Source organism: Pseudomonas sp. L5B5 (genome assembly GCF_020520285.1).
Taxonomy (GTDB): Bacteria; Pseudomonadota; Gammaproteobacteria; order Pseudomonadales; family Pseudomonadaceae; genus Aquipseudomonas.
This window is the reverse complement of the sequence record NZ_CP084742.1, coordinates 5,043,254-5,255,000: the sequence shown is the minus strand read 5'-3', so window position 1 is coordinate 5,255,000 and position 211,747 is coordinate 5,043,254. Positions and strand designations below refer to the sequence as shown.

General features: G+C 62.5%; 199 protein-coding genes, 4 tRNA genes and 1 rRNA gene (2 of these 204 cut by a window edge). 86 read left to right on the top strand and 118 right to left on the bottom strand.

What is annotated here, in order from left to right:
* The 10 genes from LGQ10_RS24060 to mrcB form a co-directional block, all read right to left on the bottom strand.
* Window positions 1-635, bottom strand: a 16S ribosomal RNA gene (locus LGQ10_RS24060); it reaches 902 nt to the left of the window's first position.
* A 543-nt stretch (window positions 636-1,178) separates the two neighbouring features.
* Window positions 1,179-1,799 carry a protein-methionine-sulfoxide reductase heme-binding subunit MsrQ gene (msrQ, locus tag LGQ10_RS24055; protein WP_226523406.1) on the bottom strand — a complete coding sequence of 207 codons (621 nt, stop codon included), beginning with the start codon at window positions 1,797-1,799 and terminating at the stop codon, window positions 1,179-1,181.
* Window positions 1,799-2,812, bottom strand: coding sequence for a protein-methionine-sulfoxide reductase catalytic subunit MsrP (msrP, locus tag LGQ10_RS24050; protein ID WP_226523405.1), 1,014 nt, complete (start codon window positions 2,810-2,812; stop codon window positions 1,799-1,801). Before msrP ends, msrQ begins: the two co-directional genes overlap by 1 nt.
* A gap of 63 nt (window positions 2,813-2,875) precedes the next feature.
* On the bottom strand, window positions 2,876-3,733 hold the full coding sequence (gene pssA / locus LGQ10_RS24045) for a CDP-diacylglycerol--serine O-phosphatidyltransferase (RefSeq protein WP_058433427.1): 858 nt from the start codon (window positions 3,731-3,733) through the stop codon (window positions 2,876-2,878).
* 145 nt (window positions 3,734-3,878) lie between these two features.
* Entirely contained in the window at window positions 3,879-4,895 is a 1,017-nt protein-coding gene (ilvC, locus tag LGQ10_RS24040; RefSeq protein ID WP_226523404.1) for a ketol-acid reductoisomerase, read from the bottom strand.
* Between the two features lie 45 nt (window positions 4,896-4,940).
* Entirely contained in the window at window positions 4,941-5,432 is a 492-nt protein-coding gene (gene ilvN / locus LGQ10_RS24035; protein WP_058436623.1) for an acetolactate synthase small subunit, read from the bottom strand.
* 1 nt (window position 5,433) lies between these two features.
* Complete coding sequence (locus tag LGQ10_RS24030; RefSeq protein WP_058436626.1) at window positions 5,434-7,158, bottom strand: acetolactate synthase 3 large subunit; 1,725 nt, start codon at window positions 7,156-7,158, stop codon at window positions 5,434-5,436.
* Window positions 7,159-7,733: 575 nt separating this feature from the next.
* Window positions 7,734-8,069, bottom strand: coding sequence for a YqcC family protein (locus LGQ10_RS24025; protein ID WP_058436624.1), 336 nt, complete (start codon window positions 8,067-8,069; stop codon window positions 7,734-7,736).
* Window positions 8,069-8,818, bottom strand: coding sequence for a tetratricopeptide repeat protein (locus LGQ10_RS24020; RefSeq protein ID WP_226523403.1), 750 nt, complete (start codon window positions 8,816-8,818; stop codon window positions 8,069-8,071). Before LGQ10_RS24020 ends, LGQ10_RS24025 begins: the two co-directional genes overlap by 1 nt.
* 16 nt (window positions 8,819-8,834) lie before the next feature.
* The gene (gene mrcB / locus LGQ10_RS24015; protein WP_226523402.1) at window positions 8,835-11,159 is read right to left on the bottom strand and encodes a penicillin-binding protein 1B; all 2,325 of its coding nucleotides are present in this window, start codon (window positions 11,157-11,159) and stop codon (window positions 8,835-8,837) included.
* Between the two features lie 116 nt (window positions 11,160-11,275).
* Between mrcB and LGQ10_RS24010 the strand changes: the two genes are divergently transcribed.
* The 4 genes from LGQ10_RS24010 to LGQ10_RS23995 all read left to right on the top strand — a co-directional run bounded on the left by LGQ10_RS24010 (window position 11,276) and on the right by LGQ10_RS23995 (window position 14,576).
* Window positions 11,276-12,832: an AAA family ATPase gene (locus LGQ10_RS24010; protein WP_226523401.1), complete on the top strand. Its 1,557-nt coding sequence runs from the start codon at window positions 11,276-11,278 to the stop codon at window positions 12,830-12,832.
* Between the two features lie 93 nt (window positions 12,833-12,925).
* A complete protein-coding gene (locus LGQ10_RS24005; RefSeq protein ID WP_226523400.1) occupies window positions 12,926-13,270 on the top strand; it encodes a pentapeptide repeat-containing protein in 345 nt (114 codons plus the stop codon).
* Window positions 13,271-13,489: 219 nt separating this feature from the next.
* On the top strand, window positions 13,490-13,762 hold the full coding sequence (locus LGQ10_RS24000) for a TfoX/Sxy family protein (protein WP_085600571.1): 273 nt from the start codon (window positions 13,490-13,492) through the stop codon (window positions 13,760-13,762).
* Between the two features lie 13 nt (window positions 13,763-13,775).
* On the top strand, window positions 13,776-14,576 hold the full coding sequence (locus LGQ10_RS23995) for a Crp/Fnr family transcriptional regulator (RefSeq protein WP_226523399.1): 801 nt from the start codon (window positions 13,776-13,778) through the stop codon (window positions 14,574-14,576).
* A 232-nt stretch (window positions 14,577-14,808) separates the two neighbouring features.
* Here LGQ10_RS23995 and LGQ10_RS23990 read toward each other — a convergent pair whose 3' ends face one another.
* The 4 genes from LGQ10_RS23990 to LGQ10_RS23975 are packed head-to-tail and all read right to left on the bottom strand — an operon-like array spanning window position 14,809 to window position 18,371.
* Window positions 14,809-15,672 (bottom strand): ChaN family lipoprotein, encoded by an 864-nt coding sequence (locus LGQ10_RS23990; RefSeq protein WP_226523398.1) that lies wholly within the window; start codon window positions 15,670-15,672, stop codon window positions 14,809-14,811.
* A 22-nt stretch (window positions 15,673-15,694) separates the two neighbouring features.
* Window positions 15,695-16,462, bottom strand: a complete 768-nt coding sequence (locus tag LGQ10_RS23985; protein WP_226523397.1) for a heme ABC transporter ATP-binding protein — start codon at window positions 16,460-16,462, stop codon at window positions 15,695-15,697.
* Window positions 16,462-17,499: a FecCD family ABC transporter permease gene (locus LGQ10_RS23980; RefSeq protein WP_058433562.1), complete on the bottom strand. Its 1,038-nt coding sequence runs from the start codon at window positions 17,497-17,499 to the stop codon at window positions 16,462-16,464. The genes LGQ10_RS23985 and LGQ10_RS23980 overlap by 1 nt, the downstream gene beginning before the upstream one ends.
* Window positions 17,496-18,371, bottom strand: coding sequence for a heme/hemin ABC transporter substrate-binding protein (locus LGQ10_RS23975; RefSeq protein ID WP_226523396.1), 876 nt, complete (start codon window positions 18,369-18,371; stop codon window positions 17,496-17,498). The genes LGQ10_RS23980 and LGQ10_RS23975 overlap by 4 nt, the downstream gene beginning before the upstream one ends.
* Window positions 18,372-18,587: 216 nt before the next feature.
* Between LGQ10_RS23975 and LGQ10_RS23970 the strand changes: the two genes are divergently transcribed.
* Window positions 18,588-18,905: a Rieske (2Fe-2S) protein gene (locus tag LGQ10_RS23970; RefSeq protein WP_226523395.1), complete on the top strand. Its 318-nt coding sequence runs from the start codon at window positions 18,588-18,590 to the stop codon at window positions 18,903-18,905.
* A 138-nt stretch (window positions 18,906-19,043) separates the two neighbouring features.
* Here LGQ10_RS23970 and sfsA read toward each other — a convergent pair whose 3' ends face one another.
* Both sfsA and LGQ10_RS23960 read right to left on the bottom strand, forming a co-directional pair.
* Complete coding sequence (sfsA, locus tag LGQ10_RS23965; protein ID WP_058433565.1) at window positions 19,044-19,751, bottom strand: DNA/RNA nuclease SfsA; 708 nt, start codon at window positions 19,749-19,751, stop codon at window positions 19,044-19,046.
* Window positions 19,751-20,923 (bottom strand): pyridoxal phosphate-dependent aminotransferase, encoded by a 1,173-nt coding sequence (locus tag LGQ10_RS23960; protein ID WP_226523394.1) that lies wholly within the window; start codon window positions 20,921-20,923, stop codon window positions 19,751-19,753. Before LGQ10_RS23960 ends, sfsA begins: the two co-directional genes overlap by 1 nt.
* A gap of 337 nt (window positions 20,924-21,260) precedes the next feature.
* On the opposite strand from LGQ10_RS23960, the gene dksA reads away from it, so the two are divergent.
* From dksA to LGQ10_RS23880, 16 genes are all read left to right on the top strand, one after another.
* Window positions 21,261-21,701 (top strand): RNA polymerase-binding protein DksA, encoded by a 441-nt coding sequence (dksA, locus tag LGQ10_RS23955; RefSeq protein ID WP_011063504.1) that lies wholly within the window; start codon window positions 21,261-21,263, stop codon window positions 21,699-21,701.
* 152 nt (window positions 21,702-21,853) lie between these two features.
* Complete coding sequence (gene gluQRS / locus LGQ10_RS23950; RefSeq protein WP_226523393.1) at window positions 21,854-22,741, top strand: tRNA glutamyl-Q(34) synthetase GluQRS; 888 nt, start codon at window positions 21,854-21,856, stop codon at window positions 22,739-22,741.
* Between the two features lie 77 nt (window positions 22,742-22,818).
* A complete protein-coding gene (locus LGQ10_RS23945; RefSeq protein WP_003176118.1) occupies window positions 22,819-22,995 on the top strand; it encodes a hypothetical protein in 177 nt (58 codons plus the stop codon).
* Window positions 22,979-25,933, top strand: coding sequence for a sensor histidine kinase (locus LGQ10_RS23940; protein WP_226523392.1), 2,955 nt, complete (start codon window positions 22,979-22,981; stop codon window positions 25,931-25,933). The genes LGQ10_RS23945 and LGQ10_RS23940 overlap by 17 nt, the downstream gene beginning before the upstream one ends.
* A 22-nt stretch (window positions 25,934-25,955) precedes the next feature.
* Window positions 25,956-27,377: a sigma-54-dependent transcriptional regulator gene (locus LGQ10_RS23935; RefSeq protein ID WP_058433568.1), complete on the top strand. Its 1,422-nt coding sequence runs from the start codon at window positions 25,956-25,958 to the stop codon at window positions 27,375-27,377.
* 719 nt (window positions 27,378-28,096) lie between these two features.
* Entirely contained in the window at window positions 28,097-29,494 is a 1,398-nt protein-coding gene (locus tag LGQ10_RS23930; protein WP_058433569.1) for a polynucleotide adenylyltransferase PcnB, read from the top strand.
* Between the two features lie 3 nt (window positions 29,495-29,497).
* Window positions 29,498-29,977, top strand: a complete 480-nt coding sequence (folK, locus tag LGQ10_RS23925; RefSeq protein ID WP_058433570.1) for a 2-amino-4-hydroxy-6-hydroxymethyldihydropteridine diphosphokinase — start codon at window positions 29,498-29,500, stop codon at window positions 29,975-29,977.
* 392 nt (window positions 29,978-30,369) lie between these two features.
* The gene (gene panB, locus LGQ10_RS23920; protein WP_058433571.1) at window positions 30,370-31,170 is read left to right on the top strand and encodes a 3-methyl-2-oxobutanoate hydroxymethyltransferase; all 801 of its coding nucleotides are present in this window, start codon (window positions 30,370-30,372) and stop codon (window positions 31,168-31,170) included.
* A complete protein-coding gene (gene panC / locus LGQ10_RS23915; RefSeq protein ID WP_226523391.1) occupies window positions 31,167-32,027 on the top strand; it encodes a pantoate--beta-alanine ligase in 861 nt (286 codons plus the stop codon). The genes panB and panC overlap by 4 nt, the downstream gene beginning before the upstream one ends.
* A 104-nt stretch (window positions 32,028-32,131) precedes the next feature.
* A complete protein-coding gene (panD, locus tag LGQ10_RS23910) occupies window positions 32,132-32,512 on the top strand; it encodes an aspartate 1-decarboxylase (protein WP_058433573.1) in 381 nt (126 codons plus the stop codon).
* Between the two features lie 235 nt (window positions 32,513-32,747).
* A complete protein-coding gene (pgi, locus tag LGQ10_RS23905) occupies window positions 32,748-34,412 on the top strand; it encodes a glucose-6-phosphate isomerase (protein ID WP_058433574.1) in 1,665 nt (554 codons plus the stop codon).
* Between the two features lie 114 nt (window positions 34,413-34,526).
* Complete coding sequence (gene acs / locus LGQ10_RS23900) at window positions 34,527-36,464, top strand: acetate--CoA ligase (protein ID WP_226523390.1); 1,938 nt, start codon at window positions 34,527-34,529, stop codon at window positions 36,462-36,464.
* Window positions 36,465-36,516: 52 nt separating this feature from the next.
* Entirely contained in the window at window positions 36,517-37,383 is an 867-nt protein-coding gene (locus tag LGQ10_RS23895; protein ID WP_226523389.1) for an oxygenase MpaB family protein, read from the top strand.
* 145 nt (window positions 37,384-37,528) lie between these two features.
* Window positions 37,529-38,707 carry an acetyl-CoA C-acetyltransferase gene (locus tag LGQ10_RS23890; protein ID WP_226523388.1) on the top strand — a complete coding sequence of 393 codons (1,179 nt, stop codon included), beginning with the start codon at window positions 37,529-37,531 and terminating at the stop codon, window positions 38,705-38,707.
* A gap of 203 nt (window positions 38,708-38,910) precedes the next feature.
* Window positions 38,911-39,927 carry a class I SAM-dependent rRNA methyltransferase gene (locus LGQ10_RS23885; protein WP_058438920.1) on the top strand — a complete coding sequence of 339 codons (1,017 nt, stop codon included), beginning with the start codon at window positions 38,911-38,913 and terminating at the stop codon, window positions 39,925-39,927.
* Window positions 39,928-40,031: 104 nt separating this feature from the next.
* Window positions 40,032-42,950, top strand: a complete 2,919-nt coding sequence (locus LGQ10_RS23880) for a DUF748 domain-containing protein (protein ID WP_226523387.1) — start codon at window positions 40,032-40,034, stop codon at window positions 42,948-42,950.
* Window positions 42,951-43,151: 201 nt separating this feature from the next.
* Here LGQ10_RS23880 and LGQ10_RS23875 read toward each other — a convergent pair whose 3' ends face one another.
* Together LGQ10_RS23875 and LGQ10_RS23870 are read right to left on the bottom strand one after the other, a co-directional pair.
* Window positions 43,152-43,508: a BON domain-containing protein gene (locus LGQ10_RS23875; protein ID WP_058434518.1), complete on the bottom strand. Its 357-nt coding sequence runs from the start codon at window positions 43,506-43,508 to the stop codon at window positions 43,152-43,154.
* A gap of 216 nt (window positions 43,509-43,724) precedes the next feature.
* Window positions 43,725-44,141 (bottom strand): pilin, encoded by a 417-nt coding sequence (locus tag LGQ10_RS23870; RefSeq protein WP_058434519.1) that lies wholly within the window; start codon window positions 44,139-44,141, stop codon window positions 43,725-43,727.
* Between the two features lie 278 nt (window positions 44,142-44,419).
* Between LGQ10_RS23870 and LGQ10_RS23865 the strand changes: the two genes are divergently transcribed.
* The 4 genes from LGQ10_RS23865 to yacG are packed head-to-tail and all read left to right on the top strand — an operon-like array spanning window position 44,420 to window position 47,338.
* Window positions 44,420-45,643 carry a type II secretion system F family protein gene (locus LGQ10_RS23865; protein ID WP_226523386.1) on the top strand — a complete coding sequence of 408 codons (1,224 nt, stop codon included), beginning with the start codon at window positions 44,420-44,422 and terminating at the stop codon, window positions 45,641-45,643.
* 2 nt (window positions 45,644-45,645) lie between these two features.
* A complete protein-coding gene (locus tag LGQ10_RS23860) occupies window positions 45,646-46,518 on the top strand; it encodes a prepilin peptidase (RefSeq protein WP_226523385.1) in 873 nt (290 codons plus the stop codon).
* Window positions 46,515-47,138 carry a dephospho-CoA kinase gene (gene coaE, locus LGQ10_RS23855; protein ID WP_226523384.1) on the top strand — a complete coding sequence of 208 codons (624 nt, stop codon included), beginning with the start codon at window positions 46,515-46,517 and terminating at the stop codon, window positions 47,136-47,138. Before LGQ10_RS23860 ends, coaE begins: the two co-directional genes overlap by 4 nt.
* A complete protein-coding gene (gene yacG, locus LGQ10_RS23850) occupies window positions 47,135-47,338 on the top strand; it encodes a DNA gyrase inhibitor YacG (protein ID WP_058434522.1) in 204 nt (67 codons plus the stop codon). The genes coaE and yacG overlap by 4 nt, the downstream gene beginning before the upstream one ends.
* A 19-nt stretch (window positions 47,339-47,357) precedes the next feature.
* Here yacG and LGQ10_RS23845 read toward each other — a convergent pair whose 3' ends face one another.
* From LGQ10_RS23845 to LGQ10_RS23835, 3 genes are all read right to left on the bottom strand, one after another.
* On the bottom strand, window positions 47,358-47,573 hold the full coding sequence (locus tag LGQ10_RS23845; RefSeq protein ID WP_058434523.1) for a hypothetical protein: 216 nt from the start codon (window positions 47,571-47,573) through the stop codon (window positions 47,358-47,360).
* A gap of 63 nt (window positions 47,574-47,636) precedes the next feature.
* The gene (locus LGQ10_RS23840) at window positions 47,637-48,326 is read right to left on the bottom strand and encodes an energy-coupling factor ABC transporter permease (RefSeq protein WP_058434524.1); all 690 of its coding nucleotides are present in this window, start codon (window positions 48,324-48,326) and stop codon (window positions 47,637-47,639) included.
* Entirely contained in the window at window positions 48,323-48,790 is a 468-nt protein-coding gene (locus tag LGQ10_RS23835) for an FAD/FMN-containing dehydrogenase (RefSeq protein WP_226523383.1), read from the bottom strand. Before LGQ10_RS23835 ends, LGQ10_RS23840 begins: the two co-directional genes overlap by 4 nt.
* 150 nt (window positions 48,791-48,940) lie before the next feature.
* Between LGQ10_RS23835 and LGQ10_RS23830 the strand changes: the two genes are divergently transcribed.
* The 3 genes from LGQ10_RS23830 (at window position 48,941) to LGQ10_RS23820 (ending at window position 51,292) form a co-directional block, all read left to right on the top strand.
* Window positions 48,941-49,570, top strand: coding sequence for a DUF1780 domain-containing protein (locus tag LGQ10_RS23830; RefSeq protein WP_058433961.1), 630 nt, complete (start codon window positions 48,941-48,943; stop codon window positions 49,568-49,570).
* Between the two features lie 189 nt (window positions 49,571-49,759).
* On the top strand, window positions 49,760-49,933 hold the full coding sequence (locus tag LGQ10_RS23825; RefSeq protein WP_058433962.1) for a DUF3094 family protein: 174 nt from the start codon (window positions 49,760-49,762) through the stop codon (window positions 49,931-49,933).
* 60 nt (window positions 49,934-49,993) lie between these two features.
* Window positions 49,994-51,292 (top strand): NAD(P)/FAD-dependent oxidoreductase, encoded by a 1,299-nt coding sequence (locus LGQ10_RS23820; protein WP_058433963.1) that lies wholly within the window; start codon window positions 49,994-49,996, stop codon window positions 51,290-51,292.
* 96 nt (window positions 51,293-51,388) lie between these two features.
* On the opposite strand, the gene LGQ10_RS23815 is transcribed toward LGQ10_RS23820, so the two are convergent.
* Window positions 51,389-52,018, bottom strand: a complete 630-nt coding sequence (locus tag LGQ10_RS23815) for a response regulator transcription factor (RefSeq protein ID WP_058433964.1) — start codon at window positions 52,016-52,018, stop codon at window positions 51,389-51,391.
* A gap of 320 nt (window positions 52,019-52,338) precedes the next feature.
* On the opposite strand from LGQ10_RS23815, the gene LGQ10_RS23810 reads away from it, so the two are divergent.
* Window positions 52,339-53,529, top strand: coding sequence for an EAL domain-containing protein (locus tag LGQ10_RS23810; protein ID WP_058433965.1), 1,191 nt, complete (start codon window positions 52,339-52,341; stop codon window positions 53,527-53,529).
* Window positions 53,530-53,633: 104 nt separating this feature from the next.
* Window positions 53,634-57,266: a transporter substrate-binding domain-containing protein gene (locus tag LGQ10_RS23805; RefSeq protein ID WP_226523382.1), complete on the top strand. Its 3,633-nt coding sequence runs from the start codon at window positions 53,634-53,636 to the stop codon at window positions 57,264-57,266.
* Between the two features lie 105 nt (window positions 57,267-57,371).
* On the opposite strand, the gene LGQ10_RS23800 is transcribed toward LGQ10_RS23805, so the two are convergent.
* From LGQ10_RS23800 to rluD, 7 genes are all read right to left on the bottom strand, one after another.
* Window positions 57,372-57,448 (bottom strand) — tRNA-Pro (locus LGQ10_RS23800).
* A gap of 93 nt (window positions 57,449-57,541) precedes the next feature.
* Window positions 57,542-57,617: transfer RNA gene (locus LGQ10_RS23795), tRNA-Lys, on the bottom strand.
* Window positions 57,618-57,622: 5 nt separating this feature from the next.
* Window positions 57,623-57,699 (bottom strand) — tRNA-Pro (locus LGQ10_RS23790).
* 9 nt (window positions 57,700-57,708) lie between these two features.
* Window positions 57,709-57,784: transfer RNA gene (locus tag LGQ10_RS23785), tRNA-Asn, on the bottom strand.
* Between the two features lie 295 nt (window positions 57,785-58,079).
* Entirely contained in the window at window positions 58,080-60,644 is a 2,565-nt protein-coding gene (gene clpB, locus LGQ10_RS23780) for an ATP-dependent chaperone ClpB (RefSeq protein WP_226523381.1), read from the bottom strand.
* 130 nt (window positions 60,645-60,774) lie between these two features.
* On the bottom strand, window positions 60,775-61,500 hold the full coding sequence (gene pgeF, locus LGQ10_RS23775) for a peptidoglycan editing factor PgeF (protein WP_226523380.1): 726 nt from the start codon (window positions 61,498-61,500) through the stop codon (window positions 60,775-60,777).
* Window positions 61,497-62,459, bottom strand: coding sequence for a 23S rRNA pseudouridine(1911/1915/1917) synthase RluD (gene rluD, locus LGQ10_RS23770; RefSeq protein ID WP_058436680.1), 963 nt, complete (start codon window positions 62,457-62,459; stop codon window positions 61,497-61,499). Before rluD ends, pgeF begins: the two co-directional genes overlap by 4 nt.
* 150 nt (window positions 62,460-62,609) lie before the next feature.
* Between rluD and LGQ10_RS23765 the strand changes: the two genes are divergently transcribed.
* From LGQ10_RS23765 to LGQ10_RS23755, 3 genes are all read left to right on the top strand, one after another.
* A complete protein-coding gene (locus tag LGQ10_RS23765) occupies window positions 62,610-63,632 on the top strand; it encodes an outer membrane protein assembly factor BamD (RefSeq protein ID WP_226523379.1) in 1,023 nt (340 codons plus the stop codon).
* 129 nt (window positions 63,633-63,761) lie between these two features.
* Window positions 63,762-63,995 carry a PP0621 family protein gene (locus LGQ10_RS23760; RefSeq protein ID WP_226523378.1) on the top strand — a complete coding sequence of 78 codons (234 nt, stop codon included), beginning with the start codon at window positions 63,762-63,764 and terminating at the stop codon, window positions 63,993-63,995.
* 271 nt (window positions 63,996-64,266) lie between these two features.
* Window positions 64,267-65,598 carry a sigma-54-dependent transcriptional regulator gene (locus tag LGQ10_RS23755; protein WP_226523377.1) on the top strand — a complete coding sequence of 444 codons (1,332 nt, stop codon included), beginning with the start codon at window positions 64,267-64,269 and terminating at the stop codon, window positions 65,596-65,598.
* Here the strand turns inward: LGQ10_RS23755 and thiO are convergent.
* The 5 genes from thiO to pilV all read right to left on the bottom strand — a co-directional run bounded on the left by thiO (window position 65,595) and on the right by pilV (window position 69,132).
* Complete coding sequence (gene thiO / locus LGQ10_RS23750; RefSeq protein ID WP_058434263.1) at window positions 65,595-66,707, bottom strand: glycine oxidase ThiO; 1,113 nt, start codon at window positions 66,705-66,707, stop codon at window positions 65,595-65,597. The two genes, LGQ10_RS23755 and thiO, sit on opposite strands and share 4 nt — an antisense overlap.
* Window positions 66,708-66,763: 56 nt before the next feature.
* A complete protein-coding gene (locus LGQ10_RS23745) occupies window positions 66,764-67,165 on the bottom strand; it encodes a type IV pilin protein (protein ID WP_058434264.1) in 402 nt (133 codons plus the stop codon).
* A 352-nt stretch (window positions 67,166-67,517) separates the two neighbouring features.
* Window positions 67,518-67,994, bottom strand: a complete 477-nt coding sequence (locus LGQ10_RS23740; RefSeq protein WP_226523376.1) for a PilX N-terminal domain-containing pilus assembly protein — start codon at window positions 67,992-67,994, stop codon at window positions 67,518-67,520.
* Window positions 67,994-68,704 carry a PilW family protein gene (locus LGQ10_RS23735; protein WP_226523375.1) on the bottom strand — a complete coding sequence of 237 codons (711 nt, stop codon included), beginning with the start codon at window positions 68,702-68,704 and terminating at the stop codon, window positions 67,994-67,996. The genes LGQ10_RS23740 and LGQ10_RS23735 overlap by 1 nt, the downstream gene beginning before the upstream one ends.
* A complete protein-coding gene (gene pilV / locus LGQ10_RS23730) occupies window positions 68,701-69,132 on the bottom strand; it encodes a type IV pilus modification protein PilV (RefSeq protein ID WP_226523374.1) in 432 nt (143 codons plus the stop codon). The genes LGQ10_RS23735 and pilV overlap by 4 nt, the downstream gene beginning before the upstream one ends.
* A gap of 291 nt (window positions 69,133-69,423) precedes the next feature.
* On the opposite strand from pilV, the gene LGQ10_RS23725 reads away from it, so the two are divergent.
* The gene (locus LGQ10_RS23725; RefSeq protein WP_058434268.1) at window positions 69,424-69,948 is read left to right on the top strand and encodes a GspH/FimT family protein; all 525 of its coding nucleotides are present in this window, start codon (window positions 69,424-69,426) and stop codon (window positions 69,946-69,948) included.
* Here LGQ10_RS23725 and ispH read toward each other — a convergent pair whose 3' ends face one another.
* The 6 genes from ispH to murJ form a co-directional block, all read right to left on the bottom strand.
* Window positions 69,949-70,896, bottom strand: coding sequence for a 4-hydroxy-3-methylbut-2-enyl diphosphate reductase (ispH, locus tag LGQ10_RS23720; RefSeq protein WP_058434269.1), 948 nt, complete (start codon window positions 70,894-70,896; stop codon window positions 69,949-69,951). It abuts the gene before it with no gap.
* 123 nt (window positions 70,897-71,019) lie between these two features.
* Window positions 71,020-71,457 (bottom strand): FKBP-type peptidyl-prolyl cis-trans isomerase, encoded by a 438-nt coding sequence (gene fkpB, locus LGQ10_RS23715; protein ID WP_226526182.1) that lies wholly within the window; start codon window positions 71,455-71,457, stop codon window positions 71,020-71,022.
* Window positions 71,458-71,464: 7 nt separating this feature from the next.
* Complete coding sequence (lspA, locus tag LGQ10_RS23710; protein WP_058434271.1) at window positions 71,465-71,977, bottom strand: signal peptidase II; 513 nt, start codon at window positions 71,975-71,977, stop codon at window positions 71,465-71,467.
* Window positions 71,970-74,801: an isoleucine--tRNA ligase gene (gene ileS / locus LGQ10_RS23705; RefSeq protein ID WP_226523373.1), complete on the bottom strand. Its 2,832-nt coding sequence runs from the start codon at window positions 74,799-74,801 to the stop codon at window positions 71,970-71,972. The genes lspA and ileS overlap by 8 nt, the downstream gene beginning before the upstream one ends.
* A 13-nt stretch (window positions 74,802-74,814) precedes the next feature.
* A complete protein-coding gene (ribF, locus tag LGQ10_RS23700; protein ID WP_058434574.1) occupies window positions 74,815-75,759 on the bottom strand; it encodes a bifunctional riboflavin kinase/FAD synthetase in 945 nt (314 codons plus the stop codon).
* A gap of 129 nt (window positions 75,760-75,888) precedes the next feature.
* Window positions 75,889-77,427 (bottom strand): murein biosynthesis integral membrane protein MurJ, encoded by a 1,539-nt coding sequence (gene murJ / locus LGQ10_RS23695; protein ID WP_058434575.1) that lies wholly within the window; start codon window positions 77,425-77,427, stop codon window positions 75,889-75,891.
* Window positions 77,428-77,678: 251 nt separating this feature from the next.
* On the opposite strand from murJ, the gene rpsT reads away from it, so the two are divergent.
* Window positions 77,679-77,957 (top strand): 30S ribosomal protein S20, encoded by a 279-nt coding sequence (gene rpsT / locus LGQ10_RS23690; protein WP_009050949.1) that lies wholly within the window; start codon window positions 77,679-77,681, stop codon window positions 77,955-77,957.
* Between the two features lie 113 nt (window positions 77,958-78,070).
* Here rpsT and LGQ10_RS23685 read toward each other — a convergent pair whose 3' ends face one another.
* From LGQ10_RS23685 to rplU, 5 genes are all read right to left on the bottom strand, one after another.
* Window positions 78,071-78,532, bottom strand: coding sequence for a CreA family protein (locus LGQ10_RS23685; RefSeq protein WP_226523372.1), 462 nt, complete (start codon window positions 78,530-78,532; stop codon window positions 78,071-78,073).
* Between the two features lie 19 nt (window positions 78,533-78,551).
* On the bottom strand, window positions 78,552-79,670 hold the full coding sequence (gene proB, locus LGQ10_RS23680; protein WP_058434577.1) for a glutamate 5-kinase: 1,119 nt from the start codon (window positions 79,668-79,670) through the stop codon (window positions 78,552-78,554).
* 134 nt (window positions 79,671-79,804) lie between these two features.
* Window positions 79,805-81,028, bottom strand: coding sequence for an Obg family GTPase CgtA (gene cgtA, locus LGQ10_RS23675; RefSeq protein ID WP_226523371.1), 1,224 nt, complete (start codon window positions 81,026-81,028; stop codon window positions 79,805-79,807).
* Between the two features lie 195 nt (window positions 81,029-81,223).
* The gene (gene rpmA, locus LGQ10_RS23670) at window positions 81,224-81,481 is read right to left on the bottom strand and encodes a 50S ribosomal protein L27 (RefSeq protein ID WP_016773121.1); all 258 of its coding nucleotides are present in this window, start codon (window positions 81,479-81,481) and stop codon (window positions 81,224-81,226) included.
* A gap of 35 nt (window positions 81,482-81,516) precedes the next feature.
* Window positions 81,517-81,828, bottom strand: a complete 312-nt coding sequence (gene rplU, locus LGQ10_RS23665) for a 50S ribosomal protein L21 (RefSeq protein ID WP_003228361.1) — start codon at window positions 81,826-81,828, stop codon at window positions 81,517-81,519.
* 379 nt (window positions 81,829-82,207) lie between these two features.
* Here rplU and LGQ10_RS23660 point away from each other — a divergent pair, with 379 nt between their 5' ends.
* From LGQ10_RS23660 to LGQ10_RS23650, 3 genes are all read left to right on the top strand, one after another.
* Window positions 82,208-83,176: a polyprenyl synthetase family protein gene (locus LGQ10_RS23660; protein ID WP_058437161.1), complete on the top strand. Its 969-nt coding sequence runs from the start codon at window positions 82,208-82,210 to the stop codon at window positions 83,174-83,176.
* A 121-nt stretch (window positions 83,177-83,297) separates the two neighbouring features.
* Window positions 83,298-83,639: a zinc ribbon domain-containing protein YjdM gene (locus LGQ10_RS23655; RefSeq protein ID WP_226523370.1), complete on the top strand. Its 342-nt coding sequence runs from the start codon at window positions 83,298-83,300 to the stop codon at window positions 83,637-83,639.
* Window positions 83,640-83,828: 189 nt separating this feature from the next.
* Window positions 83,829-84,098, top strand: coding sequence for a hypothetical protein (locus LGQ10_RS23650; RefSeq protein ID WP_058437160.1), 270 nt, complete (start codon window positions 83,829-83,831; stop codon window positions 84,096-84,098).
* A gap of 87 nt (window positions 84,099-84,185) precedes the next feature.
* On the opposite strand, the gene LGQ10_RS23645 is transcribed toward LGQ10_RS23650, so the two are convergent.
* The 3 genes from LGQ10_RS23645 to LGQ10_RS23635 all read right to left on the bottom strand — a co-directional run bounded on the left by LGQ10_RS23645 (window position 84,186) and on the right by LGQ10_RS23635 (window position 85,858).
* Entirely contained in the window at window positions 84,186-84,803 is a 618-nt protein-coding gene (locus LGQ10_RS23645) for an FKBP-type peptidyl-prolyl cis-trans isomerase (RefSeq protein ID WP_058437162.1), read from the bottom strand.
* Between the two features lie 126 nt (window positions 84,804-84,929).
* Window positions 84,930-85,235 (bottom strand): DUF6482 family protein, encoded by a 306-nt coding sequence (locus LGQ10_RS23640; RefSeq protein WP_058433308.1) that lies wholly within the window; start codon window positions 85,233-85,235, stop codon window positions 84,930-84,932.
* Between the two features lie 134 nt (window positions 85,236-85,369).
* Complete coding sequence (locus LGQ10_RS23635; protein ID WP_226523369.1) at window positions 85,370-85,858, bottom strand: TIGR00645 family protein; 489 nt, start codon at window positions 85,856-85,858, stop codon at window positions 85,370-85,372.
* A 152-nt stretch (window positions 85,859-86,010) separates the two neighbouring features.
* Between LGQ10_RS23635 and LGQ10_RS23630 the strand changes: the two genes are divergently transcribed.
* Window positions 86,011-87,843, top strand: a complete 1,833-nt coding sequence (locus LGQ10_RS23630; RefSeq protein ID WP_226523368.1) for a hypothetical protein — start codon at window positions 86,011-86,013, stop codon at window positions 87,841-87,843.
* 21 nt (window positions 87,844-87,864) lie between these two features.
* Here the strand turns inward: LGQ10_RS23630 and LGQ10_RS23625 are convergent, their stop codons facing one another.
* Together LGQ10_RS23625 and LGQ10_RS23620 are read right to left on the bottom strand one after the other, a co-directional pair.
* Complete coding sequence (locus tag LGQ10_RS23625) at window positions 87,865-88,203, bottom strand: hypothetical protein (protein WP_058436251.1); 339 nt, start codon at window positions 88,201-88,203, stop codon at window positions 87,865-87,867.
* Between the two features lie 214 nt (window positions 88,204-88,417).
* Complete coding sequence (locus tag LGQ10_RS23620; protein ID WP_058436250.1) at window positions 88,418-90,856, bottom strand: Lon protease family protein; 2,439 nt, start codon at window positions 90,854-90,856, stop codon at window positions 88,418-88,420.
* Window positions 90,857-91,135: 279 nt separating this feature from the next.
* Between LGQ10_RS23620 and LGQ10_RS23615 the strand changes: the two genes are divergently transcribed.
* From LGQ10_RS23615 to LGQ10_RS23600, 4 genes are all read left to right on the top strand, one after another.
* On the top strand, window positions 91,136-91,624 hold the full coding sequence (locus tag LGQ10_RS23615; RefSeq protein ID WP_058436249.1) for a DUF3015 domain-containing protein: 489 nt from the start codon (window positions 91,136-91,138) through the stop codon (window positions 91,622-91,624).
* Window positions 91,625-91,717: 93 nt separating this feature from the next.
* Window positions 91,718-93,571 (top strand): DUF4105 domain-containing protein, encoded by a 1,854-nt coding sequence (locus LGQ10_RS23610; RefSeq protein ID WP_226523367.1) that lies wholly within the window; start codon window positions 91,718-91,720, stop codon window positions 93,569-93,571.
* 99 nt (window positions 93,572-93,670) lie between these two features.
* Window positions 93,671-94,027 carry a hypothetical protein gene (locus LGQ10_RS23605; RefSeq protein WP_058436248.1) on the top strand — a complete coding sequence of 119 codons (357 nt, stop codon included), beginning with the start codon at window positions 93,671-93,673 and terminating at the stop codon, window positions 94,025-94,027.
* Between the two features lie 71 nt (window positions 94,028-94,098).
* Window positions 94,099-94,593, top strand: a complete 495-nt coding sequence (locus tag LGQ10_RS23600) for a GreA/GreB family elongation factor (protein WP_058436247.1) — start codon at window positions 94,099-94,101, stop codon at window positions 94,591-94,593.
* Between the two features lie 6 nt (window positions 94,594-94,599).
* Here the strand turns inward: LGQ10_RS23600 and gdhA are convergent, their stop codons facing one another.
* Both gdhA and ettA read right to left on the bottom strand, forming a co-directional pair.
* Window positions 94,600-95,937, bottom strand: coding sequence for an NADP-specific glutamate dehydrogenase (gdhA, locus tag LGQ10_RS23595; RefSeq protein WP_058436246.1), 1,338 nt, complete (start codon window positions 95,935-95,937; stop codon window positions 94,600-94,602).
* 289 nt (window positions 95,938-96,226) lie between these two features.
* A complete protein-coding gene (gene ettA, locus LGQ10_RS23590) occupies window positions 96,227-97,891 on the bottom strand; it encodes an energy-dependent translational throttle protein EttA (protein ID WP_226523366.1) in 1,665 nt (554 codons plus the stop codon).
* A 235-nt stretch (window positions 97,892-98,126) separates the two neighbouring features.
* Here ettA and LGQ10_RS23585 point away from each other — a divergent pair, with 235 nt between their 5' ends.
* The 6 genes from LGQ10_RS23585 to LGQ10_RS23560 all read left to right on the top strand — a co-directional run bounded on the left by LGQ10_RS23585 (window position 98,127) and on the right by LGQ10_RS23560 (window position 107,020).
* Entirely contained in the window at window positions 98,127-98,303 is a 177-nt protein-coding gene (locus tag LGQ10_RS23585) for a hypothetical protein (protein ID WP_226523365.1), read from the top strand.
* A 165-nt stretch (window positions 98,304-98,468) separates the two neighbouring features.
* On the top strand, window positions 98,469-102,317 hold the full coding sequence (locus LGQ10_RS23580; protein WP_226523364.1) for a bifunctional diguanylate cyclase/phosphodiesterase: 3,849 nt from the start codon (window positions 98,469-98,471) through the stop codon (window positions 102,315-102,317).
* 194 nt (window positions 102,318-102,511) lie between these two features.
* A complete protein-coding gene (gene glyA / locus LGQ10_RS23575) occupies window positions 102,512-103,765 on the top strand; it encodes a serine hydroxymethyltransferase (protein WP_226523363.1) in 1,254 nt (417 codons plus the stop codon).
* A gap of 343 nt (window positions 103,766-104,108) precedes the next feature.
* Entirely contained in the window at window positions 104,109-105,419 is a 1,311-nt protein-coding gene (locus tag LGQ10_RS23570; RefSeq protein WP_058437345.1) for a C4-dicarboxylate transporter DctA, read from the top strand.
* A gap of 74 nt (window positions 105,420-105,493) precedes the next feature.
* On the top strand, window positions 105,494-106,207 hold the full coding sequence (locus tag LGQ10_RS23565; RefSeq protein WP_226523362.1) for a FadR/GntR family transcriptional regulator: 714 nt from the start codon (window positions 105,494-105,496) through the stop codon (window positions 106,205-106,207).
* 36 nt (window positions 106,208-106,243) lie between these two features.
* The gene (locus LGQ10_RS23560; RefSeq protein ID WP_226523361.1) at window positions 106,244-107,020 is read left to right on the top strand and encodes a GntR family transcriptional regulator; all 777 of its coding nucleotides are present in this window, start codon (window positions 106,244-106,246) and stop codon (window positions 107,018-107,020) included.
* Here LGQ10_RS23560 and yjiA read toward each other — a convergent pair.
* From yjiA to LGQ10_RS23545, 3 genes are all read right to left on the bottom strand, one after another.
* Complete coding sequence (gene yjiA, locus LGQ10_RS23555; RefSeq protein WP_413247567.1) at window positions 106,956-107,942, bottom strand: GTPase; 987 nt, start codon at window positions 107,940-107,942, stop codon at window positions 106,956-106,958. The genes LGQ10_RS23560 and yjiA overlap by 65 nt on opposite strands.
* Window positions 107,943-108,041: 99 nt before the next feature.
* Complete coding sequence (locus LGQ10_RS23550; protein ID WP_007937254.1) at window positions 108,042-108,239, bottom strand: YbdD/YjiX family protein; 198 nt, start codon at window positions 108,237-108,239, stop codon at window positions 108,042-108,044.
* Window positions 108,240-108,255: 16 nt separating this feature from the next.
* Complete coding sequence (locus LGQ10_RS23545) at window positions 108,256-110,322, bottom strand: carbon starvation CstA family protein (RefSeq protein WP_226523359.1); 2,067 nt, start codon at window positions 110,320-110,322, stop codon at window positions 108,256-108,258.
* 249 nt (window positions 110,323-110,571) lie between these two features.
* Between LGQ10_RS23545 and LGQ10_RS23540 the strand changes: the two genes are divergently transcribed.
* A complete protein-coding gene (locus tag LGQ10_RS23540; RefSeq protein WP_058433500.1) occupies window positions 110,572-110,940 on the top strand; it encodes a PilZ domain-containing protein in 369 nt (122 codons plus the stop codon).
* 13 nt (window positions 110,941-110,953) lie between these two features.
* On the opposite strand, the gene LGQ10_RS23535 is transcribed toward LGQ10_RS23540, so the two are convergent.
* From LGQ10_RS23535 to katB, 4 genes are all read right to left on the bottom strand, one after another.
* Window positions 110,954-111,682 (bottom strand): hypothetical protein, encoded by a 729-nt coding sequence (locus LGQ10_RS23535; protein WP_226523358.1) that lies wholly within the window; start codon window positions 111,680-111,682, stop codon window positions 110,954-110,956.
* A gap of 31 nt (window positions 111,683-111,713) precedes the next feature.
* A complete protein-coding gene (radA, locus tag LGQ10_RS23530; protein WP_058436411.1) occupies window positions 111,714-113,081 on the bottom strand; it encodes a DNA repair protein RadA in 1,368 nt (455 codons plus the stop codon).
* Between the two features lie 45 nt (window positions 113,082-113,126).
* On the bottom strand, window positions 113,127-113,675 hold the full coding sequence (locus LGQ10_RS23525; protein ID WP_226523357.1) for an ankyrin repeat domain-containing protein: 549 nt from the start codon (window positions 113,673-113,675) through the stop codon (window positions 113,127-113,129).
* A 77-nt stretch (window positions 113,676-113,752) separates the two neighbouring features.
* Window positions 113,753-115,294 carry a catalase KatB gene (gene katB, locus LGQ10_RS23520; protein WP_226523356.1) on the bottom strand — a complete coding sequence of 514 codons (1,542 nt, stop codon included), beginning with the start codon at window positions 115,292-115,294 and terminating at the stop codon, window positions 113,753-113,755.
* A 287-nt stretch (window positions 115,295-115,581) separates the two neighbouring features.
* Here katB and mscL point away from each other — a divergent pair, with 287 nt between their 5' ends.
* Window positions 115,582-115,995, top strand: a complete 414-nt coding sequence (mscL, locus tag LGQ10_RS23515) for a large-conductance mechanosensitive channel protein MscL (RefSeq protein WP_226523355.1) — start codon at window positions 115,582-115,584, stop codon at window positions 115,993-115,995.
* A 54-nt stretch (window positions 115,996-116,049) separates the two neighbouring features.
* Here mscL and LGQ10_RS23510 read toward each other — a convergent pair whose 3' ends face one another.
* Window positions 116,050-116,826 carry a ferredoxin--NADP reductase gene (locus LGQ10_RS23510; protein WP_226523354.1) on the bottom strand — a complete coding sequence of 259 codons (777 nt, stop codon included), beginning with the start codon at window positions 116,824-116,826 and terminating at the stop codon, window positions 116,050-116,052.
* A gap of 221 nt (window positions 116,827-117,047) precedes the next feature.
* On the opposite strand from LGQ10_RS23510, the gene LGQ10_RS23505 reads away from it, so the two are divergent.
* Complete coding sequence (locus LGQ10_RS23505; protein ID WP_058437009.1) at window positions 117,048-118,172, top strand: methyltransferase; 1,125 nt, start codon at window positions 117,048-117,050, stop codon at window positions 118,170-118,172.
* A gap of 183 nt (window positions 118,173-118,355) precedes the next feature.
* On the opposite strand, the gene LGQ10_RS23500 is transcribed toward LGQ10_RS23505, so the two are convergent.
* From LGQ10_RS23500 to LGQ10_RS23490, 3 genes are all read right to left on the bottom strand, one after another.
* Window positions 118,356-118,523 (bottom strand): DUF2474 domain-containing protein, encoded by a 168-nt coding sequence (locus LGQ10_RS23500; protein WP_226526181.1) that lies wholly within the window; start codon window positions 118,521-118,523, stop codon window positions 118,356-118,358.
* Window positions 118,524-118,613: 90 nt separating this feature from the next.
* Window positions 118,614-119,621, bottom strand: coding sequence for a cytochrome d ubiquinol oxidase subunit II (gene cydB / locus LGQ10_RS23495; protein ID WP_058437008.1), 1,008 nt, complete (start codon window positions 119,619-119,621; stop codon window positions 118,614-118,616).
* A gap of 3 nt (window positions 119,622-119,624) precedes the next feature.
* Window positions 119,625-121,055: a cytochrome ubiquinol oxidase subunit I gene (locus LGQ10_RS23490; RefSeq protein WP_226523353.1), complete on the bottom strand. Its 1,431-nt coding sequence runs from the start codon at window positions 121,053-121,055 to the stop codon at window positions 119,625-119,627.
* Window positions 121,056-121,528: 473 nt separating this feature from the next.
* On the opposite strand from LGQ10_RS23490, the gene LGQ10_RS23485 reads away from it, so the two are divergent.
* On the top strand, window positions 121,529-122,767 hold the full coding sequence (locus LGQ10_RS23485; RefSeq protein ID WP_226523352.1) for an MFS transporter: 1,239 nt from the start codon (window positions 121,529-121,531) through the stop codon (window positions 122,765-122,767).
* 35 nt (window positions 122,768-122,802) lie between these two features.
* Here LGQ10_RS23485 and LGQ10_RS23480 read toward each other — a convergent pair whose 3' ends face one another.
* Window positions 122,803-123,099, bottom strand: a complete 297-nt coding sequence (locus tag LGQ10_RS23480; RefSeq protein ID WP_058438111.1) for a hypothetical protein — start codon at window positions 123,097-123,099, stop codon at window positions 122,803-122,805.
* Window positions 123,100-123,535: 436 nt separating this feature from the next.
* On the opposite strand from LGQ10_RS23480, the gene LGQ10_RS23475 reads away from it, so the two are divergent.
* Entirely contained in the window at window positions 123,536-123,814 is a 279-nt protein-coding gene (locus tag LGQ10_RS23475; RefSeq protein ID WP_226523351.1) for a type II toxin-antitoxin system RelE/ParE family toxin, read from the top strand.
* A 15-nt stretch (window positions 123,815-123,829) separates the two neighbouring features.
* The gene (locus tag LGQ10_RS23470; RefSeq protein WP_226523350.1) at window positions 123,830-124,120 is read left to right on the top strand and encodes a HigA family addiction module antitoxin; all 291 of its coding nucleotides are present in this window, start codon (window positions 123,830-123,832) and stop codon (window positions 124,118-124,120) included.
* A gap of 59 nt (window positions 124,121-124,179) precedes the next feature.
* Here the strand turns inward: LGQ10_RS23470 and LGQ10_RS23465 are convergent, their stop codons facing one another.
* Entirely contained in the window at window positions 124,180-124,629 is a 450-nt protein-coding gene (locus LGQ10_RS23465) for a DUF4879 domain-containing protein (RefSeq protein ID WP_226523349.1), read from the bottom strand.
* 206 nt (window positions 124,630-124,835) lie between these two features.
* Between LGQ10_RS23465 and LGQ10_RS23460 the strand changes: the two genes are divergently transcribed.
* Together LGQ10_RS23460 and trmA are read left to right on the top strand one after the other, a co-directional pair.
* Complete coding sequence (locus tag LGQ10_RS23460; RefSeq protein WP_058435173.1) at window positions 124,836-126,128, top strand: NCS2 family permease; 1,293 nt, start codon at window positions 124,836-124,838, stop codon at window positions 126,126-126,128.
* Entirely contained in the window at window positions 126,125-127,204 is a 1,080-nt protein-coding gene (gene trmA, locus LGQ10_RS23455; RefSeq protein WP_226523348.1) for a tRNA (uridine(54)-C5)-methyltransferase TrmA, read from the top strand. The genes LGQ10_RS23460 and trmA overlap by 4 nt, the downstream gene beginning before the upstream one ends.
* Window positions 127,205-127,324: 120 nt before the next feature.
* Here trmA and LGQ10_RS23450 read toward each other — a convergent pair whose 3' ends face one another.
* The 12 genes from LGQ10_RS23450 to pcaQ all read right to left on the bottom strand — a co-directional run bounded on the left by LGQ10_RS23450 (window position 127,325) and on the right by pcaQ (window position 140,769).
* Entirely contained in the window at window positions 127,325-128,662 is a 1,338-nt protein-coding gene (locus tag LGQ10_RS23450; RefSeq protein WP_226523347.1) for a TolC family outer membrane protein, read from the bottom strand.
* Complete coding sequence (locus LGQ10_RS23445; RefSeq protein WP_226523346.1) at window positions 128,659-129,999, bottom strand: HlyD family type I secretion periplasmic adaptor subunit; 1,341 nt, start codon at window positions 129,997-129,999, stop codon at window positions 128,659-128,661. The genes LGQ10_RS23450 and LGQ10_RS23445 overlap by 4 nt, the downstream gene beginning before the upstream one ends.
* A complete protein-coding gene (locus LGQ10_RS23440; RefSeq protein ID WP_226523345.1) occupies window positions 129,996-131,780 on the bottom strand; it encodes a type I secretion system permease/ATPase in 1,785 nt (594 codons plus the stop codon). Before LGQ10_RS23440 ends, LGQ10_RS23445 begins: the two co-directional genes overlap by 4 nt.
* A 217-nt stretch (window positions 131,781-131,997) precedes the next feature.
* On the bottom strand, window positions 131,998-132,615 hold the full coding sequence (locus LGQ10_RS23435) for a heme acquisition protein HasA (RefSeq protein WP_226523344.1): 618 nt from the start codon (window positions 132,613-132,615) through the stop codon (window positions 131,998-132,000).
* An 82-nt stretch (window positions 132,616-132,697) separates the two neighbouring features.
* Window positions 132,698-135,403 carry a TonB-dependent receptor gene (locus LGQ10_RS23430; RefSeq protein ID WP_226523343.1) on the bottom strand — a complete coding sequence of 902 codons (2,706 nt, stop codon included), beginning with the start codon at window positions 135,401-135,403 and terminating at the stop codon, window positions 132,698-132,700.
* A 131-nt stretch (window positions 135,404-135,534) separates the two neighbouring features.
* Window positions 135,535-136,548, bottom strand: a complete 1,014-nt coding sequence (locus LGQ10_RS23425; RefSeq protein ID WP_058437118.1) for a FecR family protein — start codon at window positions 136,546-136,548, stop codon at window positions 135,535-135,537.
* Window positions 136,549-136,611: 63 nt separating this feature from the next.
* A complete protein-coding gene (locus tag LGQ10_RS23420) occupies window positions 136,612-137,133 on the bottom strand; it encodes an RNA polymerase sigma factor (protein WP_226523342.1) in 522 nt (173 codons plus the stop codon).
* Window positions 137,134-137,241: 108 nt separating this feature from the next.
* Window positions 137,242-137,466, bottom strand: coding sequence for a hypothetical protein (locus LGQ10_RS23415; protein ID WP_058437120.1), 225 nt, complete (start codon window positions 137,464-137,466; stop codon window positions 137,242-137,244).
* Between the two features lie 96 nt (window positions 137,467-137,562).
* Window positions 137,563-138,240 (bottom strand): TetR family transcriptional regulator, encoded by a 678-nt coding sequence (locus LGQ10_RS23410; RefSeq protein ID WP_058437121.1) that lies wholly within the window; start codon window positions 138,238-138,240, stop codon window positions 137,563-137,565.
* Window positions 138,241-138,399: 159 nt separating this feature from the next.
* Entirely contained in the window at window positions 138,400-139,005 is a 606-nt protein-coding gene (gene pcaG / locus LGQ10_RS23405; protein ID WP_058437122.1) for a protocatechuate 3,4-dioxygenase subunit alpha, read from the bottom strand.
* Between the two features lie 10 nt (window positions 139,006-139,015).
* On the bottom strand, window positions 139,016-139,735 hold the full coding sequence (pcaH, locus tag LGQ10_RS23400) for a protocatechuate 3,4-dioxygenase subunit beta (protein WP_226523341.1): 720 nt from the start codon (window positions 139,733-139,735) through the stop codon (window positions 139,016-139,018).
* 104 nt (window positions 139,736-139,839) lie between these two features.
* Window positions 139,840-140,769 carry a pca operon transcription factor PcaQ gene (gene pcaQ / locus LGQ10_RS23395; RefSeq protein ID WP_226523340.1) on the bottom strand — a complete coding sequence of 310 codons (930 nt, stop codon included), beginning with the start codon at window positions 140,767-140,769 and terminating at the stop codon, window positions 139,840-139,842.
* 140 nt (window positions 140,770-140,909) lie between these two features.
* Between pcaQ and LGQ10_RS23390 the strand changes: the two genes are divergently transcribed.
* A complete protein-coding gene (locus LGQ10_RS23390; RefSeq protein ID WP_058437125.1) occupies window positions 140,910-141,803 on the top strand; it encodes a neutral zinc metallopeptidase in 894 nt (297 codons plus the stop codon).
* The gene (locus LGQ10_RS23385; protein WP_226523339.1) at window positions 141,804-142,775 is read left to right on the top strand and encodes an alpha/beta hydrolase; all 972 of its coding nucleotides are present in this window, start codon (window positions 141,804-141,806) and stop codon (window positions 142,773-142,775) included.
* A 14-nt stretch (window positions 142,776-142,789) separates the two neighbouring features.
* On the opposite strand, the gene LGQ10_RS23380 is transcribed toward LGQ10_RS23385, so the two are convergent.
* From LGQ10_RS23380 to LGQ10_RS23370, 3 genes are all read right to left on the bottom strand, one after another.
* A complete protein-coding gene (locus LGQ10_RS23380; protein ID WP_058437127.1) occupies window positions 142,790-143,383 on the bottom strand; it encodes an HAD family hydrolase in 594 nt (197 codons plus the stop codon).
* Complete coding sequence (gene tesB, locus LGQ10_RS23375; protein WP_058437128.1) at window positions 143,380-144,249, bottom strand: acyl-CoA thioesterase II; 870 nt, start codon at window positions 144,247-144,249, stop codon at window positions 143,380-143,382. Before tesB ends, LGQ10_RS23380 begins: the two co-directional genes overlap by 4 nt.
* A 104-nt stretch (window positions 144,250-144,353) precedes the next feature.
* On the bottom strand, window positions 144,354-144,923 hold the full coding sequence (locus tag LGQ10_RS23370) for a GNAT family N-acetyltransferase (RefSeq protein ID WP_058437129.1): 570 nt from the start codon (window positions 144,921-144,923) through the stop codon (window positions 144,354-144,356).
* Between the two features lie 75 nt (window positions 144,924-144,998).
* Between LGQ10_RS23370 and LGQ10_RS23365 the strand changes: the two genes are divergently transcribed.
* Window positions 144,999-145,919: a histone deacetylase gene (locus LGQ10_RS23365; protein WP_058437130.1), complete on the top strand. Its 921-nt coding sequence runs from the start codon at window positions 144,999-145,001 to the stop codon at window positions 145,917-145,919.
* Between the two features lie 366 nt (window positions 145,920-146,285).
* Here the strand turns inward: LGQ10_RS23365 and LGQ10_RS23360 are convergent, their stop codons facing one another.
* Window positions 146,286-146,423 (bottom strand): hypothetical protein, encoded by a 138-nt coding sequence (locus LGQ10_RS23360; protein ID WP_226523338.1) that lies wholly within the window; start codon window positions 146,421-146,423, stop codon window positions 146,286-146,288.
* Between the two features lie 83 nt (window positions 146,424-146,506).
* On the opposite strand from LGQ10_RS23360, the gene LGQ10_RS23355 reads away from it, so the two are divergent.
* Window positions 146,507-147,754, top strand: coding sequence for a TIGR03862 family flavoprotein (locus tag LGQ10_RS23355; protein ID WP_226523337.1), 1,248 nt, complete (start codon window positions 146,507-146,509; stop codon window positions 147,752-147,754).
* Window positions 147,755-147,812: 58 nt separating this feature from the next.
* On the opposite strand, the gene LGQ10_RS23350 is transcribed toward LGQ10_RS23355, so the two are convergent.
* Window positions 147,813-149,147: a DEAD/DEAH box helicase gene (locus tag LGQ10_RS23350; RefSeq protein WP_226523336.1), complete on the bottom strand. Its 1,335-nt coding sequence runs from the start codon at window positions 149,145-149,147 to the stop codon at window positions 147,813-147,815.
* A gap of 196 nt (window positions 149,148-149,343) precedes the next feature.
* Here LGQ10_RS23350 and LGQ10_RS23345 point away from each other — a divergent pair, with 196 nt between their 5' ends.
* Window positions 149,344-149,802, top strand: coding sequence for a hypothetical protein (locus LGQ10_RS23345; protein ID WP_058438828.1), 459 nt, complete (start codon window positions 149,344-149,346; stop codon window positions 149,800-149,802).
* Between the two features lie 241 nt (window positions 149,803-150,043).
* Window positions 150,044-151,105, top strand: a complete 1,062-nt coding sequence (locus LGQ10_RS23340; protein WP_226523335.1) for an alpha/beta hydrolase family protein — start codon at window positions 150,044-150,046, stop codon at window positions 151,103-151,105.
* Here the strand turns inward: LGQ10_RS23340 and yedA are convergent, their stop codons facing one another.
* On the bottom strand, window positions 151,106-152,014 hold the full coding sequence (yedA, locus tag LGQ10_RS23335) for a drug/metabolite exporter YedA (RefSeq protein ID WP_226523334.1): 909 nt from the start codon (window positions 152,012-152,014) through the stop codon (window positions 151,106-151,108).
* Window positions 152,015-152,176: 162 nt separating this feature from the next.
* Between yedA and LGQ10_RS23330 the strand changes: the two genes are divergently transcribed.
* A complete protein-coding gene (locus tag LGQ10_RS23330; RefSeq protein ID WP_058435471.1) occupies window positions 152,177-152,638 on the top strand; it encodes an Lrp/AsnC family transcriptional regulator in 462 nt (153 codons plus the stop codon).
* 175 nt (window positions 152,639-152,813) lie between these two features.
* Here LGQ10_RS23330 and LGQ10_RS23325 read toward each other — a convergent pair whose 3' ends face one another.
* The 3 genes from LGQ10_RS23325 to LGQ10_RS23315 all read right to left on the bottom strand — a co-directional run bounded on the left by LGQ10_RS23325 (window position 152,814) and on the right by LGQ10_RS23315 (window position 154,844).
* On the bottom strand, window positions 152,814-153,419 hold the full coding sequence (locus LGQ10_RS23325) for a PolC-type DNA polymerase III (RefSeq protein ID WP_226523333.1): 606 nt from the start codon (window positions 153,417-153,419) through the stop codon (window positions 152,814-152,816).
* Window positions 153,420-153,447: 28 nt separating this feature from the next.
* Window positions 153,448-153,927 (bottom strand): NYN domain-containing protein, encoded by a 480-nt coding sequence (locus LGQ10_RS23320; RefSeq protein WP_058435473.1) that lies wholly within the window; start codon window positions 153,925-153,927, stop codon window positions 153,448-153,450.
* 137 nt (window positions 153,928-154,064) lie between these two features.
* A complete protein-coding gene (locus LGQ10_RS23315) occupies window positions 154,065-154,844 on the bottom strand; it encodes a DUF2076 domain-containing protein (RefSeq protein WP_226523332.1) in 780 nt (259 codons plus the stop codon).
* A gap of 176 nt (window positions 154,845-155,020) precedes the next feature.
* On the opposite strand from LGQ10_RS23315, the gene LGQ10_RS23310 reads away from it, so the two are divergent.
* Both LGQ10_RS23310 and LGQ10_RS23305 read left to right on the top strand, forming a co-directional pair.
* A complete protein-coding gene (locus LGQ10_RS23310; RefSeq protein ID WP_226523331.1) occupies window positions 155,021-155,680 on the top strand; it encodes a hypothetical protein in 660 nt (219 codons plus the stop codon).
* An 89-nt stretch (window positions 155,681-155,769) separates the two neighbouring features.
* Window positions 155,770-156,846 (top strand): endonuclease/exonuclease/phosphatase family protein, encoded by a 1,077-nt coding sequence (locus LGQ10_RS23305; protein ID WP_226523330.1) that lies wholly within the window; start codon window positions 155,770-155,772, stop codon window positions 156,844-156,846.
* Window positions 156,847-156,857: 11 nt separating this feature from the next.
* Here LGQ10_RS23305 and LGQ10_RS23300 read toward each other — a convergent pair whose 3' ends face one another.
* The 5 genes from LGQ10_RS23300 to LGQ10_RS23280 form a co-directional block, all read right to left on the bottom strand.
* On the bottom strand, window positions 156,858-157,310 hold the full coding sequence (locus tag LGQ10_RS23300) for a hypothetical protein (RefSeq protein WP_226523329.1): 453 nt from the start codon (window positions 157,308-157,310) through the stop codon (window positions 156,858-156,860).
* A gap of 844 nt (window positions 157,311-158,154) precedes the next feature.
* Window positions 158,155-158,607: a hypothetical protein gene (locus tag LGQ10_RS23295; protein ID WP_226523328.1), complete on the bottom strand. Its 453-nt coding sequence runs from the start codon at window positions 158,605-158,607 to the stop codon at window positions 158,155-158,157.
* 697 nt (window positions 158,608-159,304) lie between these two features.
* Window positions 159,305-160,177: a transporter gene (locus LGQ10_RS23290; RefSeq protein ID WP_226523327.1), complete on the bottom strand. Its 873-nt coding sequence runs from the start codon at window positions 160,175-160,177 to the stop codon at window positions 159,305-159,307.
* Window positions 160,178-160,197: 20 nt separating this feature from the next.
* Complete coding sequence (locus LGQ10_RS23285; RefSeq protein ID WP_226523326.1) at window positions 160,198-161,238, bottom strand: phenylacetaldoxime dehydratase family protein; 1,041 nt, start codon at window positions 161,236-161,238, stop codon at window positions 160,198-160,200.
* On the bottom strand, window positions 161,235-162,233 hold the full coding sequence (locus LGQ10_RS23280) for a carbon-nitrogen hydrolase family protein (RefSeq protein ID WP_226523325.1): 999 nt from the start codon (window positions 162,231-162,233) through the stop codon (window positions 161,235-161,237). Before LGQ10_RS23280 ends, LGQ10_RS23285 begins: the two co-directional genes overlap by 4 nt.
* 161 nt (window positions 162,234-162,394) lie before the next feature.
* Between LGQ10_RS23280 and LGQ10_RS23275 the strand changes: the two genes are divergently transcribed.
* On the top strand, window positions 162,395-163,366 hold the full coding sequence (locus LGQ10_RS23275; protein WP_226523324.1) for a helix-turn-helix domain-containing protein: 972 nt from the start codon (window positions 162,395-162,397) through the stop codon (window positions 163,364-163,366).
* A 39-nt stretch (window positions 163,367-163,405) separates the two neighbouring features.
* Here the strand turns inward: LGQ10_RS23275 and LGQ10_RS23270 are convergent, their stop codons facing one another.
* Entirely contained in the window at window positions 163,406-163,918 is a 513-nt protein-coding gene (locus LGQ10_RS23270) for a nuclear transport factor 2 family protein (protein ID WP_226523323.1), read from the bottom strand.
* 42 nt (window positions 163,919-163,960) lie between these two features.
* The gene (locus LGQ10_RS23265; protein WP_226523322.1) at window positions 163,961-165,085 is read right to left on the bottom strand and encodes an amidase; all 1,125 of its coding nucleotides are present in this window, start codon (window positions 165,083-165,085) and stop codon (window positions 163,961-163,963) included.
* 187 nt (window positions 165,086-165,272) lie between these two features.
* On the opposite strand from LGQ10_RS23265, the gene LGQ10_RS23260 reads away from it, so the two are divergent.
* Entirely contained in the window at window positions 165,273-165,752 is a 480-nt protein-coding gene (locus LGQ10_RS23260) for a MarR family winged helix-turn-helix transcriptional regulator (RefSeq protein ID WP_226523321.1), read from the top strand.
* Between the two features lie 25 nt (window positions 165,753-165,777).
* Here the strand turns inward: LGQ10_RS23260 and LGQ10_RS23255 are convergent, their stop codons facing one another.
* The 8 genes from LGQ10_RS23255 to hrpB all read right to left on the bottom strand — a co-directional run bounded on the left by LGQ10_RS23255 (window position 165,778) and on the right by hrpB (window position 174,705).
* Window positions 165,778-166,275 carry a flavin reductase gene (locus tag LGQ10_RS23255; protein WP_226523320.1) on the bottom strand — a complete coding sequence of 166 codons (498 nt, stop codon included), beginning with the start codon at window positions 166,273-166,275 and terminating at the stop codon, window positions 165,778-165,780.
* Window positions 166,276-166,286: 11 nt separating this feature from the next.
* A complete protein-coding gene (locus tag LGQ10_RS23250) occupies window positions 166,287-167,246 on the bottom strand; it encodes a PDR/VanB family oxidoreductase (RefSeq protein WP_226523319.1) in 960 nt (319 codons plus the stop codon).
* A gap of 47 nt (window positions 167,247-167,293) precedes the next feature.
* Window positions 167,294-168,034: an SDR family NAD(P)-dependent oxidoreductase gene (locus tag LGQ10_RS23245; protein WP_226523318.1), complete on the bottom strand. Its 741-nt coding sequence runs from the start codon at window positions 168,032-168,034 to the stop codon at window positions 167,294-167,296.
* A 10-nt stretch (window positions 168,035-168,044) separates the two neighbouring features.
* Window positions 168,045-168,521, bottom strand: coding sequence for an aromatic-ring-hydroxylating dioxygenase subunit beta (locus tag LGQ10_RS23240; RefSeq protein ID WP_226523317.1), 477 nt, complete (start codon window positions 168,519-168,521; stop codon window positions 168,045-168,047).
* Between the two features lie 14 nt (window positions 168,522-168,535).
* Window positions 168,536-169,810 (bottom strand): aromatic ring-hydroxylating oxygenase subunit alpha, encoded by a 1,275-nt coding sequence (locus LGQ10_RS23235; RefSeq protein WP_058436386.1) that lies wholly within the window; start codon window positions 169,808-169,810, stop codon window positions 168,536-168,538.
* Window positions 169,811-169,869: 59 nt separating this feature from the next.
* Window positions 169,870-170,232, bottom strand: coding sequence for a hypothetical protein (locus tag LGQ10_RS23230; RefSeq protein ID WP_058436387.1), 363 nt, complete (start codon window positions 170,230-170,232; stop codon window positions 169,870-169,872).
* Between the two features lie 18 nt (window positions 170,233-170,250).
* Window positions 170,251-171,420, bottom strand: coding sequence for an indole-3-acetate monooxygenase (gene iacA / locus LGQ10_RS23225; protein WP_226523316.1), 1,170 nt, complete (start codon window positions 171,418-171,420; stop codon window positions 170,251-170,253).
* 762 nt (window positions 171,421-172,182) lie between these two features.
* Window positions 172,183-174,705: an ATP-dependent helicase HrpB gene (hrpB, locus tag LGQ10_RS23220; RefSeq protein ID WP_226523315.1), complete on the bottom strand. Its 2,523-nt coding sequence runs from the start codon at window positions 174,703-174,705 to the stop codon at window positions 172,183-172,185.
* Window positions 174,706-174,836: 131 nt separating this feature from the next.
* Here hrpB and LGQ10_RS23215 point away from each other — a divergent pair, with 131 nt between their 5' ends.
* The gene (locus LGQ10_RS23215) at window positions 174,837-175,256 is read left to right on the top strand and encodes a polyribonucleotide nucleotidyltransferase (protein ID WP_226523314.1); all 420 of its coding nucleotides are present in this window, start codon (window positions 174,837-174,839) and stop codon (window positions 175,254-175,256) included.
* A gap of 22 nt (window positions 175,257-175,278) precedes the next feature.
* Complete coding sequence (locus LGQ10_RS23210) at window positions 175,279-176,175, top strand: cation diffusion facilitator family transporter (RefSeq protein ID WP_226523313.1); 897 nt, start codon at window positions 175,279-175,281, stop codon at window positions 176,173-176,175.
* On the opposite strand, the gene LGQ10_RS23205 is transcribed toward LGQ10_RS23210, so the two are convergent.
* Entirely contained in the window at window positions 176,169-177,236 is a 1,068-nt protein-coding gene (locus LGQ10_RS23205) for a DUF6515 family protein (protein WP_058438147.1), read from the bottom strand. The genes LGQ10_RS23210 and LGQ10_RS23205 overlap by 7 nt on opposite strands.
* A gap of 415 nt (window positions 177,237-177,651) precedes the next feature.
* Here LGQ10_RS23205 and LGQ10_RS23200 point away from each other — a divergent pair, with 415 nt between their 5' ends.
* Entirely contained in the window at window positions 177,652-178,131 is a 480-nt protein-coding gene (locus LGQ10_RS23200) for an Lrp/AsnC family transcriptional regulator (protein WP_022641175.1), read from the top strand.
* 127 nt (window positions 178,132-178,258) lie between these two features.
* The gene (locus LGQ10_RS23195; RefSeq protein WP_025129274.1) at window positions 178,259-178,468 is read left to right on the top strand and encodes a DUF2788 domain-containing protein; all 210 of its coding nucleotides are present in this window, start codon (window positions 178,259-178,261) and stop codon (window positions 178,466-178,468) included.
* Here LGQ10_RS23195 and LGQ10_RS23190 read toward each other — a convergent pair.
* From LGQ10_RS23190 to LGQ10_RS23175, 4 genes are all read right to left on the bottom strand, one after another.
* The gene (locus LGQ10_RS23190; RefSeq protein WP_226523312.1) at window positions 178,463-179,101 is read right to left on the bottom strand and encodes a pseudouridine synthase; all 639 of its coding nucleotides are present in this window, start codon (window positions 179,099-179,101) and stop codon (window positions 178,463-178,465) included. The genes LGQ10_RS23195 and LGQ10_RS23190 overlap by 6 nt on opposite strands.
* A 234-nt stretch (window positions 179,102-179,335) precedes the next feature.
* Complete coding sequence (amn, locus tag LGQ10_RS23185; RefSeq protein WP_058436990.1) at window positions 179,336-180,799, bottom strand: AMP nucleosidase; 1,464 nt, start codon at window positions 180,797-180,799, stop codon at window positions 179,336-179,338.
* 108 nt (window positions 180,800-180,907) lie between these two features.
* The gene (locus LGQ10_RS23180) at window positions 180,908-182,560 is read right to left on the bottom strand and encodes an acyl-CoA dehydrogenase family protein (protein WP_226523311.1); all 1,653 of its coding nucleotides are present in this window, start codon (window positions 182,558-182,560) and stop codon (window positions 180,908-180,910) included.
* A 74-nt stretch (window positions 182,561-182,634) separates the two neighbouring features.
* Window positions 182,635-185,001: a 7TM diverse intracellular signaling domain-containing protein gene (locus tag LGQ10_RS23175; RefSeq protein WP_226523310.1), complete on the bottom strand. Its 2,367-nt coding sequence runs from the start codon at window positions 184,999-185,001 to the stop codon at window positions 182,635-182,637.
* A 290-nt stretch (window positions 185,002-185,291) separates the two neighbouring features.
* Here LGQ10_RS23175 and LGQ10_RS23170 point away from each other — a divergent pair, with 290 nt between their 5' ends.
* From LGQ10_RS23170 to LGQ10_RS23155, 4 genes are all read left to right on the top strand, one after another.
* Window positions 185,292-186,089: a hydroxymethylpyrimidine/phosphomethylpyrimidine kinase gene (locus tag LGQ10_RS23170; protein ID WP_031320583.1), complete on the top strand. Its 798-nt coding sequence runs from the start codon at window positions 185,292-185,294 to the stop codon at window positions 186,087-186,089.
* An 18-nt stretch (window positions 186,090-186,107) separates the two neighbouring features.
* Entirely contained in the window at window positions 186,108-186,731 is a 624-nt protein-coding gene (thiE, locus tag LGQ10_RS23165) for a thiamine phosphate synthase (protein ID WP_226523309.1), read from the top strand.
* A 32-nt stretch (window positions 186,732-186,763) separates the two neighbouring features.
* On the top strand, window positions 186,764-188,047 hold the full coding sequence (hemL, locus tag LGQ10_RS23160) for a glutamate-1-semialdehyde 2,1-aminomutase (protein ID WP_226523308.1): 1,284 nt from the start codon (window positions 186,764-186,766) through the stop codon (window positions 188,045-188,047).
* Between the two features lie 219 nt (window positions 188,048-188,266).
* Window positions 188,267-188,821: a tetratricopeptide repeat protein gene (locus tag LGQ10_RS23155; RefSeq protein ID WP_226523307.1), complete on the top strand. Its 555-nt coding sequence runs from the start codon at window positions 188,267-188,269 to the stop codon at window positions 188,819-188,821.
* Window positions 188,822-188,889: 68 nt separating this feature from the next.
* Here the strand turns inward: LGQ10_RS23155 and LGQ10_RS23150 are convergent, their stop codons facing one another.
* Entirely contained in the window at window positions 188,890-189,216 is a 327-nt protein-coding gene (locus LGQ10_RS23150; protein WP_022641185.1) for a DUF1820 family protein, read from the bottom strand.
* A gap of 133 nt (window positions 189,217-189,349) precedes the next feature.
* Here LGQ10_RS23150 and miaB point away from each other — a divergent pair, with 133 nt between their 5' ends.
* The 5 genes from miaB (at window position 189,350) to lnt (ending at window position 194,915) form a co-directional block, all read left to right on the top strand.
* Window positions 189,350-190,678 (top strand): tRNA (N6-isopentenyl adenosine(37)-C2)-methylthiotransferase MiaB, encoded by a 1,329-nt coding sequence (gene miaB, locus LGQ10_RS23145; RefSeq protein ID WP_226523306.1) that lies wholly within the window; start codon window positions 189,350-189,352, stop codon window positions 190,676-190,678.
* A gap of 174 nt (window positions 190,679-190,852) precedes the next feature.
* Window positions 190,853-191,872 carry a PhoH family protein gene (locus LGQ10_RS23140; RefSeq protein WP_058434586.1) on the top strand — a complete coding sequence of 340 codons (1,020 nt, stop codon included), beginning with the start codon at window positions 190,853-190,855 and terminating at the stop codon, window positions 191,870-191,872.
* Window positions 191,865-192,323, top strand: coding sequence for an rRNA maturation RNase YbeY (ybeY, locus tag LGQ10_RS23135; RefSeq protein ID WP_058434585.1), 459 nt, complete (start codon window positions 191,865-191,867; stop codon window positions 192,321-192,323). The genes LGQ10_RS23140 and ybeY overlap by 8 nt, the downstream gene beginning before the upstream one ends.
* A 43-nt stretch (window positions 192,324-192,366) precedes the next feature.
* Window positions 192,367-193,206 (top strand): HlyC/CorC family transporter, encoded by an 840-nt coding sequence (locus tag LGQ10_RS23130; protein WP_226523305.1) that lies wholly within the window; start codon window positions 192,367-192,369, stop codon window positions 193,204-193,206.
* 185 nt (window positions 193,207-193,391) lie between these two features.
* Complete coding sequence (lnt, locus tag LGQ10_RS23125) at window positions 193,392-194,915, top strand: apolipoprotein N-acyltransferase (RefSeq protein WP_058437838.1); 1,524 nt, start codon at window positions 193,392-193,394, stop codon at window positions 194,913-194,915.
* Here the strand turns inward: lnt and LGQ10_RS23120 are convergent.
* Complete coding sequence (locus LGQ10_RS23120; protein WP_226523304.1) at window positions 194,883-195,701, bottom strand: YdcF family protein; 819 nt, start codon at window positions 195,699-195,701, stop codon at window positions 194,883-194,885. The genes lnt and LGQ10_RS23120 overlap by 33 nt on opposite strands.
* Before the next feature lie 128 nt (window positions 195,702-195,829).
* Window positions 195,830-196,150, bottom strand: a complete 321-nt coding sequence (locus LGQ10_RS23115; RefSeq protein WP_226523303.1) for a hypothetical protein — start codon at window positions 196,148-196,150, stop codon at window positions 195,830-195,832.
* A 258-nt stretch (window positions 196,151-196,408) separates the two neighbouring features.
* Here LGQ10_RS23115 and leuS point away from each other — a divergent pair, with 258 nt between their 5' ends.
* The 5 genes from leuS (at window position 196,409) to LGQ10_RS23090 (ending at window position 202,436) form a co-directional block, all read left to right on the top strand.
* Window positions 196,409-199,015 carry a leucine--tRNA ligase gene (gene leuS, locus LGQ10_RS23110; protein ID WP_226523302.1) on the top strand — a complete coding sequence of 869 codons (2,607 nt, stop codon included), beginning with the start codon at window positions 196,409-196,411 and terminating at the stop codon, window positions 199,013-199,015.
* 89 nt (window positions 199,016-199,104) lie between these two features.
* On the top strand, window positions 199,105-199,710 hold the full coding sequence (gene lptE, locus LGQ10_RS23105) for an LPS assembly lipoprotein LptE (protein WP_058437052.1): 606 nt from the start codon (window positions 199,105-199,107) through the stop codon (window positions 199,708-199,710).
* A 39-nt stretch (window positions 199,711-199,749) separates the two neighbouring features.
* Window positions 199,750-200,787: a DNA polymerase III subunit delta gene (holA, locus tag LGQ10_RS23100; RefSeq protein WP_226523301.1), complete on the top strand. Its 1,038-nt coding sequence runs from the start codon at window positions 199,750-199,752 to the stop codon at window positions 200,785-200,787.
* 101 nt (window positions 200,788-200,888) lie between these two features.
* Window positions 200,889-201,050 (top strand): alternative ribosome rescue factor ArfA, encoded by a 162-nt coding sequence (gene arfA, locus LGQ10_RS23095; RefSeq protein ID WP_007927093.1) that lies wholly within the window; start codon window positions 200,889-200,891, stop codon window positions 201,048-201,050.
* Between the two features lie 63 nt (window positions 201,051-201,113).
* Complete coding sequence (locus LGQ10_RS23090) at window positions 201,114-202,436, top strand: lytic murein transglycosylase (RefSeq protein WP_226523300.1); 1,323 nt, start codon at window positions 201,114-201,116, stop codon at window positions 202,434-202,436.
* A 39-nt stretch (window positions 202,437-202,475) separates the two neighbouring features.
* Here LGQ10_RS23090 and LGQ10_RS23085 read toward each other — a convergent pair whose 3' ends face one another.
* From LGQ10_RS23085 to mrdA, 9 genes are all read right to left on the bottom strand, one after another.
* The gene (locus tag LGQ10_RS23085) at window positions 202,476-203,423 is read right to left on the bottom strand and encodes a S66 peptidase family protein (RefSeq protein ID WP_226523299.1); all 948 of its coding nucleotides are present in this window, start codon (window positions 203,421-203,423) and stop codon (window positions 202,476-202,478) included.
* A gap of 163 nt (window positions 203,424-203,586) precedes the next feature.
* Entirely contained in the window at window positions 203,587-204,612 is a 1,026-nt protein-coding gene (gene lipA, locus LGQ10_RS23080) for a lipoyl synthase (protein WP_058438098.1), read from the bottom strand.
* Between the two features lies 1 nt (window position 204,613).
* Window positions 204,614-205,261, bottom strand: coding sequence for a lipoyl(octanoyl) transferase LipB (gene lipB / locus LGQ10_RS23075; protein ID WP_226523298.1), 648 nt, complete (start codon window positions 205,259-205,261; stop codon window positions 204,614-204,616).
* Window positions 205,261-205,536 (bottom strand): DUF493 domain-containing protein, encoded by a 276-nt coding sequence (locus LGQ10_RS23070; RefSeq protein ID WP_025129297.1) that lies wholly within the window; start codon window positions 205,534-205,536, stop codon window positions 205,261-205,263. The genes lipB and LGQ10_RS23070 overlap by 1 nt, the downstream gene beginning before the upstream one ends.
* A gap of 81 nt (window positions 205,537-205,617) precedes the next feature.
* Window positions 205,618-206,775 (bottom strand): D-alanyl-D-alanine carboxypeptidase family protein, encoded by a 1,158-nt coding sequence (locus LGQ10_RS23065; RefSeq protein WP_058437681.1) that lies wholly within the window; start codon window positions 206,773-206,775, stop codon window positions 205,618-205,620.
* Window positions 206,776-206,958: 183 nt separating this feature from the next.
* The gene (locus tag LGQ10_RS23060; protein ID WP_226523297.1) at window positions 206,959-207,960 is read right to left on the bottom strand and encodes a septal ring lytic transglycosylase RlpA family protein; all 1,002 of its coding nucleotides are present in this window, start codon (window positions 207,958-207,960) and stop codon (window positions 206,959-206,961) included.
* Window positions 207,960-208,982 carry a lytic murein transglycosylase B gene (mltB, locus tag LGQ10_RS23055; RefSeq protein WP_413247566.1) on the bottom strand — a complete coding sequence of 341 codons (1,023 nt, stop codon included), beginning with the start codon at window positions 208,980-208,982 and terminating at the stop codon, window positions 207,960-207,962. Before mltB ends, LGQ10_RS23060 begins: the two co-directional genes overlap by 1 nt.
* Before the next feature lie 5 nt (window positions 208,983-208,987).
* Window positions 208,988-210,091 carry a rod shape-determining protein RodA gene (gene rodA / locus LGQ10_RS23050; protein ID WP_226526180.1) on the bottom strand — a complete coding sequence of 368 codons (1,104 nt, stop codon included), beginning with the start codon at window positions 210,089-210,091 and terminating at the stop codon, window positions 208,988-208,990.
* 31 nt (window positions 210,092-210,122) lie between these two features.
* A protein-coding gene (mrdA, locus tag LGQ10_RS23045) for a penicillin-binding protein 2 (RefSeq protein ID WP_226523295.1) crosses the window boundary here: on the bottom strand, window positions 210,123-211,747 show its 3' portion. It continues 271 nt past the right edge of the window; 1,625 of the gene's 1,896 nt are visible here — the last part of the coding sequence; its start codon lies beyond the right edge, outside the window; the stop codon is at window positions 210,123-210,125.

Here is a 211,747-nt window from a genome sequence, read left to right as displayed (position 1 = left end):
TTTGGATGCAGTTCCCAGGTTGAGCCCGGGGCTTTCACATCCAACTTAACAAACCACCTACGCGCGCTTTACGCCCAGTAATTCCGATTAACGCTTGCACCCTCTGTATTACCGCGGCTGCTGGCACAGAGTTAGCCGGTGCTTATTCTGTCGGTAACGTCAAAACAGCAAGATATTAGCTTACTGCCCTTCCTCCCAACTTAAAGTGCTTTACAATCCGAAGACCTTCTTCACACACGCGGCATGGCTGGATCAGGCTTTCGCCCATTGTCCAATATTCCCCACTGCTGCCTCCCGTAGGAGTCTGGACCGTGTCTCAGTTCCAGTGTGACTGATCATCCTCTCAGACCAGTTACGGATCGTAGCCTTGGTGAGCCATTACCTCACCAACTAGCTAATCCGACCTAGGCTCATCTGATAGCGCAAGGCCCGAAGGTCCCCTGCTTTCTCCCGTAGGACGTATGCGGTATTAGCGCTCCTTTCGAAACGTTATCCCCCACTACCAGGCAGATTCCTAGGCATTACTCACCCGTCCGCCGCTGAATCCGTAAGCAAGCTTACTTCATCCGCTCGACTTGCATGTGTTAGGCCTGCCGCCAGCGTTCAATCTGAGCCATGATCAAACTCTTCAGTTCAATACTGCTTGGGTTTTTAAGTAACCCTAAACTTGGCTCAGCAATCTCAAATGACTATGTGATTTCTCGCATGGTCACTCGTGATGCTGATAATCTTTCTGACTATCAGTCTGACTACACAAGCACCCACACGAATTGCTTGATTCAGTTGTTAAAGAGCGGTTGGTTAAGAGCTTTCGTCTCAACCGAGGCGCGCATTCTACAGCAGCCTCATTTACTGTCAAGTGATTATTTTCAGAAGCTTTCGAAGATTTCTTCAACAACTTCAACCACTTGCGCTTCCGATCTCTCGTCAGCGGGAGGCGAATTCTACAGCGTTACACGCTGCTGTCAACACCTCTTTTTATCCGCTTTCGATCGAGAGGATCGAAACGCTAACAAGGCGAAAACGCTGCCTTATCAGCTCCTTCTTGGCCTCGATGAACTGAAGCGTTACCGCTGTCGAAAACCGTGTAACTCATTGAATCTCAAGGAGTTTTCCGTTTCGACTGCGCCGGAAGTGGGGCGAATTATAGACCTGTAGAATCTGCCGTCAACACTTAATTACGCTTTTGTTGCAGAAGAGGCCTTGCGAGCCATCAGCCGAGGAATACGCCGCGCCACAGGCGGCAGTCGCAACAGCATCAATACAGCCCCCAAAGAGGCATAGACAGCCCACTCCCTCAAGTCGGCCCGGACAATCCACAGCATATGCAACAACCCGAGCCCCAAGACGAAATAGACCAGGCGATGCAGTTTCTTCCACCGAGCCCCCAAACGTCGCTGACTGTAACGATTGGATGTCACCGCCAATGACAATAGAAGTAGGAACCCCAGGCTGCCGACAAGAATGTAAGGCCGCTTGCGCAGCTCCACGCCAAGCTGCGACCAGTCCAAGCCCAGAATGAACACGCCATAGGCACTCAGGTGCAACACCACATAGGCAAAGCACCACAACCCCAACTGCCGCCGCACCGCAATCCAACCCGGCCACCCCGTCAACTTGTGCAACGGTGTCATGCTCAGAGTGAGCAACAAAAGCACCAGAGCACCCAGCCCCAACCGGTCAACCAGAACCTTGCCCGGATCAGGCCCAAGCAGCAAAGCCCAGGCCTCATACAACCAATACAAAGGCCATATCATGACGGTCATGAAGACGCCGATGCGCCATAACGAATGACGCATCAGTAGTTCTTCCCAAGGTCCATGCCGCTATATATAGAAGCGACCTCCTCCGAGTAACCATTGAACATCTGGGTCTCGCGGATGTTGGGGCTGAACAACCCGCTAGGCAGGCGCCTCTCTCGTGCCTGCGTCCAACGAGGATGATCGACCGCAGGGTTCACATTCGCATAAAAGCCATACTCATTAGCTGCGATACTTTGCCAGGTAGTCTTGGGCTGCTCGCTGACCAGACTGATACGCACGATGGATTTCACACTCTTGAAACCATACTTCCAGGGCACCACCAGTCGCAGCGGCGCGCCGTTCTGGTTGGGCAGTTCCCGGCCATACATTCCAACCGCCAGAATCGCCAACGGATTCATTGCCTCATCAAGCCGCAACCCTTCGACATAAGGCCAGTCGATCAAGGCAAAACCGGAACGCTGTCCCGGCATGTGTTCTGGATCCTGCAAGGTTTCAAAGCGAATGAACTTGGCCTTGCTAGTGGGCTCGACCTGCTTGAGCAATGCAGAAACGGGAAATCCGAGCCAGGGAATCACCATCGACCAGGCCTCGACACAACGCAGACGATAAATGCGCTCCTCCAACTGGTAGGGCTTGATGAAATCCTCGAGCGCATAACGACCTGGACGGGCCACCTCTCCGTCCACCACCACGCTCCAGGGTTCAGTCTTCAGCCCCCCGGCATTGGCCGCAGGATCCCCTTTGTCGGTGCCGAACTCATAGAAGTTGTTGTAGTGCGTCGCATCCTTGAAGGGCGTGACAGCTTCCCCCCTTGCAACTACCGCCTGCCAGCGAGTCGCAGGCAATTTTTCCGCGAACCACGCTGGCATCCGTCCTGGTTCGACATCGGCGTAGCGCCCCGCCTCGCCTGCTCTCCCCCAGCGCGGCAATGCGGCTGCGGCAATGCCCACAGCAGCGCCGCCCAACAGGGCACGCCGGGAAAGATAGAAGGACTCGGGGGTGATATCCACCGCCTTGCAGTCGGAGGACTTGGGGAATTTGAACAACATGGCAACTCCGCAGTATTGGAGGATAGATGCACCAATAGACTGCGGAGTATGGGGGAAATTACATCACTCTACGTTATTGCGACGACGAAGGTGCAGCAGGTACTGGATCGGTCCGGATGCCGCATAGGCCAGGAACACCAGCAGCAGCACACGTGGTGGATCACTGAAGACCACGGCAAAGACCAGCACCACAGCCAGGATAGCCACAAACGGCACCCGCCCCTTGAGATCCAGGTCCTTGAAGCTGTTGTACTTGATATTGCTGACCATCAGCATGCCGGCGGCTGCGACGATCAGCGCTACCAGGAATGACATCTTCGAGCCCTGGATACCGTAGTCACTGAATGCCCAGACGATCCCCGCGACCACACCCGCCGCTGCCGGACTGGCCAGGCCAATGAAGTAACGCTTGTCGGCAGTGCCCACCTGGGTATTGAAACGCGCGAGGCGCAAGGCGGCGCCCGCCACATAGATGAAGGCAACCATCCAGCCGACCTTGCCCATGTCCCCCAACGCCCAACCAAAGGCCAGCAACGCCGGGGCAACCCCGAACGCCACCATGTCCGACAAGGAGTCGTACTCGGCGCCGAAAGCACTCTGGGTATTGGTCATCCGGGCAACACGCCCATCCAGGCCATCGAGCACCATCGCAACAAAGATGGCGATAGCCGAAAAGGCAAAATATTTGCTTGCTCCAGCAGCATCCCCGGCGCTCAAGGCGCTCTGGGCACTCATGGAACTGATGATGGAATAAAACCCTGCGAACAGGTTCGCAGTGGTGAACAGATTCGGCAGAAGATAGATACCACGATGCCGGACTTTACGGCCCTCAGCGTCATGTCCTTCTTCGACATGCTCATCGATCGGTAGCAGGCTTTCGGCGTCAGAGGCCTGGTTTGGCTCTTCGGGACGTTCGCTCATGGACATTACCTTGCAACGGTGGAAAAGTTTCGACAGATACCCGGGACCACGGTTCGGTCACAAAGGAGCCTGCTTTATACCAGAACCTATCCTTCCAAACGAAAAAACGCGGCCTAGGCCGCGTTTTCCCTGACAAGACTCGAACTCAGTTCTTGGCTTTGTCGACGATCTTGTTCGCAGAGATCCACGGCATCATCGAACGCAGTTGCTCGCCGATGATCTCGATGCCATGAGCTGCGTTGTTACGACGCTTGGCGGTCATCGATGGGTAGCCGGTGGCACCTTCGCTGATGAACATCTTCGCGTATTCGCCGTCCTGGATACGCTTCAGGGCATTGCGCATGGCTTGACGGGATTCGGCGTTGATGACCTCTGGACCGGTCACGTATTCACCGTACTCGGCGTTGTTGGAGATCGAGTAGTTCATGTTGGCGATACCGCCTTCGTACATGAGATCAACGATCAGCTTCAGTTCATGCAGGCATTCGAAGTAGGCCATTTCTGGCGCATAGCCAGCTTCGACCAGGGTTTCGAAACCGGCTTTGACCAGCTCGACAGTGCCGCCGCACAAAACGGCTTGTTCACCAAACAGGTCGGTTTCAGTCTCGTCCTTGAAGGTGGTTTCGATGATGCCGGTACGACCGCCACCCACGCCAGCGGCGTAGGACAGGGCAACATTCTTGGCATTGCCCGAAGCATCCTGGTAGATGGCGATCAGGTCAGGGATGCCGCCACCCTTGACGAACTCGGAGCGAACGGTGTGGCCCGGAGCCTTCGGCGCGATCATGATCACGTCGAGGTCGGCACGCGGAACAACCTGGTTGTAGTGGATCGAGAAGCCGTGGGAGAAGGCCAGGGTGGCGCCTTTCTTGATGTTCGGCTCGATTTCGTTCTTGTACAGAGCGCCCTGGAACTCATCCGGGGTCAGGATCATGACTAGGTCGGCAGCGGCAACTGCGGAAGCCACGTCGCTGACTTTCAGGCCATGGGCTTCGGCCTTGGCAACGGTGGCCGAACCTTTACGCAGGCCAACAGTTACGTCGACGCCGGAATCTTTCAGGTTGCAAGCTTGAGCGTGACCCTGGGAACCGTAGCCGATGATGGCAACTTTCTTGCCCTGAATGATCGACAGGTCGCAATCTTTATCGTAGAAAACTTTCATCAACTTCCCCTATATCAGGCCCTTCAGGCCATTCGCTAATTTGAATTAGATGCTCAGTACTTTGTCGCCACGGGCAATCCCGGTGACGCCACTGCGTACGGTTTCCAGAATCGATGCGGTGCCGACCGATTGAATGAAGCTGTCGAGCTTGTCGCTGGTACCGGTCAATTGCACGGTATAAACGCTAGCGCTGACGTCCACGATCTGCCCACGATAAATATCGGTGGTACGTTTTACCTCGGCGCGCTGGGCGCCAGTAGCCTTGATCTTGACCAGCATCAGCTCGCGCTCGATGTGAGCACTTTCCGACAGGTCCACCAGCTTGACCACCTCGACCAGCTTGTTCAGGTTCTTGGTGATCTGCTCGATGACCTCGTCATGACCGACCGTGGTCAGCGTCAGACGCGACAGTGTCGGGTCTTCGGTGGGTGCCACGGTCAGGCTTTCGATGTTGTAGTTGCGTTGCGAGAACAGGCCTACAACACGAGACAAGGCGCCCGGTTCATTTTCCAGAAGCAAGGAGATGATGTGCCGCATATTAAGTACGCTCCGTCTTGCTCAGCCACATATCGCGCATGGAGCCGTCTTTGATCTGCATCGGATAGACGTGCTCGCTGGTATCGACCTGGATATCAAGGAATACCAGGCGATCCTTCATGGCGAACGCTTCTTCCATCTTCGGCTTCAGGTCCTTCAGGTCGGTGACACGAATGCCCACATGACCGTAGGCCTCGACCAACCGGACGAAGTCAGGCAGCGACTCCATGTAGGAGTGCGAGTGGCGGCTGCCATAGCTCATGTCCTGCCATTGCCGCACCATGCCCAGTACACCGTTGTTCAGGCTGATGATCTTGACTGGCAGGTCGTACTGCAGGCAGGTGGACAGTTCCTGGATGTTCATCTGGATACTGCCTTCGCCAGTGACGCAGGCGACATCATGATCAGGGAAGCTCAACTTCACGCCCATGGCCGCCGGAAAACCGAACCCCATGGTGCCCAGGCCGCCGGAGTTGATCCAGCGGTTGGGCTTGTTGAACTTGTAGTACTGCGCCGCGAACATCTGGTGCTGACCCACGTCGGAGGTCACAAAGGCATCGCCCTTGGTGACTTCACACAGGGTCTCGATCACGGTCTGAGGCTTGATGATGCTGCCGTCGCCCTTGTCGTAGGGGAACAGGCCGCGGTCACCGCGCCACTCATCGACCTGCTTCCACCAGCTGGCGACTGTCTCCTTGTTCGGGGTATCGCCAATTTCCTTGAGGGCCGCGATCATCTCGCTCAGGACACTCTCAACCGGACCCACGATCGGCACGTCGGCCTTGATGGTCTTGGAGATGGAGGCCGGGTCGATGTCGACATGGATGATCTTGGCATTCGGGCAGAATTTCGGCGCACCGTTGATGACGCGATCGTCGAAGCGTGCACCAACGGCCAGGATCACATCGGCATGATGCATGGTCAGGTTGGCGGTATAGCTACCATGCATGCCGAGCATGCCGACAAACTGCCGATCGGTTCCCGGATAGGCACCCAAACCCATCAGGGTGTTGGTGACGGGCAGGTTGAGCATCTTGGCCAGTTCGGTCAGCGGTGCAGAACCGCCACCGAGGATCACGCCGCCGCCTGCATAAAGCACGGGACGCTTGGCCGCCAGGAGCATTTCTGCCGCCTTGCGGATTTGTCCGGAGTGACCGCGAACAGCCGGGCTGTAGGAGCGCAGCTTGGCTTTCTTGGGGAAAACGTATTCGAACTTCTCAGCCGGATTGGTCATGTCCTTGGGGATATCGACCACCACCGGACCAGGACGACCGGATTGCGCCAGGTAGAAGGCCTTCTTCATGACTTCCGGGATTTCCGAAGCGTGCTTGATCATGAAGCTGTGCTTCACGATCGGCCGGGAGATACCGATCATGTCGGTTTCCTGGAACGCGTCGGTACCTACCATGGTGCTGGGCACCTGGCCGGAAATGATCACCATTGGAATCGAGTCCATATAGGCGGTGGCAATGCCAGTGATGGCATTGGTCGCGCCCGGGCCGGAAGTCACCAGTACCACGCCGGCTTTACCGGTGGCACGGGCATAGCCGTCAGCCATATGGGTCGCCGCTTGTTCATGCCGAACCAGGATGTGGGTCACTTCCGGTTCTTTGAACAGGGCATCGTAAACATGAAGGAGAGCACCACCTGGGTACCCGTAGATATATTTGACGCCTTCGTCACGCAAGAAGCGGACGAGCATCTCACCGCCAGATAAAAGCTCCACGTTGTTCACCTCTAAAACGCCAGAATACCGCCCTCAAAAGGGAGCGGGTCTTAATAGGTTTACTTCTCAGCAGAGCATGAGCGACGGTGGTCGCCGACTACGTCAGCACTGACTGAGCAAGCATTGGGAACGCCCCAAAGTGTTGCGGGGGTTTCCCACCCAGCGCGAGGTAACGCGTTGCGGGTGTAGCACTTCGGTGCGGATGTGCACCTCATGATCTGCTGAGCGGGTCTGCTTCTGGCAGTCCCTCTACAGCGGACTTTGGATTCTTCTGTTTCGTCCCCGGCAAGTCAAGTCGTCTATGTGGCTAATTCGAACTAAGCTCATGAAAACGCAATAAAAAGCCCAAAACCAGGGTAAATTCACGCTTCAATTGCGCGATTTTCCGCAAGAAACTCATAAACATGAACGTTGACTTTGTCCCTCCAACGACTGATCAGCCCCTGAAAGGCTGATACATTCACCACAGCAGGAACCGCAAGCGGACGCCTGGACTCCGGCCATGGAGCGACCAGAGCAGGAAAAGCCTGCGAAGACAATTGGAGGGAGGCTGCCAGGGCCCTGGCAGCCCTGCATCAATGGGTAGCGACGATCAGTTGATCGAACTCTTTGAGCAGCACTTGCAACTGCCGATCGCGCCCCTGCATGACACGGGTGGCGAACACCACCTCGGCCATTTCCTGAATTCCAGAGGCACTGGGCAGCGGCAGATCCTGCTCAAGAATCATCTTCATGCGCGGCAGGAAAATCCATTGCAGCCACTGCTCGAACTCCAACGTATCGACCGCAAAAGGCTGGGTACTGGCGAGGGCCTCGGCACTGGGAGAAACATCGTCCCATAGCCCCTGGAGCCGCAGTTCACGCTCGATCAGCAACAGTTGCTCGGCGATCCTGGGAAAACGCGAATCCATCACAGCGACACCCGGGCTTTCTGCCGAGCCTGGGCAGCGCCAGCGGCGTCCCCCTGCTTCTCGCGCGCCTGGGCGATCAGTTCCCACAGGCTTGCCTGCAGATCAGGACGACCATTGGCGAAACTCAGGCCCCGGCGAGCAAATTGCTCGGCTTGCGGAGCATCACCCTGGGCCATCCGCACCTGGGCCAGGCGGTACAACACCTGGGGCTCACGCGGCGCGACCCGCTGGGCACGCTCGAGGCTGGAGGATGCGCCATTCAAGTCACCACCGGACTGTTGCTGCTGGGCAGTCGTCAACAGCGCCAGCACCGGGCCATCCAATTGCTCGTCCGCCGACAGGCCACCGGCACGGGCCGAGGGAATGCCGCTCGGAGTCGCGGGCAGGTTGTAGGAGCCCTGGGTGATCGGTGCGGGCTGGTAGTTCGAGCCATCCACCGGGCCCGGGGTAATAGGACCGGAACTGACCGGCCCCGGGGTGATCGGCGAGGTACTGATCGGCGCCGAGGTCGTCGCGCCACCACCACCCGGCACCATGACCACCACGCCCGAATCCTCGGGAATGGCTCGGGCCTGGGCTTGCGCCGGACGCTTGATCGTCGTCTGGCGGAAGCCCCCGGTAGCAGAAATCCGCTCGTTGTTGGACACGGCTGTGCTCGAGTCCACGACGGGAATGGAGCCGCGCTGCACACTGGCGCAACCATTGAGCATCGCAAGAGCTGTAATAGCTGGAACCCACCACTTGTTCACGTCAAATCCTCATTGCTTAGTTCATCCAGCCCTTGACCCAATCCATCACCGACTCGCCACCTGCCGGGGTATCTCCACCGCAAGCAGCGCCGGGAGGCGGTTCGCTGCCGCGAATATACGGCATCTGCACAGCCCCCGGACAGTTGGCATCGGAGCCCTGCCCGGTACGCGAATCGACCCAGGCCTGGACCACGTTATCCGGTTGCGGCATGTCCAGCGGTAGCGGATCGGCCTTGCGCATGAAACTGGTCCAGACCTGCAAGGCCCCGGTCGCTCCCGTGAAGGGGGTCTTGCCGTTGTCATCGCGACCCAGCCAGACCACCGCCAACAGATCCTGGCTGAAGCCTGCGAACCAGCTGTCACGGGAATCGTTACTGGTGCCGGTCTTGCCGGCCAGCGTCAGGCTGTTGGGCAGAACGCTGTACACCGAACGCCCGGTACCTTCGCGCATCACTCGCTGCATGGCGCTCTGGATCAGGTAGATCGAACCGGCATCGAAACGCTGCTGGATCTGGAAGGGATAACGCTTGAGCGGTTCACCTTCAGCGGTCAGCACGCTGCGAATCCCGCGCATCGGCGTATTGAAACCACCATTGGCCAGGGTCTGGTACATGGTGGCCACCTCAATCGGGCTCATGCCCCCTGCCCCCAGCAGCATGGATGGAAATGCCGGGAACTCGCGGGTAACGCCCAGGCGACCAAGGGTTTTCAGGACATTCGGCACCCCCACTTCCAGGCCGAGCCGCGCCGTGGACAGGTTGTAGGAATGGGCCAGCCCCTGGTACAGGAACACCGTGCCGTGGCTGCGGCGATCATAGTTCTGTGGTTTCCACACCTGGCCATCTGCGCCCTTGACCGAAAAGGCCTCGTCCGAGAGCCAGCTGGTCAGCGTGTACTGGCTGGGCTTCTCCAGGGCCGTCAGGTAGACCGCGGGCTTGATCAGCGAGCCGATCGGCCGCACTGCGTCCAGGGCCCGGTTGAATCCGGCAAAGCTGGCTTGGCGACTGCCAATCATGGCTTGCACTTCACCGGTTTCCGGGTTGGTCACCACCATCGCCGCCTCGACGTCCTCGGCCCCCTTGCGCCCGGCCAGACGCTTGAACGTATCGTTGACCGAAGCCTCGGCCTTCATCTGCAGGATCGGATCGAAACTGGTGAAGATCCGCAGCCCTTCCTCGGTCAAGTCTTCATCGCGATAGTCCTCGCGCAACTGGCGCTTGACCAGGTCGAGGAAACCGGGGAACGAGCTATCGGCCAGGCTGCCGCGCTTGGTCACCCCCAGGGGCATCTTCTTCGCGGCCTCGACCTGCTCGGGCGTCGCAACGCCCTGCTGGGCCAGCAGGTCGAGCACCAGGTTGCGCCGCTCCATGGCACGTTCCGGGTAACGTCGCGGATTGTAATAGGAAGGCCCCTTGACCATGCCCACCAGGAGCGCCACTTGGTGCAGCTTGAGCTCGGACAGCGGCTGGCTGAAGAAGAACTGGCTGGCCAGACCAAAGCCATGCACCGCACGCTGGCCATCCTGGCCGACGAAAACCTCGTTGAGATAGGCCTCCAGGATCTCGCGCTTGTCGTAATGCAGCTCCAGCAACAAGGCCATCATCGCCTCGGTGAGTTTGCGCGACAGGCTGCGCTCGTTGGTCAGGAAGAAGTTTTTCACCAACTGCTGGGTCAGGGTGCTACCACCCTGGCGCATCTGACCCGACGAAGTGTTGACCCAGACTGCCCGGGCAATCGACTTCGGCGAAACCCCGAAGTGCGAGTAGAAGTCCCGGTCTTCCACCGCGACCAGGGTTTCCAGCAGGTATGGCGGAACCTGGTCGATCTTGATCAGGATCCGGTCTTCGAGGTTCTTGGGATACAGGCCGCCAATCAGCAGGGGCTCCAGACGCACCACTGCCAACTTCGCCCCCTTGCTGCCGGAAAGCTCGGCGACATAGTCACCGGAGAACCGCACACGCACCGGCTGGGCCTGCTCCAAACCTTCGTAGAACTGGAATCCGCGGGTATTCAGTTCAACGGCATTGCCGTTGACCGACGCCGCGCCAGGACCATTGGCCACGCTTTCGCGGCGATAGCCCAGGGCATCCAGCTCCGTCAGGAAGTCATCCTTGCTGAGCTTTTGTCCGACGAACAGCTCCAGCGGGCGCGCATACACCTTGGCCGGAATGGTCCAGCGCTTGCCGGAAAACTTTTCCTGGACCACGGCGTCGAGGTAGACCGCAAAGCCGGCGATCACTACCAGGCCCACCAGACTGAGCTTGAGCGCCCAGCCCAGCCAGGGGCGCAGGCCGCCAAAGGGAGTTTTTTTTGCAGAACGGGGGGATCGGGTACGAGTCATGGCGGCGGATTATACGCACTTTGATTCATCATCAACATGCGCCAACCGAGGTTTGCCTTGGCGTCTCCAGCGGCCATAATAACGCCCTTGATTTTCCCCACTCTGAAGGATCGCCTGTGAGCCAGTCACTGATCGCTGCCCTGCAAAACCCCGCTTTGTACCCTCATCCCGTAGACGGGTTTCAGGTCATCGAAACCCATATCTCCTGGGTTCTGCTCACTGGCCCCTTTGCCTATAAAGTGAAGAAGCCGGTCAACTTCGGTTTCCTGGACTTCACCAGCCTGGACGCACGCGAGCATTTCTGCGGCGAAGAACTGCGCCTGAACCAGCGCCTGACCGAAGACCTGTACCTGGAAGTCCTGCCGATCACCGGCAGCAGCGAGGCACCGGTACTGGGCGGAGAGGGACCGGTGATCGACTACGCGCTGAAAATGCGCCAGTTCCCCCAGAGCCAACTGCTGAGCACCCTGCAGGCCAACGGCGAACTGACCACCGCGCACATCGACCAGATGGCCCGCCAGATTGCCCAGTTCCACCTCAGCGCCCCCAAAGTGCCCGCCAGCCATGAAGCCGGGACTGCGGACAGCGTGATGGCACCCGTGCGCCAGAACTTCGAACAGATCCGCCCGTTCCTCAGCGACAAGGCCGACCTGCAACAGCTTGAAGCCCTGGAGGCCTGGGCCGAAACCAGCTTCGAACGCCTCAAACCCCTGCTGGCCCAGCGCAAGAGCGACGGTTTCATTCGTGAGTGCCACGGCGATATCCACCTGGGCAACGCCACGCTCATCGATGGCCAAGTGGTGATTTTCGACTGCATCGAATTCAACGAGCCCTTCCGCTTCACCGACGTGTACGCCGACACCGGCTTCCTCGCCATGGACCTGGAAGACCGTGGCCTGAAAAGCCTGGCGCGGCGCTTCATCAGCCAATATCTGGAGCTGACCGGCGACTACCAGGGCCTGGAACTGCTCAATTTCTACAAGGCCTACCGTGCCCTGGTACGTGCCAAGGTCAGCCTGTTCAGCATGCCCGCCGACGCCACACCCGTGCAGCGCGCGACCACCCTGCGCCAGTACCGCAACTACGCCAACCTGGCAGAGAGCTACAGCACCATCCCATCGCGCTTCCTCGCCATCACCTCGGGGGTTTCGGCGGTCGGCAAGAGCCATGTGGCGATGCGCCTGGTCGACGCGCTCGGCGCCATTCGCCTGCGCTCCGACGTCGAACGCAAGCGCCTGTTCGGCGAGCAGCAGATAGCCAACGACCTGCACGCAGGAATCTACAGCAGCGAAGCCAGCAGCAAGACCTATGACCGCCTGCATCAAATCGCCGAAATCATCCTGCGCGCGGGCTTCCCGGTTGTCATCGACGCTACCTACCTCAAGCGTGCCCAGCGTGATGCTGCCGCCCAGGTTGCCGAAGCCACCGGTACGCCATGCCTGATCATCGACTGCAGCGCTCCTCAGGCGGTCATCGCCAGTTGGCTGGCCCAGCGTCAAGCCGACCAGAACGATCCATCCGATGCCACCCTGGCAGTGATCGCCGAGCAGCAAGCCACGCGTGAAGCGCTGACAGAAGAGGAGCTGCTGCGCAGCAAGCGCGTCGAGACCAACGAAAGCGGCAGCCTGGACGCCCTGGTCGCCAACATTCGCCAGCGCCTGCCTGGCCTCTGACCCACTATTTCAGCCGTGAAGTGGCAAAGACTTCACGGCTGAAAAATAGTGGCACTATACTGGCGTCATAAATCCAACACTGGTGATGTCGCCATGAGCCAACCCAAACTTCTCGACACTGCGCTTTTCGCCTTGCTGCACAAGGACGACATCACGGGGTTCAACCGTGAGCGCCCCAACGACGGTTCCATCGATATGCGCGGTGGCGACTTCCGCGGCCTGGACCTGCGCGAGCTGAATGCCCAAGGCATCGACTTCACCGATGCCTATTTCCGCTCTGCCGACCTGCGTGGCCTGGATCTCAGGAGCGCCTGCATGGAAGGCGCAAGCCTTGCCCACGCGCAGATTTCCGGCGCCTATTTCCCGGTGGAACTGACGGCCGACGAGATTCTGATGTCGGTCAATTTCGGCACCCGCCTGCGGTATCACACCCGCTGATCTCCCCCCTCTGCGTCCGGCGTCTCGCTCTGCGCCGGACTGCGCTCATGACGCTGCCCCCTTCTGTTGCGTGCTGCCCTGGCTTCGCTACTCAAACGGTAAATGACCCGCCTTAGAAGCATTTGCACGGAACCCGACCAAAGCACAGCGCGTTTTCTGCTGAGCGCTACACTCCTTTGAGGTTGTCCACTCACCATTCGGCCAACGCCAGGAGGCTTGATGAATGATGAACTGCAACACTTGAAGAATCTCGGCAAGACATCCGCACAGTGGCTGCATGCAGTGGGCATCCATAGCGCTTCGGACCTACGTCGCCTGGGGGCGGTGGACGCCTACAGGGCCGTGCGGACCCGTGGTTTTCGCGCCTCGAAGGTCTTGCTCTACGCCATCGAGGGGGCCCTGATGGACATGCACTGGAATGACCTTCCCGCCGAACGCAAAGAGGCCCTGAACAAACAGCTGGATGCCATTTCCACTCGTCCAAAGAACTGACTGGCGCACCTCTATGTATCTACTGGGAGAGCAACCGGCCTACGCCGATGCCTTGATCAATCGCCTGCAGAATATCCCTGTGCAGCTGCTCGAAGGCCTGGCGTCCAGCGGGCCGACGCTGGAACTTGAAGCCATGGAGGACCTTTCCGGCGCCCTGCCCGGCCACCAGTTGTACTTGCTGGAAAGCGGTGTGATCCAGGCCAGTGTCGAGGATCGCCCGCTGTTCTACCTGCATGAAGGCGACCTGGTGGGCCTGCGCCGCGGCATCGAGCATCCCCTTTGGCTATTGAGTTGCGATGCCCCGCTCCAGTTGATCCCCTACCTGAGGGCCGACGTGTTTCGGCACATCTATGCCGACGAACAGCGCTCGGAACTGCTGCTGCAATACCTGATCGGCCAGACCGCATTGCTCTCGGATGCCGTTGCCCGCCTGAAACCGCCACAGTTGCGCAGCCACAACGGCTTCAAGCGCGTGCAGGAAGGCGAAGTGCTGATTACCCAGGGGGATGAAGCAGACCATGTATTCGTGATAGTCGAAGGGCATGCGCAGGCCTTCGTCGACGGGCACAAGGTGGGCGACGTGCCCAAGGACGAGATATTCGGGGCAATGTCGCTATTCACCGGTGAGAAACGCAGCGCCAGTGTGATCGCCAGCGAACCGACCACGGTCATGCTGATCCCCAGGGAGCAGTTTCTCAGCCTGACCGAGAGTAACCCGCGAATCGCCCGCAGCCTGATCGAGAGCATGGCCAGACGCATCAATCAGTTGAACAGGGAAGTGATCCGCCTCATGACGCTCAACGACAAGGAATGAAAGGACTTGGAGCGCCGATTCAAACAAGCGTTTGGCGAAATATGCAAAAAGTGGAAAGCACTTCATTGACATCGAAATGAGAATCGTTATGATTATCACAACTGGTCGCGAGATCAGTCGATAACCTGGAAGACCAGTGGTTCGGACTCTCAGATTATCTCCTCATCAGGCTAATCACGGTTATTTGACCCGGCTCTGCCGGGTCTTTTTTTGTCCGCTGAAAACCGTCCTGTCAGCGCTTGAGTCGCGCGCAGTAATCCTGCTCAGGCTGAGGTGGGGTAAACCAGACCACATCAGCCTCTGTCCGACTCACCACGCTGCCCCGCTCTGCCAGCATCAGCACCATAGCGTCCCCTGGCCGTCCCAGCTCAGCCAGATGCAGGGGCACTCCCAGATCCTTGCGGGCATGAAAGGCTCCGGCAAACAACAACGCAGGCGCTGGCGCCGCAAGCAGTCGCTCGGCCATGCGGCGATCACGTTGCTGCTGCACGGCCAGCATGGCCGGTACCTGGGCCTGCGGCAGCAAACCACAGTGGGATTGGAGAATCTGTTCGGACAAGGCCTCAGTCACCGCCCTGGCATTGACTCGAGCGCCTGGCAAAGCCGGAGCCCGGCCATAGATACTGCGCACTTCCTCACGGTCCAGATTGGCAGAGAGCAGAGGATAGGGCTGCTTCAGGGCATACCCCACCAGCGGGCCATAGAGGCTCCAGTCCCAGCCCGGCTGCCAGGCCAGTAATCCGGGCAAGTCATCAGGCAACCGCGCCCCATTGATCGACACCTTGGTGGCGTCGACGCTCGCTTGTTGAGCAGGGTTGAGCATCTCCAGCAGCAGGCTGCCCTGGGAACGTTGACTGGCCAACGAACGCAATAACCACAATTGCACCGAATGGTGATCGGGATTGTCATGCTGCTCACCGACGATCACTCGCGGTGCCTGAGCCAGGAGCACCGCAAGCGCCTCAGGTGCAAGCGCCTGCCCCGTACGCAGATCGACGATGCTGCCCGGCGGCGTCTCCACAGGCGGCGGCAAGATAGGCGTGGTGCCCTGGCATCCCGCCAGCAGCAGGACCAGCACCAACAGGTGCGCACGCATCGAAATCCCTCCAGGCTGCACGTCAGCGGGCGATGATCAACGGATGTCCGCGTTCCGGATGTTCCTGCACCAGGACCTCCAGGCCGAACACGGCCTTGAGTGGCTCGGCTCGCAACACGGCAGCCGGGGTGCCCACAGAATGAGGGCACCCGCCTTCGAGCAACAACACCCGATCACAATAACGTGCTGCCAGGTTCAGGTCATGGAGGATCACCAGCACCGCCACACCACGGTCGGCGAACGCCCGGATGGCTTGCAAGGTAACGTGCTGATGCAAGGGATCGAGTGCCGAAGTGGGTTCGTCGAGCAGCAGGTTGTGCCCCGCCTGACCCGGCCACAGTTGTGCCAGGACCCTGGCCAGGTGCACCCGCTGGCGCTCGCCCCCGGACAGGGCGAGGTAGCTGCGCCCACAGAGGTGCGCCACATCAGCCGCCTCGAGGGCCGCAGCGACTATCTCTTCATCACGTGCTCGACCGCTCTGGTGGGGCAGACGCCCCAGGCCCACCACTTCTTCGACCCGAAAGGCGAAATCCAGGCTCGATGCCTGCGGTAGTACCGCCAGGCGCTGGGCACGCTGGCCCCCCTCCCAGTGCGCCAGCTCGCGTTCATCCAGCAGCACCCGCCCCTCGCGGGCCACCAACTCGCCACTCAAGGCCCCCAGCAGGCTGCTCTTCCCGGCCCCATTGGGACCCAGCACTCCCAGCACTTCTCCAGGTGACAATTGCAAGTCAATGCCTGCCAGCACGTCCTTGCCGCCGCGCCGGACGTGCAGATTCTCCACGCGAAGCATCAGGCGCGCCCTCGCAGCAATAGATACAAAAAGAAGGGGGCGCCAAGAAAAGCAGTGACAATACCGATGGGCAGCTCCGCTGGAGCCAGCGCCAGGCGCGCGACCAGATCGGCCAGTAGCAACAGGCTGGCTCCTGCCAGGATCGAAGCGGGCAGCAGTATCCGGTGGTCAGGCCCGGCCAGCAGGCGCACCAGGTGCGGCACTACCAGTCCGACAAAACCGATCATGCCCGCTGCCGCGACAGCCGCGCCTACTCCAAGGGCGGTGCAGAACACCAGTTCGCGCTTGAGCCCCTCGACATCGACGCCCAGGTGCTTGGCCTCCGACTCTCCCAACAACAGCGCATTCAGGGCCTTGGCCCGTCGTGGCAGCCACAGGGCGACAGCCAGGGTTACCAGCAACAGGGGCCACAGGCGCTGATAGCTGGCTCCGTTCAAGCTACCCAGGTTCCAGAAGGTCAGGGTACGCAGGGTGGTGTCATCGGCCAGATAGGTAAACAGCCCTACGGCAGAACCGGCCAGGGCGGTCAGGGCAATCCCCGCCAGCAGCATGGTTGCCACATGGGTCTGGCCATTGCGCCGCCCCAGGCGATAGACCAGCGCCGTGACCCCCAACCCGCCGAGAAAGGCACAGAGTGACAACAGGTAGGGGCCGAGCGCCTCCGGCAGGCCACCGAACATCGACCCACCGACAATAGCGATGGCGGCACCCAGGGCCGCGCCACTGGATACCCCTACCAGCCCGGGGTCTGCCAGGGGATTGCGAAACAAGCCCTGCATCGCCACGCCCGACAGCGCCAGGACCCCACCGACGGCCAGGCCAAGCAAGGTCCGGGGCAAGCGGATCTGCCCAAGGATCAGCTCCGCCTGCTCCAGGCCTTGTCCGTCGATCGGTAGACCGAGCATTCTCAGGGCCGCCCGCAAGGTATCGAACAGCGGCAGGCTCACCGGCCCCAGGGCCAGGGACAGCCAGGTAGCCAGAAGACACAGGACCCCAAGGCCGAGAAACAGCGTGCGTGGCTGGACCAGACGACTCATTGGGCCGGCTTGGCCTGTGGATAAAAAGTCGTCGCCAGGTGCTTCAAGCTCTCAGGCAGACGCGGGCCAAGGCCTCCGACCAGCAAGGTAGGGTCCAGCTCGACCATTCGCCCGGCCTTGACCGCCTTGGTGGCCACCAGCGCCGGGTTTTCCTTGAGCAACGCGGCGCGGGCCGCCTCGCCGGTCAGGCTGCGGTCGGAAAACACCAGCACATCCGGACTCAGGCCCGCCAGGGACTCCACCGAGAAAGGCTTGTAGCCGGTATGGGTCGCGAGGTTGTGCCCGCCGGCCTGTTGCAGCAGCCAGTCTGCAGCAGTGTCCTTGCCTGCGATCAACGGTTTGCCACCAGCGTGTCCCAGCACCAGCAATACCCCGGGAGCCGACTGCCTGGCCTTGGCCCGGCCGACCCAGGCCTGCTGCTCGTCGAGTTGCTGTCGATAGCGCTGGAAGAGTTGCCCGGCCTGCTCTTCACGCCCCAGCAACTGCCCCAGGTGCTGCAGGTTACGCTGCAAGGTCGGCAGGTCAGCCTGGGCAGAAAACAGCTCGACCTTGACGCCCGAGCTGCGAATCTGCGAGATCACCGGTGGCGGTCCCATTTCCTCGGTCCCCACCAGTACCTCTGGCCGCAGGCTCAGGATCCCCTCTGCCGACAGCTGACGCTGGTAGCCGATACTGGGCAGAGCCTTGAGCGAGGCCGGGTGCTGGCTAGTGGTGTCGACCCCCACCAGTCTCGATTCTGCACCCAAGGCAACCACCCACTCGGACAAGGCGCCTCCGGCACTGACCCAACGCTGCGACGCTTCCTCGGCGGCGGCCCAATGGCTCCCCAGCAATCCGGCACAGAACGCTAAGGCGCTGGCAGTCAGGCGCATAAGAACATTTCCTTTATAGAAGTGGGCCCGTGAAGCAGTTGTCCATGTGACACGCCTGGCGGGCCAGGCATCGAAATGGCAAGCGCCCCTTAGTGAGCGGGACGGCCATTTGATAATTGTTTTCATTTGACCGTCAAGCGTCGGCGTATTTCCTTCTGCAACCGCAGAAAACCCCTGGCAGGCCAACACCAGAGCCTTAGGACCGAGAGGATAGCCATGAAATTTCTTTGCGCCGGTAGCGAACTGCCTGAAGCCGGCAGCCGGGGCTTTCAGATCGAGGGCGTGAAGCTCCTGGTCGTGCGGCGTGAAAACCGAGCGTATGCCTACAGCAACCGTTGCCCTCATCGCGGCGTCGCTCTGGAATGGCAACCCGATCAGTTCCTGGACCCCAGCCACAGCCTGATCCAGTGCGCCACCCATGGCGCACTGTTCCTGATCGAAAGCGGCGAGTGCGTGGCCGGTCCCTGTGCCGGCCAGTTCCTTCAGGCCATCGACTGCCGCGAGGACAGCCAGGGGATCTGGGTCGACCTCTAGCAGGCCGCTGAAAAACTGCCTGCGTTGCAATCGCTGCGTTAAAAACACGCTCAAAATGCTCATTTACCACTGGTAAACTGCGCTTTTCGCCTGTTCTTGCCTTGCGCTGACTGCCTTGCCTACGTTTTCAACGGTCTGCTAGAGCTGCACCTCGAGGCGCCGATCGATGGATATCTCCTGGTGCGTCAGATGCACGCCATAGGCCAGCACCTCGACTCCCGCCGCTACCGCCTCGCGCAGCGCCGCGGCGTACCCGGGGTCGATTTCCACGGCCGGGCGCACCGCCTCGATGCCTGACAAGTTGACGCAATACAACTGCACCGCGCGCACGCCGTCGCGGGCCAAGGTCGCCAGTTCCCGCAGGTGCTTGGCGCCGCGCAGGGTCACTGCGTCGGGGAAGGCCGCGACGGACGAACCATCGAAACCCAGCGTGACACTCTTGACCTCGACGAACGCCGAGCCATTCGGGTAGTCGAGGCGAAAGTCGATGCGGCTGTTCTCCTGTCCATACGCCACCTCGCGCTTGAGCCCGGTGAAGCCTCGCAACTCCCCGATCAACCCGGCCTGCAGTGCTTCCTCCACCAGCCGATTGGCACGCCCGGTATTGATACAGGCCAGGCGCCCCTGCGGGGTTTCACCGATTTCCCAGGTGCCTGGGAGCTTGCGCTTGGGGTCGTTGGAGCGACTGAACCACACCTGCCCACCTTCGACCATGCAGTTGAGCATCGAGCCGGTGTTGGGACAGTGGATGGTCAACTGCTCGCCGTGGAGGGTTTCGATATCGGCCAGAAAGCGCTTGTAACGACGCACCAGACGCCCCTCTTCCAGGGGAGGATCGAAACGCATCAGCCTTGCCAGCTCTGCAGGCCACGAGCAATGCGCTCGACCGCTTCCTGCAGGCGCTCCAGGCTCTGGGTATAGGCAAAACGCACATGGTGCCCCGACTGGTAGCGGCCGAAGTCCAGGCCCGGGGTGAAGGCCAGGTGCTCGGTTTCCAGAAAGTGCCGGCAGAAGGCGAAGGCGTCGCCGCCAAAGGCGCTGATATCGGCATACAAGTAGAAGGCCCCTTCAGGCTCCACGGCGATACCGAATCCCAACTCGCGCAGGGCCGGCAGCAGGAAGTCCCGGCGCCGTCCGAACTCGGCGCGACGTTCCTCCAGAATGCTGATGGTCCGAGGTTCGAAGCAGGCCAGGGCGGCATACTGGGCCATGCTGGGAGCGCTGATGTACAGGTTCTGCGCCAGCTTTTCCAGCTCACCGACCGCGGCCTGGGGAGCCACCAGCCAACCCAGGCGCCAGCCGGTCATGCCGAAATACTTGGAAAAACTATTCAGGACAAAGGCGCTGTCATCCACTTCCAGGACGCTGGCCGCATCGATGCCATAGGTCAGCCCGTGATAGATCTCGTCCACCACCAGGTGACCATTTCGCGCCTTGACCGCGGTCGACAGACCCGCCAGCTCGTCACGACTGAGCACCGTGCCGGTAGGGTTCGCCGGGGAAGCCACCAGGGCTCCGACGCTGTCCTGGTCCCAGTAGCGTTCCACCAGGTCCGGTGTCAGCTGGTAACGCACTTCCGGCCCGACCGGAACCAGTTGCGCAGCCCCTTCCACCAGACGCAGGAAATGCCGGTTGCACGGATATCCAGGGTCCGCGAGCAACCAGTGCTTGCCGGGGTCCACCAGCAGGCTGCTGGCCAGCAGCAGGGCTCCAGAGCCACCCGGGGTGATCATGACTCGCTCGGGGTCGATATCCAGGCCATAGCGCTGCTGGTAGAACCCGGAGATCGCCCTGCGCAGCTCGGGAATGCCCCGGGCCGCGGTATAGCGCGTCTTGCCGGCGCTCAGGGCCGCTTGGCCGGCCTGGATGATCGGCTCGGCGGTGGTGAAATCCGGCTCGCCGATCTCCAGGTGAATCACGTCATGCCCTGCCGCTTGCAGTTCGTTGGCCCGGGCCAGCAAGGCCATGACATGGAAAGGTTCGATAGCGCGACTGCGCGCACTGTAGGGCAGAGCCATTGGCCTTCCTTCATCCAAGGGGAGCGAAAACCCGATTCTACCCATGCTGTGAAGATCACGAGAACCCGGAGGCGTACCAGGGCTCCTGCGCGCAGCTTCATGCACAAGCAGCGGAACCTTCAGCTTTGACTAAAATCAATCATTGAACGAGGCGGTCAGAAAGCCATATGAGGCTTTTCCCGTCCCTGCGGGCCAAGCGGGACAGGGGCTCGACAACCGGGAGTAGCGCGCTCTGATTTGATCTGGTAAGTTCGCCGGCTTGCAGTCGCAGGGCCGGCAACTGTCGGAGATGGAGCAATCCTGCGCAATGGATTACAAGAGTAGAGGCGGTCCATTCATGCCCACCCAAGCAAAGCAACAGATTCAATCGATCAGCGGTTTTGAACCTTATGTTGAGACTGCGGGCGAAGAGTACATGGGCAAGCCCATGCGCGAGCACTTCACCAAGATCCTGAACAAGTGGAAACAGGACTTGATGCAGGAAGTCGACCGCACGGTTGATCACATGAAAGACGAGGCAGCCAACTTCCCCGACCCGGCCGACCGTGCCAGCCAGGAAGAAGAATTCAGCCTCGAATTGCGCGCCCGCGATCGCGAGCGCAAGCTGATCAAGAAGATCGACAAGACCCTGCAACTGATCGAAGACGAAGAATACGGCTGGTGTGAATCCTGCGGCGTCGAGATCGGCATCCGCCGTCTGGAAGCCCGCCCTACTGCCGACATGTGCGTAGACTGCAAGACCTTGGCGGAAATCAAGGAGAAACAGGTCGGCAAGTAAGCATTGGCCTGTGTCAGAAACGGAGCGTTCATTCGCTCCGTTTTCGTTTCTGCCTCCCCTTTCGCCTCCCCCATACGAGCCCCCCTGCTCGCGATGGTGCTCGCTGCCAACGCCGTCACCATTGTCGGGCCAGACCAAGTAACCTGCGCGCCATGACTGCCTCTTCCTATATCGGACGCTTCGCCCCCACGCCCAGCGGATACCTGCACTTCGGCTCGCTGGTCGCCGCTCTCGCCTCCTATCTGGATGCCCGCGCCGTCGGCGGCCGCTGGCTACTGCGCATGGAGGACCTGGACCCGCCCCGTGAAGAACCGAGAGCCCAGGCGGCAATTCTCAAGGCCCTGGAGAGCTACGGCTTCGAATGGGATGGCGAAATGATCCGCCAGAGCGAGCGCCACGACGCCTATGCCCAGGTCCTCGACCGGCTGTTCAACCAGGGCCTGGCCTATGCCTGCACCTGTTCGCGCAAACAGCTGGAGCCCTACCACGGTCTCTACCCCGGGCTATGCCGCAACCTCGGGCATGCCCGGGACAATGCGGCCATTCGCCTGCGGGTGCCGGAGCTCGAATACCACTTCACCGACCGTGTCCAGGGGGCATACAGCCAACACCTGGGCCGGGAAGTCGGGGACTTCGTGATTCGTCGTCGCGATGGCCTCTACGCCTACCAACTGGCCGTGGTGCTCGACGACGCCTGGCAGGGCATCACCGACATCGTGCGCGGCGCCGACCTGCTGGACTCCACGCCTCGCCAGCTGTACCTGCAGGAGTTGCTGGGCCTGCCTCAGCCGCGCTACCTGCATGTGCCGCTGATCACCCAGCCCGATGGCCACAAGCTGGGCAAATCCTACCGTTCGCCGCCACTGACCGAAGACCGGGCGCCCCCCTTGCTGTTGCGCGCTCTGCGAGCCCTGGGCCAGGAACCGGGAGCCGAACTGGACGACGCCAGCGTCGCCGAGATCATGAAGTGGGGCGCCCGCCACTGGGACGCCTCGCTGATTCCGCGCACACTGAGCGTGCCGGAAGCGCAATTGAACTGACGCCTCTTGCAGCCTGGCGCCCATCCGTTACCATCGCCGCACGTTTTCGGGCACGCACACAATAAAGAGAGGCCGAGATGTACATCTATCGCTTGGTCCTGCTCCTGGTAGTGGGGATCTATCTGTTTTCCCCAGCCATCATGGATTGGTGGATCGATGCTACTGGCGCCTGGTATCGCCCGTATCTGCTCTGGCTGATTCTGATCGTCGTGACCTTTATCCTGCAGAGCCAAAAAGATGCCGATGAGCTTTAGCCTGACCCAGATGATCCTGATCAGCGCCGCCTACCTGATGGTGCTGTTCGGGGTGGCCTGGATCAGCGAACGCGGCATGATCCCGCGCTCGATCATCCGCCATCCGCTGACCTACACCCTGTCGCTGGGGGTCTATGCCAGCGCCTGGGCCTTCTACGGTACGGTGGGCCTGGCCTACCAGTACGGCTACGGTTTCCTCTCCAGTTACCTGGGGGTATCCGGGGCATTCCTGCTGGCACCGGTGCTGCTTTACCCGATCCTGAAGATCACCCGCACCTACCAGCTGTCGTCCCTGGCCGACCTGTTCGCCTTCCGCTTCCGCAGCACCTGGGCAGGAGCCCTGACCACCATCTTCATGCTGGTGGGGGTACTGCCGCTGCTGGCCCTGCAGATCCAGGCGGTGGCCGACTCCATCGGCATCCTGACCCACGAACCGGTACAACACCGGGTGGCCTTGAGCTTCTGCGCGCTGATAACCCTGTTCACGATCTTTTTCGGTTCACGGCACATCGCCACCCGGGAAAAACACGAGGGCCTGGTGTTCGCCATCGCCTTCGAATCGGTGATCAAGCTGATCGCCATCGGTGGCGTCGGCCTTTATGCCTTGTATGGGGTATTCGACGGCCCGCAACAGCTGGAGCTGTGGCTGCTGCAGAACCAGACTGCCCTCGCCGCGTTGCACACCCCCTTGCAGGAAGGTCCGTGGCGCACCCTGCTGCTGGTATTTTTCGCCTCGGCGATCGTCATGCCGCACATGTACCACATGACCTTTACCGAGAACCTCAACCCCCGGTCGCTGGTCAGCGCCAGCTGGGGGTTGCCGCTGTTCCTGCTGCTGATGAGCCTGGCTGTGCCGTTGATCCTCTGGGCAGGACTCAAGCTCGGCGCCACCACCAATCCGGAATACTTCACCTTGGGGATCGGCATCGCCGCCAACAGTCCGGCCCTGGCGCTGCTGGCCTACGTCGGTGGACTGTCAGCCGCCAGCGGCCTGATCATCGTCACCACCCTGGCACTTTCGGGGATGGCGCTGAACCACCTGGTGCTGCCGCTCTACCAGCCACCGGCGGAAGGCAACATCTATCGCTGGCTGAAGTGGACTCGCCGCGCCCTGATCGTCGCCATCATCATGGCCGGCTATGCCTTCTACCTGCTGCTGGGCGCCGAGCAGGACCTGGCCAACCTGGGAATCGTGGCCTTCGTCGCCACCCTGCAGTTCCTGCCCGGGGTACTGTCGGTCCTGTACTGGCCGACCGCCAATCGCCGCGGCTTCATCGCCGGCCTGCTGGCGGGCATCCTGGTGTGGCTGGTGACCATGCTCCTGCCGCTGATCGGCAACCTGCAGGGTTTCTATATCCCGCTGCTGAACATGATCTACGTCCTCGACGACACCAGCTGGCACATGGCGGCCATCGCTTCGCTGGCGGCCAACGTCCTGATGTTCACCCTGATCTCGCTGTTCACCAATGCCAGTTCCGAAGAGGCCAGTGCCGCCGAAGCCTGCGCAGTGGACAACGTGCGTCGCCCGCAACGCCGGGAGCTGCATGCCGCCTCGCCCCAGGAGTTCGCCACGCAACTGGCCAAGCCGTTGGGCGCCAAGGCCGCGCAAAAGGAAGTGGAACAGGCCCTGCGCGACCTCTACCTGCCCTTCGATGAACGCCGGCCCTATGCGCTGCGGCGCCTGCGGGACCGTATCGAAGCCAACCTGTCCGGCCTGATGGGGCCGAGCGTTGCCCAGGACATGGTCGAAACCTTCCTGCCCTACAAGGCTGGCGGTGAAAACTACGTTACCGAGGACATTCACTTCATCGAGAGCCGCCTCGAGGACTACCACTCGCGACTGACCGGCCTGGCTGCCGAACTCGACGCACTGCGCCGTTATCATCGGCAAACCCTGCAGGAGCTGCCCATGGGCGTCTGCTCCCTGGCCAAGGACCAGGAGATCCTGATGTGGAACAAGGCCATGGAGGAGCTCACCGGGATCCCCGCCCAGCATGTGGTGGGGTCACGCCTGGGCACCATTGCCAACCCTTGGAAGGATCTGCTGCAAGGTTTCATCAACCTGCCGGACGAACACCTGCACAAGCAGCACCTGGCCCTGGATGGCCAGACTCGCTGGCTGAACCTGCACAAGGCCGCCATCGACGAACCCCTGGCCCCGGGCAACAGCGGCCTGGTGCTGCTGGTCGAGGACTTGACCGAAACCCAGACCCTGGAAGACAAGCTGGTGCACTCCGAGCGCCTGGCCAGCATCGGGCGCCTGGCCGCCGGGGTGGCCCATGAGATTGGTAATCCGGTGACGGGCATCGCTTGCCTGGCGCAGAACCTGCGCGAGGAGCGCGAGGAAGATGGCGAGCTGACGGAAATCAGCGGACAGATCCTCGAACAGACCAAACGCATCTCGCGGATCGTCCAGTCGCTGATGAGTTTTGCCCATGCGGGCAGCCACCAGCACAACGACGAGGCGGTCTGCCTGGCCGAAGTGGCGCAGGATGCCATCGGCCTGCTGGCCCTGAACCGGCGCAATTTCGAGGTGCAGTTCTTCAATTTGTGCGATCCCGACCACTGGGTGGATGGCGACCCACAGCGCCTGGCCCAGGTCCTGATCAACCTGCTGTCCAATGCCCGTGACGCCTCCCCGCCCGGTAGCGCGGTACGCGTCAAGAGCGAGGCTTTCGAGCACACGGTCGACCTGATCGTGGAGGACGAAGGCAGCGGCATTCCCAAGAACATCATGGATCGATTGTTCGAACCGTTTTTCACCACCAAGGATCCAGGGGAAGGCACCGGTCTGGGCCTTGCGCTGGTCTATTCCATCGTTGAAGAGCATTATGGACAAATCACCATCGACAGCCCGGCCGATCCACAGAGCCAGCGCGGTACCCGTATCCGAGTGACGTTACCGCGCCATGTCGAAGCGACGTCCGCTGTGACCTGAGACCGTCGAGAGAATTGAATCAATGCCGCATATTCTGATCGTCGAAGACGAAACCATCATCCGCTCCGCCCTGCGACGCCTGCTGGAACGCAACCAGTATCAAGTCAGCGAAGCCGGCTCAGTGCAGGAAGCACAGGAGCGCTTCAGCATCCCCTCGTTCGACCTGATCGTCAGCGACCTGCGCCTGCCTGGCGCCCCGGGTACCGAGCTGATCAAGCTCGGCCAGGGCAAGCCGGTACTCATCATGACCAGCTACGCCAGCCTGCGCTCGGCCGTGGACTCGATGAAAATGGGCGCGGTGGACTACATCGCCAAGCCATTCGACCACGACGAGATGCTCCAGGCCGTGGCACGCATCCTGCGGGACCGGCAAAGCGCCGAACAGGCTCCGGCGGAACGTCCAGCGAGCAAACCTGGGACCAGCGCCGACAAGACCGGGGCCGCCAATGGCGAGATCGGCATCATCGGCTCCTGCGCACCCATGCAGGACCTGTACGGCAAGATCCGCAAGGTGGCCCCAACCGACTCCAATGTACTGATCCAGGGCGAGTCCGGTACCGGCAAGGAACTGGTAGCCCGCGCGCTGCACAACCTGTCCAAGCGCGCCAAGGCACCGATGATCTCGGTGAACTGCGCGGCCATTCCGGAAACCCTGATCGAATCCGAGCTGTTCGGCCATGAAAAAGGCGCGTTCACCGGTGCCAGCGCCGGACGTGCCGGCCTGGTGGAAGCGGCCGACGGCGGCACGCTGTTCCTCGACGAGATCGGCGAACTGCCGCTGGAGGCACAGGCACGCCTGCTGCGAGTCCTGCAGGAAGGCGAGATCCGCCGGGTAGGTTCGGTGCAGTCGCAGAAGGTCGATGTGCGCTTGATCGCAGCGACCCACCGTGACCTCAAGAGCCTGTCGAAGATCGGCCAGTTCCGTGAGGACCTGTACTACCGCCTGCACGTGATTGCCCTGAAGTTGCCAGCCCTGCGCGAGCGCGGCGCCGACGTCAATGAAATCGCCAATGCCTTCCTCGCTCGCCAGAGTGCGCGTGTCGGCCGAACAGACCTCAAGTTCGCCGCCGACGCCGAGCAGGCGATCCGCCACTACTCCTGGCCTGGCAACGTGCGGGAGCTGGAGAATGCCGTCGAGCGTGCAGTGATCCTGTGCGAGAGCCCGGAGATCTCCGCGGACCTGCTGGGCATCGACATCGAGCTGAGCGACCTGGAAGACGAAGATTTCGCCGGCCTGACGCCTCAACCGGGCGCTGCGAGTCATGAACCCACCGAAGACCTGTCACTGGAAGACTACTTCCAGCACTTCGTCCTCGAACATCAGGACCACATGACCGAGACCGAGCTGGCACGCAAGCTGGGCGTCAGCCGCAAGTGCCTCTGGGAGCGCCGTCAGCGCCTGGGTATTCCACGACGCAAAAGCGGGGTGACCAGCGAAGGCTGATACCTGCACGGTCCGACTGGGGTAACAGCGGATTTGTGAAAAAAACTGTTACCCCTGTAAGTGGACGTAACAAAAGCCGGGGCTAAAGGTAACGAAGCCCCGGTTTTTTTTGCCCTGAAAAAACCTGACAACCCCCTCCAACCCCTTGTTTTATTGAGCTTTGCAAAAGTTGGCACGGCACCTGCTATATGTTTGGTACAAGAACAATAACAAGCAATGCACAAGACAATAAAAATAAGACGAATCGACTCACGCATAACAAAAACAACACGGCGGAGGCGCAGCTAACTGATTCTTTTGGAGAGGCGTTGTATTTGGGGCTTGCCCCACAACCAGGCCGAGAACAACAAAAACTGCCCTAAAGCAGAGCCTGAACTGGTTGGATCGAAAGGTCATTGCAACTCAGCGATCAAAGCAATCCGTTTGCTCTTGGCTCCCGATTGGGAGGGTCACTCTGGGTAAACCAGGTGACAAGGGCGTTAAACAAAAACAAGAAGCCCGAAACCAATAATAAAAATAGAGCACGCAACTATTCTGGGGGAGCTTCGGCTCCCCTTGTGGTTCCTGGCGTTTAACTCCAGCCATCCCCTTGCGCCACAGCCGCCTGTGCATAAGTCGCGGCAGCGTCCTACACCATCCTTCGACTAAATGCTAGAATCCCGGCCCATCATGCGGTCATTCTTCGTTTTGGCCGAACATTCCTTCAAACAGTGCATCCCATGCTGAAGAAGCTGTTCCAGTCATTCCGTTCTCCCGTGCGTCGTACGCAACATAAACGCAGCACCCCTGAAGTGCTCAATAGCGGCCAGCACTCGCTGCAACGCGCGCAGTTCAGCCGGTATGCGGTCAATATCGTCGAACGCCTGCAGAACGCCGGTTACCAGGCCTACCTGGTCGGCGGTTGCGTGCGCGACATGTTGCTCAACATTCCCCCCAAGGACTTCGACGTCGCCACCAGCGCCACACCGGAACAGGTCCGGGCCGAGTTCCGCAATGCGCGGATCATTGGCCGGCGTTTCAAGCTGGTGCACATCCATTTCGGTCGCGAAATCATCGAAGTCGCAACCTTCCGTGCCAACCATCCGCAGAACGAAGACGAAGAGGACAGCAACCAGTCCTCTCGCAACGAAAGCGGGCGGATCCTGCGGGACAACGTCTACGGCACCCTGGAAGAAGATGCGCAACGCCGCGACTTCACCATCAATGCCCTGTACTACGACCCGGTCAGCGAACGCATCCTCGATTACGCCAATGGCGTCCATGACATTCGCAACAACCTGGTGCGCCTGATCGGCGACCCACGCCAGCGCTACCAGGAAGATCCGGTACGCATGCTGCGGGCGGTGCGTTTTGCCGCCAAGCTGAATTTCGGCATCGAGAAACACACCGCCGCTCCGATCCGCGAACTGGCACCGATGCTGCGGGAAATCCCTTCGGCACGCCTGTTCGAGGAAGTGCTCAAGCTATTCCTCTCTGGCCATGCCGCGGACACCTTCGAAATGCTGGTGGACCTGCAACTGTTCGATCCGTTGTTCCCGGCCAGCGCCGAAGCCCTGGAATACAACCCGACCTACACCCATACGCTGATCAGCGAAGCCCTGGTCAACACCGACCTGCGGATCAAGCAGAACAAGCCGGTGACGCCAGCCTTCCTGTTCGCCGCCCTGCTCTGGCCGGCCCTGCCTGCTCGCGTCCTGCATCTGCAGGAACGTGGCATGCCGCCCATCCCGGCCATGCAGGAAGCCGCCCACGAACTGATCGCCGAACAGTGCCAACGTATTGCCATCCCCAAGCGTTTCACCATGCCGATCCGCGAGATCTGGGACATGCAGGAGCGCCTACCACGCCGCAGCGGCAAGCGGGCCGATCAGTTGCTGGACAACCCGCGTTTTCGTGCCGGCTACGACTTCCTGCTGCTACGCGAAAGCGCTGGCGAGCAGACCGATGGCCTGGGCGAGTGGTGGACCGACTATCAGGACGCCAATGACGCCGAACGTCGCGAAATGATCCGCGACCTCAGCGGCAAGGACGACGCCAGCGGTGCCCCGCGCAAACGCCGCCGCAGCGGTGGAGCCAAGCGCAAGCGAGCTGGCAGCTCCGGCGCGTCGGGCGAATAACCGATGGAGCGCGTGTACATCGGCCTGGGCAGCAACCTGGCAAGCCCCGAAGAGCAGCTGCGCAGTGCCATCGAGGCACTCCGGCAACTGCCCGCAAGCCAGCTGCACGGCGTATCGGCGTTCTACCAGAGTGATTCACTCCTGCCCGGCCAGCCTCGCTTCACCAACGCCGTAGCTGCGCTGGACAGCGACCTGGCGCCGCTGCAATTGCTCGATGCGCTGCAAGCCATCGAGAAGCAGCAAGGTCGTGAACGCCACGAACGCTGGGGGCCTCGAACCCTGGACCTGGACATCCTGCTGTTCGGCGACCGACTGATCGACGAACCGCGCCTCAAGGTCCCGCACTACCACATGCAGGCCCGCCCCTTTGTCCTCTACCCCCTGGCCGAACTGGCCCCGGCCGGGATGTGCCTGGCCGATGGGCGCAGCCTGCAGGAACTGCTCGCCGGCTGCCCATTTGTCGGCCTGGAACGCCTGGCCTGACCGCTGAAACGCATCAGTAACGGCGGTAACACTGTCGGCGTAACAATGCGGTAACACATCTAATTGACTTCCAGGGTTCTCCTCACGACTATAGGCGTCCCGTTGCCGCCATCACGGCGTTAAAGGGCGCAATTCAAGCGAGGCTTGTTCGCGGCGACCCCAGGAAACGCCAGGCAGAGGCAGTCATGCAACGGCGGATCAACCGCCAGCACAACACCGCCTCTTGCGCACACAGCGTGCTGTGTACAACGCCCCAGGGGCGTACCCGGGATCGTCTCAATCACTTGGAAGCAGGCTGTATAAGCACGACAAAAGACCGTGCGCCTGAACAACGAAGAATCACGCGCGTTACTCGCAGTAGTTTCCAAAGCGCCTGAATGAGGACCCCTTTCATGCCAGACATCACTCTGACCACCCTGCAAAGCCTCAAGCAGAAAGGTGAGAAAATCACCATGCTGACCTGCTATGACGCCACCTTCGCCCACACATGCTGCGAAGCCGGCGTCGAAGTCCTGCTGGTCGGCGACTCCCTGGGAATGGTTCTGCAAGGGCACGACAGCACATTGCCGGTCACCACTGCCGACATGGCCTACCATGTCGCCGCGGTGAAGCGCGGCAACAGCGGATCCCTGATCCTCGCGGACCTGTCTTTCATGTCCTACGGCACCACTGAACAGGCACTGAGCAGCTCGGCGCAGCTGATGCAAGCCGGGGCGCACATGGTCAAGATCGAAGGCGCAGCCTGGCTGGCCGAATCGGTCCGCCTGCTGAACGAACGGGGCGTACCAGTCTGCGTGCACATGGGGCTGACGCCACAGACCGTGAACGTGCTGGGCGGCTACAAGGTCCAGGGTCGCAACGAGAACCAGGCACGACAGATGCGGGCGGATGCCATCGCCCTGGAGCAGGCAGGCGCGGCCATGCTGCTGCTCGAGTGCGTCCCCAGCGAGCTGGCAGCGGAAATCACCCAGGCAGTGAAGATCCCGGTGATCGGCATCGGTGCCGGCAGTGCCACCGATGGCCAGGTGCTGGTGCTCCACGACATGCTGGGCCTGTCCCTCACCGGACGTGCGCCCAAGTTCGTCAAGAACTTCATGGCCGGCAAGGACAGCATCCAGGCCGCGCTGGGTGCCTACGTGCAAGAAGTCAAAGCCGTTACCTTCCCCGGTGCCGAACACGGGTTCAGCGCATGAATACCGTAAAAACCGTGCGAGAGCTGCGCGCCGCGGTCGCCCGCGCTCGCAGCGAAGGCAAGCGTATCGGCTTCGTGCCGACGATGGGCAACTTGCACAGCGGCCACGCCGCGCTGGTGGCCAAGGCCGCCCAGCGGGTGGACTTCGTGGTCGCCAGCATCTTCGTCAACCCGCTGCAGTTCGGCGCTGGCGAAGACCTGGACAAGTACCCGCGCACCCTGGCCGCCGACCAGGAAAAACTCCTCCAGGCCGGCTGCCACCTGCTGTTCGCTCCCACTGTCGAGGAGATGTACCCCGACGGCATGGCCGGACAGACCCGGGTCAGCGTTCCCCAGTTGTCCGAAGGTCTGTGCGGTGCCAGCCGCCCCGGGCATTTCGAAGGGGTGGCCACGGTGGTCAGCAAGCTGTTCAACATGGTTCAACCCGATCTCGCGGTGTTCGGCCAGAAGGACTACCAGCAGCTGGCGGTCATTCGCGCCCTGGTGCATGACCTGAACATGCCGATCCAGATCATCGGTGAACCGACGGTGCGTGCCCCCGACGGCCTGGCGCTGTCCTCGCGCAACGGTTACCTGAACGAGGAACAACGGGCCATCGCTCCGGTGTTGTATCGCGTCCTGAACCAGATCGCCGAGTCTATCCGCAGCGGTGAGCGCGACTATCCCCAACTGCTGGCCGAGCAGCAGCGGCAGCTCGAAGCCGCCGGTCTGCGCCAGGACTACCTGGAAATCCGCCATGCTCGCAACCTGCGCCTGGCGGCTGCCGAGGACCGAGATCTGGTGATCCTGGTGGCGGCCTACCTGGGCACTACCCGGTTGATCGACAACCTGCATCTGGACCTCGACGCTCCGGCCTGACCAGCCGATTGCCCGAACCCCAACCTTCGGGCAAACTGCCGCCGCCCGGGGTCTGCAGCCAATACTGCAGGCCCCTTTCGTGGATCCCATCTAGGTAACATCCCATGCACGCCATCATGCTCAAGGCCAAGCTGCATCGCGCAGAAGTCACCCACGCCGTGCTTGATTACGAAGGTTCCTGCGCCATCGACGGCGACTGGCTGGACCTCTCCGGCATTCGCGAGTACGAGCAGATCCAGATCTACAACGTCGACAACGGTGAACGCTTCACCACCTACGCCATCCGTGGCGAATCCGGTTCGCGGATGATCTCGGTGAACGGCGCCGCCGCACACAAGGCCAAGGTGGGTGATCGGGTGATCATCTGCGCCTACGCTCACTACAGCGAAGCCGAATTGCTCAACTTCAAGCCCCGCATGTTGTACATGGCCCCCGGCAACGAGCTGAGCCACACCAGCCATGCGATCCCGGTCCAGGTCGCCTGAGCCCGCGTCCACGTTTATTTGCACTGAAAGCCCCTGTCGCCCGACCAGTACTAAATAGTACCGACGGCAAGTCGCAGAAGGCCGAGACAGAACAGCACGCCGGGGTTACTGTTGTCGTCCCCGGTGATTAATCGAATCAGCACAGGGCTGAATGAACGAAATTCGTGAACCCGGATGGACGTTCAGGGCCTTTCAGTGTCCAAAAGGCAGTTCAAGCAAAAGGAAAATCGCAGCGATGGCGTACTACCGCACTCCTCACGACGTTACCGCTCTGCCCGCCTGGCAAGCGTTGCAAGAGCACCGCCAGGCCATGCAGGACTTCAGCATGCGCGAGGCATTCAATGCCGATCCACAGCGCTTCAGCCAATTCACCCTGAGCAGCTGCGGACTGTTTCTCGATTACTCCAAGAACCTGATCACCCCGCAGACTCGCGATCTGCTGGTGAACCTGGCGAAGGAGGTCGGGCTGGCCGATGCGATCAAGTCGATGATGACCGGCGAACTGGTCAACGCCTCCGAGGGGCGCCCGGCCCTGCACACTGCACTGCGCCGCCCGGTGGGCGACAAGCTGTCGGTCAATGGCGTTAATGTCATGCCGGAAGTGCACAAGGTCCTGAACCAGATCACCGAGCTGGTGGGCCGCATCCATGATGGCCTGTGGCGCGGTTACACCGAGAAGCCCATCACCGACGTGGTGAACATCGGCATCGGCGGCTCCTTCCTCGGCCCGGAACTGGTGTCCGAAGCACTGCTGTCCTACACCCACAAAGGTGTGCGCTGCCACTACCTGGCCAACATCGACGGCAGTGAATTCCATGAGCTTTCGGCGAAGATCCGTGCGGAAACCACGCTGTTCATCGTTTCCTCCAAGTCCTTCAACACCCTCGAAACCCTGAAGAACGCCCAGGCCGCGCGCGCCTGGTACCTCGCCCAGGGCGGTTCCGAGGCCGAGCTGCATCGCCACTTCATCGCGGTGTCGAGCAACAATGCCGCCGCCGTGGCCTTCGGCATCCGTGAAGAGAACATCTTCCCGATGTGGGATTGGGTCGGAGGACGCTACTCGCTGTGGTCCGCCATCGGCCTGCCGATCGCCCTGGCCATCGGCATGTCCAACTTCAAGGAACTGCTGTCCGGCGCCTACACCATGGACCAGCACTTCCAGAGCGCTCCGTTCGAACAGAACATGCCGGTGCTGCTGGCCCTGCTGGGTGTGTGGTACGGCAACTTCTGGGGCGCTCAGAGCCACGCGATCCTGCCGTACGACCACTACCTGCGCAACATCACCAAGCACCTGCAGCAGCTGGACATGGAGTCCAACGGCAAGAGCGTGCGCCAGGATGGCACCCCCGTGAATACCGATACCGGTCCGGTGATCTGGGGTGGCGTGGGCTGCAACGGCCAGCATGCCTACCACCAGTTGCTGCACCAGGGCACCCAGCTGATCCCGGCCGACTTCATCGTGCCGATCGTCAGCTTCAACCCGGTGGCCGACCACCACCAGTGGCTGTACGCCAACTGCCTGTCCCAGAGCCAGGCGCTGATGCTGGGCAAGACCCGCGTCGAAGCCGAGAGCGAACTGCGCGACAAGGGTCTGAGCGAAGCCGAGGTGCAACGACTGGCGCCGCACAAGGTGATCCCCGGCAACCGTCCGAGCAACACTCTGGTGGTCGAGCGCATCAGCCCGCGACGCCTCGGTGCGCTGGTGGCGCTCTACGAGCACAAGGTCTTTGTACAGAGCGTGATCTGGGGCATCAACGCCTTCGACCAGTGGGGCGTGGAACTGGGCAAGGAGCTGGGCAAGGGCGTCTACAACCGCCTGGTGGGCAGCGACGAAACCCTGGCCGACGATGCTTCGACCCAGGGCCTGATCAACTACTTCCGCGGTCGCCATCGCGGCTGACCTGCCTCCCCGGGGGCCGGCTTGCCGGCCCCCGTTCGGGCCTTCGCCCTTGATCCTTCCCCTCACATGCGCGCACCCTTAAGCCTTGTCGCCAAGCAAGCATGAGGATCCGTCATGTTCGATATCAGCGATTTCCCGAAAGCCGATGCCGTGCGCCGGTCAGCCCAACTGAGCCAGGACGACTATCACCAGCTCTATCGCCAGTCCATTGAACAACCGGAAGTGTTCTGGGCCGGCCAAGCCAAACGCTTCCTGCACTGGAGCCAGCCCTGGGACAGCGTGCACCGATACGACAGCCGTACCGGCCAGGCCAGCTGGTTTGGCGGCGGCCAGCTCAACGTCAGCTACAACTGCATCGACCGTCACCTGGAAACACGTGGCGACCAACCGGCGATCATCTGGGAAGGCGACACCCCTGCCGAAGCCCTGCACATCACGTACCACACCCTGCACCGGCAGGTCTGTCGCCTGGCCAACGTGCTCAAGAGCCGTGGCGTGAAAAAAGGCGATCGGGTGTGCATCTACATGCCGATGATCCCGGAAGCCGCCTACGCCATGCTCGCCTGCACGCGCATCGGTGCGGTGCATTCGGTGGTGTTCGGCGGTTTCTCCCCCCAAGCCCTGCGTGATCGAATTCTCAACGCCGACTGCCACACGGTGATCACTGCCGACGAGGGCCTGCGCGGCGGCAAACTGATACCGCTGAAAAGCAATGTCGACCAGGCCCTGCTCAGTTGCCCGGATGTCAGCAACGTCATCATGGTGCAACGTACCGGCAACCCGGTGGACTGGGTCGACGGCCGCGATATCCATTATGAACAGGCCATGGCCGCCGCCAGCGGCCAGTGCGAACCCGAGCCGATGGACGCCGAAGACCCGCTGTTCATTCTCTATACCTCAGGCAGCACCGGTAAACCCAAGGGCGTGCTGCACACCACCGGAGGCTACTTGCTGCAGGTCGCCATGACCTTCAAGTACGTAATGGACTACCGTGACGGCGAAGTCTTCTGGTGCACCGCCGATGTCGGCTGGGTCACCGGCCACAGCTACATCCTCTATGGTCCGCTGGCCAACGGCGCCACCACGCTAATCTTCGAGGGCGTGCCCAACTACCCCAGCACTTCACGCTTCTGGGAAGTGATCGACAAACACCAGGTGAACATCTTCTATACCGCCCCCACCGCCTTGCGCGCACTGATGCGCGAGGGCACCGGCCCCCTGCAGAACAGCTCACGCGCCAGCCTGCGCCTGCTCGGCAGCGTCGGCGAACCGATCAATCCGCAAGCCTGGGAATGGTATTTCAACGAGGTAGGCCAGCAACGCTGCCCGATCGTCGATACCTGGTGGCAGACCGAGACCGGCGGCATCATGCTCAGCCCTCTGGCCAGCACCCGACAAATCAAGCCCGGCTGCGCCACGATGCCGATGTTCGGGGTTCAGCCCGTGCTACTGGACGATCAGGGACAGGAGATCCAGGGAGCCGGTAGCGGCATCCTGGCACTCAAGGGCAGTTGGCCGGGGCAGATCCGCACGGTCTATGGCGACCCGCAACGCATGATCGAAACCTACTTCGCCCCCTACCCGGGCTACTACTTCACCGGTGACGGTGCCCGCCGCGACGAAGACGGCAGCTACTGGATCACCGGACGCATCGATGACGTGATCAACGTGTCCGGGCACCGTATCGGCACCGCCGAGGTGGAAAGCACTTTGGTACTGCACGACCGTATCGCCGAGGCCGCGGTGGTGAGTTATCCCCATGACCTCAAGGGCCAGGGCATCTATGCCTTCGTCACGCCGATGCACGGGGTCGAGCCCGACGATGAATTGAAGCAGGAGCTCCTGGCCCTGGTCAGCCGCGAGATCGGCAGCTTTGCCAAGCCGGAACTGGTCCAGTGGGCGCCGGCGTTGCCCAAGACTCGCTCGGGCAAGATCATGCGACGTATCCTGCGCAAGATTGCCTGCAACGAACTGGACAACCTGGGCGATACCTCGACCCTGGCCGACCCGAGCGTGGTGCAGGGCTTGATCGATAAACGCCTGAACACCTGAGGCCAGCGCGGCCCTGGCCGCGCCTTTGTTTCCCTATCCATAGCGAGTCGTCATGGAATTCATTCGCAGCCGTATCGAAAGCCAGGTCATGAGCCTGACCGGCTTGTCCCTGGGCCAGCTCGACCTGGAAAACCCCAAGGGCGACCCCGGCCTGTTCGGCCCCGGGGCCGTCTGCTGGCAGGTGCACGCCGATTTCAGCAGCATGCTGATCGGCGGCATCAGCGCCCTGTTGCTGCAGGCCCTGCACCCCCTGGCCCTGGCTGGAGTCTGGGACCACTCCAACTTTCGCCAGGACCTGCTCGGCCGCCTGCGCCGAACGGGGCAGTTCATTTCCGGTACGACCTTCGGCTCGCGCCAGGACGCTCAGTGGCTGATCGAAAAGGTTCGAGGTATCCACCTGCACATCACCGGCACCGCCCCCGATGGCCGGCCTTATGCCGCCAGCGATCCGGACCTGCTGACCTGGGTGCATGTGGCCGAGGTCAGCAGCTTCCTGGCCGCCCACCTGCGCTACCTCAACCCCCAACTGTCAGGCGAGGACCAGGACCGCTATTACGATGAAGTCGCCCTGGTGGCTGAACGGCTGGGCGCCCGGGACGTGCCCCGTTCGCGACAGGCAGTGGCCGATTACCTGAAAGCCATGCGCCCGCAGCTGCTGTGCGACCAGCGCAGCCGTGAAGTGCTGCGCCTGCTGCAGGCCGCCCCGGCCCCCAGCCGCCTGGCCAGGCCCTTCGGGTCGTTGATGATGCAAGCAGGGATCGACCTGCTGCCAGACTGGGCCAGCGGCCTGCTGGGGGTCGAGCAGCCCCCGCTGCAACGCCAGTTGATCCGCGCAAGCGTCAAGCGCAGCGCGCCGATGCTGCGCTGGGCGGTACGTGACAGTTCGGCCCACCGGGCGAGGCGGCGCATGGGCCTGTAGAAAGCGACTGCCAAAGCACAACACGACCGGCCGGTTCGCGATTGGCCGCCTCCCGAGGTTGTGTGCAACCATGATTTTCAGCGCCTGCACGATGGACTCGCCGAGCCCGCTCCAGGCTCCAGCCACCGAATGTGAGGACCCCACCATGCAAGACGTCGTCATCGTTGCCGCCACCCGCACCGCCGTGGGTACGTTCCAGGGCTCGCTCGCGGCCATTCCCGCCGTCGACCTGGGCGCCGCCGTCATCCGCCAGCTGCTGGCCCAGACCGGCATCGACCCGGCCCAGGTCGACGAAGTGATCATGGGCCAGGTGCTCACCGCCGGCGCCGGACAGAACCCCGCCCGCCAGGCCGCGATCAAGGCCGGCCTGCCCCACGCCGTGCCCGCCATGACCCTGAACAAAGTCTGCGGCTCGGGCCTCAAGGCCCTGCACCTGGGCGCCCAGGCCATCCGCTGCGGCGACGCCGAGGTGATCATCGCCGGCGGCCAGGAAAACATGAGCCTGGCCAACTACGTGCTCCCCGGCGCCCGCACCGGCCTGCGCATGGGCCACAGCCAGATGATCGACTCCATGATCAGCGACGGCCTGTGGGATGCCTTCAACGACTACCACATGGGCATCACCGCCGAGAACCTGGTGGACAAGTACGGCATCACTCGTGAAGCCCAGGACGCCTTCGCCGCCGCTTCCCAGCAGAAAGCCGCAGCGGCCATCGAGGCCGGGCGCTTTGTCGACGAGATCACCCCGATCCAGATTCCCCAGCGCAAGGGCGAGCCCGTCACCTTCGCCACCGACGAACAACCCCGTCCCGGCACCACCGCCGAGGCCCTGGCCAAGCTCAAGCCGGCGTTCAAGAAAGACGGCAGCGTCACCGCCGGCAACGCCTCGGCGCTGAACGACGGCGCCGCCGCCGTGATGCTGATGAGCGCCACCAAGGCCCGGGCCCTGGGCCTGCCGGTACTGGCCAGAATCGCCGCCTACGCCAACGCCGGCGTCGACCCGGCGATCATGGGCATCGGCCCGGTCTCGGCCACCCGTCGCTGCCTGGAAAAGGCCGGCTGGAGCCTGGATCAACTGGACCTGATCGAAGCCAACGAAGCCTTCGCCGCGCAGTCGCTATCGGTGGCCAAGGAGCTTGCATGGGACGCGAGCAAGGTCAACGTCAACGGCGGCGCCATCGCCATCGGCCACCCGATCGGTGCGTCGGGCTGCCGGGTGCTGGTGACCCTGCTGCATGAAATGATCAAGCGCGATGCCCACAAGGGCCTGGCGACCCTGTGCATCGGTGGCGGCCAGGGCGTGGCCCTGGCGATCGAGCGCTAACCCCGTACATCTCCCCGTACATCTATAGGAGCGAGGCTTGCCCGCGAGATACACGTCGTTACAGCGCAGTGCATCAGGCACAGCGCGTCTTCGTTGACGATTGATCGCAGGCAAGCCTCGCTCCTACAGACAAGCGCACCTCGCCTACAAGCACCAAACGAAGCTGGTAAACTGCCCCGCCCAATCATTCGCAAGGCGCTCGCATGTCTTCCTTGAATCAGGCGCTGCGCGCCGCCCTCGATCACCGCCAGGGCCTGCTCGCCGAACTGCACCAGCAAGGCACCGATTGCTACCGCCTGTTCCATGGCAGCCAGGAAGGCGCCAGCGGCCTGACCATCGACCGCTACGGCCCGCAATTGCTGGTGCAGAGCTTTCACCAGCCACTGGAGCTCGATGCATTGCGGCAATTGCACGAGATCGTCGATCAGCAACTGAACCTGTCTACCCTGCTGGTCTACAACGATCGTTCTCGCGGCAACTCGCGCATCGCCCGCGAAGACTCGGTGTACCGCGCCCAGGACGCTGCCCTGGAAGATCTCGTCGGCCATGAGTGGGGCCTGAACTATCGGGTCCGCGGGCGCCATGCCGGACAGGACCCCCTGCTGTTTCTCGACCTGCGCAACGCGAGGGGCTGGGTCAAGCAACACAGTGCCGGCAAGAGCGTGCTCAACCTCTTCGCCTATACCTGCGGTGTCGGCCTCTGCGCGGCAGCTGGAGGCGCCCGTGAGGTGTGCAACCTGGACTTCGCCGAAGGCAATCTCGCGGTCGGTCGGGAAAACGGCCAGCTCAACCCGCACCTGCCTGCGATGCAGTTCGTGCAATCGGACTACTTTCCGGCGATTCGCCAACTGGCGGGCCTGCCCATCACCCAGCGGCGGGGCCAGAAACTCCCCAGCTACCCGCGCCTGGAACAGCGCCAGTACGACCTGGTGCTGCTGGACCCGCCCGCCTGGGCCAAGAGTGCCTTCGGCACCGTCGATCTGCTGCGCGACTACCAGAGCCTGCTGAAGCCGGCCCTGCTGGCGACAGCCGAAGACGGGGTACTGATCTGCTGTAACAACCTGGCCAAGGTCTCGATGCAAGACTGGCGCGAACAGGTGCTGCGCTGCGCCGAGAAAGCCGGGCGCCCGGTACGCGATTGCCAGGTGCTCAAACCCGCTGCGGATTTCCCGTCCCTGGACGGCCAGCCGCCCCTGAAGACCCTGATCCTGCAACTCTGATCAATCCCGCCAAATCTGAACAATCCTGAAAATCGGGGTGGTTTCGGAACCGTAAACGCGTGCCATACTCCAAGGCACATTTGATTCAAAAGATGAAGCCTCGCATGACCAAAGGATTGATTCGCGCTACCGGCGCCTTGTTGACCGTTCTCGCCCTTTACAGTCTGCTGGGCTTCCTGATTCTGCCGGGCATCGCCCTGCGAGTGGCCAACCAGCAATTGGCCAACTACGCCACCACCCCAGCCCATATCCAGCGTATCGAACTCAACCCCTTCAGCCTCGAGGTGACCGTCTGGGGCCTGAGCGTCGGCGAACCGGGCAAGGAGCAGGTGGCCTTCGATCGGCTCTATGCCAACCTGCAACTGGACAGCCTGTGGACCCGCGCCCTGCACCTGGCGGACGTCGAGCTGGATCGCCCCAAGACCGAGATCCTGTTCGACAAGGAAGGCAAGCTCAACCTCCTGGGCCTGTTCAAGCTGCCGGCCAGCGAGCCGACGCCCAGCGACCCCGATGCCAAGCCGTTTCCAGTGCGTATCGAACGGATCAAGCTGGCTGGCGGCTATGTGCACTTCCAGGACCTGCGCCCCAGCGAACCCATCGAGTTCCTCTACGACAAACTCGAATTTGAACTGAAGAACCTCAGCACCCTGCCGGACGATAGCGCCGACATGACCCTGGTTGCCACCGGCCCCGAAGGTGGACAGATCGACTGGAGTGGCAACTTCAGCGTGAGCCCGCTGGCCTCCGAAGGCACGTTGAAGGTCACCGACGGCAAGATGAAAGCCTGGTGGCCCTATGTGCGCGATGCCGTGCCGCTGGTGCTGGAAGAAGGCCTGGTGAACCTCGACACCCACTACAAGTTCAGCCTGGCCAACGGCACCGAACTGCTGCTGGACAAGGCCTCGGTCAGCATCGCGCCATTCGCCATCAAGGCGCCGGATGGACGCCCGCTGGCGCGCCTGGAGCGCCTGGATGTCAGGGACACCACGGTGGACCTGGCCAAGCAGCAAGTGATAGTGGGCAAGATCAGCAGCCAGAAGCTGGAGACCTGGGCCGCCCGCGAAGCCGATGGCCAGCTGGACTGGCAGAAATTGTTCGCCAGCCAGCCCGCCAAGCCAGCCCCCAAGCCTGAGCCCGCCACCGCCGACACCCCCAAGGAACCGACGACGCCAAGCAAGCCCTGGCAGGTACTGCTCAAGGACGTCGAGTTGCGCAACTACCAGGTGCATCTGGCCGATCGCCAGGTCAAGCCGGCAGTAGCCCTGGAGCTGGGACCACTGAACCTGGACCTGAAGAATTTCGACAGCCTCAACCAGTCGCCCTTCACGCTCAAGCTCGATAGCGGCCTGGGCAAGCAAGGCCGGATCAATGCCAGCGGCGAGGTCAACCTCAACCCCATCACCGCCAAGCTGAAGGTGCAGACCAAGGACATCGATCTGCGGGTCGCCCAGTCCTATATCAGCCCCTTCATCCGCCTGGAGCTGCGCAGCGGCATGCTCGGCAGCGACCTGGCAGTGGACCTCAAGAAAGTCGAGCCACTGGCCTTCAGCATCACGGGGCGGGCCAACGTCGATCAGTTGCACACCCTGGATACCCTCAAGACCCGCGACTTCGTGAAATGGAAGCAAGTGGTGGTCGAGGGCCTGAACTACCAGCATGGCGACAGCCTGAGCATCAACCGCATCAACCTGATGCAGCCCTATGCCCGTTTCATCATCAACGATGACCGCACCACCAACGTCGATGACCTGCTGATCCCGCAGCCGGCAAGCAGTGCCGGCAAGTCCACGGCGAAACCGGCCGCCAGTTCCAGCAAGCCACTGGGCATTCACATCGGCGAAATCGCCATCAATGATGGTTCGGCGAACTTCGCCGACCTGACCCTGACCCCCAACTTCGCCACGGCGGTCCAGCAGCTCAACGGCCGCATCGGTACCATCGACAGCCGCCAGGCCAAGCCGGCGGACGTCGACGTCAAGGGCAAGGTCGATCGTTATGCTCCGGTGACCATCAAGGGCAGCGTCAATCCTTTCGACCCGATGTCAGCTCTGGATATCGCCACCAGCTTCAAGCGGGTGGAGCTGACCACCCTGACCCCCTACTCCGGCAAGTTCGCAGGCTTTCGCATCCGCAAGGGCCGGCTCAACCTCGATCTGCACTACATGATCACCAAAGGCCAGCTCAAGGCCGAGAACAAGCTGGTGGTCGAACAATTGCAGCTGGGGGAAAAGGTCGACAGCCCGGACGCCGTGGACCTGCCAATCCGCCTGGCAGTCGCCCTGCTCAAGGACACCGACGGCAAGATCTCCATCGAGCTGCCAATCTCCGGCGACCTGAACAATCCACAGTTCAGCGTCATGCCGATCGTCTGGCAGACCCTGCGCAACCTGGTACTGCGTGCGGCCCAGGCACCATTCAAGTTCATCGGTGGCCTGATCACCGGCGGTGGTTCGCAAGACCTCGGCAGCGTGAGCTTCGCCCCCGGCTCCAGCGAACTGAACAAGGAGTCCGAATCGTCCCTGACCACCCTGGCTAAAGCCCTTCAGGAGCGCCCGACCCTGCGCCTGGAGATCGAAGGCACCAGCGCCCAGAGCAGCGACGGCCCGTTGATTGCCGAGCAGCGCCTGGAGCGTGAGTACCAGTACAACTACTACAAGATCCTCCAGCGCCGTGGCGACAAGGTCCCGGCCCAGGCTTCACTGCTGAAGGTGCCCGATGATGAGAAGGCGCCATTGCTGGAAGGCATCTACCGCACCCGCCTGAAGCAGCAGCCACCGGCAGAATGGAATGAGCTCGGCCGCGACGAACGTAGCGCCAAACTGCGCGAGGGCTTGATCAAGTTCTGGGGGGCCAGCGAAGTGTTGCTGCGCCAACTGGGCCAGGAACGGGCCAGCAGCATCAAGGACTTCCTGGTAGACAAAGGTCAACTGGCCGACGACCGGGTCTACTTCATCGATGCCAACCTGGGTCAGGCCGAAAGCAACGGCAACGTCATCACGTCGATGCACCTGGACAGCGAATGAGTCATACACCGGGCCCACGCCCGGTGCTCCCTTTGCGCTAGGCACGTGCAACCATCAAACCCCGCCCAATAGAACAGGCCCCGACACATGTGCCGGGGCCTGTAATGATCACATCCTTGTGATCTTCCGCATGAACCCTTGAAGGAAGCGGCAGGCCTCTTGCCTGCCGCATCCTGCGCCTGTTCAGACTGGAGGCGACTCTTACTCGGCTTTCAGGCCGTCAGCGGAGACTGCCTTCACGCCCTTGATTTTCTTGGTGATTGCTACCGCCGTGGCTTTTTGCGCTTCGGTGATAGCTACAGTGGACGACAGCGATACGACGCCCTTGTTGGTTTCGACCTTGATGTCGGTGCCAGGAATGCCTTTCTCGGTTACCAGGTCGCTTTTCACTTTGGTGGTGATCCAGGTATCGGAGGTGGCCTCTTTGGCCTTGGTCACTTCACCGGCAGCCACCACCATCGGGGTTTGGGTGCCTTGGGTGGACTGCGCAAAGGCTGCGTTGGCCATGGTCAGGGTCAGAGCGGTAGCAGTTGCAGCAGCAATAGCGAACTTCTTCATACGAGTAACTCCTGTTTTTCTGGAAAGCCTGCGCCGTGTCCTGGCAGCAGGGTTATCAGGGATATTGCAGGTGCTGTGCCAAACTTATATCCGTAAAAATATTCAATAAAATCATATAGTTAAATAAAACAGGAAAAATTTTCATCATGCAAAATGCATGATGAACCGCTTCCCTGCGTGCAAGTTGCGAGTTTTTTCACGATGGTGAGCCCGGGCTCATGCTCCCTGCACCTCGCAACCTTTGGGGGCATAGTCGACCTCCACCGTGGTAGAGCAGCTCCAGCCGGCCGTTGCCGAGCGGGTCAGGGTCAGGCTCTTGTCCAGCACGGGGCCCGGGGCGTTGAGGATGATGCAGCCGATACTGCCCTCCCCGGTAGCCGCCGTGCCCGTCGCGCTCATCCGGCAATTGGCTGTCTGCGCCGTACCTCCAGCCAGCGCCAGGGTCGGATCAGTGCCCTGGCCCAGCAGGTCCTCCATCCCGGCCTTGAGGGCCGAGGCCTCCGCCAGCGCAGCGGTGACCTTGGCCCGCGCTTGATACTTGGCATACAACGGCATCGCCACCATGGCGAGGATGCCGATGATCGCGACCACCACCAGCAATTCGATCAGGGTAAAACCTGCTTGTTTTTTCATGAGTGCCTCCTGGCATGAACGAAAGTTGCAAGAACGGCCGCAAGGGCCACCAAGGGCAGAGCAGGCTCCGTGCCAGGGCAAGACCCAATGAATACGCGGGCCCCCGGCTGGTGGCTCAAGCGTCTGAGTGCCAGGAGTTGCATTAACTGACAAATTTCGTCAGCTCCTGACGTTATTCGGCAGCTTCCCGAGACTAGGCTTCGACAGGTACAGGCATGCCCTGACGCTGGCTCGCCGGCGAGCAGCGCACCTCCCTCCGTCGGATCAAGGACCGAACCATGACGGCACCAATTCCTGCCCCAGCAGCCAGCGTTTACCTCTGGCAAGGCACCAATCACCAGGGACAGGTCATGCAGGGCGAATTGAGTGCTGCCAGCCCGGCGTTGGCCAGGGCCCGCCTGCGCAGGCAGGGCATCATTGCGACGCGGATTCGACGCAAGCCCCGGAGGTTGCTCCAGCTGGGACAACGGATCAGGCCCCGGGATATCGCCCTGTTCACCCGGCAGTTGGCAACACTGTTCCAGGCCGGCGTACCGCTGCTGCAGTCCTTGGAAATCATCGCCGAACATTTCGATCAGCCGCTGATGCGCCAATTGCTGGCCAGCCTCAAGCGCGATATCGAGGCCGGCTCCAGCCTGGCCAGTGCACTGCGCCGACACCCGCGCCATTTCGACCCGCTGTACTGCAACCTGGTGGATGCGGGTGAACAGGCCGGAGCCCTGGACAACCTGCTCGAGCGCATCGCCACCTACAAGGAGAAGAGCGAGCGCCTCAAGGCCCGACTGCACAAGGCGATGGTCTATCCCTTGGCGGTGATCGCGGTGGCAATCATCGTCAGCAGTATCCTGCTGCTCAAGGTCGTCCCGCAGTTCCAGAGCCTGTTCGCCGGTTTCAACGCACAACTGCCGCTGCTGACTCGCGGGGTCATCAGCCTCTCGCATTTCATCCAGGACCACGGCGCGGGCCTTCTGGCCACCTGCCTGGGGCTGGGATTCGGTGCACGCCTGGCTTTTCGACGCTCCTCGCGCCTGCGCGATGGACTGGATGCCGGCCTGTTGCGCCTGCCGCTCACCGGCCCCTTGCTGCACAAGGCTGCCGTGGCCCGCCTGGCCCGGACCTTGGCCACCACGTTCGCCGCTGGTGTGCCACTGATCCAGGCTCTGGAGTATGCCGCGGGAGCCAGTGGCAACAACGTGCACCGTCAGGCGGTGGAGCGCATCCGCCTGCAGGTCGCCAGCGGCATGCAACTGAACTTCGCCATGCGCGCCAGCGGCGTCTTTCCCGCGATGGCGATCCAGATGACCGCCATCGGCGAAGAGTCCGGAACCCTCGATCATCTGCTGGAAAAGGTCGCCGTGCATTATGAGGCCGAGGTGGACAACCTGGTGGACAGCCTGGCCAGTCTCATGGAGCCTTTGATCATGGTCGTCCTGGGCAGTATCGTCGGTGCCCTGGTGCTGGCCATGTACCTGCCCATCTTCCAACTCGGTACAGCGATCTGAACATGTCCTTGACTGAAATCCTGAGTCTTTATCCCCTGGCGTTCGTGTTGGCGTCCCTGGTGCTGGGACTGATCGTCGGCAGTTTCATCAACGTGCTGGCCTGGCGCCTGCCACGAATGCTCGAGCGGGACTGGCGAGCCCAGGCCCACGAAATCCTCGGGCTGACGCCGGAGCCTGCGGCCGCCCCCTACAACCTGCTGCTGCCCCACTCCCATTGTCCGCATTGCGCACATCCGATTCGCCCCTGGCACAACATCCCAGTGCTCAGCTACCTGTGCCTGGGTGGCCGCTGCGCCCACTGCAAAACCCGCATCAGCATGCGTTATCCCCTGACCGAGCTGGCCTGCGGCCTGGTCTCGGCGTTCGTTGCCTGGCATTTCGGTTTCGGGTGGACGGCCGGCCTTCTGTTGCTGTTGAGCTGGGGCTTGCTGGCCATGAGCCTGATCGATGCCGACCATCAGTTGCTGCCGGACGTACTGGTATTGCCGCTGCTGTGGCTTGGGTTGCTCGTCAACAGCTTCGGCCTGCTGACGAGCCTGGCGGACGCCCTGTGGGGGGCCGTGATCGGCTACCTGCTTTTGTGGTCGGTGTTCTGGCTGTTCAAGCTGGCGACCGGCAAGGACGGCATGGGTCATGGCGACTTCAAGCTGCTGGCCATGCTGGGGGCCTGGGGCGGCTGGCAGATCCTGCCGCTGACATTGCTGCTGGCGTCCCTGGCTGGAGCCCTGATCGGCAGCGTCCTTCTGCGCCTGCGCCAGGCTAGGGTCTCGAGCCCTATCCCTTTTGGCCCCTTTCTGGCCATTGCCGGCTGGATTGCGCTGCTCTGGGGTGGTCAAATAACCGACTTCTATTTGCAGTTTGTCGGTTTCCAATGACTCGCTCCGTTAACACTCCCTGGATCCTCGGCCTTACCGGCGGGATCGGCAGCGGCAAAAGCGCCGCGGCCCAGCACTTCATCGACCTGGGAATCCATGTGGTCGATGCCGATCATGCCGCCCGCTGGGTGGTGGAACCAGGACGGCCGGCCCTGGAACAGATCGCCCGGCACTTCGGTGACGGCGTGCTGCAAGCCGATGGTCAGCTGGACCGCGCAGCCCTACGCCAGCTGATCTTCGAAGACCCGCAACAGCGGCGCTGGCTGGAGACCCTGCTGCACCCGCTGATCGCCGAGGAGATTGCCAGCCACCTGGCCCGTGCCCAATCGCCTTATGCAATCCTGGTATCACCGTTGCTGGTGGAGTCGGGACAGGCGCAGATGACCCAGCGGATCCTGGTGATCGATGCGCCCCAGCAATTGCAGATCGAGCGTACCCTGCTGCGTGACCAGGTCAGCGAACAGCAGGTCCAGGCCATTCTCCAGGCCCAGGCCAGTCGCGAGGAACGGCTACGCCATGCCGACGATGTGCTGGTCAATGATCGCGACCGTGCCTGGTTGCACAGCGAAGTCGAACGTCTGCATCACTTTTATCTAACTTTGCGTGGAGGCCAGTCATGAGCCAACCCCTGACCGTCGAATGCCCAACCTGTGGCGCCCCTGTGGAATGGAATCCGGCCAACATTAACCGGCCATTCTGTTCCGATCGTTGCAAGCTGATCGACCTGGGCGCCTGGGCTGCCGAGGAGCACAAGATTCCAGTGAGCCCGGATGCCGAGGACGAGCTGTTCTCCGAAGAACTGTCGCCCCGGGCCCACTGAGTACCCGCATCGAGGCCGATCAGGGCCGCATAAAGCTGTAGTCCTGATCGTCGTCGAGGTTTTCCGCGAGGAACTGCAACTCATCTGCCAGGTCCTCGATAGTGCGTACGCCCTTGCTCTGCTGCACCACCGCACTGAGCAGGGCCCGCAGGCTCAACCCCGGCTCAAACCCTTCCTGCTGGGCATTTTGCAGACTGTCGCAGACTTCCTGCCGGGCCCACTGGTAAACACTCATGACCGCACTCCTGGGATTTTTGCCGAGCATGCAGCGCGACCTGGCGCCCGCAATTGATATGGATCAAGGGCGCGGGTCCTCGTCTTTCCAGGGTGCCGAAAGGTAGCGGGTACGGTTGAAAGTCTCCAGCCACTCGGGGCAGAACACCACCAGTGCACTGACCACCATGCCGTTGATGAACGCCTCGGGAAAGATGATCAGCCACAGATAGCCGATGAAGTCTTCCAGCCATTCAGGCATCGCAAAACGCTCGTCGAACCACAAAAGCCCCAGTCCGCAGAGCAGGCACAAGAGTGCCGAGAGCGCGGCGGCAAAAAAGCCGGAACAGAAGATATACACGAACAGGTTGCGTGGCTGGGCCCGCTCCACCAACCAGGCACAGGCCTCGGTCACCGCTACCGGCAACAGGATCAGCAACACCCCGTTGACACCCAGGGCGGCCAGGTCCTGGCGGCCCAGCGCCAGCAGTCCCAACTGGGCGGTCAGGCCACCGACTATCGCCAGGGGCCAGTCCAGCAAGAGGGTCACCGCCGTCATGCCGATGAAGTGGTAGGACACTCCGGTATCGAAATCCCGCCGTACCAGCCACAAGAGGAACAAGGCGAACACCGTGCCGAACAGCAGGTGCTGACGGCGGTTGTCGGCGAACAGCTCGACCCAGGGCGCCCGCCATACTGCCCAGAGCAACAGCGGCACATACAGCACCCAGCCCAGCACTAGCGTCTGCGGTGCCAGCAGTGCCGAACTGATCATGGCCGGGCCTGCTCCAGTGCTGCGGCCAGTTGCTCGGCGCTGGTGTATTCATGATGAGCAACCAGCTGGCCATCCTGCAGTTGCAGCCACAGGACCTTGTCCCCGACTACCGGGTAGCGCGCTGCCACCCGACCTTCGCGGTCGAGCATCACTCGGTAGGGGTAGTCACGCATGGCGGGGACGGCAAACATCCTGGCGATCAGTGCAGGCATGCGTTGGATATCGGCGACAAAGACGCCATGACGCTCCTGCAGGTATCCCTCGGGCTGGTCCTTGAGCGCGGCATTTACCAGCTTGGCCGCCTCCATGCTGCGCGCCACCAGCAGGATCCGGGCCTGGCCGTCGAGGCTGTAGGCCTGATCGAACTGGTCCAGCAAGGTCCAGGGCGCCAGCCGCTCCCCGATCTCAAGGGCTTGGGCCCACCATGGCAACAGGACCAGCAACAGCATTGACCAGCGCTTCACGGCACACTCCTTATCGATCGGTTGGACGCGGAACAGTCTACACCGCCCCTCGGAAGGCTCCAGTCCTCACCGGCCGGCCAACGAAAAGACCGAAGTGTTTTTTCCGCAAGCCAGGTTCTTAAGGTCACATTTGGGCGCTAAGCTTGGGATATGGATGACTCAGATTTCTTGCGCCTGTTAACCATCCAGGCCGAGCAAGCCAACGCGTTCCTGTCCAATGCCCGCAAATGGGAGCGTGAGCGTTGGGTTTGCCAGCGCCTGCTGCAAGGCCTGAACATTCCCTATCGCAACGACGAATTCACCGCCGCCGGGCAAGAACCACCGGACGTACTGTTTCGCGAGGCCAGCTTCGAGGTGTTTTTCGTGCTCGACGAGGGGCGCCGGCTCAACGATGAGTGGCGCGACGAGTTGCAGCGCCGGCGCAGCGCATTTTCCCTGAGCCAGCTGGTAAGGCGCGAGGCCAAGCCCAAGCGCATCCCGGCCAGCGAACTGTTGCTGCGCCTGGCACCGACCTTGCGCAAGAAGGCCCGTAACTATCAAGAGCGCGGGATGAACCTGGGGGAGCTGGACATCATCGCCTTCGCGGCCCTCAAGCGCGAGGTGCTGGACCTCAACAGCCACTTCCCGCCTCCCACCGAGTACCTGCGCCAGGGTTGGCGTTCGCTGTCCCTGGTGGGACCAACCTTCGCCCGCGTGCTGTTCGCCCACCCGGATGCCCCGGAGTTCCTGCGCAGCAACCTGGGACGCAGTATCGTCTTCGATGTCGGCATCAGTTTGTAAGTCCCGTCAATCCGCCGTCAGTGGGCATGGCGCAAACCTTTGCGCAGTGGTAAAAAAGCGTTCATGCCTGCCGGCTCCGAGATTTCATCACCACACCCCCACACGGCGGGCTCATGCTCCTGTTTATGTCGGATTACACTGCGCTGTAACATTCCTTCATGTTGCGACGTCTACCTGACGAGGCCTTTTATGAGCAGCCGCCTGAACCCCGACGACCAGCGCCATGTCGAAGACTATCTGCAACTTCCCCAGCACCGAGTCGAGCGCCGGCCCTTCCGGCCATGGATGCTCCTCGTGGTGGTGGTCGTGGTGACCATTGCCCTGGGCCTGTTGAGCCGTTTTATCAGTTACCTGACGCTATGAGCTGCATCGCGCTCGCTCGGGCGACTGTCCCGATTTCCTTTAGCCTTGCGAGATATCCCCATGACTCATCGTATTGTCATCGTCGGCGGCGGCGCCGGCGGCCTGGAGTTGGCGACACGTCTGGGTAAGACCCTGGGCAAGCGCGGCAGCGCCAGCGTGATGCTGGTGGACGCCAACCTGACCCACATCTGGAAACCGCTGCTGCACGAGGTGGCGGCGGGCTCGCTGAACTCCTCGGCAGACGAGCTCAACTACGTAGCCCAAGCGAAATGGAACCACTTCGAGTTCCAGCTGGGCCGCATGAGCGGACTCGATCGCCAGCAGAAGAAGATCCAGCTGGCCGCCACGTATGACGAACAGGGTGTTGAGCTGCTACCGGCCCGCGAGCTCGGCTATGACACCCTGGTCATCGCCGTAGGCAGTACCACCAATGACTTCGGCACCCAGGGCGCGGCCCAGCACTGCCTGTTTCTGGATACCCGCAAACAGGCCGAGCGCTTCCACCAGCAGTTGCTCAACCACTACCTGCGGGCCCATGCCGGGCAGACCGAAGAACTGGAGCAGATCAGCGTAGCGATCGTCGGCGCCGGCGCCACCGGTGTCGAGCTGGCGGCGGAGTTGCACAACGCCGCCCACGAACTGGCAGCCTACGGCCTGGATCGAATTCGCCCGGAAAACATGCACATCACCCTGATCGAGGCCGGCCCCAGGGTATTGCCTGCCCTGCCCGAGCGCATCAGTGGTCCCGTGCACAAGACCCTGGAAAAACTCGGGGTGCGGGTCATGACCAACGCATCGGTCAGCGAAGTGACGGCCGAGAGCCTGATCACCGCGGACGGCCAGGTCATCCCTGCCAGCCTCAAGGTATGGGCGGCGGGCATCCGCGCCCCTGGTTTCCTCAAGGACATCGACGGCCTGGAAACCAATCGCATCAACCAGTTGCAGGTGCTACCCACCCTGCAGACCACCCATGATCCGGACATCTTCGCCTTTGGCGATTGCGCCGCCTGCCCGCAACCGGGCAGCGACCGCAATGTCCCGCCACGGGCCCAGGCTGCACACCAGCAGGCATCGTTGCTGGCCAAATCGTTGAAGCTGCGCCTGGAAGGCAAGGAACTGCCAACCTACAAGTACACCGACTACGGCTCACTGATCTCGCTGTCGCGCTTCTCGGCGGTGGGCAATCTGATGGGTAACCTCACCGGTAGCGTGATGCTCGAAGGCTGGTTGGCGCGGATGTTCTACATCTCGCTGTACCGCATGCACCAGATGGCCCTGTATGGCATCTTGCGCACGGCCATGATGATGCTCGGCAGCCGGATCGGTCGCGGCACGGACCCGCGCCTTAAACTGCACTGAAGAATGGGTGTCGCGCCCCCCTGCTACATCCTGTGCCGGGGGTAGTCCGAGGCACCGAGCCTGGAAAGCCCGCCCGCAAGGGGCGGGCTGCAGGTGTCAGGGAATCAGCGCATTACGCTTGGCAAACTCCGCCAGGCTGACCTGGGAGCCCAGCCCCAGCTTCTGCAACAGACGAGTCTTGTAGGTGCTCACGGTCTTGTTGCTCAAGAACAGTTTCTCCCCGATCGCCTTGTTCGAATGCCCTTGGGCCAGGTGCTGCAGGACGATCATTTCCCGATCGGTCAACAGGCCGATCTGTTCGGCTTCGGAACGCTGCTCCACAGCCGAGACCGATACATCCAGGGCCAGAGAGGGATAGAAGGTGTAACCCGCCAGGACAGCATTCAGGGCCACCACCAGGTTCCCCAGGTCCTCTTCCTTGTTGACGAACCCCCTGGCTCCCAACTGGATGCAACGCCGGCAGAAGCCTTCGACGGATTGCGAGGTGAGCACCAGCACTTCGGTGGGCAGCTCCAGGGCCTTGATGCGCGACAGGACCTTGAGGCCATCGAGCTTGGGAATCCCGATATCGAGGATCACTGCGTCGGGTACATGCTCGCGAACCAGCTCCAGTGCATCCAGGCCGTTGTCTGTCTCGGCCACTACGCGCATGTTGTGCTTTTCCAACAACACCTTCACGGCAAGCCGCACGACAGGATGGTCATCCACTATCAATACGCTGTGCATATTGTCATTTCACCTTAAGAACTCGAACATCGGTCAACCATGACCGCTGGAAAAATATACGCCATCGCACCTTGCTCAGATGCCATTTCATTGCCATTCGAGGCACCGGCTTCGCGCTGAGAATCCTCCGGTGCGCCCGCTGGAAATTTCAGGTTCCAGACAAATAACCGGCGATACAAGAGGTTAACGAGCAGCCCCGAACGAATCAGATAATTCAATTATTCTTGAGGAAAATTCCTACAAGCCATAGGGATACAGCTAATGGACCCCTCTCAGGAATCTTAAGCAAGATGCTCGACGATCAATGACGCGAGCTGTCTATGCAACATCTGAACGTCCTGGTTCTGGATGACGAACCCCTACAACGCCTGATCACCATCACCGCGTTGAACAAGGCGATGCCCGGACGGGTGCACGAAGCCGGCAATGGTGACGAGGCGCTGGTCCTGCTGGCGAGTTGCGAAAGAATCGACATTGCCATCTGCGACCTGAGGATGCCCGGGATGGACGGCCTGGCCTTCCTGCGCCATGCCAGCCAGAGCGGCAAGCTGCGCTCGGTGATCCTGTGCAGCCAGGCCGACCCGATCCTGCGGCAGACCACGATTTCCATGATCAAGCGCCTGGGCCTGCATTTTCTCGGCGATCTGGGCAAGCCGTTTCACCTGGAACGGTTGGTTGCCCTGCTGGCCCGCCATCAGAGCTGGCGCCACGGCAGCCCTACGCCCCTGGCCAGATCCGGCCTGCCAACACTGACCGAGGTGATTCATGGGCTGGACAACGGCGAGTTCGAACCGTACTACCAACCCAAGGTCGCACTCGACGACGCCTCGCTGCTTGGCGTGGAATCCCTGGCACGCTGGAATCACCCGCGACTGGGCATACTTCCACCGTCGCACTTCCTGCCCCTCATGGAACAGCACAAGTTGCTGGACCGTCTTTTCTGGCAATTGCTCGAGCAGGGCCTGGCGTTGCGCAGGGCACTGGCCAATCAGGAGCGACACCTGGATTTTTCCTTCAACCTGCACCCGGCGCAGCTGGCTTGCCAGGCCCTGAGCGGGGCCATTGCTTCCTGGCTAAGGCGGTTCCAGGCCCCGCCTGCCAGCATCACCTTTGAAATCACTGAAACCAGCCTGATCAGCGCACCGGCCAGCAGCCTGGAGAACCTGGTGCGCCTGCGCTTGATGGGTTGCGGCCTGGCCATGGACGACTTCGGTGCCGGCCACTCTTCCCTGGAACGCTTGTGTGAGCTGCCCTTTAGCCAGATCAAGCTCGATAGTGCTTTCATTCGCAAGATGAAATACCAGCCCAGATACTGCGCAATCATCAGTTACACAGTTGCCCTTGCTCGCTCACTGGGCATGTCGCTGATCATTGAAGGTGTCGAAAACCTCGAACAGCAGGAACGCCTGCGAGAGCTCGGATGTCACGCCGCCCAAGGCTTCCTGTTCGCGCGCCCGATGCCCAAAGACCACTTCATAGCCTATTGCCGCGCTGATCCGCCGCCAGGATGACCCCATCGATCACTCACCCTCTCCCCTGATCCTGTTCCACATACCGATGCCCGCACATTCCGGTCCGTCGACCGCCTCCTGGCTCCCTACTTTCTGAAGCAATCATGCATTCCCGACTTTTCCCGCTTTTCATCTGTTTGGCGATCATTGGCACCCAATCGGCTGCCGCGCAGATACTTCCCAGTACGCTGTACAGCACCGCCCGCCTCGACCACCACGAGCTTGCACTCGAGGACGAGGACTGGCACTGGCTACGGCACAAGCTGGAATTGAAGATCGGAGCAGTCGCACAGGAGTCGGCGCCGTTCAGCGTCAGCTACAACGATGGCCGCTACGAAGGCATCACCGCTGATATCAGTGCACTGATCGGCCAGTTGCTGGGAGTGCGCATCAAGCTCGTGCCCTTCCAGACTCGCGAAGAGGCCATGCAGGCCCTGCAGACCGGCACCATCGACTTTGTTGGCAGCTACAACTCCGGGCACTCCGACAACAGCATCCGGCACACCCGGCCCTTTGCAGAGGGGCGCCTGGCCCTGTTCAAGCGCAGCGACGAACTGCGCAATGCTCCTCGCGATCTGGCCGGGCTACGGGTTGCCGTCCCCGAGGAACATGCTGCCGAGCTGCGGGCTCACTTTCCCCTGGCCCAACTGCAGGTACAGGCCAGCCATGAACAGGCCATCACGGCGACAGCCTTCGGTCATGCCGACCTGTATGTCGACGACGTGCTCAGTGCCTATTTCCAGATCAACCGCTCCTACTACGGCTTTCTCAGGTTCGAACGTTTCGCCGACCATCCCAAGGGCGAGTATGGCTTTGCGCTCAAAGGCAACAACGAGCGTCTGCAACGTATTTTGGACCAGAGTATCGAGGCCATCGGCCAGGAAAAGCTCGTTGTGCTGAGTCGCCGCTGGGTTGGCAGCGGCTTCGTGCCGTCGGATGATCGCATTGCCCTGACGGCGCAGGAGGCACGCTGGATCGAGCGCAACCCGGTACTGCGCCTGGTGATCAATGATGACCTGGCGCCCGTAGCCTTCTTCGATGCCAACGGTGTGTTCTCCGGCGTCGCTGCTGAGCTGCTCGAAGTGATATCCCAGCGCACGGGCCTGCAATTCCAGGTGACGGCACGCAATGGTGGTTACCCCGAACAGATCGAAGCGTTACGCCAGGCTGAAGCGGACCTCGCCATCATGACGGCCAGCGCACAACGCGAGGAAAAGCTGCGCTTCACGCGCCCCTTCCTGACCAGCCCCTTCGTGCTGGTCACCCAGGTCGACAAGACGGGCAGAGCCCGCCCTCCCGGTAACCTGGCAGGCAAGCGCTTGGCCATTCCCGCCGGGCACGTGCTCCGCCAGCAGGTACGCGAGCTCTACCCGAACACCGAGCTGATAGAGACACAAACCTCCCTGGACAGCATGAACAAGGTCTATGCAGGCGACGCCGACGCAGCCGTCGTCTCCCTGCCAACCTCGCGCTACTACATCGTTCGTCTGTTTCAGAATCGCCTGGGCATCGCCGACCTGATCCACACCAACCAGAAAACCGCCAATTTCGCCTTGCGCCTGGAGGATTCGGAGTTGCAATCGATCCTCGACAAGGCCCTGCTCAGTCTCCCGGCGGACGACCTCAATGCCATGGCCAACCATTGGCGCTCACCACCGGGCATGAGCGGCGAAACCTGGCGCGACTACACCATCGTCATTGCCGAGATCGTGACTGGCGCCTCGTTGCTGCTGTTGATGTCGCTGATCTGGGGTTTCTACCTGCAACGTCGGGTCAGGGTCGAGAAAAACCTCAATGACCAGTTGCGCCTCCTCGAAACCCTGACCGAGAACATGCCTCCGGTCCTGTACATACGGGACATCGCCGGCAACATGCTGTGCTGCAATCGCAGCTACCTCGACAGTGTCGGCCTGAGCGCCGAACAGGTATTGAACAAGACCGTGCAGCAGCTGCCAAGGGAACATTTCTCGGCGGATCCGAGCCTGCACCAGCGATACCTGCAGGCGATCAACGATGGTCAGACGCTCACTTCCGTGGAAGCCGTCCGCCTGCAAGGCAAGAACATCTGGATCGAGCACTGGATCCAGCCATTCCAGGATGCCCATGGCGTGACCAAGGGCGTGATCTGTGGCTGGCTGGACATCACCAAGCACCGCCACCTGGTCCAGGAGCTCAAGGAAGCCAAGGATCTGGCCGACGATGCCAGTCGAGCCAAGACCACCTTCCTGGCGACCATGAGCCACGAAATCCGTACGCCGATGAATGCGGTCATCAGCATCCTGGAACTGGAACTCAAGCGTGGCGACAGCGGCCGGATCGAGCACTCCAGCATTGAAATAGCCTACAGCTCGGCCAAGAGCCTGCTGGAACTGATCGGCGACATCCTCGATATCGCCCGGATCGAGTCTGGACGCCTGAGCCTGTCGCCCAAGCGTGCCAATCTGCGGGAACTGGTGGAGTCGGTCGCCCGGGTATTCGAAGGCCTGGCTCGGCAAAAATGCCTGAGCCTGGTGCTGGAAATCGACTCCAGCATCAACGGCGACGTCCTGGTGGACGGCATGCGCTTCAAGCAGATCCTGTCCAACCTGGTGAGCAACGCCATCAAGTTCACCGAAGCCGGTTTCGTCAAGGTGATCATTGGCGCCGATCTCCTGGAAAACTCGACGCTGCGGGTCAAGCTCAGCGTGGAAGATTCGGGGATCGGCATTTCTCCCGGCAACCAGCAGCGCCTGTTCCAGCCATTTTCCCAGGTGGAACGCAACGTTCAGCACACCGAAGGCACAGGCCTGGGCCTGGTTATCTGCCGCTCCCTGTGCGAGATGATGGGCGGACACATCTCGCTGAGCAGCTCACTGGGGCATGGCACCCGGGTGGACGTGGAGTTGCAACTGCAGGTACTGGAACGCGTGGTGACCCCGGAACGTCCGCCACAACCCAAGGTTCGCCATATGTACCGCCTGCAGGTCCTGGTGGTGGACGACCACGCGGTGAACCGCCAGGTCCTGCAACAGCAGCTGTGCTTCCTGGGACATGACGTGGTGGAAGCGGAAAACGGCCTGGATGCATTGAACATCTGGCGCGAGCGGGGGTTCGACATGATCATCACCGACCATCACATGCCCATCATGAATGGTGCCGAACTGGCCCGGGCGATTCGCCGCTATGAACGCGACAGCATCAGCCAACCAGTGATGATCATCGGCCTGACCGCCGATGCCCAGCCAGAGGAAGTGGAGCGTTGCATCCAGGCTGGAATGAATGATTGCCTGGTCAAACCCATTGGCCTGGACGAACTGGAGCAGCGCTTGCTGTCCATAGGGGACATCGACGATGGCGAGGCAGAACCATCACTGCCCCACAGTGATGTGCTTTCACCTCGGGTATTCGATCTGGAATCCCTGCAAACCCTGGTCGGCAGCGAGCCGAAAATGCTGCGCCATATATTGAGCGAACTGATCGTCAACAACCGAACCGACCAACAGGCCCTCACAACCTGCCTGCAGAAACAGGCGACAGTGGAGCTTGCCGAACTGGCTCACCGGATCAAGGGCGCGGCGCGGGTGGTGAAGGGCGAGCAATTGGTGGAGAGTTGCCACCAGCTGGAGCAGGCCTGTCTCAACCTCATGCCGCTGGATGCGGTCGCTGAGTACGTCGAGCAGGTACAACATGCCATTGTGACCCTGGAGCAGGGTTTGCTGGCCCAGCAGGGGATCTGGGAGACGCCGCCTGAGCAATGACCCGTGGCGACCGGCAGCCCGCCAGGGGTTTCACTCCTGGCGAGCTTCGAAGTTTTCAGGGACAAACGAAAAAGGGCACCTCGAGAGGTGCCCTTTTCGTGAAGATGGTCGGGGTAAGGGGATTCGAACTCCTGACATCCTGCTCCCAAAGCAGGCGCGCTACCGGACTGCGCTATACCCCGGTAAAAAAAAGGCACCTTCAAGAGGCGCCTTCTGCGAACAGCGCTTTTGGCTACTGTCCTTAAGATTCGATTCCAGCAAGCTGGTTTCAAAAATGGTGGGTCGTGTAGGATTCGAACCTACGACCAATTGGTTAAAAGCCAACTGCTCTACCAACTGAGCTAACGACCCAAAGATGGTCGGGGTAAGGGGATTCGAACTCCTGACATCCTGCTCCCAAAGCAGGCGCGCTACCGGACTGCGCTATACCCCGGTTTGAAGTTGGCTCCGTGACCAGGACTCGAACCTGGGACCCAATGATTAACAGTCATTTGCTCTACCGACTGAGCTATCACGGAACTGATTACTTCAAGCTACAACGTGTTGCTTCATCCTCTTCGACTTGCTCCGTATCGCTACGTTCATGTCTCTGAGGCGCGCCATTTTACAATCTTTAAAACCTCTGTCAACCCCCTAAATTGCTTTTAAGACAATGATTTGCGACTTCATTGCCGGTTTTTTCTTCAGCAGAAAAAACCTGAGGGGTGACTGACTGCGGGGCGCACTTTACAAGCCTTTTCCTTACAGTTCAACGCCCTAGTGAAAAAAAAGGCCTCGCAACGCGAGGCCTTCCGATTTACCTGCTGCCTGATATCAGGTGAAGACGATCTCGTCGTCCTGCACGGCCGCAGTGATGGTGCCGCCAGGCAAGAAGCTGCCGGACAGGATCAACTGGGCCAACGGGTTCTCGATCCAGCGCTGGATCGCCCGCTTCAGCGGCCGGGCACCGTACACCGGGTCGTATCCCACAGCGATCAGCTTGTCCAAGGCATCGTCGCTCAGTTCCAGGCCCAGCTCGCGCTCCGCCAGGCGGCTGCGCAGACGTCCCAACTGGATCTGGGTGATACCGGCGATCTGATCCCGCGCCAGAGGCTCGAAAATCACCACTTCATCAACCCGGTTGATGAACTCCGGCCGGAAATGGCTGGACACTGCATCCATCACCGCCGCACGTTGTGCCTCGCGATCCCCTACCAGTTCCTGGATCTGCGCCGAGCCCAGGTTGGAGGTCATGACGATCACCGTGTTGCGGAAGTCCACCGTACGCCCGTGGCTGTCCGTCAGGCGGCCATCCTCCAGGACCTGCAACAGAATGTTGAAGACATCCGGATGCGCCTTCTCGACTTCGTCCAGGAGGATCACCGAGTACGGTTTACGACGCACGGCTTCAGTCAGGTAGCCGCCCTCTTCATAACCGACATAGCCTGGCGGCGCACCGATCAGGCGAGCCACGGAATGTTTCTCCATGAACTCGGACATGTCGATCCGCACCATGGCCTCTTCGGTATCGAAGAGAAACTCCGCCAGGGCCTTGCACAACTCGGTCTTACCCACACCGGTCGGGCCGAGGAACATGAACGAACCGCTGGGCCGATTCGGGTCGGACAACCCGGCCCGGGAACGGCGCACCGCATTGGCCACCGCGACCACGGCCTCATCCTGGCCAATGACGCGCTGATGCAGCAGGCTTTCCATCTTCAACAGCTTGTCGCGCTCGCCCTCGAGCATCTTCGATACGGGAATGCCGGTCCACTTGGACACCACCTCGGCAATCTCTTCCTCGGTAACTTTGCTGCGCAGCAGCTGATTTTCGCTATGACCGTGCTGGTCGACCATCTGCAAGCTGCGCTCCAGATCCGGGATCACCCCGTACTGCAACTCAGCCATGCGATTGAGGTCGCCCTTGCGGCGCGCAGCTTCCAGCTCCTGGCGCGACTGTTCGATCTTCTGCTGGATCTGGGCCGAACCGTGTACCTCGGCTTTCTCCGACGTCCAGATCTCCTCGAGGTCCGCGTACTCACGCTCCAGGCGGATGATTTCTTCCTGGAGCTTCTCCAGTCGCTTGATCGCCGCCTCGTCGTCTTCTTTCTTCAGGGCCTGGGACTCGACCTTCAATTGAATCAGGCGCCGCTCCAGACGATCCAGCACCTCGGGCTTGGAGTCGATCTCCATGCGAATGCGGCTGGCGGCCTCGTCGATCAGGTCGATGGCCTTGTCCGGCAATTGCCGGTCAGTGATATAGCGATGACTGAGCTTGGCCGCCGCAATGATCGCACCATCGGTGATCGCCACCTTGTGGTGCACCTCATAACGCTCTTTCAGGCCGCGCAGGATGGCGATGGTGTCTTCCTCGCTCGGCTCGTCCACCAGGACCTTCTGGAAACGTCGCTCCAGTGCCGCGTCCTTCTCTATATATTGGCGGTACTCGTTGAGCGTGGTGGCACCGACACAATGCAGCTCACCGCGGGCCAGGGCCGGCTTGAGCATGTTGCCCGCATCCATCGAGCCTTCGCCCTTGCCGGCGCCGACCATGGTGTGCAGCTCGTCGATGAACAGGATGATCTGCCCTTCCTGTTTCGACAGTTCATTGAGCAGCGACTTGAGACGCTCTTCGAATTCGCCGCGGTATTTGGCACCGGCGATCAGGGCCCCCATGTCCAGGGACAACAGGCGCTTGCCTTTGAGGCCATCGGGTACTTCACCATTGATGATCCGCTGGGCCAGGCCTTCGGCGATGGCTGTTTTACCCACGCCAGGCTCACCGATCAGCACCGGGTTGTTCTTGGTCCGACGTTGCAGCACCTGAATCGTGCGGCGAATCTCGTCGTCACGGCCGATCACCGGATCAAGCTTGCCGTCTTCGGCACGCTTGGTCAGGTCAACGGTGTACTTGTCCAGCGCCTGGCGCGACTCTTCGACATTGGCGTCATTCACCGCCTCGCCGCCACGCAGGTTGTTGATGGCGTTCTCCAGGGCTTTCTTGCTCACGCCCTGCCCCAGCAACAACTTGCCGAGCTTGCTGTTTTCATCCATGGCCGCCAGCAGCACCAGCTCGCTGGAGATGAACTGGTCGCCTTTTTGCTGCGCCAGACGGTCGGCCTGGTTGAGCAGACGCGCCAGATCCTGGGACATGTTAACGTCGCCAGTGGGGTTCTGAATTTTCGGCAGTTGGTCGAGCTCTTTGCTCAACTCCTTGCGCAGGCTGTTGACGTCGAAGCCCACTTGCATCAGCAGAGGCTTGATCGAACCACCCTGCTGTTCCAGCAACGCCTGCATCAGGTGCGCTGGTTCAATGGCCGGATGATCGAGGCCAACCGCCAGAGATTGAGAATCGGATAAGGCCAGCTGCAATTTGCTGGTTAATCGGTCTATACGCATTAGTCACCTTCCTTTTGAGCAGGCCGGAGCGATGGACACACCTAAATAGAGAAACCTGCCAGATGATTCTCTAGATGCGGTCGATTCTGGGAGATTCAAGCGTCAGCTACTTGACGCACGTCAGATTAGTCTAGCGCTCGAGCCAGATGAGGGAGGCAAAGCGCCCCGTGCGCGGAGCGCGCCGATAAGAGAAGAAACGCGGGTCGCTGACGGTGCAATAACCACCACCATAAACAGCCGTGACACCCCGTGCAGCCAGGCGCAGACGGGCCAGCTGATAGATGTCGGCCATGAAACGTCCGGCATTGATACTGGGCACGAAGGCTTGCTCGGTTGCCGGCAACTGGCTGGCAAAGGCTTCACGCACTTCGGCACCCACCTCGAAACACTGTGGACCGATGGCCGGCCCCAGCCATACCAGGACCTCGGCAGGCGGAACGTCGAGATGGTCGAGCGTGGTATCCAGCACACCGGCAGCCAACCCGCGCCAGCCCGCATGGGCCGCAGCGACACGAGTCCCAGCACGGTTGCAGAACAACGCCGGCAGGCAGTCTGCAGTCATCACCGCACAGGCGATGCCCGGAGTGGCGGACCAACTGGCATCGGCAGTTGCAACCACGGCAGGGTCGGCATGGGCCACTGCGACCCCGTGCACTTGCCGGAGCCAGGCCGGGGCCATGGCGAAATGTTCGGTGAGGCGACGACGATTCTCGGCCACCGCCTCGGGTTGGTCGTCAACATGATCGCCCAGATTGAGGCTATCGAACGGCGCCAGGCTGACGCCGCCGCTACGGGTGGTGACGCAGGCCTTGATTCCCGCCGGCGCGGGCCAGTCAGGAATCAGCCAGTCATTCATCCGATGAACGCCTCGCGGTCTTGCTTGAGCAGCGACAGCAACCAGACGAAGTCTTCCGGCAGAGGCGACTCCCAGCTCATGCGCTTGCCAGTCGTCGGGTGATCCAGCTCCAGGAAGCGCGCATGGAGTGCCTGGCGCGGGAAGTTCTTCAACGACTCGACCATGGTCACGCTGGCGGCCGGCGGAATGCGGAAACGGCCACCGTATGCAGGGTCGCCCACCAACGGGAAGTTGATGTGGGCCATGTGCACCCGAATCTGGTGGGTACGACCGGTTTCCAGCTTCACCCGTACATGAGTATGGGAACGGAAACGCTCCAGCACCCGATAATGGCTGACAGCCGGCTTGCCACCTTCCATCACCGCCATGCGCTGACGTTGCTGGCCGTGGCGACCGATAGGGGCATTGATCTTGCCTCCGGCGGTCACCACGCCGATCACGATGCATTCATAGATGCGACTGACCGTGCGGCTCTGCAGCTGCGTCACCAGTTGTGTCTGCGCTTGAATGGTCTTGGCCACCACCATCAGACCGGTGGTGTCCTTGTCCAGGCGGTGGACGATACCGGCCCGCGGCACATTGATGATGCCGGGGATGTGATGCAGCAGGGCATTGAGCAGGGTGCCATCAGCGTGGCCGGCAGCCGGGTGCACCACCAGGCCCGCAGGCTTGTTGATCACCAGAATGTCGTCATCTTCATAGACGATATCCAGCTCGATGTCCTGGGCGATCCACTCGCCCTGGGCCTCCTGCTCGGCAGTCAGCTCAAGAATGGAGCCACCGTGCACGATATCCCGCGGACGGATGACCGCTCCGTCCACGGTGAGGCGGCCGTCCTTGATCCAGGCGGAAAGGCGCGAGCGCGAGTGCTCGGCGAATAGTTGGGCGGCGACTTGATCGAGGCGTTGACCGCCCAGTTCGGACGGCACCTCTGCGCGAAGTTCTATTTTATCGGACATGCTCGGACTGGGCGTCGGCACAGCCTTTGGTTTCGGCTGCACGCTTGTGGTTAAATACGGCGTCTTTTGCCCCGAGGCTTTCAACGGGGCGCTCATCATAACAGGACGGCCCCGCCCAAGACAGCGGCCGTCATAGGGACGCAAGCCGCCATGCAAGTGAAACACCTGCTGCTGATCGCCATCCTCGCACTGACCGCTGCTTGCTCATCGAAGGAAGTCGTTGACGAAAACCTGAGCGAAGTCGAGCTGTACCAGCAGGCGCAGACCGACCTGGACAACCACAGCTATACCAGCGCCACCGCCAAGCTCAAGGCCCTGGAATCGCGCTATCCCTTTGGTCGCTACGCCGACCAGGCACAGCTCGAGCTGATCTATGCCAACTACAAGAATGCCGAGCCGGAGGCCGCCAAGTCTGCAGCCGAACGTTTCATTCGCCTGCACCCACAGCATCCGAACGTGGATTACGCCTACTACCTCAAGGGCCTGACTTCGTTCGACCAGGACGTTGGCCTGCTGGCGCGCTTCCTGCCGCTGGACATGACCAAGCGTGACCCGGGTGCCGCTCGCGATTCCTACAACGAATTCGCCCAGCTCACCAGCCGCTATCCAAACAGCCGCTACGCCCCGGACGCCAAGCAGCGCATGATCTACCTGCGCAACCTCCTGGCCGCCTATGAAATCCACGTAGCCGACTACTACCTCACCCGCCAGGCCTATGTCGCCGCGGCCAACCGTGGCCGTTACGTGGTGGAGAACTTCCAGGAAACCCCTTCGGTAGGTGACGGCCTGGCAGTGATGACCGAGTCCTACCAGCGCCTGCACCTGGACGAACTCGCTGCCAGCAGCCTGGAAACCCTGAAGCTCAACTACCCGGACCACCCAAGCCTGGTGGACGGCCAGTTCGTGCCGCGGGTAGCCGAAGCCGACAACCGCTCCTGGATGAGCAAGGCCACCCTGGGCCTCATCGAGTCCCGTCCGCCGCTGCCACCGGGAGAAACCCGTGCCAACCAGGACATCATGAAGCAGTACCAGGATGCCAAGGACGCGATTCCTGCTGAGCTCAAGCCCAAGGACAACAACGGCGACGTGATCGAGGAAGAAAATCATGAAGCCGCCGGCAACAACAGCGACCGCTCCTGGTTCAGCTACATGACCTTTGGTGTGTTCGACTGATTTGCCCATCGCAGGCATGAAAAAGGGAGACTTCGCGTCTCCCTTTTTCATGCCTGCGATCTTGGGGGTCTGTGCGACCGGCGGGCGCTTGGCTAAACTGCCGCATCTTTCCCCAAGAAGCTCGATGCCATGGTTCGTCTACTGTTCTGGATTGCCCTGATTGCCGCTGCGGTATGGTTCTGGCGCAAATTCAAGCGCCCTGCCGCGGCTCCCCGCCCACCCAGCGAACCAGCCAACACCCCCATGGTGCGTTGCGCCCATTGTGGTGTGCACCTGCCGCAGGACCGCGCACTGAGCCTGTCGCAACAGTGGTACTGCAGCCAGGCGCACCTGGAGCAAGGGCCCGGCAACACGAACCGCTGAGTGCATCTGCCCTGCGCCAACGGGTTCGGGGCGATCGCCTCACTGCTGAACAATTGGCGACAAAATACCCACCCTCGTGCGCAACAACCGCCCCATCCCCTCAGCCCCCGGATTCAGCGGCCCGGCAGCCTCCCGAACCGACTCGCCTGTCCTGACCGACGCCCAGTGAGATCCTGAATCAGGGCCGTCCCGGCGCACCGGGCCTAGACTTCAGCTCTCGGCCTGGCAATACGCTGGCGGCCGGTTTTTCATGGATGAAAGCGCAACCGTCATGAGCCCCCGACAAACCGTGCTGGTGGTCGATGGGACCCGGGAAGTCCGCGCCCTTGTGGAAATCACCCTGGGTCGAATGCGCCTGCACACCCGCAGCGCCTGTACCTTGCGGGAAGCCCGCGACCACCTGCGGCAGTATCGCTTCGACTTCTGCCTGACCGACCTGCACCTGCCGGACGGCAGCGGCCTTGAGCTGCTGAAACACATACGCCAGGATCACTCCCGCGTTCCCGTGGCGCTGCTAAGTGACGATACCAGCCAGCAGGCCACTGTCAGCGCCTTGCGGGCCGGGGCTTGCGACTTGCTGCACAAACCGCTGGACCCCAAGCGGCTGAGGGCGCTGATCGACACCCAACTCAAGCTCCCAGCGCCTCGAGAAGCCGAAACGAGCAAGCGACTGCTGGGAAGCTCGCCCCCCATGGCGGCCCTGCGCCATCAAATCAGCAAGCTGGCACCCAGCCTCGCGTCGGTCTACATCACCGGTGAGTCCGGCAGCGGCAAGGAGCGAGTCGCCCGCCTGATCCACGATCTGAGCCCCAGGGCTGGGCAGGCATTCATTGCCGTCAACTGTGCAGCAATCCCTGCGACGCTGATGGAAAGCGAGTTCTTCGGCCACCGCAAAGGCAGTTTCAGCGGCGCCCTGGCGGATCAGCCCGGGCTGTTCATGGCCGCCCATGGGGGCACCTTGTTTCTCGACGAGGTCGCCGAGCTGCCGCTGGCCATGCAGGTAAAGCTCCTGCGCGCCCTGCAGGAAAGGTCCGTGCGCGCGGTAGGCAGCCAGACGGAGAAAGCCGTGGATGTACGGATTCTTTGCGCCACCCACCAGGCCCTTGGACACCAGGTGGAGGCCGGGCACTTCCGTCAGGATCTGTACTATCGCCTGAATGTCATCGAGCTGCGGGTCCCGCCGCTGCGCGAGCGTCCTGCCGATATTGCTCCGCTGGCCCGGCATATCCTGCAACGCCTGGCCACCCGCAGCGGCCAGCCCGTCGTCGAGCTTCGCGCACAAGCGCTGCAAGCCCTGGAAACCTACGATTTTCCTGGCAACGTACGCGAGCTGGAGAATCTGCTGGAGCGGGCCCAGACCCTTTGCGAAGGGCAATGGATAGAGTTGGCGGACCTGAATCTGCCCAGCGCCGTGCAACTCGAGCCCCCGCCGACATCCGCCCCTACACCCTTCGACCTGGCGCTGCACCTGCAGCAAGTGGAACGCCAGTTGCTGCTCCAGGCCCTGGAAGCCTGTCGCTGGAACCGCACGGCGGCTGCCCGGCGACTGGGGCTTTCATTGCGCTCGATGCGGTATCGCCTGAAGAAGCTCGGGCTAGACTAGGAGTGCTTCCCGATCCGCCCCGCGGGAGCATAAGGCGCTGGATCGATGATCGGCTGGTTGCCCAGCAACAGGTCGCAGAACAACTGACAAGAAGCCGGGGCCAATACCAGCCCGTTGCGATAATGCCCGCAGTTCAGCCACAGGCCGTCGATCCCGGGAACCTGCCCGATGTAGGGAATCCCTTCGGGAGAGCCCGGGCGCAACCCGGCCCAGTGCCCCACTACCTCCGCGTCCGCCAGGGCTGGAACGAGCTCGACGGCCGACGCCTTGAGGCTTTCCAGGGCAGAGGCGGTGGGAGTCTTGTCGAAACCTTCATGTTCCAGGGTACTGCCCACCAGGATATGCCCGTCCCGCCGGGGGATAGCGTAGCGCCCCTTGGCCAGGACCATGCACGACAAGAAGTCGGCAGCGCATTTGTACAGGATCATCTGCCCCTTGACCGGCTCCACCGGCAGCGCCAGCCCCAGTCCGGACAACAGTTCGCCACTCCAGGCACCGGCACAGAGCACCACCTGATCGGCCCTCAAATCGCCCAGCGCGCTATGCACACCCACCACACGCTGTCCGTCACGGATAAATCCGGTAACTTCACACTGTTCGTCAACCTGCACATTCGGCAGGGCCTGCAATGCTGCCCTGAGGGACTTCACCAGGCGCGGGTTTCGCACATTGGCCACGTTGGCCATGTAGATCGCCTTCTGGTAGCCACCCCCAAGCACTGGCACCGCATCGTGCACGACAGAGATATCCACTTGGCTCAACGGTCGACCTTCACGCCGGGCCCATTCCAGGGCCTGGGCCTGGTCTTCCAGATCCAGCCAGTAGAGCCCGGTGGTGTGCACTTCAGGATCGAGCCCGGTGGTATTGAACAGTTGCTCGCCCAACTGTGGGTAAAAATCCTGGGACCAATGAGCCAGGGCCGTGACTGCCGGGCTGTAGCGCCAGGGATAGAGCGGAGACACGATGCCGCCGCCAGCCCAGGACGACTCGCGCCCCAGCTGCGAACGCTCCAGGAGCCGTACCTGCTGCCCCTCGGATGCCAGGTTGTAGGCGGTGAGCAAGCCGATCACCCCGCCGCCGACCACCAGCACTTGCTGTTGCTTAGCCATAGTTGGTTCCAGTCAATGAGAAAGACAATGGGCCCCAGGGCGCCCGAAGCAGCCACTCAGCGCCCCCAGCAATCCTTGCTGGTCAGCCCTTCGGCCTGACCGACGAGACCAATCGCCCCCGTCTGGTCGAGGGTGAAGCTGCCGCATTTGTCAGCCGCCATCAAGCTATCGGCCTTGGGCGTGGCCGTCAGCGAGAAGCCAGTATCGGTCAGGGTTGCGGTGATGCCGTAGTAGTCGTTACCCGTACTCAGGTCAGGAGCATTGCTGTAGACACCAGCCTTTGAGTGATAGCGCTCGAGTTGCTGCGCCTGCTCGGTGAGGAGCACTGCGATTTCACTGCGGTGCGGTTTCTTCATGTATTCGGTGATGCTGGGGAGGCTCAAGGTAAGAACCAGACCGATGATCGCAATCACGATCATGATTTCGATCAGGGTAAGACCTTGGTTGGATCTGCGCATGGTCAATGATCTCGCTTACTGAATTTGTCGCCAGAGAATTCGCCGGCTGCCGCCCTCGGGCCGTTGTACCGGGGTATCGCCACCGCCGGGAGAGCCGCTACCCGCCTGCCAGGCGTCGTTGCCCGGCGGGTCCGGCACTGGGGCGCCGAGCATCTTACCGCCGAATGCTGGCACGCCGGTCAATTTCCCACTGTCGATGATCGTGCAACAGGCTTCTGATACCGGCACGACGACTGCCTCGTCCGGCAACACCGCGTTAGCCGCTCGTACCTGGGCGATCAGACCTGGCCAGGACGCACACAGCAGGCCCGTCGCCAGGGACAATCCGCTACGCCATCGCCCACGGCACATCTCAATACTTGGCATAGATACTCTCCAGCACGCTGCGAGCCTGGCCGGACAAGCCGATCGCCGTCACTCGATACAAGGTGGCCGGGACACCCTCGGGCAATCCGATGACATCTTCGACGACACCCAGGTTCTGCACCGCGTAAAAACCATCAACCGCCGCGATCCAACGTACTCCGGATGCTTCGTTGAGTCCGGCAGCATCAACAAGTGGCGCGTCAGCAGGTGGCGCACATTGCGCTGGCACCGCACACACCGGCCAGCGCAATACACCTTCGTGCACCTGCGACTCGCCCAGGCGCAACGCTGTCTCGGCGGCCTGGAAAGCACGATGATGCTGGACCAGACTACCCGTCATCTTCTCCTGCAAGGTTGCGTTCTGCATGGATGTCAGGCCGATCATCGTCAGCAACAACAGGAACAGCAGGCTGGCCAGCAACGCCATGCCTCGCTCGCGCCCGGAACCGGCGAGCGACAGCATCAGGGCAACCTGTTGCGCAAGGCCGCCACCAGAGTGAAACGCTGCGGCCTGACTGCGCCGTGAGGGTCGCCCAAGGTCAGGTTCAATCGAACGCTGCGTATTTGCGCAGAGTCGCCCGGGTCACGGCTATAGCCCGATACGGCGCTGTCAGTAACGGAACGGGCAAGACCAAAACTGATGTCGAAGGCCTGGACATTGTCCAGCAGCACCATCTGCTGGTGTTCGAGCCCCGTGCCCAGCATCAGTTGCTGATTCCGGAAGCGATAGAACACCCGGCGCAGGGCAAATACCTGTTGCCCTTCGCTCGCCTTCTGCAACCCTGAATAAACCACCGCGACCTTCCGGCAGTCGGTGACCAGGCTCCAGGTCGGCGCTCCATCCCCCTCCCCCACATCCACGGTCACCAGACTCAACGTCTGATCGGCGCTGTTCCAGTGGACTGGCCTCGCCGCAAAACGAGAAAAAGTCCCACCCTCACTAGCATCTCGAACCGTTCGCAGGCAGCCGGCGAACCCGGCCATGCGGATTTCCTGAAGCATCTTGCCCAGGACAAAACGCGCCTCCTCCTGCTGGTAAGCTGAAGCACCCTGGCTGAGATAGGTCGCCTTGGCGGTCATGAACACTCGGGTTGCCCCCAGCACCAGAACCAGACTCAATGCCAGAGCCAGCAACATCTCCACCAGGCCGAAGCCCTGGCTGCTGCGGCTCACCGCACACCTCCCGGACGCACCACCAGCCGACTGCCCAACTCCAGGCTGCGCAACTGTTCACTGGAGCCCGAGGCGCGCGAATCATCCCAGGCAATGTGAACGGTGTAGAGCCCCTTGGCGGTGCTGACGTCGCCCTTGGCGTCGGCCCCACCAAAGCTTGCGACGTCGCTGGCAAACTCCGCCAAGTCCCGGGCCAGCACATTCCCCAGGACTTCCTCCCCTGGCGAGGCCTGATCGGCGCTGGCCCTGATTCGTTCGAGCATGCCAGCGGCAATGAAAGCGGCCTGGGTATTCATCCGCGCACTGTCGGTGTAGCGCAGGGCCTTGAGCTGGACCGCTCCAGCGCCAAGCAGACCCAGGGCGAGAATCATCAATGCCACCAACACCTCGACCAGGGTCATGCCCATCTCTTCCCTCATTCCCTTCATCCACAATCCCCCATCCATGGAGAACGACATAGCAGACGCCGTGGCCAGCCCCATCAGCCTCGCCGCTGCTTGAGGTTAGCCGGCAATGGCCTGCAAATCGGTATCTGGTACAACCGGCAATACATTGCCAGGGTCCAGGCTGCAGCCCTTCGCCAGCCGGGTGCCGCGACGGAACGCAATCCCTTGTATGCAAATTCGCCACCTGCCCAGGAGCCACCACAGCTATAACAGCCTGGTCCTTGAACGATGCAGGGATAGCGTGAAGCCATGTTTTCCAGGGAGGAAAATCTCATGCGAGAGAAGGGATTCAGCCTGATAGAACTACTGACAGCGCTGGGCTTGCTGGCCCTGCTGCTACCACTGTCCAGCGGCGCGTTCAGCGAACTGCTGCATTCCAACCGGCAGCTGGATGCCGCACGAACCCTCGCCAGCGATCTTCGCAACGCTCGAGCAGCGGCGATCCTGCAACGGCATACGACGCTGGTGCATGGCCTGGACGGTGACTGGAGCAAAGGCTGGCGCATCGTCCTGGATATCAGCGGCAAAGGCTTCCTGGACCCGGAAAACCCACTGCTGATCGAACGTCGGCATGCCGGGCAGGTGCTGATAGCGGGCAATCGCCCGGTCCAGCACTTCGTGCGTTTCGGTGCCCTGGGCAACCCGTTGTTGCCTACCGGCGCCTTCCAGGCCGGCACGCTGCACATCTGCCAGAGAGGTCAGAACGGCAGCCGCCACCAAGTGGTACTGTCGCGTAGCGGGAGGATCAGCCTGCGCAGCGATAGCGCCGAACAGGCTGTGTGCACGAGCGCGGGATGATCAGGAGATGGAGCGGACCCGCAGCTCCTTGGGCATGGAGAAGGTGATGTTTTCTTCCCGACCGGCCAGTTCGTCAGCACCGGTGGCTCCCCAGGCCTGCAACTGCTGGATCACGCCACGCACCAGGACTTCCGGAGCCGATGCGCCGGCGGTGATACCGATACGCTCGACACCATCGAACCAGCTGCGCTGCAGGTCCTCGGCGCCATCGATGAGATAGGCCGGGGTTGCCATGCGCTCGGCCAGTTCACGCAGGCGATTGGAGTTGGAGCTGTTGGGGCTGCCCACTACCAGCACCACATCGCATTCGTCGGCCAGTTGCTTGACCGCGTCCTGGCGGTTCTGTGTGGCGTAGCAGATATCGTCCTTGCGTGGGCCGCCGATAGCGGGGAAGCGCGCGCGCAAGGCATCGATCACCCGGCTGGTGTCGTCCATGGACAAGGTGGTCTGGGTCACGAATGCCAGGCGCTCGGGGTTCTGCACTTGCAGCTTGGCCACGTCGTCTTCGTCTTCCACCAGGTAGATCGCACCGCCGTTAGTGGCGTCGTACTGGCCCATGGTGCCTTCGACTTCAGGATGGCCGGCATGACCGATAAGGATGCACTCACGACCGTCGCGGCTGTAGCGCGCCACTTCGATATGCACCTTGGTCACCAGCGGACAGGTGGCATCGAAGACCTTGAGACCGCGACCGGCGGCTTCCCCGCGTACAGCCTGGGATACACCGTGTGCACTGAAGATGACGATGACATCATCCGGCACCTGGTCCAGTTCCTCGACAAAGATCGCCCCGCGATTGCGCAGGTCCTCGACGACGAACTTGTTATGCACCACTTCATGCCGGACATAAATCGGCGGCCCGAAGACCTCCAGGGCGCGATTGACGATTTCGATCGCCCGGTCCACACCGGCACAGAAGCCACGGGGATTGGCGAGTTTGATTTGCATGCTGTGCCTCGTGTCTTGCGCGCAAGGAATAATCGTGACAACCGCTTCGCGGTCGACTGCAAACAAGCTCGACCCAACAGAAACACTCGCTGTTTCCGTCGAGGCGAGCTTGCCCGTGATGCTTTAAAGCGCTTTGACGTTGATGATCTCGACGTCAAAGGTCAAGGTCTTGCCGGCCAACGGATGGTTGAAATCAACGGTGACCTGGGTGTCATCGAAGGTCTTGACCACACCAGGCAACTCGGTGTTCGCCGCATCGTTGAAGATCACCAGCAGGCCGTCGGACAGTTCCATGTCCTGGAACTGCGACCGTGGAATGATCTGCACATTCTGCGGATTAGGCTGGCCAAAAGCGTTTTCCGGCTCGATGGTCAGGTTGCGCTTGTCACCCGCCTTGAAGCCGAACAGCGCTGCCTCGAAGCCAGGCAACAGGTTGCCATCGCCGACCTTGAAGGTCGCCGGGGCCTTGTCGAAGGTGCTGTCGACCGTGTCGCCGTTCTCCAGGCGCAATGCGAAATGCAAGGTGACTTCCGTGTTCTGGCCGATGCGTTGTTCAGCCAATACCTGCTCAGTCATGAACGGTTTCTCCGGTTTTCTTGCTCTTGAACATATCCAGGGCCAGCATCACGGCACCGACGGTAATGGCGCTGTCGGCGAAGTTGAATGCCGGGAAGTACCAGCGGTTCTGCCAGTGCACCAGGATGAAATCGATGACGTGACCCAGGACGATACGGTCATACAAGTTGCCCAAGGCACCTCCCAGTACCAGTGACAGGGCGATGGCCAACCAGGTTTCGTTGCGCCCCAGGCGCTTGAGCCAAACCACCAGCACTGCACTGACCACGATCGCGATCAGGGCGAACAGCCAGCGTTGCCAGCCAGAGCCGTCAGCCAGGAAGCTGAAGGCCGCGCCAGTGTTGTAGGCCAGGGTCCAGCTGAAGTAGTCGGGAATCACCACGATCTGCTGGTACATGGTCAAAGCGTTTTCGAAGTGCAGCTTGCTGACCTGGTCGATGACCAGGACCAGCACGCTCAGCAACAGCCAGCCCAGACGACCGAAACGGCCTGTGGCATTAGGCATAATGGCGAACCTCGCCTGCACCGCTGATGTTGTCTACGCAACGACCGCAGATTTCCGGGTGCTCGGGGTGCACGCCAACGTCTTCACGGCAGTGCCAGCAACGGGCGCACTTGACGAAATTCGACTTGACCACCTTGAGCTTGAGGCCGCCGACTTCGGTTTCCACCGCGTCCGCCGGTGCCTGCGCCAGGGGCGCGACACTGGCGGTGGAGGTGATCAGCACGAAGCGCAGTTCGTTGCTCAGCTTGGCCAGGTCGGCCGACAGCGAGTCCTCGGCGTACAGGGTCACTTCGGCCTGCAGGTTGCCACCCACCGCTTTCGCAGCGCGCTGGTTCTCCAGCTCCTTGTTGACCGCGACCTTGACCGCCATGATCCGGTCCCAGTAGGCACGGCCCAGCTCGAAGCCTTCCGGCAGCTCGCTCAGACCTTCGTACCAGGTGTTAAGCATCACCGACTCGTTGCGCTCGCCCGGCAGGTACTGCCACAACTCATCGGCAGTGAAGGCCAGGATCGGCGCGATCCAGCGCACCAGCGCTTCGCAGATGTGGTACAGCGCGGTCTGCGCCGACCGGCGCGCCTTGCTGTTGGCGCCGGTGGTGTACTGGCGATCCTTGATGATGTCCAGGTAGAAACCGCCCAGCTCCTGCACGCAGAAATTGTGCACCTTGGAGTAGACGTTCCAGAAGCGGTACTCGCCGTAGTGCAGTTCCAGCTCGCGCTGCAGCAGCAGGGTACGGTCCACGGCCCAACGGTCCAGGGCCAGCATTTCTTCGGCCGGCAGCAGGTCAGTGGCCGGGTTGAAGCCGCTCAGGTTGGAAAGCAGGAAGCGCGCGGTGTTGCGGATCCGCCGATAGGCGTCGGCACTGCGCTGCAGGATCTGGTCGGAAACCGCCATCTCGCCGGAGTAGTCGGTGGCCGAGACCCACAGACGCATGATGTCGGCGCCCAGGGTGTCGTTGACCTTCTGCGGCGCGATCACGTTGCCCAGGGACTTGGACATCTTGCGACCGTTCTCGTCCACGGTGAAACCGTGGGTCAGCAGCTCACGGTACGGCGCATGGTTGTCAATGGCGCAACCGGTGAGCAGGGACGAGTGGAACCAGCCACGATGCTGGTCCGAACCTTCCAGGTACAGGTCGGCCCGCGGACCGCTTTCGTGGCCCATCGGGTGCGAACCGCGCAGCACGTGCCAGTGAGTGGTGCCGGAGTCGAACCAGACGTCCAGGGTGTCGCTGATCTTGTCGTACTGAGCGGCTTCGTCGCCCAGCAGTTCAGCAGCGTCCATCTTGAACCAGGCCTCGATGCCTTCCTGCTCCACGCGCTTGGCCACTTCTTCCATCAGCTCGACGGTGCGTGGGTGCAGGTCGCCACTTTCCTTGTTCAGGAAGAACGGGATCGGCACACCCCAGTTGCGCTGGCGAGAGATGCACCAGTCCGGGCGGTTGGCGATCATCGAATGCAGACGTGCCTGGCCCCAGGCCGGTACGAACTGGGTGTCTTCGATGGCTTGCAAGGCACGCTGGCGCAAGGTGTCGCCGGCTTCCGGCTGCTTGTCCATGCCGACGAACCATTGCGCCGTGGCGCGATAGATCAGCGGGGTCTTGTGACGCCAGCAGTGCATGTAGCTGTGGCTGATGGTTTCGGTGTGCAGCAACGCACCGACTTCGCTCAGCTTGTCGACGATTGCCGGATTGGCCTTCCAGATGAACTGGCCGCCGAAGAACTCCAGCGCTGGGGCATAGACGCCGTTGCTCTGCACCGGGGTGAGGATGTCGTCATTGACCATGCCGTAGCGCTTGCAGGTCACGAAGTCGTCTTCACCGTAGGCCGGGGCCGAGTGCACCACGCCAGTGCCGGCGCCCAGCTCCACGTACTCGGCCAGGTACACCGGCGACAAGCGATCGTAGAACGGGTGACGGAAGTTGATCAGCTCCAGGGCCGAACCTGGCGCGGTAGCGATCACCGAACCTTCCAGGTTGTAGCGGGCCAGACAGGACTCCACCAGCTCTTCAGCCAGCACTAGCAGGCGCTCGCCGGTGTCGACCAGCGCGTAGTTGAACTCCGGGTGGACGTTCAGCGCCTGGTTGGCCGGGATGGTCCACGGGGTGGTGGTCCAGATCACGATAGCTGCAGGCTTGGCCAGCTTGGCCAGGCCGAAAGCACCGGCCAGCTTGGCTTCGTCGGCGATCGGGAAGGCTACGTCGATGGTGGCGGACTTCTTGTCCTGGTACTCGACTTCAGCTTCAGCCAGGGCCGAACCGCAATCGAAGCACCAGTTCACCGGCTTCAGGCCCTTGAACACGAAACCACCCTTGACCATCTCGGCCAAGGCACGGATTTCACCGGCCTCGTTGGCAAAGTTCATGGTCTTGTAGGGGTTCGCCCAGTCACCCAGCACGCCGAGGCGAATGAACTCGGCCTTCTGCCCTTCGATCTGCTCGGAGGCATAGGCGCGGCACAGCTCGCGGGTCTGGTCCGAGGACAGGTTCTTGCCGTGGGTCACCTCGACCTTGTGCTCGATCGGCAGGCCATGGCAGTCCCAGCCTGGAACATAAGGCGCGTCGAAACCCGCCAGGGTTTTCGAGCGGATGATCATGTCCTTGAGAATCTTGTTGACCGCATGACCGATGTGAATCGAGCCGTTGGCATAGGGAGGACCGTCGTGCAGAACGAACTTGGGACGATCCTTGCCAATCTCGCGCAACTTTCCGTACAGGCCAATGCTGTCCCAACGCTGCAGAATCTGTGGTTCGCGCTGAGGCAGGCCGGCCTTCATTGGGAAGGCGGTGTCCGGAAGGTTTAACGTGGCTTTATAGTCGGTCATTTAAGGCTCTTCATTAGCGATTGGCGCTATGGATACGTGCAACTTGGGCACGGGCGGCGGCAACATCCGCATTGATCGCCGTCTTCAACGCCTCCAGGGAGGCGAAACGCTGCTCTTCACGCAGCTTTTGGTGGAAAACCACCGTCAAACGCCGGTCGTACAGGTCACCGGCAAAATCTAGGAGATGAACTTCCAGGTGGGCCTTGCCATCACCTGCAACCGTAGGCCTCACGCCGATATTGGCGACGCCGGGCCAGTTCTTGCCATCGATGTCGACGCTGACCAGGTAAACCCCGGAAAGCGGCACCCGACGACGCTTCAACTGCACGTTGGCAGTGGGCGTGCCCAGCTGGCGCGCCAGTTTCTGGCCGTGCAGCACCCGCCCGGCAATCCGGTACGGACGGCCGAGCAGACGCTCGGCCAGCTCGAAATCGGCAGCAGCCAGGGCATTGCGGACCTGGGTACTGCTGATGCGCAATCCATCCAGTTCGACGGTCTGGGCCGCCTCGACGCTAAACCCGTGGGTTGCGCCAGCTTGCTGGAGGAATTCGAAGTCACCGACCCGATCGCAGCCGAAACGGAAATCGTCGCCGACTTCCAGATGCCGCACACCCAGCCCATCCACCAGTATCCGCTCGACGAACTCGCTGGCACTGAGCTTGCTCAAGCGCTGGTTGAACGCCAGGCACAAGACCCGGTCGACCCCCGCCTGCGCCAGCAGCTGCAGTTTGTCCCGCAGGCGAGCCAGGCGCGCCGGAGCGGTTTCGGGGGAAAAGAATTCACGCGGCTGTGGCTCGAAAATCACCACGCAGCTGGGCACGCCCAACTCGAGCGCACGCTCACGCAGCCGGCCCAGGATAGCCTGGTGACCACGGTGAACACCGTCAAAGTTGCCAATAGTGGCGACGCAGCCCCGATGCTGGGGGCGCAGATTGTGAAGGCCTCGAACCAGCTGCATAACGCGCTTCTTGCTCATAAAGTGGTCGATTATAACCACACCAGGCGGCTGACGACAGGCAGCACCGCAACCCAAAGTGATCGAACCGACAAAACCTGTGTCCGCCCTGCTCCGACGACTGGAAACTCGTCAGCCCAGGGCCTTGCGATTGAAATCCCGCAGGCGAAAACCCTGCAAGGCCAGCATGCCGAAATACGCCACCACCCCAGCCACCACCAGAGCGCCCAGACGCAGGAAACGCTGGAGCATATGGCCCTGGTCCCAGGCGGGCATGAAATGCATTGCACCCAGCAATACCGCCGACATGACCGCTACCGCCACGACCAGCTTCAGAATGAACATCCCCCAGCCTGGTTGCGGCTGGAACATCCCCTGCTTGCGCAGCTGGTAGAACAGCAGTCCGGCGTTGATACAGGCCCCGCCGCTGATGGCCAGGGCCAGCCCGGCGTGCTTCAGGGAGCCGATGAGTGCCAGGTTCAGCAATTGAGTGATGACCAGGGTAAAAATGGCGATTTTCACCGGGGTCCGGATGTTCTGCTGGGCATAGAAGCCCGGCGCCAGCACCTTGATCATGATGATGCCCAGCAAGCCTACAGCGTAAGCCACCAGCGCCCGCTGGGTCATGGATGCGTCAAAGGCGCTGAACTCACCATACTGGAACAGTGAGACGGTCAGCGGCTCGGCAAGGATAGCCAGCGCCAGGGAACAAGGCAGCACCAGGATGAAACACAGTCGCAGCCCCCAATCGAGTATCCGCGAATACTCATGCCTATCCTTGTTGGCGTAGGTCTTGGCCAGAGTTGGCAACAAGATGGTGCCCAGCGCTACGCCCAGCACTCCGGAGGGCAGCTCCATGAGACGGTCGGCGTAATACATCCAGGAGACCGAACCTGCGACCAGGAACGAGGCGAAGATGGTGTTGATGATCAGCGAGATCTGACTGACCGATACCCCGAGAATGGCCGGCAGCATCTGCTTCAACACTCGCCATACCCCGGTATCGCGCAGGTTCAGGCGCGGCAGTACCAGCATGCCGATCTTCTTCAGGTGCGGCAGCTGGTAGAGCAGTTGTGCCAGACCGCCAGCCAGTACGGCCCAGCCCAGGGCCATCACCGGCGGGTCGAAATAGGGCGTGAGGAACAACGCGAAGATGATCATGCTGACATTGAGCAGGGTCGGTACAAAGGCCGGTACCGAGAAGCGATTCCAGGTATTGAGGATCGCCCCGGCCAGGGACGACAGGGAGATCAGCAATATATAAGGAAAAGTCACTCGCAACAGGTCGGAGGTCAGGGCGAACTTTTCCGGGGAATCGACAAAACCCGGCGCAGTGGCCCAGATCACCCAGGGGGCGGCAATCATTCCCAGGGCAGTGACCAGCGCCAGGACCAGGGTCAGCAACCCCGAGACATAAGCGATGAAGGTACGCGTCGCCTCCTCGCCCTGCTGGGTCTTGTATTCCGCCAGGATCGGCACGAAAGCCTGAGAGAACGCGCCCTCGGCGAAAATCCGCCGCAGCAGATTGGGCAACTTGAAGGCAATGAAGAAAGCGTCCGTGGCCATGCCGGCGCCAAAGGTTCGCGCAATGATGGTGTCGCGCACGAAACCCAGCACCCGGGAAAGCATCGTGATAGAGCTGACGGCGGCCAACGACTTGAGCAGGTTCATGAAAAGGTTTGCGCCTTGTAGATAAACAGCAGGCGAAAGGACACCCACCTGTGCGATACTCCGCGCCGCAACAGCACAGAGCCAAAGCTCGCGAGTTTACAGGTCAAGCGCTGGAAATAAATATCCCGCCTCTACAGATCGACCACTCAGCGGAACGCATCAGCTGCCCTTGACAACACATCAACTCATCGGCATGATTCGCGGCCTATTTTGTTTGCTATTTCCTAAAAAGTCTTTCGAGGAGCTCGACGGTGGCCAACTCACCTTCCGCCAAAAAACGCGCAAAACAGGCTGAGAAGCGTCGCAGCCACAACGCCAGCCTGCGTTCCATGGTTCGTACCTACATCAAGAATGTAGTTAAAGCCATCGACGCAAAAGACGCCGAAAAAGCGCAAGCCGCTTACGTTCTGGCCGTGCCAGTTATCGACCGCATGGCCGATAAAGGCATCATCCACAAGAACAAAGCTGCTCGCCATAAAGGCCGCCTGAATGGCCACATCAAGGCTCTGAAGCTCGCTGCTGCAGCCTAAGCGACACGCTTGTTAAAAAACCGACCCAAGGGTCGGTTTTTTATTGCCTGCCATTTACCCCAGCAACAAGCCAGCCCAGCATCCGCCAGGCCAGCCCACCAACGATCAAGCCATTACTGGTGCGGCCAAGGAAGGATCGGAATCGCCGTCACCGCATTCTGCGGACTACCCTCGATCAAGCGATCACTGTAGACCAGGTACACCAGGGTATTGCGCTTCTTATCAAGGAAACGCACCACCTGCATGGTCTTGAACACCAGCGACGTGCGCTCCTTGAACACCTCTTCGCCATCCTTGAGATCGCCCTTGAAGGCAATTGCCCCCACCTGGCGACAGGCAATGGAGGCCTCGGCCCGATCCTCAGCCAGACCCAGGCCACCCTTGAGACCGCCAGTCTTGGCTCGCGACAGATAACAGGTCACGCCTTCAACCTTCGGATCATCGAAAGCCTCGACCACAATCCGGTCGTTCGGCCCCACGAACTTGAACACCGTGGACACCTGGCCAATCTCTTCCGCCGAAACCATCAACGGCAGCGCCAAGAGCAGACCCAACAATCCTTTTGCTACACGCATTCGCTTTTCCTTACGCCACTTACACCAGAATCAGGTTATCGCGGTGCACCAGTTCCGGCTCCGCCATGTAACCCAGGACACCGACAATCGCGTCGGAAGGCTGACCAATGATCTTCTGCGCCTCAAGCGCACTGTAGTTGGCCAAGCCACGGGCAATCTCACGACCATCCGGCGCCACGCAAACCACCATTTCACCACGCCGGAAACCGCCCTGGACCTGCTTGACCCCTACCGGCAACAAGCTCTTGCGCCCCTCAGCCAGAGCAGACACAGCCCCCTCATCCAGCATCAGGGTGCCACGGGTCTGCAGGTGGCCGGCCAGCCACTGCTTGCGCGCCGCCAGCATGCCGCGCTCCGGCGACAGCAAGGTGCCGATGCGTTCGCCAGCCTTCAAGCGATCCAGCACCCGCTCCAGGCGCCCACCCACAATGATCGTGTGCGCCCCGGAACGCGCCGCCAGCCGAGCCGCACGCAGCTTGGTCTGCATGCCACCGCGCCCCAACGCGCCACCGGTACCGCCAGCCACCGCATCCAGCGCCGGATCATCAGCTCGCGCCTCGTAAATCAGCTGAGCATCGGGATTATTGCGCGGATCAGCATCGAACATGCCGTCACGATCAGTAAGAATCACCAGCAAGTCGGCTTCCACCAGGTTGGCCACCAGCGCCGCCAGGGTGTCGTTATCGCCAAAACGGATCTCGTCGGTCACCACAGTGTCATTCTCATTGATCACCGGAATCACCTTGAGCTCGACCAGCGCACGCAAGGTACTGCGCGCATTGAGGTAACGCTTGCGATCCGACAGGTCGTCATGGGTCAGGAGAATCTGCGCGGTATGCCGGCCATGCTCGGCAAAACTCGACTCCCAGGCCTGCACCAGCCCCATCTGACCGATGGCCGCGGCAGCTTGCAGCTCGTGCATCGCACTCGGTCGTGCGGTCCAACCCAGGCGGCTCATGCCAGCAGCAACAGCACCGGAAGACACCAGCACCAACTCGACACCAGCCTCATGCAAGGCCACCATCTGCTCGACCCACACACCCATCGCCGCGCGATCCAGCCCCTTGCCGTCCGCCGTCAGCAGCGCACTGCCGATCTTCACGACCCAGCGCTGCGCACCTGTCACCTTGCTCCGCATCTTATTCAACCTTGGCTTGAGGGCACACGACCGAGCGCACCCATATCGTTATTCGTAGCTACGCTTCTTGATGCAAGTTTCCCGGATACTAAAACGCCGCTCATTGAGCGGCGCTTGTAGTTTACTGCAACGAATCAGTCACGGACGTAAATGATTTCCGGACCATCTTCATCATCCACATCTTCCTCATCCCAGTCATCGTCACCGATGTCATGGACGCTCTTCACACCACTGCGGCGCAGGGCACGCTGGTCATCAAGGGCCTGCAACTGGGCACGCGCCTCATCCTCGATGCGCTGATCCAGCTCAGCCAACTCGTCAGCAAAAGCCGGGTCAGCCGCCAGACGATCAGCACGATCCTCCAGGTAACGCATGATGTCGCGACTCAGACGCTCGGTACCATCCTTGGAGATGGCCGAGATCACATATACCGGGCCAGTCCACTCGAGACGATCGACGATCTCCTTGACCCGCTCCTCGTGCTCCTCCTCGAGGATCTGATCACACTTGTTAAGCACCAGCCAGCGTTCGCGCTCAGCCAGGGACGGACTGAATTTCATCAGCTCGTTGACGATCACTTCCGCCGCATCCGCCGGGCTGCTTTCGTCCAATGGAGCCATGTCCACCAAGTGCAACAGGATACGGGTCCGCGCCAGATGCTTGAGGAAACGGATACCCAGGCCAGCGCCGTCGGAAGCACCTTCGATCAAGCCTGGAATGTCGGCAATCACGAAGCTTTTCCAGCGGTCGACACTGACCACACCCAGGTTCGGCACCAGGGTCGTGAACGGATAGTCGGCCACCTTGGGCTTGGCTGCGGAAACCGAACGAATGAAGGTGCTCTTGCCAGCATTCGGCAAGCCCAGCAAGCCAACGTCCGCCAGCACCTTGAGCTCAAGCTTGAGATCGCGCTGCTCACCCGGCTTGCCCGGAGTGGTCTGGCGCGGAGCACGGTTGGTACTGGACTTGAAGCGAGTGTTACCCAGGCCGTGCCACCCCCCCTGGACCACCATCAACCGCTGACCAGCCTTGGTCAGGTCGCCAATGACTTCCTGAGTGCCTGCATCGATGATCGTGGTACCGACCGGAACCCGCAGTTCCAGATCTTCACCCTTCTTGCCCGTGCAGTCGGTGCTTCCACCATTGGAACCGCGTTCGGCATCGAAATGGCGGGTGTAACGGTAATCCACCAGGGTATTGAGGTTTTCGTCGGCGACCATGTAGATCGAACCGCCATCACCACCATCACCACCGTTGGGGCCACCATTCTCGATGAATTTTTCACGACGGAAACTCATGCAACCATTGCCGCCGTCGCCAGCTTTTACTCGAATCGATACTTCATCAACAAACTTCATGTTCAAACGCCTCTCGCCACACGGGCGAGCTGAAAAGCACTAAGACATAAGACTCTTGCAAAAATGAGCGCAGCGACCTCAATCAACGACCGAAACCTCCAACGCTGGCAGCTCGTACAAACAGCTTTGCAAGAGACTCATCCCATAAACGAAAAAGCCCCGTCGCGAGACAGGGCTTTTCCAGCGATCGCACAATTAAGCTGCGATGACGCTCACGTAACGACGACCGAAGGCGCCTTTTACTTCAAACTTGATCACGCCTTCGATTTTCGCGAACAGGGTGTGATCTTTACCCATGCCAACGCCGTAACCAGCGTGGAATTGGGTGCCGCGCTGACGCACGATGATGTTGCCGGCCTTGATGACCTGGCCGCCATACATCTTCACGCCAAGGCGTTTGGCTTCTGAGTCGCGACCGTTACGGGTACTACCACCAGCTTTTTTGTGTGCCATGAGTTCAATTCTCCTAGTGAGGAATTAGGCTGAAATTAAGCCTGAATACCGGTGATTTTGATCTCGGTGAACCACTGGCGGTGGCCCATACGCTTCATGTGGTGCTTACGGCGACGGAACTTGATGATGCGGACTTTATCGTGACGACCTTGGGAAATCACTTCAGCCTTGACGGTTGCGCCAGCAACAACAGGTGCGCCGATGTTCACGTCGTCGCCATTGGCAACCAACAGAACGCGGTCAAAAGTCACGGATTCGCCAGTAGCGACTTCCAGTTTTTCGATCTTCAGGTATTCACCTTCAGCGACCTTGTATTGCTTACCGCCGGTAACGATTACTGCGTACATGGTATTTCTCCGATAATCCTGCTCACCCAGCTCTTTATAAGAAGAGGTATTGGCTGGCATGGCTGCATGAGGCTGGAACGGCCCAGTGCAATTGCGTAAGGCAGGTGCTGCCCAGGAAGTTCAGGGTGCGCGATTGTACGCAAGGCACAATAGCGATGCAAGTGCCACTCAGGCTGTACAGGGCAAGGCTACACGCCCCTTGCGCGCGAGAAACGACGACCTGCAATCAGGTTTTAATGGCAAACGACGACCATTAACCTAGTGTCTTACCCTGACAAATTACCGCACGCCGGGGCTTTGACTGCCCGGGAAGGCGCCTTGACACCTGTGGACGCGGGTCCTAGCATGCCGCGCACCCCTTCTGGAGCACCTGTCACTGATGCAACCCCAAGCTTTCTACCGCGCGGTGGCGGAAGATTTTAGCGCCGTCGACGGCATCATCAAGAAACAACTGACGTCCCGTGTACCGCTGGTCTCGAAAATCGGCGACTACATCACCTCGGCCGGCGGCAAGCGCCTGCGCCCTCTGCTTGTGCTGCTGTGTGGCAAGGCCCTGGGTCGTGAAGGCGACGAACTGCGCCTGCTGGCCGCCACCATCGAGTTCCTGCACACCGCGACCCTGCTGCATGACGACGTGGTCGACATGTCCGGCATGCGCCGTGGCCGGTCGACTGCCAATGCCATGTGGGGCAACGCTCCCAGCGTGCTGGTGGGCGACTTCCTGTACTCGCGCTCGTTTGAAATGATGGTCGAGCTGGGTTCGATGCCGGTCATGCGCATCCTGTCCCAGGCCACTCGTGTCATCGCCGAGGGCGAAGTCCTGCAGTTGTCCAAGGTACGTGACGCGAGCACCACCGAAGAAACCTACATGGAAGTCATCCGCGGCAAGACCGCAATGCTCTTCGAAGCCTCGACCCACAGTGCCGCGGCCCTGGCCGGCGCCACCCCGGAGCAGGCGGAGGCCTTGCGCACCTTCGGTGATCACCTGGGCGTGGCCTTCCAGCTGGTCGACGACCTGCTGGACTATCGCGGTGATGCCGAGACCCTGGGCAAGAACGTGGGCGATGACCTGGCAGAAGGCAAGCCGACGCTGCCGCTGATCTACACCATGCGCGAAGGCACTCCGGAACAGGCCGCCCTGGTTCGCCAGGCGATCCAGAAAGGCGGGATCGAGGATCTGGAAAGCATCCGCAATGCCGTCGAAGCCTCGGGCTCCCTGGACTACACCGCCCAGTTGGCCCGCGACTACGTCGCACGCGCCATCGCCTGCCTGGAAGCCCTTCCGGCGAGCGAGTACCGCGACGCCCTGGTGGAACTGAGCGAATTCGCAGTCGCCCGCACCCACTGAACATGCCTCCGGCCCCTGTCAACGGCAGGGGCCGGCTCTGCGCCGCGCCCTGCGCCCCCTCTTCCCCGCAAAACCCTATACAATGTGCGCTTTTTAGCCATCCTGACTTTGAGGAGCCTAAGTGAGCACTTTGCCACCCTGCCCAAAATGCAATTCCGAATACACCTATGAAGACGGCACGCAGCTGATCTGTCCCGAGTGCGCCCATGAGTGGTCCGCCAGCGGCGAAGCCGAGACCGTGGCAGCTGAAGCAGTGAAGAAGGATTCGGTGGGCAACGTGCTGCAAGACGGCGACACCATCACCGTGATCAAGGACCTCAAGGTCAAGGGCACCTCCCTGGTGGTCAAGGTCGGCACCAAGGTCAAGAACATCCGCCTATGCGACGGTGACCACGACATCGATTGCAAGATCGACGGCATCGGCCCTATGAAGCTCAAGTCCGAGTTCGTTCGCAAGGTCTGAATGCCTTCCCTCTCGCCCCACAGCGAGAGGGATCCTCCCCCCTCCCCGCCACAACATTGCCTGCAAAGGGCCTGTTCTCTTGCTCGAAAACATTTTCTGCACAGAAAAGGACAGAAACCGCCAATAGGCACTTGCTATTCATTGAATAAGAATTATTCTCATTGAACCCCATTCAAGGAGATAAACACCATGACTTATTTGATCGATGCCTGGCTGGACCGCCCACACCCTTACCTGCGAATCCTGCATCGGGAAACCGGGGAAGTCTGTGCGGTACTGGAAGAGGAAGCCCTGAACGAGCTGCAGGACCAGGGGGATCTGGACCTCAATGGGTTGAGCTCCAGCGAACCGCTGGTACTCAAGGAACTGGTACGTAACCTGTTTCTGTTCTGCTACGCCAGAGCCTTGCGGCCGACCGGTGCCGAGGCTCAGGGCCTGAGTGCAAGAATCCGTCTATGAAACCCAAGCCGATAAAGGAGCCTGCCTGCTGGCGCTGAACAGTCTGCGGCCAAGCCGCCATCGTTCGCAGGCCGGCTCCTCTACAAATTACAGAACGTCCAGCAGCTCGACGTCGAATACCAGAACGCTATGCGGTGGAATGCTGCCCACGCCCTGTGCGCCGTAAGCCAGTTCGCTCGGCACGTACAGGCGCCATTTGCTACCGGCGTTCATCAGTTGCAGCGCTTCAGTCCAACCCGCGATCACGCCGCCTACCGGGAACTCGGCAGGTTGACCACGCTCGTAGGAACTGTCGAAGACAGTGCCGTCGATCAAGGTGCCGTGGTAGTGAGTACGCACTTGGTCTTCACGGGTCGGCTTAGCGCCGTCACCGGCGGTCAGCACTTCGAATTGCAGGCCGGAAGCCAGGGTAGTGATGCCTTCGCGCTTGGCGTTTTCCGCCAGGAATGCCAGACCGGCACCCGCAGCTGCTTCAGCCTTGGCAGCCGCCTCAGCCTGCATGATGTCGCGGATGACCTTGAAGCTGGCAGACATTTCTTCCTGGCCGACACGGCTTGGCTTGCCGGCGAAAGCGTCGGTCAGGCCTGCCAGGATCGCGTCCAGGCTCACACCCGGTGGTGGGTTGTCACGCAGTTGGTCGCCCAGCTGACGGCCAATACCGTAGCTGACGCGGGTTTCGTCGGTAGACAGATTTACTTCGGACATGACGCTGCTCCGCTGTGCGGACGACTCGGGAAAGGCCCTGCAATCACAGCACCTTCCGGAGCGCCCGGAACCAAAAGGGCGAGCAGACTAGCACAGAAGAACCGCACGGATCATCGCCGCCCGGCCTCAGCCCCCGGTATGCAGGGTGATGGGGACTTTCAGGCTGTCCTCGCCATTGGCCGACAAACCACACATTTCGTCATGTACCGAGGTATGGATCAGGTTGAACGGCAGCTCGGGAAAGGCTTCCAGCACCTCCCGGGCATGCTCCACCGAGCGCAGGGGGAACACCTGGCCATGAGTATCGCTCAGTGGATAGGCCGCCCCGTGCATGCGCGCTTCGAGCAGATAGATCCCGCCCTCAAGGGAGATCAGGTTCAGCTCATCGACTTTTCCGGCAATGGCGTAGGCATTCATTTCCTGCAGGTTCATGAGCGCACCTCGTGCATTCCAGGCCCGTGATACCTAAAGGGATATGCCCCAACCTGGAAAAGCACAAGGCACAAACGACACCGCCCGTCCGTTACGCAACGGCCGGGCGGCAGTCATTCGATTCGCAAGGATCTTCAGTGCTTGGTCAGCTTGTCCAGGTAGCCCATGGCAAACGCCGACACCACGAAGGTCATGTGGATCACCACGTACCACAGCAGGTATTCCGTGGGGGTATTCTTGGCATCCATGAACACCCGCAACAGGTGAATCGAGGAAATGGCCACGATGGATGCCGCCACCTTCATCTTCAGCGACGAGGAGTCCATCTTGCCCAGCCAGCTGAGCTTCTCCTTGTCTTCATCGATGTCCAGTTGCGAGACGAAGTTCTCGTAGCCGGAGATCATCACCATCACCAGCAACCCTCCCACCAGCGCCATGTCGATCAACGACAGCAGGACCAGGATCAACTCGGACTCGGCCATGGAAAACACGCTGGGGATGACGTGGAAGACTTCCTGGAAGAACTTCAATGCCAGCGCCAGCAGGCCCAGGGACAGGCCGAAGTAGATCGGCGCCAGCAGCCAGCGTGACGCATACATTGTATTTTCGATAAAACGTTCCATTGGAACCTCACAGCCGGTGTAAAAACGGCGGCGAGTATATCAGCGCCCCAAAACCCCATAAACCAAAGCCTCCCGGGTTTTTCCAGACGATTTTTCTGCTAGTGTCGAAGCCGCTCCTACTGCTCACCGACCCTGGACAGGAAAACTGGAAAATGGATGTGCGATTGCCTTTGGCGAGTCTCTGCCTTTGCCTGGCCTTGCTGAGCAGCGGCGGCTGTTCGCCCAGCGATGAAAAGAAAGAGGCCAACCTCAAGGACGAGGCAACACAGCTGGAAAAGGCCCTGGCGGCTATCCAGGACCCCAAGCTCAAGGACGCTTTCGCCGATCTCGGTGGGTCGCTGCTGTTGCTGGAGCGCGCGCAACTCAAGCTCGCCAGCAAGCCTGTCGAGACCGAATACGGCGATGACAACCTTGCCCTGCTCAAGCGCTACCCCACTCCACAGGCGCTGGTGGATACCTACATCAATGGCCTGTTCGTGCTGCGCAAGCGTTCGAACTCGGACTACCTGACCGACCTGCAGCCAATCTTTCCGTTTACCTTCAGCATCCCCGGGCAGTTCCCTTTCCCCCATGGCCTGGAGTGGCAGTCGGTCACCCTGAGCAACAAGAAAGTCGTGGCCTTCCAGCCCGAGTGGTCGGAAACCGATCCCGGCATCCAGTTGAGCCCCTCCAGCTCGAACATCACCAACCCGGATGACCTGACCGTCGCCTACCCCTTCATCGAGGGCCTGGAGATCGACAACAAGAGCCAGCCACAGCCTGTCTCCCTGCAAGGTCAGCTCGAGGTTATCGCCCCCGGGCGGATACTTGGTTTCGAACTGACCAGGGCCGATATCGGCAAGCCACGCAAGGATGACAACATCAGCCTGACCCTGTTGGCCCTGGACAAGAACGTTGCCGAGATCGCAATGGACAACTACGCAGCACTGCCTGAGCAAGCCGGCGACGCCTCGATCAACCCACTGCTGGTACAGGCCCGCGACAGCAGCGGCCAGGTCCTTTCACGCTCGGGCTCGATCAACGAGGACGCCGAGCAGGTTGCCTTCTACCGGCGACAACTGGCCGAGATGCAAAAGCAGACCACCTGGAGCGAGGCATTCGAAAAACAGCTGGAGGAAGAACAGCGGGCCTTCGACCGCCAGCACACCCGGCACTATGCCAAGGTCTATTTCAACGGCATGGCGGACAAGCTGGAAGTGGCCGTACTGGACTTCTCCCAGGCCCAGGTCACGCGCAAGGAACTGGACCTGCCGGTGCTGCGTTTTGAACGCAACACCACCGACAAGGCCATCCAGCCATTGCCGATGCCCGTGGTGGTCTATGACGACCAGGCGGCCAACTATCTCAAGGGAGCGCAGATCGACGAGGAGTCGCTGAAGAAGTCGGTGACCATCAGCCAGTCAGTGGAAGATGCCAGTGCCGTACGGATCGAGTTCAATCATCCACGGACCTTCAACGACGAACTGCTGGGCTCGCAGTTCAGTACCGGTGACACGCCGCTGACCTTCTTCACCCAGAACGACCAGGGCCAGCGTGGCGAGCCCATCGAGTTGCCGGATGAAGCCTTCGAGATCGATGCGATGCGCGGCGTCATCACCTATGACCTGAACCTGTTTCCGGAGACCCCGGCCTATGCCGTCGGCTCGGTCCCCCTGTTCCTGGCCAGCATCGAAAAACAGGCTGTCGATCCACAGCGATTGCCCAAGGGCCTCGAGCTCAAGGGCAATGCCCTGATCGTCGACCAGAAACTCTTTCCTTCGGACGCCTGGCGCTTCTATGCCAAGGATGCGAGCGGCCAGTACCTCAAGGAAATCCTGGCAGTCACCCACAGTGCCCCGAACTACGGGCCGGCACTGTATGACGTCCATTACTTCTACGGCCAGCCGAGCCAGCTGGAAACCTACAACCGCAGTGAACTGAACACCGTGGAATATGGTTTCGAGGTCAAGCTCGACAAGGTCGAGTCCGCAGCCCCTGCGCCCTAGCCCGGCACAGAGGCCTGGCCATCAATGCTCGGGATGGAACTGCAGATCACCGTTTCGTCCCCGCCCTCCATTGATCTGACGTAACTGGGCCTGCAGATGCAGGCACCAGATCTGCGGGTCGTCAGCCAGCTGATAACCGTGAGTCGTCAGGCTTTCAACGATGGAATCGAGAATGGACTCGGCGACCACCGGACCACAGAACGGCCCCTGGGACTTGATCGCTGAAGGTTGTTCACCGGCCATTCCGGCGGCAAAGAGAAGCGTCCACATACCGTTGTCTCCCGCCAAGGGGCGGATACAGCATTCGATACGGGTAACGAGGCCAAGGCATTGGCGAGTGAGGCAAAGGTTGCGCGACATGGCGGCGACCCTCGGGTAGATCCACTATTCAGCCATCGGTCGAAGGCTGTTTCGATCCAGCGACGATTGTCGTTCTCCTTGCCCTGAGGATAGAAGAAAAGCCCGATAAACAAAGTTGACCGATCCAACAGGCGCCGAATGGTCTATTTTGAAAAATTGGCGTCAGCGCACCGACGCCAACGGCGAGGGCCCATGCCCTCGCCATCGACCGCCATCAGGCCGGCTTGGTTTCTGTCAGCGCCTCCTGCGCCTGCTCCTTTTCTGCCTCCTTCAGGTCTTCCTCGCTGATCATCTCGGCGATCACCCGCAAACGCTCCACCACCCGAGCGTTGACACTGCCCTCGGGGAACTGCCCTTCGGCATCCGGCTCACCAGCAGGCTCGCCTACCAGCAGGCTCAGGGCTTCGTCGGCCTGGCGCACCGCATACACATGGAACTGCCCATTGCGTACCGCCTGCAAGACCTTCTCGTCGAGCATCAGGGTGGCGACGTTGGCCTGGGGAATGATCGCGCCCTGCTCGCCAGTCAGCCCACGGGCTTCGCACAGGCGGAAGAAACCTTCGATCTTCTCGTTGACCCCGCCAACGGCCTGCACTTCACCGAACTGGTTGATCGAACCGGTGATGGCGAAGCACTGCTTGAGCGGCGTCCTCGACAGCGCCGAGATCAAGGTGCACGCCTCGCCCAACGAAGCACTGTCGCCGTCCACATAACCGTAGGACTGCTCCAGGGCGATGCTCGCGGAGATCGCCAGGGGGAATTCCTGGGCATAACGGCTGCCCAGGTAGCCGGTCAGGATCATCACACCCTTGGAGTGAATCGGCTGGCCCAGGTTGACCTCCCGCTCGATGTCGACGATACCGCTGCCACCGGGGTACACCGTGGCGGAAATCCGCGCCGGCACGCCGAACGCCGAGTCACCCACTTCCAGCACGGTCAGGCCATTGCACTTGCCCACTGCGGCGCCATCGGTGTCGATGAGGATGATGCCGGCCAGCATGTCATCGAGAATTCGTGCCGAGACCCGACCGGTGCGGGTGGCCTTGGCCTTGAGCGCACGCTCGATATGCCCGGCATCGGTCATTTCATCCGAAGCCAGGTGGCGAATGAAATCGGCCTCGCTGACCAGTTGGAACAGGTCGCCGATCCGGGCCGACAAGCGTCCCTGGTGCTCGGCCAGGCGCGCACTGTAGGTGGCCAGGCGCGCCACCGCATCAGCGGTCAGCGGTGCCATGCCCTCCTCCGAGGTACGGGTCTTGAGCAACTGGGCGAACTGTTCCAGGCTCTCGTCGACCATCGGGATGTCTTCGTCGAAGTCCACCAGCACGCGGAACATTTCCTGGAAGTCCGGATCCAGGTCCTGCAGCGTGTAGTACAGCTGGCGAGCACCGATGATGATCACCTTGACCTGCAACGGGATCACCTGCGGCGTCAGGGTCACGGTGGCCAGGCGCCCCATCTCCCCCAAAGGCGACTCCATCTTCAGCTTTCGCGATTGCAGGGCGCGCTTGAGCGCATCCCAGACAAAGGGCTCGCTGAGCATCTTCTCGGCTTCCAGGATCAGGAAACCACCGTTGGCCCGATGCAATGCCCCAGGGCGCAACTGTCGATAGGTGGTGTAGAGCGCGCCCTGGTCGGTGCTGTATTCGATACGCCCGAACAGGTTGTCGTAGGTCGGATGAGGCTCGAACACCACCGGGGCGCCACCGCTGGCAGGGTGGCCCACCACCAGGCTCGGGCAGTACTGCTCCTCCAGCAGCTTGCGGGCTACTGCGTCGGTCTTGCTGTCATCCACCAATTGCTCGACCACGGTTTTGAGCAGGTACACCTGCATGGCCTGCAGGTAGCCGCAGACCCCGGCGTTTTCCGCATACTTCTCCGACAGCGGCGCCAGCAACGGCTGCAAGGCCAGGGTGATGGTTTCTTCGTTGAGCTGGCGCATCTGATTGCTCGATTCACGCTTCCACTGCGGCAGGCTCGCCAACTCTTCATTGAGCCGCTCTTCCAGGCCGGAAATGTCCTCGTGGAACCGCTCGCGATCGGCCTCCGGCAACTGGGCGAACTCGGCCTCATCCAGGGCCTTGCCCTCGTACATCGGCGTGAAAGCGATGTTGCTGCTGTCACGGTACAGCGCCACATCCTTCTCCAGAGCCAGGCGCTCGATCACGTCCAGGGCGCGGTCATAACGCTGGTTGAAGGCCCGGTCGATGGCGCTCTTCTTCTGCTGATAGGACGGATGCTCGAAAACCGCAGGAAAGGTGGCCAGCAGGTTGTCGATCAGGCCGTTGATGTCGGAGATGAAGCTGCCCGCGGCGCCCGCTGCCAGCTCCAGCGCCCGGGGTTCGCGCGGCTCGTCGAAGTTGTTGACGTAGACCCAGTCCGACGGCGTCTGCAGGCGCTTGCCCTCGGCCTTGAGGTAACGTTTGACGAAGGAAAAGCGGCCGGTGCCCGGCTCGCCCATGACGAATACGTTGTAGCCGGGACGCGGCATGGCCACGCCGAATTGCAAGGCCTCGACTGCACGTTCCTGGCCAAGCACACCGCGAAAAGGCTCCAGATCATTGGTGGTCGAGAAGCTGAACTGCTCAGCGGAAAAAGGACGGGTCAAGGCTTCAGGCGCAAGACGCAGGCTGGCGGCAACAGGATCAGGCATCGGACTTCCTTACATCAGGCGGGGCGGATGGCGGCATTCTGGCGCTGGCTGTGCCCCACTGGCAAGGCACGGCTGATGGCAAGGCGCAGGTGGAGCCCCGGCTGTCCCCCCATGCCAGGGTGGTATCCGGCATTTCAGGCATCACGTTGTAAATAGTTACGGAACCGATGGAATCTGCCTAAACTCCAAATTGCGCGGCCGGATACATAACCGGTCCCCTGGTGCCGACACGGACCAGCCTCCCTGTCCATTATTGGTATGCACAAAGAGAACAACGCTATGAAACGGATTCTTCTCGGTACTCTCTTCACCGCCGTCTCCCTGAACGCCATGGCTCAAGCGCCCGGCGGCCCGGACTGCGGTTGGGGCAACATGCTGTTCAAAGGCCAGCGCGGCACTCCAGCCCACTTCCTGGCGTCCACCACCAACGGCACCTCCGGCAACGCGACATTCGGCATGACTTCCGGCACCAACGGCTGCTCCACCAACGCTGCCCTGACCTACGGTGGCAAGTCCTGGTTCGCCATGAACGGCATGATGAACGAGCTGTCCGAAGACATGGCCAAAGGCCAGGGCGAAGCCCTGACTACCTACGCCGTGGTTCTGGGTGTCGCTCCCGAAGACCGTGAGCACTTCGCCGCGGTGACCCATGAACACTTCCAGCAGATCTTCAGCAAGGCCGACGTGACCGCCGAAGACGTGCACACCAACACCCTGGCCGTACTGAAGGGCGATACACGCCTGGCCAAGTACGCCACTCCAGCCTAAGCCGACCCCCACCCGCTCCTTTCGGGGAGCGGGTTTTTTCTTGTTGATGCTGCCCATTGCGGGCTTTTGTATTTCCGACTCAAGTTGCCCACCATGCTCAAACGCCTTGCCTACCTGGCGCTCTGTGCCTGCGCCCCGCTGTCTGCCGCGCCCCACATTGATTCCCAACGTTTGCAGCAACTGGCCAGTGACCCGTTCTGGATCTCCATTGGCCACTACGAGACCGCCAAGCTCGGCGGCTGGCGCAGCTACGTCAGCGACCCGCGATTCTTCCTCGCTGCTGACGGCGCCCATCACCCCGATGCCGAACTGAGCGCAACCCTCGATGCGCTCTACGCTCCGGCCAGCGCCGGCGAACGGCATGCCCAGTGCGTGTACCCGGCCCGTACCCGCTGGCTCAAGGCACAGCTGGGGCTCAAGGACCTGCCCGACGTCCAGTGCCGCGAATTCACCCAGTGGTTCAAGGATGTCGCCCCCCACAGCACCGTGATGATCTTCCCGGCGGCCTACCTCAACAGCCCCTCATCGATGTTCGGCCACACCCTGCTGCGCATCGATCAGGCCGACGTACAGAGCAACAACACCGCCCTGCTCAGCTACGCCATCAACTTCGGTGCCTACATCGAAGGCTCGGACAACAGCATTCTCTATGCCTGGAAAGGCCTGATGGGCGGCTATCCCGGACTGTTCGCACTGGTGCCCTACCAGGAGAAGCTGTCCGAGTACCGCAGCCTGGAGAACCGCGACCTGTGGGAATATCGGTTGAACCTGACCCAGGAGGAGACCGAGCGCATGGTGGAGCATGTCTGGGAGCTGAAGCAGATCAAGTTCGATTACTTCTTCTTCGACGAGAACTGCTCCTACCGCTTGCTGGAACTGCTGCAGGTAGCCCGCCCCAGCCTGCGCCTGACCGAGCAATTTCCCCTGACCGCGATCCCCACGGACACCGTCAAGGCAGTCAAGGACGCCGGGCTGGTGGAGCGGATCGACTATCGCCCTTCCCGGGAACGCGAACTGCTCAGCCGCGCCCAACCCTTGAGCCACGAGGAACAGCAGTGGGTACTCAAGGTCAGTGCGGACCAGAAGCAGTTGCAGGAGCCTGCGTTCAAGGCCCTGCCCCGAGCCCGCCAGGCACTCATCGTGGATGCCGCCTACCGCCTCGAGCGCTATCGGGCCAACGGCCTGGAGCGCGATGCCGAACGTTCGCAACGCAGCTTCGAACTGCTCAAGGCCATCAACCAGAACCCTGCGCCGCAGTTGCAGATCGAGCGCCCGGGCCTGCCGGAAGATGGTCACCAGTCCCGGACGTGGCAGCTCGGGGTGGGAACCCGCGACGACAAGGCCTTTGCCGAATACGGCCTGCGCATGGCTTATCACGATCTCAACGACAACGCCGAAGGCTTTCCCCTGGGAGCCCAAATCGAGATCCTGCAAATGAAGCTGCGCCAGTACGAGGGCAATCGCTGGCAGCTGCAACAGCTGGACCTGGCGACCATTCGTTCCCTGACTCCGCGCAACGAGTTGCTGCAACCCTGGTCCTGGCAGGTGACTGGCGGCCTGGAGCGAGTGCCGGGCAAGCATGACGACGAAACCCTGGTCAGCCATGTCAACGGCGGTGCCGGCGGTACCTGGCAACTGGGCGAGGAGACCCTGGGCTTTGCCCTCGGTACGGTGCGGGTTGAGCACAACGCCGACTTCGCCGGGTTCATTGCCCCGGCTGCAGGCTTCAACTCCGGCATCCTGTGGAAGAACCCGCTGGGCAACTTCAGCCTGGAAGCCAAGGGCGACTACTTCACCAACGGCGAAGTACGCCGCAGCCTGAGCCTCAACCAGCAGTGGGAGCTATCGCGCAACCTGGGCCTGCGCCTGAGCGCGCAACGCGAGTTCAGCCAGCTGGCCAGCCCGGTCAATGAAGTCATGCTCGAACTCAAGTGGTACCACTATTAACGGCAGCTGCGAGCGTCAAGCTGCTAGCGACAAGGTTTTCACGCGCCACCGACAATCGCCCTTCTAGACTTCACTCATGTGAAGTCTGGGAGTTCCTCGATGTGGCGTTACGCTTGGGCATTGCTGGCACTGGCCCTGATCGGTGGCTGTGAATCAACCCACGAGCATCTGCTCGCGCAGGGCTATCCGCCAGCATTCGCCGATGGCTTCGATGCCGGCTGTGTCAGTGGCCGCCAGGCCGCGGGGTCCATCAGCGGAGAGTTTCGCAAGGACGTGCCCCGCTACCTCGAGGACCGGCAGTACGCCGAAGGCTGGGATGACGGTTTCCGCCAATGCCAGGCCATGCTGGAGAACCAGGACCGCAACGACTATCGAGAGCGGCACTGGGACGAGCGTGAACGGGCCTGGCAACAGGAAAAGGACCGCGATGCGGCCCGGGTCTATCGCTCGCCGTAAGTCGTTTTCAGCTAACCGGCGAGGTCAAAAGCCTGCAACCATGGTCCAGTCCTCCACTCAGGGAGAAAACCATGAGCCGCGCTTTCGTCAATGAAGACCAGGCCGCCGCCCAGGCCGAACAGCCGGTGGAACGCCAGGTCAGCGCCCAACCCAACTACGTCACGCCCCAGGGTCTTGCCCAATTGCAGGCCCGGGTGGCCCTGCTGCACAGCCAGCACAGCGAGCAAAACGACCTGGGGGATGCCGCCGACAAGCAACGGATAGCCGAGCTTGCCCGCGACCTGCGCTATTTCACCCAGCGCCTGCACAGCGCCCAGGTGGTGAGCGCGGCTACTTCAACCGACAAGGTGCAGATCGGCAGCCGGGTCACCTTCGCCGATGAGCAGGACCGCCAGCAGAGCGTGCAATTGGTCGGAGAGGATCAAGCAGATGCGGCCAGCGGCCTGGTCAACTGGGCGTCGCCCCTGGGCCGGGCCTTGCTGGGAGCTCGGCCCGGGGACGAAGTGTTGTGGCAGCGGCCGGCGGGAGACCGGTTGATCGAAATCATCCGGATCGAGCCGGCCTGAGGGACCTCAGACCACGCCCTGGGCGAGCATCGCATCGGCTACCTTGACGAAACCGGCGATATTGGCGCCCTTGACGTAGTTGATACGACCGTTTTCCTCACCATAGTGAACACAGGCATGGTGGATCGACTGCATGATCGCGTGCAGCTTGCTGTCCACTTCCCCGGCGGTCCACAGCAGCCGCATGGCGTTCTGCGACATTTCCAGCCCGCTCACCGCCACGCCACCGGCGTTGGACGCCTTGCCCGGTGCAAACAGGATGCCCGCATCGATGAAGATATCCACAGCCTCCAGGGTGGTGGGCATGTTCGCGCCTTCGGCGACACAGATGCAGCCATTGCGCAGCAGGGTGTGGGCAGCCTCGGCATCCAGCTCGTTCTGGGTCGCGCAAGGCAGGGCGATATCGCAAGCCAGGTCCCAGGGTGTCTTGCCGGCACGGAACTCCAGGCCGAAACGACTGGCCAGCTCGCTGATGCGCCCGCGCTGGACGTTCTTGAGCTCCAGCACGGCCTGCCATTGTTCTTCGCTCAGGCCGGATTCGCAGTACAGGGTTCCTTCGGAGTCCGACAGCGAGATCACCTTGCCGCCCAGGTCCATGACCTTGCGAGCCGCATATTGCGCCACGTTGCCGGAGCCGGAGATCGCCACGCGCTTGCCCTCGACCTGGTCGTCACGACGCTTGAGCATTTCCTCGGCAAAATACACGCAGCCAAAACCCGTGGCTTCCGGGCGGATCAGGCTGCCGCCATAGCTCATGCCCTTGCCGGTCAAGACCGAGGTGAACTGGTTGCTCAGGCGCTTGTACTGGCCGAAGAGAAAACCGATCTCCCGGGCGCCGACGCCGATATCCCCTGCCGGCACGTCCACGTCCGCGCCGATATGCCGATACAGCTCGCTCATGAAGGCCTGGCAGAAACGCATCACCTCGGCGTCGCTCTTGCCCTTGGGGTTGAAATCGGACCCGCCCTTGCCGCCACCCATGGGCAGGGAGGTCAGGGAGTTCTTGAAGGTCTGCTCGAACGCCAGGAACTTCAGCACGCCCATGTTGACCGACGGATGGAAGCGCAAGCCCCCCTTGTACGGGCCGATGGCGCTGTTCATCTGGATACGGAAGCCCCGGTTGACCCGAACCTTGCCCTGATCGTCGACCCAGGACACGCGAAATACCACGGCGCGTTCCGGCTCGCAGATCCGTTCGAGAATTCCGGAGTCCAGGTAGTGCGGGTTGGCTTCAAGAAACGGCCATAGGCTACGCAGTACTTCTTCCACCGCCTGGTGGAATTCTGGCTGGTCCGGATCGCGCTTTTTCAGGCGGGCGAGGAAATCTTCGACGGATTCGATCATGAAAAGTCTCGGCGGATTTATTGTCGTTAAGGGGAGATTTGTCAGGGACTTTAGCAATTCAATCTGCACTGGGACAGAGCAAAATGTCGCACTTATGAATTTAAATGGTGCAATAAATATAAATAGACCCATTCCCAGGGCCTGGTACGCACTGGATTGGTGACAAAAAGTCGCAGCTTTGCACTCACTTTGAACGCTGGCCAAAGGCCGAAAATTACCCGCCCACCGACTCTCCAGGCATAAAAAAACGGAGCCCGATGGGCTCCGTCCTTTTCAAGCAGCAAGCCGATCAGGCCAGCTTCTTGTGCCGTACACGGTGCGGTTGCGCAGCAGCTTCGCCCAGGCGCTTCTTGCGATCGGCTTCGTACTCGGTGTAGTTGCCTTCGAAGAACACGGCCTGGGAATCGTCCTCGTAGGCCAGGATGTGAGTGGCCACGCGGTCCAGGAACCACCGGTCGTGGGAAATCACGATGGCGGCGCCCGGGAAGTCCAGCAGGGCTTCCTCCAGGGAACGCAGGGTCTCGACGTCGAGGTCGTTGGACGGTTCGTCGAGCAGCAGGACGTTGCCGCCCTCTTTCAGGGTCAGCGCCAGGTGCAGGCGGCCGCGCTCACCACCGGAGAGGTCCTTGACGAACTTCTGCTGGTCACCGCCCTTGAAGTTGAAACGGCCGACGTAGGTACGCGACGGGATCTCGTAGTTGCCGATGCGGATCTGGTCGGAACCGTCGGAGATCTGCTGGAACACGGTCTTGCTGCCGTCCAGGTCCTCGCGGCTCTGGTCGACGCAGGCCAGTTGCACGGTTTCACCGATCTCGATGCTGCCCGAGTCCGGGGTCTCCTTGCCCATGAGCATGCGGAACAGGGTCGACTTACCGGCGCCGTTGCCGCCGATCACGCCAACGATGGCGCCCTTGGGCATGGAGAAGGACAGGTTGTCGATCAGCACGCGATCGCCATAACCCTTGCTGACGTTCTTGAACTCGATGACCTTGTCACCCAGGCGTGGACCGGCCGGAATGTAGATCTCGTTGGTCTCGCTGCGCTTCTGGAATTCCTGGGACTGCATTTCCTCGAAGCGCTGCAGACGAGCCTTGGACTTGGACTGGCGGGCCTTGGCGCCCTTGCGCACCCACTCCAGCTCTTCCTTCATGGCCTTCTCATGGGCCGACTGCTGCTTGGACTCCTGGGCCAGACGGTCCGACTTGGCCTCCAGCCAGCCGGAGTAGTTGCCTTCGTACGGGATGCCGGCCCCGCGGTCCAGTTCCAAGATCCAGCCGGCGACGTTGTCGAGGAAGTAACGGTCGTGCGTGATCGCAACCACGGTGCCCGGGAAGTCGTGCAGGAAGTGCTCGAGCCAGGCGACGGAGTCGGCGTCCAGGTGGTTGGTCGGTTCGTCGAGCAGCAGCATGTCGGGGGCCGACAGCAGCAGGCGGCACAGGGCCACACGGCGCTTCTCGCCACCAGACAGGTGCTCGACCTTGGCGTCCCAGGCCGGCAGGCGCAGGGCATCGGCGGCGACTTCCAGCTGGCGCTCCAGGTTATGACCGTCGCTGGCCTGCAGGATGGCCTCCAGCTTGGCCTGCTCGGCGGCCAGCTTGTCGAAGTCGGCATCCGGCTCGGCATAGGCCGCGTAGACCTCGTCCAGGCGGGCTTGGGCGTCCTTGATCACGCTGACCGCTTCCTCGACCACTTCACGCACGGTCTTGGTCGGGTCCAGTTGCGGTTCCTGGGGCAGGTAGCCGATGTTCAGCTCCGGCATCGGGCGGGCTTCACCTTCGAACTCGGTGTCGACGCCAGCCATGATCTTCAACAATGTGGACTTGCCCGAACCGTTGAGACCCAGCACGCCGATCTTGGCCCCCGGGAAGAATGACAGGGAGATGTTTTTCAGGATTTCCCGCTTCGGCGGAACAACTTTGCCCAGCCGATGCATGGTGAAAACGTATTGAGCCAAAATATGGACCTCGTGAAGAAGGTGAGAACAGGCCTGCTAAGCCTCATGGTGCGATATACAGCACTCCCAACCTTCAAGATTAACCTAACTGAGCGACGGCGGGCAGACCGCCGGGAGCTTCAGCCGAGCTTTTTCTTGCTGTAGACCACGTAGAACAAGGGCCCCGACCATAGCCCAAGAGCTGTTGAAACAAGGCTCGAAACACTCACAAACATGGCCATGGGCAAAGTCGGGCATGAGCCTGCCATCGGGCCACTACCTGCATTTTGTCTTGCAGTTCACGGCCATGGTGATTCCGGTGGGGTGTGCCTGGGTGCTGCTCGGTGCCCGGATCAAGCGCAGCGGCCATGCCTGGCTGCCCCGCACACCCTCAACCGTACCGCGTCGGTGCTCATCTGTTGCTTTGCGCTAGCGATCCTCTCGCGGCTGGCGGACTCCTTGATCAATAGCGGCCTGCTCCTTTAGTCAGCCAGGCGGGACTGGCACTTTGCCACAACTCAAGGCATGCTAGCCGCCCTTCGGGCGTCCGGCTTATAGTGCACGTCGCGCCAGCCCAGCCAAACCGCAGGATCACAGCTTGTCCAACGTTACTTCGCCACTGCCCGCGCGCGCGACAGCCTCTGCGTCGACTTCTCCGTTGCGTGGCACCCTCAAAGGCGCACTGGCGACGCTGGTGCTGCTGCTCCTGGCCCTGCTGTTCTGGCAGCTGCTTGACCAACTGCAACAGGCTCGCCACGACCAGCGCCAGCATGCCATCGACTACAGCGCCGACCTGGCCGACCACCTTAGCCTGAACCTGGCGCTCAACGCCCAGATCGCCCTCAACCTGCTACCCATAGTCGAAGCGCCCCAGGACAGCCAGCAACAGCAGCAGCTGCTGCACAAACTCCAGCGCTCTTTGCCGGACCTGCGCAGCTTCGCCTTGCTCGATACCCAGGGACAGGTCATCAGCGACTCTGCCGAGGGCAGCCAGGATGCCGTCTGGCTTGGCGAGCTGGTGCAGCGTAGTCGCTCCCAGCGCTTCTACTACAGCAACCCCGCCGACGGTTCGGTGGTGCATGTACTACTGCACCAGGCCAGTGGCTCGACCCGCGGCTACTGGGTGCTGCGCCTGGCCCCCGGTTTTCTGCAGAGCCTGGTCCGCCAGAGCGAGGACGGTTTCAAGCCGACCTGGGTGATCGAGAACCGCCTGAGCCGCCAGGTGATCAAGCGTGACGAACGGAGCACCCCGACCCCGGGCATGCTCAGCCCCGACGAGATGGCCAGCAGCGTGCTGCTGGTGCCCCTGAGCAACAGCGACTGGCAACTGCGCGGCCTGTTCGACCAGCGCGCGGTGATCGAGGAACTGCTGCCGGCCTTCATCGGCAAGTGCCTGCTAGGGCTGGCCTTCGCCCTGCTGCCGGTGATCGCCCTGCTCAACATACGCCGGCGCCAGCGCCAGTTGCATGAAGGCCGGCGACGCTACCAGGACATTTTCGAAGGCACCGGCGTGGCCCTCTGCGTCCTGGACATCTCCGGACTGCCGGGCCTGCTGGAAAAACACCAGCTGCATTCGGCCAACCAGCTCAAGCGCTGGCAGAGCGCCCACCCGGATCAACGCCTCCAGCTCCTCCAGGAACTGCGCATCACCGAGGTCAACCAGGTTGCCTTGAGCCTGCTCAACGTGCAGTCCAGCGAACAGGCCTGGCAGTTGCTGATCGAGGGCAGCCCGAACCCTGGCAGCGCCATTGGCGACCAGTTGCTCGAGGCCCTGGTCAACCGGCACCAGCAGCTGGAACTGGAGATCAAGCTCAACGACGCCCAGGGCCACGACCAGCACCTGTGGCTGGTCCTGCGCTTGCCGGAACAGCCCGACGACTACCGGGCAGTGATCCTCAGCATCAGCGACATCACCAGCCGCAAGCTCATCGAACTGTCGCTGCTGGAGCGCGAGGGCTTCTGGTCGGACGTGGTGCGCACCGTGCCCGACCACCTCTACGTGCAGGACGTGATCAGCCAGCGGATGATCTTCAGCAACCATCACCTGGGGCAGACGCTGGGCTACAACAAGACCGAACTGCAACAGATGGGCGAGTACTTCTGGGAGATCCTGCTGAACCCCGAAGACGCCGATCTCTATCACCATCTGCGCCAGGAACAGCGGCACGCCGGTTATGCCCAATTGCTGCAGTGCCAGCTGCGCTTTCGCCATCGCAGTGGCGAGTGGCGTCGCTTCGAGATCCGCGAACAGGCCCTGGCCCGGGATCGTTACGACCAGGTCACGCGGATCATCGGCGTGGCCAAGGACATCACCGACCAGATCGAGGCCAGCGAATCCCTGCGCGACAGCGAACAACGCTACCGCATGCTCGCCGAAAGCATCAGCGACGTGATCTTCTCCACCGACAACAAGCTCTCGCTGAACTACGTCAGCCCCTCGGTGCAGTCGGTGCTCGGCTACGACGTGGAATGGGTCTTCCAGAACGGCTGGCAATCGACCATCGCCAACCCGCAACAACTGAGCGGCATCTATACCCTCATGGACCGGGTCAGCAAGGCCCTGGACAAACCCGAGCAGCTGGCGCAACTACGCAGCCAGGTACAGACCCAGCTATTTCTGTTCGACTGCCTGCGGGCCGATGGCCGCAAGATCCCCATCGAGCTGCGCCTGGTGCTGGTCTGGGACGAACATGGCGCCTTCGAGGGCGTGCTCGGGGTCGGCCGCGACATCAGCCAGCAACGCCGGGCGGAAAAAGACCTGCGCATGGCGGCCACGGTTTTCGAGCACTCGACTTCGGCGATCCTCATCACCGACCCCGCCGGCTACATCGTCCAGGCCAACGAAGCCTTCAGCCGGGTCAGCGGCTACGCCGTATCCCAGGTGCTGGACCAGTTGCCCAACATGCTCACCGTGGACGAACAGCAGGAAGCCCACCTGCGCTACGTGATCAAGCAACTGAACCAGCACAGCACCTGGGAAGGCGAAGTCTGGCTCAAGCGCCGCGATGGCGAGCACTATCCGGCCTGGGTCGGGATCACCGCGGTGCTCGACGACGAAGGCGACCTGGCCAGCTACGTGTGCTTCTTCAGCGACATCAGCGAGCGCAAGGCCAGTGAACAGCGAATCCACCGCCTGGCCTACTACGATGCCCTGACCCATCTGCCCAACCGCACCCTGTTCCAGGACCGCCTGCACACTGCGCTGCAATCGGCAGAGCGGCAGAAGTCCTGGGTAGTGCTGATGTTTCTCGACCTGGACCGCTTCAAGCCGATCAACGACTCCCTGGGCCACGCCGCCGGCGACCGCATGCTCAAGGAAATGGCGGTCCGCCTGCTGGGTTGCGTCGACGATGACGACACCGTGGCGCGCATGGGCGGCGACGAGTTCACCCTGCTGCTGCAACCGCGCGCCAGCCGGGAAATTGCCCTGAACCGGGCGATCCACGTTGCCGAGCAGATCCTCGCCAGCCTGGTCAAACCCTTCGTCCTCGAAGGACGGGAGTTCTTCGTCACCGCCAGTATCGGCATCGCCCTGAGCCCCCAGGACGGCAACGAACTGAGCCAGCTGATGAAGAACGCCGACACCGCCATGTACCACGCCAAGGAACGTGGCAAGAACAACTTCCAGTTCTACCAGGCGGACATGAACGCCAGCGCCCTGGAGCGCCTGGAACTGGAAAGCGACTTGCGCCATGCCCTGGAGCAGCAGGAGTTCGTGCTCTATTACCAGCCGCAATTCAGCGGCGACGGCAAGCGCCTGACCGGGGCCGAGGCGCTGCTGCGCTGGCGCCATCCGCGTCGAGGCCTGGTACCGCCGGGGGATTTCATCCCGGTGCTGGAGGAACTGGGCCTGGTGGTGGACGTGGGCGACTGGGTGATCAGCGAAGCCTGTCGCCAGCTCAAGGCCTGGCACCAGGCCAAGGTGCGGGTGCCGAAGGTCTCGGTGAACATTTCCGCCCGGCAGTTCTCCGACGGCCAGCTGGGCATGCGCATTGCCACCATTCTCAGGGACACCGGCCTGCCGCCGGCATGCCTGGAACTGGAGCTGACCGAAAGCATCCTGATGCGCGAAGTCAGCGAGGCGATGCAGATCCTCGACGGCCTGAAGAACCTGGGCTTGAGCATCGCGGTCGATGACTTCGGCACCGGCTACTCGTCGCTGAACTACCTCAAGCAGTTCCCCATCGACGTGCTGAAGATCGACCGCACCTTCGTCGATGGCCTGCCATCGGGCGAGCAGGACGCGCAGATCGCCCGCGCCATCATCGCCATGGCCCACAGCCTGAACCTGGCGGTGATCGCCGAGGGGGTCGAGACCCACGAGCAGCTGGACTTCCTTCGCGAACACGGCTGCGACGAAGTGCAGGGCTACCTGTTCGGCCGGCCAATGCCCGCCAACCGCTTCGAGGCGCAGTTCAGCAACGACGCCCTGTTCATGTTCGACTAGAAACAGTGGCAAGCTTCAAGCGGCAAGAGGAAAGCGATCCGCTGCCAGCTTGCGGCCTGGAGCTTGCGGCTTGTGGCATGCGTTTCGTCACTTGAACGCTGCTTCTGTGCGACATGATGTCCTTTCATATGCCATCCAAAACCCATTGGGTTAGAATGCCTGCCTTTTCTGCCCCCCGATCCTTGAGGACCGCCATGTTCAGCCGTGATTTGACTATTGCCAAGTACGACGCCGATCTCTTTGCCGCCATGGAGCAAGAAGCTCAGCGCCAGGAAGAGCACATTGAGCTGATCGCTTCGGAAAACTACACCAGCCCAGCGGTGATGGAAGCTCAAGGCTCGGTACTGACCAACAAGTACGCCGAAGGTTACCCGGGCAAGCGCTACTACGGCGGCTGCGAGTACGTCGACGTGGTTGAGCAACTGGCCATCGACCGCGCCAAGGAGCTGTTCGGCGCCGATTACGCCAACGTCCAGCCACACGCCGGCTCCCAGGCCAACGCTGCGGTCTACCTGGCCCTGCTGCAAGGTGGCGACACCATCCTGGGCATGAGCCTGGCCCACGGCGGCCACCTGACCCACGGCGCGACCGTTTCCTCCTCCGGCAAGCTGTACAACGCTGTTCAGTACGGCATCGACGCCAACGGCCTGATCGACTACGACGAAGTCGAGCGCCTGGCCGTGGAGCACAAGCCGAAAATGATCGTGGCCGGTTTCTCCGCCTACTCGCAGATCCTCGACTTCCCGCGTTTCCGCGAGATTGCCGACAAGGTCGGTGCCTACCTGTTCGTCGACATGGCCCACGTGGCCGGTCTGGTCGCCGCTGGCGTCTACCCGAACCCGGTGCCATTCGCCGACGTGGTGACCACCACTACCCACAAGACCCTGCGCGGTCCACGTGGCGGCCTGATCCTGGCTCGCGCCAACGCCGACATCGAGAAGAAGCTGAACTCCGCGGTATTCCCTGGCGCCCAGGGCGGCCCGCTGGAGCACGTGATCGCCGCCAAGGCCATCTGCTTCAAGGAAGCACTGCAGCCTGAGTTCAAGGCTTACCAGGAACAAGTGGTGAAGAACGCCCAGGCCATGGCCGAAGTGTTCATCGAGCGCGGTTTCGACGTGGTGTCCGGTGGTACCAAGAACCACCTGTTCCTGCTGTCGCTGATCAAGCAGGACATCTCCGGTAAAGACGCCGACGCCGCTCTGGGCAAGGCTTTCATCACCGTGAACAAGAACTCCGTACCTAACGATCCGCGCTCCCCGTTCGTCACCTCCGGCCTGCGCTTCGGTACTCCAGCCGTGACCACCCGTGGCTTCAAGGAAACCGAATGCCGCGAGCTGGCCGGCTGGATCTGCGACATCCTGGCCGACCTCTCCAACGAAGCGGTGATCGACGCCGTGCGTGAGAAGGTCAAGGCCATCTGCAAGAAGCTGCCGGTATACGGCGCTTAATCGCCCCGCACCGCAGCAAGGAAGCCCGGCCCAGCGCCGGGCTTTTTCATGCCTGGAGAAAACGCCACTGCCACGGCCTGCGACAGTTGCGCGGCACCTTCCAGGGCTCTGGAACGGCCCTTGCGCGCAGTCGCAGAACCCTGGGTTCGATATTGAGAGTCGCCGGCGCAATGCCACTGGTCAGACCGGTAAAGCCAATTCGTTCGAATTCCCTTGTAAACCCAAAAAAACCGAGCGTAGACTGCGCCTGTACTGGACAAACCGGTAAGACCACAATAATTAAGTCCGCCACCCGCTGCATCTCGCATGCACGGCAGGCCGGACACCGACCAGGACTCCCCCCATGCTCAAATGGTGCTCGCGTTCGATCTTCCTCCAGGTGATGCTCGGGCTGTTGCTCGGCATCGTGTGCGGCCTCACCCTCCCCGAATACTCCTCGCAACTCAAACCACTGGGCGATGCCTTCATCAAGCTGATCAAGATGCTGATCGGCCTCATCGTGTTCTGCGTCGTGGTCAGCGGCATTTCCGGCGCCGGTGACCTGAAGAAGGTCGGTCGCATTGGCCTGAAGTCGGTGATCTACTTCGAGATACTCACCACCCTGGCCCTGGTGATCGGCCTGTTGATGGCCTTCGGCACCGGCATCGGCAGCGGCGCCAACATTCATCTGGAACAACTGTCCTCCGCCGACATGGGGGACATCGCCCAGCGCGGCCAGCACATGCACGGCACGGCGCAATTCCTCATGGGCCTGATCCCCACCTCGGTGCTCGGGGCCTTCGCTGAAAACAACATCCTCCAGGTCCTGTTGTTCTCGGTCCTCTTCGGCAGCGCGCTGAACCTGGTCGGCGAGGCCGCTTCAGGCATCTCGCGACTGATCAACGAACTGAGCCATGTGATCTTCCGCATCATGGGCATGATCGTGCGCCTGGCGCCCATCGGCGTATTCGGCGCCATTGCCTTCACCACCAGCAAGTACGGCCTGGATTCGCTGCAGCACCTGGGCAGCCTGGTGGGCCTGTTCTACCTGACGTGCTTCGCCTTCGTCGCGCTGATCCTGGGCCTGGTAATGCGCCTGTCGGGCCTGCGCCTGCTGCCCTTCATCAAGTACCTGCGTGAAGAACTGCTGATCGTCCTCGGCACCGCATCGTCGGATGCGGTCCTGCCGCAGATCATGCGCAAGCTGGAACACCTGGGGATCGGCAGCTCCACGGTGGGCCTGGTGATCCCCACCGGCTACTCGTTCAACCTCGACGGGTTCTCCATCTACCTGACCCTGGCCATCGTCTTCATCGCCAACGCCACTGGTACGCCGCTGGCCATGTCGGACCTGCTGACCATCCTGCTGGTGTCGCTGATCACCTCCAAGGGCGCCCACGGCATTCCCGGTTCGGCCCTGGTGATCCTGGCGGCCACCCTGACCGCGATCCCGGCGATCCCGGTGGTAGGCCTGGTGCTGGTGCTGGCAGTGGACTGGTTCATGGGCATCGGCCGGGCCCTGACCAACCTGATCGGCAATTGCGTAGCCACCGTCGCCATCGCCCGCTGGGAGCAGGACATCGATCTGCAGCGAGCCGACAAGGTCCTCAGTGGGCAACAAGGCTATGGTTTCCAGGCTCGCAAGGCGGCGGGCGGAACCCAGCAGCAATTCTGATCCGGGCTTGTACCGGCCTGCGGCAGGCCCAACAATCAGCGCGCGACCTCGCGCCCCCATACATGGAGTAGACAGTGATCAGCTCGTCAACGGTTGTGAACTCAGTGGTAGAAAAGCTGCGGGCCGCCCTCGCCCGCGGCCAATGGCGCTCCGGCGACATGCTGCCAGGGCAGCGCGAACTGGCCGAACAGTTGGGCATCAGTCGGCCAAGCCTGCGCGAAGCGGTGATTGTCCTGGAAACCCTGGGCATGGTGCGCTCCATGCCGGGCAAGGGCGTGCTGGTGCTCGATGCACCCATGGACGAAATCCAGGGCCCGGAAGGTACGCTGGCCGGTGCCCGCCTCGAGGACGTCCTGCAGCTGCGCTATACCCTGGAGCCCTTCATCGTCGGCCTGGTGGCGCAATCCATCAGCAGCCGGGAGATCGGCCAGCTGCGCCTGACCCTGATGGACATGCGCGAAGCCCTGGAGGCCAGCGATGCCGAAGCCGGGGTCAACGCCTATATCGCCTTCCACGAAGAGCTGTTCACCCTGACCAGCAACCCGATCTTCCAGAACGTGGTGCAGCAGACCAGCAACGCTCTCAGGCAAAGCGCGCAGATCCTGCGCAATTCACCTGAGCACCTGGCCGAGCGCCTGGAGGAAAACGAAGCGGTGGTGCGGGCGATCCGCAACCGCAACAGCGCCCAGGCCAGTGCCGAAATGCGCCGGCACATCCTCCAGGAAGGCCAGCGCATGGGCATCGAACTGGATATCCCGGACGATCGGCTGGATTCGAACATCCAGTAATCCCTCTCGTATCAGCCACTGCACTGGAGAACGGTCATGGCCAGCCACGCCCTGCAAGACCCTTGCTTCACCCCGGTGGCCAGCCTGCGCCAGCGTGGGGAAAAAAAGCTGCTGGTGGACGATGTCTACCCGCAGATCTTCGAGGCCATCCTCGAACAGCGCATCGCCCCCGGCAGTCGCTTCACCGAAGACAGCCTGGGCCAGACCTTCGGCGTCAGTCGCAGCATCATCCGCCAGGTGCTCGCGCGCCTGGCCCACCAGCAAGTGATCATCCTGCGCCCGAACCAGCGCCCCCAAGTGGCCGCGCCGGACCGGGAACAGACCCGGCAGGTCCTGCATGCCCGGTGCCTGGCGGAAAACGCCCTGGTGCACCTGGCCTGCCAGCAGCCCCACAGCCGCCTGAAGCCCCTGCGCGAGCTGGTTGTGCGCGAGCGCGAGGCCATCGAGCAACACCGGCATGGCCCGGCGATTCGCCTCTCAGGGGAGTTTCACCTGCGACTGGCACAGATCGCCGACAACGCTCCTTTGGCCCGCTTCCTCGGCAGCCTGGTGCCCCTGACATCCCTGGCCATCGCCCAGCTTGCGGATCGCGCCCTGCATCCCTGCGCCTGGCAGGAACATGCCGCCATCGTCGATGCCTTGCTGCAAGCCGATACCGGCGCGGCCCAGGCGCTGATGCAGCAGCACCTGGAGCATCTGCAACTGCGCGTGCTCAAGGGACTGGAAGAACAGCCAGCGGCCAGCAGCCTCAGCCGGCCAGCATCCGCGCAAACCCCTGGCGGATCTTCTCTTCCGGCAGGTCGTCGGCGATGAACACCATGACGCTCTCGCGGGTTTCACCCTCGGCCCACTCGGTGTCCCAGTCGAAGCCATAGAGTTTGAGCACCCCCTGGAACACCATGCGCCGGGGCTCGTCGATGACATTCAGCACGCCCTTGTAGCGCAGCAACTGCTTGCCATGGTCTTCCAGCAGTTCATTCATGAACTCGCTCAGGCGCTCCAGGTCCAGGGCCTGCTCGGTACGCAGCACCAGGCTGGCGATACGGTCCAGCGAGGGTGCCTTGCTCACCGGGCGCAGGCTGATGCCGCCGCCCAGGTCGGCATTGAGGTTGAAGCCGCGCACGTCCAGCAACTGCGCCAGCTCGATGTTGCCGTGGTCCACCACATGGATCGATGCCCGGCGGTTGATCCGCGTCAGGCGCTGGCAGAGGGCCTCGAACGAGGCCTCGTCCACCAGGTCGCGCTTGCTCACCAGCAGCCGATCGGCAAAGCCGATCTGCGCCTGGGCAATGGTCTGGGTCAGGTGGAATTCGGCGTGTGCAGCATCGACCAGGGTAATGATGCCGTCGAGGATGTAACGATCGCGCAGTTCCTCATCGATGAAGAAGGTCTGCGCCACCGGCGCCGGGTCCGCCAGGCCGGTGCACTCGATCACCAGCCGGTCGAAGGCGATCTCGCCGCTGTCCAGGCGCTCCAGCAGCAGGTACAGGGCCTTGCTCAGGTCGGTGTGGATGGTGCAGCAGACACAGCCATTGGACAGGGTCATGACTTGCACCGGCTCATCGCCCAGCAACTGGCTGTCGATACCGGCATCACTGAATTCGTTTTCGATCACGGCAAGCTTCAAGCCGTGCTCGGCCTTGAGCAGATGGCGCAACAAGGTGGTCTTGCCGGCGCCGAGAAAACCGCTGAGTACGGTGACGGGAACAGGATTGTGCAAAACGGGGTCTCCCATGCCTGAAAACGTAGGAGCCGGCTGGCCGGTGATGGCGTTCCAAAGATCGCTATCGCCGACCAGCCGGCTCCTACAGGGGTATTGCCTAAACGCAGTGCCTCAACAGCACTTCGGACCGCCCTTGCCGCCGTAACGTGCTTCCTGGCGCTCACGGAAGAACGCCTCGTACGACATCACCGGCTTGTCCGGGTGCTTGGTTTGCATGTGTTCGACATAGTTGTCGTAGTCGGGCATGCCGACCATCAGGCGTGCGGCCTGACCGAGGTATTTACCGAGGCGACTCAGGTCATTGAACATCGTTGCAATCCTCGGGTCAGGCGTCCGGTACTGTCTGGTAAGGCGATTCCTTATCCGTACGCTCCTTGCTGCCCCAGGCGGCGACGCCGACCTTGAGCGCGTAGAACAGGATGCTGAACACCACCAGCAGGAACAGGGCAGTCAGTGCCGCGTTGGTATAGGCGTTGAAGATCACGTGCTGCATCTGCGTGATGTCCTTGGCCGGAGCGAGGATCTGGCCGTTGGCCAGGGCATCGCTGTACTTCTTGGCCAGCGCCAGGAAACCGATGGCCGGGCTTGGGTCGAACAGCTTGATGAAACCGGCGGTGGTGGTGCAGATCAGCAGCCACACGGCCGGCAGCAAGGTGACCCAGATGTAGCGCTGGCGCTTCATCTTGATCAGGACCACGGTGCCCAGCATCAGGGCGATACCGGCCAGCATCTGGTTGGAGATGCCGAACAGTGGCCACAGGGTATTGATGCCACCCAGCGGATCGATCACGCCCTGGTACAACAGGTAGCCCCAGAGCGCCACGCAGCCAGCGGTGGCAATCAGGTTGGCGGTCCAGGATTCAGTGCGCTTGAGCGCCGGAACGAAGGAACCCAGCAAGTCCTGGAGCATGAAGCGCCCGGCGCGGGTGCCGGCATCCACGGCCGTGAGGATGAACAGCGCCTCGAACAGGATCGCGAAGTGGTACCAGAAGGCCATGGTGTTCTCACCCGGCAGCACATGGTGCAGGATCTGCGCGATCCCCACCGCCAGGGTCGGGGCACCACCGGCACGGGCCAGGATGGTGTTTTCACCGATGTCCTTGGCCACTGCCTGCAGTTGTTCCGGGCTGATCACAAAGCCCCAGCTGCTGACGGTTTGGGCAACGGTAACCACGTCGCCGCCGACAATGGCCGCCGGGCTGTTCATGGCGAAGTACACGCCAGGCTCGATCACCGAAGCGGCAACCATGGCCATGATCGCCACGAAGGACTCCATGAGCATGCCGCCATAGCCGATGTAACGGGCGTTGGTCTCGTTATCCAGCAACTTGGGCGTGGTCCCCGAGGAGATCAGCGCATGGAAGCCGGATACCGCGCCACAGGCAATGGTGATGAACAGGAACGGGAACAGGCCGCCCTTCCATACCGGGCCGGTGCCGTCGGTGAACTGGGTCAGGGCCGGCATCTTCAGCTCGGGCATGGTGATCAGGATGCCGATCGCCAGGGCGATGATGGTGCCGATCTTGAGGAAGGTCGACAGGTAGTCACGAGGTGCCAGGATCAGCCACACCGGCAGCACCGCAGCGACGAAACCGTAGCCGATCAGCATCCAGGTGATCTGGATGCCAGTGAAGGTGAACATCTTGCTCCAGACCGGATCGGCCGCTACCTGGCCGCCCAGCCAGATGGAACCGAGCAGCAGCAGCACGCCGACCAGCGAGATCTCGCCGATGCGGCCTGGGCGGATGTAGCGCATGTACACGCCCATGAACATCGCGATCGGGATGGTCGCCATCACCGTGAAGATGCCCCATGGGCTCTCGGCGAGGGCCTTGACCACGATCAGCGCCAGCACCGCAAGGATGATGATCATGATCAGGAAGCAGCCGAACAGCGCGATGGTGCCAGGCACGCGGCCCATCTCCTCACGGACCATGTCGCCCAGGGAACGGCCGTTCCGCCGGGTGGACAGGAACAGCACCATGAAGTCCTGCACCGCACCGGCCAGGACCACGCCGGCAATCAGCCACAGGGTTCCGGGCAGGTAGCCCATCTGTGCAGCCAGGACCGGGCCCACCAGGGGACCCGCGCCAGCGATGGCCGCGAAATGGTGTCCGAACAGGATGTGCTTGTTGGTCGGCACATAGTCCAGACCGTCATTGTTGAGCACGGCGGGAGTGGCCCGGCTCGAATCCAGCTGCATCACGTTGTTGGCGATGAACAAGCTGTAGTACCGGTACGCCACCAGATAAATGGCCACGGCAGCGACCACGATCCACAAGGCGTTGATCGCCTCGCCTCGACGCAATGCAACTACGCCAAGGGCGCATGCTCCTACGATTGCCAGCACCAGCCAGGGCAGGTGGCGTAGCGGGCTATTATTGTTTTTCATTTTTATATTCCAGCCAGGTGGACAGAAAGACAGCGCTTGCGAGTGTAGCGCTACTCCACTCAAAGGCCAGCCCCCACGTTGGTCTAGAGCACTCTTTCAAGGTGCGGACCGAATCCAGGGTCGGTTGGCAGTGCCTGGCGAGTGCTGCCGGCACCGGTTACGGCGACTGCTTCGCAAGGTGCGACATGGCTTGTAGCGGCAGGCCGGCGCCGGGGTCTATAGTCAGTGCACCACGCAGAGGGCCAGCCCATGAGCGAGCAACACGACGACCGCCGACGCTTCAAACGCATCGCCTTCGATGCCCGGACCGAACTCAGCCAGGGGACCTACCGCTGGCCCGTGCAACTGCTGGACCTATCCCTCAAGGGCTTGCTGATCGAACGCCCCGCGCCCTGGATGGGCGATCCCGAGCGTCCCTTCGAAGCCGATATCCACCTGGGCCAGGACGCCGATGTACGCATGGATGTGCAACTGGCCCACGACAACAATGGCCAGCTGGGCTTCGTCTGCCTGCATATCGGCCTGGAATCCATCGAGCACCTGCGGCGCCTGATCGAGCTGAACCTGGGCGACCCCGAGGAGCTGGAAAGGGAGCTGGGCGCGCTGATCGATATCTGACCGGCCGACCGATTCAGGGAAACAGCGCAGGCTCGGGAAAGTCGTTTTCCATGTCCCAGTAGCCTGCCTGCTCCCGCGAAACCGCCGTCCACTGCCCATCGACATAACGGAAGGTGCGATAGGTCGTGATGAACTCCTCGCCCTCCATGGTCGAGGCCGACGACACCTGCTGGATGGTTTCGGTCCCGCCCCCGCTGGCAGGCACTATCTGCCAGGCCGCCTTGCCGGTACGGCTGAACATCAGCGGCCGCTTCTCGCCGCTCTCGTCCAGGCACGGCACCGGGTCCAGATGATTCTGCGCCGGCACCAGCACCTCGGTGATCGGGCCACTGTAGCTGCCCAGGGGCGCGGTCTGGTCGATGGACAGGAAGAACGTCGGCAATGGCAGGCCGCTGAGCGGAGCCTTCTTCACATTGGCCAGGGGATAACCCAGGGCCCTCTGCGCCAATACCTGGCCACTGTCCGAAACCAGGCGCGCCTGGGCCTCCAACGGTTCCGCCGGCTGGCCGTCCTCAGCTTCGGGGAGGCTGTCCGCATCCATGCTGCTGCCCCAGTTTTCATCATGCATCCGCTCAGTGATGCGCACATCTTCCAGCACCTGCAGCGTCGAACCGTCCCCCACCGGCACCTGCTGCGCGACCCAGTAGCCTGGCGGCACCTCGGCCTGCTGGGCCAGGGCCAGGCTGCAACCACACAGCAGGCCGATGCCCAGCAGCCAGTCCTTCATGCTTGTCATGCCCATGTCGTTTGCGTCCCTTCAGTAACAGCCCGATTTATTCGAAAAGTGCGTCCAGCGCCTGTTCCAGGCGGGTCACGGCGATGATCTTCAACCCTGCCGGCGGCTCCTTCGGGGCGTTGCCCTTGGGCACGATGGCCCGCTTGAAGCCGTGCTTGGCGGCCTCCTTCAAGCGCTCCTGGCCACTGGGCACCGGACGCACCTCACCGGACAGGCCGACCTCGCCGAACACCAGCAGGTCATGGGGTAGCGGCCGGTTGCGCAAGCTCGACATCACCGCCGCCATCAGCGCCAGGTCGGAGGCGGTTTCCAGCACCTTGACCCCACCCACCACGTTGAGGAACACATCCTGGTCGTGGGTTGGAATGCCACCATGGCGGTGCAGCACGGCCAGCAGCATCGACAAGCGGTTCTGGTCCAGGCCCAGGGTCACCCGGCGCGGATTGGCCAAGTGGCTGTCATCCACCAGCGCCTGGACTTCCACCAGCATCGGCCGCGTGCCTTCCCAGGTGGCCATGACCACGCTGCCCGGAACCTCCTCCTGGGCCCGCGTGAGGAAGATCGCCGAAGGGTTGGAGACCTCCTTCAGGCCACGGTCGGTCATGCCGAACACGCCCAGCTCGTTGACCGCGCCAAAGCGGTTCTTCACCGCTCGCAGCAAGCGCAGGCGCCCGTCGGACTCGCCTTCGAAATACAGCACGGTATCCACCATGTGCTCCAGCACCCGCGGACCGGCCAGGGCACCTTCCTTGGTCACGTGGCCCACCAGGAAGATCGCCGTGCCGCTCTGCTTGGCATAACGCACCAGCAAGGCCGCGCTCTCGCGCACCTGGGACACGCCGCCCGGGGCCGATTGCAGTTGCTCGGTGAAAATGGTCTGAATGGAATCGATCACCATGACCTTGGGTTTTTCCATTCGAGCGGTAGCGATGATGGTCTCGATGGAGGTCTCGGTCATCACCCGCAGCTGGTCCTGGGGCAGCCCCAGCCGTCGGGCCCGCATCGCCACCTGCTGCTGGGATTCCTCGCCGGTGACATACAGCGCCGGCATGCGCGTGGCGATGTTGCACAGGGTCTGGAGCAGGATGGTCGATTTGCCGATCCCCGGATCGCCGCCGATCAGCACCACAGAGCCATCCACCAGGCCGCCGCCGAGCACCCGGTCAAGCTCGCCGGACGCGGTGGAAAAACGCGGAATTTCCTCGACGCTGACCTCGGCCAGGGTCTTGATCTGCGCCTGTTGCCCAGCCCAGCCGGTGCGTCCGGCCGGAGCCGCAGCACCACCGCTTTCGATCATGGTCTCGGTCAGGGTGTTCCAGGCTCCGCACTCGCCGCATTGCCCGGCCCATTTGGGGAAGGTGGAGCCGCACTCGGTGCAGCCATACATGCGCTTGGCCTTGGCCATCTGAACCCCCGGCAAAAACCGCGATGATAGCTCAGCTGACGCTGATCAGTGCGGCGCGACGGTGCGTATCTGCCCACTGGCCAGGCGCGTGGCGCTATTGCCCAACGGATCCTCGGCGTCGAGGTTCGCCCCCTTGGCTGCCAGGGCCTGGAGCAGCTCGGTGCGCTTGAACAGCCCGGCATACATGGCCGCCGTCTGGCCAGCGGCATTGCGCTGGTCGGGGCTGCAATCAGCCGCCATCAAGCGCCGGGCAATCCGCACCTCGCCCTTGAAGATCGCCCCCATGAGCGCGGTATTGCCACGCAGGTCCTGGGCGCAAGCATCGGCCCCGGCGACCAGCAGGTGCTCCACCGCCAGCCCCTGACCGTGATAGGCCGCGAGGATCAGCGCGGTGTAGCCCTTGTCGTCGCGGGTATCGAGGGAATAACCGGACTCGATGAAGGTGTCGAGCATCTCTACATCGCCACGGCGAGCGGCATCGAAATAGTAGTTTTCCAGCTGGACCTTGATCGCCACCGGGTCGGCGGGGCTCGGTTGCTCCGCATAAGCCTCCAGAGCGCAGGCGGCCAGCAGCAGTGAAATGAACAGGCGCATGGTGCGACTCCCTTTGTTTCAAGAAACCCCTGCAAATAAAGGAGGCGTCACGCCCGAGGGCGTGACGCGGGATGGGGTCAATCCGTGAGCTTGGCGGCCAGGGCCTTGACTCGCGCCAGGTCACCCTTGGCCACCTGGGTGACTCCGGTGCCGTACTCAGGGTCGGCCTTATAAAGGAAGGACAGCATGATGTGCTTGCTCTGCTCGTCGGTGCCGGCCAGGGACTGGCCGAAGCTGTCGATCAGGTCCTGGCGCTCCTTCTTGCTGTAGGAGCGATACAGGTCGCCGGCCTGCTTGAAGTTCTGCTCACGCTGGATCTTCGCCTGCTGGGTGCTGCCCGTCAGCGCCAACTGGCTGTAGCGCGCGGCCTGGGGTTCCTCGCGAGGCTCCAGGCGGCTGGGCTGGTAGTTGACCCCGCTGCGGGTGTGCCCCGGGTTCATCGCGCCGTCCTGGTTGCCATTGTTCACCGTGACCTTCGGTGCGTTGATCGGCAGTTGCAGGGCGTTGGCCCCGAGGCGATACATCTGGGTGTCGGCATAGGAGAACACCCGGCCCTGCAGCAGCCGATCCTCCGAGGGCTCGATACCCGGCACCAGGTTGGCCGGTGCCATGGCCACCTGCTCGGTTTCCTGGAAGACATTGCCCGGATTGCGGTTCAACACCATCTGCCCGACCTTGCGCTCGGGAATACCGGGCCAGATCTTGGTGGCATCCAGCGGGTCGAAATCAAACTTGGCCAGGTCTTCGGGTTTCAATACCTGGACATACAAGTCCCATTTGGGAAAGTCCCCTTTATTAATGTGGGTTACCAAGTCATGGGTCATATGGCTGTAGTCGCGGCCTTGTACCTCGACCACTTGTTGCGGGTCGAGATTCTTCAAGCCCTGCAGACTCTTCCAGTGGAACTTCACGTAGTGCACTTCGCCCTTGGCATTGATCAACTTGTAGGCGTGCACGCCATTACCGTCCATTTCTCGATAACTGGCCGGGGTGCCGGAGTTGGAGTACAGCTCGGTCAAAGTACGGGTGGCTTCGGGTACATGGGAGAAAAAATCGAACCGCCGCGAATCATCATCCAGATTGGTCCGTGGATCGGGCTTGAAGGCATGCACCATATCGGGGAACTTGATGGCATCGCGGATGAAGAAAGTCGGGAAGTTGTTGCCCACCAGGTCCCAGTTGCCATCGGCGGTGTAGAACTTGGTGGCGAAACCCCGAGGGTCGCGCAGGGTTTCCGGAGAATGGTTGCCATGCACCACCGCCGAGAAGCGCACGAACACCGGGGTCACTTCACCAGCAGCGAACACCTTGGCCCGGGTCAGGTCAGTGAGGCTGTCAGTCACCGTGAAAGTGCCATGGGCACCGGTGCCACGGGCATGCACCACGCGCTCTGGAATGCGCTCGCGGTCGAAGCGTTGAAGCTTCTGGATCAGTTGCACGTCCTGCAGCAGCACCGGCCCGTTGGGCCCCGCGGTCTGTGAGTTCTGGTTGTCGCCTACCGCCGCGCCATTGTCGCGGGTCAGCGTGGCGGCCTGTACGGAAAGGGACAGCATACTGGCAGCAAGCACGCCCAGTACGCCGCGCGGGGAAAGACTCCCCAGGCCAAGAGAAGCAGTCATGTGGAATTCCTCTAGTTATATAAGGCGCATCTCGATACGCCTGCTAGAGGCTAGTGGCTAAATATCTGAAAGCTAAATAGAAAGCCCGCAACCGCTTGATTGACAGAATGTTGTGGTTATACCGTCGATGACGGGGTATATCGCGCGCGAAAATAGTGGCACTTTGATTAAACTCTTTGTCGATAAACCGGTCATAAACCGCGAACTGTAGAAAGTTGAGTCGGCAGAATGCTTTTTGCTGACTTACACTGCTGTAACCAACCTCATCTGCAACAAGGAAATAACCTATGGGCGTGTTAAGTGAGTTCAAGGCCTTCGCGGTCAAAGGTAATGTGGTCGACATGGCCGTGGGGATCATCATCGGTGCCGCGTTCGGCAAGATCGTCTCCTCCTTTGTCGGTGACGTGGTCATGCCGCCAATCGGGCTGCTGATCGGAGGGGTCAACTTCGCCGACCTGGCCGTTACCCTCAAGGCGGCCGCAGGCGATACGCCAGCGGTAGTCCTGGCCTACGGCAAGTTCATCCAGAGCATCATCGATTTCGTCATCATCGCCTTCGCCATCTTCATGGGGGTCAAGGTGATCAACCGTCTGAAGCGCGAAGAGGCCGTGGCCCCGACGCTACCGCCGGTACCGACCAAGGAAGAAGAGCTGCTGGGGGAGATCCGCGATCTGCTCAAGGCCCAGAACAACAAGCCCTGAGGCACTGCGTACCCACCTGTGGCCTCTGCTCGATCAGTGGCCACGGTTGCTCCCCTACCAGTAAGTTTCCACTGCCACCTGCCCCGGGCGTCGGCTCAGGCTCAGGTTCATGTCCCGCTGCTTGAGTAGGGCCCGAGTGTCATCGATCATCTGCGGGTTGCCGCAGAGCATCACCCTGGAATGCTCAGGACTCAGCTCGACACCTGCCACGCGTTCCAATTCACCGTTCTCGATCAATTGGGTGATACGCCCATTGAGGCTGCCCGGGTGTTGTTCGCGGGTAACGGTGCTGATGAACTGCAGCTTGTGGGCAACTTCAGCCAAGTACTCACGCTGGGGCAACTCGGCCAGCAATTGCTGATAGGCCAACTCCTTGGCTTCGCGCACGCTGTACACCAGGATGATCCGCTCGAACCTCTCCCAAACCTCGAAGTCCTGCAGGATCGACAGGAATGGCGCAATACCGGTGCCGGTGGACAACAACCACAGGTCACGCCCGTCGACGAAACGATCCAGGGTCAGGAAACCGAAGGCCTGGCGATCCACCAGCAGGCTGTCGCCCTCGCACAGGCGACTGAGCTCGCTGGTGAACTCACCACCGGGCACGACGATGGAATAGAACTCGAGGAACTCGTCGAACGGCGAGGACACCATGGAATAGGCACGCCATACCGTGCTGCCGTCGGCCCGGGTCACCCCAAGGCGGGCGAACTGGCCGGCACGAAAGCGAAAACCCGGGTCCCGGGTGATCCGCAGGGTGAACAGGCTGGGGGTCAGCGGCTGGACGTCGAGCAGGGTCTGGCGGGTGTACTTTTCTTCACTGGCAGTCATGACGAACTCCACAAAACCGATGCCCCTAGTGTCCCGCAAAGCGTCCTGCAGAAACACCGGCGGTTTGTAGTGGCATAGACCGCGGGCAATCCCCGGCGAAAAACCGTAAAATCGCGGCTACTTCCCAAATCCCACCTGCGCTTTGCAACAGCGTTGCCCGAAGGCTCCTGTCCGCCACGCTCCTGCGCCGACAGGCTTCACCTATTACCTAGAGTCCGCCCATGCCCCTGCTTGCCAGCCCCTTCGCCCAGCTCGACCTGATCCGCCAGCCCGAACAGCAGAACGAGCCGCTGCAAGCCTTCGATGCCGCGGACGAGTACCTGCTCAACCACCTGGCCGAACAGCAACCGACCCGCGAGACCCGGGTGCTGGTACTCAACGACAGTTTCGGCGCCCTGGCGGCGAGCCTGTTGGGCAAGGTCACGGTCACCAGCAGCGGTGATTCCTACCTTGGCGCTCTGGCGCTGGAAAAGAACCTGGCGCGCAATGGGCTGGCCTTCGATGCCGTGCGCGTGGTGCCGGCCAGCGAGCCCGTGGAAGGCCCCTTCGACCAGGTGCTGGTTCGTGTCCCCAAAACCCTGGCCCTGCTGGAGGAACAGCTGATCCGCCTGCAAGGCCAACTGGCCCCTGGCGCGCAGGTGGTGGCCGCTGCCATGGTCAAGCACCTGCCCCGGGCCGCTGGCGACCTGCTGGAGCGCTACATCGGCCCGGTACAAGCCTCGCTGGCGGTGAAGAAAGCCCGTCTGCTGATCGCCACCGCGCAAGCCCGGCCGCTGGTGGCATCGCCCTACCCGACCCGTTATCGCCTGGACAAGCCGGCCATCGAGCTGCTCAACCACGCCAACGTGTTCTGCCGCGAAGGCCTGGATATCGGCACCCGCGCCTTCCTCCCGCACCTGCCGCAAAACCTCGGCAACGCCCGGGTCGCCGACCTGGGCTGCGGCAACGGCGTACTGGCCATCGCCAGCGCCCTGGACAACCCCCAGGCCCATTACACCCTGGTGGACGAATCCTTCATGGCGGTGCAGTCGGCCCGGGAAAACTGGCAAGCCGTGCTGGGTGAGCGCGAAGCCCAGATGCGCGCCGGTGACGGCCTGGCCGGCCAGGAGCCCCAGTCCCTGGACGTGGTGTTGTGCAATCCGCCCTTCCACCAGCAACAGGTGGTCGGCGACTTCCTCGCCTGGCGCATGTTCCAGCAGGCTCGCGAGGCCCTGGTGGTGGGCGGCGCGCTGTACATCGTCGGCAACCGCCACCTGGGTTACCACAGCAAGCTCGCCCGGCTGTTCCGCGGCGTCGAGCAAGTGGCGGCGACGCCCAAGTTCGTGATCCTCAAAGCCCGCAAGTAACCCTTTCTGCCCCTTGCGATGAAGCCCCGCGGAATGCCTGAAAAACCGCGCGCTCGTTCATTGCAAGCCGACCGGCTGGTGCTGCAAAGAAAAGGCGCAGCAAGCCCAGGACAAAAAAAACCCTCCAATGGAGGGTTATAAACCGCGCCGCACGGCACGGGACGGGATGAGCGGTGATGAAGATCAGTGGGTAGTCAGGCCCGCGGCATTCATGAACATGCGCATCAGGCTGGCGACGACGAACAACGCCAACACGCTGCCGGCCCAGATACCGGCCAGCCAGCCCAGACGTCGCCAGAGCGGCTTCTTCTCGGCTTCTTCGATTTCCTGCAATGAATGTTTACCAGCCATCATCGAATGCTCCTTTCAAAAGGGAGGCGATGGCGCCTGCACGGGCGCCATCGCGAGCAAGCTTCGCTCCTACAAAGGAGCGATGCCTGGCTAGTGATAACCGTCCTCGTGGGTGACCTTGCCGCGGAACACGTAGTAGCTCCAGAAGGTGTAGCCCAGGATGAACGGGATGATGAACAAGGTGCCCACCAGCATGAAGCCCTGGCTCTGCGGCGGCGCGGCGGCGTCCCAGATGGAGATCGACGGTGGCACTATGTTCGGCCACAGGCTGATGCCCAGGCCGCTGTAGCCGAGGAAGATCAGCACCAGGGTCAGCAGGAACGGCGTGTAGTGGGCGTTGCGAGCCACGGCGCGCAGCAGCCCGTACATGGTCACCAGCACCAGGATGGGCACCGGCAGGAACCAGAACAGGTTCGGCAGGGTGAACCAGCGCGCGGCGATTTCGGCGTGGGCCAGGGGGGTCCAGATACTGACGATGCCGATCACCGCCAGCACCACGTAGGCCAGCGGACGGGCCAGGTCATGCATCTGCAGCTGCAGCTTGCCTTCGGTCTTCATGATCAGCCAGGTGCAGCCGAGCAAGGCATAGGCCACCACCAGTGCCAGGCCGCAGAACAGGGTGAAGGGGGTCAGCCAGTCCAGGGAGCCACCGGCAAACTGGCGGTTGACCACCGGCAGGCCATCGATGAACGCTCCGAGGGCCACGCCCTGGAAGAAGGTCGCCGCCACCGAGCCGCCAATGAAGGCCTTGTCCCAGATATGGCGCTTGTCTTCCTTGGCCTTGAAGCGGAACTCGAAGGCCACGCCCCGGAAGATCAGGCCCACCAACATCAGGATCAGCGGCAGGTAGAGCGCCGAGAGCACCACCGAGTAGGCCAGCGGGAAAGCGCCGAACAGCGCCGCCCCGCCCAGCACCAGCCAGGTCTCGTTGCCATCCCAGACCGGAGCGACAGTGTTCATCATCACGTCACGATCGCGGCTGTCCTTGACGAACGGGAAAAGAATCCCGATGCCCAGGTCGAACCCGTCCATGACCACGTACATCATGATGCCGAAGATGATAATCACGGCCCAGAGCAGCGGAAGATCGATACCCATGACTCAGTTCCCCTTGTTCAGGCTGGTGCTGTGGTCGTCATCATCGGCCGCAGAGAGCGGACGGGCCGGGGTGCGTTTCTGCCCGGGACCACCGTGGCTGGTTTCGGCACCTTCATTGATGACCGGGCCTTTGCGCACCAGGCGCATCATGTAGCCGATACCCACGCCGAACAGCGCGAAATACACCACCACGAACAGCGCCAGGGTGATGCTCATCTGCACAAAACTGTGCCCGGAAGAGGCATCGGCGGTGCGCATCAGGCCGTAGACCACCCACGGCTGGCGGCCGATCTCGGTAGTGAACCACCCCGCCAGGATCGCGATCAGCCCGGACGGCCCCATCCACAACGCCAGGTAGAGGAACGGACGCGAGCTGTACAGGCGATCGCGCTTGCGCAGCCAGAGGCTCCACAGGCCGGTGAAGATCATCAGCATGCCCAGGCCCACCATGATCCGGAACGACCAGAAGACGATGGTCGAGTTGGGCCGGTCCTCGGGCGGGAACTCCTTGAGCGCCGGCACCTGCTTGTCCAGGGAGTGGGTGAGGATCAGGCTGCCCAGGTAAGGGATTTCCACCGCGAACTTGGTTTTCTCGGCCTTCATGTCCGGCCAGCCGAAGAGGATCAGCGGAGTCGGTTCGTTGCCGACGTTTTCCCAGTGGCCTTCGATGGCGGCAATCTTCGCCGGCTGGTGCTTGAGGGTATTGAGACCGTGGAAGTCGCCGATCACCGCTTGTACCGGTGCCACGATCAGGGCCATCCACATGGCCATCGAGAGCATGCGTCGAATCGCCGGATTGTCCCGGCCGCGCAACAGGTGCCAGGCCGCCGAGGAGCCGACGAAGAACGCCGTGGCCACGAACGCGGCAACGGCCATGTGCGCCAGGCGATAGGGGAAGGATGGGTTGAAGATCACCGCCAGCCAGTCCACCGGGATGACCTGGCCGTTGACGATTTCATAACCTTGTGGAGTCTGCATCCAGCTGTTGGACGAGAGGATCCAGAAGGTCGAGATCAGGGTGCCGATGGCCACCATCACCGTGGAGAAGAAGTGCAGCTTGCGCCCGACCTTGTTCCAGCCGAACAGCATCACCCCGAGAAAACCGGCCTCGAGGAAAAACGCCGTGAGCACTTCATACGTAAGCAAGGGGCCGGTGACGGAACCGGCAAAATCGGAGAATCGACTCCAGTTGGTGCCGAACTGGTAGGCCATCACCAGGCCGGACACCACCCCCATGCCGAAGTTGACGGCGAAGATCTTCGACCAGAAGTGGTAGAGATCGCGGTAGGTGTCGTCATGGGTCTTCAGCCACAAGCCTTCGAGCACCGCCAGGTAACTCGCCAGGCCGATGGTGATTGCCGGGAACAGAATGTGGAACGAGATGGTGAACGCGAACTGAATTCGGGCGAGATCAAGAGCCTCTAAACCGAACATAAGCTTTCCTCTGTCAGGTAATACCGGCTGCCGGCCAGAGGCCTGCACCCACTGCCCCCACGGATATGGAGTGCGGCGAATTCGAATTCGTTCTTTTTTAAACCATCGCTACGCAGGGATTCTGGCACTTGGGCCACCACATCAGCCTTTGCAAAAAGGTTTTGATCTGGATCAAGCAACGTTGAAAGAATAGTCCTAAATCTGCCCGACAACTCTGTGGTTATTTGCCGCGTGACAGCTTGCCTCACCCTGTCAAAACCGGGCTTTTCCCGGGCATTTCCGCCTTAATGCGCAGGATTGCCGCCAGCTTGGTGTCCATCGCGAGCTGCGATGGCGGGCACCGCCAAGGACCCGGCAGGATTTCCCCGGAAAACCGAGATAGATGCGCGGCTAACGAATTTTCCGCCGGCTGCAACCATTGGTTACATCTTGGTGATAATCTCGTTTCACTCCCCGCTCAGATTTGCCTCCAGATGCCCAGCCAAGACCCTCTGCTGCTCCGCCACCATCGTCCGTTCATCGCGTTCTGGCTGGCGCGGATCTTCACCGCCAGCGGTTTCCAGATGCTCACCGTGGCCATTGGCTGGAACCTCTATCAGCTCACCGGCAACGTGCTCGACCTGGGCCTGGTGGGGTTGGTGGAATTCGCCCCGCGGGTGCTGTTCATGCTGCACACCGGGCATGTGGCCGACCGCTACGACCGACGCCGGGTGGCGGCCATCTGCCAGTCGCTGCAGGCCTTGATCGCCCTGGCCCTGGCCATCGGCAGCCTGACCGACAACGTCACCCGGGAAATGATCTTCATCCTGGCCTTCCTCCTCGGTGGCGCACGCTCCTTCGAGATGCCCACCACCCAGGCCTTGCTGCCAAGCATCGTGCCTGCCGCGCTGTTTCCCCGGGCAGTGGCCGCCGCGCAGTCCGCACAGCAGTCGGCCACCATTGTCGCCCCGGCCCTGGGCGGCTTGCTCTATGCCTTCGGCAGCGCATGGGTCTACGGCCCGACCGTGATCCTGTACGTGATCGCCTGCCTGCTGATGCTCAACCTGCCAGCCCGCCAGGCCGTCCTGAACAAGGGCAAGGCCACCCTCGACTCGCTGCTGGCAGGCATTCGTTTCATCCGCAGCCGCCCGGACATCCTCGGCGCCATTTCCCTGGACCTGTTCGCTGTATTGCTCGGTGGCGCCACTGCGCTGTTGCCAGTGTTCGCCAAGGACATCCTGCTCACCGGTCCCTGGGGCCTGGGTTTGCTGCGCTCGGCACCCGCGGTCGGCGCCCTGTTGATGTCCCTGTGGCTGGCGCGCTTCAGCGTCGAGCGCAAGGTCGGGCGGGTGATGTTCACCGCCGTCGGAGTATTCGGCGTGGCCACCATCGCCTTCGGCCTCTCGACCTCGTTCTGGTTTTCCCTGGCGGTGCTGGTGGTGCTGGGGGCGGCGGACATGATCAGCATGGTGATCCGCGCCTCCTTCGTGCAACTGGAGACACCGGACGAAATGCGCGGTCGGGTCAGTGCGGTGAATGGCCTGTTCATCGGCGCGTCGAACCAGCTGGGGGAATTCGAATCCGGCCTCACGGCCCACTGGTTCGGCACTGTGCCGGCAGTGGTGCTGGGCGGGGTCGGCACGCTGGTGGTGACCGGGACCTGGATCAAGCTGTTCCCGACCCTGGCCCAGCGTGACCGGATGATCGAGCGGGTCGAGCCAGCCAAGGCTTGAAGCCGCGCCGGACAGGCGCAGCCGAGACTCAAGCATCAGTGGTTGGGTCGCCCCCCGGCGGCGACTCGCCATTTCGCCGCCTCCAGCAGGTCGCAACCATCCTGGGTCAGTACATAGAGCACGTCGATGATGTGCGGGATGTCCTTCACGTCGCCGTGGCTGAAGTTCAGGCAGCAGAGGGTTTCCAGCAGATTCGCAGCGGTGCGCATGCGTTGTTCGGCGGCTTCGTGCAGTGCCTCAGGGGACGCATTAGCGTTGATAAAGAAGACGCCTGGCCGACTTATGTTGGACTTAAGCGGCACATAGTGGGCAGCAATTTTCGAGGTATTCATCATTAGATCCTTCTTTATGAATGACCGCCCCAATCGTGACCAAACGATGGGTGGCGGACTGTGCACAGGTTGGTCAACCGGGAAGAAGGCACCCGGCACACCCGAAGGTGTCCCGCGCACAGCCCACCATTAAGCGTGCGGACACGAAAAAGTGCCTGCAAACCAGGGTGGCGCGTGCGCCTTCTAATTTCGGGTGACCAAACCCGGCCGCTGAATTGGCAGCGACGGCGCGAACTATAGGGGTGATGGGACGGGCTGTGCAAGGCGCGACCGGTTAGCCTTTGTTACCCGCTCACAAGCCCCGTGACTGACTCCTTGCCGAACCGAGCTGCGACAGAGAAGCGCCCGGTGGTGGGCTCGTAACAGGTTGTTGATCATTCTGTGCAATACAAAACCGCTGCGGTAAGTGTAAGGTAACGCCTTACACTCTTCCCCCATGATCAAGTCCTTTCAGCACAAAGGCCTGCGCGCCTTCTATGAAACCGGATCGACTCGTGGAATACGGGCTGAGCATGCACGACGGCTGGCCCGCCAGCTGTCGTTCATGGATCACGCCAGTGAACCGGCAGACCTCAACCTGCCGGGCTGGCGGCTGCACCCGCTCAGGGGCGACATGCACGGCTATTGGTCCCTGATGGTGTCCGGCAACTGGCGAGTGATCTTTCGTTTCACAGGTTCGGATATCGAGCTGGTGGATTATCTGGACTACCACTGAACAGGAGGCAGGATCATGCCCATCCACAACCCGCCCCACCCCGGTGACACCCTGCGCCTGGATGTCTTGCCCGAACTGGGCATCAGCGTGACGGAACTGGCGCGGCATATCGGCTACGCCCGCCCGCACCTGTCCAAGGTGTTGAATGGCCGTGCACCGATCCGGGCGGAACTGGCGGTCAGGCTGGAACGCGCCGGCATCGGCAAGGCCAAGGCCTGGCTGGCGGTACAGGCCGATTACGACATCTGGCACACCGAGCAGGACCTGCAACCTGTGATCGAGCCCATCGCGGCCCACGTCGACTGATCCTCGATCAGCACATCCACCAGCAGGGTGTCGGCGGTGAGCCTGGCGCCGATCCAGGACTACTTGATGTAGATCTGCGCACTCATGGAATTGCCCGGGGCGTTGATCGAGGTATTGCTGAAGCGGAAGGTGCCTTCCTGCTTGCCGGCCAGGTCGAAGATATACAGATAGCCGGCGGTGATTCCGGAATTGCCGCAAGGCACGTAGCTGGAGCCGTCTTCGCATACCGCGGTGCGGGTGCCGTCGACCTCGAAGCCATCCAGGGTCACATGGGGCTCACGACCGTAGCCGATTTCCAGCACATAGACCTTGATGTCCGGCCCGCTGTGGTCACAGTGAGTCTGCTCGCGGCCATCGGCGACATCCTCCAGCCCGCAGGAAGACGACAGCACCTTGAGGATCTCCACCTGGCTCAAGGGCGGCGCCGAGCGCGCCATGGCCGGAGCCGCCAGCCAGCAGGCCGCGATCCCCAGCAGCGCCAACGCGGTCAATTTCACTCTACTGCCCATAAGTCCCCCTCAAAATCAGGGCGCAGTATGCGCTACTTGCCAGTCGGGCAAAACATCGCCGACGATCGCAGCCATTGGCCCACGCTGCTGGTATGATGCGCGGCTTTTTCCGACCCAGAGCGAATCCGCAGGCACCTTATAAAGTCTGTGCTTTGCTGTTGGAGTCGATACATTCACGGCGCCCGGCGGCGCCACGGGGAGCAGACATGCTGGAAAGGCTGTTTCAACTCAAGGCACACAACACCAACGTGCGCACCGAGATACTTGCGGGCGTGACCACCTTCCTGGCCATGGCCTACATTCTCTTCGTCAACCCGAGCATCCTCGGCGAGACGGGCATGGACAAGGGCGCGGTATTCGTCGCCACCTGCCTGGCGGCAGCCATCGGCTCCACCGTCATGGGCCTGATCGCCAACTACCCGATCGCCCTGGCACCGGGCATGGGCCTGAACGCCTTCTTCACCTACACCGTGGTCCTGCACATGGGCCACACCTGGCAAGTAGCCCTGGGTGCGGTATTCATCTCGGCGGTGCTGTTCTTCCTGCTGTCGATCTTCCGCATCCGCGAATGGATCATCAACAGCATCCCCCTGCCCCTGCGCTCGGCGATTGCCGCCGGTATCGGCCTGTTCCTGGCGCTGATCGCCCTGCATAACGCCCAGATCGTGGTGGGCAACGAGTCGACCCTGGTCGGCCTGGGCGACCTGAGCAAGCCGGCCCCTATCCTCGCGGCCCTGGGTTTTGCCCTGATCGTCGCCCTGGAAGCCCTGAAAGTGCGTGGCGCGGTGCTGATCGGCATCCTCGCGGTGACCGTCGTGTCCATTCTCATGGGTGTCACCCCGTTCGGCGGCGTGACCTCGATGCCTCCGTCCCTGGCCCCGACCTTCCTGCAGCTGGACATCAAGGGCGCCCTGGATATCGGCCTGGTCAGCGTGATCTTCGCCTTCCTGTTCGTCGACCTGTTCGACAACTCCGGCACCCTGATCGGCGTGGCCAAGCGTGCCGGGCTGATGGGCAAGGACGGCCACATGCCGAAAATGGGCCGGGCCCTGATCGCCGACAGCACCGCGGCCATGGCCGGTTCCCTGCTGGGCACCTCGACCACCACCAGCTACATCGAATCCGCAGCGGGCGTGAGCGCTGGCGGCCGCACCGGCCTGACCGCCATCGTGGTGGCGATCATGTTCCTGCTGGCGCTGTTCTTCTCGCCACTGGCAGCCAGCGTTCCGGCCTTCGCCACCGCACCGGCGCTGCTGTTCGTTGCCGTGCTGATGACCTCCGGGCTGGCGGAAATCGACTGGGAAGACATCACCGTCGCCGCCCCCGTGGTGGTCACCGCCCTGGCCATGCCATTCACCTATTCCATCGCCAACGGCATCGCCTTCGGCTTCATTGCCTGGACCGTGATCAAGCTGCTGTCGGGTCGTGCCCGTGAGCTGAACGCGCCCCTGGTGATCCTGTCGATCCTGTTCGTGATCAAGCTGGGCTACCCCGCATGACTTTTGACGCCGCAAGCTACACCACCCAGTTGCAGGAAAAGGTCACGCGCCTGCGTGACCTGCTGGCGCCCTTCGATGCGCCCGAGCCCCAGGTCTTCGACTCGCCGTTGCAACACTTTCGCCTGCGCGCCGAGTTCCGCCTGTGGCGCGAGGCCGGTGAACGCCACTACGCGATGTTTTCCCAGGACGACAAGCGCACGCCGATCCTCATCGAACAGTTCCCCATCGCCAGCCAGCGCATCAACCAGTTGATGCCCCAGCTCAAGGCCGCCTGGCAAGCCAGTGCGCCGCTGAGCCACAAGTTGTTCCAGGTGGAGTTCCTCACCACCCTGGCCGGCGACGCGATGATTACCCTGTGTTACCACCGCCCCCTGGACGAGCACTGGCACAAGGCTGCGAGCCAGCTGGCTGCCGCCCTCAAGGTCAGCGTGATCGGCCGTTCCAAGGGCAAGCGCGAAGTCATCGGCCAGGACTACGTAGTGGAAAAACTCGAGGTGGGCGGGCGTACCTTCAGCTATCGCCAGCCCGAAGGTGCCTTCACCCAGCCCAACGGCACGGTGAACCAGAAGATGCTCAACTGGGCTTATGAAGCCCTGGGCGAACGCCAGGACGACCTACTGGAGCTGTACTGCGGCAACGGCAACTTCACCCTGCCCCTGGCCACCCGGGTGCGCAAGGTACTGGCCACCGAGATCAGCAAGACCTCGGTGAATGCCGCCTTGAGCAACCTCAGCGAAAACGCTGTGGATAACGTCACCCTGGTGCGCTTGTCGGCCGAGGAACTGACCGAAGCCCTGAACGAAGTTCGGCCGTTCCGCCGCCTGCAAGGTGTCGACCTGAAGAGCTACGAGTTCGGCAGCGTGTTCGTCGACCCGCCGCGGGCCGGCATGGACCCGGACACCTGCGAACTGACCCGGCGCTTCGACAACATCCTGTACATCTCCTGCAACCCCGAGACCCTGGCGGCCAACATCGCCCAGTTGCATGACACTCACCGCATCACCCGCTGTGCGCTGTTCGACCAGTTCCCCTGGACCCATCACATGGAGTCCGGGGTCCTGCTGACTCGACGCTGATCCTTGCGCGCTTGCGCCAACGGCCGTCCTCGTGACGGCCGTTTTCATTCTGTAAGCGGCCGTCATTGAAAGCCCTGCGGGCCTGGTCGCAGCCTCGCAGGCTCGACAGCGGCTACGGGGTCAGCCCAGGGGGTGGAAATAACCGGCCAGTTGCGCAAGGTCCTGCTCGTTCAGCAGGCCGGCGTAGTACTTGAGCTGGACACGTGCCAGCAGGTAGGCGTGCCGGGCATCCGCCAGGTCGCGGCGAGCGCTGAACAGTTGCTGCTCGGCATCCAGCACATCGAGGTTGACCCGTTCGCCGCCCTGCACGCTTTTCTGGGTCGCGGCCACCAGGGCCTGGGCCGAGTCGACCGCCATTTCATAGGCCCTGACCCTGGCTGCGGCACTGGTGTTGAGATTGAACTGCTTGCGCAGCTCGTTGAGCGTGGTGGCGGTCTGCGCATCCAGCTCGTACTGCGCCTGGGACAGCTGGCTCGCCGCCTGGCGGGTCGAGGCCGACACCGAACCCCCGGCGAACAGCGGCAGGCTGACCTGCACGCCGATGGTGTTGGTGTCGTACTTCTGGTTGTAGGAGCTTTCCGAGTCGGAGCTCGTCTGGCGGCTGCTGGCGTAGAGACTGACCTTGGGCAGATGCCCCGCTCGCTTGCGCTCTACCTCGTATTCGGCCGCTCGCAGAGCCTGCTGCTGGGACGCCAGCAGCGGGTTGTTGGCCATGGCCAGGTCTCGCCAGGTATCGAACCGATTGGGCTGCAACGGCTGGATCTCGAACTGCCGAGTCAGCGGGTCCAGCTCATCGATCTGTACCGGTTCGCCGACGATGGCTTGCAACTCGCGCAGGGCAGCGTCCTGCTGGTCCCGGGCCTCGATTTCCTCCGCCAGGGCCAGGCTCAGCCGGGCCTGGGTCTCCAGCACATCGGTACGGGTGGCTTCGCCGCCCTTGAGCAGCCGTTGGTTGAGTTGCAGCCGCTCGGCATAGGTCCGCCTCTGGGCCAGGCTCAGCTCGATACGCTCCTGGGCCAGCAAGGCCTGGCTGTAGGCCCCCAGCAGGCGCACCGCCAGTTCCTGGCTCTTGCTGCGAAAACGCTCGTCGGCAAACAGCGCCTGGGCCGCTCCCTGACGAAAGCGCGCATAGGCTTCGTAGTCCAGCAGAGGTTGTTGCAGGGTCAGGGTCGAGGCATAGCTGCGGTAGTCGCGATCCGTGGTGACGTCGCCACGCAGGGTTTCCTGGGTCACCTGCGAGCGGTTACGCGAATTGTTGTAGTTCCAGGACAGGTTCGGCAGCAGTCCGGCACGGCCAATGGCCCGGTTCTCCTCCCCGGCATCACGCTCCTTGATCGCCGCCTGGAAGGTCGGATCGTTGCGCAGGGCCAGGTCATAGGCATCCAGCAAACCCAGCGCGTGGGCGCCGGGAGCGAGCAGCAGGCACGACAGGAACAGGTATCGCCAGGTCCGGATCATTCTTCCACCAACGCCATGTGGGTCCGGTCCAGCAGAGGCTTGAACAGGTAGTTGAGCATCGAGCGTTCACCGGTGCGGACAAAGGCCTCCACCGGCATGCCCGGACGGATCTGCAGCCCTTGCAACTGCTGCATGCCCTGGGGACTGACCGCTGCGCGCAAGGTGTAGTAGGGCTCGTCGGTACGCTCGTCGACCTGGCGATCGGCGGACACCAGGGTCACTTCTCCCGCCACCCTGGGCGTGGTGCTCTGATTGAAGGCCGGGAACATCAGTTCCACCGCCAGGCCCGGGTGAACCTTGTCGATCAGTTGCACCGGTACTCGCGCCTCCATCAGCAACGGCTCGCCCTGGGGCACGATGTCCATCAATGGCTGGCCGGGCTTGATCACCCCGCCCTCGGTGTAGACCTCAAGGCCCACCACCACTCCGGCGGCCGGTGCTCGGACCTGGCTGTTGGCCAATTCGAATTCAGCGGACGCCAGTCGATTGCGCAGATCCTCGGTGCGGATGCGGGTGTCGGCCAACTGGCTGCGCAGGTCTTTCTGGAAGTCCTCGGCCGACTGGCGGATGCGCAGGCGCAACTCGAGGATCTGTCGCTGCAACTGGCCGATACGACCGAAATCCTCGGCGATCGAACCCTCGACCTGGGCATACAGGCGTTCGCTGTCCAGCAGGCGATTGCGTGGGATATAGCCATCCCGGGCCAGCTCCCGCAGCCCCTGCAACTGCTCGTCCAAGGCCTTGCGCTGCTGCAGCTTGCTGGCCTGGGAATCCCGGGTTCCGCGCAATTGCGCCTCGGAGCCGGCGATGGTTTCGCCAATCCCTTGCTGTTCCATGCTCAAGGCCTGGCGCCGGCTGCTGAACAGCTGGCGTTGCAAGGCCAGGCTGGCAGCGACCTCCGGCTCGTGCACCAGGGCCTGGAGCTGCGGGTCGAAGACAATGTCGCTGGCGCCATCGCGCTCGGCATTCAGCCGCGCCTCGCTGGCCAGGGAACCCAGGTACTGGCTGCGCAGGGATTGCATCTGGGTGCGCAACGGCGTCTCGTTGAGGCGCAGCAGCACCTGCCCGGCGCTGACCTGCTGGCCCTCCTTGACCTCGATCCGCTCGATGATCCCGCCGCTCGGGTGCTGCACCGTCTTGCGATGCCCCGAGACCATGACCTTGCCCGATACCGCCACGCCCTTGTCCAGCGGGGCCAGGGCAGCCCAGCCGAGAAAACCGACGAACCCGGCCAGCACCAGCAACCAGCCGAGCCGCGAATAGCGCCGGTCGTCCAGGACCAGCACGTTACTGGTGGCGGCCCCCTCGGCGGCGCCTGTGGATAAAGATGCCTTCATGCTTTTTTCCCTTCCCCGCCGGCCACGCCCAGGCGGTAATTCATGTTCAGGCTGGCCACCGGATTGTTCGTCGGCACCGGCGAAGGCGGCGCGGCCTTGGCCTTGGCACTGGCCTCCAGCACCCGCGCCGTGGGCCCGAAGGCTTGCAACTGGCCTTCACGCAGGATCATCAACTGGTCGGTGAGGCTCAGCACGTTGGGTTTATGGGTGATCAGCACCAGGGTGCGCCGACGTTGCTTGAGCTGGGTAATGGCTTGCAGCAGCGCCTGCTCGCCAGCTTCATCGAGGTTGGAGTTGGGCTCGTCGAGCACGATCAGCGCCGGCAGGCCATAAAGGGCACGGGCCAGGCCGATGCGCTGGCGCTGGCCACCCGAAAGGCCGGCGCCGCCCTCCCCCAGCCGGGTGTCATAACCCTGGGGCAGTTGCAGGATCAGCTCATGCACCCCGGCCATTTGCGCCGCCTGCAACACCTGCTCCGCATCCAGCGTGCCGAAACGCCCGATGTTCTCGGCAATGCTGCCGGCAAACAGCTGGATGTCCTGGGGCAGGTAGCCGATATGCGGCCCCAGTTGTTGCCTGTCCCACTGCACCAGGTCGGCCCCGTCGAGGCGCACCTTGCCGGCCAGTGGTGTCCAGGCCCCGACCAGCAGCCGGGCCAGGGTCGACTTGCCGCACCCCGAAGGCCCGATCACTCCCAGGACCTGGCCGGCCTCCAGAGTGAAGCCAAGGTTGCTCAGCGCCGGACGACGACTTCCCGGGGCGCAGGCGGTCAGTTGCTCGACACTCAACTTGCCCACCGGCGTCGGCAGGCTCATGCGCACCGGGCGTGGCGGGTTGGCCTGCAGCAGTTCCGATAACCGCTCGTAGGCCAGGCGCGCGGAGCTCCACTGCTTCCACACGGCAATCAGTTGGTCGATGGGGCTGAGCACCCGGCCCATCAGGATCGAACCGGCGATCATCATTCCCGGGGTTATCTGCCCCTGCACCGCCAGCCACGCCCCGAGGCCCAGCACCAGGGATTGCAGGGCCATGCGCACGCCCTTGGACCAGGCGCTGATGGTGGCGGTCTTCTCGCTGGCCAGGTTCTGCTGAGCCAGGAAACCCTGGTGGCCGACGAACCAGCGCGCACGCAAGGCGCCGAGCATGCCCATGGCCTCGATCGCATCGGCGTTGCGCAGGTTGGCCGTGGCCTGCTGGCTGGTGATGATGGACAGCTGGCTGGCCTGGGCCAGTGGGGCCTGGCAGATATGCTGGTTGATCCAGGCCAGCACCACCAGCAGCACCGCCCCGCCCAGGGCCAGCAACCCGAGCCAGGGATGGAACAGGAAGATCACCAGCAGGTACACCGGGAACCACGGCGCATCGAAGAAGGCGAACAAGGCATTGCCGGTGGCGAACTGGCGCAGTGCCGTCAGGTCGCTCAGCGCCTGCCCGGCAGCCTGGGGACTGCCCTTGAGCTGGGCTTCGAAAGCGGCGTCGTACACCCGCTGGTTCAGGCGCATGTCCATCTGCGTGCCGAGGCGGATCACCACCTGGCTGCGCACCCACTCCAGCCCCCCCATCAGGCCGAACAGGCCAAGAATCATCAGGGTCAGCATCAACAGGGTCATCTGGTTGCCCGAGGCCAGCACCCGATCGTAGACCTGCAGCATGTACAGCGCCGGGGCCAGCATCAGCAGGTTGATCACCGCCGAGAACAGGCCGATGTTGAAGAAGCCGCTCTTGTAGGCCGCCAGGGCCGACAGCGTCTCGGAAGCGGCAAGTGAATTCGGCCTGCTCATCCAGATGTCCTGTGGAAATTAACGGATAGGTGGCCCTCCCTCCCGACCGGGTGGAGCGGCAAGAGGCACGCCCGGTACATTGACAGGCACCGCGGCGCTCCCCAGAATTTGCCACCGCCGCCGCCCTGGCCTTCGAAAACTCGGGCGACGGAGGTGAGTCAAGCCAGCGAATGGAGGAGCGATCCTGCATTCGCTTTTTTTTGCCTCAGGCCTGCACTCAGGCGGCCAGCGCCCAGTCCTGGGCCACGTCCTGGACACCCACCAGACCCACATCGGCAGCCGCCGCAGGTGCTGGGTTGACGTGAGCGACACCGGCAGCGGCCAGGTCGTCGAAAGTCGAGTTCACCGACAGGCTCGGGTCGATCGCCTTGAGCAGTGCGTCGATTTCGCCGGCCAGCGCCGAGCTGTCGCCGCTCATCAGGCCATAGACCACCTTGTGCACTTCGCCCGCACGACCTTCGTCCTTCAGGCTGTTCAGGCCCAGGTTGGTGAAGCTGACTTCCTGGGTGACCAGGTTGTAGTTGCTGCCCGAACCACCGCTGAGGGTGTCACCCAGGGAGACGGTGTCCAGCGAGCCCCACAGGGTGTGGCTCGGGTTGCTGAACAGGGTGTAGTGCAGGTTGCCATCGGCGACGAAGGCCGCATCGCTGGCGGTGCTCTTGATGGCGTACTGGGTGCCGTCGAACGGGCCCGGGTTGAAACCACCGGTGTTGGTGCCATCGACCACCTGGCCCGGGCGATGGTTGACGTCGCCGAAGTAGGCCGACCAGTCAGTCAGGTATTGCGCAACAGTGTTACCGCCATAGGTAGCGCTGTAAGAGATCGAAATGCTCATGCAAAACTCCAATACATAGGTGGGTCATGTCCGCAGCAGGCCAGTGCCTGCTGCGGTTTTGCCCGTCACTGGGCAAAAACGGTCAGAACTGATATTCCACGGTGCCCTGCACCGTCCGGCCACGGCCGAGGGTGAAGGCCAGCACATCCCCGAGGGGCACCAGGTAGGCGCGGTCGGTGACGTTCTCCATGGCCAGGCGCAGGGTCAGCTCATCGGTGGCGCGGTAGCTGCCATACAGGTCGTAGACGGTGTAGGGCTTCCAGTCGGCCGGGTAGACGCCCGTCTGGCCCACGGTGCCGGAGGCCGAGCCGGCGATCGAATAACCGGCGCTGTAGCGAGCCCGGGCGCCGATATCCAGCTTGCGTTCGAAAAAGCGCGCGCCCACGGTCAGGGTTCCGCGATCCATGGGCATTTGCTCGGCCGAGCCGAGGATCGCGGCCTTGCATTGACTGGCGTTGTTGGCGGCGTCATCGGGGCGCATGCCGGTGACGATCGCGCCGCGCCCGGTACCATTCTTCACCGGCTGGGTCACGCCGCCGAGCCACGCCGTCTTCATGCAGAATTCGTTGTCGCCGATCATGTGCGTGTAGTTGAGCTGGCCGTAGGCGTGGCCATTGTCATAGTCCAGTTGGTACTCGACGCCCTTGAAGCGAGTGCCGCCGAGGTTGTTGACATAGGCACTGTTGCCGATGCCTGCCATACCGTAGCCAGGGGGCTGCACGCCCATGGCCATGTAGATGAAATCATCGACCTGGGTATCGAAGTAGGCGACCTTGACCCCGAGACGGTCGTCATCGAACCAGAGGTTCTCCTTGAAGATGTTGAATCCTGCTTCCCAGGTGGTGGAACGCTCCGGCTTGAGGAACGGGTTGGGGTACATGCTCTCCGAGCCACCACCGTGGGGACGGCCGGTGATCATGGTTTCGGTCACCGCTGGCGGACGCCAGCCCTTGCCGTAGCTGGCGAACAGCTGCAGCCACTCCACTCCCGGCTTGACCGACAGGCCGAAGGTCGGCGAGAAGCGCCCTTGCTGGTCGTCGATGTCATAGGCCACCGGCATCGAGACTTGCTGCGGGGTCTTGCCAACCACGAAGGTGCGGGTGTTGATCCCGGTTTCGCCGCGCAGCCGGTAACGGTCATAGCGCAAGCCGGCATTGAGGTTCAGCCAGCCGTCATAGTCGTAGTCCAGCCGCGTGAACACGCTGCCCAGGGCCCGGTCGCCCTCGGGGGTCATGCTGGCTGCTGGCGATGCGCTGACCGCCGAACCCGCGGGCACCGGCTGGCTGGAGTCGGGCCTGACCTTGTCGTAGAAGAATTCCAGGCCGTAGTTGGCCTTGACCGTGGACAGCTCGCTCAGGGCGAAGGTCGAGGTGTTCTGCGCCTGGGCGCCATAGGTATCGGTCTGGTAGGTAATCGAGTAGCCGGGATTGATACCGCGCTTGAGGGTGCTCTGGTCATTGCGGTTGTCCACGTAATAGAGCTTGGCCTTGAAGTCGATCAGCGGATTGTCCGGGGCGTAGCTGTAGTCGAGGCCGAAGTTCTGCGAACGCACATCGCTGCTGCCGAGCTTTTCCCAGAGCTGGTCCTTCTTCTCGGTGTTCATCATGTTGGCATCGTCGTAGGACACCTGGGTGGTCAGGTAGCTCAGTTGCAGACGCTGATCCTGCGGGAGATTCAGGCCCAGCTTGGCCAGGCGCGAGCGCATCACCGAACCCGAATAGGCGACCTTGGAGTGCTTCACCCGATCGTTGATCGACGGATCCATCCAGGCCCCGGTACGCAGCTCGCCAATCCCGCCCTTGGTCCCGGGGTCGTAGTCGCCCAGGTGCCGTTCACTGGCGGCCAGCAGCATGTCCCAGGCCTGGGTGCCGATGGCGAAGGCCGAGCTGCCGATGAAATGCGTGCCGTTGCGCCGCCCGCCCAGGCCGGTGGTGGCGCGGACCCGCCCACCGATTTCCTGGCCAGGCTTGATCAGGTCGCGGGCATCGAGGGTACGGAAGTTGGCAATGCCACCGATCACCCCGGCACCGCCCATGGTGGAAGTGGCGCCCTTCTCCACCACCACTTCGGACAGCAGCTCCGGATCGACATACAGGGTGCCGTTGCGTTGCTGGTGACCGCTCTGCTGGTAGTTCTGACGCATGCCGTCCACCGACATGTTGACCCGGCCATAGTCCTGGATACCGCGGATATTCACCGAAAGCCCCGGGTCTTGCTGGCTGACCGCCGAGTACACGCCAGAGGTTTCCTCCAGCATCTCGGCTGCGTGTCGAGGCGGGTTGCGATCGAGTTGCTCGCGGCTGACCACGCTCACCGAGCGTGGTGCACTGTAGGTCCAGTCACGCTGGCGGCCTTCGAGGTTGCCGGAAATCGTCGTGGGCGCCAGCGCCAGCGCCCCGCCTTGTTCGGTTTCGACCCGGCTCAGGGTCACCTGCCGTTCGCTGGTGAAGCGGTACGTCACTGGGGCACTGCCCAACAAGCGGGCCAGGCCGTCCTCGGCGCCATAGCGCCCCTTGAGCGACGAACTCTGCAGGCCATGCAGGCGCTGGCTGTCGAACAGCACCTGGACCCCGGCCTGCTCGGCAAAGGCCAGCACGGCACTGCCCAGGGCCTGGGCGGGGATATCGAAATCCAGCCCGTTCTGCCGTTCGGCCTGCCGTTGCATGGCATCCACAGGTTCTGCCGCGTGCAGCAAGCCACTTGCCGTGAACAGCCCTGCTACGCCCAGTTGGATGGCCAGGGCCAAACGACTTGCGACGTGAAATCCAGTGCGACTGCCTAGCCTCATGTTGATCATTCCTGCGCTGGCCATTTCTGTTTATGCGAATGCATCTCAGTTAGCTAGACGTGCCAAGCAGGAAAACTCAGTAAGGTTTTTTCCGATTATTTTTCAGGAGAGTAGGAAAAGGCCTGCAAGCCTCAGTAAATCAGGCTGACGCCAGCCAGGTCGAAACGCCGAAGCTGCAGCTCCTGGGTCAGGCTGGACAGGGCTGCGTCCAGCATATCCAGGTGGAACACTCCGCTGACCTCGCGCTGGGCCAGGGCTTCGTTGGTCAGCACCACGCGTCCGGGGCGGTAGCGATTCAGGCGCTCGATCACCACAGCCAGGGGCTGGCGATCGAATACCAGCACGCCCCTGCGCCAGCTGGTGGCGCGTTGCAGATCGAACCCGTCCAGGGCCACCACTCCCGAGTCCGGGGCATAACGGGCACTCTGTCCTTGCTGCAGCACCCGTTCGCGAGCCCCCTTTACCGCCGGGGCATCCAGGCTTACCGCGACACTGTGCTCCAGCACCCCGACCCAGGCCTGCTGGTCGCCTTCACGGCCGACCACGAAACGCGTCCCCAGGGCCCGGGTCTGGCCACCGGCGCTGTGCACGACAAAAGGCCGCGTTTCCTTGCCGGTCATGGGCGCCACGTCAAATACCGCGGAGCCGGCAAGCAACCGGACCTGCCGTTGGCTACCCGTGAAATCCAGGCCAATGGCACTGGAAGAATCGAGCTCGACCGTGCTCCCATCCGCCAGTTGCACGGTACGCAACTCGCCCTTGCCGGTCAGGTAGTCGGCTTCCAGGTACAGCAGCGCCTGCGGCCCCTGCAACCAACCCAGGGTAAGCGCCAGGACCAGCACCGCAGCACTGGCGGCCCTGGGCAACCAGCGTCGGCGCGGAGACCGTGGGACAGTGATCGTGGTTTGCCGTGAAGCCCGGCGTGGCACGGCCGAACTGGCCAGTTCCGGGTCCAGGCGCAGCTCGCCGAGGGCATCCCAGGTGCGCTGGGCGAATGCCAGGGCCTGGCCGTGGCGCGGATCGGCGGCCAGCCAATGGGATAGCCCGGCCTGCTCGGCAGGGCTCAGAGGCCCCGCCTGCAAACGCACCGCCCAGTCGGCGGCGGCCTCGGTGATGTTCTGTTCTTGCGAACCCTGGCTATTCACGTGTGAATCTCGATTTCTCGTTATGTATAAGCAGTGACGTCTGACCCCGGCTTTTACGGTAATTCACTCGTCCGCCGGCCGACCGTCGGTAGCCTGCAAGCGCTGCATGACGTACGCCAGGGCCTTGGACAGGTGCTTTTGCACCGAGCTGTCGGAGATGTTCAGGCACCGCGCCACCTCGGCGTGGGTCATGCCCTCGATGCGGTTCAGGCGAAAGATCTCCCGGGTCCGCTCAGGCAGCTCGGCCACTGCCTGTTTTAACGCCATGCGCTGTTGCTGAGCCATCGCCTGCGCCTCCAGCCCGGCTCCATCATCCTCGATCTCGGCCAGCACTTCATGGGGCACGGTTTCGGTCTTGCGCCGCGCTTCCTGCCGGACATGATCGATCAGAAGATTGTTCGCCGTGCGATAGAGATAGCCCTTGGAGTTGTCGATGGGTGCGCCACGGGTCTGCTCCGCCAGGCGCAGGAAACTCTCCTGCACCAGGTCAGCAGCCAATTGCGGGTCCCGCACCCGGCGTGCCAGATACCCACGCAAGGCAGCGGCATGCTTGAGAAACAGTCCCTTGAGATCCACGTCCGACAAACCGACTCCCTGGAGCATGTAGGAAATTGCCGGGCATCTTACGATCAGTCGAGAATGATTTTCAATTGCCATAATCCGTTGCCGTGGTCTGCAGCAGCGGCAACGAGTTCATTCGGGCTTGAGCTGCACGCGCGATAGCAGAGCAATGAGCAGGACATTGAAGAGGATCATCAGCAAGCTGCCGAACATGCCTACCAGGTTGATCACCGAGCTCGGCAACCAATTGAACAGGTTGAGGCCAGTCATGGACAGCAAGCGCTCGCCGAACCAGAAGGTGTCGACGACGATCATCAGGATCAGGATGATTTTCAGGGTGGGGATGGGGTTGCCCATGGTGCCTTCCTTGTCGAGGGAAATATCGTGGAGCCGGCCGGCTCGCGAAGCGATCTTAAGGGGCCTGTCATCGCCCACACCAGTGCCGGCAACGACTCAGGCCTGCAGGTAGCGCAGCACCGACTCGCAGATCATCTCGCGATGCCGCTGCTTGACCCCTGCGTCCGGCAGATCGAGCTGGAAGATCTCACCGAAGGTGTGGCGGTTGGAGACCCGGAAGAAGCAGAACGAACTGATCAGCAGATGCACATCCAGGGCATGCAGGCCACTGCGGAACAGGCCTTCTTTCACCCCACGCTCGAGGATTTCGTCCAGGGCATTCAGGATGCTGTTGTTCATGGCCTTGATCACGTGGGACTGCTTCACGTATTCGGCGTTATGGATGTTCTCGATGCTGACGATGCGCACGAAATCGGCGCTGTGATCATGGTGGTCGAAGGTGAACTCCACCAGCCGGCGAATCGCCTCGCGCGGGCGCAGTTCTGCCAGGTTCAGGCGGCTCTCGGTGCTGCGGATGTCACCGTAGAGCTTCTCCAGCACTTCGACGTACAGCTGCTCCTTGCTGCCGAAGTAGTAATAGATCATGCGCTTGGAGGTATGGATGCGCTCGGCGATGGCATCCACCCGGGCTCCGTGCAGACCCTGCTGCACGAATTCGACAATGGCTTCCTGGAGGATATTCTCGCGGGTCTTTTCCGGATTGTTCTTGCGACTCTTGCGCGGCTCGAGAACAGGTTCGCCGGGCACTACGGAGCGTTCACTGGTCATTGTCATTATGGGCTCACGGCCATCACTCACAAGCGGGCGATTATGGGCCGCGTCGTACCGCGAAAGAAAGCGCCGAGAAGGTGCCGAACTCCTCCCGGTTACAGATCTTCTACAACTTGCCTTCTTCCCCGGGCGCCCCAGTGCAATCGGCCCGCAGAAGTTGACTTAGAAGTCGAAGAACACCGTCTCGCCGTCGCCCTGAATCCGGATATCGAAACGGTAGGCACGCAGGCCATCCACCTCGCAGGGCCGGGCCAGCAAGGTTTCCCGGCGCTGCGGCTGCTCGATCAGGTTCAGCACCGGGCACTGGTCATTGGCTTGCGGCTCATCGGCGAAGTACAGGCGGGTGTGCAGATGGATGTTGATTCCTCGGGCAAACAGCATCACGTTGATGTGCGGCGCCATGGGCAGACCTGCAACGTTGTTTACAATTCCAGGCTTGACTGTATGCACAATCCACTCTCCAGCATCGAAAGTGGTGGCGGCCCGACCGAAGCAGTTGAAGGGCTTTTGCGTATCGAAAATCGGGTCGTAGATCCCTTCATGGTTGGCCTGCCAAAACTCCAGGAACGAGTCGCGTACCAGGTGGCCGTTGCCGTCGTAGACATGGCCCAGCAACAGGATCGGTTGCCCCGGTGCATCGTTGCTGGCCATGCGGTTGGAGACTTCTTCGGGCCGGGAAGGATTTCCCGCAGCCGCCAGGGCCAGGCCGATGTGCACATAGGGGCCGGCCGTTTGCGAAGGGGTTTCAGGCAGTAGTTGAACAGGCATGGCAGGTTCCTCAGGCGTTCTCGAAGTGGGTCTTGCGCTGGCCGCGCAGCACGATGTCGAAGCGATAGGCCAGGCAATCCATGGGATTGGCATGGCTCATGTCCAGGCGGGCGATCAGGCTCTGCACCGCCTCCGGACTGGCGATCGACTTGACGATCGGACACTGAGGAATCAGCGGATCGCCTTCGAAATACAACTGGGTCACCAGTCGCGTGGCGATCGACGGGCCGCTGATCGAGAAATGAATGTGCGCCGGGCGCCAGTCGTTGGGGCCATTGCGCCACGGATAGGGTCCGGGCTTGATGGTGCGGAAGCTGTAGTAGCCATCACGGTCGGTCAGGGTCCGGCCGACTCCGCCGAAGTTCGGGTCCAGGGGCGCCAGGTAACGGTCGTTCCTGTGTCGGTAGCGGCCGCCGGCATTGGCCTGCCACATCTCCACCAGGGTATGGGCGATCGGCTGGCCATACTGGTCGCAGACCCGCCCGGTAATGATGATCCGCTCGCCGATCGGCAAGCCGCCGTGGTCGAAGTTGCGCAGCAGGTCGTTATCCAGGCGGTCAATACGCAGGTGGGAAAAGTCCGGGCCACCGGTTTCACTCGATGACTGGGGAATGCTCACCAGCGCCTGGCGCGGGGAACGGGTGACGGAAGTCTTGTAGTCGGGTGTCAGGGCCTTGGGGTGCCAGTTACGGTCGCGAATCACGAAGCGACTGCCGTCTGCATTGGGCATGTCGATCTCCTGTTGTTTGAATTGATGGAGCGCAGCTCGCAGAGTTTCAAACAAACCAGGAGGGCCGAACATTGAAAAGCCGCCCCTCACCCATAACCGAAAGGTTAAGGATAGGCCCCCTCGCGGTAAGCCGATCCGACCTCCCGCAGCACCTGCACCGCCCATTGCGCCGCCAGGGGCAACGGCAGGCTGGCATTGCTGGAAATACCCACCGAGCCACCGGGCTCGCGCAGCCCCAGCTCCAGCTCCCGCAACTCGCCACTGGCCAGGTCCAGGCGCACCGCATCCAGCGGTGCGATCCACAGGGCATCGCTGGACAAGGTATAGCGCCGGCCGAGGGTCAGCGACAGGGTTTCCAGGCGCTGTGGCGATTGAGCGATGCCGCATTGCACGAACAGGCTGTCGGCATGCTTGCGGATGCTGGTGCCGGCCAGCGGCAGCACCAGGGGATAACGGCTGAACGCATCGCGGTCCAGCGCACCGACCGCCAGCGGATGCCCGGGACGGACAACCAGGGTCATGGACTCGCTGTACAGATGCTCGAAACTCAAGCCCTGGATCTCCGGACTCTCGGTCATGCGCCCCACCACCAGGTCCAGGTCGCCGACCCGCAACTGCGAGAGCAGATAGGCACTGGGGCCGGTCACCACGCTGACCGTCAATGCCCGGTGCCGCTCATGCAGGCGTCGCATCACCTCGGGCAGCAGCAGGCTCTCCACCGTGGACAGCACACCGATGCGCACCGCCTGCACGGCGTGTTCGCCACCGCGCAGGCTGCTGACGCCATCGCGCAGGGCCTGCACCGAAGGACCGGCGTAACCCAGGAACGCCCGCCCGGCCTCGGTCAGGCTGAGCCCGGCCTTGCTGCGCACGAACAACCGGGTGTCCAGCAGCGTCTCCAGTTCCTTGAGGGTCTTGGACATCGCTGGCTGGCTCACCGCCAGTACCTCGGCAGCCCGAGCCAGGCTGCCCTGGCGGGCCATTTCAAGAAAACCCACCAGGTGACGGAATTTGATACGGGTATCGATGTTCAATAGGGGGCCCCAAAATGCGTGCGGAACCGGCCGACCCGGTACCGGGCCATGGTAGCGTGGGCAAAAATCCCTGACGACCGGACTGGCGCCGGTTCGAGCCACCAGCAACACTGACCTGCAGAAAAAACGAGGATTCCCCCATGCTTTGGAAAAAAGGCCGGCGCAGCGACAACGTCGTGGATGTGCGAGATGACAGCGGTGGCGGTGGCGGCGGCATGCGGTTCGGCGGTGGCAAGGGATTGAGCCTGACGGCCATCGTGCTGATCGTCGGCATCGGCTGGGCCACCGGCCAGGACCCGTTGCAGATCCTCGGGCAACTGCTCGGCCAGGGTGGCGGCCAGGTCTCGGCCCCGGCCACCACCCAGGAACGCAAGGCGCCACCGGCCAACGACGAACAGGCTGAGTTCGTCCGCGCGATCCTCGGCGACACCGAAGACACCTGGGGCCAGGTCTTCCAGCAAGCCGGTCGCCAGTACCAGGCGCCCAAGCTGATCCTGTTCCGTGGCCGGGTCAATTCCGCCTGCGGTTCGGCAACCTCGGCCAGTGGTCCCTTCTACTGCCCCGCCGACCGCCAGGTGTACCTGGACATGGACTTCTTCCGGGAAATGGCCCAGCGCTTTTCCGCCGCCGGCGACTTCGCCCAGGCCTACGTGATCGCCCATGAGGTCGGCCACCACGTGCAGACCCTCCTCGGGGTCTCGGCCAAGATGCAGGCCGCGCGCCAGCAGGGCCGGCAGATGGAAGGCGACGGCGGCCTGCTGGTGCGCCAGGAACTGCAAGCCGACTGCCTGGCCGGGGTCTGGGCCTACCATGCGCAAAAACGCCTGAACTGGCTGGAGCCCGGTGACGTGGAAGAAGCGCTGAATGCCGCCAACGCCATTGGCGACGACCGCCTGCAACAGCAAGGCCAGGGCCGCGTGGTGCCGGATTCCTTCACCCATGGCACCTCGGCCCAGCGGGTGCGCTGGTTCAAGACCGGCTTCAGCCAGGGCCAGGTCGGCCAGTGCGACACCTTCGCCGCCAAGAGCCTGTAGATGCGTCGCCTGCTCGCGGCGCTGCTGTGCCTGGGCAGCCTCGGCGCCCAGGCCGCTGGGCACGGGGTCAAGGTCATCAGCCCCGGGCGCCTGGAGCTGCCGGCCGGTGAACTGGCCCTGGGCCTGAGCCAGGACTGGCGCCAACCACTACCCGGCGTGCAGCGGGTGCTGGTGATCGTCCATGGCCGGCTGCGCAATGCCCAGACCTACCTGCACAGCGGCGAGACCGTCGCCAGGCAGGCCGGACAAGACGCCACGACCCTGGTGATCGCTCCGCAGTTTCTCAACCAGGACGACATCGCCCGCCATCACCTGCCCGCCAGCCTCCTGCGCTGGCGGGGCAACGCCTGGATGGCTGGCGAGCCTGCCACCGCGCCCCAGGCCCTGAGTTCCTACGCGGCGCTGGACGCCATCCTCCTGCGCTTGAGCGATCGCCAGGGCTTTCCCGACCTGCGGGAAGTGGTGATCGCCGGTCACTCGGGCGGCGCCCAGGTGGTGCAGCGCTACGCCCTGGCCAGTGGCGACCATGCCGAGCTGCAACGGGCCGGTATCGGCCTGCGCTTCGTGGTCGCCAATCCTTCGTCCTACGCCTACTTCGACGCCTGGCGCCCGGTGACTGTCGAGCCCGGCGCCTGCCCCGGCTTCAACCAGTGGAAGTACGGCCTGGAGGGGCGCCCGGCCTATATCGCCGGGCTGTCGCCGGAACAACTGGAACGCCGTTACGCGGGACGGGATATCACCTACCTGTTGGGACAACAGGACGTCGACCCCGAGCACCCGGCCCTGGACAAGGGCTGCGCTGCAGAAGCCCAGGGCGCCTATCGCCTGGTGCGCGGGCACAACTATTTCGCCTACCTGCTCAAGCGCCACCCCCAGGGCTTGCGCCAGCGCCTGGTGGAAGTGCCCGGGGTCGGGCATGACGGGGACGGGATGTTCACCTCGGCCCAGGGTCAGGCGGCGCTGTTCAGGTAGAACGGCGCCCAGGCTCAGGCGCGAAGCAGGTGGTGCAGTTGCGCACAATCACGGGCGTGCCAGTCGGTCAGTTCCGGCCAGGGATTGTCCGGCAGGTTGACCAGCACCGTGCGAGTGCCCGCCGCGCGACCGCAGTCCAGGTCGAAACGATAGTCACCGACCATGACCATGCGCCCTGGCGCCACATCCCAGGCCTGGGCCAGCTTCAGCAGGCCTCCGGGATGGGGCTTGGGCGGGGCCTCGTCGCGGCCCAGCACGTCGGCTTCGGCAAAGCAGTCGGCCAGGCCGATGGCCTGCAGGGTCACGTGGGCCAGTTCCCGGGCATTGCGGGTCAGGATGCCCAGGCGATAACCGCGCCCGGCCAGGTCCCGCACCAGCTCCACCGCCCCCGGCGCCGGGCGTGAGCCCAGGGCCAGGTCGCGCTCGTGCTCCAGCAGCCAGGCATGCTTGGCTGCGGACTCATCCGCGGGCAGGGCCGCCAGATGAGTGAGGATGTCCTCGTCCGCCGGGATCGACAACGCCTGGCGGATCGCCTCGAAATCATGCACGGCAACGGTCAGGGTGCCGTCCATGTCGAAGACCCAATGCTCGATATCCGAAAGACTCATGCCCAATCCTTGCGATGACGAATCAACCCTTCCTGGGTCACCGAGGCGACCAGTTGGCCGGCACGGTTGAACACGCTGCCCCGGGAGAAGCCCCGGGAGTTGCCGGCCCAGGGGCTGTCCATGGCGTACAGCAGCCAGTCGTCGGCACGCAGGTCGGCATGGAACCACAAGGCGTGGTCGAGGCTGGCCACTTGCATATCCTTCTGCCACACCGACTTGCCATGGGGCAGCAACGAGGTGACCAGCAGGCCGAAGTCGGACGCGTAGGCCAACAGGTACTTGTGCAGCGCCGGGTTGTCGGCCAGGGTGCCGTCGGCGCGGAACCAGACGTACTTCACCGGGTCCATCGGCTGCGGGTTGTACGGGTCCCTCTCGGTCACCGGGCGCACTTCGATGGGCTTGGGGCACAGCAGTTTTTCACGCATGTGCTCGGGAATCAGGTGCGCCCGCTGTGTGGCGATCTCCAGCTCCGAGGGCAGGTTTTCCGGGCCGACGACCTGGGGCATGCTGCTCTGGTGCTCGAAGCCCTGCTCGTCGTACTGGAACGAAGCGCTGCAGGTGAAGATCGGGTTGCCCTTCTGGATCGCCGTCACGCGCCGGGTGCTGAAGCTGCCGCCATCGCGAACCCGGTCCACTTGGTAGACCACCGGCAGCGCGGCATCCCCGGGGCGCAGGAAGTAGCCGTGCATGGAATGCACATGACGCGCCTCCTCCACCGTCTGGCTGGCTGCGGACAGCGATTGGCCGAGTACCTGGCCCCCGAACAGCTGGCGAAAACCCAGGTCCTGGCTGCGCCCACGAAACAGGTTTTCCTCGATGGGTTCCAAGGTCAACAGATCGACCAGATCATCCAGCACATGACTCATTCAGACTCTCCTCACACAGAGCAAAACCGCGCAATCTCGGCTGCGGCGGTCAAATCGATTCGGGGCAAGCAACCTCATCGGCACATTCTAGACGTGCGCGATTGCTATCCATGCAAGGTTTCCAACCATTGTTCTCGGGTGATGCGATACAGCACATGCTCGCGCAGCGGGTGATCACCCGCGAGTTTCGGATGATCGAAATCTTCCCCGGCGGCGTGCTGCATGCCAATGGCCTGCATCACTTTCTGCGATGGCAGGTTGGTCCGGGTGGTGAAGGCTACCACTTCGTCCAGGGCCAGGCGTTCGAAAGCGCAACGCGAGGCGGTCCAGGCTGCCTCGCTGGCGTAACCCAGGCCCCAATGTTCAGGGGCCAGGCGCCAGCCAATTTCCACCGCCGGGGTGAAAGGCGCCTCGAACCCCACTACGCCCAGGCCGGTAAAACCGATGAAGGCGCCGTTGTCCTTGCGCTCCAGGGCCCAGAGACCAAAACCATGCTCGGCAAAATGCCCGCGTATGCGACCGATCAAGGCGGCGCTTTCCAGGCGACTCAACGGTGCGGGGAAGTAACGCATGACCTGCGGATTGGCACACATCGCCGCGAAAGCCTGCAAGTCATCGTCACGCCATTGGCGCAGCAACAAGCGCGCGCTTTCCAGTTGCAGTATCGGCTCCATCGGTGCCCTCCGTTTTCATGGGTGCAAGTCTACATCGCTGGTAGGATCCTTCACGGGTCCTTCTAAGAAAATGCCATGACATTGCCGCTGATCTATCACGACGACTACAGCCCTGAATTCCCCCCGCAGCACCGCTTCCCCATGGACAAGTTCCGCCTGCTGCGCGACCACCTGGTGGACAGCGGCCTGACCCGGGATGCCGACCTGCTGCGCCCAGAGCTGTGCCCGGCCGAGGTGCTGGCGTTGGCCCACGACCCTGGCTATATCGAACGCTACATGAGCGGCGAGTTGTCCCGGGAAGACCAGCGGCGCCTGGGCCTGCCCTGGAGCGAGGCCCTGGCCCGGCGCACCGTGCGCGCGGTCGGCGGCTCGCTGCTGGCTGCCGAACAGGCGCTGGAGCATGGCCTGGCCTGCCACCTGGCCGGCGGCACCCACCATGCCCACTACGACTACCCGGCCGGGTTCTGCATCTTCAACGACCTGGCGGTGATCAGCCATTACCTGCTGGAAAGTGGCCGTGTGGGCCGCGTGCTGATCTTCGATTGCGACGTGCACCAGGGCGATGGCACCGCTCGAATCCTGCAGCACACCACCGATGCGGTGACTGTCTCGTTGCACTGCGAAAAGAACTTCCCGGTGCGCAAGGCCCAGAGCGACTGGGACATCCCCCTGGCCATGGGCATGGGCGATGCCGAGTACCTTCAAGTGGTGGACGACGCCTTGAACTACCTGCTGCCGCTGTACCAGCCGGACCTGGTGCTATACGACGCCGGGGTCGACGTGCACCAGGACGATGCCCTGGGCTACCTCAAGCTCACCGATGCCGGCGTGGCCGCGCGCGACGAGCGAGTCATGCGCCACTGCCTGGGCCGGGACATCCCGGTGATGGGCGTGATTGGCGGTGGCTACAGCAAGGACCGCCAGGCCCTGGCCCGGCGCCATGGCATCCTGCACCACAGTGCCCAGAGAGTCTGGCAGTCGCTGGGCTGCCGCTGAGGCCCGCTGCCCTTACCCACATCCGCTGTGGAACCGCTTGTGGATAACCTGAGTGAAACCCTGCACAGCCCTTGCCCCACAAGGGCCAGGACCAATCGTCTATTTTTTGATCAGGCACCTCGAAACGTCACATTGACGTGAACCGCTTACCCCCAATCCCTGTGGAACCGCCTGTGGATAAGCTGCTGGAAACCCACTCCAGCCCAGTATTTTCAAGGCTTGCAGCTTGGCGATCATTTTTTGAACAGGCACCAGGCGTTCCCGTCCTGGTCATGCGGCTTACCCCCAATCTCTGTGGAACCACCTGTGGACAACCTGCGGGGAACTCGCACCAGCCCTTGCTGCACATGGCTTGCAGAGCAGTGCCTAGTTTTTGACCAGGGTCATCGAGCGGTCATCCAGATGTGCGTCGCTTACCCCCAATCCCTGTGGAACCGCTTGTGGATAACCTGCGCGAAAGCCGTTGCAGCCCTTGATCCACATGGCCTGCAACGTCGCGCTCATTTTTTGATCAGGCCCGCTAGCACAGCAGTACGGCCCTACCTCGGGTAGAATGCGCGCCTCATTCCATCAGCACCGCTTCCGCCATGACTCGATCCCCTTCCTCCACGCCCCACCACGTTGCCATCATCGGCGGCGGCCCTGCCGGCCTGATGGCCGCCGAGGTCCTGAGCCAGGCGGGAGTCCGGGTCGACCTGTACGACGGCATGCCATCGGTAGGGCGAAAATTCCTCCTGGCGGGTGTGGGCGGCATGAACATCACCCACTCCGAAGCCTACCCGGCGTTCCTTGCGCGTTATGCCGAACGGGCGCCACAGATCGCCCCCCTGCTGCGCGAGTTCGATGCCCAGGCCCTGTGCCAGTGGATTCACAGCTTGGGTATCCAGACCTTTGTCGGCAGCTCCGGACGAGTGTTTCCCACCGACATGAAGGCCGCACCGCTGCTGCGCGCCTGGCTCAAGCGCCTGCGCGAAGCCGGGGTGGTTATCCACACCCGCCATCGCTGGCTCGGCTGGAATGCCGACGCCAGCCTGCGCATCCAGCATCCCGAGGGAGAGCATGCGGTCCAGGTCGATGCGACCCTGCTGGCACTGGGTGGTGGCAGCTGGGCACGCCTGGGGTCCGATGGCGCCTGGCTACCCTTGCTGGAGCAATGCGGGGTCCAGGTAGCGCCGCTGCAGCCGAGCAACTGCGGTTTCGAGGTCAGTGCCTGGAGCGAGCTGCTGCGCAGCAAGTTCGCCGGCGCGCCCTTGAAGAATGTCGCTATCGGCTTGAATGACGACACGCCACGCCTGGGCGAGTGCGTGATCACCGCCCGCGGCATCGAGGGCAGCCTGATCTACGCCCTCTCGGCGCCCATCCGCGAGGCGATCAACCAGCATGGCCAGGGCACCCTGCATATCGACCTGTTGCCGGGCAAGCCCCGGGACAAGGTCCAGGCGGCGCTGGCCAAGCCCCGAGGCTCACGGTCGATGGCCAAGCACTTGCACAGCCAGTTGGGAATCGAAGGGGTGAAGGCCGCCCTGCTGCGGGAACTGACACCGGCCGAGTGCTTCAATGATCCGGCGCGGCTGGCTGCTGCGATCAAGGCGCTGCCACTGACGCTGGTGCAGGCCCGGCCACTGGACGAAGCCATCAGCAGCGCGGGTGGCGTGTGTTTCGAGGCACTGGATGAGCGCTTGATGACCCGGCAGGTACCAGGGCTGTTCTGCGCCGGAGAAATGCTCGACTGGGAGGCCCCCACTGGCGGCTACCTGCTGACCGCCTGCTTCGCCAGCGGGCGCCGCGCCGGGCGCGGCATCCTCGAATGGCTCGAGGAGCGCCACAGGCACTAGGCCGATACCAGCAGCGGCAAGCTCGCTTGAACGTGCCGCTCGCAACCGGTCGCGGCGCTTATGGCTTGCGCTTGCGCGGCCCGGTGTTGAATGCCGGGACCTTGCGCACCGGTTTTACCGCAGGCTCGGCAGCCACTTCCCCGCTGTCGACCCAACGGCCGAGGTTGCGCTTGCCGGCGCCGCCAGCAGCCTTGGGCTTCTTCGGCTTTTTAGGTTTCTTCACCACCTGGCCACTGGCATCGGTCTCGGGCACCCGGTGCTCAGGCTCGAAGTCCGACTCTTCGTGGCGCTTGAGGGTCTGGCGGGTGAGCATCTCGATCGCCGACAACAGGTTGACTTCATCCGCGCAGACCAGGGAAATCGCCTCGCCGGTAGCGCCGGCGCGCCCGGTCCGGCCGATGCGGTGGATATAGTCCTCGGCCACGATCGGCAGGTCGAAGTTGACCACCAGCGGCAAGTCTTCGATGTCCAGGCCACGGGCTGCCACATCGGTGGCTACCAGGATCTGGATCTCGCCGGCCTTGAACCGGTCCAGCGCGCGCTGGCGGGTAGCCTGGGGTTTGTCACCGTGGATGCCGTCGGCATTCACGCCCTGGCCCTGGAGCTTTTCCACCAGGGCGTCCACACCGTTGCGGGTCTTGGCGAACACCAGCACCTGCTTCCAGCGGTTCTTGCGCAGCAGGTGGCTGAACAGCTCGGGCTTGCGCTTCTTGTCCACCGGCACCACCCATTGCTTGACCGTATTGGCGGCGACGTTGCGCGGGCTGACCTCGATGCTCAGCGGATCATCGAGCATCTGCCCGGCCAGCATGCGAATGGGGTCGGAGAAGGTCGCGGAGAACAGCAGGGTCTGGCGCTTCTTCGGCAAGGCGGCATAGATGCTCTTGAGTTCTTCGGAGAACCCCAGGTCAAGCATGCGGTCGGCTTCATCCAGCACCAGGGTCTGCAACTGGCTGAACTTCACCGCGTTCTGCCGGAACAGGTCCAGCAGGCGCCCCGGGGTCGCCACCAGCAGGTCGACGCCCTTGCGCAGCTTCATCATCTGCGGGTTGATGCTGACCCCGCCGTACACCGCGTAGGTACGCAGCGGCAGGTGTTCGGCGTACTGGCGTACGCTCTCGTGCACCTGCTCGGCCAGCTCGCGGGTCGGCACCAGGATCAGCGCCCGTACCGAATTGCTATCGACCTTCGGCCCTTCCAGGGTCAGCCGCTGCAACAGCGGCAGGGCGAAACCTGCGGTCTTGCCGGTGCCGGTCTGGGCTGCTGCCATCAGGTCACGACCGGCCAGCACCGCGGGAACAGCCTGGGCCTGCACCGGGGTCGGGGTCTGGTAGCCGAGGGGTTCGAGGGCGCGCAGCAAGGGTTCGATCAGGCCAAGAGAGGCGAATGTCATGGGGATACCGTAGGAAAAAGTCAGCACAGGGAGGCAATGGGCGGCAGTTTACCCTAATTCACCGATGCACTTGCGGACCATGCCCGCCAGCCCGGGAGCGTGTATGCTCGCCCACCGGTCGGCCCAAAAGAAGGGTTCGACCCTGCCCCGTACCCTGTATTTTCACTGCCTTGCCCCCTCAGGAGCCCCACCCCGCATGGACAACGAAAATCCGTTTCAGGCCCCCGGCGCCGAACTTCGGATCGCCCAGGCCGCCGATCAGAACCTGCGCCTCTACAGCATCGCGGCCATCGGTCTGAGCACCTTCATCGGCACCTCCGTGGCAGGTGCCTATTTCATCAGCAAGAACCTCAAGGCACTGGGCCGCGAGGCCGAGGTGAAAAAAGTCTGGGCCATGGGCATCGGTCTTTTCATCGCCATGAGCCTGGCAGGCTTGCTCCTTCCCGAAAGCGTCCCCGCTGTGGTCTTCATCATCCCGCCGATCTACGGGATGAACGCCTACGCGCGCCAGCTGTTCGGCCCCCAGGTGATAGAGCACAAGGCCTGTAACGGACGCTTCGTCTCGTTATGGCAAGTGGCGGGAATCAGCCTGTTGTTTTCCCTGGCCCTGGCGGCGGTGATCTTCACCGCGGTGCTGCTGGGCGGGTTCGAGTGATCCCTTCAGCCTGAAACCACAACGCCGGGTATTGCCCCAACGCTGTTCAAGCAAGCGAGTGATCCCTGTGGGAGCAGCCGGTCGACGCTCGATTGCTCGCGATGATCGTTAACGGTAGCGCGTGTTGACTGGATAAACGCGGCGCCCTGAAGCCCATCGCGGGCAAGCCTCGCTCCTACCATTTCCTTGACTGATCGGCATTCGGGTATCGCCCGGCATTTTTGTGTCCATGGAGTCGCCGATGAACTACGTTGCCTTGTCCGCACGGATACTCGCGGGCCTTTCACTCTCCCTGTTCCTGCCCCTGTCCTACGCCGCCGAGCTCGTCGGATTTCGTGAAATCACCGTGGCGGATGCAAGCAGCCAGCGCCCCCTGCATGTTGCCCTCTGGTACCCCACTGCAACCGCCAGCCCGCTTCTGGTGTCCGCGGAGAATCCGGTCTTTGAGGGCCTGCCCGCCGTCAAGGATGCCTCGCCTACCCCTGCGGCCCATCCGCTGGTAGTCCTGTCCCACGGCTATCGTGGCAACTGGCGCAACCTCAGCTGGCTGGTCACCTCGCTGGTCGGCCAGGGATATGTGGTCGCCGCCCCTGACCACCCGGGCACCACGACCTTCGACCGACGTCCTGCAGAAGCGGCGAAGCTCTGGGAGCGACCCCGCGATGTGAGTCGAGTGATAGACACACTCAGCGCAGACAAATCCCTGGCGGGCGCGGTCGACCCGCAGCGCATCGCCGTCATCGGCCATTCCCTGGGCGGCTGGACGGCTACCGCGCTGGCCGGCGCCCGCTACAGCCCGCAACGCTTCCTCGAGGAATGCCGGCTGCATCCCAATCCACGCCTGTGTGGGCTGGCTCCGGAGCTGGGCATCGCACCGGCCAACGAAGGCGCCCTGGGCGTCGACCTGCGGGACCTGCGAATCAAGGCAATCGTCGCCCTGGACACGGGACTGGTCCGAGGGTTCACCCCGCAAAGCCTGTCAGCAGTGCAGACACCGACCCTGATCCTGGGCGCCGGGGTGAACATTGCCGGCATGCCGGTGGAGGAGGAATCCGGCTACCTGGGGGCTCACCTGCCGGCGGCCACTTCAAGCCTGCGGGTGATCGCCGATGCCAGCCACTTCAGTTTCATGCAGCTCTGCAAGCCAGGCGCCCCGGCCCTGCTCAGAGAGGATCACCCCGAGGATGAAGTCATCTGCCGGGACGGCGACCAGCGCAGCCGCGAAACGATTCACCAGCAGGTGGCCCAGCTTATCGGCGGTTTTCTCCAGCAGAGCCTGACCAGCCAGCCACCGCGACAGTGATCAGGCCGCTTCGTCCCGCACCACCGCCTTGGGCTTGCGCCATTGCGGCAGGCCGATCAGTACCACGGCGCTGATGATCACCAGCATCGCCAGCGCCTCCTCCAGACCGATGCTCTCGCCGACGAAAACGATCCCCAGCAGTACCGCCACCGCAGGGTTGACATAGGCATAGCTGGTAGCGGCTGCCGGGCGCACGTGCTTGAGCAGGTACATGTAGGCATTGAAGGCGATGATCGAACCGAAACCTGCCAGGTAGGCCAGGGCCAGCCAGCCTTCCATCGGAGGCATGGCCTCCAGGCGTTCACCGCGCAACAGGCTGCCGAGCAACAGCACCACACCGCCGACGAGCATTTCCGCGGCGCTGGCCATGGCCCCCTGGGGCAGCGGCAAGTGCTTGCTCCAGACCGAACCGAAGGCCCAGGCCGCTGCGGCGAACAGCAACAGGGCGGCTCCCAGAGGGCTGGACTGCAGGTTGGAACCCAGGTTGAGCATGCCGATGCCGATCATCCCGAGAAGAATGCCGGCCCACTCCAGGCGGGTATTGCGTGCCCCCCAGAAATAACCGCAGAGCAAGGTGAACAAGGGCACCGTGGCTACCGCCAGGGCCGCCACCCCGGAGGCCACGCCCAGGTGCTCGGCGACCGTCACCGCGCCGTTGCCGAAACTCAGCAGCAGGACGCCGATGACCCCGGCCGCCTTCCATTGTGCCCAGGTCGGCGCGGGCACCCCGCGCCAGCGCAGGAAGGCATACATCAGGCTGCCGGCAAGCACGAAGCGGATGCCGGCGAGCATCAGGGGCGGCCAGTATTCGACGCCGATGCGGATCACCAGGTAGGTCGAACCCCAGATCACATAGAGGGCAAAAAAAGCGGCGATCAACGGCAAGGGAAAACGGCTTTGGCCAGGCATGGGATACGGCTCGGGAGGCAGGCAGGGAGACGCCATTGTAGAAAGTCGCCCCGGGAAAGCTTAAGTTACAAAACTTGTTTTTAAGAGCAGTACACTTTCCAAAACATGGAGTTCGGGGCTATATACCTTGCTTTCGAAAGTCAGGCTGATTGGGAGCCTTCCATGGACAAGTATGACCGCATGCTCCTGGCCAACCTGCTGGAAAACGGCCGGGCGACTTTTGCCGAGCTGGCACGCAAGGTCAACCTTTCGGCGCCGGCCGTGGCCGAGCGGGTGGCCAAGCTCGAGGCCAGTGGCGTGATCACCGGCTACCAGGCCAAGGTCGACATGAGCAAGCTGGGCCTGCCGATCCAGTGCGTCATCGAATTGCGCCTGGCCCAGCATGGCAACCAGAGAAGCTACGACGAACTGGTCAAGATCCCCCAGCTCACCGAATGCCATCGGGTCACCGGCGACCCCTGCGTGATCATGCAGGCCGCCGTGGGGTCGATGCCGGAGCTGGAGGACCTGGTCAACCGCATCGCCCAGTTCGGTTTCAGCAAGACCTCCATCGTCCTGTCCAGCGCCATCGAGCGGCGCTTGCCCCTGGGGCACCTGGACGGCAACGGCAAACCTTCCACCTGATTCACCATTGGCCTGTAGCCGCTGTCGAGCCAAGGCGAGGCTGCGCGAAGGCCCGCAGGGCCTTGCTTGAGGATTTTTCCAGCTGGCCTCGATCCCAGCGGCCGCTGCGCGCCCGTGCGCAGCCTGCGGCAGCGGCTCGTGAAGGTCCGCAGGACGTTGCTTCACCCTTGCCGCCTCAGCGGTGGCGTCGCAGGTGCTCGGGTACCTTGGCCGCCGGGACCTTCTGCAACTTGCACAGGAAATCGTGGGACAACTCGCGTAAGCCATGGGTGCTGCGCAACTCGCCCGCCAGGTGCACCAGCAGGTTGGCCGCCATCTCGGCGTCGGCCATGGCACGGTGAGCCTGGCCGGTGTGTGGCAGGCCGGCGTAGGCGCTCAAGGTACCGAGCTTGTGGTTCGGCGCGGCCGGCATCAGGCGACGTGCCAGCAACAGGGAACAAGCGAAGTTCTGCAGGCGGGTGCGCTTGATCCGCCCCAGTTCGAAATCCCAGAACTTCTGGTCGAAGGCCGCGTTGTGCGCCACCAGCGGCGTGGTGCCGACGAACTCGTTGACTTCGTTCATCACCCGGTCCGCCGATGGCGCACTGCGCAGCATGGCGTTGCTGATGCCGGTGAGTTGCTCGATGAAGGGTGGCACCCGCACCCCCGTGTTCATCAGGCTCTGGTAACGCTCGACGATGCGCCCCTGCTCGAGCATCACCACGGCGATTTCCGTGGCCCGGCAACTGCTGCTCGGGGAAATCCCGGTGGTTTCGAAGTCGATGACGGCAATGCGTTCCAAACCTGTTCTGCTCCTTTTGAAATCTGTTTCAGCTTTTCAGCAACAAGGCGCCTTCGATCGGCACATAGCGGCTAGCCGCGCGAATCAGCGAATTGGCGGTCAGCCCCGGCACCCCGTAGGCCACTGCGCTGATCCCGTGCTTGTGGATGATGCGCTCCAGCAGCAGGTCGAAATCACCATCGCCAGAAGCCAGCACCACTTCATCTACCTGAGTGGCCGCATCCATGATGTCGATGGTGATGCCCACGTCCCAATCTCCTTTGGCCGAGCCATCGCTGCGCTGGATATAGGGCTTGAGCTTTACCGTGAACCCCAGGTTGCGCAGGATCTGCTGGAACTGCTGCTGCTTGCTGTCGCCACGGTCGATGGCATAGGCATAGGCTTCGACGATCTGCCCCTGCTTGCTGACATCAGCCCACAGCGCCGCATAGTTGAAATGGCAACCATAGGCCTGGCGCACGGTGTAGTAGAGGTTCTGGACATCGGCGAACACCGCGATTTTTTTCACCGCTAATCCTCATGGCGCAGCAGCACGGGAGCTGGATCGGCCGTCAAGGCCGGAAAAGTCGCCCAGTATGCCAGCGCCAGGGATTGTTCCGCGAATTATCGGCCCGGGGCAGGTCAGCACCCCGGACCGGCGGTAGGTCAGACGAAGGAGTCGTCGTCAGAGAAGAACGAGCTGTCGTCGTTGTCATAGCCAGCGTCGCTCAAGCCACCCTGGTCGTTGCCACCCCAGGAATCGTTGTTGGCGTAACGCTGCTCATCGCTGCCCCAGCCACTGTTATCGCTGGCCGGAGCCGGCTCTTCCTTGATGACCTCAACGACCTCCTGAGGTTGCTGATTGCTGTGGAACAGGCTGCTCAGGCCCTGGGCCAGCATCACACCGCCCGCGACACCGGCGGCGGTCTTCAACGCGCCCCCCAGGAAACTGCTACCTGCGCCCGGCGCCTGTTGCGGGGCATAGTTCTGTTGTGGCGGGGCACCGAAGTTTTGTTGTGGAGCACCAAAACCCTGGCGCGGCGGCTCACGCCAGCCACCACCGGAGGCTGGCGCCGAGCTTGTCGGCTGGGCGGAACCGGGAGCAGGCGCTTGCGACTGCTCCCGGGAGCCACCGAAGAGGCTCGACAGGAAACCGCCGCCCGATGCAGGAGCCGGTGCCGGTGCCGCCTGGGACCTGGCCTGTTGCAGTTCGGCCTGCAACTGCTGGACCTGCTGGGCCAGCTGCTTGTTCTGTTCATCGAGGCTCTTGAGGGCAGCCTCCTGCACCAGGATCGCCTGGGTCATGAAATACCCGGCCGCAGGTTGGCCAGACAGATGCTCCTTGATCCGCGCCTCGGCCTGGGCGTCACGCGGGGCTGAATCCTTTTCGGCTTGTTGCAACCGTGAAAACAGTCCATCGATCAGGGTTTGCTCTTCGCTATTCATGGCGACCTCTAGATTGCCGGTAAAAATTCGCTCCATGACCCGAAGGGGTCACGGCACGCACCAGTTATGGGGCTCGCGCGTGGACTTTCAATGGTCTTTACCCAAGGTTTACGTTTGCTTCGCCAGGGCCTGCATCGGTTAAAGTGTCCAACCGCTTCGCCACTGCGACCCCTTCGATGAATCCGTTAGATGTTCTGCGCGACTCCCTGTACTTCTTCCGCCGCAACCTGGGGCGTATCGCCCAGCTGTGCCTGCCGCTGGTGATTTTCGAGGCCTTGCTGCAACAGGGCGTGGGCCAGGCCCTGGGGCCGAATGCCTTTTCCGGGTACAGCGTGATCGTCGGCCTGCTGGTCTACCCGTTGTACACCGGTGCGCTGATCCTGTTGCTCGATGCCCGTACCCGTGGTGAGTCGCCACGGACCCGCGACCTGCTGGCCATGGCCCTGGTCCAGTGGCCACGCTTTGCCCTGCTGACAGCCGTCAGCACGCTGCTGATCCTGCTGGGGCTGTCGCTGTATTTCCTCCCGGGCTTGTGGCTGATGGTAGTGCTGGCCTTCGCCGAGTACCTGCTGGTGCTCAAGGGGATGGCTCCGCTGGCCGCCATCACCGAGAGCTTTCGCCTGAGCCGTGGGCACTTCCTGCGCATCCTGGTGTGCATTCTCTGCGTGATGACCCCGCTGTGGCTGCTCAAGGGTGCCAGCGAGGCGGCCTACCCCGACCCCTCGCCGCTCCTGTCGCTGACACTCGACAGCGCCTACAGCTTCCTGCAGCTGTTCACCAGCGTGGTGCTGTTCCGCCTGTTCATGCTGATCAGCCAGCAGCCGGACAAACGCTGATGCCCCGGCTCGGCCGCTCTGCCCCTTGGGCGACAGCCGCCCACTCGGTTATGCTCGGGCCCCATCCTGCAACGCCATAAGCCGAGCCGATGATCCGTCTACTTCGCATCACCCTGTTGAGCCTGCTGCTGATCGGCCTGGTGCTGGCCGGCCTGATCTACAGCCTGACCTGGCGCCCCCAGGCCAGGGAAACCCTGGCGGTCTCCTGCAGTGTCGAGGCGCCGCCGCTGGTGCCGGGCCAGGCCCTGAAAGTGATGACCTGGAACCTGCAATACCTGGCCGGCAAGCGCTACGTGTTCTGGAACGACCAGGCCCACGGCGAGGACGAGCGCCCCACCCTGGAAGACATGGCCTTCAGTCTCGATGAGGTGGCCCGGGTCATTCGCGACGAACAACCGGACCTGGTCCTGCTCCAGGAAGTGGACAACAACGCCAAGGCCAGTGCCTACCAGGACCAGCTCAAGCTCCTCCAGGAACGCCTGGCCGATCTCTACCCGTGTAGCACCCGGGCCTACGACTGGAAGGCCGACTTCGTTCCCTCCCCCCACATCTTCGGCAGCGTCGGCCGACAACTGGCGACCCTCAGCCGCTACCCCATCGAACACGCCGAGCGCCTGCAACTGCCCGTACCGGCGAGCGACGTCATCAACCGGCAGTTCCAGCCCCGCGACGCCCTCCTGCTGAGCTACCTGCCCCTGAGCGACGGTGGGCAACTGGCAGTGCTGAACACGCACCTGGAGCGGCCGGAGCAGCCCGGCGATATTCAGTCCAGGCAGGTGGCGGCCATCGCCAAGGTGCTGGACAAGCTGGAGGGGCGCGGCACGCCCTGGCTGATCGGCGGCGACTTCAACCTGTTGCCCCTGGGCCAGTACCGACGCCTGGATGAAGCGCAACGAGCCCCCTATAGCGCCGACAGCACGTTGCACCTGCTGTGGGACAAGTACCCGATGATCCCCAGCAACACCCAGGCCAGTGGCGTCGATCGCGCGCACTGGCTCACCCACTACCCCAACGATCCCAGTCTCGATGGGCCGGACCGGACCGTCGACTACCTGTTCCACAGCCCGCGGCTGAAGCGGGTGGAGTCCCGGGTCCGCCAGGACGACACCCTGCGCATCTCCGATCACCTGCCGGTGCTCGCACGCTTCCTGTTGCCGGCCCAGTAACGGGCCGGCAGCTAGGACTTGGCGGTGATGGTGAAGGTCAGGACGTCGCTGTAGATCCCGCCCTTGGCGTTCTTGTCGGTGGAGACATCGAAGGTCGGCATGAAGCAAGTCTTGCCATTGCTGTTGAGCTTGAACACCCGACGGGAAGGATTGGGCAGCACCACGTTGTTGGCGCTTTCATTCAGCGTCAACTGGTAAGGCAGCCCGGGCGCCTGGGCATCCTGGTGCTTGAGCTGGTACTTGCCGTTGACTGACAGGCCGTTGCGATTGCTCGCATCGATCACGTACTCCTGGTAAGTGACGAAGTTGTTGCCCTTGTAGGTGAAGCACAGCTGGTCTTTGAGTGAACTAAAAGACTTGCGTGTCACATCGCCACGGACCAGTTCGCCAAGATCCCAATCGGGTGCCTCCATATTGATGAGTACATCGTCGGGAGGTAGCGGTACGCTAGGGTCAACCAGCATCTTGCATTCACCATTCTTGTTATTGGGAGCTATATAAGCCAGCCCTGCACTATCGGCAACGTCGTACCTATCAGTAGTGTTCCCTGCGCGCACTCCGATTGCAGGCCACTGCTCAACAGTGGTATTTCGAAAGGTGGCGCGAACGGTGCCTACATATGGCTTATGCATTCTCCAATCCGAGGGGTTGCTATACATCACATAGCCGATGCCAACGTAAGAACCGCCGTCCTTAATACCATTAAGAGTCATTGATACCGTCGCATAAAGCGGGCTGGGCCGGAGCTTACCAGTGGCATCATAGCCGTAAAGCAATACGCCTCGAGCGAAGAAAAAATTCCCGCCAGTGTGGCCTACCGCTTGTTTCCAGGAAATGGTGACGGTTACCGTGCTGGTCCCATTGCCATTATCAATATAGGAGCAATTGCTATAACCATCGGCAAGAGGTGAAAGAACAAGGGTTTCAGCGGATGCCTGCTCCATGCAACTCCCTGCCAACACAATGACCAGTATCGTGCAACTACCTCGAAAGTTCTCCGGCATTAATGAACGCCACATGACTACCCTCCAGACTCTGTTAAGAAGAACCAGGCCGGGGACCTGGGCAAGGCCCCCGTTCCGGCGAAAGATTCTCCCTATCAGGCCAATCACCCATGAATAAGGCGCGTCTTAAAAAACAAGACTCACCCATGGCAAGCGACACCCGGCATCAGAACAACTTCACCAGTCGCAGATTCAGCCGTGGTGTCCAGCGCACGTGAAGTGGTGCACCTAGCGGCTGCCAGCGGCGTCGCTGGCGCACACTTGCACGCTTCTTCCTGCTGCCGGCCCGGTAACGGACTGGCAGCTAGGACTTGGCGGTGATGGTGAAGGTCAGGACATCGCTGTAGATCCCGCCCTTGGCGTTCTTGTCAGTGGAGACATCGAAGGTCGGCATGAAGCAAGTCTTGCCATTGTTGTTGAGCTTGAACACCCGGCGGGAAGGATTGGGCAGCACCACGTTGTTGGCGCTTTCATTCAGCGTCAACTGGTAAGGCAGCCCGGGCGCCTGGGCATCCTGGTGCTTGAGCTGGTACTTGCCGTTGACTGACAGGCCGTTGCGATTGCTCGCATCGATCACGTACTCCTGGTAAGTGATGAAGTTGTTGCCCTTGTAGGTGAAGCACAGCTGGTCTTGGGGTGAACTAAAGGACTTGTGTGTCACACCGCCACGGACCAGTTCGCCAAGATCCCAATCGGGTGCCTCCATATTGATGAGTACATCGTCGGGAGGTGGCGGTACGCTAGGATCAACCAGCATCTTGCATTCACCATTCTTGTTACTGGTAGTTATATAAACCAGCCCTGCACTATCGGCAATGTCGTTACTATTAGTATAGTTCCCTGCGCGCACTCCGATTGCAGGCCACTGTGTAACAGAGACGTTCTTGAAGGTGAGACGAACGGTGCCTAAATATGGTTCAGGCTTCTTCCAATTCGAGCCGGCATACATCACATAACCAGGGCGATCATAAGAAAACCCGTAACTAATATTATTAAGAGTTACTGATGTCGCTATAGCCATTGGTCGGAGCTGACCATTGGTATCATAGGTATAAAACAATACGCCTCGAGAGAAAAAATTTTGCCCACCAGTGTAGCCTTCAGCCTGTTTCCAGGAAATGGTGACGGTTAACGTGCTGGTTCCATTGCCATTATCAACATAGGAGCAATTACTATAACCATCGGCAAGAGGTGCAAGAATGAGGTTGGCAGCGGATGCCTGCTCCATGCAACTCCCTGCCAACACAATGACCAGTATCGTGCAACCACCTCGAAAGTTCTCCGGCATTAATGAACGCCACATGACTACTCTCCAGACTCTGTTAAGAAGAACCAGGCCGGGGACCTGGGCAAGGCCCCCGTTCCGGCGAAAGATTCTCCCTACGAGGCCAATCGCCCACGAATAAGGCGCGTCTTAAAAAACAAGACTCGCCCATGGCAAGCGACACCCGGCATCAGAACAACTTCACCAGTCGCAGATTCAGCCGTTCGCGCTCCTTGAAGCCCTGTTCCACCATCATGTCGCGCCCCAACTGCACCTGGACCTGCACATCGGGCACCACAAAGTGAGTCAGGGTCAGGCGTGCATAGGAGGTCCCGAGTTCATCGTCCTGGTCGTCACCGGCCAGCGAGGTGCGCGCCCCCGTGACGTACCCGCCGCCTATGCCCAGGCTGGTGGCCGGTGCCAACTGATAGCGCAGGAACGCCTGGTACTCATAGCGGGCCTTCTGTTTCTGGCTCGCCCCGGTCGGGCCGTAGTCGTGGTTGCGCGTGTACCAGCTGACATCGGCCACGGTGTCCAGCGACCAGCGCTCGTCGAAGTGGTGCACGTAGGCGCCCTGCAGCATCAGACGCCAGCGGTTTTCCCCCAGGTTCAGGGCATCGTCCCGGTCGTAGCTGCCGGTGGGCGCCTGGACGAACACCCCCAGGCCCAGCATGTCACCGTGGCGCGTGGGGAGCCGGAGCTTGACCACCGACCCCAGGTTCAGGTCGCCCGACCCCGACTCGTCCCCCAGCACGCGGGCCTCGCCCGCGGTGCGTAGCTGGCCGAAAGGCAGGATCGCCTGGGGCTCCCAGTACAGCCGGTCGCTCAATGGCACCGATTGCACCAGGCGCAGCAGGCCCATGTTGGAGCGCATCCGGAAATCGTCCGAGGCCTTGTGGCCGGAACGGTAGAACGACGAGCTCCGGGCATGCTGGTAGTACATCAACAACGCGGTCTTGCCTGCCGGCACCGGCTCGTAGTCGCCCGGTGCGGTTTCCTGGGCACAGATCGTTTCGGCAAAGGCAAACGGCAGGCAGTACAACGCCATCTTGGACTTGTTCATAGGGCGCTCCCGCCTGAAGTTCAGCCGCGCAGCAGGCCTGTCTGGCCATGGCAATTGATGTACTCGAACCACTGGGCATTGGCGGGAATCACCGCCACCTCGTGGTACAGCCGCAGCGCCACCTGGAACTCGAGCGCCTGGGTGTAGCGCATGAAGCGCCCGAAGATGGCCAGGTGGGTCGGGTGGGTCCTGGCCCAGGTTTCGAGCTGGGCCAGGTCTTCGAAATGCGCAAGCCCGAAGCTCTTCTCCAGCGGGACTCCGGAGGACGCATCCAGCACCTGCATCAGGCGGCAGCTGCAACAGCCGATATCGCGCCCTTCGTCCCGCAAGAAATCCATCCCCGCACGCAGCACCGGCTGGATGTCGCTGAGGTAGAGCTCCCGCTCCTGTTGCGAGGTGGCCGACCAGTCCTGGCCGGAGCGGATCAGGCACAGGTTCTCCCGCCCCGGCACCCGCACCCGGGCGCCCGTCGCGGACGGTTGCGCGCGCTCGCCGTGCTCACCGGCCAGTTTGTCCACCTGGGCCCGGGGCAGTCGATCGCGCACACTTCCCCAGTACCCGTGCTCGAGCACCACACCACTCATTCCAGAGGCGAGGTGGGCAATGCCATCGACGCCATCGGGCGATGAAAACAGCGTTTCGAACCGCTCCTGGCCCGGCGTCACTATCTCGACGAAGCGGCCAGTGGCTTCTGCCTCACGCTCCGGTGCCTGCCACCACTGGTCGAAACCGCTGTCGCAGCGCCAACGCTCGAAGGCCGCGACATCGGCCCAATAGGCGATGGCCACGAGGTTGTGCGCTCCCGTCGCGTCCTGGCATTGCGCCGGGTCCCAGTACAGGGGACCGTCCGCCAGGGCAAACCGCTCGATGTACGGCGCCAGGCTGTCCAGCTCCAGGGGCGCACTACCCTGGACTCCGAAATAGGCCATCACCACCTGCTCCACCAGGGGCGTGAAGCGGGCGGTCCAGGCCGGGAACACCGCCTGGTAATCGCGTGGGGTATTGGCCGGCTCAAGGCGCGGGCACGTCAGATGCGGAGCAATAGCCGATTCGATACTCATAGGACCTCCTGCGGTGCCATGTCCAGAACTTCGCTGAGGGTGGTGGCGTCACACTCCACCACGGGGCTGTAGGCGTTGCGATTGAACAGCAGCCGTGTCACGTCCGGCCGCGCGTAATGCCCCACCGGGTCGCCGGCGAGCTTGGCGCTCACCAGCGCGGCCGGGTCCAGCGTTGCATAGAGGATCCCCTCCTCATGCTCGCCCAGAGGGGTGGCCAGGTCCGCGCCGTCCGGCCCGAAGATCCGCGAATGCCCTCCACCGGCTTCCAGCAGCGCGCGCTGCTCGTCGGTGGCGCACAGCAGGTCGAGCATCTCCGGGGTCACCACGGCGCAGGACGCCAGCACGAAGCACTGGCCTTCGGCGGCGTAGAGCCGGGAAGCCGCCAGGTTGACCTCCGGCCCCAGCGCCGCGGTGCCGCGTCGATAGAGGCTGAAGCTCGGCCAGGCGGATACATGGATCTGCTCGTGCTGGGCATACATCGCGTAGCGGCTGAGCGGCTGCAGGTGTTCCCAGCAGCACAACGCCCCCAGCTTGCCCAGGCGGCTGTCGAAGGTCGCCAGGGAGGAACCGTCGCTTTCCCCGAACAGCACCCGTTCGACATGGGTGGCCTTGAGCTTGCGCCGGGTGCCGAGGGTGCGGCCCTGGTCATCGATCAACCACTGGCCGATGTAGAGCGAGCCGTGATCACGCTCGCTGTAGCCCAGTACCACATGGATGGCGTGCTGCCGCGCCGCGGCGCTGATCCGCCGAGCCTGCTCGCTATCCAGTACCAGGGAGTTCTGGTGGTAGCGCTGCACCAGTGGCATGTAGTTCGCCGGCGCCTGCAACCACAGGAACCAGGGATAGCCGGGGATCCAGGTTTCCGGAAAGGCGATCAGTTCGGCGCCTTGGCCGGCCGCCTCCTCGATCAGTTCCAGGGTCTTGTCCACCGTGCCCTGCAGATCGAGAAAAACCGGGGCCGCCTGGACGCAGGCGACCTTGATCTTGGCTTGCATGAGTCTTGACCTCCATTGAGTGGTGGCCAGAGGTTAAGCGCGGTCCCAAGTGCGCGATTAGGACCTCAGGGAAGCGATGTTTGACTGTGAGGGAACTGTCATTTCTGGCCTTCGAATTGCATTCCTGTCCCAGGTTTTCCGCTGCTGGGCGACGCCAGGCCATGCTCACTCGATTCGATACCGACGATATCCGCCCCCATGAGCGCCAGGCCTTCTGGCAGGAAGTGGTGTGCGCGACCTTCGTGCCGCTGGAGTGCCGGATAGGCGCGGGGGTGGACTTCGATGGGCGGCTGCAAGCCCACGACCTGGACGTGCTGACCGTGGTCGACATTCGTGCCAGCCGCCAGCTGGTGCGCCGCGATCGCCATTGCATCTCGCGCAGCCCGGAGGAATACGTGCTCATCAACCTGGCGCAGGAGGGATGCTCGCAGGTCATCCAGGACGGCCGCGAAGCGGTCCTGGAGCAAGGGGATTTCGCCATCTACGACACTCGCCAGCCCTACGAGCTGCGGTTCTGCGGCGACTTTCACCAGACCGTGCTGCAAGTTCCCTATCAGGCCCTGCGCGAGCGCATCAGTAACATCGAGCAGTTGACCGCCCTGGCGCTGTCACGAAAAGACCCAGTGGCCCGGCTGACCTTCGACTACCTGACCGGCCTGGCCCGGCTTGACGATGACATCAGCATCGAGTCCCGGCGCCGGCTCACTCAGCAGGGCCTGGACCTGCTGGCCACGGCCCTGGCCGAGCGGGGCAAGGGCATCATCCAGCCTTCGACGCGCCGGACGGCCTTGCTGTACCGCATCAAGAATCATGTCAGGGCCAACCTCGCAGACAGCGAACTGTCCCTGACCGGTGTGGCGGCTGCCTTCGGCGTCACCCCGCGCTACATCAACAGCCTGTTCCAGGACGAGCAGGCCTCGTTCGGCCGCTTCCTGCTCGGCGCGCGCCTGCAAGCCTGTGCCGAGCAGTTGCGCAGCAACGCTCAGCAAAGTGCCCTGATCAGCACCCTGGCCTATCGCTCGGGTTTCACCGACATGGCCTACTTCAGCCGGGTCTTCAAGGCCCGATTCGGTTGCAGCGCCAGGGACTTCCGCCACGCCGCCCTGCTCGGCCCCGACGACTCCCGAGCCTGACCGGCACCCGCGTCTGGCACTCGAAGCGCTGCGAACAGCCTAGCCAGCCGGGACCGGCAACGGCATATCACTGTTCCATGCCGTGGTTGGCCGGCTGAACAGGTTTTCGGTCTGGAAATGCGCGATCCGCCAATGCCCCTCCTCCAGGGCAAAGCGCACGGTCAACCGGGCGGCGTTCAGGTGCGAGCCGGCGTCGGCGAAGGTGCTGGCCTGCAACATCATCCAGCTGCCCTGCCCCTCATCACCCTCGACCTGGATCACCTCGCTGGCCAGGAAATGCGCGTTCAAGGCAAAGTGCGCCGGGGTCTTCATGTACGTGGCGAACATCGCGCCAATCGCTTCGCGGCCCCGGTAGCCACCAAAACTTGCCGCGTACCGGGCGCCCTTGCCCTCCCACACCGCCTCGCGGGTAAACAGGCTGGCCAGCTCGTCCAGGGGTGTCCGGGCGTCTAGGCCGTCGCACAGCGTCATGTAGCGATTGATGCAGGCCCTGATCGCCTGCTGGCTTTCGAAGAAGCGCAGGCGGGCCTGCAGTTCGCGGATATCAGGCATGTGAACCTCGTATTCAGTGCTTGGGATGCGACGCCAGCGGGCTCAGAACCCACTGGCGTCATGGACGCCGAGCAACAGGCGCTGTGCCACCGCCAGCAGCTTGGCGTCCGCCCCCTTGGCGGCCACCAGTTGCAGGCCCACCGGCAATCCTTGCGCGCTGCCCAGGGGAATGCTCAGGGCCGGATGCCCGGACAGGTTGAACGGCCGAACCAGTGAGGTCATGCCCAGCACCGCCCGGGTATCGGCGGCCTCCTCCACACGCAGGGGAAAGTCCGGCATGGTCGGCAGGGCCAGTACATCGCAGCTGGCCAGCGCCTGGTCGACCTCGGCGGTAAAGCGCCGGCGCACTGCCTCGGCCTCGGCAAGGGCAAGGTCGCTGGTCTGGGCCGCGGCCGCCAGCCGACTGGCCACGTCCGCGCCCACCAGGCCGCTGGCCAGCAGGTGGCCGCAGCCCTCGAAGGTCTCGCGGTTGATAATCGCCAGGCCCGCGTCATAAGCCGCCGCGAAATGCTGAAGCTCGACATCCAGCAGGGTCAGGTCACTGGCTGCCAGCGTGTGCTGGACCACCTCCAGGATCGCCGGCGCGGCAGGAACGGGCAGTACCCCGATCCTGGCCTGGGAGGGCAGCTGGGCAGTGGCGAATGTCGGGTCGATCATGCCCATGGCGCGGATCAGCATGGGCAAGCTCGCCGCCAGGGGGCCGACACAGTCCAGGCTGCTGCGTGCCGGCATCACGCCCTGGCGGCTGACTCGGCCAAAGGTCGGCTTGAGACCGAAGACCCCGCAGCAGCAGGCCGGGACCCGGATCGAGCCGCCGGTGTCGGTGCCCAGGCTGAAGTCGGCCAGGCCAGCGGCCACGGCAGCCGCCGAGCCGCTGGAGGAGCCTCCGGGAATACGCCCCGGAAAACGCGGGTTGGCCGCCGTGCCCAGATAGCGATTGATGCCAGTGGTGCCGAACGCCAACTCATGCAGGCTGACCTTGGCGGTCAGGCGTGCTCCGGCGGCCAGCAGGTGGCTGACCACCTCGGCGTGCTGCTCGGCCAGCGGCGCCTGTTCCAGGGCCCGGCTGGATGCACGGGTGGCGGTGCCGGCAACGTCGATGGTGTCCTTGAGCATGACCCGGGGGCCGCTGCCGCCCAGGTCGAGGGACTCAACTATGATGGTCATTTTCACGTCGTCCTTTTCCAGGATCGGCAGGCGGGCCTTTCAGTGGCCGCAGCGCCTGCCGACTAGTTGAACAATCAACTGAATATTCCAGTAAAATCGCCGTGTTTCCCAGGCCGTTCGCACCACCTGGGACAGGGCATCGAACTGGCGATGATGGTGCGAATCTCCACGGACAAGCAGTGAATCGATGAGCAACCCGAAGAACACCGGTCAACCCCACCACGACCCTGCCAGCAGCGACTTTCGCAAGGAAGACTTCCCTTTCTACTGGCTGGCCCGGACCCATGGCCGCTATACCCAGAACATGGAACGCCTGCTCAAGAAGATCGACCTCGACGTGCCGCGCTGGCGGGTGTTGTGGATCCTCAAGGAGAACGGCGAGTCGAGCATTTCCGAGATTTCCACCCATGCCATCGCCAAGCTGTCGACCATCACCAAGATCGTCTACCGCATGAAGGACGACGGCCTGGTGGATACCGCACCCAGCCCCGAGGATGGCCGCGTCACCCAAGTGCGCATCACCGAGACCGGGCAGCGCGCCATCGAGCGCATGCAGGACATCACTCACGAGCTGTTCCAGCGCAGTTTCAAGGGCCTGACCCAGGCCCAGGTACAGCGGCTGAACCACATGCTGGAAGTGGTATTCCACAACCTGGAAAGCCTGTAGCCACCCGGGCCCGGCGTCCCACCGCTCAGCATGCCTTGGACCCTTCGCACACCCGATGGTAGGCCCGGTTGAAGTACACCAGCCCATCGTCGGCGACGCCGTGGCGAATGCTCTGGATCTGGCAGTAGAAGATGCTGTGGGAACCCACCTCATGCACCTGGGCGATACGGCAATCGAAGTTCACCAGGGCTTCTTGCATCACCGGGGCACCGCTTTGCAGCACGACCCAGTCGGTGGCGGCGAAACGCTCGTCCATGCTCAAGACCTTGTTGGCGAAAACGCCCGACAAGGCCTGATGAGCACCGGCCAGGACATTCACGCACAACGCACCATTGGCCTTGAACTGGGCATTGGAGTACGAAGAGCGGTTCATGCACACCAGCAAGGTGGGCGGTACGTCGGTCACGCTGCAGACCGCCGAAGCGGTGAAGCCGAAGCGGCCGGCGGGGCCATCGGTGGTGATGACCGTCACGGCGCCGCCGAGCAGGGCCATCGCATTGCGAAATTGGTTTACGTCTACCATGGTCATAACCCTCAGATATCCAGCACCAGCTTTTTCGATCGAGCCCGCGAGCAGCACACCAGGATCTGGTCGTTGGCCGCCTTTTCCTCGTCGGTCAGGTACACATCACGGTGATCGGGCTCGCCTTCGAGCACCTCGCACAAGCAGGTCCCGCATACCCCCTGCTCGCAGGAAATCTCGATCTTGATCCCGACCTGCGCCAGTGCATCGAGGATGCTCTGGCCCGCGGCCACCTGGACGCTCTTGTTGCTCCGTGCGGCGATCACCTCGAAACCCTCGCCGCGGGTATCCACCTGGACCTGGAAATACTCCTTGTGGATACGTTCCTCGGGGTAACCCTGCCCTCGGGCACCGGCGATCACCCAGTCCATGAAACCCGCCGGACCACAGGTGTACAGATGGGTGTCACCGGCGCCCTGCCCCAGCACCTGCGTCAGGTCCAGGCGTTGCTCCGTTGCCTCGTCATCGAAGTGGGTATGCACGCGGCCGGCGAACGGCGCATCGGCCAGTTCCGCGAGAAAGGCACTGCGGCTGCGCGAGCGAGCACAGTAGTGCAGTTCGAAGTCGGCCCCTTGCAGGTACAGGGTGTGGGCCATGGCAATCATCGGCGTGACGCCGATCCCACCTCCCAGCAGGATGCTGCGCCCGGCGCCCGGCATCAGGGGAAACAGGTTGCGCGGCGCGCTGATCTGCACTTCACGCCCTTCGAGCAGCATTTCATGCACGCTTTGCGACCCCCCTCGGGAAGCCGGGTCCTTCAACACCCCCAGGCGATACACCGCGCCATTGGCCGGATTCCCGCACAGCGAATACTGGCGTACCAGGCCCGGGGCGATATGGATATCGACGTGGGCCCCCGCCTCGAAAGCTGGCAGCGCCGCGCCATCGACACGCCCCAGGTCGAGGACGACCACGTCGTGTCCCTGGATCTCGCGCTTGCGCACGACGACCTTCAACAGTTGTTCATTCATGACCGCTGTTCCTCATCACAACCGGGGCGGACACCCGCCCCGGGAAATCAACGCATGAACAGGCCACCGTTCACGTCCCAGGTAGCTCCAGTGGTGAAGTAGGCCTCGGGCCGCGCCAACTGCACGATCAGGTCGCCCACGAAGTCGGCATCCCCCAGGCGCTGCACCGGGATGTTGGCCAGCAGGCCGTCCATCCGTTCGGCCGGGATCGCCGCCCTCACCGCCGGTGAGTCGATGGGCCCCGGGGCGATGGCGTTGACGGTGACTCCGCGAGCGGCGAACTCCTTGGCGAAGACCTTGGTCAGGGTGATGATCGCGCCCTTGCTCGCCGCATAATGCGCACCGGTCGCGGTACCACCGTTCTGCCCGGCCAGGGAGGCCATGTTGATGATCCGGCCGTAGCCGGCCTCGGCCAGATGGGCGCCGAGCACCTGGCAGCCCAGGAACACACTGCGCAGGTTGAGCCCCACCACGGCATCGAACTCCTCGGGGCTGATCTGCATCAGCGGCGTGGTGCTGGTCATGGCGGCGTTGTTGACCACCACATGCAGGGCACCGAAATACTCCAGCACCCGGCCCAGGGCCCGCTCGAAATCAGCCTTGCTGCCCACATCCAGCTCAAGCGCCAGCAATCGTCCTCGGCTACCTTGCAACTGCTCGGCAGCAACCTTGGCCCGCGCCAGGTCACGGTCGCTGACCACCACATCGAAGCCCGCCCCCAGCAGGCGCGCGCAGCAACGCTGGCCCAGCCCCTGGCCGGCACCGGTTACCAATGCAACTGGGTTCATGGCTGGTTCCTCACAGGATGTAGCCGATACCGGCGAGGGTATCGTCGCTGTTGATCAGGCCGACCACCTTGCGCTGGATGCGCAACCCACCCTCGGTCCGGACCAGGGTGTAGGTCAGGTTCGCGCTGTAGTGCTTGAGGGTGTCCTTGCGAAACTCGCGCAGGCTCTGCGCACAGCGCACCGTGAGGTTGGTGCCGTCATCGTCCAGCACCCGGAAGCGCGAGAGTGTGCGTACCGTGCGTGGTCGCGGGCTGGTGGAGATCGACTCGCCTCCGACCAGGCGCTGCACCCGCAGGCCGCGCATGTGGTGGTCGTCGTAAGCGTAGTTCAGGGTATTTTCGTAGTCGGTTTCCTCGGGCCTGATCGGAATGATGTAGGTGCCCTGGTCCGTCCATTGCGCCAGCCAGGCGTCGTATTCGCCGTGGTCGAGCATGTCGCCTTCCTGCCAGATGAAAGCGCTCACTTCTTGCAGCAGTTGCAGGTTCATAGGGTTCTCCAGGTTCAGGCCGACATCAGTTTTTTCCACTGCCGATACGCTGCGCGCATGCCGGTCTCGGCACTCACGTCCGAAACCAGGCCATCGGCGCTGGGCTTCTCGCCCGGCAGGCCACGGTTGAGCATGATCCACAGGTCCTCGCCAGCGCTGGCGCCTTTCTGCACGCGCTCCCAGGCTTCGGAATCGTCCGGGGTGCCGAAGCCCAGCGGTCCCTGGAAGTGTTCGTGCAGGCGCAGGCGATAGCGGTTGGCCGCGACCGGTCCACCGTCCATCGTGATCACCGCGTGGTGGATCTCGGTCTCGGTCACCGAGATCGGCTGCAGCACCCGGAAAAACGCCATCGAGCAGGCGATGTTGGGAAACAGGTTGAGGTTGAAGCCCGAGCCGCCGACGGCGCGCACGATGCGGCGCACCTGTTGTTCCTCGATGCCCTCCTCGAGCAGTTCGGCGGCCAGCTGCGCGAAGCGTCCAGGGATGGGTTTGTCGAGGTCGGCTTCCAGGTCGACCAGGTCGGGAATCATCACCATCACGCTGTGGCCGTTGCCCAGGTCCTCGACGTAGCCCGGGCCTTCGACGAAATCGAAGAGCTTCAGGGTCTGCTCGTCGACCGAGGACAGAAAGCTCTTGTGCACCAATGGGAAGTGATACGCATCGGTGGTGTTCTCCAGTTGGATCTTCCAGTTGCCGGGAAACCGGAAGCGGTGTTCGCCGGGCACCTTGATGCCGTAGCCGGCGCCCTGCTTCATGAACAGGTCGATCCATTTCTTCGCCGCGCCGAGGAAATCCTCCAGCGGCTCGATATCGTCCTTGAAGGTGGCGAAGACCATGCCGGCATAGCTTTGCACTCGCAGGCTGACCAGCGGCAGCTCGGCCTTGTCCAGGCAATCGCCATAGCTCTCCGGCTGGGGAATGCCGCGCAGCGAACCGTCCAGGGCATAACCCCAGCCGTGATAGGGGCAAACGAAGCTGTTGGTCTTGCCCTTCTTGTGTTCGCAGACCGTCGCGCCACGGTGGCGGCAGCGATTGAGCAGGACGTGGATGGCCTGCTTGCGATCACGCACCACGATCACCGGCTGCTTGCCGATGTAGGTGCTCTTGTAGCTGCCCGAATCCGGGACTTCGCTTTCATGGGCGACCCAGACCCAGGTGCTGTAGAAGATCTTTTCCAGTTCGGTATCGAACAGTGCCGGATCGGTATACAGCGACGTGTGGACACGATCGGCCTGCACCAGCCCGGCAGGGTCGAGGGCCAGGTTGACGGCGGGAATCAGGTTGCTCACGGGATACTCCTTGCCAGCGCCGAGGCTGGGCGTTCTTGTTGTGGAAGGTCTGGAGCGGCTCAGGTGCGCTGGATCACCAGTTCGCGACCGACACGCGCCTCGACCTTGGCGTAGCGCCACAGCTTGTAGGGCCCCTGGCCCACCGCGGTGGTGCGAAACAGATTGCAGGCGCCGTGCACGGTCTCGATGTCCGGCACATCGGCCAGCAGGTAGGTGGTCCAGGGATAGCCGTCGGACGGCCCGACCATGCCCTGGTCGTCATCCATGTTGCCCAGCACCCGGACCCCGGGCAGATCGTGGATGTCGTTCCACATCGCGCTGAAGGCCGCCCACACCTCGAGCTGCTCCTCGCGCGGCGCATCGAAGAAGTTCTGGTTGATGCCCATGCAGAACAGCACGCGCAAGGTCTTCCGGTCGTTCATGAGATTTCTCCCCATTGGTTACAGGTAGCCCGGGAGGGGCTGCTTGCCGAAGAACATCGCTCCGGCGTTCTGATAGGTGACATCGCCCATGAAGGCGTGCTGGGTGACCACCTGGGCATCATTGACGCAGCGGGCCAGCGGGCTGTCGTGGTAGATGCCGGTCATGCCCGAGAGCATCTGCGCATTGCGCGCCACATCGGCGGCGATGCGGGTGGCGTGGGTGGAGGACAGGCGCAGCAGGCTGATGACCTGCTGCGGCACGGGATCGCCGGCCAGCACATGGCTCCAGGCGTGCTCGATGGACTCGTAGAAGAAGGCCCGGGCCGAACGCAGCGCAGCCTCGGCCTTGGCCACGTCCACCTGGGCCAGGGGCCGGTCGGCCAGCGCCGGGGCGCCGGTCACCGAAATCCGCCCGCTGGCCATGGCCGACAGCTCATCCAGGGCGGCACGGGCGACGCCCAGGCCGACCACCGACAACACCTGGGTGGCGAAGGCCAGCGACGGGTAGCGAAAGAACGGTTCATCCAGGTTGGGCTGGCCGCCACGGACGAACGTCCAGGCCTCGTCCACCCGCACATCCTCCACCACCAGGTCGTGGCTGCCCGTGCCGAGCAAACCCACGGTGTCCCAGGTTTCCTCGATGCGCGCCTGGGCCCTGGGCAGCACCGCCAGGCGCGGCAGGTCGAGCTTGTCGCCACGGCACGGCGCAATGCCGACACCGACGATGTCGGCGCCCAGTGCGCCGCTGGAATACTTCCAGCGGCCGTTGACCTTGAAGCCACCCGCCACGACTTCGGCCGGTTGCGGCGGGAAGATGCCGCCGGCGAAGACCGTGTCGGGGTTGTCGCCGTAGATCCCGGCGACGGTCGCCAGCGGCAGCGCCGCCAGGTACATAGGGCTCATGCCGAAGCTGGCCACCCAACCCGCCGAGCCATCGGCGTGGGAGATGCGTTCGATCATCTGGCAGAACTCGCCGGGCGAGCACTCCAGTCCACCGAAACGGCGCGGCACCAGGGCGCGGTAGACACCATGGGCCTTGAACCCATCGATCACGTCTCGGGAAATGTGGCGCTGGCGATCGAACTCCCCCAGGCGGGCACGATCACGAATGGCCTCGAGCAAGGCCTCGAAGGCCGGTCCGGAGGCCAGCGCCGAGGCAGGCGCAGTACGCAGGCAAAGCGAATCCATGGATTTTCTCCGTCTCAGATGCGGTTAGGTACTAGGTGGCAGGAGGAAAAATGCCGCTTAGGCAACAAGGAGGGGCGCCAGCGAAAACCGCTGGAGAAGTGGCAGGGCCGGTCGATGGCAAGCTGGCCGCGCACGGGGGCATGAAGGGGGCAAGGCGGCATGGGCTGTCTCTCTTGTTATGGGTGCCGATGGCCAAGAATCGTGATTTTTTACGTGAAATGTCAATTGAATATTCACGCTAAAAATTCCAGATAATCTTTTTTTCAGGCCCACTCAAATCACAAGAAATATTTATCTAATTGATTTAGATCAATTTAATCAGCGTTCTTATGCTCAAAAAAAGCATAAAAAATAAAAATGAAATTCCTAAATATTATTTATATCAAAATAAATAAACGTGAAATATCCATTAAATTTCAGGCAAGGACCACCTTGTCGGCAGTCGTGAGTCGCGGCCAATCGGGGTGTTTTTCGGGCGAGCACAGCGGGCATCGAGGCGAGACAACGCCGCAGGTAATCGTGCGCAACGACCACCTTCAAAGGCATCGGTAACAACTAGGCAGTACGGGCCGCTCCTCGCTGTTCGGCGTAATGCCGTTCAGTTAAGGAAAGGGTAGGAGCGAGGCTTGCCCGCGATGGCTTTCAGAGCGCTGCGTTTATCCAGTAAACACGCGCTAACGTTAACGACCATCGCGAGCAAGCTTCGCTCCTACAGGAACTGAACAGCATTACGCTGTTCGGCGGAGGCTTCGGGGCGGCCTGTCAGGTTCCCCTGGGCTTGGCCCGGGCCGTGGCTTCGGCGACCAGCGGATCATCCGGCCAGTAGTGCTTGGGGTAGCGGCCCTTGAGGTCCTTCTTGACCTCGGCATAGGTACTGCGCCAGAAGTTCGCCAGGTCCTGGGTCACCTGCACCGGCCGGCGGGCCGGGGACAGCAGGTGCAACTTGACCACCTGGCGGCCAGCGGCGATGCGCGGAGTTTCAGCCAGGCCGAACAGCTCCTGCAGGCGCACGGCGAGGATCGGCGGCTGTTCACTGTAGTCCAGGCGGATCGAAGAGCCGGACGGCACCTTCAGGTGCTGCGGGGCCAGCTCGTCCAGGCGCTGGGGCAGCGGCCAGGGCAACAGGCCGAGCAGGATGCCGGGCAGGTCCAGGTTGGCGAAGTGGGACAGGCGCGAGACCTTGCCCAGGTAGGGTTGCAACCAGTGCTCCAGGTCCGCGAGCAAGGCGGCGTCGCTGACATCCGGCCACTGGCTTTCACCCTTGGCGTCAAGCTCCAGCTGGCGCAGCAAGGCCACCCGTGCCTGCCACTGGCGCAGCTCGGCGGTCCAGGGCAACAGTTCCAGGCCCTTGCGCCGCACCAGCTGGACCAGGGCCAGGCTGCGAGCGGCTTCGTCCAGGCCCGGCAGCGGTTCGCGACCGAGCACCAGCTCGCCCACCTTGCGCTGGCGCTCGGCCCGCAGCACACCCTCGCGCTCGTCCCAGTCCAGTTGGTCGACGTGGCGCACTTGTTCCGCCAGCACCGTATCGAACAGTCCGGGATCGAATTCCGCCGCCAGGTAGATGCGTTCTTCGCGCTGGCCCTGGCGACTGCCCAGGTCGGCGATCACCAGCCAGGGCTGCTTCATCAGGTTGTCGGCCTCGCTGAACAGCGCAGCACGGCCGTTGGCCAGGCGATACTCGGCGCCGCCCGGGCGACGCTGCTGGGCCACACGGTCGGGATAGGCCAGGGCCAGCAAGGCACCGAGCCAGCGCGGGTGCTCGGGGTCGGCCACTGCGGCATCGGCCTGGCCGCGCAGGTAACCGCGATACTGGCGCGCCAGTTGCCGCGCGCGCTGCACCCCGCCCTGGGCACCCCGGGCCGCCCGCGCTTCACCCGAGAGCAGCACCAGGCGGCTATGCAGGTCGGCGTCGGCGCCGCGCAGGATGTCCCGTTCCCCAAGCAGGGCGGCAACGTCGCAAGCCATCTGCGCCAGGCCCAGGGACTGGCCGCGCAACAGCAGATGACCGATCCGCGGATGCGCCGGCAACTCGGCCATGGCCTGGCCGTGGCGGGTCAGGCTGCCGTCAGCCTTGAGTGCCCCCAGGCGCATCAGCAGGTCCCGGGCCTGGGCATAGGCGGCAGCGGGCGGGGCATCCAGCCAGGCCAGCTGGTCGGGGGCCATGCCCCAGCGCGCCAGTTGCAGCGCCAGGCCGGCGAGGTCGGCCTGGAGAATCTCCGGGCTGGCATGGGCCGCCAGTTGCTCCTGCTGGTCCGCCGACCACAGCCGGTAGCACACGCCCGGCTCCAGGCGCCCAGCCCGACCAGCACGCTGAGTAGCGCTGGCCCGCGAGATGCGCTGGGTATCCAGCCGGGTCATGCCACTGCCGGGATCGAAGCGTGGCACCCGCGCCAGCCCGGCATCCACCACCACTCGCACGCCGTCGATGGTCAAGCTGGTTTCGGCGATGTTGGTGGCCAGCACCACCTTGCGCTTGCCCGGCGGTGCCGGATCGATGGCAGCACGCTGGGCAGCCAGGTCGAGTTCACCATGCAACGGGCAGAGCAGGATCTGCTCACGCTCACCCAGGGACTCGGCCAATTGCTGATGCACCCGGCGAATCTCCGCCTGCCCCGGCAGGAACACCAGCAGGCTGCCCGTTTCATCGTCGATGGCCTCGAGCACGGCCTGGACGACCCTGGGCTCGATGAACTCGCCGGGCTGGAACGGCCGCCCCCAGCGCTGGGCAACCGGGAACATGCGCCCCTCGCTGCGCAGGATTGGCGCATTGTCCAGCAGGGCCGACAGGCGCTCGCCTTCCAGGGTCGCCGACATCAGCAGGATCTTCAGCGGCTGCTCGTCACGGAACAGCTCGCGGCCATTGAGGCTCAGGGCCAGGGCCAGGTCGGCATCCAGGCTGCGTTCGTGGAATTCGTCGAAGATCAGCAGGCCAACGCCTTCCAGCGCAGGGTCATCCTGCAGGCGCCGGGTGAGGATGCCTTCGGTGACGACTTCGATACGCGTGCGCGGGCCGACCTTGCTGTCCAGGCGGATGCGATAACCGACGGTTTCCCCGACTTTTTCCCCCAGCTCGCTGGCCAGGCGCTCGGCGGCGGCACGGGCGGCCAGGCGCCGTGGTTCGAGCATGAGGATGGTCTGCCCGGCCAGCCAGTCCTGGTCCAGCAGCGCCAGGGGCACGCGGGTGGTCTTGCCGGCACCGGGCGGGGCTTCGAGCACCGCTTCGTGGCGTGTCGCCAGGGCGTCACGCAATGCAGGCAAAACTTCATCGATCGGCAAGGAATTCATGCTGGCTCCAAAACAGAGGCGCGAGTATAACGGCGAACTGCCTGGGGTTAGTCATGGTCTGAGTGCTGATCGGCGAGACTCGCTGCCCTACTTCATTCTTCATGTGCCTTCGTGTTTGTTAGGAGAGATCCATGCGTATTCCTTACCGTGTCGTCGGCGGCATTCTGGTGACCGCCCTGCTGACCCAGCTCACCGCCTGTGGCTCGATCTTCTTTCCCGACCGACGCGGTCAGATCGACGGCAAGATCGATCCGGTGATCGTGGCGCTGGATGCCGTGGGCCTGCTGTTCTATGTAATCCCGGGGCTGATCGCCTTTGGTGTCGACTTCGCCACTGGCGCCATCTACCTGGAGCCGGGCAAGACCGCACAGGTCGCCCCGGAGAAACTCCAGCAGGCCATTGGCGCCGACGGTAAAGTCGACAATCGCAAGTTGCAGGCCATTCTCGAACGGGAACTGGGGGGCAGCTTCCCGCTGGACGACCCACGGCTGATCCAGCACAAGGGCAGCGTGCAGCAACTAGCCCTGTACGGGTTGCAACCGGCCGCTTGAGTGCGCCACACAAGGACTGTCCATGATCGGTAACCCGGAACACGCCCGCCTCCTGCGCCTCGCCACCCGCGCCTCGGTCACCGTGGCGGGAATCCTGATCCTGACCAAGGCCGTGGCCTGGTGGCTTAGCGGTTCGGTGAGCATGCTCGCGGGCCTCACCGATTCGGTGCTCGACGGTTTCACTTCGCTGCTGAATCTGCTGGCCGTGCATTACGCCCTGCGCCCGGCGGACGATGACCACCGTTACGGCCACGGCAAGGCCGAGTCCCTGGCCGGCATGGCCCAGGCCTTGTTCATCGCGGGCAGTGCGGTGCTGATCGCCTTCCAGGCGTTCGAACGCCTGCATCACCCGGAGCCGGTCGGGGCGCCGTGGCTGAGTATCGGGGTGATCATCCTGTCACTGGTACTGACCGGCGCCCTGCTGGTGCTGCAGCACCGGGTTATCCGGGCCACCGGTTCCAACGCGGTGCGGGCCGACTCGCTGCACTACCGCTCCGACCTGATGCTCAATGGCAGCATCCTCCTGGCCCTGGCCCTGGCGGCCTTCGGCTGGCAGCAGGTGGATGCCTGGTTCGGCCTGGGGATTGCCGTGTACATCCTATGGAGCGCGATCCAGATCGCCCGGGAAAGTTTCTCGGTGCTGATGGACGAAGAACTGCCCACCGAGGTCAGCCAGCACATGCTGGAGCTGGCTTGCAGCGTGCCCGGGGTACTGGGTGCCCATGACCTGCGGACACGGATTTCCGGCAGTCGCTGGTTCGTCCAGTTGCACCTGGAGCTACCCGGCGACCTGACGCTGAGCGTGGCCCACGGCATCAGCGATCAGGCCGCCGATGCAATCCACGCGGCCTACCCGCGAGCCGAAGTGCTGGTGCACGCCGACCCGCAGGAAGTGGTCAAGGCCGCCAGGGCTCAGTAGGTCACCTGGTAGCCCCGTGAGCTCAGGCAATTGCCCTGGGCCTGGCGATAGGCCTGGACCACTTCGGGTGCGGGCCGGTAGGTCGCGCTGGCCGGATCGAAGCCGCTCTGCTGCACCGCCCAGCGATAACAGTCGTAGCGATCCTGGTCGACCTGTTGCGGTGGCTGGCCATTGAGTGGATAGGCCAGCACGTCGTAGCCATTGCCCGGCGATTGCGCTGCCGGAGGTGCAACGCCCGTGGGCGGCGCGACCACCACATACTCCTGGGTATTGGCCTCGTAGGTGTAGTAGGCGCCGGCAGCGAGGAAAAACAACGCACTGCCGATCCACACTTCCCGCGCGTAATCCGGCAGATAACCCACGCGGATGCCATGGGGAGGGCTCACCACCACGTAGCGAGTGCCCTGGGGCCGATACCAGTAGCCACCCGAGAAGAAGTAGTCCTGGCCGCGATACGGCACCCGGAAATCGCGCTCGGGGAACCGGTCGATCAGGTGGCCCGGGCGATACTGCGGCCCCGGGGCCCATCCATTGCCGCGACCATCGGGACGACCCGGCCAGCGATAGTCATTGGGGTGGTGATTGTCAGGGCGCCAGCCAGGATTACCGGCCTGCCAATGCTGGTTGTAATCGTTGCGCCGGGGGATGTCCTGGTAATAACCGCGTTTGGGTTCCTGGGTCTGGCGCACGGTATCCGGGCGCGGCTGGATCGGCAGGTTCGGGGCCGGTTGCGGCGCTGGCCGTGCTTGCTGCTCGGCTTCGTGACGAGGCCGCTCTTGCCACTGCCCATCCTGATGTTGTGGGTTGCGCTCGAACTGCCGGCTGTTGTCGCCACGGATGATCTCGTTCTGCACACGCGGTTGCTGCGGGGCCGGCTGCTGGTAAGCCGGATGGCCCTGGCTGTTCTCCCTGCGGCCTTCAGGAGCATGCTCGCGCTGGCCTCCGGCCTGCTCTCCCTGCTGGGGAGGGCGCCTCTCGTCTCGCTCATCGGCGAGCACTTGCGCGCTGACGCTCACGCACAACACACCAACACCTGCCATACGCCAGATGCGCGACTTCATGCTATTCCTCACTGCGAATTGGGGGCCTGAACATAAGACTGGAAAAAGCCCAGGGCGGTTCTGCTAGAGATTATCAGTCACGAGACTTATTTCGCAGGCAATAAAAAAGGGTGGCCCGTCGGCCACCCCTTGAGATTTTGTCCGTGCTCGGCGCTTGTGGCACCGGCTCACCTCACTCCGTCTTCTGGACAGGGTGTAGCCCGGGGGCCTGCCCAACCCGGTGGGGTTGGCGGCCGCGGCAGGCCTGATTCGGCGGGCCGCAGTGGACTGTGTGTCCGGGCAGTGATTCTGGTGATAAGGATAGGCTCGGGCCCGCGACAGAGGATTGCGAAGATTGCTTTGCAAAACAGCTCTTGCGCAATTTTTAACCCTAGATAGATAATTCGACGCAATAGTTAAGACAAAGGCCCGAATGATGAGCAAACTTGACCGCTACGACCTGAGCATTTTGGCGGAACTGCAACGCGACGCCCGCATCTCCAACCAGGAGCTGGCCGAACGCATCGGCTTGTCACCCTCGCCCTGCTCGCGCCGGGTCAAGCAACTGGAAGACGACGGCTACATCTCCCGCCAGGTCGCCCTGCTGGACCGCAAGATGCTCGGTCTGAGCCTGACCGCCTACGTGCTCATCGGCATGGATCGCCACACCCCGGAACGCTTCGAGAATTTCGAGGCGGCGATCCGCAACCTGCCCCAAGTGCTGGAGTGCAGCCTGGTGACCGGCATGGACGCTGACTACCAGCTCAAGGTGGTGGTACCGGACATGGACCACTACCAGAAGCTGCTGCTGGGCCACCTGACCCGTATCGAAGGCGTGACCAGCGTTCGCTCCAGCTTCGTGCTCAACCAGGTGCTCAACAGCACCGAACTGCCACTGACGCACCTGCGCAACTGAGCCCAGCCAGCATCAGCCGCCAGCCCCTGGCTGTGGCGACGTAACGCACGCAGATCAATGCCCGGACCGGACCGCTTGGCGTATACTCGCCCGGCTTTTTTTGTCCTGCCTGCACTGGAGATGTTCGATGGATCCAGCAGTATTCGAAGAATGGATGATGACCGGCCTGGTCAGCATCCTGATCCTTTTCATGGGTTTCATCGTCTGGGACCTGGCCAAGAAATCCAAGGCCGGACGCTTCGGCTCGTTCATCCTGTTCTTCGTTCTCGGCCTGGGCGTGGCCGCCTTCATCATCAAGAGCGTGGTGATCGGCCTGATCGAGAGCGGCGCCCTATAGCTGCGCCGGAACCTCCTTCCACTGGCCCTGATCCAGGCCCTCCAGGGTCCAGTCACCGATACGCACCCGCACCAGCCGCAGCGTCGGCAACCCTACCGCCGCCGTCATGCGCCGCACCTGGCGATTGCGCCCCTCACGAATCACCAGTTCCAGCCAACTGGTCGGCACGCTCTTGCGAAAGCGCACCGGCGGGTTGCGCTCCCACAGTTGCGGCTCTTCCAACTGGCGCGCCTGGGCCGGCAGGGTCATGCCGTCATTGAGCTGCACACCGTCGCGCAGGCGCTGCAACTGCTCGGCGCTCGGTTCGCCTTCCACCTGGACCCAATAGGTCTTGGCCAGCTTGTGCTTGGGGTCAGCAATACGGGCCTGCAATTGCCCATCGTTGGTCAGCAGCAACAGGCCCTCGCTGTCACGGTCCAGGCGTCCGGCGGGATAGACCCCGGGAATCGCGATGTAGTCCTTGAGCGTCGCCCGGCCGTCGCCGTCACTGAACTGAGTGAGCACGTCGAATGGTTTGTTGAACAGGATCAACCGCGGCTCGGCCGGCGGGGCCTTGGCGACGCGCTTGGCAGGGGATGGGGAAAACGGCTTCGCACCGGGGCGGCGGGAAGCGGGACGAGGAGGACGGGACATGAGCTAGGGAACATCTGACGATCAGGGCCGACAATGCTAGCAGGCCGTTGAAAAACTATCTGCGTTGCCATCGCTGCGCTGAAAACAGGCTGGTGCACCAGCCCGGTCAAAATGCTCATTTACCAAGCGTAAACTGCACTTTTTCGCCTGCTTTCGCCTTGCGCTGGCTGCCTCGCCTACGTTTTTCAACGGCCTGTTACTGGCCTGATCGCCAAATGACCATGGGGCGAGGTGTCAGCGGAACGGCGGCTCGTCGAAGCTGCGCAGTTTGCGCGAGTGCAGGGAATTGAGCTCGCTGCGCAGCAGGTCCACCGCCTCGATGCCGATCTTCAGGTGCTGGCTGACCGCCCGCTCATAGAAGGCGTTGGCCGCACCCGGCAGCTTGATCTCGCTGTGCAGGGGTTTGTCCGAAACGCACAGCAAGGTGCCGTAGGGAACCCGCAGACGATAACCCTGGGCGGCAATGGTGCCGCTTTCCATGTCCACCGCCACGGCCCGGGACAGGTTGATCAGTGGCCGTTCCTCGGCCCAGCGCAATTCCCAGTTGCGGTCGTCGTAGGTCAGCACGGTACCGGTGCGCAGGCGCTTCTTCAGTTGCTCGCCCTTCTCCCCGGTGACGTTGGCCGCCGCCTCTTGCAGCGCCAGCTGGACTTCGGCCAGGGCCGGGATCGGGATGTTCGGCGGCACCACGCGATCGAGGATGCCGTCGCGGCGCATGTAGGCATGGGCCAGCACGTAGTCACCAATGGTCTGGGACTGCCGCAGGCCGCCGCAGTGGCCGATCATCAGCCAGCAGTGGGGACGCAGCACGGCCAGGTGGTCGGTGATGTTCTTGGCATTGGATGGACCGACGCCGATGTTCACCAGGGTCACGCCGTGGCCATCGCTGGCCTGCAGGTGATAGGCCGGCATCTGGTAGCGATGCCAGACCACCCCGGCGGCAATCGCCGAGGCTTCGCCGTGGTCCATGCCCTTTTCAATGATCACGTTGCCCGGCAACACCATGCGCACGAAACGCGGGTCGTTGCGCAGTTGCTCCAGGCCATGGACGATGAACTGGTCGACGTAGCGGTGGTAGTTGGTCAGCAGGATCCACGGCTGCACATGGCGCCAGTCGCTGCCGGTGTAATGCACCAGGCGACGCAGGGAGAAATCCACCCGCGCGGCGTCGAACAGCGCCAGCGGCAGCGGATTGGCGTTTTCCCAGTTGTACAGGCCGTCGGCGATGCCATCGGTGGCGGCCGACAGGTCGGTGCTCGGGAAAACCCGGGCCAGGGCCGCGGCGGTCACGCCGGAGCCGGCCAGTTCATCGCCCTGCTCCACGACGTAGGGGTAGGGAATGTTCTGCTCGCTCACACCCACTTCCACCGTCACGGTGAAATCGTGCATCAACGGCTCCAACTGCTCGAGCAGGTAATTGCGGAAAGCCGCTGGATGGGTGACGGTGACGCTGTAGGTGCCTGGCAGCTGGACCTTGGCGTAGGCCCGGGTGGTCTGCGGCACTTCGCCCTGGCAGTGATAGGTCAGGCGCAGTTCGGGATAACGGAACAGCGCTCGCTGCTCGGCATTCGGCTCGATGCGGTCCTTGAGGTAACGCTTGAGCGCCTGGCTCAGCGCCGTGGTGGCCTGCTCATGCAAAGCAGCCAGCCGGTCCACGGCTTGTTCGGCGGATTGAACGACAATAAAAGCTTCGGTCACGATGAGCACCCTGTGTTCTGATCTTGCAGGCGTCCATCTTGCCTGCAACCTCGTCCCACGGGAACAGTGGCATGGTGGTCGGGGCCGGTGAACCGGCCCCGACGAAGCTCAGAAACCCTGCGGAGTGGAACGGGCAACGATGGCGGCCACATCCAGTCCACGCGGCAAGGTGCCGTAGACTCGCGCGCCCTGCCCTCCCAGGCGACTGGCGATGAAGGCGTCGCTCACCGTTTCATTGCCGGCCTCCAGCAACAGCTTGGCTTGCAGCCCCAGGGCGATGTCCTCGGTCAGCTGGCGAGCACGGTACTGGATATCGTCGGTGTCCTTGAAGCTCTCCTTCAATCCAGCGATATGGCTGGCCAGGCGCCGGTCGCCATGGCCGTCACCCAGCTCGGCGAACAGCACATCGAGCACCCCCGGCTCCTTCGACAGAGCCCGCAGCACATCCAGGCACTGGACGTTGCCCGAACCTTCCCAGGTGGAGTTCACCGGCGCTTCCCGGTACAGGCGCGGGAGGATGCTGTCCTCGACATAACCGGCCCCGCCCATGCACTCGGCAGCCTCGTTGATCATCGCCGGGGCACGCTTGCAGATCCAATACTTGCCCACGGCCGTCACCAGCCGCGAGAACTTCGCTTCCTGGACGTCGTCCTGGTGATCCAGGGCCCGCCCCATGCGCATGCTCAGGGCCAGGGCCGCTTCGCTTTCCAGGGCCAGGTCGGCCAGCACGTTCTGCATCAATGGCTGCTCACTGAGCACCCGGCCACCGACGCTGCGATGGGCACAGTGATGGCTGGCCTGGGTCAGGGCCTGGCGCATCAGTGAGCTGGAACCCACCATGCAATCGAAACGGGTCATGGCCACCATTTCGATGATGGTCGGCACGCCGCGCCCTTCCTCGCCGACCATCCAGGCCAGGGCACCGCGAAACTCCACTTCGCTGGAGGCGTTGGACTGGTTGCCCAGCTTGTTCTTCAACCGCTGGATGTAGAACTGGTTGCGGCTGTCATCCGGGCGATGACGCGGCAGCAGGAAGCAGCTCAGGCCCTTGTCGGTCTGGGCCAGGGTCAGGAAGGCATCGCACATCGGCGCCGAACAGAACCACTTGTGCCCGACCAGCTCATAAGCCTGCCCCGGGCCCGTGGCGCCCACCGGGTAGGCCCGGGTGGTGTTGGCGCGCACGTCGGTGCCACCCTGTTTCTCGGTCATGGCCATGCCGATGGTCAACCCGGCCTTGTGCTGCATGCCGACGTTGCGTGGGTCGTACTGGGTGGCGAGGATCTTCGGCAGCCACTGCTCGGCGATGTCCGCTTGCAGCTTCAGTGCCGGCACACAGGCGAAGGTCATGGTCAGCGGGCAACCGCTGCCGGCCTCGGCCTGGCTGTGCAGGTAGGTCATGGCAGCCCGTGCCACGTGTGCACCCGGCTGTGGATCGGTCCAGGGCAGCGAGGTCAGGCCACCCTCGATCGCGGCCTGCATCAACTGGTGGTAGGCCGGATGGAACTCCACCAGGTCGATCCGGTGGCCGAAGCGGTCATGGCTGGTAAATACGGGCTTGTTCTGATTGGCCAGGAACCCCGCCTCCATCAACGGACCGCCGGCCAGGGCACCATAGGCATCGACCCGGGACTCGGCCCAGCCGGCGCCGAACCGGTGCATCCACTGCTGCAACGGCAGGTCGATCCGATAGAGGTTGCTACCGTCCAGGGCAGGCGGCTGGTTGGTGACTTCGTGGGTTTCAGCGAACTGGTGGAGGTTCATAGCGGGGCTCCTTCAGGGTGTGCCAAGACCCCAGTTAAGCACCCGCCTCCCGTTGAACAAAGTGGCATATACGCCTAAATATCGGCGCTTTCGCCTTGTTCTTCGAGCAATACATATTTGACCAGTACCGCCTGCAATGCCTCGAACTTCACCGGTTTGCCCAGGTAATCGGCACCGGAGCCGGCAATGCAGCCCTCTGTACCGGGCATGCACGCCAACAGGACCGGCAAACGGGCATAACCCGGCAACGCCTGGGCCTGGAGACGGAACGCCCCCAATTGCGCGGGGCTGATGTCACCCTCCACCAGCACGGCGCTGATGGCCTCGCGCCCCAGCACTTGCAAGGCATCCGTAGGGCTGGCGACGGTACGCACCCGGTACCCCAGCTTGAGCAACATGCCCCGCAGCACCAGCTGATTGACGTCGTTGTCATCGATCAGCAGCACGGTGCAATCCTGGGGCAGGCGCCGCGGGCGTGTCGCCGGCGAGCGTGCGACAGGCTCCTGGCAGTCGAATTGCACATGCAGGCGGAAGCAGCTGCCATGGCCTGGGGTCGACTCGTGAGTCAGTTGCCCACCCAGCAATTCCACCAGTTGCCTGCAGATCGCCAGGCCGATGCCCAAGCCGCCGTATTCACGGGTCATGGAACCATCGAGCTGGAAGAAGCGCTGGTACAGGGTGGCCTCATCCAGGTTGATGAAGCCGATGCCGCTGTCGATCACCTCGAAGGTCAGGTTCAGTCGTCCCGCTGGCGCGGCCCGGTTGACGACGCGCAAGACGACTCCGCCGCTGGGGGTGAACTTGATCGCGTTTTCCAGCAGGCATTCCAGGCAGTGGCTGAGCTTGCAGCGATCCCCTAGCAGGCGGTCGGGCAGGCCGGTGCCCAGATCAACCTGGAAGGACAGCGACTTGTTCGCCGCACTGGCCCCGAACTGGGTCTGCAAGGCGCTGAGCAGCGAGCGCAGGCTGAACGGCTGGCACTGCGCAGTGAGCTTGCCAGCCTGCAATTCGGTCAGGGTGAGGATGCCGTTGACCATGCGCATCATGTCGCGGGCGGAACCGGCGGCGGTCTGCTGGTACTGTTCCAGTTCAGGGTCCAGCTCCAGGGTCTGCATCAATTCCAGAGAGCCGATGACACCGTTCATCGGCGTGCGCAGTTCGTGGGTCAGGGTGGCCAGGAATTCATCCTTGAGCCGGTTGCTGTGGGCCAGCTGCTGGTTCAGCACCTCCAGTTTCTGCCCGGCCTCCAGCAAGGTCTGGGCCTGCTGCTCGCGCATCGAGTTGATCCGGTCGGCCAGGGCCAGGGACAGCAGCGCCACCTCGATCGCCGAGCCGATCTGGCTGGCATACATGGTCAGGAACACGTTCGGCAGGTAGCCCAGGACCATCAGTGTGTTGATCACCCCGCCGAACAGGAAGGCCGACCAGGCGATGATGAAGTAGCGCGCCACCCGCAGGCCGCGGCACCAGGCAACGATGCCCGCCACGTAGATCACCACGGTGAAGACCAGGGCCAGGGTGGTGGCCAGGCGCAGCGCCAGGGCGTAGCTGGTCATCAGCGACAAGGCCATGACCAGGGCGCCGAATCCCATCAGCGCCAGCAGTATGCGGTCGACCCAGGGACTGTGCTGGGAAGTCTGCAGGAAGCTGCGGGCGAACTGGCTGCCGAACAGGCCGGCCGAACCGATGAAGAAGGGCGTGGCGGCATTGGCCCACCAGGGATTGTCGGGCCAGAAGTACTCCACCGCGGCACCGTTGACCGAGAGCTGGTACAGGCCGAACGAAGCTATATAGACGATGTAGTAGAGGTAGCTGGTATCACGCACGCTGAGGTAGATGAACAGGTTGTACACCAGCATCCCCAGCAGCACCCCGTAGATCAGCCCGAGCACATACAGCCGTACCGGCTGGGCCTCGAGATAGGCGGTGCCGGACCAGAGACTCACCGGGGCCTGGATCGAACCCTCGCTGGCCAGGCGCAAGTAGACCGTCTGGTGTTCGTGGGGAGAGAAATTCAGGTTGAACAGGTAGTTGTTCTGGCGGATCTGCCGGCTGTCGAAGGGCAAGGCATCGCCGGTACGCCCGGCCAGGCGGTAACCACCTGCTTCGTCGGGGACGTACAGGTCCAGGTGATCCAGGGGCGGATAGGCCAGCTCCAGCAACCAGCTGCGTTGTGCGGCCGGATTCGCGGGACGGTAGTCCAGGTCGATCTTGAGCCAGAATGCCGAACGCGAGTAGCCGGCATTGAGCGTGTCCTTGTCATGGGCCTTGAAGTACCCGGCCAAAGCACCAGAGCTGACATCGGCGATCGTCGCCTGGCCACCGGTGTCCTCGAGGACTTGCATCGCGCGGCCCAGGGGCAGGCGCTGGGTGAACTCGTCGAACTCGACGGCACCGGCCAGCATCGGCAGGCTCAACAGCAACATCAGCAAATAGCGCATTAAAGCCCCGGCGTGGCTTGTCCGGTTGTGTCAGGAAGTCCCCCATTTCCCTTGAGTAGACGTCAACCAGCATGACCTGTTATTGGTTTGAAACCACTCTAGCATAGCCGCTGATGGCCATTGAACACCATTGCGAATTTTAGTCTAAAGGCTCTAGAACGGGCATTTCAGCGCAATCCAGCGAGCTAGAGCTGTTGCCTTGGTCAGGTTCCCCGCCCCGGAGCAAGCGCCGTGGCACATTCCACGCCAGGCGCCGCGCAAAAAAGCGTTTGGTGGTAAGCTCGCCGCCCATGAATACCTACAGCTCCCGCCCCGTTGTCCTCTGTCTCTCCGGCCACGACCCTAGTGGCGGCGCCGGCTTGCAGGCAGATATCGAAGCCCTGCTGGCCCAGGGTTGTCATGCAGCTCCGGCTGTCACCGCCCTGACCGTGCAAGATACGGTCAACGTCAGCGATTTCCGCGTCCTGGATCGCGAGTGGGTACTGGCCCAGGCCAATGCCGTGCTCAATGATTCCACGGTGGCCGCGGTCAAGCTGGGCATGCTCGGCTCCCTGGAAATGGTCGACACCGTGGTCGAGCTGCTCCAGGCGCACCCGCACCTGCCGCTGGTCTGCGATCCGGTGCTGCGCGCCGGCGGCGGTGGCCGGCTGGGCAAGGACGAAGTGGGTTACGCCATGCGCGAACGCTTGCTGCCCCTGGCGACCATCGCCACCCCCAACCTCCCCGAAGCCCGGATCCTGGCGGAACTGCCCGAGGGCACCGCCGACCAGTGCGCAGAAAAACTCCTGCCCTACATCAAGCACCTGCTGATCACCGGCGGCCATGGCGACGAACACGAAGTGCACAACCGCCTGTACAGCCGCGATGGCCTGCGTGAAACCTATACCTGCCAGCGCCTGCCAGGCAGCTACCATGGTTCCGGCTGCACCCTGGCCAGCGCCCTCGCCGGCCGCCTGGCCCAGGGCGAGCACTTGGCCAGCGCCGTGAAAACGGCCCTGGACTACACCTGGCGGACCCTGCGCGACGCCGAACAACTGGGGCGTGGCCAATTCGTCCCGCGCCGCCTGCCGCTGGATTTCTGCTCGTAATGTCATGAGGCCCGCCCAATGAAACTACGTGGTCTGTACGCCATCACCGACAGCCAGCTGTTGGCCGGCAAGTTCCAGGAATATGTAGAGGCAGCGCTGGAAGGCGGTGTCACCCTGCTGCAGTACCGCGACAAGAGCGACGACCAGGCCCGCCGCCTGCGGGAAGCCGAAGCCCTGCTCGGCCTGTGCGAGCGCTACAAGACCCACCTGATCATCAACGATGACGCCGAGTTGGCGGCTCGGATCGGTGCCGGCGTACACCTGGGCCAGACCGACGGCCCACTGACACCGGCCCGGGCCCTGCTGGGCCGCCAGGCGATCATCGGCGCCACCTGTCACAGCCAGCTGGCGCTGGCCGAGCAAGCGGCCCGGGAAGGCGCCAGCTATGTCGCCTTCGGTCGCTTCTTCAACTCCACCACCAAGCCCGGCGCGCCCACTGCCAACCTGGAGCTGCTGGACCAGGCCCGGGCCAGCCTGCAACTGCCCATCTGCGTAATCGGCGGCATTACCCTGGATAACGCAGCGCCGCTGGTCAGCCATGGCGCCGACCTGCTGGCCGTGGTCCACGGGCTGTTCGGCGCCGACAGCGCCGAGCAGGTAACCCAACGCGCCCGAGCCTTCAATGCCCTGTTCGATCGTTGAATAGTCAATTGCTGATTTTTGAGAGCCCTGCCATGTCTCGTTCCGAAACCCTGTTTGCCAACGCCCAGAAACACATTCCCGGTGGCGTCAACTCGCCAGTCCGGGCCTTCCGCAGCGTGGGCGGCACTCCGCTGTTCTTCAAGCACGCCGAAGGCGCCTACGTCACCGACGAAGACGACAAGCGTTATGTCGACTATGTCGGCTCCTGGGGCCCGATGATCCTGGGCCACAGCCACCCGCAGGTGCTGGATGCGGTACGCAAGCAGCTGGAGCACGGCCTGTCCTACGGCGCACCGACCGCCATGGAAACCGAGATGGCCGACCTGGTGTGCTCCATCGTGCCGTCCATGGAGATGGTGCGCATGGTCAGCTCCGGCACCGAAGCCACCATGAGCGCCATCCGCCTCGCCCGTGGCTACACCGGCCGTGATGCCATCATCAAGTTCGAAGGCTGCTACCACGGCCATTCCGACAGCCTGCTGGTCAAGGCCGGTTCCGGCCTGCTGACCCAGGGCGTACCCAGCTCGGCCGGGGTACCGGCGGACTTCGCCAAGCACACCCTGACCCTGCCGTTCAACGACCTGGACGCCGTGCAGAAGATGCTCGCCGAGACCGGCAAGGACGTGGCCTGCATCATCGTCGAGCCCGTGGCCGGCAACATGAACTGCGTGCCCCCGGCTCCCGGTTTCCTCGAAGGCCTGCGCGAGCAGTGCGACAAGCATGGCGTGGTGCTGATCTTCGACGAAGTGATGACCGGCTTCCGGGTCGCCCTCGGCGGCGCCCAGGCCCACTACGGCGTAACCCCGGACCTGTCGACCTTCGGCAAGATCATCGGTGGCGGCATGCCAGTGGGCTGTTTCGGTGGCAAGCGCCAGATCATGGAGCACATCGCGCCGCTGGGTGCGGTCTACCAGGCCGGTACCCTGTCCGGTAACCCGCTGGCCATGGCCGCAGGCCTGACCACCCTGCGCCTGATCAGCCGCCCGGGCTTCCACGCCGAACTCAGCGACTACACCAGCCGTCTGCTCGATGGCCTGCAGCAACGCGCCGATGCCGCCGGCATCCCGTTCGTCACCACCCAGGCGGGAGGCATGTTCGGCCTGTACTTCAGTGGCGCCGATGACATCGTCACCTTCGATGACGTGATGTCCAGCGACGCGAACCTGTTCAAGCGCTTCTTCCACCTGATGCTCGAAGGTGGCGTATACCTGGCGCCAAGCGCCTTCGAAGCGGGCTTCACCTCGATCGCCCACGGCGAGACCGAGCTGAAGCTGACCCTGGATGCTGCAGAACGCGCCTTTGCCGCGCTGAAGTGAATCGACTCGACGGACGCAGCGCCCTGCTGCGTCCGTCGAGCTCTTTACTCGGAATTTGCACCCCACAACAGGGGAAATACTGGCGAAAGCGTCGGATATCGCGCCCATGCAGCAGAAAAACGAGCAAAGACTTTGTAAGGTGGGCCCTGCTTATTTCATAATGCGCGCTGATTGGGCCCCACGCTGGCCCGCGCGCCCCTCAGAGGTAAGTCGATTCCCATGAACCGCACCGGCCGCGCCCTGACACTGGGCTGCCTGTTGCTCCTTCAACCCCTGCTGGCGCACGCACAAGCAGGCGGCAACTCGTTGTTGATCCCGGCGCTGGGTCGCTGCACCCTCGATCCCCAGGCACAGGAACAAGCCGAGGCACTTGCCGCGTGCCAGAAAGCCGCCGATGACGGGGATGCACAGGCGCAATACGAGTTGGGTGAGTTCTACTACGAGGGCAAGGGCGCGCCACGCGACCTCAACCAGGCCCTGAGCTACTTCGAGAAAGCCTCCCTGCAAGGACACGCCCAGGCGCAGTTCAAGCTGGGCACCATGTTCTTCCATGGCGAAGGTGTACCGGCCAACAACGTCCAGGCCTACATCGTGCTGAAGATGGCTGCGGTCAATGGCGCCGAAGATGCCCTGGACACCGCCGATGAAGTCGCCGAGCACATGCAGCGCGACGAGCTGGAAGTCGCCACCCAGGTGCTGGGACAGATTTTTCGCAAGTACCTGCTGGAATTGCAGAGCGCCGACGGCCGCTCGCCCTTCTCACCCCTGCCCTGACAGTTCGCGCCAGCCGCTGACCAGCAAGGCGGCGCATCATGACAAACGGCAAAAGAAATCGGACGAGGCTATTTTTCGGGCATCGGCATCGGGAACGGCATGACGTTGCCCACGCCACGGGCCTCGCTGATCTTCGGCGTCCCCAGGCGCTCCACTTCGTCGATGCGCACGATCGAGTGCATCGGCACGAAACTGCGCACGACGCCTTCGAACTGGGCCTTGAGTTTTTCTTCGCTGGGATCGACCACCACTTGCGTGCGCTCGCCAAAAACGAACTCCTCGACCTCCAGGAACCCCCACAGATCGCTTTGATAGATCTGCTTGGCGTACATCTCGAACACCTGGCCCTGGTTGAGGAAAATCACCTTGTAGATTGGAGCTTCGCGTTTGGTCATGGCGGGCGGGTAACAGATCGACGGACAAAAATGGGGCGCGAACTATAGCATAGCTACCCGACGTGCAATGCTAGGAACCTGTGGACATGGCCCCTATAATGCGCGGTTCTTTGAATCACGTGATGACCCGTCCATGGCCAAGAAGCTTTACATCGAAACCCACGGTTGCCAGATGAACGAGTACGACAGCTCGCGCATGGTGGATCTGCTGGGTGAGCACCAGGCCCTGGAAGTCACGGCTCGCGCCGAAGACGCGGACGTCATCCTGCTCAATACCTGCTCCATCCGCGAGCGCGCCCAGGACCGGGTCTACTCCCAACTGGGGCGCTGGCGCGAGCTGAAGCTGGCCAACCCGGACATGGTGATCGCCGTGGGCGGCTGCGTGGCCAGCCAGGAAGGCGCGGCCATTCGCGACCGGGCCCCCTATGTGGACGTGGTCTTCGGCCCGCAGACCCTGCACCGCCTGCCGGAAATGATCGACATCGCCCGGAGTACCAAGCTGCCGCAGGTGGATGTGTCGTTCCCGGAGATCGAAAAGTTCGACCACCTGCCCGAGCCACGCATCGATGGCCCCAGCGCCTATGTCTCGGTGATGGAAGGCTGCAGCAAGTACTGCACGTTCTGCGTCGTGCCCTATACCCGTGGCGAAGAAGTCAGCCGGCCGTTCGACGACGTGATCGCCGAGATCATCCACCTGGCCGAGAACGGCGTTCGCGAAGTCACCCTGCTGGGCCAGAACGTCAACGGTTACCGCGGCCAGACCCATGAGGGACGCGTCGCCGACCTGGCCGAGCTGATCCGCGTGGTCGCCGCCGTCGACGGCATCGAGCGGATCCGCTACACCACCTCGCACCCACTGGAGTTCTCCGACAGCCTGATCCAGGCCCACGCCGAAGTGCCGGAGCTGGTGAAGCACCTGCACCTGCCGGTCCAGTCGGGCTCCGACAGGATCCTGGCCGCGATGAAGCGCAACCACACCGCCCTGGAATACAAATCCAAACTGCGCAAGCTGCGCGCGGCGGTACCGGGGATCTGCATCAGCTCGGACTTCATCGTCGGATTCCCGGGAGAAACCGAAAAGGACTTCCAGCAGACCATGAAGCTGATCGAGGACGTAGGGTTCGACTTCTCCTACTCCTTCGTCTACAGCCCGCGCCCGGGCACTCCGGCCGCCGACCTGGCGGACGATACCCCCGAAGCCCTGAAGAAGGAGCGCCTGAGCGCCCTGCAGCACCGCTTGAACCAGCAGGGGTTTGAAATCAGCCGACAAATGGTGGGCTCGATCCAGCGGATCCTGGTGACCGACTACTCGAAGAAAGACCCCGGGGAGCTTCAGGGGCGGACCGAGAACAACCGGATCGTCAACTTCCGCTGCGATGATCCGACGCTGATCGGCCAATTCGCCGATGTCCACATCGACGCTGCGCAACCCCATTCGCTGCGTGGCTCACTGCTGGTGTAGGAACCTGGAAGCCGGCCTGCGTGGGAACCTGCTGGCCAGGCAGGCTGCTTCCACGCTCAGCCGACCCGGGAAAAAATACCGACAGTCATTGCCCCGCATAAGAGCTTTCGCACCCAGGCTGCTGGCGTTATCCTTGAATTCATCTTAATTGCCGTTGGGCGGCTAAAAACGACCTTGAACGCACCCATAGAACCTCATCGTTTCATCCTCGAGCCCTTCGAGGCTCGCCGTTTCGCCAACCTGTGCGGGCAGTTCGACGAGCACTTGCGCTTGATCGAGCAGCGCCTGACGATCGAGATCCGCAATCGCGGCAATCAGTTCGAACTGATTGGCGAACCCAAGCACACCACCTCCGCCGAACATCTCCTGCGCCGTCTCTACCGGGAAACCAAGGGCACCGAGCTGTCGCCGGACCTGGTGCACCTGTTCCTGCAGGAATCCGCCGTGGAAGAGCTCGACAATCCTTCGGTCGCCGACGCCGCCGTAGCCTTGCGCACCAAGAAAGGCATGATTCGCCCCCGCGGCCTGAATCAGCAGCGCTACGTCAAGGAGATCCTCGGCAACGACATCAACTTCGGCATTGGCCCGGCCGGCACCGGCAAGACCTACCTGGCCGTGGCCTGCGCCGTGGATGCCCTGGAACGCGAGCAAGTGCGCCGCATCCTGCTGGTGCGCCCAGCGGTGGAAGCGGGCGAAAAACTGGGCTTCCTGCCTGGCGACCTGGCGCAAAAAATCGACCCGTACCTGCGTCCGCTGTATGACGCGCTGTATGAAATGCTCGGCTTCGAACAGGTGGCCAAGCTGATCGAGCGCCAGGTCATCGAGATCGCGCCCCTGGCCTACATGCGCGGCCGGACCCTGAACAACAGCTTCATCATCCTCGATGAAAGCCAGAACACCACCGTGGAACAGATGAAGATGTTCCTCACCCGGATCGGTTTTGGCTCCACCGCAGTGATCACCGGCGACATCACCCAGGTCGACCTGCCCAAGGGCACCAAGTCGGGCCTGGCCCAGGTGATCAACGTGCTCAAGGATGTGCCCGGCATCAGCTTCACTCACTTCATGCCCAAGGACGTGGTGCGCCATCCGCTGGTGCAGCGCATCGTCGAAGCCTATGAGCGCTTCGAGCTGCAAGCCGACGACGAGGCCGCCAAGGCTGCCGCCGACAGGGGCAACCGCCGCGATGCTTGAGCTTGACCTGCAACGCGCCAGCCAACAGCCGGCCCCCAGCGATGAACAGTTCCGCCAATGGTGCGAGCTGGCCCTGCGCCAGCGCACTGCCGATTCGGAACTGACCATCCGCCTGGTGGACGAAGACGAAGGCCGCGAGCTGAATCACACCTGGCGTCACAAGGATTACGCAACCAATGTGTTGTCATTTCCTGCCGACGTACCGGATGAACTGCTGGATATCCCCCTGCTGGGGGATCTGGTGATCTGCATTCCGGTGGTCGAGCGCGAGGCCGCCGAACAAGGCAAGGAACTTGAGGCCCACTGGGCCCATCTGGTGATCCACGGCTGCTTGCATCTGTTGGGCTACGACCATATAGATGACGACGAAGCCGAGGAAATGGAAGCACTGGAACGAACGTTGCTTGCAGAACTGGGTCATCCCGACCCTTATGCAGACGACGAAAACTGATCAACAAACCCCTGTAACAACCTAAGGATTCAGAGCAATCGCTATGAGCGAAGATCGATCGAGCAACGGGCAAAAGTCATGGCTGGGCAAACTGACCCAGGCTTTTGCCCATGAGCCGAAAAACCGCCAGGAGCTGCTGGAGCTGCTGCGCGAAGCCCATCAGAACAAATTGCTGGACAGCGAAGCGCTGGCCATCGTCGAAGGCGCCATCCAGGTGGCTGACCTGCAAGTCCGGGACATCATGGTTCCGCGCTCGCAGATGATCAGCATCAAGGCGACCCAGACCCCTCGGGAGTTCCTGCCCGCGGTCATCGACTCTGCGCACTCGCGCTACCCGGTGATCGGCGAAAGCCACGACGACGTGATGGGCGTCCTCCTGGCCAAGGACCTGCTGCCCCTGATCCTCAAGGAGAACGGCGACAGCTTCAACGTCAAGGACCTGCTGCGGCCGGCCACCTTCGTACCGGAATCCAAGCGCCTGAATGTGCTGCTGCGCGAGTTTCGCGCCAACCACAACCACATGGCCATCGTCATTGACGAGTACGGCGGCGTGGCGGGCCTGGTGACCATCGAGGATGTGCTGGAGCAAATCGTCGGCGACATCGAGGACGAGCACGACGTCGAGGAAGACAGCTACATCAAGCCGCTACCCAGCGGCGACTTCCTGATCAAGGCCCTGACGCCGATCGAGAACTTCAACGAGTTTTTCGACAGCGCTTTCTCCGATGACGAGTTCGACACCGTGGGCGGCCTGGTGATGAGCGCCTTTGGCCACTTGCCAAAACGCAACGAAATCACTGAAATCGGCGCCTATCGCTTCCGCGTGCTCAATGCCGACAGCCGGCGGATCCATCTGCTGCGCTTGACTCCCGTCTCTCGCTGAGGACCGGGCATCACCAACCCGCCCCCGGTACATGCCTGGCAGTCGACCCACCGACCCAGGTGCCGGGCCTGCGGGCGGGCTGGTGGTACAACGCTGCGTGAGTCGACGACGCCCCCCTGAATCAATCCGAACAATCTCCTCGCACCCGCCCGGTGCAGAACAGGAAAGAGCTGATGAAACGCCTCTTGCAGCGCTCGACACGACCCGGCTGGCCCGGCAACCTGCTGGCCGTGGCAGCCGGCGCGATCACCACCCTGGCCCTGGCACCCTACGACATCTGGCCCCTGGCATTGCTGGCCGTCGGCCTGTTCTACGCCGGCTTGCGGCAACTGACTCCACGCCAGGCCCTGGGCCGCGGCTGGTGCTTCGGCTTCGGCCTGTTCGGCGCCGGCACCAGCTGGATCTACGTCAGCATCCACACCTACGGCGGCGCCTCGGCCTTGCTGGCCGGCTTGCTGATGCTGGCCTTCATCGCTGCCATCGCCTGGTTCTTCGCCCTGCCCGCCTGGCTCTGGGCCCGCTGGCTGCGGCGCAACGAGGCACCGTTGGCCGACGCCCTGGCCTTCGCTGCCTTGTGGCTGGGCCAGGAAGCGTTCCGGGGCTGGTTCCTCACCGGTTTCCCCTGGCTCTACTCCGGCTACAGCCAGCTCGATGGCCCCCTGGCAGGGCTCGCCCCCGTGGGCGGTATCTGGCTGATTTCCTTCGCACTGGCCTTGAGCGCCGCGCTGCTCTACAACCTGCCGCGCCTGTTCAAGAACGGCCGCAAGGGTTTTATCGTTGCCGGCCTGCTACTGCTGGTGGCCCCCTGGGCGACCGGCCTGGCACTCAAGGGGCATGCCTGGACCAGCCCGGCGGGTGAACCGCTGTCGGTGGCAGCCGTCCAGGGCAATATCGAGCAGAGCATGAAATGGGATCCGGCCCAGCTCAATTCCCAGCTCGCCCTGTACCGCGACATGAGCTTCGCCAGCAAGCGCGTGGACCTGCTGGTATGGCCGGAAACCGCAGTGCCGGTGCTCAAGGAGTCGGCCGAGGGTTACCTGGCCATGATGGGCAACTTTGCCGCCGACCGGCATACGGCGCTGATCACCGGTGTTCCGGTACGCCAACTGGTGCACCACGAGAAACGCTATTTCAACGGCATCACCGTCACCGGCGAAGGAGATGGCACCTACCTGAAGCAGAAACTGGTGCCCTTCGGCGAGTACGTGCCATTACAGGAAGTGCTGCGGGGCCTGATCGATTTCTTCAACCTGCCGATGTCCGACTTCGCCCGTGGCCCGGCCGACCAGCCAATGCTGCAGGCCAAGGGCTACCAGGTGGCACCGTTCATCTGCTACGAAGTGGTCTATCCCGAGTTCGCGGCCGGCCTGTCGGCCCGCAGCGACCTGCTGCTGACCATCAGCAACGACACCTGGTTCGGCACGTCCATCGGCCCCCTGCAACACCTGCAGATGGCGCAGATGCGGGCCCTGGAGGCCGGGCGCTGGATGATCCGCGCCACCAACAATGGCGTCACCGGCCTGATCGACCCGTTCGGCAAGATCACGGTGCAGATCCCTCAGTTCGAACGCGGCATCCTGTATGGCGAAGTGGTCCCGATGCACAACCTGACACCCTACCTGCAGTGGCGATCCTGGCCATTGGTAGTGTTGTGCACCCTGCTGCTGGGCTGGGCACTACTGGCCAGCCGGATCGCCAAGACCGTCTGAGGCCGTCCCGGCCGGCTCCCCGGACGCTCGATAGAACAGGCGGTAGCCCAGCTGCCCTACCGCCTCGTTGAGCAACTGCCCACTTTGCCAGATGGACTTGAACTCCGGCATCCAGCCACCCAGGGGGCGGGCGTTGTCCATCCCCAGGAACCCCACCGGTGCCGGCACCACGACGAACCCCGCGTGCTCGAAACTCCAGACCGAGCGCGGCATGTGCCAGGCCTGGGTCACCACCACCACGCGCTTGACGCCCAGTGGCAGCAAGAGCTCGGCGCTGAACTGGGCGTTTTCCCAAGTGGTGCGGCTGCGACCTTCCTGCCAGCGCACCGTTACCCCGAAGTCGTCGCGCATTGACACGGCCATCAGGGCGGCCTCGGTGGGTGGCGTGCCGTAATGCAGGCCACCGCTGGTCAGCACGGGCAGGCCGGACGCCTTGGCCAGCCGCGCAGCATAACGCTCGCGCTCCAGGCCTACGCCAGTGGGCTGGTCGGTCCCCCAGGCCGGGTCGCCACGCTCTCGACCAGACCCCAGGACCACGATCGCATCGGCCCGCTCGGCCAGCCTGGCCCACTGTTCCTGTGGCAGTGGAGGCAGTTGTTCGAGACCTCGGGCGCCCCACTCCACCACTACCGGCAGGCTCATCAGCCAGAAACCGCCAAGGCCAAGGAAAAAACAACAACGGGCCAGGCGCGGCCTGGAACGGCGCAACATCCAGGCAAGCAGCAGCAACAACAGGAGAATGCCGGGGGGCAGCAGCAATTGTTTGATGAAATAACGAAAAGGCATCGAGCATCTCCATAAAAGATGCCCGAAGCCTAAAGGGGATGTCTGTCCGGCAACAACCGATGCCAGCCACTTTCGCTTTCGAGGTCCTCGATAACGACCTCATCCGGCCCAATCAACGGCCCGGAAACCTACTTGAACTGCCGGGATCGGACTTTCACCGAATCCCGGACGGAGGCCTTGTCCTTCAGCCAGATGATCTTGGCCGAACGAGGTGCCTCCTGGTGCTGCAGGCTGCTCGATACATTGAATGGCATTTCACGCTGGTTACGGGCCAGGTAGACCCTGATCAATTCGAACTCGGCAGGACTCAGCCCCCGAAGTTCCAACTCGACGGCGCGTTCATCGCGCAGCCGATCTGCGGTTCTTGCCGCATCCAGGGCCAGAGCCAATCGATTCAGCAGCCGCTCGTATACCTCCGGTTCTGTTGCTTTGCGCTGCAATTCAAGCATCCGTTCACCTCATCGAAGATAAGACTCACTCCCCTTTTTGAGCTTAGCCGGGCAGCCGCAGGCCACGCGCCGCCGCGACCAACGGCCCGCGCGAGCAATCAGGGTTTCCCTAGGCAGAGCGCGGTCATGTATGCTACGGCGCTTCCTGTAACTCCACTTCCAGCTCCATCGGACACTGAAAACGCCATATCCGGCGCCATCACCACCCGACGTTGCGCTGAAGAGGATTAGGCCACCCTTATCCAATACAAAGTAGCCATGCACGAACAATACCTGCCCCGTGATATCGAAGCCGCCACCCAGTCCTTCTGGGATGAGCAAAAGTCGTTTGAAGTCAGCGAACAGCCAGGCAAGGAGACCTACTACTGCCTATCGATGTTCCCTTACCCGAGCGGCAAGCTACACATGGGGCACGTGCGCAACTACACCATCGGCGACGTCATCTCCCGCTATCAGCGCATGCAGGGCAAGAATGTCCTGCAACCCATGGGTTGGGACGCCTTCGGCATGCCGGCGGAAAACGCCGCGATGAAGAACAACGTGGCTCCCGCCAAGTGGACCTACGAAAACATCGCCTACATGAAAAGCCAGCTGCGCAGCCTGGGCCTGGCAGTGGACTGGTCGCGCGAAGTCACCACCTGCAAGCCGGACTACTATCGCTGGGAACAATGGCTGTTCACTCGCCTGTTCGAAAAAGGCGTGATCTACCGCAAGAACGGCACCGTCAACTGGGACCCGGCGGACCAGACCGTACTGGCCAACGAGCAAGTCATCGACGGTCGCGGCTGGCGCTCCGGCGCGCTGATCGAAAAGCGCGAAATCCCGATGTACTACTTCCGCATCACCGACTACGCCGACGAGCTGCTGGAAAGCCTCGACGAGTTGCCGGGCTGGCCTGAGCAGGTCAAGACCATGCAGCGCAACTGGATCGGCAAGTCCCGCGGCATGGAAGTGCAGTTCCCCTTTGACCTGGCAAGCATCGGCCATGCCGGCGCCCTGAAGGTCTTTACCACCCGCCCCGACACCCTGATGGGCGCGACCTACGTCGCCGTCGCGGCCGAACACCCGCTGGCCACCCAGGCCGCCCAGGGCGATGCGGCGCTGCAGGCGTTCATCGACGAATGCAAGAGCGGTAGCGTGGCCGAGGCCGACATGGCCACCCAGGAGAAGAAGGGCATGCCCACTTCCCTGTTCGTCGAGCACCCGCTGACCGGCGAAAAACTGCCAGTGTGGGTCGCCAACTACGTGCTGATGCACTACGGCGATGGCGCGGTAATGGCTGTGCCGGCCCATGACGAGCGCGACTTCGAGTTCGCCCACAAGTACAACCTGCCAGTGAAAGCCGTAGTGCGCACCAGCGCCGGTGACGAAGTCGGCAGCGAGTGGCAGGCTGCCTACGGCGAGCATGGCCAACTGATCAACTCCGGTGACTTCGATGGCCTGGACTTCCCCGGCGCCTTCGACGCCATCGAGGCCGCCCTGATCCGCAAGGAACTGGGCAAGTCGCGCACCCAGTTCCGCCTGCGCGACTGGGGCATCAGCCGCCAGCGCTACTGGGGCTGCCCGATCCCGATCATCCACTGCCCAACCTGCGGCGACGTACCGGTGCCGGAAGACCAGCTGCCGGTCAAGCTGCCGGAAGACGTGGTGCCCGATGGCGCCGGTTCGCCACTGGCACGCATGCCGGAATTCTACGAATGCACCTGCCCGAAGTGCGGCACCGCGGCCAAGCGTGAAACCGATACCATGGACACGTTCGTCGAGTCGTCCTGGTACTTCGCCCGCTACGCCTCGCCGAACTACGAAGAGGGCATGGTCGACCCGAAAGCAGCCAATCACTGGCTGCCGGTCGACCAGTACATCGGTGGTATCGAACACGCCATCCTGCACCTGCTCTACGCACGCTTCTTCCACAAGCTGATGCGTGACGAAGGCCTGGTCACTTCGAACGAACCGTTCAAGAACCTGCTGACGCAAGGCATGGTGGTTGCCGAAACCTATTACCGCGTGGCCAGCAATGGCGGCAAGGACTGGTTCAACCCCGCCGATGTCGAAATCGAACGCGATGCCAAGGCCAAGATCATTGGCGCCCGCCTGAAGACCGACGGCTTGCCGGTGGAAATCGGTGGTACCGAAAAAATGTCGAAGTCGAAGAACAACGGCGTCGATCCACAGTCGATGATCGACGCCTACGGCGCCGACACCTGCCGACTGTTCATGATGTTCGCCTCGCCGCCCGACATGAGCCTGGAGTGGTCCGACTCCGGCGTCGAGGGCGCCAGCCGGTTCCTGCGTCGCGTCTGGCGCCTGGCCCAGGCCCACGTTGCACAGGGCTTGCCAGGCAAGCTGGAAATCGCCGCCCTGAGCGACGAGCAGAAGGTGATTCGCCGGGCTATCCACGCCGCAATCAAGCAGGCTAGCACCGATGTCGGCCAGTACCACAAGTTCAACACTGCCATCGCCCAGGTGATGACCGTGATGAACGTGCTGGAAAAAGCCCCGCAAGCCAGCGAACAGGATCGCGCGCTGCTGCAGGAAGGCCTGGAAGCCGTGACGCTGCTGCTGGCTCCGATCACCCCGCACATCAGCCACCAATTGTGGAACGAGCTGGGCCATGACGGCGCGGTCATCGACGCCACATGGCCGACCGTGGACGAAAGCGCCCTGGTACAGGACAGCCTGCAGCTGGTGATTCAGGTCAACGGCAAACTGCGCGGCCAGATCGAGATGCCAGCCAGCGCCAGCCGCGAAGAAGTCGAAGCCGCAGCACGCAGCAATGAGAACGTACTGCGCTTCACCGAAGGGCTGACCATCCGCAAGGTCATCGTGGTACCGGGCAAACTGGTCAACATCGTCGCCAGCTAATTGGATCAGGCGCCCGATCCGGGATCGGGCACCGAACAAGACCTTCAGGGCCACGAGGCTGGCCCATATGGTTTCAAGGGGAGCAATACATGATCAAACGTAACCTGCTGGTGATGGGCCTGGCCCTGGTACTGAGCGCCTGCGGCTTCCAACTGCGCGGTACAGGCACCCAGGAGCTGAGCATCAAGGAGCTCGACCTGAGTGCCCGTGACGCTTATGGCGCAACCGTGAAGATGCTGCAGCAGCAGCTGGAAAGCAGCGGTGTCCGCGTCCATGCCGGCGCACCCTACAAACTGGTCCTGCTACGCGAAGCGAATACCCAGCGCACCCTCAGCTACACCGGTGGCGGCAGCTCTGCCGAGTATGAAATCAGCACCAAGCTGGAATATGAAATCCTGACCCATGACAACCTGCACCTGCTGAGCGACAAGCTGGAAGTGCAGAAAGTCTTCGTTCACGACGGCAACAACATCACCGGCTCCAGCCAGGAATCGGCCCAGACCTATCAGGAAATGCGCCGCGACCTGGTCCAGCGCATGCTGATCCGCCTGCAATTGCTGACTCCGGAGCAACTGGCACAGCTGCAGGCTACCGCCGACGCCAAGGCCAAGGCTGAAGCCCAGGCGCTGGAAGCAGCACGCAAGGCTGAAGCCGAAACCCCGCGACAGTCCCCTCTGGAACTGCCAAACCAGTAAGCCTTGTGGGGCGTCTCGGCGCCCCACCGACCCGTATCTATGAAACTCGCTCCCGCCCAACTCGGCAAACACCTGCAAGGCTCACTCGCTCCGGTCTATGTGATCAGCGGTGACGATCCGCTGCTCTGCCAGGAAGCCGCCGATGCCATACGCACCGCGGTACGCCAGCAGGGCTACGACGAGCGCCAGGTATTCAGCGCCGACGCCAACTTCGACTGGGGCAGCCTGTTGCAGGCTGGCGCCAGCATGTCGCTGTTCGCGCAAAAACGCCTCCTGGAACTGCGCCTGCCCTCGGGCAAGCCCGGCGACAAAGGCGCCGCCGCGCTGATCGAATACTGCTCGCGACCGGCCGAAGACACGGTGCTGTTGATCAGCCTGCCCAAGCTCGACGGCAGCGCGCAGAAAACCAAATGGGGCAAGGCGCTGGTCGAAGGTCCCCAGACGCAGTTCATCCAGGTCTGGCCTGTGGATGCCAACCAGTTGCCACAGTGGATTCGCCAGCGCCTGTCCCAGTCTGGGCTGTCCGCCAGCCAGGACGCGGTAGAACTGATTGCCGCCCGGGTCGAAGGCAACCTGCTGGCAGCCGCCCAGGAAATCGAAAAACTCAAGCTGATGGCCGAGGGCGGGCAACTTACCGTCGAGACGGTGCAGGCGGCGGTAGCCGACAGCGCCCGCTTCGACGTGTTCGGCCTGGTCGACGCCATCCTCAATGGCGAAGCGGCACATGCCCTGCGCATGCTCGAAGGGCTCAAGGGTGAAGGCGTCGAGCCTCCGGTGATTCTCTGGGCCCTGTCCAGGGAGCTGCGGCTGCTGGCCAACCTGGCCCTGCAGTTTAGCCAGGGCATACCCCTGGACAAGGTGTTCAGCCAGGCTCGCCCCCCCGTCTGGGACAAACGCAAGCCCCTGATGAGCAAGGCCCTGCAGCGTTACTCGGCACAGCGCTGGAGCCAATTGCTGCTGGATGCCCAGCGCATCGACGCTCAAATCAAAGGGCAGGCCAGCGGTTCTGCCTGGAGCAGCTTGAGCCGCCTGTCATTGCTGATGGCCGGCCAGCGCCTGGCCCTGCCTGCCGAATAAACCGCTGCCGCCCCCGCAACGCTCATGAGCACTGGACAGCGGCGCCCTTCTGGCCGATGATTCGCGCCGCTGTACCTATCCTCCCAAAGCGAGCATCGATCATGAGCAAGCCATCCAAGCATGGCCCCAACAAGGCCAAGTCCATCATCGCCCAGCCCTTGTTCCGCAGTCGTCAGGAACGCCCGGCCAAGGGCAAAGGCAGCTACCGCCGCGAAGCCTTCCAGTCTAAAAGCTGGGAGGCTTCTTACTTTCTGGCCGCTTGAAGCCCTGAACCCCATTGGCGTGATAAGGTCTGCACCTGATTGTTATTCTCTCTGGACCTGTGCATGCCCTTTCGTAATTCCCGCCGTCGGCACCTGCGCCAACTGATCGTTGCCTCCAGCCTGATTCTGCTAGTCGCCTGCGCGGAAAAACCTACCGCCGCCGACGCTCAACCGCTGCCCAACCTGCAGGCGGCCCCCATCGCCGCACCAGCGACCGTCGCACCACTGGTGGTCGACAACCTCAACATCCAGCCCGCCCAAAGCTTCGACGAATGGTTGAACGCCTTCCGCATCGAAGCCTTGAATGCCGGAATCCGCGCCGATGTGTTCGACCGTGCATTCGCCGGCGTCACCCCGGACATGAGCGTGATCAAGGCCGATCGCAGCCAGCCGGAGTTCACCCGCCCGGTATGGGAATACCTGGATGGCGCGCTGTCCCCCGTGCGGGTGCGCAAGGGCCAGGCCCTGCTGAACCAGTACGGCGACACCCTGCAGCGCATCGAGCAGCGCTACGGCGTGGATCGTCAGGTGCTGGTGGCAGTCTGGGGCATGGAAAGCAACTTCGGCGACTTCCAGGGCAACAAGTCGGTGATCCGCTCATTGGCCACCCTGGCCTATGAAGGCCGGCGTCCAGGGTTCGCCAACAGCCAGTTGATCGCTGCACTGCAGATCATCCAGCATGGCGATATCCAGCCCGAGAAAATGCTGGGCTCCTGGGCCGGGGCGATGGGCCAGACCCAGTTCATCCCGACCACCTACAACACCCATGCCGTGGATTTCGACGGGGATGGCCGCCGGGATATCTGGAACAGCCCGGCCGATGCCCTGGCCTCGACGGCGCACTACCTGCAGAGCTCGGGCTGGCAGAAGGGCCAGCCCTGGGGCCTGGAGGTCCAGCTCAACAGCGGTTTCGACTACTCCCTGGCCGATGCCGCTACCCGCAAGAGCGTGGCCGAGTGGATGCGCCTGGGAATGAAGCCGGTCAACGGCAATGCCTTGCCCTACGGCTCCGAGCAGTTGTCTGCGTCCCTGCTGCTGCCCGCGGGTTATCGAGGACCGGCATTCCTGATCCTGGATAACTTCCGGGCGGTACTCAAGTACAACAACTCATCGTCCTATGCACTGGCAGTCAACCTGCTGTCCGAGCGCTTCACCGGCTCAGGGCAGATCAACGGCAGCTGGCCCAAGGACGAGCTGCCCCTGAGCCGTACCGAGCGTATCGAGTTGCAGACACTGCTCAGCGCCAACCACTACGATGCCGGCAATCCCGATGGCATCATCGGCGCCAATACCCGCAAGGCTATCCGCAGCGCCCAGCAAGGCCTGGGCTGGCCTGCAGATGGCTACCCGACCCGCAAGCTGCTGGAGAGCCTGCGCAGCCGGTAAGCCAAAAACCGGGAGAGGGGCCCCTGTCCCATCAATCGGTTACTTGAAGACCACGTCCTGAGCCAGGGTCAACTCCCTGGCTCCGGCGTCCAGCCTGACCAGGGCTCCCATGGGCAAGGTCAGGTTGGGGTCGCAATGACCACTGCGCCATCCGGCCAGCACCGGAATCCGCAGGGGCTCGAAGGTGCGCTTGAGCAGAGCGCACAATGCGCTGAAATCCACACCGGCCACATCCCCCACCAGCACGCCACGCAGCCTGTCGAGCTTGCCCGCCAGGCGCAGGTGATTGAGCAGGCGATCGATGCGATACAGCGGTTCGTTGACGTCTTCGATGAACAGGATGATGCCATCGGCCACGATGTCGTACGCCGTACCCAGGGTGCTAGCGATGATCGACAGATTCCCCCCCAGCAGCGCGCCCTGTGCAATGCCTGGCTCGACGGTGGTCAAGGGAAAGGCCACGGGATGGTGCAGCTGGCTACCGGCCCTGACCTGGCCGCGAAGCAGATTGAAGAACGACGCCTCGGTGGGAGCTTGCTTGGCTGCCAGCAGGTCGGCATTGAGCATGGGGCCGTGAAAGCTCACGAAACCCGCGTAACGGTTGATCGCCAGGTGCAGGGCGGTGATATCGCTGTAGCCGACGAAAGGCTTGGGGTTGCGCCGTAGCAGGTCAAAATCGATCTTGTCCAGCAACCGCGGGCTGCCATAGCCCCCACGCAGGCAGAGGATGGCGTCCACTTCGGGGTCGGCGAAAGCGTCATGCAGGTCCTGCAGGCGCACCTCGTCACTGCCGGCCAGGTAACCGTCCTGCTGCCCTACCCCTGGGAAGATCCGCAAGTCATAGCCCCTGGAACGCATCCACTGGAAGGCCTTGGCGGTGTCCAGCGCTGCCGGACCTGCAGGAGCGATAAGACCGATGACGCCTTCTGCCGCCAGCGCCGGTACGGGCAGGTGGGCATGGAGGGCGGCGGTCGGTTGGATGGGCATACGGATTCTCCCGGTGTGAATTCACTGGAGCACAGTAGCCATGAATGTTGCGAAACAGAAGGGGAAATAGCTCGCTGGGAGCACAAAACGCGGGGAATGGAGGAGGCGGCTCGAAAGAACCGACAAATCACCCGCAGGAGCTGGCTCCTGCGGGTGCGGCGGATCAGGAAACCAAGCCTTCCCTGGCCAGTTTCGCCTGCTCGTCGGCGTGATACGAGGAACGCACCAGCGGGCCGGAAGCAACGTTCTTGAAGCCCATCCGGTAACCTTCCTCGGCGAACCAGGCGAAGGTATCCGGGTGAACGAAACGCTGCACTGGCAAGTGGTTGCGCGACGGCTGCAGGTACTGGCCGAGGGTCAGCATGTCGATGTCGTGCTCGCGCATGCGCTTCATGACCTCGATGACTTCGTCATCGGTCTCGCCCAAGCCCAGCATCAAGCCGGACTTGGTGGGCACATGGGGCACCATCTGCTTGAACTTCTGCAGCAGGGTCAATGACCACTGATAGTCGGAACCCGGGCGTGCGGCCTTGTACAGGCGCGGTACGGTTTCCAGGTTGTGGTTGAACACGTCAGGCGGCGTGGCCGCAGTGATCTCCAGGGCAATGTCCATGCGGCCACGATAGTCGGGAACCAGGGTTTCCAGCTGTACGTTTGGCGACAGCTTGCGGATCTCGCGGATGCAATCGGCAAAATGCTGGGCACCACCGTCGCGCAGGTCGTCGCGATCCACCGAAGTGATCACCACGTACTTCAGCCGCAGGTCGGCGATGGCCACGGCCAGGTTCATCGGCTCATCAGCGTCAAGGGCCTTCGGACGACCGTGACCCACATCGCAGAACGGGCAACGACGAGTGCAGATGTCGCCCATGATCATGAACGTTGCGGTACCACCGGAGAAACATTCACCCAGGTTCGGGCAGGACGCCTCTTCACAGACGCTGTGCAGCTTGTGCTTGCGCAGCAATTGCTTGATTCGGTCGACCTCCGGGGACACCGGGATGCGTACACGAATCCAGTCGGGTTTCTTCGGCAGTTCGGTGGTCGGAATGATCTTCACCGGAATGCGCGCGACCTTTTCCGCACCGCGCAATTTGACGCCGGTTTCAACTTTCGCACGGGCCGGCCGCTCGGAAACATCCAGCGTCGGGATCAGGGTTTGAACAGCGTCTTGTTGCGCAGTAGTCATATCAGTCGATTCCGCCCTTTAGGGTCGTCTGCTCAGCGTAGTCGAGGTGTTTGACGAGCTGCGCACGCAGCCGGGCACTTACCTCGGCAAATTCAATCGGCCCTGCATGGTCGCTCAGCTGGGTCATCGCCAGGCCGGCATAACCACAGGGGTTAATCCGTCGAAACGGCTGCAAATCCATGTCCACGTTCAAGGCCAGACCGTGAAAGGAGCATCCGTGACGGATACGCAGGCCCAGGGAGGCGATTTTCGCCCCGTCGACATAGACACCCGGTGCATCGGGCTTGGCCGCCGCAGAGACGCCATAGCTGGCCAGCAATTCGACCAGGCATTGCTCCATGTGGCTGACCAGGTCACGTACACCGAACCCCAGCCTGCGCACATCCAGCAGCAGATAAGCCACCAATTGGCCTGGACCATGGTAAGTCACCTGACCGCCGCGATCGGCCTGGACCACCGGGATATCTCCCGGCACCAGCAGATGCTCGGCCTTGCCAGCCTGCCCCTGGGTGAAGACCGGGGAATGCTGCACCAGCCAGACTTCGTCCGGTGCATCGGTGCCGCGTTCATTGGTAAAGCGCTGCATGGCCTGCCAGACCGGTTCGTAAGGCATCAGGCCAAGCTCACGAAAGCCCAGCGTCCGTGGCATCACAACACCATGTGGACGACACCGGTAGCGCGCAGGGCACTATTGATATCACGCAGTTGGTCTTCACCGGTAGCGGTGATGTGCAGTTGCACCGTGGTGTACTTGCCATTGCTGCTCTGCCGCTCGGCCAGGGACTTGATGTCCAGGGTGGCGTATTTGGCCAGGATCTCGATCACGGTGTCCTTGAAGCCAACGACCGTGTCGCCGATCACCTTGATCGGATAGTCGTCGACGGGAAACTCAATCTTGTGCGACTTAACGTCAGTGTCTGTCATGGTAATAACGGCCTCGTAAGCCGTGGCGACGGACGTGGCCCCCGCTCCGCCTGGGAGCGAGGGCCACGTGGGTCGACAATATCAGTTGAACAAGCCGTAGAAGAATAGACGGATGCTATCCCACATGCGACGGAAGATACCACCTTCGTCGACCGCTTCCAGGGCGATCAGGTTGGCGCTGTGCACTACCTTGTCATCCAGCTTCACTTCGACCTTGCCGATCACGTCACCCTTGGCGATTGGTGCAACCAGTTGTGGGTTCATGGTCATGCTGGCCGCCAGCTTCTTCAGCTGGCCCTTGGGCATGGTCATGGTCAGGTCTTCAGCCAGGCCGGCCTTGACCTGGTGCGTGGTGCCCTTCCAGACAGGAGCCTGAGCCAGCTCGGTACCCTTCTGGTAGAAGGTCTGGGTTTCAAAGAAGCGGAAACCGTAGGTCAGCAGCTTCTGGGTCTCGGCCGCACGGGCCTGCTCGCTGTTGGTGCCGAACACCACGGCGATCAGGCGCATGCCATCACGCACTGCCGACGACACCATGCAGTAGCCCGCTTCGTCGGTGTGGCCGGTCTTCAGGCCATCGACGGTCTTGTCGCGCCACAGCAGCAGGTTGCGGTTGGGCTGCTTGATACCGTTCCAGAAGAATTCCTTCTGCGAGTAGATCGCATAGTGCGCCGGGTCTTCGTGAATGATCGCGCGCGCCAGCACCGCCATGTCGTGGGCCGACGAGTAGTGCTCGGGGTTTGGCAGGCCGGTCGGGTTCATGAAGTGACTGTTGCTCATGCCCAGGTCGCTGGCGGTCTTGTTCATGACATCGGCAAAGGCATCTTCGCTACCGGCGATGTGCTCGGAAATCGCGACACTGGCGTCGTTGCCCGACTGGATGATGATGCCGTGCAGCAGGTCGCTGACCGAAACCTGCGAACCCACCTTGATGAACATCCGCGAACCGCCGGTGCGCCACGCGTTCTCGCTGACGGTCACCGGATCGTTCTCGCCAATCTGGCCACGACGGATTTCCAGGGTGGCGATGTAGGCGGTCATCAGCTTGGTCAGGCTGGCGGGCGGCAGGCGCTGGTCACCATTGTTCTCCACCAGCACGTTTCCGCTGCTGGCATCCATGAGCACATAGGACTTGGCGGCCAGCTGCGGTGGTGACGGCATCACCTCGACCGCCCAGGCGGCGGGCGTGATGATCAGCGGGACAAGCAGGCACAGGCGTTTGGCAAAGGTGGTGATGTTCATCCGTCTCTCGAAGTTGCTAATGGAAACTTGCCCGAGGGGCAAAACTATTTCAGACAACCTTCTAAAGGGTTGTCGCGTGTACGTTGTTCACTCACGACCCTTGCCGGGCTTTTGTTGTTCGACGAGCCAACAACCTGGGCCCGCCCCCCAACACCGCAAGCGAACCCTCAATTCTCGATGTTGCTATTCCGCAGCGACCACACTCGCCTGGCCCAGGTTGGCCAGACGCACGCTGTTCTGCGCTTGCTGGGCTTCGTTCGGCGTGCCAAACGGCCCAAGACGTACCCGATGCAGCGTCTGCTGATTGCGTACGATCGAGCTGATGAACACCGGAGCGCTCACCATCGAGCTCAATTTCGACCTCAGCAGTTCGGCAGCATCCGGATTGGCGAAGGCGCCTACCTGAAGATACTGGCCAGAGGCTGCTGTCGCGGTGCTCTTCATCGGCACCGGGACCACCGCCGCGGCGTGCTGCTGAGGTGGTGGCGTCCACTGCTCGACGGTACCGGCCGAGGCCGTCACCACTGGCGCGCTATTCTGCGCCACTTGCGGTTCGTTGAGCATCAAAGGCGCCGGACGGCCACGCTGGGCCCACCATTGCTGAGGATCGATACCCTCGACCTTGACCCGGGCCGTACCGGTCTCGGCATAACCGAGCTTTTTTGCCGCAGCGTAGGACAGATCGATGATCCGGTCGGAATAGAACGGCCCCCGGTCATTGACCCGCAGGATCACGCTGCGGTTGTTGTCCAGGTTGGTCACCCGCACATAGCTGGGCAGCGGCAGGGTCTTGTGCGCGGCACTCATGCCGTACAGATCATAGACTTCGCCGTTGGCGGTGTTCTGGCCGTGGAACTTGGTGCCGTACCAGGAAGCCGTGCCGGACGCCACGTAGCTCTTGGACTCCTGGATGGGAAAGTAGGTCTTGCCCAGCACTGTATAGGGATTGGCCTTGTACGGGCCGGTATGCAGGGTCGGCGTTGCATCGGGAATCCGCGACACGTCGACATCCCACCAGGGGGCGCCGTCCTTGTGGGCCCGGTTGACGTCCAGGCCCGGCATCGAGCGCACGGCACTGGTAGGTTTGGGTTGCGGTGAGCGGCTCGTGGAGCAACTGGCCACCAACAACGACAATGCGGCAAGAGCCAGCAGCTTCAGGGGTTTGCGGATTGGCATTGCCAGCATTACTTGACGCCCCGTGCTTGGACCAGCTGTTCAGACAACTGATGTACGGCCATGGCATACATCACGCTGCGGTTATAACGAGTGATCGCGTAGAAGTTCTTCAGGCCCATCCAGTATTCCGGACCGCTATCGCCTTCCAGGCGGAAAGCAGTGACCGGCAGATCATCGCGCAGCGCATCATGACTCGACCAGCCCAGGGCTCGCAACTCCCCGACGGTCTTGGTCGGCTCGATCCCGGTGGTCAGGCCCTCATCCACTCGCTCGCCCCGTACATCGGCGCGACTGACCACCGGCTCGCCGGCTACCCAGCCATGACGCTTGAAGTAGCTGGCCACGCTGCCAATGGCGTCGTCCGGGTTGGTCCAGATATTGATGTGCCCATCACCGTCGAAATCCACGGCGTAGGCGCGAAAGCTGCTCGGCATGAACTGCGGCAGCCCCATGGCACCGGCATAGGACCCCTTGAGGCTCAACGGGTCGAGCTGCTCTTCGCGGGCCAGCAGCAGGAATTCGCGCAGCTCCTTGCGGAAGAACTCGGCACGCGGGGGGTAATCGAAGCCCAGGGTCGAAAGTGCATCGATCACCCGGTAATTCCCGGTATTGCGACCAAAAAAGGTTTCCACGCCGATGATCGATACGATGACCTGGGCCGGAACCCCATACTCCTGCTCGGCGCGGGCCAGCACCGCCTCATGCTGACGCCAGAAATCCACACCCCGGGCGATGCGCGCGTCGGTGATGAACATCGGCCGGTATTCCTTCCACTGCTTGACCCGCTCGGCAGGCCGCGAGATGGCATCAAGAATCGCCTGCTTGCGCTCGGCTTCGCGGAACACGCTCATCAGCTGTTCCCCGGCAAAACCGTAGTCCCGGGTCATTTCCCCGACGAATTCGGCGACCTGGGGCGAGCCTTCGTAGTTGCCGGCCGAAGCGGGCGCAGAGGCTCCCAGGATGCTTACCAGACCGACCCACGGTGCATGCCGAGCGGCCCAGCCACGCATTACTTGCATTGAATTCTTCACCTTATTCAAACCTGCGCGATCCACTTGCGATGGGTATGGATCGACATCAAAACCCCAAACGCTGACAGTAGCGTCACCAGCGAAGTTCCTCCGTAGCTAATGAAGGGCAACGGAACACCCACCACCGGCAACAAGCCACTGACCATACCGATGTTGACGAAAACGTAAACAAAAAACGTCATGGTCAGGCTGCCTGCCAGCAACTTGCCGAACAGCGTCTGGGCCTGGGCCGTGATCACCAACCCGCGTCCGATCAGCAGCAGGTAGATCAGCAGCAGCGCGCAGATGCCCACCAGGCCGAACTCTTCCCCAAGGACTGCGATGATGAAGTCGGTGTGGCTCTCGGGCAAAAAGTCCAGGTGCGACTGGGTGCCCAGCAGCCAGCCCTTGCCAAACACGCCGCCCGAACCGATGGCGGCCTTGGACTGGATGATGTTCCAGCCCGTGCCCAGAGGATCGCTTTCCGGGTCGAGGAAGGTCAGGATCCGCTGCTTCTGGTAGTCGTGCATGACGAACATCCACATGGCCACCGCGACCGGCACTGCTGCCGCCAGCACGCCGATGATCCAGCGCCAGCGCAACCCGCCCATGAACAGCACGAAGGTGCCACCGGCCAGGATCAGCAACGCGGTGCCCAGGTCAGGCTGGCGCACGATCAGCATGAACGGAATACCGATCAGTATCAGGCTGATACCCACATGCTTGAGGTGAGGTGGCAAGGTACGCTTGGACAGATACCAGGCGATGGTCGCCGGCATGATGATCTTCATGAATTCCGAAGGCTGGAAGCGGATCACTCCGGGGACATTGATCCAGCGGGTCGCGCCCATGGCGTTGTGCCCCATCACGTCCACCACCACCAGCAGCACGACGCCGAACACATAGCCCAGGGGCACCCAGCGCGCCATGAACCGCGGCTCGAACTGGGCAATCACGATCATCGACACCAGGCCAATGCCGAACGAAGTGGCTTGCTTGGCCAAAAGGTCCCAGCTCTTGCCACTGGCCGAATACAGTACGAACAGGCTACCGGCCGCCAGTGTCAGCAACAGGATGAGCAAGGGGCCATCGATATGCAGGCGCTGCAGCAGCGTCGCACGACGGCGCATCACATCCTCACTGGAAAGGATGCGGTCAAAATTACTCTTCACGGGCCGTGGCCTCCGCGCTGATAGGGCTGGCGAACTCCGGCTTGACCTGGCCATCCGGCCCCAGGAGCCAGGCGTCCATGATCTGACGGACGACTGGAGCCGCAACGCCGGAGCCCGACTCACCGTTCTCCACCATCACCGACACCACGATCCTCGGGCTTTCGGCCGGGGCAAAACCAACGAACAGGGCGTGGTCGCGGTGACGCTCCTGGACCTTGGACCGGTCGTACTTCTCACCTTGCTTGATCGCCACCACCTGGGCCGTACCGCTCTTGCCGGCGATCCGGTAAGGCGATCCAGCCGCCGCCTTGCGCGCGGTACCCCGGGCACCGTGCATCACTTGCTGCATGCCATGGTTGACCCGCGCCCAGTCCGCCGGATCGCGCAGCACGATATCCGGCATCGGGTTGTGATCCACTGGTTTTTCACCCTCGATGCTCTTGGCCAGGTGCGGCCGATTCCAGCGCCCCTTGCTGGCCACCAGCGCCGTGGCCTGGGCCAGTTGCAAGGGCGTGGACTGCATGTAGCCCTGGCCAATCCCGAGGATCAGGGTTTCCCCCGGGAACCAGGCCTGACGCCGAGTCGCGCGCTTCCACTCGCGGGTCGGCATCAACCCCGGTGATTCCTCGAACATGTCCAGGGAAACCTTCTGGCCGATGCCGAACTTGCCCATGTAGGCCGAGAGCCGATCGATCCCCAGCTTGTGGGCCAGGTCGTAGAAATAGGTGTCGTTGGATCGCATGATCGCCGTGTCCAGATCGACGAAGCCGTCGCCGGTACGGTTCCAGTTGCGGTATTTGTGATCGTAGTTGGGCAGCTGGTAATAACCGGGGTCGTAGACCCGGGTCGCCGCGGTGACGACGCCCGCATCCAGCCCGGCAATGGCCACTGCCGGCTTGATGGTCGAACCCGGTGGATACAGGCCTCGCAGCACCCGGTTGAACAGCGGCCGGTCGATGGAGTCGCGCAATTCGGCATAAGCCTTGAAGCTGATACCGGTCACGAACAGGTTGGGATCGAAGCTCGGCTGGCTGACCATCGCCAGCACTTCGCCGGTGTTCGGGTCCAATGCCACCACTGCGCCCCGCCGCCCGCCCAGGGCCGCCTCTGCCGCTTCCTGCAACTTGACATCTAGGCTCAGGACGATGTCCTTGCCGGGAATCGGGTCAGTCCGCTTGAGCACCCGCAGCACACGTCCACGGGCATTGGTCTCGACTTCCTCATAACCCACCTGACCGTGCAGTTCGGCTTCATAGAATCGCTCGATGCCGGTCTTGCCGATGTGGTGGGTACCGCTGTAGTTCACCGAATCCAGGGTTTTCTGTTCTTTTTCATTGATCCGCCCTACATACCCCACGGAATGGGCAAAGTGCGCGCCCTGGGGATAATGCCGGACCAGTTGAGCCACCACTTCCACGCCAGGCAGGCGAAACTGGTTCACCGCGATCCGGGCGATCTGCTCTTCGGTGAGCTCGAACAGAATCGGCACAGGCTCAAAGGCTCGTCGCCCCTGCCTGACACGTTTTTCGAACAGCACCCGATCTTCCGGGGGCAGTTCCAGCACCTCGACGATCACATCGAGCACCCGTCGCCAGTCACCGGAGCGCTCGCGGC

Bases quoted from the DNA above. Each gene is read 5' to 3' on its own strand.
- msrQ (WP_226523406.1), bottom strand. From the start codon at position 1,799: ATGCGTCATTCGTTATGGCGCATCGGCGTCTTCATGACCGTCATGATA.
- msrP (WP_226523405.1), bottom strand. From the start codon at position 2,812: ATGTTGTTCAAATTCCCCAAGTCCTCCGACTGCAAGGCGGTGGATATC.
- pssA (WP_058433427.1), bottom strand. From the start codon at position 3,733: ATGAGCGAACGTCCCGAAGAGCCAAACCAGGCCTCTGACGCCGAAAGC.
- ilvC (WP_226523404.1), bottom strand. From the start codon at position 4,895: ATGAAAGTTTTCTACGATAAAGATTGCGACCTGTCGATCATTCAGGGC.
- ilvN (WP_058436623.1), bottom strand. From the start codon at position 5,432: ATGCGGCACATCATCTCCTTGCTTCTGGAAAATGAACCGGGCGCCTTG.
- LGQ10_RS24025 (WP_058436624.1), bottom strand. From the start codon at position 8,069: ATGGATTCGCGTTTTCCCAGGATCGCCGAGCAACTGTTGCTGATCGAG.
- mrcB (WP_226523402.1), bottom strand. From the start codon at position 11,159: ATGACTCGTACCCGATCCCCCCGTTCTGCAAAAAAAACTCCCTTTGGC.
- LGQ10_RS24005 (WP_226523400.1), top strand. From the start codon at position 12,926: ATGAGCCAACCCAAACTTCTCGACACTGCGCTTTTCGCCTTGCTGCAC.
- LGQ10_RS24000 (WP_085600571.1), top strand. From the start codon at position 13,490: ATGAATGATGAACTGCAACACTTGAAGAATCTCGGCAAGACATCCGCA.
- LGQ10_RS23995 (WP_226523399.1), top strand. From the start codon at position 13,776: ATGTATCTACTGGGAGAGCAACCGGCCTACGCCGATGCCTTGATCAAT.
- LGQ10_RS23990 (WP_226523398.1), bottom strand. From the start codon at position 15,672: ATGCGTGCGCACCTGTTGGTGCTGGTCCTGCTGCTGGCGGGATGCCAG.
- LGQ10_RS23985 (WP_226523397.1), bottom strand. From the start codon at position 16,462: ATGCTTCGCGTGGAGAATCTGCACGTCCGGCGCGGCGGCAAGGACGTG.
- LGQ10_RS23980 (WP_058433562.1), bottom strand. From the start codon at position 17,499: ATGAGTCGTCTGGTCCAGCCACGCACGCTGTTTCTCGGCCTTGGGGTC.
- LGQ10_RS23975 (WP_226523396.1), bottom strand. From the start codon at position 18,371: ATGCGCCTGACTGCCAGCGCCTTAGCGTTCTGTGCCGGATTGCTGGGG.
- LGQ10_RS23970 (WP_226523395.1), top strand. From the start codon at position 18,588: ATGAAATTTCTTTGCGCCGGTAGCGAACTGCCTGAAGCCGGCAGCCGG.
- sfsA (WP_058433565.1), bottom strand. From the start codon at position 19,751: ATGCGTTTCGATCCTCCCCTGGAAGAGGGGCGTCTGGTGCGTCGTTAC.
- LGQ10_RS23960 (WP_226523394.1), bottom strand. From the start codon at position 20,923: ATGGCTCTGCCCTACAGTGCGCGCAGTCGCGCTATCGAACCTTTCCAT.
- dksA (WP_011063504.1), top strand. From the start codon at position 21,261: ATGCCCACCCAAGCAAAGCAACAGATTCAATCGATCAGCGGTTTTGAA.
- gluQRS (WP_226523393.1), top strand. From the start codon at position 21,854: ATGACTGCCTCTTCCTATATCGGACGCTTCGCCCCCACGCCCAGCGGA.
- LGQ10_RS23945 (WP_003176118.1), top strand. From the start codon at position 22,819: ATGTACATCTATCGCTTGGTCCTGCTCCTGGTAGTGGGGATCTATCTG.
- LGQ10_RS23940 (WP_226523392.1), top strand. From the start codon at position 22,979: ATGCCGATGAGCTTTAGCCTGACCCAGATGATCCTGATCAGCGCCGCC.
- LGQ10_RS23935 (WP_058433568.1), top strand. From the start codon at position 25,956: ATGCCGCATATTCTGATCGTCGAAGACGAAACCATCATCCGCTCCGCC.
- LGQ10_RS23930 (WP_058433569.1), top strand. From the start codon at position 28,097: ATGCTGAAGAAGCTGTTCCAGTCATTCCGTTCTCCCGTGCGTCGTACG.
- folK (WP_058433570.1), top strand. From the start codon at position 29,498: ATGGAGCGCGTGTACATCGGCCTGGGCAGCAACCTGGCAAGCCCCGAA.
- panB (WP_058433571.1), top strand. From the start codon at position 30,370: ATGCCAGACATCACTCTGACCACCCTGCAAAGCCTCAAGCAGAAAGGT.
- panC (WP_226523391.1), top strand. From the start codon at position 31,167: ATGAATACCGTAAAAACCGTGCGAGAGCTGCGCGCCGCGGTCGCCCGC.
- panD (WP_058433573.1), top strand. From the start codon at position 32,132: ATGCACGCCATCATGCTCAAGGCCAAGCTGCATCGCGCAGAAGTCACC.
- pgi (WP_058433574.1), top strand. From the start codon at position 32,748: ATGGCGTACTACCGCACTCCTCACGACGTTACCGCTCTGCCCGCCTGG.
- acs (WP_226523390.1), top strand. From the start codon at position 34,527: ATGTTCGATATCAGCGATTTCCCGAAAGCCGATGCCGTGCGCCGGTCA.
- LGQ10_RS23895 (WP_226523389.1), top strand. From the start codon at position 36,517: ATGGAATTCATTCGCAGCCGTATCGAAAGCCAGGTCATGAGCCTGACC.
- LGQ10_RS23890 (WP_226523388.1), top strand. From the start codon at position 37,529: ATGCAAGACGTCGTCATCGTTGCCGCCACCCGCACCGCCGTGGGTACG.
- LGQ10_RS23885 (WP_058438920.1), top strand. From the start codon at position 38,911: ATGTCTTCCTTGAATCAGGCGCTGCGCGCCGCCCTCGATCACCGCCAG.
- LGQ10_RS23880 (WP_226523387.1), top strand. From the start codon at position 40,032: ATGACCAAAGGATTGATTCGCGCTACCGGCGCCTTGTTGACCGTTCTC.
- LGQ10_RS23875 (WP_058434518.1), bottom strand. From the start codon at position 43,508: ATGAAGAAGTTCGCTATTGCTGCTGCAACTGCTACCGCTCTGACCCTG.
- LGQ10_RS23870 (WP_058434519.1), bottom strand. From the start codon at position 44,141: ATGAAAAAACAAGCAGGTTTTACCCTGATCGAATTGCTGGTGGTGGTC.
- LGQ10_RS23865 (WP_226523386.1), top strand. From the start codon at position 44,420: ATGACGGCACCAATTCCTGCCCCAGCAGCCAGCGTTTACCTCTGGCAA.
- LGQ10_RS23860 (WP_226523385.1), top strand. From the start codon at position 45,646: ATGTCCTTGACTGAAATCCTGAGTCTTTATCCCCTGGCGTTCGTGTTG.
- coaE (WP_226523384.1), top strand. From the start codon at position 46,515: ATGACTCGCTCCGTTAACACTCCCTGGATCCTCGGCCTTACCGGCGGG.
- yacG (WP_058434522.1), top strand. From the start codon at position 47,135: ATGAGCCAACCCCTGACCGTCGAATGCCCAACCTGTGGCGCCCCTGTG.
- LGQ10_RS23845 (WP_058434523.1), bottom strand. From the start codon at position 47,573: ATGAGTGTTTACCAGTGGGCCCGGCAGGAAGTCTGCGACAGTCTGCAA.
- LGQ10_RS23840 (WP_058434524.1), bottom strand. From the start codon at position 48,326: ATGATCAGTTCGGCACTGCTGGCACCGCAGACGCTAGTGCTGGGCTGG.
- LGQ10_RS23830 (WP_058433961.1), top strand. From the start codon at position 48,941: ATGGATGACTCAGATTTCTTGCGCCTGTTAACCATCCAGGCCGAGCAA.
- LGQ10_RS23825 (WP_058433962.1), top strand. From the start codon at position 49,760: ATGAGCAGCCGCCTGAACCCCGACGACCAGCGCCATGTCGAAGACTAT.
- LGQ10_RS23820 (WP_058433963.1), top strand. From the start codon at position 49,994: ATGACTCATCGTATTGTCATCGTCGGCGGCGGCGCCGGCGGCCTGGAG.
- LGQ10_RS23815 (WP_058433964.1), bottom strand. From the start codon at position 52,018: ATGCACAGCGTATTGATAGTGGATGACCATCCTGTCGTGCGGCTTGCC.
- LGQ10_RS23810 (WP_058433965.1), top strand. From the start codon at position 52,339: ATGCAACATCTGAACGTCCTGGTTCTGGATGACGAACCCCTACAACGC.
- LGQ10_RS23805 (WP_226523382.1), top strand. From the start codon at position 53,634: ATGCATTCCCGACTTTTCCCGCTTTTCATCTGTTTGGCGATCATTGGC.
- clpB (WP_226523381.1), bottom strand. From the start codon at position 60,644: ATGCGTATAGACCGATTAACCAGCAAATTGCAGCTGGCCTTATCCGAT.
- pgeF (WP_226523380.1), bottom strand. From the start codon at position 61,500: ATGAATGACTGGCTGATTCCTGACTGGCCCGCGCCGGCGGGAATCAAG.
- rluD (WP_058436680.1), bottom strand. From the start codon at position 62,459: ATGTCCGATAAAATAGAACTTCGCGCAGAGGTGCCGTCCGAACTGGGC.
- LGQ10_RS23765 (WP_226523379.1), top strand. From the start codon at position 62,610: ATGCAAGTGAAACACCTGCTGCTGATCGCCATCCTCGCACTGACCGCT.
- LGQ10_RS23760 (WP_226523378.1), top strand. From the start codon at position 63,762: ATGGTTCGTCTACTGTTCTGGATTGCCCTGATTGCCGCTGCGGTATGG.
- LGQ10_RS23755 (WP_226523377.1), top strand. From the start codon at position 64,267: ATGAGCCCCCGACAAACCGTGCTGGTGGTCGATGGGACCCGGGAAGTC.
- thiO (WP_058434263.1), bottom strand. From the start codon at position 66,707: ATGGCTAAGCAACAGCAAGTGCTGGTGGTCGGCGGCGGGGTGATCGGC.
- LGQ10_RS23745 (WP_058434264.1), bottom strand. From the start codon at position 67,165: ATGCGCAGATCCAACCAAGGTCTTACCCTGATCGAAATCATGATCGTG.
- LGQ10_RS23740 (WP_226523376.1), bottom strand. From the start codon at position 67,994: ATGCTGTCGCTCGCCGGTTCCGGGCGCGAGCGAGGCATGGCGTTGCTG.
- pilV (WP_226523374.1), bottom strand. From the start codon at position 69,132: ATGAAGGGAATGAGGGAAGAGATGGGCATGACCCTGGTCGAGGTGTTG.
- LGQ10_RS23725 (WP_058434268.1), top strand. From the start codon at position 69,424: ATGCGAGAGAAGGGATTCAGCCTGATAGAACTACTGACAGCGCTGGGC.
- ispH (WP_058434269.1), bottom strand. From the start codon at position 70,896: ATGCAAATCAAACTCGCCAATCCCCGTGGCTTCTGTGCCGGTGTGGAC.
- lspA (WP_058434271.1), bottom strand. From the start codon at position 71,977: ATGCCTAATGCCACAGGCCGTTTCGGTCGTCTGGGCTGGCTGTTGCTG.
- ileS (WP_226523373.1), bottom strand. From the start codon at position 74,801: ATGACCGACTATAAAGCCACGTTAAACCTTCCGGACACCGCCTTCCCA.
- ribF (WP_058434574.1), bottom strand. From the start codon at position 75,759: ATGCAGCTGGTTCGAGGCCTTCACAATCTGCGCCCCCAGCATCGGGGC.
- murJ (WP_058434575.1), bottom strand. From the start codon at position 77,427: ATGAACCTGCTCAAGTCGTTGGCCGCCGTCAGCTCTATCACGATGCTT.
- LGQ10_RS23685 (WP_226523372.1), bottom strand. From the start codon at position 78,532: ATGCGTGTAGCAAAAGGATTGTTGGGTCTGCTCTTGGCGCTGCCGTTG.
- proB (WP_058434577.1), bottom strand. From the start codon at position 79,670: ATGCGGAGCAAGGTGACAGGTGCGCAGCGCTGGGTCGTGAAGATCGGC.
- cgtA (WP_226523371.1), bottom strand. From the start codon at position 81,028: ATGAAGTTTGTTGATGAAGTATCGATTCGAGTAAAAGCTGGCGACGGC.
- rpmA (WP_016773121.1), bottom strand. From the start codon at position 81,481: ATGGCACACAAAAAAGCTGGTGGTAGTACCCGTAACGGTCGCGACTCA.
- rplU (WP_003228361.1), bottom strand. From the start codon at position 81,828: ATGTACGCAGTAATCGTTACCGGCGGTAAGCAATACAAGGTCGCTGAA.
- LGQ10_RS23660 (WP_058437161.1), top strand. From the start codon at position 82,208: ATGCAACCCCAAGCTTTCTACCGCGCGGTGGCGGAAGATTTTAGCGCC.
- LGQ10_RS23650 (WP_058437160.1), top strand. From the start codon at position 83,829: ATGACTTATTTGATCGATGCCTGGCTGGACCGCCCACACCCTTACCTG.
- LGQ10_RS23645 (WP_058437162.1), bottom strand. From the start codon at position 84,803: ATGTCCGAAGTAAATCTGTCTACCGACGAAACCCGCGTCAGCTACGGT.
- LGQ10_RS23640 (WP_058433308.1), bottom strand. From the start codon at position 85,235: ATGAACCTGCAGGAAATGAATGCCTACGCCATTGCCGGAAAAGTCGAT.
- LGQ10_RS23635 (WP_226523369.1), bottom strand. From the start codon at position 85,858: ATGGAACGTTTTATCGAAAATACAATGTATGCGTCACGCTGGCTGCTG.
- LGQ10_RS23630 (WP_226523368.1), top strand. From the start codon at position 86,011: ATGGATGTGCGATTGCCTTTGGCGAGTCTCTGCCTTTGCCTGGCCTTG.
- LGQ10_RS23625 (WP_058436251.1), bottom strand. From the start codon at position 88,203: ATGTCGCGCAACCTTTGCCTCACTCGCCAATGCCTTGGCCTCGTTACC.
- LGQ10_RS23620 (WP_058436250.1), bottom strand. From the start codon at position 90,856: ATGCCTGATCCTGTTGCCGCCAGCCTGCGTCTTGCGCCTGAAGCCTTG.
- LGQ10_RS23615 (WP_058436249.1), top strand. From the start codon at position 91,136: ATGAAACGGATTCTTCTCGGTACTCTCTTCACCGCCGTCTCCCTGAAC.
- LGQ10_RS23610 (WP_226523367.1), top strand. From the start codon at position 91,718: ATGCTCAAACGCCTTGCCTACCTGGCGCTCTGTGCCTGCGCCCCGCTG.
- LGQ10_RS23605 (WP_058436248.1), top strand. From the start codon at position 93,671: ATGTGGCGTTACGCTTGGGCATTGCTGGCACTGGCCCTGATCGGTGGC.
- LGQ10_RS23600 (WP_058436247.1), top strand. From the start codon at position 94,099: ATGAGCCGCGCTTTCGTCAATGAAGACCAGGCCGCCGCCCAGGCCGAA.
- gdhA (WP_058436246.1), bottom strand. From the start codon at position 95,937: ATGATCGAATCCGTCGAAGATTTCCTCGCCCGCCTGAAAAAGCGCGAT.
- LGQ10_RS23585 (WP_226523365.1), top strand. From the start codon at position 98,127: ATGAGCCTGCCATCGGGCCACTACCTGCATTTTGTCTTGCAGTTCACG.
- glyA (WP_226523363.1), top strand. From the start codon at position 102,512: ATGTTCAGCCGTGATTTGACTATTGCCAAGTACGACGCCGATCTCTTT.
- LGQ10_RS23570 (WP_058437345.1), top strand. From the start codon at position 104,109: ATGCTCAAATGGTGCTCGCGTTCGATCTTCCTCCAGGTGATGCTCGGG.
- LGQ10_RS23560 (WP_226523361.1), top strand. From the start codon at position 106,244: ATGGCCAGCCACGCCCTGCAAGACCCTTGCTTCACCCCGGTGGCCAGC.
- yjiA (WP_413247567.1), bottom strand. From the start codon at position 107,942: ATGGGAGACCCCGTTTTGCACAATCCTGTTCCCGTCACCGTACTCAGC.
- LGQ10_RS23550 (WP_007937254.1), bottom strand. From the start codon at position 108,239: ATGTTCAATGACCTGAGTCGCCTCGGTAAATACCTCGGTCAGGCCGCA.
- LGQ10_RS23545 (WP_226523359.1), bottom strand. From the start codon at position 110,322: ATGAAAAACAATAATAGCCCGCTACGCCACCTGCCCTGGCTGGTGCTG.
- LGQ10_RS23540 (WP_058433500.1), top strand. From the start codon at position 110,572: ATGAGCGAGCAACACGACGACCGCCGACGCTTCAAACGCATCGCCTTC.
- LGQ10_RS23535 (WP_226523358.1), bottom strand. From the start codon at position 111,682: ATGGGCATGACAAGCATGAAGGACTGGCTGCTGGGCATCGGCCTGCTG.
- radA (WP_058436411.1), bottom strand. From the start codon at position 113,081: ATGGCCAAGGCCAAGCGCATGTATGGCTGCACCGAGTGCGGCTCCACC.
- LGQ10_RS23525 (WP_226523357.1), bottom strand. From the start codon at position 113,675: ATGCGCCTGTTCATTTCACTGCTGCTGGCCGCCTGCGCTCTGGAGGCT.
- katB (WP_226523356.1), bottom strand. From the start codon at position 115,294: ATGACTGCTTCTCTTGGCCTGGGGAGTCTTTCCCCGCGCGGCGTACTG.
- mscL (WP_226523355.1), top strand. From the start codon at position 115,582: ATGGGCGTGTTAAGTGAGTTCAAGGCCTTCGCGGTCAAAGGTAATGTG.
- LGQ10_RS23510 (WP_226523354.1), bottom strand. From the start codon at position 116,826: ATGACTGCCAGTGAAGAAAAGTACACCCGCCAGACCCTGCTCGACGTC.
- LGQ10_RS23505 (WP_058437009.1), top strand. From the start codon at position 117,048: ATGCCCCTGCTTGCCAGCCCCTTCGCCCAGCTCGACCTGATCCGCCAG.
- LGQ10_RS23500 (WP_226526181.1), bottom strand. From the start codon at position 118,523: ATGGCTGGTAAACATTCATTGCAGGAAATCGAAGAAGCCGAGAAGAAG.
- cydB (WP_058437008.1), bottom strand. From the start codon at position 119,621: ATGGGTATCGATCTTCCGCTGCTCTGGGCCGTGATTATCATCTTCGGC.
- LGQ10_RS23490 (WP_226523353.1), bottom strand. From the start codon at position 121,055: ATGTTCGGTTTAGAGGCTCTTGATCTCGCCCGAATTCAGTTCGCGTTC.
- LGQ10_RS23485 (WP_226523352.1), top strand. From the start codon at position 121,529: ATGCCCAGCCAAGACCCTCTGCTGCTCCGCCACCATCGTCCGTTCATC.
- LGQ10_RS23480 (WP_058438111.1), bottom strand. From the start codon at position 123,099: ATGAATACCTCGAAAATTGCTGCCCACTATGTGCCGCTTAAGTCCAAC.
- LGQ10_RS23475 (WP_226523351.1), top strand. From the start codon at position 123,536: ATGATCAAGTCCTTTCAGCACAAAGGCCTGCGCGCCTTCTATGAAACC.
- LGQ10_RS23470 (WP_226523350.1), top strand. From the start codon at position 123,830: ATGCCCATCCACAACCCGCCCCACCCCGGTGACACCCTGCGCCTGGAT.
- LGQ10_RS23465 (WP_226523349.1), bottom strand. From the start codon at position 124,629: ATGGGCAGTAGAGTGAAATTGACCGCGTTGGCGCTGCTGGGGATCGCG.
- LGQ10_RS23460 (WP_058435173.1), top strand. From the start codon at position 124,836: ATGCTGGAAAGGCTGTTTCAACTCAAGGCACACAACACCAACGTGCGC.
- trmA (WP_226523348.1), top strand. From the start codon at position 126,125: ATGACTTTTGACGCCGCAAGCTACACCACCCAGTTGCAGGAAAAGGTC.
- LGQ10_RS23450 (WP_226523347.1), bottom strand. From the start codon at position 128,662: ATGATCCGGACCTGGCGATACCTGTTCCTGTCGTGCCTGCTGCTCGCT.
- LGQ10_RS23445 (WP_226523346.1), bottom strand. From the start codon at position 129,999: ATGAAGGCATCTTTATCCACAGGCGCCGCCGAGGGGGCCGCCACCAGT.
- LGQ10_RS23440 (WP_226523345.1), bottom strand. From the start codon at position 131,780: ATGAGCAGGCCGAATTCACTTGCCGCTTCCGAGACGCTGTCGGCCCTG.
- LGQ10_RS23435 (WP_226523344.1), bottom strand. From the start codon at position 132,615: ATGAGCATTTCGATCTCTTACAGCGCTACCTATGGCGGTAACACTGTT.
- LGQ10_RS23430 (WP_226523343.1), bottom strand. From the start codon at position 135,403: ATGAGGCTAGGCAGTCGCACTGGATTTCACGTCGCAAGTCGTTTGGCC.
- LGQ10_RS23415 (WP_058437120.1), bottom strand. From the start codon at position 137,466: ATGGGCAACCCCATCCCCACCCTGAAAATCATCCTGATCCTGATGATC.
- LGQ10_RS23410 (WP_058437121.1), bottom strand. From the start codon at position 138,240: ATGACAATGACCAGTGAACGCTCCGTAGTGCCCGGCGAACCTGTTCTC.
- pcaG (WP_058437122.1), bottom strand. From the start codon at position 139,005: ATGCCTGTTCAACTACTGCCTGAAACCCCTTCGCAAACGGCCGGCCCC.
- pcaH (WP_226523341.1), bottom strand. From the start codon at position 139,735: ATGCCCAATGCAGACGGCAGTCGCTTCGTGATTCGCGACCGTAACTGG.
- LGQ10_RS23390 (WP_058437125.1), top strand. From the start codon at position 140,910: ATGCTTTGGAAAAAAGGCCGGCGCAGCGACAACGTCGTGGATGTGCGA.
- LGQ10_RS23385 (WP_226523339.1), top strand. From the start codon at position 141,804: ATGCGTCGCCTGCTCGCGGCGCTGCTGTGCCTGGGCAGCCTCGGCGCC.
- LGQ10_RS23380 (WP_058437127.1), bottom strand. From the start codon at position 143,383: ATGAGTCTTTCGGATATCGAGCATTGGGTCTTCGACATGGACGGCACC.
- tesB (WP_058437128.1), bottom strand. From the start codon at position 144,249: ATGAGTCATGTGCTGGATGATCTGGTCGATCTGTTGACCTTGGAACCC.
- LGQ10_RS23370 (WP_058437129.1), bottom strand. From the start codon at position 144,923: ATGGAGCCGATACTGCAACTGGAAAGCGCGCGCTTGTTGCTGCGCCAA.
- LGQ10_RS23365 (WP_058437130.1), top strand. From the start codon at position 144,999: ATGACATTGCCGCTGATCTATCACGACGACTACAGCCCTGAATTCCCC.
- LGQ10_RS23360 (WP_226523338.1), bottom strand. From the start codon at position 146,423: ATGAGCGCGACGTTGCAGGCCATGTGGATCAAGGGCTGCAACGGCTTT.
- LGQ10_RS23355 (WP_226523337.1), top strand. From the start codon at position 146,507: ATGACTCGATCCCCTTCCTCCACGCCCCACCACGTTGCCATCATCGGC.
- LGQ10_RS23350 (WP_226523336.1), bottom strand. From the start codon at position 149,147: ATGACATTCGCCTCTCTTGGCCTGATCGAACCCTTGCTGCGCGCCCTC.
- LGQ10_RS23345 (WP_058438828.1), top strand. From the start codon at position 149,344: ATGGACAACGAAAATCCGTTTCAGGCCCCCGGCGCCGAACTTCGGATC.
- LGQ10_RS23340 (WP_226523335.1), top strand. From the start codon at position 150,044: ATGAACTACGTTGCCTTGTCCGCACGGATACTCGCGGGCCTTTCACTC.
- yedA (WP_226523334.1), bottom strand. From the start codon at position 152,014: ATGCCTGGCCAAAGCCGTTTTCCCTTGCCGTTGATCGCCGCTTTTTTT.
- LGQ10_RS23330 (WP_058435471.1), top strand. From the start codon at position 152,177: ATGGACAAGTATGACCGCATGCTCCTGGCCAACCTGCTGGAAAACGGC.
- LGQ10_RS23315 (WP_226523332.1), bottom strand. From the start codon at position 154,844: ATGAATAGCGAAGAGCAAACCCTGATCGATGGACTGTTTTCACGGTTG.
- LGQ10_RS23310 (WP_226523331.1), top strand. From the start codon at position 155,021: ATGAATCCGTTAGATGTTCTGCGCGACTCCCTGTACTTCTTCCGCCGC.
- LGQ10_RS23305 (WP_226523330.1), top strand. From the start codon at position 155,770: ATGATCCGTCTACTTCGCATCACCCTGTTGAGCCTGCTGCTGATCGGC.
- LGQ10_RS23300 (WP_226523329.1), bottom strand. From the start codon at position 157,310: ATGCTGGTTGACCCTAGCGTACCGCTACCTCCCGACGATGTACTCATC.
- LGQ10_RS23295 (WP_226523328.1), bottom strand. From the start codon at position 158,607: ATGCTGGTTGATCCTAGCGTACCGCCACCTCCCGACGATGTACTCATC.
- LGQ10_RS23290 (WP_226523327.1), bottom strand. From the start codon at position 160,177: ATGAACAAGTCCAAGATGGCGTTGTACTGCCTGCCGTTTGCCTTTGCC.
- LGQ10_RS23285 (WP_226523326.1), bottom strand. From the start codon at position 161,238: ATGAGTATCGAATCGGCTATTGCTCCGCATCTGACGTGCCCGCGCCTT.
- LGQ10_RS23280 (WP_226523325.1), bottom strand. From the start codon at position 162,233: ATGCAAGCCAAGATCAAGGTCGCCTGCGTCCAGGCGGCCCCGGTTTTT.
- LGQ10_RS23275 (WP_226523324.1), top strand. From the start codon at position 162,395: ATGCTCACTCGATTCGATACCGACGATATCCGCCCCCATGAGCGCCAG.
- LGQ10_RS23270 (WP_226523323.1), bottom strand. From the start codon at position 163,918: ATGCCTGATATCCGCGAACTGCAGGCCCGCCTGCGCTTCTTCGAAAGC.
- LGQ10_RS23265 (WP_226523322.1), bottom strand. From the start codon at position 165,085: ATGACCATCATAGTTGAGTCCCTCGACCTGGGCGGCAGCGGCCCCCGG.
- LGQ10_RS23260 (WP_226523321.1), top strand. From the start codon at position 165,273: ATGAGCAACCCGAAGAACACCGGTCAACCCCACCACGACCCTGCCAGC.
- LGQ10_RS23255 (WP_226523320.1), bottom strand. From the start codon at position 166,275: ATGGTAGACGTAAACCAATTTCGCAATGCGATGGCCCTGCTCGGCGGC.
- LGQ10_RS23250 (WP_226523319.1), bottom strand. From the start codon at position 167,246: ATGAATGAACAACTGTTGAAGGTCGTCGTGCGCAAGCGCGAGATCCAG.
- LGQ10_RS23245 (WP_226523318.1), bottom strand. From the start codon at position 168,034: ATGAACCCAGTTGCATTGGTAACCGGTGCCGGCCAGGGGCTGGGCCAG.
- LGQ10_RS23240 (WP_226523317.1), bottom strand. From the start codon at position 168,521: ATGAACCTGCAACTGCTGCAAGAAGTGAGCGCTTTCATCTGGCAGGAA.
- LGQ10_RS23230 (WP_058436387.1), bottom strand. From the start codon at position 170,232: ATGAACGACCGGAAGACCTTGCGCGTGCTGTTCTGCATGGGCATCAAC.
- iacA (WP_226523316.1), bottom strand. From the start codon at position 171,420: ATGGATTCGCTTTGCCTGCGTACTGCGCCTGCCTCGGCGCTGGCCTCC.
- hrpB (WP_226523315.1), bottom strand. From the start codon at position 174,705: ATGAATTCCTTGCCGATCGATGAAGTTTTGCCTGCATTGCGTGACGCC.
- LGQ10_RS23215 (WP_226523314.1), top strand. From the start codon at position 174,837: ATGCGTATTCCTTACCGTGTCGTCGGCGGCATTCTGGTGACCGCCCTG.
- LGQ10_RS23210 (WP_226523313.1), top strand. From the start codon at position 175,279: ATGATCGGTAACCCGGAACACGCCCGCCTCCTGCGCCTCGCCACCCGC.
- LGQ10_RS23205 (WP_058438147.1), bottom strand. From the start codon at position 177,236: ATGAAGTCGCGCATCTGGCGTATGGCAGGTGTTGGTGTGTTGTGCGTG.
- LGQ10_RS23200 (WP_022641175.1), top strand. From the start codon at position 177,652: ATGAGCAAACTTGACCGCTACGACCTGAGCATTTTGGCGGAACTGCAA.
- LGQ10_RS23195 (WP_025129274.1), top strand. From the start codon at position 178,259: ATGGATCCAGCAGTATTCGAAGAATGGATGATGACCGGCCTGGTCAGC.
- LGQ10_RS23190 (WP_226523312.1), bottom strand. From the start codon at position 179,101: ATGTCCCGTCCTCCTCGTCCCGCTTCCCGCCGCCCCGGTGCGAAGCCG.
- LGQ10_RS23180 (WP_226523311.1), bottom strand. From the start codon at position 182,560: ATGAACCTCCACCAGTTCGCTGAAACCCACGAAGTCACCAACCAGCCG.
- LGQ10_RS23175 (WP_226523310.1), bottom strand. From the start codon at position 185,001: ATGCGCTATTTGCTGATGTTGCTGTTGAGCCTGCCGATGCTGGCCGGT.
- LGQ10_RS23170 (WP_031320583.1), top strand. From the start codon at position 185,292: ATGAATACCTACAGCTCCCGCCCCGTTGTCCTCTGTCTCTCCGGCCAC.
- thiE (WP_226523309.1), top strand. From the start codon at position 186,108: ATGAAACTACGTGGTCTGTACGCCATCACCGACAGCCAGCTGTTGGCC.
- hemL (WP_226523308.1), top strand. From the start codon at position 186,764: ATGTCTCGTTCCGAAACCCTGTTTGCCAACGCCCAGAAACACATTCCC.
- LGQ10_RS23155 (WP_226523307.1), top strand. From the start codon at position 188,267: ATGAACCGCACCGGCCGCGCCCTGACACTGGGCTGCCTGTTGCTCCTT.
- LGQ10_RS23150 (WP_022641185.1), bottom strand. From the start codon at position 189,216: ATGACCAAACGCGAAGCTCCAATCTACAAGGTGATTTTCCTCAACCAG.
- miaB (WP_226523306.1), top strand. From the start codon at position 189,350: ATGGCCAAGAAGCTTTACATCGAAACCCACGGTTGCCAGATGAACGAG.
- ybeY (WP_058434585.1), top strand. From the start codon at position 191,865: ATGCTTGAGCTTGACCTGCAACGCGCCAGCCAACAGCCGGCCCCCAGC.
- LGQ10_RS23130 (WP_226523305.1), top strand. From the start codon at position 192,367: ATGAGCGAAGATCGATCGAGCAACGGGCAAAAGTCATGGCTGGGCAAA.
- LGQ10_RS23120 (WP_226523304.1), bottom strand. From the start codon at position 195,701: ATGCCTTTTCGTTATTTCATCAAACAATTGCTGCTGCCCCCCGGCATT.
- LGQ10_RS23115 (WP_226523303.1), bottom strand. From the start codon at position 196,150: ATGCTTGAATTGCAGCGCAAAGCAACAGAACCGGAGGTATACGAGCGG.
- leuS (WP_226523302.1), top strand. From the start codon at position 196,409: ATGCACGAACAATACCTGCCCCGTGATATCGAAGCCGCCACCCAGTCC.
- lptE (WP_058437052.1), top strand. From the start codon at position 199,105: ATGATCAAACGTAACCTGCTGGTGATGGGCCTGGCCCTGGTACTGAGC.
- holA (WP_226523301.1), top strand. From the start codon at position 199,750: ATGAAACTCGCTCCCGCCCAACTCGGCAAACACCTGCAAGGCTCACTC.
- arfA (WP_007927093.1), top strand. From the start codon at position 200,889: ATGAGCAAGCCATCCAAGCATGGCCCCAACAAGGCCAAGTCCATCATC.
- LGQ10_RS23090 (WP_226523300.1), top strand. From the start codon at position 201,114: ATGCCCTTTCGTAATTCCCGCCGTCGGCACCTGCGCCAACTGATCGTT.
- LGQ10_RS23085 (WP_226523299.1), bottom strand. From the start codon at position 203,423: ATGCCCATCCAACCGACCGCCGCCCTCCATGCCCACCTGCCCGTACCG.
- lipA (WP_058438098.1), bottom strand. From the start codon at position 204,612: ATGACTACTGCGCAACAAGACGCTGTTCAAACCCTGATCCCGACGCTG.
- lipB (WP_226523298.1), bottom strand. From the start codon at position 205,261: ATGCCACGGACGCTGGGCTTTCGTGAGCTTGGCCTGATGCCTTACGAA.
- LGQ10_RS23070 (WP_025129297.1), bottom strand. From the start codon at position 205,536: ATGACAGACACTGACGTTAAGTCGCACAAGATTGAGTTTCCCGTCGAC.
- LGQ10_RS23065 (WP_058437681.1), bottom strand. From the start codon at position 206,775: ATGAACATCACCACCTTTGCCAAACGCCTGTGCCTGCTTGTCCCGCTG.
- LGQ10_RS23060 (WP_226523297.1), bottom strand. From the start codon at position 207,960: ATGCTGGCAATGCCAATCCGCAAACCCCTGAAGCTGCTGGCTCTTGCC.
- rodA (WP_226526180.1), bottom strand. From the start codon at position 210,091: ATGCGCCGTCGTGCGACGCTGCTGCAGCGCCTGCATATCGATGGCCCC.